Source organism: Streptomyces sp. NPDC053427, from assembly GCF_044544985.1.
Classification (GTDB): domain Bacteria; phylum Actinomycetota; class Actinomycetes; order Streptomycetales; family Streptomycetaceae; genus Streptomyces.
The window spans coordinates 222437-449709 of record NZ_JBITYA010000004.1 but is presented as its reverse complement, the minus strand read 5'-3'; the positions used below and the strand labels follow the sequence as shown (position 1 = coordinate 449709).

Genomic DNA, 227273 nt, shown 5'->3' with positions numbered 1-227273 from the left:
GGGCGCGGCGCCGTGCCATCGGGCTGGTGCTGCTGGCCGGTGCGCAGGTGCAGCAGCGCGAGATCGAGCAGGCCTGTCATACGGGCACCCAGGCCGTGGAGTTGCTCAGTGGGCTGCGCTCGGACCGGGGCACGGAGTATCTGGAGGATTTCCAGCTGCGCCTCGAGCCGTATCGGGACGAACCGGTCGTACGGGAATTCAGCGCGCGGATGGAGCTGCGGACCGCGGCGGCGTAACGGCGGCGCGGGCGGGCGGGCGGAGGGCCGCAAGGGAGGGACGGGAGGGAAAGGGAGGGGAGGCCGGAAATGTCGTTCGGCGTCGGGGCGGGGCGGTCGTCCCGGCCCGACGGGCGTGTTCAAGGGGCGTGCGGGGGTGGTGACCAGGGCTCGTGGTCGAACGCAGCTGCGACCCGGTAGCGTGAGCCGACGGTTTCGTAGGTTGCCCGATGGTAGGAGTCCCGGTGACGCAGAGCGGACAGGGGCACGACCCGCAGAATTCTGCGGCCGGCCCCGCGCGAGAGGGCATTGTGCTGCCCGCAAACGGTGAGCCGTGGGTGCCCGACCAGCAGGCCGCCCCGCCGGCCGGTCAGCCCTGGGGCCAGCCCTGGGGACCCGAGCAGCAGGCCGGCCAGCCGCCCGTCCAGCAGCAGGGATACGGCCAGCCGCCGATGCCGGGCCAGCACCAGGCCCCGGGGCAGGGCTACCCGCCGCAGGCCCCGGCCCAGCCCGCCGGGCTGCCGCCGATGCCGCAGCAGGCGCTCCCGCCGCAGGGCGAGGCCTTCCCGCCGCCCCAGGGGCAGCAGCCCGCGCCGCCCATGCAGCCGTCGATGCCGCAGCAGGCGCCCGCGCCGCAGCCGTACGGCCAGCAGGCCCCGGCGCCGCAGCCCGATCCCTATGGCCAGCAGCCGCCGGCCCCCCAGCCACCGGCCGCGCAGCCGCAGCCCGAGCCCCAGCCGTACCACCCGCAGCAGCAGGCGCCCCACCCCGAGCCGTACCGCCAGCAGCCCCCGCAGCCGCAGCCCGAGCGGACCGGCGAGCTGGTGCGCGCGACCCCCCAGACCGGCGCCCCGCTGCCGCCCACCACCGGTGACGCCGAGGCGACCGCGCTGATGTCCCCGATAGCCGGCGGGCCGGGCGCCCCCGGTGGCGCGCCGCTGCCGCCCCCGGCGGGCGGACAGCCCGAGTCGCCCGGCGAGTCCACCACCATGCTGCGGGTGATCAAGCCGGGGCAGGCCCCGGGCGGCCAGGCGCAGCCCATGCCGCAGCCGCAGTCCCAGCCGATGCCCGGAGCCACCCCCGCGGGCGACTCCGAGGCCACCCAGCTGATCTCCCCGGTCGGCGGCGGCGTGCCGACCCCGCCGCCCGGCGCGCCGTTCGGGATCCGTCCCGGTGCGCCCGGGGACCGTCCCACCCCCGCCGAGTTCGACGGGCTGTTCCGCGACGGTCCGGGCGCGCAGGCCGCGGCCGGGGTGCCGGACGCCACGGCGCAGCTGCCGCGCTTCGAGGACCCGGGCCCGTCGCCGTACGGCCAGCAGGGCCAGGGCGGCTACGGGCAGCAGGGCCAGGGCGGCTACGGGCAGCAGGGTTACGGCCAGCAGGGCTACCAGCAGCCCTACGACGACGAGCGGGAAGGGCGCCGCCGCGGGCTGCCCGCCGCCGCGATCATCGGCATCGTCGTGGTCGTCCTGGCGGGCGCCGGGCTCGGCGTCGGCTGGATGCTGAGCGGCGGCAGCGGCGACGACGACACGGGGAAGAAGAAGGACACCGGCAGCAACGCCGCCAGGACGGCGAAGGAGAAGGAGTCGCCCACGCCGTCCGCCGACCCGGCCGAGGCGCAGGCCAAGGGCCTGGACGCGCTGCTCGGCGACAGCGGCAACAGCCGCACCTCCGTGATCAACGCCGTCCAGAGCATCAAGTCCTGCGACAAGCTGGGCGCCGCGGCGAAGGCGCTGCACGACGCGGCCGGACAGCGCAACGACCTGGTGACGCGGCTGAAGCAGCTCCCGGTCGACAAGATCCCGAACAATGCGCAGCTGACCGCCGCGCTGACCAAGGCCTGGCAGTCCTCGGCCGCCGCGGACAACCACTTCGCGGCCTGGGCGGGCCAGGTCGGCGGGAAGAAGGGCTGCCACAAGGGCAAGGCCCGCAGCACCCGGCAGACCGCACAGGCCGGCACGGCCAGCAACGAAGCCACCAAGGACAAGCAGCGGGCGGCGCAGATCTGGAACCCGATCGCGAAGAAGTACGGCCTGACGGAGCGCCGCCCCGAGGCGCTGTGACGGCGCGCGGGACCGGCCGGCGCACGCCCCCGGTCCCGCCCCGTAGGGCCCGCGCTCAGCTGTCGTCGTTCGTGACCCGCCGCTCCAGCGTCCCGGCCACGTTCACGAACCCGTCCCGCGCCGCGACCAACTCCCCGTCCCGTACGACCTGGTAGGTCACCATCCCGTTCACGATGCGCGGGAAGTTCTGGACGGTGAGCAGATCGTCCTCGCGCCACCGCAGCTTCGGGGTCAGGCCGCCGGTGTCGATGGCGCGGTCGCCGTTGTCGAGCGTGGTCTGGAGGACGTGCGGCGTGATGTCCTCGACGCCCGCGTCGTCGAGCTGCTCGATCAGCGCGCGCAGCACCGTATAGGCGATCCAGGTCGTCTGGACGCCCTGGTCGGCCGGGTCGATGCGGTTGTCGCCGAAGGCGAAGTCATTGATGACCTTGCGCATCGGCTGCCAGCGGGGATCGCTGGCAACCGGGTACCAGCCGGTGATGTACGCCCCTTCCAGCGGCCCCGACGGGCCGCCCGTACGGTTCACCAGCGACTGGCCGACGCTGCCGAGGACGGAGGCGATGTGTACCCGGGGGTTTTCCTCCTGGATCCGCCGGAAGGAGTCGAAGAACGCGTCGGTGTGGTCGCCGAGCGAGGCGGTCACACAGGACCCTTCCGCCTTGCCGCCGTTCGCCGCCGTGCCGTAGCGCGCCGGGTCCGCGCCCACGCCCTCCAGGGCGCGGGTCACCTGCGGCGAGTAGTCGGTGCCGTCCTCGGGCGCCTTGATGTCCTCGGCGGACTTCCGGTGGCCCTGGTGCAGGCCGGAGTTGAGCAGCGACGGCATCTGGTCGCCCTGGATGGTGTCCGGCCGGACGAGGGCGACGCGCTCGCAGTTGCGCGCCAACTGCCGCCCGTTTCCGGCGAGAAGGGACGCCTGGCCGCCGTTGACGGGGTACGAGAGCGGGCTGGCGAATTCCTCGTCGGAGGCGCCGTAGCCGCCGATGTACGGAATGCCGTTGATCTCCAGCGGCGACATGAACGAACGGCCGAACTGGCTGTAGGACCCGATGACGGCGACCGCGCCGTTGTCCGCCGCGCGCTGCGCGCACTGCGCGGCGGCCACCGAGTCGTTGTGCTCGTTGCAGGTGAGGACCCTCAGGTGGTGGCCGCGGATGCCGCCCCGGGAGTTCACCCAGCGGGCGTACGCCTGCGCCATGGCCGGCATGCCCGGCATATTGGTCGCCTTGGTGTCCTCGGGGGCCCAGGTCATGACCGTGATCGGCGGCTTCTCCCCGGAGTCCCCCGAGGCCCCGGGGAGAGAGCCGCAGCCCGACAGCAGCGACGCGATGACCGCCGCACATGCCACCGCCGAGGCGATCGCGACCGCGGGAGCATGGGAGTAGGGGCGGGGGGAGGAGCGTCGCCGTCCGGTCATGGCGCACCACCCTTCCGTTTCGCCGTCAACGATTGAGTGACGCCACGGAAACGAACGGTGACATAGCGGTGAACTCCGGGGGGCTGCTGGAGATCATCCTTGAGGAACGTACGATCGAATACTGTGCAAGGTTCGGAGAAGTCTTCCCGTCGCGGCCGCCGCTCGACCACCATGGGCGGTATGCCACTCAACGACATGCCGTGGTGGCGCTGGCGCAGCAATGTGCGCTCCGCGCTGCACATGCTCTCCGACCCTGCCTTCCAGCAGGAGACCTGGCTCGCCGGCCGCCCCGGGTACGGAGACGTCACCGACGCCGTCTACCGCCTCGTCGAGGACACCTGGCTGGACAACTGGCCCGCCGAGAAGTACCTCGGCACGATCTTCCGCGACACCCAGGAAGCGCAGCTGGTCGACGCCGCGGTCCTGCGGGTGCTGCGGATCATGCACCAGGTCGGCGCGGACGCCCCGCCCGCCGCGTACATGCAGCACCAGGCCTGGCCGGACGCCGTACGGGCGGCCCGTGAGGCGCACGTCCGGCTGGCGACGGCGGACGGCGAGGATCCCGACGCGCCACCGCGCTCGCTGGAGGTTCTGGCGATCATGACAGGCGCGCCGTCCGCCTCGGCCTGAGCATCCCCGCAGGTGTGCGACCCTATGAGGTCATGAGCGAGTCCCAGCCCACCCAGCCCGGCCACCCCGACCGGACGGAGCAGTACGTCCTCACGCTGTCCTGCCCGGACAAGCAGGGGATCGTGCACGCCGTCTCCAGCTATCTCTTCATCACCGGCTGCAACATCGAGGACAGCCAGCAGTTCGGCGATCGCGACACCGGGCTGTTCTTCATGCGGGTCCACTTCGTTGCGGACGCCTCGGTGAGCCTGGAGAAGCTGCGGGCCGGCTTCTCGGCGGTGGGCGACTCCTTCCACATGGACTGGCAGATCCACCGGGCCGACGAGAAGATGCGCATCGTCCTGATGGTGTCGAAGTTCGGACACTGCCTCAACGACCTGCTCTTCCGCTCCCGGATCGGCGCGCTGCCGGTCGAGATCGCGGCCGTGGTCTCCAACCACACCGACTTCGCCGAGCTGGTCGGCTCGTACGACATCCCCTTCCACCACATCCCGGTCGGCCGCGACAACAAGGCCGAGGCCGAGGCGCAGCTGCTGGAGCTGGTGCGCGCGGAGCGGGTCGAGCTGGTCGTGCTGGCGCGCTATATGCAGGTCCTTTCCGACGACCTCTGCAAGGCGCTCTCCGGCCGGATCATCAACATCCACCACTCCTTCCTCCCGAGCTTCAAGGGCGCCAAGCCCTACCACCAGGCACATGCGCGCGGGGTGAAGCTGATCGGGGCCACCGCCCACTACGTCACCGCCGACCTCGACGAGGGGCCGATCATCGAGCAGGAGGTCGAGCGGGTCGGGCACGACGTCACGCCCGATCAGCTCGTGGCGCTCGGCCGGGACGTGGAGTGCCAGGCGCTGGCGCGGGCCGTGAAGTGGCACAGCGAGCACCGGGTGCTGCTCAACGGCAGCCGGACGGTCGTCTTCGCGTAGCCGACGCTCGACGGACCGCCCGGCGCCTCACAGTCGGGACAGCGACGCGGTCGCGAAGAGGACGTCGCGGATCGCGTCGCGCTCGCCGTCCTGGCCTGCGGCGGCCTCCTCCGGCGAGACGTGCCCCGCGGCCAGCTGGCAGAACTCGGCGCTGTCCAGCGCGATATGCGCGACCGTGTGCTCCTTCGCGCCGAGGGCCGCCGGGGAGTCCAGCGGTATGTACCAGTGCCCGCCGCCGCTGCCCTCGACCTCCAGGTGGAGGGTGCGGCCCGGGGCGCCCGCCTCGACCAGCTTCCGGGGCGGCGAGGCGAGCCCGGACCGGCGGCGCTCGGCCAGGGCGGTGGGCAGCAGCCGGGCGGCGAGGTCGACCAGCTGGTGGACATGCCCGGCGGCCGGGGGCTCGTACGGATAGTCCACCGCGTCCGCGATATCGCCGGCGTGCACCCAGCACCCGAAGGCGCGGTCCAGGAAGGAATCCGGCATCGGGAGACTCAACCTGCCGTACGGCACGGTGAGTTCACCGACGCCGCCGCCGGCGAACGAGACGGTCCTTATCAGCGCATAGCTCTGGTCGCGCCACGGCCCGTGCGTGGCGAGCCGGCCCGGCTCCTCGCCCGCCGCCTGCCAGTAGGCCTCCGTACGGGTCGTCGGGCCCGGGGTGCCCGGCGGGGAGTCCGGGCCGAGCGGGTCGGGCAGGCCGAGCGCCGTCGCCACCATGCCGTCGACCGTCATCAGATGGCCGATGACCCCGGCGACGGTGGTGTCGCGCTCGACCGCCCGCTCGTCCTCGAACCAGCGCAGCCGCACCGGAGCGCGCCACTCCGCCTCGCCCATGTCACGCAGCAGCGCGTCGAGCTTCGCCGTCTCCGCGTCGTACGGCGTCGCCCACTCCGGCACCGGGATACGGGCCGGGCGGCGGCCCAGGCAGCCCTCCAGGACGCGGGAGCGCAGCAGCGGATCGAGGTCGAGGCTGTCGGCGGGATGCAGCAGGCCGACGGCGTCGCGCAGCCGCAGCGCCTCGTCCGCGCAGGAGGCGCAGTCGGTGAGGTGCGTCTCCACTGCGGCGGTCTCCTCGGCACTGCAGGCGGCCAGCGCCCAGGCGCCGAGCAGCGACTTGAGGACGCGGTGCGGCGGTGCGGCCGGGAGCGGGGCAGGCTCGGGCGGGGGCCCGGGCGGAGAGTCCCCGGAGTCGGAACCCGGGCTTGCGTCGGATCCGGGGCCTGGCCCGGGGCCTGGGCCGGCGGCGTCGGTCATCGGGTCCGCTTCCGTTTTCGCTTCCGTTTCGGCTTCCGGCTCGGCTTCTGCCGCGGGCGTGGGGCGCACGTCCGGCAGCGGACCGCGGTCCTCGGCGGCGGTGCGCGGAGCCGGTATCCGCGGCCGTTCACCGGGCCCGCCGGTCCGGTCCGGCCCCTCCCACTCGTCCGGGCCGTTCACAGCGACCGTCCGTGGCCCGTGCCGGGCGGGGCGTTTCCCGGGCGGGTGTGCTGCGGCAGGTGCGGTGAACGCGGCCCGTGGGGCGAGTGGGACGTCGTACGGGGCGCGGACGCGGTGCGCGGCAGATGGGAGGAGCGGGGCGCCGACGGCGGCAGCGCGGGGTGGTTGTGGGCGGTGGACAGCAGCTGGAGCCCCAGGCGGAGCCGGCGCCGGGCCTCGTCCTCCGTGACGCCGAGGTCGGCGGCGGTCTGGCGGTAGTCCCGGCGCTGGAAGTACGCCAGCTCCAGGGCGTCCCGCAGCGGCGCGGGCATGGAGGTGACGATGTAATCGGCGCGGGCGGCCGTGGAGGCCTCGCGGATCTTCTGCTCCATCTCCGCCGGCGCGGGCGCATCCGGCCCGCAGTCCTGCGCCGAGGCGGACTCGGTCTGGCGCAGCCGCTGGACGGCCTGGTGGCGGGTGACCGCGGCGACCCATGAGCGCAGCGAGCCCTGCTTGGGGTCGTAGAGATGGGGGTTTTCCCAGAGGTAGCCGAAGACCTCGCGGGTGATGCGGTCGGCGGCGTCCTCGTCGTCCAGGACGCGGTGCGCGAGGCTGTGCACGAGAGAAGCGAAACGGTCGTAGAGCTCGCCGAGCGCGGCCGCCTCGCCGCGGGCCAGCCGCTGCTGCATCCGCCTGTCCCAGCGCGGGGGTGTGTCGTTTCCCATCGGACCCCAATCCCTGTCCGTCGTCGCCGTGCTCACACCTCTGTGGGTACCGCTCCCGCCGTACCGCTTCTGCCGTTCTCGCTTTCGTCGGTCCCGCCGTGGGCGCCGTGCTCGCGGTGCCCCCATCGAATGTAATGGGAGGCTCCGACAACGCAGGCTCCTTTACGGCAAACCACGTTCTTCGGGGGATGCGGATGGTAGGGGAGTTGTCACTATGGGGTGATATCCCCCGATCGAAGCGGATCAAAAGGGATCGTTGAACGGAATAATGCGCAGCGTTCATGCCTGTATCGGCCGATGTGTTATCCGTGTGTGACCGGATGCCGGGGAAAAGTGGGCCGTCGCTGGGCATAGCCTTGGGCAGGAACGGCCTGTTGCGCTAAGGATTCGGAAGAGTTTCAGGGGAGAGAGGCCGGGCAGTCGAGCCGGGGAAGGGTGAGTTCCGGATTGATCCGGAGCGCATCCGGTCCGAAAGCGAGCGAAAGGCTTCGAGCGCGTGTCGTTGAAGGTGGCAGAGGGCGAACAGGGCCGGTGGGCCGTGCTGCAGGTGTCCGGCGAAATGGACCTGGTCACGTCGCCCGCAGTGCGCCAACATGTGCACGACGCGGTGGCCGACGGCCGGCGGAGTCTGGTGCTCGATCTCTCCGAGGTCCGGTTCTGCGATTCCAGCGGTGTCGGCGTCCTGATCGCCGCACGCAGACTGATGCGCTCCTGTCAGGGGCGGCTGCGGCTGATCCTCCCCGCACAGGGTGCCGTCGACGGCTCCCATGTCAACCGCGTACTGGCCGCGCTGGGCGTCCGCCGGCTCTTCGAGGTCTACCCGGACCTGCACACGGCCGTGGACGAGGCGGCGGCGCCGCTGTCGGCCTGACCGCGCGGCCGCCGCCACGGCGCCCGCCGAACCGGCCGCCGCCCGCCGGTGCGGCGCCGCACCGCCCCGCCGCCCGTCACCCCGCCCCGTTGGGCGCCACCCCGTACGGGAACTCCGCCCGCACCACGAACCCGCCATCGGACGTGTGCCGCGCCTCCAGCGTCCCCCCGAGGCTCTGCGCCCGTTCGCGCAGCCCCACCAGGCCGTGCCCGCCACCCGGCAGCGCGGGCGCCGTGGCCGACTCGTCCGGCGGCCCGTTCCGTATCTCGACGCGAAGGCTCTCGCTCTCCCCGGAGCCGCCGGCCCCGACCCGGACCCGTACCCGCGCCCCCGGAGCATGCTTGCGGACATTGGTGAGCGCCTCCTGGACCGTACGGAAGGCCGCCCGCTCCACCGTCTTCGCGCCGCCCGCCCCGGCCACCACGCCGCCCTCGTACGTCACATCCAGCGCACTCATCTCGATCAGCCGCGGCAGCTCCTCCAGATCCGGCTGGGGCGCCAGACGGTGGGCCTCCGCCGCGTCCCCGCCGTCCGCCCGCAGCACCCCCACCATGTGCCGCAGCTCCTCCAGCGTCCGCACGGACAGCTCCCGGATCGTCCGCGCCCCCGCCCGCGCCGTCTCGTCGTCCGTGCTCACCTGCACGGCACCCGCCTGCAGGCTGATGAGGCTCACCTGGTGGGCCACGACATCGTGCATCTCCCGGGCGAGCCGGGCCCGTTCGGTGGTCTTCACCCGGTCCGCGAGCAGCCGGTCCTCGCGACGGAGACTGCGGGTCAGGTCCTCGACGCGGACGGCCAGCTCCCGTCGCGTACGGACCAGCAGCCCCATGGCGATCGGTGCGGCAGAGGTGACGCACGCATCGATCAGCACCAGGGTGTTCTCCCGGTAATGGGTCGGCTCGAAATCCGAGATCGGATACGGCAGGAAATGCGCGGCGATGAGCAGCACCGCACAGATGCCGAGCCGCGCCCGGCCGGGCCGGCGCGCGGCCAGCGTGTACAGCCCGATCATCGGCGCGAACCAGATGTAGCCGATGTAGAGACCTGGCAGGGTGAACAGGAACACCAGAAGGGGGAAGCGGCGCCGCAGCAGCAGGGCCGTCGCGGCGACCACCGAGACGCCCAGCTCCAGAGCGAGTTCGAAGCCGTTGACCAGCACCGCGTCCGCGATGCCCAGGAGGCCCGGCACAACCACCGGGACGATCCGCCGCACCCGTCCCGCCAACGCCCCGCGCGCGAGCGCCCGCACCCGCGCCCGGACGCGCCCCGGGCCCGCCGAGGCACTCACCACGCCCCCCGCGGATCGCCGGCCACCAGGCCCGCCCGATCGGCCACAATGGCCGCCTGTATGCGGTTGATGCCGCCCAATTTTCCGAGCAGTGCCCGCACATGGTCCTTGACCGTGCTGGGCGCCAGCCCCATCCGCTCCGCGATCTGGGCGTTGCCCAGCCCCTCCCCGAGCAGCGCCAGCACCTGCGACTCACGCGGAGTGAGCCCGTCGACCGCGCGCGCCGCCGCAGCCTGGTCCTCGGCCGTCAGATAGCCGCCGATCACCGCCCGCGTCACCCCCGGATCCAGCACGCTGCCGCCCGCCGCCAATGTCCGTACGGCCCGCACCAGCTGCTCCGGATCCGAATCCTTGAGCAGGAAACCCGCCGCCCCCTCGCGCAGCGCCGCCGTCAGATACTCCTGGGCGTCGAAGGTGGTCAGCATCGCCACGGCGGGCGGTTCGGGCGTGGCCCGCAGCCGGCGCAGCACGGTCAGCCCGTCCACCTCCGGCATCCGGATATCGAGCAGTACCACTTCCGCCCCGCTCCGCAGCACGGTGTCCACCGCCTCCGCGCCACCGCAGTCCGCGACCATTTCGATGTCCGGGGCCGTCCCCAGAATCATCCGCAGTCCGGACCTGACGAGCCGTTCGTCGTCCACCACAGCGACACGGATCACCGGCCGCCCCTTTCTCCTTCGCACCCATCCGAGCTCACGGAACCACCCGGCGCTGCGCGACTCCGTCCCCCTGCCACCCGGGTCCGCCCCAAGACGGTCCCGCACCCCCGCCGACCGGCGGGGGTGATCCCGCGACCTGCGAAGGATGCCGTGGAGTCGGCTCCACGGGCAGAGTTGTTCACATGCTGCACCACTGAAGAGGCCACAAGCCCAGGACGCGTTGCAGTTCACATCGGCGGCCGCCGCGACCCCCACACGCGGCGGCCGCCGCTGGCGTGCGGGGGCGGTTCGGAGGGGGATCTCCCCCGCACCGCCGATCGACGCCCGGAGGCCCGTCGGCCGACCGGCCGGAGCGAGCGCGGGGCGCCCCGCCCGCCCGCAGGCGCGGGCCGGGCTACTCGGAGGTGGGGACCCGTGAGCCGACCGGGTTCCGCAGCCCGCCGTACGTGCCGGACCCCCGCCCCGTGGCCAGCACCACCACCGACGTCATCGCCGCCAGCGCATAGGCCGTCGTCACTATCGACAGGGCCCCCTCCGGCGTCTGGAAGGACTGGGTGAAGAAGTCCGTCACGGCCAGCCACACCACCATCCGCACGGTGAGATACAGCTCCACGGCGGCGAAGAGGAGCAGCGCGCCCCGGATGTCCCGCCGCCCGCGCAGGGCCAGCACGCCCAGCACCAGGAGGGCGACGACCGAGCCGACCGTTGTGAACTCGACGGACGCCGACAGGTCCAGGCTGCCGAAGACCGAGCTGTCGACCACGCTGCGCAGGTAGCGGCCGAGGTCCATGTTGCTCGACGTCACCTCGCTCACCCACCAGCCGATGCGGAACACGGCCGTGATCAGGAACAGGACGCCGCAGATGCGGGAGAGGCGGCGCCAGCGGGCCACGGGGCCGTCGGAGGCGGGCGCGGCGCAGGAGCCGGCGGGCCGCTCCTTGGCCGGGAGCAGCACGGCCAGGACGACCAGCGCCGCCAGGAGGCCCAGGCCGCGGGTGGCGAGGGCCCAGCTGCCCAGGGGGTCGTTGCTGTACTGGTTGCGGTACGTGGCGTCGAACAGGCCGACGCCCTCGCGGAGGGAGACCGCCAGCAGGAACATGGCGGAGAGCAGCGCGGCGCTGCGGGCCACCCGGCGCTGCGCCAGGGACAGGCCCGCGACGGCCAGGAAGGCGACCGCGAAGGCCCATTCGTACGGGCCGAGCACCTGGGCGGCAGGGGAGGCGCCGGGGTTGAACAGGGCCTCGACGAAGTCCCAGACCGTGCCGTCGCCCTGGGCGAAGCCGTAGAGGATCCAGGCGAGCAGCGCGCCGCCGTAGAGGGCCAGGCACAGGCCGGTCGCCAGATAGGCGCCGCTGTGCTCCGGGGCGGCGCGGCCCGGGTCGGAGCCCGGACGGACGTCCACCGTTCCACCGTCCTGCATCACCATGGCCGACCCCCGCTCCGCCGTACCGCCGCCGTCCGCTCGCCGTTCCCGTACGGCGGTCTCACCGGCCTCACTGTGTCAAGGACGGTCAGACGGGCGGGGGAGGTTCCACCCCGTGTGTCGTGAGGATGCGCCGGGCGCTCGCCCCGGCGGTCAGCGCACGCGCGGCGCCGCGGCCGCGATGAAGTCGCGGATGCCCTGGCGCGTGGTGGCCCGTACGGCGGTCAGCGCGTCCCGGTCCTCGGCCCAGTGGAGCTCGGTGACATCCGCCAGCACCTGCTCGCTGCGGGCGAGGATCTCCGGGTCGTCGGTGACCATTTGCGCCCGGAACATGGCCTCTTGGGCCGTGTAGCGCGTCTTGTACATCTCCTCGCGCAGGGCGGGGGAGTCCTCGTCGCAGCGGTCCTCGTCGTTCAGCACGAACCAGCGGTGGACGAGGACCCGCCGGTAGTCCAGCAGCGCGCCCGCGTAGGCGCAGTATGCGTCGATCCGCTCCTGGCGGAGCCGCTCCGCGCGGGCGAAACGCTCGCTGCGGTCGGTCGCCCGGCGCTGGAAAGCGTGGGTGATGCCGGAACCCAGCAGGGTGCCTATGACGGCCACGATGCTTGCCACAACTGCTTCCATGACGGCAGTGCACCACAGCCCGCCCAGGTCAGTGGCGTGTCCCGGCGAAGTGCGGCCGGGGAAGGGGTGCCGCCCCTTCCGGGCCCGTCGCGGTGCGGCAAGATGGCCCTATGGGGATCTTCGGGGGCGAGGGCCAACTGGTGGGCGGCCGTTATCGCTTGGACATACGGCTGGGCCGCGGAGGAATGGGGACGGTCTGGCGGGCCACCGATGAACTGCTGGGCCGCCAGGTCGCGGTGAAGGAACTGCACCTGGACGAGGCCACCGCCGAACCCGAGGCGCGGGTGCAGCGGGAGCGGGCGATGCGCGAGGCGCGGACCGTCGCCCAGGTCAAGCATCCGAATGTGATCGTCGTCCATGACGTGGTGGAGCAGGACGGCCGGCCCTGGATCGTCATGGAGCTGGTGGACGGCCCGTCGCTGGCCGACCGGCTCTACAGCGGCGGGCCGCTCGCCCCGCGCGAGGCGGCCCGGATCGCGGTCGCGCTGCTCGGCGCGCTGCGGGCCGCGCACGCCCGCGGGGTGCTGCACCGCGACATCAAGCCCGCCAACGTACTGATCGAGTCGGCCACCAACCGCGTGGTGCTGACCGACTTCGGGATCGCTCAGGTCCCGGGGGTGACGACGCTGACGGAGGCGGGCGGATTCGTCGGCTCGCCCGAATACACCGCGCCGGAGCGGATGGCCGGGCGCGGCACGGGGCCCGAGGCGGACCTGTGGTCGCTCGGGGTGCTGATGTGCGCCGCGCTCAGCGGGGAGTCGCCGTTCCGCCGGGACTCGATCGGCGGCATCCTGCATGCCGTCGTGTACGACGAGATCGAGATCCCGGAGGCGGCCCGGCCGCTGCTCGCCGTCATCGACGGGCTCCTGGAGCGCGACCCGGAGCAGCGGCTGGCCGCCGAGGAGACGGAACGGCTGCTGCGGGGGTATCTGCGGACGGGGCGGGCACCGGAGCGCAGCGCGGACCGCGGACCGGGCGGGCCCGGGGGGCGAGGCCGGTCCCCGGGCCCGGGTGAGGCGGCCGCCGCGAGCGCCCCGGCCGACCCCCGGCGGCCCGGCCCCGATGCCCACGACCCGTTCTACGGCAACCCCAGCGGCGACCTCCCCAGCGAGCACCCGTCCAACGAGGACCTCCTGGACGACGACGGCCGGTCGTTCCCCGGCAGCACCCCCGTCGCCCCCACCGGCTACTCCGGCCCCCGTACGCCGCCCGGCCCCGGCCGCGCCCGCACCGGCGGCCGGACCCCCGGCGTTCCCATCCCCGACGCGCTCGACGACCGGGCGCTGGCCGCCGCCGCCCGCCCGCACACCGGCCGCACCCGCACCGCCCTGCTCGTCGCGCTGGCCGTGGCCGCGCTCGGCGGCGCGGGCGCGGGCATCGCGGCCCTGGCCGTGAACCAGAACGACGACGGCGGCAACCAGGGGAAGGGGGGCGCATCCCAGCAGGCCTCCCCGCACACCTCGCGGCCGGGGCAGACGGGGCAGGGCACCCCCGAGCCCTCCGGTCCGACCGGCACGGTCACCTCGCGGCCCACAGGGGGCAACGACCCCAGGATTCCCGCCGGTTACCGCTTCGTGCGCGACCCGGCCGGCTTTGCGCTCGCCGTTCCCGACGGCTTCACCCGCTCGTACAAGAAGGACCGGATCTACTACTCCTCCCAGGGCCGGCGGTTCCGGATCGGCGTCCAGTTGCAGAAGCCGGTGCCGCAGGGGCCGATCGGCGCGATGCGGACGGCCGACGCCGAGGGGCCCCGCAACTACCCCGGCTACAGCGAGGGCCAGGTCACCGAGACCACGCACAAGGGACTGCAGGCCGGGCTCTGGGAGTTCGCGTGGAACGGCAGCGCCGAGGACGGCGGGCCGCGATACACCTACGACCTGAGCTGGGAGGAGAGCGGGAAGATGATCGATGTCTGGATCTCGTCGCCGGTCGGCTCGAGCACCGAGGCCAAGCGGCACTTCGACACCGCGCTGGACGCCTTCCGGCTCACCGGCTGACCCGGTCCGGCCGATCCCCGTGGCCGAGGCCCGTCGTCGCTGACCAGAGCCTTTACGGCCAGTAATCGCTGGCGCGATTGTGGGTGCCGCGTGAAAACTCATTACTCCCGGGTACACAAAGCGCCCCAGGAGGAATACGCTCGCCCGCATGACGGACTCGCAGGACACCCAGGACGCCCCCCAGGACACCGCAGCGACGCCCGCCGGGAACCCCGTGGCGCCCTCCGCCGCCGGTACCCGCACCGCCGCCGATGTGGTCACCCCGGAGGTGGTCGCCCGCCTGACCCGCGGTGTGGTGGGCGACGGGAAGACCGCCAACCACACGCCGTTCACCGGCGAGAAGCTCGCGGACCTGCCCGAGTCCACCCCCGAGGACGTCGCCACCGCCTTCGAGCGCGCCCGCACCGCCCAGGCCGCCTGGGCGCGGACCCCCGTGAAGCAGCGCGCCGCCGTCCTGCTGCGCTTCCACGACCTCGTCCTGCGCCGCCAGGCCGAGGTCCTCGACCTCATCCAGCTGGAGACCGGCAAGGCCCGCCTCCACGCCCACGAAGAGGTCCAGGCGGTCGCCGTCGCCGCCCGCCACTACGGCCGCAAGGCACCCTCGTACCTGCGGCCCAAGGGCCACACCGGCGTCGTACCGACCCTCACCAAGGTCACCGAACTCCGCCAGCCCCGCGGCGTGGTGGGCCAGATCGCCCCCTGGAACTACCCCTTCGAGCTCTCCGTCGGCGACGCGCTGCCGGCCTTCGTCGCGGGCAACGCCGTCGTCATGAAGCCCGACACCGAGACCGCACTGACCGCCCTGTGGGCCCGCGAGCAGCTCATCGAGGCCGGGCTGCCGCCGGAGGTGTGGCAGGTCGTCATCGGTGACGGCCCGGTCGTCGGCCCCGAGATCGTCAAGCACGCCGACTACGTCTCCTTCACCGGCTCCACCCGTACCGGCCGCGAGGTCGCCCGGGGCGCCGCGGACCGCCTGGTCGGCTGCTCCCTCGAACTGGGCGGCAAGAACGCCATGCTGGTGCTGCACGACGCCGACGTGGAGAAGGCCGCCTCCGGCGCCGTCCGCGGCTGCTTCTCCTCCGCGGGCCAGCTGTGCATCTCCATCGAGCGGCTGTACGTCCACGAGTCCATCGCCGACGACTTCGTCCAGCGCTTCGCCGCCCGCACGAAGGCCATGCGCCTGGGCAACTCCCTCGCCTACGGCGCCGACATGGGCTCCCTGGTGGGCGAGCGGCAGCTGGAGACCGTCACCCGGCACGTCGAGGAGGCCGTCGCCAAGGGCGCCAGGCTCGTCGCCGGCGGCAGCCCCCGCCCCGACATCGGCCCCTTCTTCTACGAGCCCACCATCCTGGACGGCGTCCAGGCCCCGATGGCCGTCTGCGCCGAGGAGACCTTCGGCCCGGTCGTCTCCCTCTACCGCTTCAGCGACGAGGACGAGGCAATCGCGCGCGCCAACGCCACTCCGTACGGCCTCAATTCCAGCGTCTGGACCAAGGACGGGCGACGCGGCCGCGCGGTCGCCGCCCGGCTGCGCACCGGCACCGTCAACGTCAACGAGTCGTACGCCGCGGGCTACGGCAGCGCCCAGGCCCCGATGGGCGGCATGGGCGACTCCGGGCTCGGCCGCCGGCACGGCTCCGAGGGCATCCTCAAGTACACCGAGGCGCAGACCGTCGCCCACCAGCGGATCATGCCGCTCGCGCCGTCCTTCGGGATGACCGACGAGAAGTACGCGGCGTTCATGAGCACGAGCCTGCGCGTGATGAAGGCGCTGCGTCTCCGCTAGGTGGTGTCCGCAAAGTCCCGCCTGGCTCGCGGCGCCTGGCACGCACGCTCGCTGCGTTGTCGGGATCGTCCACGTAGCCTGCTACGAGGACGACCCTCCGCCTTGCGATCGCACGCACCAGACGCCGCGAGCCCCGCCCTCCGGGCGGACGACGGGACTTTGCGGACGCCACCTAGGGCCCGGGGCGCGCCCCGAAAGGGGCGCGGGGCGCTGACATCAAGCGGCTCCGCCGCGTGGGCGCGAGCAATCCAGAGACGGCCCGAAGTGCACACTCAACGAGGAGAGCACGTGTCCCAGGAGATCCCGGCTCAGCCGCCGGAAGGCAACTCGTACGACTACGACGTCCTCGTCGTCGGCTCCGGCTTCGGCGGATCCGTCTCCGCGCTCCGCCTGACCGAGAAGGGCTACCGCGTCGGCGTCCTCGAGGCGGGCCGGCGCTTCACCCGGGACACCCTCCCGAAGAACTCCTGGGACCTCAAGAACTACCTGTGGGCCCCGGCCCTCGGCCTCTACGGCATCCAGCGCATCCACCTCCTCGGCAATGTGATGGTCCTGGCGGGCGCCGGCGTCGGCGGCGGCTCGCTGAACTACGCCAACACCCTCTACGTACCGCCGAAGCCGTTCTTCGACGATCCCCAGTGGAAGGACATCACCGACTGGCAGGCGGAGCTCAAGCCGTACTACGACCAGGCACAGCGGATGCTGGGCGTGCGGCTCAACCCGACGATGACGCCGTCCGACGTCCACCTGAAGGCGGCCGCGCAGGCCATGGGCGTCGGCGACTCCTTCCACATGGCGCCGGTCGGGGTGTTCTTCGGGGACGGCGACGACTCCGACGGATCGGCCAGGACCTCACCGGGCGGCGAGGTCGGTGACCCGTACTTCGGCGGCGCGGGCCCCTCCCGCAAGGCCTGCACCGAATGCGGTGAGTGCATGACCGGCTGCCGCCACGGCGCCAAGAACACCCTCAACGAGAACTACCTCCATCTCGCGGAGAAGGCCGGCGCCGTCATCCACCCCATGACCTCCGTCGTCACCGTCACCGAGGACTCGCGCGGCGGCTTCGCCGTCGGCACGCTCCCGACCGACAACAAGAAGAAGGGCGCCGGCCGCACGCTCACGGCCCGCCGGGTGATCATCGCGGCCGGTACGTACGGCACGCAGACCCTGCTGCACCGCATGAAGGACAGCGGACTGCTCCCGTACCTCTCCGGCCGGCTCGGCTCGCTGACCCGCACCAACTCCGAAGCGCTGGTGGGCGCGCAGACCGACGACCGCCGCTACCGCAAGGCGCACGGCGCGGCGAAGGCCGACTTCACCAAGGGGGTGGCGATCACCTCGTCCATCCACCCCAACGAGAACACCCATATCGAGCCGGTCCGGTACGGCAAGGGCTCCAACTCGATGGGCGGCCTGACGATCCTCCAGGTGCCCTACCGTCCCGCCGGGCGCGTCGCGGGCTGGCTGGCCAATGTCGCCCGCCACCCCTGGCTCGCGCTGCGCTCGCTCTCCAACCGCCGCTGGTCCGAGCGCACCATCATCGGCCTGGTGATGCAGTCGCTGGACAACTCCCTGACGACGTACCGCAAACCGGCCGGCATCGGAAAGGGCCTGCTGACCGCCCGCCAGGGCCACGGCGCCCCGAACCCCAACCAGATCCCCGAGGCCACCGAGGCCGCCACGCTGCTCGCCCAGGAGATCAACGGCTTCGCGGGCAGCAATGTCGGCGAGCTGATGGGCACGCCGCTGACCGCGCACTTCCTGGGCGGCTGCCCCATCGGGCAGGACGCGGAGCACGGCGTCATCGACCCGTACCACCGGCTCTACGGCCACCCGGGCATCTCGGTGGTCGACGGCGCCGCGGTCTCCGCCAATCTCGGCGTCAATCCGTCCCTGACGATCACCGCGCAGGCCGAGCGCGCGATGTCGCTGTGGCCGAACAAGGGCGAGCCGGATCCGCGCCCCGCGCCCGGCCGGCCGTACGAGCGGCTGGCACCGGTCGCGCCGGTGCGGCCCGCGGTCCCGGAGAAGGCGTTCGGCGCGCTGAACCTGCCGTTCCTGGCCGTACCGACGGTGCCGCCGAAGAAGTAGGGCCGGTAGCGACGAAGGGCCGCTCCCTCGCGGGTGCGGCCCTTCACCATGGGCGACGGCCGTTACGCGGCCGCGGCTCCGCCCGTGCCGTCCGCCTTGCGGCGACGGACGACGAAGACCGCCCCCACGCCGACGGCCATGGCGATGCCGCCCACCAGGGCGATGGTCGGCAGCGCCGAGGAGGAACCGGTCTCGGCGAGCTTGCCGGTGACCGGGATCTGCTTCAGCTCGCCCTGCGGAGCGGGCTTGTTGCCCTTGGGCTTGCCCGGCTTGCTCTTGGCCGGCGGCACGGAGCCCGGCTTGCTGCCCGCGACCAGGATGTCGAAGTCGTACTCGGCGACATCCGAGAAGCCGCAGACGTCGTCCTGGTCGTGGTACGCGCCGATGGTGAACGCGAAGCCGTAGCTGCCGGGGGTCTTGGCGTCGACCTTCAGGCGCAGCTTGGCGTCGGCGTACTCGCCGGGCTTCAGACCGTCGACGGAGGCGAAGTAGCCGTCCTCGTCGGTGATGGACTCCCAGGAGTGGGAGTCCTCGTCGTACCACTGCACCGTCAGCAGCTTGGAGATGTCGTCGAAGTTGCCGGTGCTGATGCCGGCCAGCGCGACGTACGCGTCGACCGACTTCATCGCCTTGTCGGAGGTGTTGGTGGCGCGGAAGGTGAAGTTCTTCCAGCCGGATCCGGCCACGACCTTGCTGGGCAGGCCGCGCAGCTCGGTGCTGATCGCCGCCTCGTCGGACTGCTCGGCGCAGGTCGGCTCGTCGCCGGGCTCCTCGGTCGGCTTCACGGTGGGCGTGGCCGAGGTGGTGGGCTTGGGGGTGCCGCTGGGCTCGGTGTCGTCGCCCGGGGTGGCCGGGGAGGTGGGCTCGGCATCGTCACCGGTACCGGTCTCTTCACCGGGCTCGGTGCCGTCGGCGGGCTCGGTGTTGCCGTCCGCCGGGGTCTCGTCGCCGGCGGACGGGGTCTCGGCCGGCGTGGTGGCGTCGTCGCTCTGCTCCGGGCCGGGGGTGGCCGGCGCCGGGTCGGAGGAGCTCACGCTGGACTCGGTGTCGGTACCGGTCGCGAAGGCGGCGGGGGCCGCCAGAAGGGCAGCGGGGGCTATGACGGCCGTAGCGGCAGCGGCCGTCAGGGCACGGCGAAGCTTCATCGAGAAGACCTCTCGGGTCCAAAGTGCCGAAGGGCGGCACAAGTGGGTGCGGGCCGTCGCGGTGGGGCGCGGTATGGCCGTGCGATTGCAGGTACATGACCGGCAGTGGCTGAAAAAGGTTGTCCGTTGAACCAGGGAAGATGCAGTGATGCCCGTCACACGATTCACAGGAGCCACACAGGCAACGCACAGGCGCCGGGTATCGGGCGGACACCGGGAGGGCCCCCGACGGGCAGGAGGCGCCCGGCCGCCGCGCGGAGCGGGCACAGCGAAGGGCCCCGGGACGCCGTCCGCGAGGGGGGATGCGGACGGCCACGGGGCCCTTGGCTTTCGGTGCCGGCGTCAGGGCAGCGCCGGCACCGACGGGCGGCGCTGGGGGGGGGTAGCGCCGCTGGACTGTGGGTGGTGCGGGGTGGTGCGGGCCGCGCTGTGGTCGGACCATTGGCAACGCCGAGGGCCGTACCAGGCGCGGAAGTCGGTACGTCGAGCATCGTCCTGGATGCGCCTCACCCGGCGCAACCGTTTCGACCGGATGCGGTCGGTCCCGGGCGTCCCCAGGACCGACCACCCCATCGGATGTGACCGGGCTGCTGTCCCCTGCTGACCGGCCACGGCACCTGAGCGAGGTCCCACGACGCGGGCCGCGGCAAGCGGCCGGCGTCTCATCGCTCCGGCATTCCGCCCGTGGGGCGGCGTCTACGCGTAGTCCTGCAGGCCGCGCCTGGCTGGCGTGGCACCGGGAACAACGAAGCCTCTCGGCGGCCGGTCACGCGCCGTACGGGTGAGTCGGCAACCGAACTCAGATGCGGCCGCTGCGCCGGGCGCGCGCCCTGCTCCCACGCGCCCTCGCCGACCGATCAATTCCGGCCGCGCGCCTCAGCCCCACCCGCCGCGGTCCGCTGCCCGCCGCAGCGCTGCCCGTCCCGGACCTGCCCTCCTCAGACCTGACCCCGGGACAGCTCCAGCAAGGTCCTCGCCAGTGCGGTGCCCGGCTTGCCGAGCTGGTTGCGGTAGTGCGCCAGGATCTCCAGCTCGCGGGAGAGGTTCACCCGGCGCCCGCCGGAGGCGATGCGCTCGCGCTGGATGACGGCCGAGACGGCCATCCGTTCCTGCACGAGGCCGATGATCCGGCCGTCGAGATCGTCGATCCGGCTGCGCGCGTCCGTGATCAGCCCGGCCGCCTCGGGGGTGCGGGCGCCGGTGTCGGGGGCGGTGGGGGCGGCGGTCGCGGTGTCGGTGCTCATATCCGTATCTCCTGGGGGTGTGTGTCCCCGGAGCCGACATGATCCCGAACGCAGACGCCCCGGGCCTTGTCGGCCCGGGGCGCCTGGGAAGTCGCTTGTCAGTGGATCAAGCAGCACGACCATGGCAGCCGGACGGGCCGGTGCCATAGGTAAAGACGAAGGTCAGCTGCTTGGACATGGGGCCAAGTATGAGCCCGTTAGAATCGAAAGTCCAACCCCTTGTTCCACCGCCGGAAGGCCGCCGAAGTGTCATCAGGACCCCCTGCCGCCGCCCCGGACGTCGTCCTCGTAGTCGACTTCGGTGCGCAGTACGCCCAGCTCATCGCCCGCCGCGTCCGCGAGGCCAGGGTCTACAGCGAGATCGTGCCGTCCACCATGCCGGTGGCCGAGATGCTCGCCAAGAACCCGAAGGCGATCATCCTCTCCGGCGGTCCCTCGTCGGTCTACGCGGAAGGGGCCCCGAGCCTCGACCGCTCCCTGTTCGAAGCCGGCGTCCCGGTCTTCGGCATGTGCTACGGCTTCCAGCTGATGGCCACCACCCTCGGCGGCACCGTCGACGACAACGGTGCCCGCGAGTACGGCCGCACCCCGCTGACCGTCTCCAAGCCCGGCTCGACCCTCTTCGAGGGCACCCCGGCCGAGCAGTCCGTCTGGATGTCGCACGGCGACGCCTGCTCCGCCGCCCCCGAGGGCTTCACGGTCACCGCGTCCACGGACGTGGTGCCGGTCGCCGCCTTCGAGAACGACGCGAAGAAGCTCTACGGCGTCCAGTACCACCCCGAGGTGCTGCACTCCACGCACGGCCAGCAGGTGCTGGAGCACTTCCTCTACCGCGGCGCGGGCATCGAGCCGAACTGGACCACCACCAACGTGGTCGAGGAGCAGGTCGCCGCCATCCGCGAGCAGGTCGGCGGCAAGCGCGCGATCTGCGGCCTGTCCGGCGGCGTGGACTCCGCGGTCGCCGCCGCCCTCGTCCAGAAGGCCATCGGCGACCAGCTCACCTGCGTCTATGTCGACCACGGCCTGATGCGCAAGGGCGAGTCCGAGCAGGTCGAGAAGGACTTCGTGGCCGCCACGGGCGTCCAGCTGAAGGTCGTCGACGCCCAGGAGCGGTTCCTGAACGCGCTGGCCGGGGTCTCCGACCCCGAGACCAAGCGGAAGATCATCGGCCGCGAGTTCATCCGCGTCTTCGAGCAGGCCCAGGCCGAGATCGTCGCCGAGGCCCCGAACGACCACCCGGTGGCGTTCCTGGTCCAGGGCACGCTCTACCCGGACATCGTCGAGTCCGGCGGCGGCACGGGCACGGCCAACATCAAGTCGCACCACAACGTCGGCGGCCTGCCGGACGACATCGAGTTCGAGCTCGTCGAGCCGCTGCGCCAGCTGTTCAAGGACGAGGTCCGGATGGTCGGCTCCGAGCTGGGCCTGCCGGACGAGATCGTCCACCGCCAGCCGTTCCCCGGCCCCGGACTCGGCATCCGCATCGTCGGCGAGGTCACCAAGGAGCGCCTGGACCTGTTGCGCGAGGCCGACGCCATCGCCCGCGAGGAACTGACCGCGGCCGGCCTGGACCGCGAGATCTGGCAGTGCCCCGTGGTCCTGCTCGCCGACGTCCGCTCGGTCGGCGTCCAGGGTGACGGCCGCACCTACGGCCACCCGATCGTGCTCCGCCCGGTCTCCTCCGAGGACGCCATGACGGCGGACTGGACGCGGATGCCGTACGACGTCCTGGCGCGCATCTCGACCCGCATCACGAACGAGGTCGCCGATGTGAACCGGGTGGTGCTGGACGTCACCAGCAAGCCGCCGGGGACGATCGAGTGGGAGTGATCTCCCGCTCCGGAAACTGAGGTGAACGGACACGCCGTCGCTCATTCTTTGAGCGGCGGCGTTGTCGTACCCCGTCGGTACACCGGTTGACGGCATGCACCTCACGACGGAAGATGAATTCCGTATCACGGCATACTGAGTCCGCCATGTGGAAGAGAGTGAGGGGCGCGCAATGAGCACCATCGCCTTCATCGGCCTCGGCATCATGGGCAGTCCCATGGCCGTGAATCTCGCCAAGGCCGGACACGCCGTCGTCGGCTGGAACCGCAGCCCCGGCAAGGCGGACGCGCTGATCGCGGCCGGCGGCACGGAGGCGGCGTCCCTTGCCGAGGCGGTGCGCGACGCGGACGTCGTCATCACCATGGTTCCGGCGTCCCCGCAGGTCGAGGCCGTCGCGTACGGGCCCGACGGCATCCTGGAGAACGCCCGGCCGGGCACGCTGCTGATCGACAACTCCTCCATCACCCCGGCGACCTCCATCGATCTGGCCAAGGCCGCCGCCGACAAGGGCATCCGGGTACTGGACGCCCCCGTGTCGGGCGGCGAGGCGGGTGCCGTCGAGGGCGTGCTGTCGATCATGGTCGGCGGCGACCGGGCCGACTTCGATGCCGCGCGTCCGGTTCTCGAGGCCGTCGGCAGGACCGTGGTGCACTGCGGGCCCCACGGGGCCGGGCAGACCGTCAAGGCCGCCAACCAACTGATCGTCGCCGTCAATCTGCAGGCCGTCGCCGAGGCCGTCGTCTTCCTGGAGAAGTCCGGTGTCGACCTCGCCGCCGCGCTGGAGGTCCTGGGCGGCGGACTCGCCGGCTCCACCGTCCTGGCCCGCAAGAAGGGCAACCTCCTCGCCCGCGAGTACACCCCGGGCTTCAAGCTGGAGCTGCACCACAAGGACATGGGCATCGTCACCGACGCCGCCCGCGCCGTCGGCGCCGCGCTGCCGGTCGGGGCCGCCGCGGCCCAGCTCATCGCCTCCGCCGTGGCCCGCGGCGACGGCGGACTGGATCACTCGGCGCTGCTGCGCGGCGTGGAGCTGCTGAGCGGTTACGGGCGGGAATGAGCCGCTGGGTCCCCGCGATCGGGGGCCGCTTTCCGGGTCGGCGCCGTGGCGTTCGGTCGGTGGCGTTGGGCCGGTGCCGTTCGCCGATGCGGTTCGGCCGCACCGTTGGGAACCCCGCCGCGCGCCCGGTCACCCGAGGCGCGCGGCGGGGAATGAGCAGTCACACCACTTACTCGCCTACGAGTCCAAGATCTTTCAGTAGATCGGGCACGAAGCCCCTCGTGTCCCAGGCTTTGTCCTTGTCCGCTTCGGGCGCGCTCTTGCTGTGCGAGCGGTGGTCGTCCGCAGTGGCCATGCTCGCGCCACCCAGTACGGCAGTGGCGGTCAGTGTGGCTGCCGCGAGGATGGTTCGGATACGCATGCTGTGCTCCTGTCGTAGGGGATACCTGTAGTCCACGATCAGGCGAGGCATACACCGGGGCGCGGCGGGCTACTCCATCTCGGGCCGGGAGTGCACCCGATGGAGTGGGCGACCCGTCGGGCCGGCCGCGCGGCGCGTCACTGCCGGACGATCCGAGGGCCTGAGGGGCCCGAGGGATCAAGGACCTGAGGGACCTGAGGGAAACGTGCCTCAGCCCTCCACGGCGGCGGCAAGGCGGTCCAGCGTCCTGCCCATCGCGGGGCCCATCCGCCGGGGATAGCCGGGGAGTTCGACGATCAGGCGGGGGAGCCGGGCGCGGGACCAGTCGTAGGTGTGGGTGACGTGGGTGGTGGCGCCGGCGGCGGCCAGTTCGTAACGCCAGCGCTGCCCGCCGACGAGCCGTCGGCCACGGAACTCGCCCCATGTCTCCCAGGCGATGAGCCGGTCCGTCTCGTACTCCACGACCACATTCACCGACCGGTAGGCGATCCCCTTCTGCCGCATCCCCATGCCGAACCGGTCACCGGCGCCCAGTGTTGACGGGCCGTCGGGCCGGCCGCGCAGCATGCCGGAGCCGTCCAGCTCGGAGTGCCGGGCCGGGTCCCGGAGGACGGCGAAGAGTTGGTGCGGGGTGGCGGCGATGTCTCTGCTGATGGATATGGACCTCATGGTGTCCCCTCCGGTGGCGGATGTTTCCCTGGTGGGTGCTTCTCGATCGGGTCGGGCGTTCTTCGGGTCGGCCGGGCGTTCCGTCGGTGGTTCGGGTGTTCGATGGGCGGGTTCGGGTGTTTCTGGCGGGGCCGGGTGCATGTGTGGACGGGCCGGGTGGTCCCTGACGGGGCCGAGCGGTTTCCGGCGGACCCGGATGTCTGGTGCCGGACCCGGGTGTCTTGTGGCGGAGCCGGATGTTCCTCTTCGGCCGGTTCCGGGGTGTGCGGTCATCATGCACATCCGGTGCTGATGCCCGTTAGAGCCCTGGCCCTCTGTAGTACCGGAGGGTAGCTTCCGCCCTTGGGGGAGTGCTGTGAGCCATACGTGCCAGAGGAGAGCCGCGATGCCCGAACCGACGCCCATACCCACCGAACTGCTGCAGTTCGCGATGCCGCCGACGCACGAGACCGTCGACGACGAGCGGCGGTACCGCAAGGAGCGCCTGGTGGCGGCGCTGCGCCTGTTCGGCCGCTTCGGCTTCGAGGAGGGCGTGGCGGGCCATATCACCGCCCGCGACCCGGAGTTCACCGAGTGCTTCTGGGTCAATCCCTTCGGGATGTCCTTCAAACACATCACGGTCAGCGATCTGATTCTGGTGAACGCCGAGGGCAAGGTCGTCGAGGGCCGCTATCACGTCAACCAGGCGGCCTTCGCGATCCATTCCCAGGTCCACCAGGCCCGCCCGGACGTGGTCGCCGCGGCCCACAGCCACTCCACGTACGGGCGGGCGCTGTCCTCGCTGGGGGAGCTGCTGGAACCGATCACCCAGGACGTCTGCGCCTTCTACGAGGACCATGCGCTCTTCGACGACTACACGGGCGTCGTGGTGGACGAGGAAGAGGGCCGCCGGATCGCGTCGGCCCTCGGCCCGCACAAGGCCGTCATCCTGCGCAACCACGGGCTGCTGACGGTCGGCGACTCGGTGGACGCGGCGGCCTGGTGGTTCATCACCATGGAGCGGTCCTGCCAGGTCCAGCTGACCGCCAAGGCGGCCGGCAAGCCGGTGCCGATCGACCACCACAATGCCGTGCACACGCGTGAGCAGCTCGGCAACGACCTGGTGGCATGGATCAACTACCAGCCGCTGTACCAGCAGATCGCGCGGAGCGAGCCGGACCTCTTCAACTAGGCCCCGGTCCCGGCGATCACGCCGGGGGCCGGCCGCCTCGTGCGCCTCGTGCACCCGTGCGCAGGCGTGCGGCCCCGGCCGCCGCCCGTGGGTGCCCCGCGGGCCGGGGGAGCGGTCCGCAGGGCACCGGATCAGGGGGTGTAGGGGGTCCGGGGCGGCACCGGCTCGCAGTGCCGCCGGTTCATACGCGGGGGAACAGGTCGATGAAGGCCTGGGACCCGGCGGAGATGCCCCGGCTGAAGGGGGCGTCGAAGTCCCACACCAGGAAGAGCAGGAAGGCGATCAGTGCGCTGAACAGCCCGGCCATCAGCAGCTCACGCGCCGAACGCCGGATCTGCAGGGTGAAGATGAGGCCGATGGTGATGGCCGCGCCGGCGATCAGCCCGAACCACACCACGCCCGGCAGCGTCGAATCGGCGGCGTCCGCACGGCTGTTGCGGGCGTCGTCCGCCGCCCCGACCTGATCGACGAGCGGCTGGTAGGACTGCCCCTCGTAGTCGTTGCGGGGGTGGTAGTCGATGACATCGGCGCGGACCTTCGCCAGCAGATCCGTACCGCGTTGGGTGAGTTCCTGCTGCTCCGCCATGACCGGCCATTCCTTGTGGACGACATGGCTGACGTATGCGTCGATGTCCGAGCGGATGCGGTCCCGCACCGGCGCCGGATACGCCGACGCCCGCACGCTGACCTCGTGGAGGGCCTGCGCCTCGGTCCGCACGATGTCCTCGGCGGCACTGCGGGCCTCCCAGACACCGGCGATGGCCAGGCCCAGGACGATCGCATAGACCACCCCCACCATCATTGTCATGTACTCGATGACATCGGGCGTCTCGGACGGGTCGTCGTCCTCGCCGATCCGGCGCTGCCTGAGAACCGTGATGGCCAGGACGACGCTGCAGGCAGCGGCCATGGCGATGGTCAGCACCAGCCATTGCGACATGGAAACCTCCTACGAGGAACGGCGCCCGGCGGAACCGGACGAGGAGCTGGAACGGGGACGGAGCGCGGCGCCCGCCAGCACGGCCGGGGCGGTGACCAGCAGGGTTCTGGTCACCATGGAGCGCCCGGCGTGGGGTTTGTGCGTCACCGGGGGACGGCTGTGCGCGAGGGCGACCCGGGGCGGGGGAGGCGCCGGGGTTTGTCGGGGGGTCTCCTTCGGGGGCGGCGGCGGGGCGCTGTGCCGGGGCGGCGGGGGAGCAGGCGGAGACGGCGGTGGTGGTGATGGTGATGGCGGAGGTGGCGGAGGTGGCGGTTTCGGCTTCGGCTTCGGCGGTGTGATGCGTGGCCGGGGTGACGGCGCCGGGGGATGCGGCCGGGGCGTCGGGGTGGCCGACGTACAGGGAAAGTGCCAGCCGTGCGGCATCGGGAATCCGGTCGGAACGTCGACGGGCGGGCGGGTCCCGGCGTACGCGCAGTTGTCGCTCTCAACGTGGCCGGTGATGCGGCCGTGGTGAGTGAGGCGGTCATGGGCGAGTGCTGAGGGGGCCGGGAGCGCCAGTACGGCGATTCCGGCGGGCACGGTGAAGGCAGCAGCCACCAGGCACGCCGCAATCCGGTGTGATCTCTCTATTTCCCACACGTCGGAGAGCTTGCACAGGCGCGGCACAGGTCAGCCGTCATCTCGCGCCGATTCCCCCGAAGGTGGTAAGTGCCGCATTTGCGGGCGTACTTGGCGATCGGGTGTGCCCTCGGAGCGACGCGCGTCCGGCGTCAACCTCGTGGCGGGCCGCGCCACCCCGCGCCAACTGGCCGTTTGGCAGGTTCCCTCGGCATCTGAGGCACAATTCCCGTCCAGGAATGACAAGTTGACGATGGCCATGGCTTGCGAGGCGTGGCCGGGCCATAACGGTGACGAGGGTGCGGGGCGGTAGCGGACGTGTCTGTTGAGGCGGCGGACAGGGTGGCCGGAACGGGCGAGCCGGAGGGCGGCGGCGCCTGCCTGTGCGGACAGTGCCCGCACGGCGCCCGCGCGGGGCACCGGCAGGCGGTCGCCGCGTTCGCCGCGCTGCGCGAGGACTTCGCCGCCGGGCGGGGCGTACCGGCCGGGCTCGCCCACTCCGCCGGCGCCGCCCGGCAGTGGGTCTCCGATGAACTCACCCTCTCCGCCCGGTTGCTGGCCGAGCGCGCCACCGTCGAAGGCGTCGCCTGGCTGGCCGTCGTACGGCGGTGGACGCTGTTGGCGGTGTGGGCCGCGGTGGCGGCGCTGCTGCTCGGGCAGGCGCTGACCGCCATCGGGACGGGCTGGACCCTGGCCCGCACGGCGGCGCTGATCGCGGCGCTCGCGCTGGCGCTCGCCCTGACGGCGGCGGCCTGGCGGCACCGCGCCCACGGCGGCGCGCTGGCCCCGCTGATCGGCGAGGACCGGCGGCTGTCCACCTCGCGGGCGGTCGCGGCGGGGTGGGTGACCGTCGTCCTGTACGGGGTGCTGATGGCCGCCGTCCAGCTGGCGGCCGCGGGCCCCCGCGGGCGGCGACGCCTCCTGGACGGCTTGGCGCTCCCGGGCTCCGGCGCCCTGCTGACGACGCTGTTCCTCGGCTGCGCGGTGGCGGTGCTGGCGCACGCCCTGGTGGCCGTACGGATCCGGGCGGGGCAGCTGCAGAAGGTCCCCGCCGAACGGCCGCGGGCCGTCGATCTGCTGGCGGACGACGCGGGGCGCGGCAGCTTCCCCGATGCGCAGTATGCGGTGGTGAACGGGGTCGCGATCGGCTACGCGCTGGTGTGCCTGGCCCGGCGGCCCGGTCAACTGCCGGATCTGCCATGGGGCCTGGTGGTGCTGGTGCTGCTCTCCGGGGCCACGTATCTGGCCGGGAAGGCGGTGACGGGCGGCCGCCCGGTCATCCTGTCGGTCGTCCGGTCCCGGGAACTGGGCGATCTCGCTGCGCCGATCCGAACCGGCGATGACATCGAGATCCGCGGCATCGGCTTCGTCCCGCCGGGTGCCGGGACGCCGGACCGGCTGGCCCGCACCGTCGTGCGGATCGGCGCGGTGCATGTCCCGGTCCCCCTGGTGCCGGTGGCGGGCGGGTTCGCCAATCCGGCGGATGGCGTGCTGACCGTGCCGGTGCCGGTCGATGTGGAACCGGGGCGGGTGGACGTCCGGGTGGTCACGGCCGCGGGCGTCGAGACGGCCGGGTATGCGATCGACGTTCAGGAGTAGACGGACGGCGAGAGGTCGAGGGCCGGGGTCGGCGTCGGGGGCGGGGCCGGTGCCGGGGTCGGCGAGGCGTTCGCCGTTCTGCCCGGCCCTTTGGCGTGGGGTCGGTCGACCGGCTGATGGGCCGACCGACGGGTGTCTGCCGCTGGGCGTCGGACGTGGAGCGTCGGGCGGACGGTCGGAGGGCGGGCGCTGGACGTCGGGCATCGGGCGGGCGTCGATTTGTTGAACCCGATACGAGGGTGTGTACGTACCTCCCCATGAGCCGCGGGCGCGGGCACAATCGTCAGCGCTTGGTGGCAACGGAGAGGCGGACGTCATGGTGCACGCGAATCGTACGGTCGGTGCCGATTTGGGAGGGACGGGCGTCGGTGGTTCCGCCACCGGGGTGCGGGGGCAGCTCGCGAGCCACGCGCTGCTCCCGTTGCGGCTCTTCCTGGGCATCACCTTCGTCTATGCGGGGCTCGACAAGCTGCTGGACTCCGGGTTTCTGGCGGCCCGGGGGGCCGGCTCGCTCGGCGCACTACTGAGCCAGGTGCATGACACGGCGGCGCTGCCGGTGATGGTGGACCTGGCGCAGAAGAGCCCGGTCGGCTTCGGCTACGCCATCGCCGTCGGTGAGCTGGCGGTGGGGCTCGGCACGCTCTTCGGGCTGCTGGGGCGGCTGGCGGCGTTCGGCGGCGCGCTGATATCGCTGTCGCTGTGGCTCACGGTGAGCTGGGCGACCACGCCGTACTACTACGGCAACGACCTCGCCTACCTCGTGGCCTGGATCCCGCTGGTGATGGCGGGCGCGCCGAGGTTCTCCCTGGATGCGGCGCTCCGCAACCGGCGGCACCGGCACGGGGCCCAGCTGTTCGGGTGAGCCGGAACGGCGGTCGGCCGGGTGTCGTCGGCGGCCGCCGGGCGGTCGGCTCGGCGGCTGCCGGCACGTCAGGAGTCGTGCGCTATATGGCGGCGGGTGGTGGCCCAGACGGCGGCGGTGACACCGGAGAGGAACAGGCCGGTGGGGATGGCGAGGAAGAGCCAGGGGCCGGGGGCGTGCCAGACGCCGACGGCGTCGAGGCCGTAGCCGGCGCCCACGGCGATGGCGGTGATGCCCGAGACCAGACGAGCGGGTTCGAAGGGGTGGCGCTTCACGAGGCGGCTCCCTGGGGGGAGGTCGGGGGAGTGGCCTGGGGCGTGGCCGGGGCGGCGGTCGAGGCGGTGCGGATGTCGACCTGGCCGACGCCGACCCTGAGTTCCAGGTCCAGTTTGCCGTGCGGCTTCTCGCCCTTCTTCAGGCCCGTGGCGGGCAGGGTGACCGTCCGCACCCGACCGCCGGTGGAGAGGTCCACATCGTTGGGCGCGTCGCCGGGCAGCTGGAGATCGCCGAGGCCGAGCGAGACATGGACGGTGGTGGTGACGTCCGGCGGCAGCGTCACCTGGAGGCGGCCGGCGCCGACCTCCGCGCCGGTGCGGACCGTACGCCCGTCCTTGAGCGACAGTCCGCCGAGGTCCAGCTCGCCGTCGCCGGAGCCGATCGCGTAATGCCGCTGGACGGCGGCGACGCTGGTGGGGGACCAGGTGCGCCGCTGCCAGTCCGCGGTGATGTCGTCGGGCAGGACCGTGGTGCCCGCCAGCAGCAGCGCCGTCAGGACGACCATGAAGACCGTGCCGCCGCCCGTCCGGCCGAGCCAGGCGCTGGCCACCAGCCCCAGCCCGAAGACCACCAGCGCACAGGACAGGCCCGCTTGGAGGGCGGGCGCGAGGGCGTCGTGCCGGAAGACCGTGACGGTGGTACCCGCGCCGGCGAGCAGCGCCAGCAGGAACGTCCAGCCGCCTATCGAGCGTCCCGCACGCGCGCTGCGGCGCGGGGCGCGGGCGGGAGCGGGGGCGGGCATGGGGGGTCGGGGGCGGTCTCCGGCGGGCCGGTCGCCGCGGGTGCCGGATCCCCCGTACCGGCCGTGCTCGAACTCGTAGGTGATGTCCAGTGGTGTCTTGTCGGGGCCCCAGAGATAGCCCAGGCTCGCCGTCGCTTCCCTGGAGCGCGGATCCCGCCACCACGACGGGCTGTTCGGCGCGGGGGGCGCCTGGGTCTCGGGCGGGGCGTCGGCGACGGCCTGGGCGGTCGCGGCGTCGACCGACTCCAGGCCCTCGGCCTCCGCCCGGCGGCGCTGGCGCGACCAATAGGTCGAACCGGCCACGGCCAGCGTCAGCATGATGACGAACGACAGCACACTGCCTTTGCCGAGGGTCGTCATGAACAGCCCGCAGCCCACCAGCGCCAGCAGCAGGGCCGTCAGCGCGGAGCCCTCGACCCGCCCCGACAGCAGCCTGCGGCCTTCGTTCTCCTCCTCGCCGTCGAGCGGAATGATCAGCCAGGCGAAGCCGTAGACGATCAGGCCGACCCCGCCCGAGACGGTGAGAACGGCCAGCACGATGCGGAAGATCACCGGATCGAGATCCCACTGGCGACCCAGCCCGCCGCACACCCCGGCAACCACTTTGTGCCGCCGGCTGCGGCGCAGCGGCGGATCCGGCGGGGTGGGGCCGGCGGGCCCGGAGGGGGCCGACTCCTGGACGGGGGCTGCATCGTTCATGGACCCATGGTGACAAGGGCGACGGACCCGCGGCATCCGTGGGAACCCTGGCTGATCCCTGAGATCGGCCCTGAGAGAGGCCTGAGGGCCTGAGAAGTTGCCCCGAGACGTGCCCGAAGACCCGCGCGGAGCTCGCACGGAGCCGTTCGGCCCCGTAAGGATCCACACGTCCGGCTGTACTTCCGCAACGGCCCGCTGCACCGACCCCGCGGCCGGTTTCGCCCTTCCCTGCGGTCGGTATCGCCGTCCCCCCGGTCGGTTTCCGATCCTGATGGGCGTACGCAATATCCGTATTCGCCCCCCGAGACCGCCCGGTGACATGAAATTGAGGAGGCGACGGGCGGTGGGCGGGGGCCGATCCGCCGTTGCCGGAGACTATCGTTGCGCCCTGTATACGTACGGGCTTCCGAAGGGGCATGCGGTGGCGGAGGCGGCGTCAGTGGACGAGGGGCGACTGGTCGCCGGGCGGTATCGCCTGGTTGAACGGATAGGCCAAGGCGGTATGGGCACCGTCTGGCGCGCCCGGGACGAAGTCCTCGGGCGCCAGGTCGCGGTCAAGCGTCTGCATGTGTCGCCCCAATGGGATGCGGACGAACTCGCCACCCGCTACGAACGCACCACCCGGGAGGCGCAGGCCGCGGCCCGTATCAACCACCCCAATGTGGTGGGGGTGCACGACGTCGTGGACGACGCCGGGATGCCCTGCATCGTCATGGAATACGTCCCGTCCTCGACGCTCGGTGACGCCATCAAGGAGGCGGCGCGGTCCGGCCGTTCGCTCCCCCCGAGGGAGACGGCCCGCATCGGGCGCGGCATGATCGCGGCGCTGCGGGCCGCGCACTCGGCCGGGGTGCTGCACCGTGACGTCAAGCCGGGCAATGTGCTGCTCGGTGAGAGCGGCCGGGTCGTGCTCACCGACTTCGGCATCGCGGTCGCCTCCGGAACCTCCACGCTCACCAAGACCGGCGAGCTGGTGGGCTCCATCGACTACTTGGCGCCCGAGCGCGTCAAGGGCGGCAGACCGGGGCCCGCGGCGGATCTGTGGGCGCTGGGGGCGACGCTCTATCAGGCCGTCGAGGGGCGGCCCCCTTTCCGTAAGAACACCGCGGTGGAGACGGCGTATTCCATCGCCATGGATCCGCTGGAGCCACCGGCCAATGCCGGGTCGCTGACGGGGCTGATCGAGGCCCTGCTCGCCAAGGAGCCGGAGGACCGGCCGACGGCCGATGTCGTCGAGCAGGCCCTGCGCGCGGCGGAGGCGGAGGCGGACACGACGATGCTGGGCCGCGCCGCGCTGTACCCGACAGGCGGGGAACGCAGCGGGTCGGAGACGGCGGGTGACGGGGCGGCCGCAGCCACCCGGCAGGTGTCGTATGTGCCCGAGCCGGCCTCGGGACCGGCGACCGAGCCTGTACCGGACCCCCGTACCGGGTCCGATATCACCCCTCGCACGGGACGCAGCCGGGCCGTCGTATGGGGCGTCGTGAGTGCCCTCGCCGCCATGGCCGTGGCGGGCGGTGTTCTCTATACGACGGGTTATCTGGGCCCGTCGAGGAGCGACGCATCGGGAGAGATGCCGCAGACGTCCGGGCAGCACCACGCCACCGCAAAGCCGAAGCCCAGCGTGACTGCGACCAAGCTGCCGCCCACCCCGGACGGGTATCACCGCGTCGAGGAGAAGGCCTTGGGTGTCTCCTTTCCCGTCCCCGATGGGTGGACCCGCGAGTACAAGCCGCAACTCAACGAGGTGGACTACATCGATCCCTCGCGGCTGGTGAACCTGAAGATCAACGTGCTGAGCTTTGCCTCCCCGGACCAGGTGCGGCATTTCGAGCAGGTCGAGGAGGACGTGAAGGCACGGGAACCCAGCTACGACCGGATGCGGCTGCAGGAAACCACATACCGGGGCAGTCCGGCGGCCATCTGGGAGTACAGATGGCAGGGTAGGGCTCGCGAATTCCGCGTCATGGACCTCGGGTTCGGGCGCGAGGGCGAAAACGAGTACGCCATCTACCTCTCCGCCCCCTCTGCCGAGTGGCAGAAGTACCAGCCGGTATTCACTGCGGTACGCGACGGATTCCGCCACAAGTAACGCGGAAGGCGCCGGTATCCGGGCGGGAGAGGTCGGCCGCTGTCGCGGCTGCCCCGGGAAGTGACCTGACCGCCGGAAGGCACCCCGGGCGGCCCCGGCGGTCCGCCGCCCCTGACGACGAACTCCGGGTCCGCTCAGGGTCGACCCTGATGCCCCGGGCCCGCGCGGCGTGTGAACATCGGACACATGACCACCGCGCCACCCCGCGCCGAGACGCCCTACGCCCCGGCGCCGGACCCCGACGAACCGCCCGTGCGCAAGCTCTACCGCAGCGCCGACGGGCGGCTGCTCGGTGGTGTCGCGCGCGGGCTGGCGGGGCATCTGGGGCTGCCGGTCTCCTGGGTGCGGATCGTGTTCGTGGCCCTCTTCATGGCCGACGGCCTGGGCGCCCTGCTCTACGCCGCGTTCTGGTTCTTCGTGCCGCTGGGCGTCGGCGGCGTGGAGGCCCGGCGGCCCCCGGCCGGCGACGAGAAGCGGCGGCTGCTGGGCCGCCGGCCCGACAAGGGCCAGGTGTTCGCCCTGATCGCGCTGCTGGCCGGCGCGTCGATCGTCGCCTCCAGGTTCCAGCTGGGCCGGGCCAACGGCTACCTCTGGCCGGTGCTGCTGATCGGCGCCGGTGTCGCGTTGGTGTGGCGTCAGGCGGACAACTCCCGCCGCGCGCAATGGCTGGAGCTCGGCCGCCGCAAGGGCGTGCTGCCCGTGCTGCGCGGCGCGGCCGGTGTCGCGCTGGTCGGCGTCGGCGTGACCGGCATCGTCGTGCTCCAGGGCTCGGTGCGCCATCTGGGCTCCGTGCTGCAGGCCGCGCTCGCCGTCGTCGTCGGCATCGCCCTGCTGGCCGGCCCCTATCTCGTACGGATCATGCAGGACCTCTCCGAGGAGCGGCTGATGCGGATCCGTGCGCAGGAGCGCGCCGAGGTCGCCGCCCACGTCCATGACTCCGTCCTGCACACCCTCACCCTGATCCAGCGCAGCGCCGACGACCCCCGCGAAGTGGCCCGGCTGGCCCGCGCGCAGGAGCGCGAGCTGCGCGCCTGGCTCTACAAACCCGAGGGCCGCGGCAAGGAGGAGGACGAGGAACCGGCGACCGTGGCGGAGGCGGTGCGCAAGGCCGCCGCCGAGGTGGAGGACCACCACGGCGTCCCGATAGAGGTCGTGGTCGTCGGCGACTGCCCGCTGGACGAGGGGCTGGGCGCCCAGATGCAGGCCGCGCGCGAGGCGATGGTCAATGCCGCCAAGTACGGTGGCGAGGGCGGCGCGGTCCAGGTGTTCGCCGAGGTGGAGGGCCGAACGGTCTTTGTCTCGGTACGCGACCGCGGCCCCGGATTCGATCTGGACGCGGTCCCCGCCGACCGGATGGGCGTACGGGAATCCATCATCGGCCGGATGGAACGCAACGGCGGCACGGCCCGGCTGCGCTCCGCCCCCGAGGGCGGCACGGTCGTCGAGCTCGAGATGGAGCGCAGGGAATGAACGGGACGCCGGGCCGGCGTCGGGCGGCAGTGGGGCCCGTGGCGATACGGGCGGCCGGGGCGGGATCATGACGGGGCGGGGCATGGCGGATCATGACGAAGCAGGCATCGAGGGACGGACGGACGACATGAGCAGCGACGACGCCCGGCAGGGCCGGACACCGCAGGACGCAGCGGATCGGGGCGACGTGGAGCGGCAGGGCGGCGCGGAGCAGGGTGAGACCGCGGGCGGGGCGGCCCAGGAGCGGACCGTACGGGTCGTACTGGTCGACGACCACCGGATGTTCCGTACGGGCGTCCAGGCGGAGATCGGCGTGACGGAGCGCACCGGCGTCGAGGTGGTCGGCGAGGCCGCCGACGTCGACCAGGCGATCACGGTCATCACCGCCACCCGCCCCGAGGTCGTCCTGCTCGACGTCCACCTCCCCGGTGGCGGCGGCGTCGAGGTGCTGCGCCGCAGCGCCACGATGATGGCCGACGCCGAGCGCCCGGTCCGCTTCCTCGCGCTCTCCGTCTCCGACGCCGCCGAGGACGTCATCGGCGTCATCCGCGGTGGCGCCCGGGGCTATGTCACCAAGACCATCACCGGCACGGACCTGGTCAACGCCATCTTCCGGGTCGCCGACGGCGATGCGGTCTTCTCCCCGCGGCTGGCCGGCTTCGTCCTGGACGCCTTCGCCTCCACGGACGCCCCGCCGGTCGACGAGGACATGGACCGCCTCACCCAGCGCGAGCGCGAGGTACTGCGGCTGATCGCGCGCGGTTATGCGTACAAGGAGGTCGGCAAGCAGCTGTTCATCTCCGTGAAGACGGTGGAATCGCATGTCTCGGCGGTGCTGCGGAAGCTCCAGCTGTCCAACCGGCATGAGCTGACGCGCTGGGCGGCGGCCCGACGGCTGGTCTGAGCGGCCGGGCACGGGGGCATCGCGAAAAGCAGCGTGAGGCTCGGCGAGGTGTCGTAAAGAAGGGCCAAAGACGGGCAACCAGGACCGCGCGGATCGCCATCTAAGGGCGCGGAGAGGCTCACTGCCGAAGGCGGGGCCAGAACCACACCCCACGTCCTTCGCGTACATGTCCTGGAAGCGAGACCCCGATGAGCCTGACGGGCACGCCCTTCTTCCTCACCTCCCTCGCGCTTCTGACAGTCGCCGTCGTCCTGCCGCTCGCCCTGTGGGGACGGATAGCCGGGCCACCCCCGATACGTGTCCTCGCCCGGCTGCTGATGCTGCTGTTCGCCCAGGTCACCGCCATCACCGTGGTCTTCGTCCTGGTCAACAACGCCAACAACCTCTACGACACCTGGGGTGACCTGCTCGGCACCGACAGCCACATCCAGGCGGCGCAGGACCTCGGCCCGGACGGCATGGGCGGCCGGAAGATCAAGGACGAGCCCAAGCAGATCCAGCAGTTCCGCCCCGCGGACGACGCCAGGATGGGCTCCGGTGTCCAGATGACCGACCTCAAGGGCCGGATCTCGGGCGTCAGCGGCGAGGTCTATGTATGGCTGCCGCCGCAGTACAACGACCCCGCCTACCGGAACAAGAAGTTCCCCGTGGTCGAGCTGCTGCCCGGCTACCCCGGCTCGGCCAAGGCCTGGTACGGAGCGCTGCACGTCGGCGAGCAGCTCCGCCCGCTGATGCAGCGCGGCGAGATCAAGCCGTTCATCCTGGTGTCACCGCGGACGAACATCCTCACCGGCGCCGACACCGGATGCGTCAACATCCCCGGCAAGGTCAACGCCGACAGCTGGCTGACCGTCGACGTACGCCGGATGGTCATCGACAACTTCCGGGCCGGCGGCAAGCCGGACTCCTGGGCGCTGGCGGGCTATTCGGCGGGCGCGCACTGTGCCGCCAAGCTCGCGCTGTCCCACCCGGACCGCTACCGCGCCGCCGTCGCCATGTCCGGCTACAACGACCCGGCGCTGGAGCCCGACTCCCTCGCCGGCAAGGACCCCAAGCTGCGCGTCGAGTCCAACCCGCTGCACATCCTGAAGTCCGCCAACGCCGCCGGACGGCCGCCGCGTACGGCCCTGTTCGTCTCGGGCGCGGCGGGCGACGGCTACCAGGCGGGCATCGGCCTCCAGCAGCTCGCGAAGGCGCCGACGACGGTGACCGTGCAGCAGATCGCGGCCGACGCGGGCGGTCACACGACGGCGGTGTGGCGCACCCAGGTGCCGGAGATCTTCCGGTGGCTGGGCCAGAGGGTCAGGGCCTGAGGGCCGGCGCCCCGGAGGGCCGGCCCCGCACCCGGCAACGCGGGGACGAACACCGACGGCTCAGGCGGGCCGAGTCGCCGCCGCGAACGGCATCTCGTCGATGGGGGCGATACGGACCGGGGCGCCCGGATGCGGGGCGTGGATCATCTTGCCGTCGCCGATGTAGAGGCCCACATGGCTGATCCCGGAATAGAAGAACACCAGGTCTCCGGGGGCGAGCCGGGACCGGTCGATGCGCGGGCCGGAGCCGATCTGGGTGTAGGTCGTGCGGGGCAGCGAGACGCCGCCGGACCTCCAGGCGGCCTGGGTCAGGCCCGAGCAGTCGAATGCGGAGGGGCCGGTCGCGCCCCAGACGTAGGGCTTGCCGAGCGCGGCGTAGGCGAACGAAACGGCGCGTGCGGCACGGGAGTTGGGCGCCTGGGCCCCGTCCTTCGCCGGTGCGGCGGCCGGTGTCGGCTCGGGTGACATCCGCCGCCGCTGCTCGTCCGTCAGCCGGTCCAGCAGCGCCTCGGCGGAGTCCAGTTTCCGTACGATCGTCACGCGCTGCCGCCGCAGTGTGCCCTCGGTGCGCTCCAGCCGCTCCGCGGTGACCTCGGCGCGGTCGCGGACCTGGCGGACGCTGCCGAGCCGGCGCGCATATCCGGCCACCGCGTTCGCCTGGTGGCTGCCCGCGCGCTCCAGGATCGTGGCGCCGTCCAGATAGCGCTGCGGATCGGCGGACATCATCAGCCGTACGGTCGGGTCCACGCCGCCGGAGCGGTACTGGTTCCCGGCCATCGTGCCCAACTCGGCCTTGGCGGCGTTGAGTTTCTGGGTCCGGCGGGCGGCCTCGTCCTGGAGCCGGCTCAGCTCCGCGCGTGCGGTATCGGCCTGTTCCTTGGCGCCGTTGTAGTGCTGCGTCGCCACCTCTGCCTCCTGGTACAGCGCGTCGACCTGGCCCTTGACCTGGGCGGGGGTGGGACGGGGAGCGGCCTGGCCGGTGCCGTTGAAGGCGGTGGCGCCGACGGCGCCGACGAGGGCCAGGATGGTGGCGGCCCTACGGGCGGTGCGGCTGCCACCCAGCGGTGCCAACGTCGCCGGCGGGTGCTGCTCGGTCTTGCGGTGCGACGCCACGGTGGCCGTCACTTCCTTCCGTACGGGCCGCGCTTGCGTCGGCCGCCTGGAGTGAGGACGCTAAACCTGCACGTCACGGCGTTGCGCCCAGTTGGCCGGAATTGGCGGCTTTCGACCGCGAGTGAGGGGCGGGTGAGCGAGTCCCCGCCGCGTAAGGGGCCGGGAGCGGCCTGCCGTGATCGAAGCGGCGATTACGGGCGCCCTGCCTGAAGGCGCGTGCTATGCGACGGATACGATCCCGCACTATGGACGTAGTAACCAATATCTTCGTCGGCCTGCACATCATCGGTATCGCCTCCCTCCTGGGCGGCTTTCTGACCCAGATGAAGGCGATGAGCGCGGGGACCGCCCGCTTTGTGCCGGCCATGCTGCACGGCGCGCTGACGATGCTGGTCACCGGCATCGTGCTGGTCGGGCTGAACCAGGCCCAGGACCACACCGTCAACAACATCAAGATCGGCATCAAGATGGCCGTCCTGGTGGTGATCCTGGCGCTGGTCTACGTCAAGCGGGACGAGGAGAAGGTCGCCAAGCCGCTGTTCGGCGCCGTCGGCGGGCTCACGGTGGCCAACATCTTCATCGCGGTGCTCTGGACCTGAGGTCCGGCACCCGTACATACGGCTCACCGCGCGGTCGTCCCTCGAGAGGACGACCGCGCGGTGGCGTGTGGGGGGTGGTTCGGGGGGCAGCCGTTCCGGTAGGGGCCCGCGAGACCCTTGGTGGCGGCCCGTAAGGGAAGCGGTTCAGGCCCGTCGGTTCAGGCCGGCCGGACGCTCCCGTAGATGGGCATGTAATAGATCGACTCCACCCGGACGTTGGCGCCCGGGTGCGGCGCGTGGATCATCTTGCCGTCGCCTATGTACATGCCTACGTGACTTATGTCGTCGTAGAAGAACACCAGGTCACCGGGCTTGAGGTCGCCGGTCGCGATCCGCTGTCCGACCTTGACCTGGTCCCATGTCGTCCGCGGCAGATCGACCCCGGCCGCCTTCCACGCCGCCTGCGTCAGGCCCGAGCAGTCGTAGGAATTCGGGCCGGTCGCGCCCCAGACGTACGGCTTGCCCATCTGGGAGCGGGCAAAGGCGAGCGCCTTTTCGGCCTTGGTGGAGTACGAGCCGCCGTCGGTCGACCCGCCACCGGTGGAGCCGCCACCGGTCTGGCCGCCCGTCGAGCCGCCGTCGTTCTGGTGCTGTTGGCGCTCCTTCTCGGCCTGCTGCCGCGCCAGCTCCTCGGCCCGGCGCTTGGCGGCCGCCTCCTTCCTGCGCTCCAGCTCCGCCAGCCGCGCCTTCTCCTGGGCGGTCAGCCGGGACAGCAGCTGCCGGGCCTCGGCCAGCTTGTCCTGGACGGACCGCTTGGATTCCTTCAGCGAGGCCTGCGACGCCTGGAGCCGGTCCAGGCTCTCGGTCGCCTTGGCCCGCTGCCGGGCGGCGGCCGCCTGCTCCTCCTGGTAGTCGGTGACCGCCTGCTTCTGCCGGCCGGTCAGCCGCTCCATCAGGTGCGTACGGTCGAAGAAGTCCTGCGGGTCCTTGGCGAGCATCAGCTGCGTCGTGGGGTTCATCCCGCCGGTGCGGTACTGCGCGGAGGCGAAGGTGCCCAGCTCGCGCCGGGACTCGTTCATCTTTTCCGCGCGCTTGGCGGCGGCGTCGAGCAGATGATTGACCGTGGCGCGCTGCCGCTCGGCGCCCTCCTTGGCGGCGTTGTACTTCTGGGTGGCCACCTCGGCCTGGTGGTAGAGCCCGTCGACCTTCTGCTTGACCTCTTCGATGGTGGGCTTGGGTGCCCTGGGGGCGGCCTCGGCGGACTGCGAGAGCAGGGTGACCGAGGCGAGGGCGGCGGTGGTGAGCCCGGCCGCCGTGCGGCGGCTCCCGGGCGAGGTGAGAACGCGGGTGCGCGGCTTGCGATGCGACGCCAAGGCCGGCGACTCCTTCCGTGGACCGCCTACCGGGTTAGCTGTCGGGTTCGGGCGGTGTCGCTGACGGAAGGCTTGCCCTACGGTCGATACGTCCGCCGCTGGCGGCCGCACCGGCCGATTCACCCCGGTGGTGCTGGTGGGTCCCCGGCTCCGGGTGCCTGGGGGCAGGGCCGGACTCGGCGGAGGCGGCCCGTGCAGACACTGTCGTCCGCGGGGATGCGGGCAGCCCGAGCAGGCACGGTAGCCAACTGGTGTGGCTCCTGTGAAGGCTGATGTTCGATATGCCCGAAACCTTTTCGTGATCTGATTGCGATCCCATGGTTGCGAGCCCGCCGATGGGAGCCGCCGATGCGAGCTACCGATGCGATCCAGGGACGCGGCCCAGGGAAGCGATCCAGGGACGGGGTCCAGGGACGGGGTCAGAGAGGTGGCCCAAAGGTGCACCCCAAAGGCGCGCCCAAAGGACGCGGGCCGGCGTCCGTGGGCCGGATCTGTGGAGGCGGCGGCGGGCTGTCGGTGCGGCGGCCTAGACTCGGTGGGCGATGAGCAGCCTCTTTGACGACAGCTTCCTGGCGGACCTCGGCCCCAAGGGCGAGGACGAACACCCTCCGCCCCCCGAGGACGAGCACGGCCCGGCCCCGGAGGAGATCCCTGCCGACCTCTTCGGCGGCAGATTCGACGCGCCGGTGCACCAGGAGGCGTACTACCGCGACGGCGCCGCCCGCCCCGTGGTGGACGCGGCCGCGCTGCTCGAAGGCCTCAACGACGAGCAGAAGGCCGCCGTGGTCCACCACGGCAGCCCGCTGCTGATCGTCGCCGGCGCCGGTTCCGGCAAGACCCGGGTGCTCACCCACCGCATCGCGCATCTGCTCGCCGAGCGCCATGTCCACCCCGGCCAGATCCTCGCGATCACGTTCACGAACAAGGCCGCGGGCGAGATGAAGGAGCGCGTGGAGGACCTGGTCGGCCCGCGCGCCAACGCCATGTGGGTCTCCACCTTCCACAGCGCCTGCGTCCGCATCCTGCGCCGGGAGAGCAAGAAGCTCGGCTTCACCTCGTCCTTCTCGATCTACGACGCCGCCGACTCCAAGCGCCTGATGGCCCTGGTCTGCCGCGATCTGGATCTGGACCCCAAGCGCTTCCCGCCCAAGTCCTTCAGCGCCAAGATCTCCAACCTCAAGAACGAGCTCATCGACGAGGAGACCTTCGCCGGGACGGCCGCCGACGGGTTCGAGAAGACGCTGGCCGAGGCGTATGCGATGTACCAGTCGCGGCTGCGCGAGGCCAACGCCCTGGACTTCGACGACATCATCATGACGACGGTCAACCTGCTCCAGGCCTTCCCGGATGTCGCGGAGCACTACCGCCGCCGCTTCCGTCATGTCCTCGTCGACGAGTACCAGGACACCAACCACGCCCAGTACACCCTCGTCCGCGAGCTGGTCGGCCCCGGCACCGACGAGATGCCCGCCGCCGAGCTGTGCGTCGTCGGTGACGCCGACCAGTCGATCTACGCCTTCCGCGGCGCCACGATCCGCAACATCCTCCAGTTCGAGGAGGACTACCCGGACGCGACCACGATCCTGCTGGAGCAGAACTACCGCTCGTCGCAGACGATCCTGTCGGCCGCCAACGCCGTCATCGAGCGCAACGAGAACCGTCGCCCCAAGAACCTCTGGACGGACGCCGGCGCCGGCCCCAAGATCACCGGCTATGTCGCGGACACCGAGCACGACGAGGCGCAGTTCGTCGCCGACGAGATCGACCGGCTGACGGACGCGGGCGACGCCAAGGCCGGCGATGTCGCCGTCTTCTACCGCACCAACGCCCAGTCCCGTGTCTTCGAAGAGATCTTCATCCGGGTCGGGCTGCCCTACAAGGTCGTCGGCGGGGTGCGCTTCTACGAGCGCAAGGAGGTCCGCGACGTCCTCGCGTATCTGCGGGTGCTCGCCAACCCCGAGGACACCGTCCCGCTCCGCCGCATCCTGAACGTCCCCAAGCGCGGCATCGGCGAACGCGCCGAGGCCATGATCGACGCCCTGTCCTCCCGCGAGAAGATCACCTTCCCGCAGGCGCTGCGCCGCGTCGACGAGGCGTACGGCATGGCCGCCCGCTCCACCAACGCCGTCAAGCGCTTCAACGTCCTCATGGAGGAGCTGCGCACGATCGTGGAGTCCGGCGCCGGGCCCGCCACGGTCCTGGAGGCCGTCCTGGAGCGTACGGGCTATCTCGCCGAGCTCCAGTCCTCCACCGACCCCCAGGACGAGACCCGGATCGAGAACCTCCAGGAACTCGCCTCGGTGGCCCTGGAGTTCGAGCAGGAACGGGGTGAGGACAACCCCGGCACGCTCTCCGACTTCCTGGAGCAGGTCGCGCTGGTCGCCGACTCCGACCAGATCCCCGACGAGGACGAGGACGGCAGCGGCGTCATCACGCTCATGACCCTGCACACCGCCAAGGGCCTGGAATTCCCGACCGTCTTCCTCACCGGCCTGGAGGACGGCGTCTTCCCGCACATGCGCTCCCTGGGCCAGAGCAAGGAGCTGGAGGAGGAGCGCCGGCTCGCCTATGTGGGCATCACGCGCGCCCGCGAGCGGCTCTATGTCACCCGCTCGACGATGCGCAGCGCCTGGGGCCAGCCCTCGTACAACCCGCCCTCGCGGTTCCTGGAGGAGATCCCGGGCGACTACGTCGAGTGGCGGCGCACGGGTCCCGCCACGCCGTCCGCCTCGATGGGCGGGCTGTCGTCGCGCGGTGGCGGGGGAGGCCTCGGCGGGGGCATCGGGTCCTCGCTGTCGTCGTCGCGCGCCAAGGGGCCGAGCGGGTTCGCCACGCGCCGCGGCACGGAACGGCAGGTGGCCTCGCTGGCCGTCGGCGACCGCGTCACGCACGACAGCTTCGGCCTGGGCACGGTCGTCGGGGTCAAGGGCAGCGGCGACAACGCCGAGGCGACCATCGACTTCGGCGGCGAGAAGCCGAAGCGGCTGCTGCTGCGGTACGCGCCGGTCGAGAAGCTGTAGCGGCTCGGCGGCTCGGCGGCTCGGCGGCGCCGAGCCGCCGCCGACGGGGGGCGGGCGGCGGTCAGTCCGGGTCGAGGCCGTGGCTTTGCAGCCAGGGGAGCGGGTCTATCGCCGAGTCGCCACCGGGGCGTACCTCGAAGTGCAGATGCGGGCCGGTGGAGTTGCCGGAGTTGCCCGAATAGGCGATCTGGTCGCCCGCCTTGACCGACCCGGAACGGATCTTGGTGCTGCTCAGGTGGCAGTACCAGGTCTCCGTGCCGTCGGGCGCCGTCACGATCGCCATGTTGCCGTAGGCCGAGTTCCACTGGGTGCGGACGGTGCCGTCGGTGGCAGCCATGACGGGGGTGCCGTAGCTGACCGGGAAGTCGATCCCGGTGTGTACGGACATCCAGTTCACGCCGGCTTGGCCGAAGAGCGCGCTCAGCCCGTGCTGGGTGACCGGCAGCACGAACTTGGGCCGCAGGGCCTCCTTGCGGGCCGCCTCCTCCGCCGCCTTCTTCTTGGCGAGGGCCTGGCGCTCCTTGAGGTCGATCCGCTCCTGGGTGCGGTTGGCGCGGTCGCCGAAGTCCCGGGCGTCCGCGCTGAGTCCGGCGAGCTGGCTGTCGAGCTTCTTGTTGGCCGCGGAGGCCTTGACCGACCCGGGGTCCCCCATGGCCTGGGCGGGCTTGTCGTCCTTCTTGTCGTCCCCGACGAAGCCGGTGACGGAGGCGGCCGCGGCCGCGCACACCCCCATGGCGGCGACCGAGGGCACGGCGACGGTCAGCAGCGCCGAGCGCTTGGCGGTACGGCGGCGGCCCCGCCCGCGCACGGCCTTCCCCGCGGCCGGTCCGACCACCCGCCGCGCGGCGGGCGCCGCGGCGGTGACCGGCATGGCCTGGGTCATCGCCTCGGCCACGGAGGCGGCGTCGGGGGCATCGGGAACCGGCTGGTGGGCGTCGTCGGGCGCCTCTGCCGGAGCCGGGATCGCGGCCTCGAACGGCATCGTTTCGTACGCCGAGGGGCCGGGCTGCGCCGGGATGTCGGCGATCAGGTCCCGGTCGGCCGTGGGCCAGATCGCGGTGGCCTCGAAGCTTTCGGTGGCGTGATCATCGGTCTCATGGCCGGCGGTGTCATGGCCGACGGTGGCGTAACTGCCGGTGTCATAACCGGCGGTGTCGTAACCGCCCGAGTGGTACGTGCCGGTGCCGTAGGCGAGTTGCTCGTACTGCGGGTGCTGCCCGTACTGGTCGTATTCCGGGTACTGCTGCTCGTACTGCTGGTACGGCTCGTGCCCGGCGTTCTCGTATGCGGTGTGGGCGTACGGGTCGTAGCCGTCCTGGGCGCCGGTGTCGTAGCCGCCGCTGGCGTGGCCGTCCGCGGTGTAGGTGCCGGTCGTCGCGTAGCTGCCGGTGTCGTAGGCGACGGCGCCGTAGGTGCCCGTGTCGAAGCCGGTGGTGTCGTACTGGCCCGTCTCGTAGGCGCCGGTGTCGTAGGCGGTCGAGCTGTACGGGCCGCCGGTGTACGCGCCGGTGTCATAGGAGACGGTGCCGTACGCGCCGGTGTCGTAGGAGCCCGTCCCGTAGGCGCTGGTGTCGTATGTGGCCGTCGTGCCCGCGTCGTATGCGCCCGTGTCATGACCGCCGACGTCGTACCGGCCCGTTTCGTACGAGCCCGGGAGCGAGCCGAAGAGAGGGTCGCCGTCGCCGTACTCGCCGTAGCCGGACGCGGAGTGCTGCTGCCCGTAAGAGTCATAGGCCGGGTAGCCCGATGGGTGACGGTCGTTCACCAACTTCTCTTTCGCCTCGGCAGCAGGAGAATTAGCGGCGACTGTACCCGGCGGTACGTGACGGCGACAATCTTCTACAGGTTTCCGACTCGACGAGAACGGGCATTTGGCCGCCTTTCGGGAGCCCGTATGCGAGTTCTTGGCGCCTCGTTCGAGGCTTGTTCGAAGAAACGTCAAGATCCAGTCGCTGACACGGACGGTTGAGGCGATCCCGGCGATGCATTCAGGCCACCGAAATGGCGTTTTCTGTGCCCTCCGCGCCCGGCGTCGACGTCAACGCCTCGCGTATTCCGGCCGCTACGGTGCCGTTGACCGGTAGCGCGAGATGTCCGACACCGGAGACATGCACGTTGTGTGCGAGCAAATCAGGGTGATCGATTCGGGCCGTCCGGGCCGGCACCATCACCTGGTCCGCATCGCTCCAGAAAGCGATGAACCGCGTCCGGCAATTCGGTGCGGGAAGCGACAACTCCGCTATCACCTCCGAATTCGGCCGCATCTGGCGGACGATCGGGTGCGCCGACATCAGGGGCGCGACGCGGGTGCCGGAGTGCGGGGTGCCGAGGGTGATCACCGTGCGGACGCGGGCGTCGCCGCCGAGGCGCTGGACGTAATAACGGGCGATGAGCCCGCCGAGGCTGTGCCCCACGATGTCCACCCGGCGGTGGCCGGTCCGGGCGCACACCCCCTCCACATGGCGGCCGAGGAGCTCGGCGGCCTTGCGGATATCGCAGGTCAGCGGGGAGTAGTTGAGCGCGTCGAGATGGCGCCAGCCGTGCCGGCGCAGCGCGCGGCGCAGCAGGACGAACACCGAGCGGTTGTCGATGAAGCCGTGGAGGAGGAGGACCGGCGGGTGCGCGCGGCCCTCGGTCGGCAGCAGGGAGGGGGCTCCCCCGCCCTCGGCTCTTTCCCCCCTCTCGACTGCGCTCGAGCGGGGGGACCCCCACGCGCGGGAGGCGTCCCCGTCGTCGGACGTGGCGGAAGCGGGAGGCGCGATGTGCTGCTCCTGGGAGATGCCGGTGGGGTAGAGGAGCAGATGGCCGGCGAGGACCACCAGTTCCACGGCGGTGCTGCGGAGGAAGGGGGGAAAGGAGGAGAAACAGGAGAGGCAGGCGGGGAGCGGCGTGCGAAGAGGGGCCTGCATTGTCGACCTCCCGGAGGGCATGCGGGAGGCACGCTCAACGGCATGGTCGTGGCCCGGCTGCGGCTTCCCTTGCGCCCGCCCCCGTGTGCACTGCGCCGTCCCGTGGCTGTGCGACACACGGGACGCGGCGCGTGGCGAATGTGTCCCATGTGTGATTTCCCCCTCGCCGGATGTCACGAAACGGCTGGGTACGGGATGCTGGAGATAACGTTCGTTCACGCTCGTGGCCGCCGATCGTGGCCGCGCGATCGATTGTCGGCTCGGCGGCACCGCCCAACGCGTGCCGTACTTGGCTTGGAGGCAGTGATGAGTGTGGCTCGGCACGACGGAGCGCAAGCGCAGAGCCAGGGAGCGGCGGGCAGGCCGGGGCCGATCCGGGTCGTGGTGGCCAAGCCCGGACTGGACGGTCACGACCGGGGCGCCAAGGTGATCGCGCGGGCGCTGCGCGACGCCGGCATGGAGGTCATCTACACCGGGCTGCACCAGACCCCGGAGCAGATCGTCGACACCGCCATCCAGGAGGACGCCGACGCGATCGGGCTGTCGATCCTCTCCGGCGCGCACAACACGCTGTTCGCGAAGGTCATCGCCCTCTTGGAAGAGCGGGACGCCGCGGACATCAAGGTCTTCGGCGGCGGCATCATCCCGGAGGCGGACATCGCCCCGCTCAAGGCGCAGGGCGTCGCGGAGATCTTCACGCCGGGCGCCACGACCACCTCCATCGTGGAGTGGGTCAACGCGAACGTGCGGTCGTCGGCGCTCTGAGCCGACGCCCGGGCCGGTGGCGAGCGGTCGGCGTACGGGGCCCGCGCGATGACGTGGGCCCCGGGAGCGGCGGGCGGTCATGACGCGGCCGGGGCGGGCTCGCCGGACCCGACGGGCGGGGCGGCGGGGCCGGTGAGTTCGGCGTGCATGGTGGCGCGCAGGCGCAGCGTGCCGACCAGGCGTTGGAAGGCCTCGGACCAGTAGCCGCCGGAGCCCGGGGAGGCGCCTTCCGGCTCGTCCGTCACGGCGGTGAGCATGTCGAGACGGTCCGCGGCGGCCGGGTCCAGACAGCGTTCGGCCAGCCCCATCACCCCGCTGAAGCTCCAGGGATAGCTGCCCGCGTCCCGGGCGATGTCCAGCGCGTCCACGACCGACCGGCCCAGCGGCTCGGACCACGGAACCGCGCAGACGCCCAGCATCCGGAAGGCGTCCGAGAGGCCGTGCGCGGCGATGAACTCCGCCACCCACCCGGCGCGTTCGTCCTCGGGCAGCACGGTCAGCAGCTTGGCCAGGTCGCGCGACGAACCGGCCGGGGCCACGTCGGTGGTCCGGGCCGGGGCGGCGGGCGCGCCCAGCAGCGCCCGCGCCCAGTCGGCGTCCCGCTGCCGCACGGCGGCGCGGCACCAGGCGTCGTGCAGCTCCGTCCGCCAGTCGTCGGCCACCGGCAGCGCGACGATCTCCGCCGGGCCCCGGCCGTCGAACCGCTCGCGCCAGCTGTCCAGGGGGGCCGCCTCCAGCAACTGGCCCAGCCACCAGGCGCCCTGGCCCCGCCCGGAGGGCGGCTTGAGCGCCACGCCGTCCCGCTGCATCCCCGCATCGCACTCCTGGGGCGGCTCGACGGTGATCACCGGGCCGGACGCCGGGTCGGCCAGGCCGATATGGGCACGGGCGCGCTCCGCCATCCGGCCGGCCAGCGCGGAGCCGGGCAGCGCGGAGAGCAGCTCCGCGGCCGTGCCACGGACATTGCGGCTGCGGTCGGACAGCGCCTGTTCCAGGAACGGCTCATCGGTCGTGGACAGGCCCTCGCGCAGTACGTCGAGGAACATCAGGCGGTCCTCGGCGCGCTCGGTGGTCCAGGTGCCGCCGAGCAGTTCCAGACCGGCGGCCGGGTCGCGGCGGCGCAGCGCCGTCAGCAGCGTGACCCGCTCGGCGAACAGGCCCTCCTCCCACAGGCGCCGTACGCCGTCGGGGTCACCGGCGCCGGGCACGGCCGACGGGCCTCCGGTGCCGCGCAGCGCGAACTTCCAGTCGTCGTTCAGCCGGGCCAGCCACAGCGCGCGCGGGCCCGCCAGGGCGAGCGCCGCGGGCCGCAGGTCCGTACGGGCGCGAGCGGCGTCCAACAGCGCGGGCAGCAGCGCACCGGGGGCGCGATAGCCGTACTCCTGGGCGGCGGCGAGCCACTGGGGCAGCAGCTCGGTGAGGTCGGGGGCGATGCCGCGGCGACTGCCGCCGCCGGTGTCGCCGCGGTCGGCGAGCAGCAGGGACAGCCGGCGCCGCGCGGCGGGCGGCAGCGGGGGCCGCGGGTCGGCCGGGGCCGGGGCGGGCCGCTCACCGGCCAGGGCCGGGCGCAGCGCGGCGCGGCGGCGGACCGTGCTCACGGCGGCCGCGTCCAGCAGCGCCGCCGCCGCGCTCCGCCCGGCCCGCAGCGGCACCGGTGGCGTGCGCCGCTCCGTGCCGAGCAGGGCGGCGCTCACCAGGTCCTCCCAGGCCGCGGTGGTCGTGGTCTTCGGCGATGTGCTCGTCATGGGGTCCCTCCAGGTGTCGGGCGGCGGTGTACGGGGGCGTCGGCGGCTCTCTCGTTCTCGGTGGCTCGCCCGCTCTCGACCGCGTTCGAGCGGGGGGACCTCCCTGCGCGGGAGGTACGCCCACCCGCGGCCGGCCGGCGGGTCACAGGGACACCGGGGCGGGGTCCCAGGCGGTCAGCGGCAGGAATCCGCGGTGGCCGCATTCGCCGAAGACCGTGAGGGGCGCGCCGCCCGATATGGCGGCCAGCTGCCACAGGCCCGTACGGCCCAGACATCGCGGGTCGAGCGGGAGCGCCGACTCCCCGTCCGCGTCGGCCAGTTGCCAGCCCGCGCCGTCCCGGGCCGGGACCGGGGCGACATCGGCGAGCACCACCGGCCAGGAGTCCAGCCAGGGGTCGTCGCGCAGCGCATCGCCGTACGCGGCCAGGGCGGCGTCGATACCGCAGCCGGGCGGCACCGGGCCGGGGGACGCCGGGGCGTGCCGCTCGCCCAGGGCGGCGCGCAGCGGGCGGGCGCCCGGGTAGTAGGCCAGGTCCGCGTCGAGCACCAGGCCGGGCGGCAGGGCCAGGTCCAGGGGACGGCCCGAGCCGCCGAAGGACAGATGCAGCGCCATCCGGCCGGTCCGCTCGCCGCGGAGGAAGATCCTGCGGGTGGTCAACTTGCCGTCATCGCTGTCCTGTTGGGCCAGCACCAGCCAGCGGTCCCGGACCGTCGCCGCATCGGAGCCGGTCAGCAGATCACCGGCCTCCGTCGTCAGCCCGACCCGCGAGCGCACCGTCGCGGCGAGCGGGGCCGGCAGCCGCTCCTGACCCAGGAAGCCCTGGTCGAGGAGATGGAGCAGCGCACACTCCTCCAGCAGCCGGGCAGGCCAGTCCGTCCCGGAGGCCACGACCGACCCCAACTCCCGCACCCGCGCGGCAAGCCCGGGCGCCTGGGCGTCGACCATGCGCGCGGCCGTCTCGTCCCAGGAGCCTCCGCCGCCCGCGCCCTCGGCCGCGGCCAGGCCCGTGCGCAGCAGATCCTCCAGGCGCTGCTCCAGCTCCGTCGCGCCGGCGCCGATCCGCTGCAACCGGCGCTCCGCCCGCCGCTTGGCGGCCTCCGGGTCGGCGGGCGCCCGCGACGCGCCGCCGCCCGACGGCGCGCCCGCGGCTTGCTCCGCCTTCGCCCGGCGCCCGGCCAGCCACTCGCCCGCCCACTGCGGCGGCTCCCCGCCCGGAACGGCGGCCTGCTCGCCCGCCCAGAGCAGCAGCAGCCCCAGCGCGTGCTTGCACGGGAACTTACGGCTCGGGCAACTGCACTTGAAGGCGGGCCCTTCGATGTCGACGACGGCTTGGTACGGCTTCTTGCCGCTGCCCTTGCACAGCCCCCACACCGCGCCCCGGTCCGCGCCCGTCTCCGACCACGGGCCGGGCGAGGCGAGCTTGCCGCCCGCCTTGCGTGAGGCATCGTCAGGCGCCAGCGCGAGCACCTGATCCGTCGTCCAGCGTTCCCCCTGCGGATTCATGTCTCCGACGCTACGACCCGCCACTGACAACGGCCGGTGCGCGCGACGAAGTAGCAGGTCAGGGGCGGATTTCGGGCCGTTGTCAGTGGTGTGGTGCAGGCTTGATCCCAGCAAGCGGCCGGCGGATTTCGCGGCGCCGGCCGGGCACCTTGCGACGAGTCTTCTGCGACGAGGGGGAGCCATGTCGGCCACGTCAGCCAGGTCCGAGAACGACACCACGACAGCGAACGACGAAGCGCTGCGGCCGCACGCGGAGGACACCTTCGCGCACGAACTGAAGGCCCTCGCCGCGGCCGACGACCGGCCGCGGCCGGAGCGCTGGAAGCTCTCGCCGTGGGCGGTCGCCACCTACCTGCTCGGCGGCACGCTCACCGACGGCACGGTCATCACACCCAAATACGTCGGCCCGCGGCGGATCGTCGAGGTCGCCGTGACCACCCTCGCCACGGACCGCGCGCTGCTGCTGCTCGGCGTGCCCGGCACGGCCAAGACCTGGGTGTCCGAGCATCTGGCGGCCGCCGTCAGCGGCGATTCCACCCTGCTGGTGCAGGGCACGGCCGGGACCCCCGAAGAGGCCATCCGCTACGGCTGGAACTACGCCCAACTGCTCGCCAACGGCCCCAGCCGCGAGGCGCTGGTGCCCAGCCCGGTGATGCGGGCGATGGCGCAGGGCATGACCGCACGGGTCGAGGAGCTGACCCGCATCCCGGCCGACGTCCAGGACACCCTCATCACCGTCCTGTCGGAAAAGACCCTGCCCATCCCGGAGTTGGGGCAGGAGGTGCAGGCCGTCCGCGGCTTCAACCTGATCGCCACCGCCAACGACCGCGACCGCGGCGTCAACGACCTCTCCAGCGCGCTGCGCCGCCGCTTCAACACCGTGGTGCTGCCGCTGCCCGCGACACCGGACGAAGAGGTGGACATCGTCTCGCGGCGGGTCGAGCAGATAGGGCGTTCGCTGGATCTGCCGGCCGCGCCGGAAGGCACGGACGAGATCCGCCGCGTCGTCACGGTCTTCCGCGAACTGCGCAACGGCATCACCGCCGACGGCCGGACCAAGGTCAAGTCGCCCTCCGGCACGCTCTCCACGGCCGAGGCCATCTCGGTGGTGACCAACGGCCTGGCGCTGGCCGCGCACTTCGGGGACGGCGTGCTGCGCCCCGGGGACGTGGCCGCCGGCATCCTGGGCGCGGTCGTCCGCGATCCGGCCGCGGACCGCGTCGTATGGCAGGAGTATCTGGAGGCCGTGGTGCGCGAGCGCGACGGCTGGAAGGACTTCTACCGCGCCTGCCGCGAGGTGAGCGCATGACCACCCGGAGCGGGACCGGGCCGGTGCTGCTCGGGGTGCGGCACCACGGCCCCGGGTCGGCGCGGGCCGTGCGGGCCGCCTTGGAGCAGGCCGCGCCCGGCGCCGTGCTGATCGAGGGCCCGCCCGAGGCGGACGAGCTGGTGCAGCTGGCCCTGCACAAGGACATGCGCCCGCCGGTCGCGCTGCTCGCCCACGCACTGGACGACCCCGGCCGCGCGGCGTTCTGGCCGCTGGCGGAGTTCTCCCCGGAGTGGGTGGCGCTGCGCTGGGCACTGGAGCGCGATGTCCCGGTCCGGTTCATCGATCTGCCCGCGGCGCACTCCCTGGCCATGACGGCGGAGGCGGAGGCCAAGGACAGAGCCGAGGAGCGGGCCGAGGACAGAGCCGAGGAGCGGGCCGAGGCGGAGAAGGCCGCGACGGCGGGGGCGCCCGGCCGGGAACCGGCGGACGGCGCCGAGGGCAGCCCCGGCGAGGCCGGCGCCCCCGACGTCCGGATCGACCCCATCGGCGTCCTGGCCGAGACCGCCGGCTACGACGATGCCGAGCGCTGGTGGGAGGACGTGATCGAGCACCGCGGCGCGGCGCGCGGGCCGGGCACCGACGCGCTGGCGCCGTTCGCGGCGCTGGCCGAGGCGATGGGCGCGCTGCGCGAGACGTACGGGGACATCGGAGACGACCCGGTGCGCGAGGCCCATATGCGCCTCCGACTGCGCGAGGCGCGACGGGAGTTCGGTGACGACATCGCCGTGGTGTGCGGCGCCTGGCACGTCCCGGCGCTCGCCCGCCGCAGCACCGTGACCGCCGACCGCCAACTGCTCAAGGGCCTGCCCAAGGTGAAGGCCGCGGTGACCTGGGTGCCCTGGACCCACCGCCGCCTCTCCCGGCGCAGCGGCTACGGCGCCGGCATCGCCTCGCCCGGCTGGTACGGCCATCTCTTCGCCTCCCCCGACCGCCCCCTCGCACGCTGGATGACCAAGGTCGCCGGGGTGCTGCGGGATGAGGACTACGCCGTCTCGTCGGCGCACGTCATCGAGGCGGTGCGGCTCGCCGAGGGGCTGGCCACGGTGCGCGGCCGCCCGCTGGCCGGGCTCGCGGAGGCCGATGACGCGATCCGGGCCGTCATGGGCGACGGCTCCGACGCCCCCTCCTCGCTGATCCACGACCGGCTGGTGGTCGGGGACGTCCTGGGCGAGGTGCCCGAAGACGCCCCCGCGGTGCCGTTGCAGCGGGACCTCGCCCGCAACCAGCGGACGCTGCGGCTGAAGCCGGAGGCCCTGGAGCGGGAGCTGGAGCTGGACCTGCGCAAGGACACCGACGCCGGGCGGAGCAGGCTGCTGCACCGGCTGCGGCTGCTCGGCATCCCCTGGGGCGAGCCCACCCGCTCCCGCGGCAGCACCGGCACCTTCCGGGAGACCTGGCTGCTGCGCTGGGAGCCCGAGCTGTCCGTACGGGTCGCCGAGGCCGGAATCTGGGGCACCACCGTGGTGTCCGCCGCCACCGCCAAGGCCGCCTCGGAGGCGGTCGACGCGGCCTCGGTCGCCGAGGTGACGGCGCTCGCCGAGCGCTGTCTTCTCGCCGAACTCCCCGACGCCCTGCCCGTGGTGATGCGGGCGCTGTCGGACCGCGCGGCGCTGGACGCGGACGTGGGCCATCTCGCCCAGGCGCTGCCCGCCCTCGTACGGTCCGTGCGGTACGGCGATGTGCGCGGCACGGACGGCGCGGCGCTGCGCGAGGTGGCGCTGGGCCTGGCCGAGCGGGTCTTCGTCGGACTACCGCCGGCCTGCGCCGGCCTGGACGACGACGGCGCCGCGGAAATGCGCGGCCATCTCGACGCCACCCACCAGGCCGTCGGTCTCCTCGGCCAGCTCGAGGGCGACGCCCGGCCGGCGGGCGGGACGGCGGACCTGCGGGCGCGGTGGGCCGGGGTGCTGCGGGCGGTCAGCGGACGGGACGCCACGGCCGGGCTGATCAGGGGGCGCGCGACCCGGCTCCTCCTGGACGACGGTCAGTTGGGCGACGAGGGAGCGGAGCGGCTGATGGGCCTCGCCCTCTCGCCGGGCACCCCGCCCGCCGACGCCGCCGGATGGATCGAGGGGTTCGTCGGCGGCGGGGACGGCGGCATGCTGCTGGTCCACGACGAACGACTGCTGGCGCTGGTCGACGGCTGGCTGACGAGCGTCCCGGACGCCGCGTTCACGGACGTGCTGCCGCTGCTGCGCCGGACCTTCGCCGCATACGACTCCGGCGTGCGGCGCACCCTCGGCGAGCTGGTCCGGCGCGGGTCCGCGGCTTCTCTCCGCGACCCGGCCGCCGCCGGGGGAGCCCCGGCCACCGGCTTCGGCCCGGGCCTGGACCGCGACCGGGCCGCGGCCGTACTGCCCACCCTGCGCCTGCTGCTGGGGATCGACCAGGACGGCGACCGGCCCCGTCCCACCACCCGACGACCGGACATCGACCTCACGGGGGTACGGACATGACCGCCACGACGACCGACCCCGCGACAACCGATCCCATGGCGGCCGACCCCGCGGCGGCCGACCCCGCCGCGGCCGATGCCGAGCGGCTGCGCCGCTGGCGGCTGGTGCTCGGGGGCGACGGCGCGGACGGCACCGGATGCGAGCTACGGGGCCGGGACGCCGCGATGGACGGGGCGCTCGCCTCGCTCTACGGCCAGGGCAAGAGCGGCAAGGGTGCCGAGAGCGGGCGCCGTTCGGCCGGGCTCGGCGCCTCGGCGCCCTCCGTGGCGCGCTGGCTCGGCGACATCCGCACCTACTTCCCGTCCTCCGTGGTGCAGGTGATGCAGCGCGACGCCATCGACCGGCTGGGGCTGAACTCCCTGCTGCTGGAGCCGGAGATGCTGGAGGCCGTGGAGGCGGACGTGCATCTGGTGGGCACCCTGCTCTCGCTCAACAAGGTGATGCCGGAGACCACCAAGGAGACCGCCCGGACCGTCGTCCGCAAGGTCGTCGAGCAGCTGGAGAAGCGCCTGGCGACCCGCACCCGCGCCACCCTCACCGGTGCGCTGGACCGCTCCGCGCGCATCAACCGGCCCCGGCACCGCGACATCGACTGGGACCGCACGATCCGGGCGAACCTCAAGAACTACCTCCCCGAGTACCGCACGATCGTCCCCGAGCGGCTGATCGGCTACGGCCGGGCCGCCCAGTCGGTGAAGAAGGAAGTGGTGCTCTGCATCGACCAGTCCGGCTCGATGGCCGCCTCGGTCGTCTATGCCTCGGTGTTCGGCGCGGTGCTGGCCTCGATGCGGGCCATCGACACCCGGCTGGTGGTCTTCGACACCTCGGTCGTCGATCTGACGGACCAGATCGACGACCCGGTCGATGTCCTCTTCGGCACCCAGCTCGGCGGCGGCACGGACATCAACCGCGCCCTCGCCTACTGCCAGTCCCGCATCACCCGCCCCGCCGAGACCGTCGTCGTCCTGATCAGCGACCTCTACGAGGGCGGCATCCGCAACGAGATGCTCAAGCGGGTCGCCGCGATGAAGGCGGCCGGGGTGCAGTTCGTGACGCTGCTCGCCCTCTCCGACGAGGGCGCGCCCGCCTACGACCGTGAGCACGCCGCGGCGCTCGCGGCCCTGGGGGCCCCGGCGTTCGCCTGCACACCGGACCTCTTCCCGGACGTGATGGCGGCCGCCATCGAAAAACGGCCGCTGCCCATACCGGACATGGCGGAGCAACGGTGACAGGACCGCCGGCCGGACTTGCCAGAGGCCTGGCAGGTCGTGCAAGGATCAGGCCATCGCTCGATCGCCCGCGACGAGAGTGACACCAAAGCCGTGTGCCTGCGCACGCGGCCGGCTGTCCCCGTCCGTATGGGAAGGTCCCCTCCTTGTCCGCTGTGCTCACCCTGCCTGCCGCCGTGCGCCTGCCGCGCACGGTGGCCGCGCGGCGTGCGCTGGTGGCGGGGCTCTTCCTGGTGGCCTTCGTCGCCCTCGGCTTCGCCTTCGGTCCCGGCGCACACGCCGACGGCCGTACGGGCACCCAGGCCCTGACCGGGGCGTCGTCCCCGGCCACGGCCCCGGCCGAGGCGTCCACCGGGGACGGAGTGACGGACCGGGCCGCCCAGGCGGACCGGCTGTCCGGCTCGGGGGCCGCTTTCCATCGGCAGGGCAAGGCGGCCGGCGCGAAGCTGACCCAGGACACGGACACCGCTTCGGCGGCCGTCGTCCGGGCCGTACGGCCCGCCGCCGAGCGGACCGCCCGGGTCACGGACCCGATCACCCGGCAGGCGACCGATGCCGTACGGGAGATCGGTACGACCGTCGGCGCCACGCTGCCCGTACGGCTCCCCTCCGGTGAGCACGCGGGACGGCCCGGCGACGGCGCCGCTCCCGCGCACGGCGGGGCGTCGAACGGCGGGCAGCCGGCCGGTCCGGCCGTCGGTCCGGCCGATGCCGCCTCCGCCACGCTGCACCCGGCGCACTGCACCGACGGCCCGCGTACGGCCGTCCAGCACCCCCGGCCCGCCCTGCACCAGCAGCGGGACCAGGGACACCACGGCCTGCCGGGACAGTTCCCGCAGGGCCCGGTGGCGCCCGCCCCGCACTCCGCGGGTGACGGCCACGGTCCCCGTGGCGGGGACCTGCACGCCGCCGCCCCGGCGGATCCCACGCGCTTCCGGCTGCTGCCCGGTGGCGTCCGCACCGCCGACGGCGCTCCGACGCGTCGGCGTGCCGAAGACATCCTCGAATTCCCCGGCTAGGGCAGACCGCTCCGCGTCTGAACCACCGACCTGCCGCGCGGGGGCGGGACAGGTCTGCCCAACACCCCTGAATTCGAAGGACTTCACCACCATGCGCTCGAACATCCGCCGTTCCATCGTCGTCGCCGCTGCCGCCACCGGCCTGTGGGCCCTGGGCTCCGTCGCCGCCAACGCCGCGGAGCTGCCCGCCACCCCGGACCTGCCCGTCGCCGGCACGGTGACCGACGCCGCGAAGCAGCTGCCCACCGGCGACGTGACCGGCACCGCCACCAAGGCGGTCGACGGCGTCACCAAGACCGCCAAGAAGACGGTCGGCGACGTGACGGGCAAGGCGACCGGTGTGCTCGGCGGCGGTGTGTCCGCCAACGACCTGCCCACCGGCAAGCTGCCCCGGCTCGGCGAGGTGACCGGCGCCGCCGAGGCGAAGAAGGCCGCGAAGGCCGCGAAGACGGCCCAGAAGACCGCCCAGAAGACCGTCAAGAAGGCCGCCGGGCTCGGCCGGACCGCTCAGCTGCCCGGCCTCGCGCTGCCCGGCGTCCCGAACCTGCCCGCCACCCCGGGCGTCCCCGCGGCCGACCTCGGCGGCCTGACCAAGGACCTGCCCAAGACCCCCGCCCTGCCCAAGGCCCCCGCGCTGCCGAAGGCGCCCGGCTCGGCCACCAACCTGCTGGCCGCCCTCGCCGGTGCGGGTGTCCGCCCCGAGCAGCTGACGAGCCAGGCGCAGGGCGCCCTGGCCACCGCCCGTCCGGCCGTCGACAACGCCGCCGCCGATGTGCTGCCGCCCGTCGCCGGGCGCGTCGTCGTCAAGGTCGTCCCGGTCGTCCAGAAGACGGTTGGCGGCGCGGGCCGGCTCGCCGGTGACGCGGGTGCGCAGGCGACCCCGTTCGTGACCTCCGTCGGCGGCCGGGTGCAGGTGCTCGCGCAGGGTGTGGGCGCCCAGGCCACCCCGTTCGCGCAGGGTGTCGCGACCGACGCCACGCCGTTCGCGCGGGGTCTGGTCACCGTCGTCGTGACCGACGGCCAGGGCATCGCCACCAACGCCGCCGCCGGCGCGCAGGGCCTGACCCCGGTCAAGTCCCTCCCGGCCGTCCCGGCCGTCCCCGCCAACCTGGCCGACGTGACCACCGTCCCGGCCGTCCCCGCCGTCCCGGCCGTCCCGGCCGTCCCCGCCGTCCCGGCCAACCTCGGTGACCTGACCAACGCCGCCAACATCCCGGCCCTGCCGGCCCTGTCGGCCGTTCCGAACCTGCCCGTCCAGGGCATCTGAACCCCTCCGGCCGGTAACCCCGGCCGAAGGACAGCCCCGGTCCGTCCGTCACGGCGGTGACAGTCGGACCGGGTCACGTCACCGCACGCCGGTGACGCGGATCGCGCCGGATCACCTCCGGTGCCCCTGAACGGCCGGGCGGTTCTCTGTGGGGGAGAGCCGCCCGGCCTCGGCGTTTCCGGCCTCGGCGGATCCGGCCCCGAATGCCGTGCGACGACTACGAGTTGGGCACCCGCAGCCGCTCCCAGCTGACCTTCCCCGGCACCCCGTCCGCATCCTTGCCGGAGAAGCCCAGTTTGCGCTGCCAGGCCGCGTACGACTTGCGGTGCGCCTCGTTCCAGTCCGGACCGGGGCCGTGCTGCTTGTAATGGCCGCAGCCCTCGGCCACCAGGCGCTCGCCCATCGCCGCGATCACCGCGCTGCGCTCGCCCGAGCGGAAGAAGCCGCCGCCGGGAAACGGTTCGTACGGCGGATACTCCGGCTTCGGCGGCACCGGCCGCCCGCCGTCCCCGCCGCCCTGGTTGCCGCCGTCGCCCGGCGCCCCCGCCGGCGCCTTCGCCAGCCGCCGCTTGATCCGGTCGCGCATGCCGTCCATCGTGAAGCCGCGCGGATCGACCTTCCCCGGCTGCCATTCCTTGTGGCCGATCACCGACCGCTCGGTCCACTTGTGCGCCCGGCAGATCGCCGCCGAGACCTTCTCGATGGCCAGCTTCTGCTCCTCCGGCCACGGGTCCTTGCCGTCGCCGAGGTTGATGCACTCGAAGCCGTAGAAGTGGCGGTTGCCATCGGTGTCGGCGGCGTTGTCCGGCGGCAGTTCCCTCTCGTCGATCACCGCCTGCAGTACGTCGCGGTCGCCGAGTCCGGCGTGATTGGCGCGCCCGTTGCCCACGAGGTGCACCTCGCCCCGCTTGTCGATCACGCCATGGCACAGCGGCCCCGGCAGATCGGAATGACCGTCGTAACACAGATCCACGGAGCTCTCGGTGCCCTGGGTGACGGTGTGGTGGATCATCACGCCGTGCAGCGGCCCCCACCGGCCCTTGGAATTGCGGTTGTGCTGACGCCAGTTGCGCACCTCATGGACGACCAGACCCTCCTCGCGCAGCGCCTTGAGCAGCTGGGACGCGGTCAGCGCGGTGGCCATCAGCCCTCACCTCCCTCATCGACCGCCGCCTCGGCCGCGGCGGTGGTCTGCGACCTGCTCACCACCGGCGCGGACCCGTCACCCGCCGCCCCCGCGTCGTAGGTCTCCTCGTCCCGCGCCGCCTCCTCGGCCGTCAGCGCCGCGTCGTCGGCCGCCGGGATGTCCGCCGACAGCGACCGGAACGCCCGCCGCAGATCGAGCACGGCGCACTCGCCGTGCACCCACGCCAGCGGCGCGTAGTGCACCGCGATCCCGGCCGGGTGCTGGAGCAGCGGGCGGCGCGCCGCGTCCGTCGGCCACTCCACGCCCCCGGTGGCCGTACGGGCCGGAATCAGCCAGAAGTCGCCGGTGCGGTAGGTGCCGCCGGCCGCGAAGTACACCTCGACGCCGTCCTCCAGCGGCAGCCAGGCGCCCTCCTCGACCGGCAGCGCACCATGCCGCAGCCGCCCGCCCTTCCCGGCCCCCTTGGACTGCCGGGCGCCGCCCTCGCGGTGGTCCCAGCGGCGCAGATACGGATGCAGCTCGGGCCGCCGCCCGACACCCGCCGCCGGCTCGTCCGAGAGCCGCACCCGCCGCCCCGGCAGATCCAGCTCCTCGACCCGCAGCAGTGGCAGCGCCTCCCCCCGGCTCGTAGCGGCGGTGTCCACGAACTCGACCCGGTCGCCGACGTCCAGATCCAGCTTGTCGTCGGCGCCCAGCGTCGCCAAGGCGACCCAGGTGCCGTCCAGTTCATCGACCGGGAAGGTCACGGAGCCGTTCTCCCGCGACCACTTGAAGGTGGCCTGCCGGGCATCGCCCCCGTCGTGCACCTCGACCCGGTAGAGCTGGTTCTCCGGCCCCCGGTAGCGCGCGTCCGGCTTCACCAGGCACGGGTCGTCGTCCGCCTGGTCCGGGCGCTCGCTGCGCGCCGCGAGCCGGGAGCCGGGCGTGCGCTCCTTCCGCGCCCACTCGTCGAACGCCTTGCGGATGTCCTCGACCGGCGGGTTGTCGCCCTCCAGCCCCAGCGCGGCGGCGGGCAGCGGCAGCACCTGCCACACCACCTTGGCGCGGGCCGCGGTGTCCGGCAGCGCCGAGCCCAGCGCGACCTCGCGCAGCGCCGGGTCCTCGGCCGCGGTCACCAGGCGCTCCCACACCTTCAGACAGGCCACGTACGGGAACTGGCTGGGCAGCCGGTCCCCGGGCCGCTCCGGGTCGCGGAAGCCGTCGGGCTGGTCCCAGTACGACCAGGTGGCGGGCGCCGCGTCCGGCTCGGCCGCGGGGTCGCCGTCGTCCGGCCCGTCCTTGTCCTCGGTGCCCGCCGCGGGGACCGGTTCCCCCGGCTGCGGCCGGGTCGCCTCGACCAGGATGCCGTCGACGTAGTAGCGGCCGCCGCCGATGAGCAGGTTGTCCAGGTCGCGGCTGCCGCACTTCAGGTCGATCTTGAATCCGGTGGCGCCGCTCGGCCCGCCGTGCTGCCCGATCAGATCGGCGGCGAGCGTACGGGCCTGGAACAGCTGGATCGCGGTCTGCTCATTGGCGTCCGCGTCCAGCTGGACGCGGCCCTGCTGGGCGACCACCGCGGAGTAGTGGCGCTCCGGCCGGTAGGTGATGCGCGAGAGATCAGCGTGCATGGAAGGGGTCCCCCTCGTACGGGATGTCGCTGCGATCTGTGGTCATGGGTGGCTGGTTCACATCGGCACGGCGTCTCGTCACGTCACGAACACGATCCCCGCGTCGGTCCCCGCCGGGGTGTACTCCGCGAGCCGGGCCCGCAGGCTGTCCTCGCGCTGCGGCTGGTAGAGATCGTGGTACGCGCCCATCTCGGCACCGTCCTCCGCGCCCCGCCGGATCTCCTCGGCGCAGCCCGCCGCCAACTGCCCGTACCACGGCGTCCCGTAGCGCTCGCCGCGCAGCAGGGGCCGCACCCGGGCGGCGTCCTCGCGTCCGGCCAGATCCGGCTGGCAGCGATAGCGGCGCGGGGTGCGCGAGCCCGGCGGGACGTAACTGAAGCGCAGACAGCCGATGCCGCGCCGGGCGACATGCAGCCGCCCGGTGAAGATGCTGTTCTCGGCCAGCTCCACCGCATGCGTATGGACCTCGCCGATGACGGTGGTCCGGTGCGCGTACAGCACCGCATGCGCATGCCGGCAGTCGGGCGCGGAGAGCGCCTCGCGGTCGTGCCCCGTGGCGTCCAGGACGGAGTCGCGCAGATGGATCGGCAGCGGGTCGGTGCCCGCCTCGTCGCCGATCACCTCGATCGTGCCCAGGATCGTCCGGTCGATCTCCACACACGCGGTCGTCCGGTCCAGGACCAGGCTCGGCTCCTCCGGGGAGTGCGGAGCGCACTCCGGCTCCAGCGACCAGCCCGGCACCAGCGTGCAGTGCCGCAGGACGAGGGAGCCCATCGGCCCGGTGACGTTCAGCCCGCGGCCGGTCACCAGCAGCCCGTCCAGCACCATCCGCGGCCGCTCGCCCGGCCCGCACTCCGCCTCCCGGGCGCGGATGTTGAGCGCGTCCGGCCGGTTGCTGTACCAGTCCAGCAGCCGGATGACGGGCCGGGTGCCCTCCGCGGCGCGCAGCTCCAGCCGGTCGCCGGGGTCCAGGTCGAAGTCCAGCTGCTCCTGGTAGGAGCCGCTGTGGGTGATCTCGATGATGCCGTCGGGCCCGCACCGCCCCGCCCGCCGGTCGTGCTGCCACGCCCCGTACGCGTCCATGATCCGCTGGAAGGTCTGGCCGGGCCCGACCCGGTACACCGCGGCGTCCGGGGCGGTCACCCGCTCCCGCCCGTACTCGCCGCCGCCCAGCTCGTCCCCGAAGCCGTAGTGGTAGTCCACCCATACGCCCTGCCGGGGCGCCGAGCGCGAGCCGAACGCGATCCGGCCCAGCTCCGGGTCGACGGCGATCTGGCCGCGCCGGGGCCGGTAGCGCCAGTCGCTCAGATCGGCGACGACGATGTCGGACAGCGGGACGGGGGTGTCGTGGCCGTCCCGGCGGATGACGAAGCTCTTGCCCGGCCCGTAGTAGTCGGCGAGCCGGTCGTGCAGCTGCCGGCGCCGGATCGCGGCCGGGACGTTGTCGAGGGTCGCGATATGGGTGGTGGACGGCTCCGGCTCCGGGCGGGTCACCAGCGCGGTGTCGTTGCCCAGGAGGGAGAAGGTGTAGAGGCTGCGGGCCCGGTCGATGCAGTACGCGGGCGCCCCGGTCACCGAGTACGGCTTCAGCCGCCAGACGAACAGCCCCACCCCGGCCGGGGTGTAACCCCCTTGCGTCCGGGAGGAGTCGACCCGTCGCACCTCCACCGACCGCGCCACCGCCCCGAACGGCCCGCCCGCCAGATCCAGCGCCGCCCCGTCCCGGACGTCCACCAGCCGACCGCGCCCGCGCCGCCGCTCGTTCGCGGCCGCGGTACCCGACCCGTACAGCTTCACCGGCTGCTGGTGCGCGACCAGCCGGGACAGCTCCACCGCCCGCGCCGGCCAGTCCGCCACCGACTCCGACAGCTCCTCCAGCAACGCGAGGCTGCCCTTGCGCCGCCGGTTGCCGACGGTGGCCGCCACGTCCCGGCGCGGCGCCAGCGCCTCGGCCAGCCGCCGCCGCGAGGAGTCCGGCAGCCCGCCGTCCCGCAGCCCCGTCGCCAGCACCCGCTCATAGCCGGGCAGCGGGCGGTAGCCCACCAGATCGCCGATGTACGGCAGCACCCACGCGGCGGCGCTCTCCACGAACCAGTCGTCGTACTGCTGCGCGACCCCGTCGCGCACCAGGTCCACCTGCTCGGCGATCACGGCCAGCAGCGCCCGCAGCGGCTCACCGTCCGCGGGATCCTCGGAGTCCCGCAGCCTGAGCCACTGCGGAAGCAGCTCCGCGAGCCCGTCCGGCTCCCTCGTCGTGTTCATCGGGTCACCTCCGTGAGGATCAATGTGTCCGCCACCCGCGGCGAGAAGAGCGCGAGCTGGGCCGGCCGGATGCCGCGGAACACGCAGACCGCGCGGCCCTTGGCCAGCGGCCGGGTGTCGGTGATGTCGGGATTGAGGCGCAGCAGCTCGGCGAGCGCGATGCCGTAACGGGCGGCAACGGCGGTGAGGGTCTCCCCGCCGTCCGCCGTCACCTCGTGCACCCGCTCGTCGTACATGGCGAGCCGGGACGCCACCGAGGCGCCGGGCGCACCCGCGAACCGCTCGCCCCATTCGGCGAGTTGCTGCGGAGTCGCGGAGGCCGGCACGCCGGTGAATGCGTCCACGTCGACGTGGTCCACCCCCGGTACGGCCTGCGCCGCGGCCAGCACCTCCGACAGGTGCGCCGGCTGCCCCAGCTCCCGCCCGTCGTAGCCGAGCCGGGCCAGCAGCGCCCGCCGCACCCGCGGCTCCACCAGCGGCCATGCGTGATCCGGCGCCACCTTCACCTTCGCCGCGCACAGCAGCAGCACCGGCTCGCGCACGTCCACCCGGACCGGCAGCCGGGCATCGCCGTACTCCGCGAGCGAGGACCGCAGCGCCCGCAGCACCTCCGCGTCCGGCGCGATCGGGATGTCGTCCACCCCCGCGACCGTCAGATGCAGCACCGTGCGCCGCCCGTCGAACAGTTCGCGGGCCGAGGCCCGGCCGATCCCGGCCCGGGAGCGCGCGAAGTCCTCGTAGTCGGCGAGCGAGACCAGCCGGTCCAGCGCGGAGACCGCCAGCGGGACGGTGCGCCGGGTCAGCCCCGGGCCGTCGGCGTCCGCGCCGCCGCTCGCGGGCTGCGGATTGGTGACGCCCGTGACGCCGAGCGGCCGGGTGACCGCCTGGGTGATGCGGTTCGCCGCGACGTTCGCCGCCCGCCCGGTGCCGAAGCGGTAGCGGGCCCGTACGTTGTCGTGCCCGCTCGGCAGCCGGGCGCCGTGCACCCCGTCGCCGAACGTCACCGTCGTCCGCCCGCCGTCCCCGGTCGTCCCGGTCACATACACCCGCTCGCGCGGCCCGCGGCCGGCCAGGCTGTCCACCGCATGCCACAGCAGACCGTCGACCCGCACCTCCAGCTCCGGCGTGGCGCCCAGCGGGTTGTCCGCAGGCAGCCAGGTCAGCGGCGACTGCCACAGCGCGAACGTCTGATGGGCGCGCGCCGCGTCACCGCTGCCGATCGCCTCGTCCCGGCTCTCGCCGTGCGTGGCGGGCACGACATTGCCCTGGACGCGGACGGTGTCCCGGCGGTAGCGGTACGCGAGGTCCGCGGTCAGCGTGAGCACCGTGTGCACCTGATCGCCCGGCAGATCCGGGTCCAGCCGCTGGTCGACCGCGGCGATCACCGCCAGTTCGGTGGCGCGCAGCCCGGACGGGCCGGGAATGTCGGTGCGCTCACCGGAGACGATCAGACGCCGTCCGGGCTGCAACCCGTCGTAGAGACCGGCCAGTTCCAGCTCGTTGCCGTGGACGTCCTCGCCCAGCGGCTCGTCCGCCATCCGCAGCGGCTCACCGGCCGCATGCACGGTCGTCTCCCGGATCGCGGAGAGCACCACATCGTGCTCGTCCAGCCAGGGGTCGGCCAGGGTCAGTTCGGTGCCGCGCCCGGTGATGCCGAAGTTGGTGTACGCGGCCGTCCGGACCCCGGTCACCCGGGTCGTCACGAACGCCAGCTTCTTGTCGCCCGGGATGCCGTCGTCGCCGCCCGCGCCCTTGTGGGGCCGCTGGATCGCGACCCAGCTGCCGACCGTGATGCCGTCCTGCACCGAATCCAGCGGCAGCACAGAGCGGTTGGCGGGCTTCGGGATCGTCGCGATGCCGATCTCCACCGCCGGCGGTTCGCCGGCCGGCGTGCGGCGTACGGTCACCGCGTACTCGCCGTGCCTGATCTGGTCGTGGCCACCCGGCTCGAGGTGCCAGGTCCGGGTGTCGCCGTTGTGCACCGCGACCTCGATCCGGCCCGCCTCGTCCGGGCGGGCCACGAACAGGGTGCGCTCGGGCAGGCCCGACAGCAGCCGCGCGGTGATCCCGGACTCCTGCGAATCGGTCGGACGGCGCCCCAGCCAGCTCAGATCGTGGTCCTGGCCGGTGCGGGTGGACAGCTCGACGCGTCCGGGGCCGAGGGTGAACGGCTCGTCCGACGGCAGATTCACCGTGTGCTGCACGGTGGTGCCGGTCTCGATGTGCTCGAACTCCGCCTTCACCGGCACCTTCCCGGCCGTGTCGAAGACGATCCGCATACTGGTCAGCGCGGCACCGGTCAGCGGCCAGTCCGACTGCCGGATGACCCGGCCCTTCTCGTCCTGTACGGGCTTGAGCGGCGCGGTCGCCCCGAACGGCGCGGCGGTCACCCGCATCGCCAGCAGCGCGCGCAGCGCGGCGGGAGCCGACGGCGCGGCCCGCCGCCACGCCCCGTACATCCCGTCGGCGAGCCGCGGGTCCAGCGCGGACAGCAGCCGCGCGGTCAGATCCGTGCCGGGTGCGAAACCGCGGCCGGCGGCGCCCCGGGCGCCGGCCGGCGGGCGGACGACACGGGTGCGCAGGGCGGGCAGCACGGCGTCAAGGGCCCGCAGCGCGGCCGTCGCGCGACCGCCCGCCCCCGCCGTCGGCGCGGTGGGCGCCGTAGCCGCCGGCGCCAGCTCCCCGGCCCGCTCCCGCAGTTCGCCGACCACCGCCTCCAGCCGCTCGAACCACGCCGCGACCTCCTCGTACGGCGCGGCCAGCGCCTGCGCCTCGGCCAGCCGCTCATGCGGCCCGGCGAGCCGTTCGGCGAACGCCGCCGATGACGTGCCCGCCTCCCCGTCCAGGTCCTTGCGCAGCGGGGCGAGCACCTGGAGGTCGAAGGTCTCGATCAGCTTGCTGACGGGCCGCGGATCGGGGACCTGCGGAGTGGCAGGCCCCGGCTCGTCCGGGTCGTCCGGATCCCCGCCGTCCTCCGGCACGGTGATCCACTGCCGCAGCTCCTCCACCAGCTCCTTGAGGGTGGGCGGCGGGGACTGCGGCAGCCCGATCGCGGTGACGTCCTCGTCCCGGTCGAGACGCACCTTCGCGACCGGCAGGAGCAGCCGCTGGGTGCCCCCGAAGTCGAAGAGCAGCTGGTCGCCGGTCGCCAGCAAGGTGGACGTGCCGGAGACGAACAGCTCCGACCGCCGGGCCAGATCCTCCGGGGCGAGCAGCGCCGGGCGGCGCCTGCGCACCGCCAGCTCGTTCCAGGCCCAGCGCGCGGTGAGGTCCTCGTCCGTCTCGAAGGTCTGCGACTCCTCACCCGTGGCGGCGGGCACGCTGTGGCTGCGCGCACCGCGCGGCACGACCACCGGCAGGTCCTCGGCCCGCGGATCCTTGTCGAGGGTGTACGCGAGATGGGTGTCGGCCGCGACTCCCGGCCGCGGACGATGGCCCACCAGCCGCCCCAGCAGAGCCAGCGACCGGTGCTCGTTGGCGGTCCGCAGATACCCCTCGTCCGCGATCCGCTCACTGTGGAAGGTCAGGACGTCACCGAGCACCGCCCAGGCGTCCAGCAGCCCGACCGCCGGATCGTCCGGGGTCCTCACGGTCAGACCGCGCAGCGCCGGATAGGCGGGCGAGGCGAGCCGGTCCAGCATCGCGGCCAGGAAGCTGCCGTAGTCGCCGACGCGGTAGTCCAGGGCCGTGCGGCCCGGCGGGTTGTACAGGGCGTCGGGGGCGCGCCGCTCGTCGTGGCCGCCCCCCGTGCCCGCGCAGCCGCATCCGCACTCGCTCATCGCGCACCCCCGAGTGCTCCGATACCGATGACCAGCCGGCCGTTCTCGGGCCGCTCCGGGTCGTTGTCGCACACCGCGATCTCCAGCGGGCCGAGCCGCAGCACACCGTCCTCCAGCGCTCTGTTGTCCAGATGTTCCCGAGGGGAAAGCCGCTGCAGCCGGGTGACCCGTACGCTCTGCACGCCGGGGACGGCCGCGGCCACCGCGGTCAGCCGGCTCAGCCGCACCGGCTCGCCGAACGTCAGCGCGTCCGGGTGGAAGAAGCCGAGCCGGCCGCCCGGCAGCCGCCGGTTGCCCAGCACGCGGGTCAACTCGGCCACGATCTGCCCGTGTTGGTGTCCGGGCGCGGCGCAGATCTCGACGGCGAGATCCACCGGCACGGTCCGGGCCGGCGCCACGACCAGGTCGTGCCCGATGCGCCGGTAGCTCTCCAACGCGTGCGCCACCGCGTCCAGCAGCCGCGGCGTGGGCTCACCGGTCCCCGCCGCGTCGATGGCGACATGCGCCTCCTGGACGCTGCCGGTCCAGCGGATCTCGGCCGCCGCCCGCTGCACGCCCGGCAGCGCCGACGCCAGTTCCGCGTAATCCTCGGCGGTCACCGCCCGCAGCCGCGTCCGCCTCAGGTCCAGCGGCGCCAGCTGCCGCACCTGCTCGACGGGCTCCGGCTCGGTTCCGCCGGTCGCGGGAAGCGGATTGCGTACCCCGGCCACCGGCAGCGGGGCCGCCGCGTCCGACGCCTGCGGCGCCCGGCTGAGGACGAGATGGTTGATCGCCTCGGCCCCCACATTGCCCGCCGTGCCACCGCCCAGGCGGTAGTGCAGCGTCAGGCGGCTGCCGGGCGCGGGACGGGCGCCGTGGCGACCGTCCCCGAACCGCAGCGCGATCCGCATGTCGTCCTCCAGCTCACCGACGAAATGCCGGTCGCGGGGGCCGCTGCCGAGGAGGTCGCGGCGGGGCGTCCAGACGTCGCCCCCTTCTTCCTCGATGCGTACGGCGGGCAGCGCGGCGCGCGGATCGGGCAGCAGGCCGGCGGCCGGCCCGTGCAGCACCGGCTCGTCCGGATGCAGCCCCACCGCATACGCCGGGCCCCAGCTGTGCGCGATCTCCCAGGCGATCCGCCCGTCCAGCACCGTTCCCGCCCGGGCCCGCGCACCCAGTACCTCCAGGCGGCGCACCTTGGCGTCCAGCAACCGGTCGCCGCGGTGCAGCAGCTCACGCAGCGCACGCACCGGGTGGCGGCGCAGTTCCAGCCGTTCGAGGATCTTGAGCCCGAAGACGACGGCCAGTTCGGCGATCTCCACCTCCGACAGGCCGTCGTGGTCCCGGGCGCTGCGCCACAGCTCGACGAGCCGGTCCCGCACGCGCTCCCGTATCCCCGCCAGCCGGTCGGCCTGCCCCGCCGCCACCTGCGCGCTCTGCGGGAAGGGCACGGTCCGGGCGACGGGGGAGCGGTGCAGCACGGGCCGGAAGCGCGGCGCGATGCCCGGATAGACGGACTGCGCGAGCAGCGTCCGCAGCGCCGCGGCCTGGGCGTGCACGGTGCCGGGCACGACCTTTTCGCGCCGCCGCCCGGCCTGCTCCAGCCCGAGCCCGGCCCGTACGGTCGCCTCCCGGCCGACGACGGTGAACAGCTCACGGATGTCGTCGGGGGTGAGCGCCTGGTGGGAGCCGGTCCGCGCTATCAGGTGGTGGACGGTGCGCGCGGTGGCGTTGCCGCCGTCCTTCCGGTCGCCGCAGCCGAAGGCGGGCGGCTCGCAGGAACCGAGGACAGCCGGAACGGGCGGGACGGTGACGGTCTCGGGGACGCCGCCGTCGGAGTGCCCAAAGGTCGACGACCGCCCGTGATCGACCAGTACGACGTTCCCGCGCGCCACGCTCACGTCCTCGACGGGCACGCAATCCGGGCCGCCCCGGGTGGACACGACCAGCGGGAACGTCAGCGCGTCCGCCGGCGCCCAGGTCACCTCCAGCACCGGCTGGTTCTCGAGCCGATCGACGGCCGGAGTGACCGAGGTGAGCCGGACGGCCTGCCGGTGCGCCGGGTCCTGATCGCCCGGCGTTCCCGTCCGCGGCCCCTTGACCTCCTCGAAGAGGACGAGGTCACCGGGGCGGAGCCGGAGCGTGCGGGACGCGCACCGCTCGTCCGCCCACTCATCGCGCAGCGTCGCCGAGCTCGCGCCCCTGGGCAGCGCGGGGACCTCGTCGCCCCAGGTCCACAGGCGGATGGCGTTGTGCTGGGGCAACAGGCGCAGTGGCGCGTCCGGCACGACCGGCTCGAAGACCTCCACCGACCCGCGCTCGTCGAGCACGGCCAGATCCCGGTCGTCGATGACGGACCCGATCTCCGGCCGGTCGCGCGGCCCGTACGTACGGAAATCGACGGCCGCGAACCGGAACTCGCCGGGAAGCAGCGTGAGTTCCTCGGCGGTCTCCACCGACACGAAGGCCCGGGCGCTGCACCCGTCGTGCATCGGATAGTCGATGAGCCGGACGTGCCGCCGCACCGACACCCGCCGCCGCGCCGTATCGAGATACGCCTCCGTCGCCACCGCGTCCTGCTGATAACTGATCTGGTCCGCCGTGTACGCCAGCAGCTCGACCAGCGTCATCCCCAGATCCGCCGGATTGCGCTCGACCCAGTCGGGAGTGGTCAGCCGCAGCCGGTCCAGGACGAGCTGCCGCAGGGTCTCGTAGTCCCGCGCCGTGTAATCGATGACGGGTGCCGCCCTGAACGTGTCGGGGCAGTTGTCCGCCTCCTCGTCCACACAGTCGAAGGCGCTCGGGCAATCGGCCCGAAAGCCGAACTCCGCGCCGAAATAACGCTGGTCGAAGCCTTCGTACGGCTCGGTTCCGGGCCGCCCGTAGGGATCGGCCTCCACGAGCGACAGCCGGTAGCGGGACGTGTCACCGGTCCGGTCGAGAACCACATGCAGCCGGTCGTCGAGCTCGGGATCCTCCTCCCGCTCGACGGAGAGCTCCACGGCCTCCAGCCCCGTGATCCGCCGCCCACCATCGATACGGACATTCTCCGGACACAGCCCGTGCGGCGCCTTGCCGAGGAAGGTGACGGTCAGCGTGACGCCGTCGTCCGCGACCTCCACCGCATCGATACCGTTGAGCCGCGCCGCCCTGATCCGCCCGCGGCGTCCGTCCGTCCGGCATGTCAACTCGGCTGCCGCACCGTTCGGTTGGTTCACGCCTCGCCCCGCCCCTCGAACACTTCATCGCGCCGGCTCGCCGTCGCGCGCACGACATACCGCAGATACACCCGTACGACGTTGTCCTCGCTGACCACGTCCAGCGACTCGACCTCGATCAGATCCCCCAGCCAGCGCTGCAACGACGCCTGCACCGACAGCTCCACCGCGGAGGCCAGCTCCGGGCTGTTCGGCGTGAAGACGAGATCCAGCAGCCCGCACCCGAAGTCCGGCCGCATCACCCGCTCACCGGGACTCGTGAACAGCAACTGCTCGATCAGATCGCGCACATGGTCGTCATGACCGGCGTGCGCGGTCCGCCCCCGCCGGTCGATCCGGAACGGAAACGCGATCTCGGTACGTACCTGCCTCTTGGCCCTCATCGACTGGAAACCCCCTGCCGGCCCCGATGTCCCCGCTGGACGGACGCCACGACCGGCGGGCCCTGCGGCACCAGCCCGGCGCTGAAACACATCGCCGCCGTGGTGTCCAGCAGCACCGGCACCCCGTCGACACATACCGCGTCCTCGCCGGCCGGCGGCGACCACCGGACGCCGGTGCACGGCTGCGGCCTGCCCCCGACGGAATGCGGACACCCGCTGACCGCGAAGAGGTCCCCGACGGTGACCACGGCCGCGCCGTCTATCCGCACGCCGCCGCCCGCTCCGCCGCCCCCGGTGGATAACGCGCGCCCACCGTGCGGGCAGCTGATCACGACGCCACCGTGGACGAGATTTCCGCTCGACACGTAAGTCCTCCCCCGCTCGTGCTATCGCTTCTTGGGCACGGTCAACCGGCCCTCGTTGACATCCACTTGATCCCCGACCAGCGAAACCGAAGCGCCGTGCCCGTTGTTGATATGGACGCCCGTCGCATCGATCCGCACGTACGCCCCACCGGGCGCCTCCAGCAAAATCCCCGTGGTGGGCACATCCGACATGACGATCTTGTGCTTCCCGGGCGTCTGGATGACCACGGGGCGGGACTCCGGCGGCTGGATCCGCGCATCCTCCGGCAACTCCTCCCGGCTTCCGTACCAACACCCCACCCAAATGGGATAACTGGGCTCCCCCTGCTCGAACTCCACCCACACACCCGCCCCGACCGACGGCACGACCACCTGCCCCGCCTCCGGCCCGGTGAACGCAAAACACGGCAGCGCCCACGTGGACGGCTCATCCCCCAGCACATCCGGAACCTGGACGATCAGCCGTCCCCGCCCCATCGGGTCGTTGTTGTCCACCACCCGGCCGCGGAACTTGCCGAGAAAGCGGTTGTCAGGTGCGCCAGCCATTTCTCATGTCTCCTGGATCCGATACGGGCCGCGGCTCGAACGCTGCGCTATGGGACAGCTCTTAGGGACGTACGGTGTCGCTCCGGGCAATGAGCCCTTCCCGCGACAGCGTGAAGTTCTGCTGGTACGAGCCCGGCCGAAGATTCGTCGTCACACTCTTCACGTAGTAATCGCCGTCATACGTCACCCCGGCACCCCGCACCCCGACCAACTCCCTCGGCCGCAACACATATCCGTGCCGATTGACGTCCAGCGACCCCGACCCCGAAATGGCATCGGCGGACGTCGCCGCCCTTCCCAACGCCTCGGCCTTCGCAATCGCCTCGTCCCGCTTCGCGGTCCCGCTCAGCGTCCTCCGCTTCAGGGCCGGCGACCCGCGCAGCCCCAACGGCGGCCGCAACGGACTGATATCCGGCTGCGCCAGCAACGGCGCCCGCCGCGTCACGGGGTCCTGCACTCGCGCCTGCGGCTCTTCTCTGGCGGTGCCGTCATACGCAAACGTCAACTGATCCACCGTCGAGTTCACATCCATATTCACATTCAAGGCGTGCTGCCGCTGGCCCAGCCGCTGCTCCGGCCCCCAGAACGCCGTCGACTTCCCCGGCACGGGCCCAGGATCGAGATAGAACGTGTACCCGTTCGCCCTGGCCAGCTCATTCACATACTGAAGATCGGTCCCGACCTGGTAATCGACCCTCAACTGCTCCCTGGGCGGCTGCGGAATCTGCTCCCGGATGATCCGGGCATCGATCCCGTAATCCGCGTACTTCCCCAGAATCCGCTCGATCCGCTGCGAGGGCGCGAGATTCGGATACCGGTCCGCCCGCTCCTCCAGATCCATCAGCAGCGACAGATCCTCGCCGGTGAGGGTGAGGGTGGTCTGCCCCGGCTGATTACTGGCCCCCACCTCCTGCCGCACGATCAACCCGTCCAGCAGCACAAACGGCGTCCCTTTGATGGACACCGCCACAATCACCCGCGTCTTGGGATCGAAGAACCCCTCCGGCAGCAACCGATGAACAATCGCCCCCTTCTTCGTCAGATCGAACGCGATCTGAAACCCGGACCGCTCACCCGCCGTACTCGTGATCTGCGCCGACAACAGCGCCTCGGTCACTTCCTGCGGCACAGGCCGGACCGACTTCGGCCCCATGTACAACGACACATGAATCGGGCCCCGCCCGACCGGCTCATCAGCCATTCCGCACACCCGGCCCACCCGTCCCACCCGGGAACCCACCCGGCAGCGGCACGGCGATCTGCTCTCCGGGCTCGTCCGTCAACTCCCGCGGATCGAGCGTGGGATTGGCATCAGCGATCCGCCACCACTGCCCCGGATCCCCGAAATACCGCTGACCGAGCTGATCCGCCCGCTCACCGGCACTGACCGTGTGCGGCACCGTCTCCTCGGCGGCATCCTCCAACCTGGGCAGCAACCGCCGCTTCGCATACCGCACCTCGGTCCCGTCGGGCATGCGATGCACCCCGATCTCCGCATCGTGATACCGACTGCTCCGCGGATACGGATGCGCCCCCGGAACATCGTCCAACGCCCGCTCATACGGCTCGATCACGCCTCAGATCCCCCTCCCCAGACCCAACTGCGCCAGATTCCCGCCCCGAGCCCTCCGCGCCAACTGCTCCTTCTGCGCAAGGTGCGCGAGATAGAGCTCCGCCCCAGGGTGCCCCGCGGGCAGATCACTCACCGTCAGCACTTTCAACCCGATGCTGAGAGACGCCCGTATCGGATTGAGATTCACATCGAAAGCCGACTCATTGACGGACAACTCCGTCAGCCGTACGGGCATGACGCGCTTGCTGCCCCAGGTGAAGAGCGTCAGCGGCGTCTCAATAGGACTGATCTCGATGGTCCCCTTCTTGCTGAGATGCGAGGCCGCGCGCAACTGCGCCGTGGTCGGCTGCACGAGCATTTCCAGCACGGCGAGTTGGGGGTGGATGCCATCGGGCGCCGCCACATCCAACTGATCCGTGGCATCGATCTCCGCGGTGAATTTCCACGACTCCTGCGCCGGCCCCTTCAACCGCAGCGCCTCATTCCGGTCTCCTCCGCTCCCACCCCCTCCGCCGTCCCCTTCCCCGCCGGCGGCCTGGGGCGCGACCGAGCGTTCCAGCGTGTCCGGGTTGAACTGCAGCACGATGATGCGCTGGGGGATGCCGAGATCGGGGTCGACGATGACTATTCCGGAACGGATGGGCTTGGGGATGTCGGCGTAGCGGGTCATGGATTCTGAGTCCTTCTGAGGTCTTGGATGGCGGGATGAGTGGCGGGCTTTACCGTCTATCCCATCCGTTCCGCGAATCGCGCTCGGAGAGGCTCGTAATCGTGCTCGGGAAAGATTCGTGGGAGGGATTCGAGCATGTTCTTCAGTCGATCGACCGCGCTCTCAAATTCCTCGGTCTCAAGCGGTGCTCTGGTAAACAGGTACTGCCAGCCGAAGGCACCCTTGGTCAGCTTCAGTGATTGGAAATAGCCGAAATAGTCCAGGTCCATTTGCCAGATTCCTCGTTCACCGTCGGTGAACCAAATCTCGGGTTCCTCGACCCCGGGCTGAAGCCTGATGGCGGCAAAGGATCCCGTGCCGGTTACCGGAGATTCGTCAATGACGCGGAGTTCTGATACCAGCCGTCGTTCCTCGTCCGATGAATTTGACGACCCGAAGACAGGCGGATCCTCGTGTACGAGATGGGCAAGGGGGGTGAAGTTGAACTCCGCCGTGACGAACGCGTATGGTCCAACCGTTTTCCACTGACTGCTGATTTCCGAGTGCCGCAGATAGTTCTCTTGAAACACGGGAGGGAGGGTGATGTTCTCCCGGTCCTGCAGCTCATCAAACGATTCGAGTACGTCCTCGATCGTCAGATCGAGTGGTCCTTCCGTATCGCGCATGACATGGATACCCGGATGATTGCGCAATCCTTGGAGGATGTTGAGCCAGTCGTCTTCGAAGGATGTGTGATGTGTCATCTCTTCCGCTCTCATCGGAAAACCAGTCGCCCGCTCGCCTCGGCAATTTCCAGTAGGTTGATCACCTTCTCGCGTGCGGCTCGCAGTCGATCGGATTTGACCCCTCTCAGTAGAGCGTCCCTGAGTTCGTTCATTCCGCCGAATTTCTGGTCCGGCTCCTGATTCCTCTTGGCTATGATGGTCTTGGCAGGGCCGGGTTTGACTCGGGCGGCAGCCTCAATCTCCTTGAAGTTGTTTGTCGTGTTGATGTTGACGATCGCGTGCGGGGCTTCACTCGAGTCCCACGGGGGCTTGTCGAAATTCCCGTTGCTCCAGCTTCCGGACCGTTTCCCTCCTGCGCTCGTCCTCTGCCATTGCCCATTGGGGTGGTCGTATCCGCCCCAGGTCATCACGACCGAATTGGGGAATCCGGGATAGTCCTGCCTGTACGTGATGTCGACGTCGTACCAGATCATCTCGTTGGGCTCGCCCGTGCCACTCCATCCCCGCCCTCCCGGCCTTTTGTCAAGGGAGCGTGCTGCGGGGTGCTCTACCGTTTCCCTGGCGTCGATGTTGGTCGTACCGCGTGCAGGTACCAGGTTCGATGTGGAGGATTCTCCGCCCAGCACGCCTGTCAGCATGTGCATTCGCACCCACGCCGCGTGCTTGGCGAGGTTGCGGTGAACGATCTTGTCCCAGCCCAGTGGCCAGGCGTCCGGCCGATCTTCCGCTTCCGATCCCGCCGGTGTGGACTTTTTGATGTACGACGCCTTGAAGCTCCGCGCTATCGTGCCGTCGGAGAAGGGCGGCAGGATGGTCGGCGGCAGGGGTGGCTTATCTGCTTTCGAAAAACGTAGCGCGAGAAGTTCGGCGAGCCTCTCCATGTTTTGCTGCAGGTTCACCATTTGAGCGTTGAAGCCCGCATCCGTACTGCTTCCCGAGAAAATCGGCGAGCCGAGCGGTGTGCGGGTCCGTGGATTCGTTGTCTCCTTCTCTGGTAGGCGATCTTGAATACCGTTTGTGATGTCTCCCCTTTGCTTGGCTTCCTTCCGGAACTTCTCCTGCTCGGCGTACATGTCCGGGTTGCTGTCCTTGAGCTTTTCGTTGTTGTCGTCCTTCCATCCATTGAGGTACCTCTGAAGCGGATCAATCTGGCTGCGTACGGCCAGGTCTGCGCTCCTGCCTCGGCCGTTGAACAGTAGGGTGTGCATTTCGCCGGCCTTGGTGCGGAAATGCACCTTCGGCAAGTCGTAGTCCTTCTTGCCGTCAGGCTCGCGCCGCCGGTCGCGGTTTCTGTCGCGCCGCCGCTCGTGATTGCGCCGCAACCGATCCCGCTGCCGCCTCCACTGGTTCCTCAACCGGTGGGTGCGGTTGTTGAGTTTGTGGCCCAGCTTGCGGCCCTTGCCGAAGAGGCGGCGGGCGGCGCGGCGGGCGCGGTTGAGGGCGGACTTGAGGGTTTGGCGGGCGCGGCGGAGTGTGCGGCGGGTGCGGGACTCGGGTTTGCGGCGAGGGTGTTTCTTGGTGCTCACCTTCTTTTTGTCGTCATTGTTCTTTTGCAGGTCCGGCTTCTTCTTGCGGCCCTTGTCGTCCTGCTTCTTGCGGAGGGTGTCGCGGGCCGGGCCGCGGCGTTTGTGGAGGTGGGGCTTGTCGTCGTCGTGTTGCTTGCGCTGGGCGTCGCGGGCGCGGCGGCGGGCGGCGTTGACCTCGCGGCCGTCCTCGCGGCGTTCGTGTTCGTCGGGCTTCTTCTTGTGCTTGGGCTGGGGCTGGTGCTCCGGGCGGGGCTTCTTTTCGGGGGAGGGGCGTTTGGTCGGGCGGGGGCCGTCGTCCGGGCGGGAGGTCTTGTCCGGGGAGGGCTTGCGCGGGACCGGGGGTTGGTTGGGCTTGTCGGTGGGGCCGGGCTTGTCGGCCGTCGGGCCGGGCCGGTTGGTGTTGGCGGGCTGACCGTTCTGGCCCGGCCTGTCGTGGTGGTCGGGACTGCCGGGTGCGCCGGGCTCGTCCGGACCGCCGTGCCCGCCGGGCCGCCGCTTGCTGCGGATGTTCTTGAGCATCTCGCCGAGCTTGCTGGTGACCTTGCCCATGTACTTCTGGATGCCGTTGATCAGGGCCTGGTAGATCAGCTCCAGCAGGGCGACGACACCGGCCGCGACCGCCTTGGCGAAGGGCCGCGCCGCGTTTCCGCTCTTGACCGCCTTCAGGAAGTCCATGAAGAGGCCGAAGGCGGCCAGGATCTTGCTGAGCGCGCCCCAGGCGGTCTTGAGCGCGTCGATGACGGCCATGGCCCAGCCGGCCCCGGGGATCAGTTTCGCCACGACCTGTTTGATGACCAGTTCACCGATGATCACGGGGAGTTGGGGGAGGGCCGCATCCCAGGCCATCTTTCCCATCTCTTCGGCGGTGACGTCGCCTTCGATCAGTGCGTGGAAGTCTTCGGGTGACAGGCCGGTGATCTCCTGGATCTTTTCGTTGATCCAGTTCTTGACCGCCGACTTCGTCTCCTCGAAGAGGTACTCCCTCGCTCCCGTCCGTGCGGCGTCGCCGGCCTTGCTGATCCAGCCGCCGGGGTCGGAGACGATGTCATTGAAGATGGCGGCCCATTCGCCGAGTGCCTCGACGACCCCCTTCGCGAATTCCAACGCCCCGACCGTGGCGCTTTCCGCGATGTCGACGGCATTCATGAGCCCGTCTTCCAGCACGTTCAGCCCGGCGACAAGCGCGTCGGACAGCCCGTCGAGCAGGCCTCCGACGACCTTCTTGAGCGCGTCGGCGGCCTCGTTGACCTTCCGTACGGCGTAGTCGCGGGCGCCGTTGATGGTGTTGCGCCACTTGTCGCGCATCGCCGGGTAGTCGGCGAGGAGTTCGTCACCGAGGGCGATCAGGCCGTCGGCGAACTCATTGATCCGATCGACGACCCAGTTGCGGGCCTTGTCGATGAACGCGAAGACCTCGGTTTTGAACTTGTCGATCAGGCCGGTGACGGCCTTCCGTGCCTCCTCGAAGAACCCCTTGATCGCTTCCTTGATCTCTTTGAACCACGACTTGAGCTCGTTGATCGCCCCGTCGAGCCAGTTGTCGGCGTTGTCCTTGCTGTTTTTCTTCTTCTGCTCCGCCTTGTCCTTTGCGTCGGTCTGTTCCTTCTCGATCTGCTCGTTGTCTTTCTTGGTGCGATCCTTGACGTGGTCGTCGGTTTCCGTTTCCTTCGTCTTGATCTTGCCGCGGACCTCGGCGTACCGTTTGCCCTTCCTGCCGTCGATATCCGCGACCTTGTCGTCCTGTTCCTTCCGCCACTTGTCGCGGTGGCCGGAGATCTCGGACTGGCCCTTCTCACGTTCGTTGGCCTGCGTCTTGCTGCTGGAGTCGACTTCCCGCTTGAGGTCGCGGTCGTGCTTCAGCTTGTCGTCCTTGGCCTTTTGATCCTTGGCCTTGCGCTCGTCCGTCATCTTCTGCCGGCCGTGGGTGAAGCCCGCCTGGATCTGCGGACCGCGGTCGTGCTCGGCCACGGCGTCGGCGGACTCGACCGGTACGCCGCTACCGGGCGCCTTGCGCCCGCCCGCCTGCCCGGCCTTCTTGCGTGTGCCGCCGGGTACCTTGCCGGTCAGGGTCTCGCGGGGAACGTCGGGATAGATCTGGTCCTCGCCCATCGGGCGGGCGGCGTCCTCGCGGCCGGACTGATGCAGTTCGGTCTTTCGCTCGTCGAGCTTCTGCCCCTGCTCGTCCGTACGTTGGGGGTCGGAGTCGTCCTGGAGAGGCAGCCCGGGGGCGTCGCCCACCTTGGTGCCCTGCATCCCCGTGTCCGTGGTGGGAAGTTCGAGGATCGAGTCGATCAGGTCATCCAGCGGGAGGATCTCCTTGAGGAGCTTCCCCAGCAGCTTGGCGCCGATCGTCACACCGATGTCCCACCAGCTCGGCTCCGGCATGTCTGCGGTCGGCGGTTCGCCTTCCGGTCGCTGCTCGCCGTCGATTTCCGGGGTCTTGCCCTGGGCCGCGTCGGTACGGGAGACCTTGGCGTTCGTGTACGCCCCCGGGGCGGCGGGCTTCGGACCACCCGGCACGGTCTTCGGCGAACCGGACGGCCGCGCTGTCTTCGGCGGCGCCTTGCGCAGCGCCGTACGTTCCTTGCCGACCGAGTTGCCCACCGCCCCGTCGACGCCCTTGAGCGTCTCCAGCGCGATGTGCGGCGTGAGCTTGGACGCCGCGGCCAAGCCCGACTCGGGGGTGTCCTTCGAGACATCGGGCGCCGGGGCTTCTTTCTTGGGCTTCGTCGCGCCGGATGCGGCGCCCCGACCGCCGCCACCGCGTGCAGGTGCCGGAGCCGGAGCCGTACGGCCACCTCCGCCGCCGCCTCCGCCACGCCCGGCGGCAGCCTTCGCCGCCTGCCTGGCCGCCTGCCGCTTGGGCCCCGCGAGGTTCGGCCGCGCCGCGGGCTTCGCCGCCCCGGGCTTCGGACCCCCGTCCGCCTTGGGAGCTCCGCCCTTGGCCGACGTGGCGGCGGACATGAGCTCAGCGGGGCCGCTCCCGGCCGCGGGCTTCGGCGGGGACGAGGAGCCCGCCCGGGAGAGGCTGTCGGGTCCGGCTGGTGAACTCGGCGTGGACGCGGGCCCCTTCCCCTCGGTGACGTCCTTTGTCGCGAGGTCGTCCTTGGCCCGCTCGCCGCCGGTCGAGGTCGCGTCGCCGGAGGCGGAGTCCCCCGAGGGCGTGCTGCTGTGTGCCGTGCCCGTGCCCGTGGCCTTGCCGGTGGCCGCGCCGGTTTCCGTACCGGCTGGTGTGCCGGTCTCCGCACCGGACGTCTCACTCGTACTGCTGGCCGCCTGGACACCCACATCTCCGGTGCCCGCCGAGCCGCCACCCGCGCTCGTCCCGCCGACGGCACCCGCAGCCGAGGATGGCGAAGCCGTACCGCCTGCCTGGCGGCGCGCGTCCTCATCGGCCTTCGCCAGCTGCCCCGGCGCGGCCGTATCACCGCTGGAACCCGAACCCGCCCCGCCCGACCCGGCGGTGGCCGCACGGGCCGCATCGTCCCGCCGCTTCGCCTCCGCGTCCTCCTGGCGCTCCTTTGCCTGCTCCTTCTCCCGCTCGGCGTCGTCGGGGTCGGTCGGGTCCGTGCTGTCCTCGTCCGGCGCCTCGCCGGTCTTGTCGTCCGCCGACTCGTCCGGCTCGGGGCCGATCTCCTGCTCGATGGACTTGTCGGTCTGGAGGTCCTCGGAGAGCTGCTCGTCGGACTCGCTCTCCGACGAGGCGTCCCCCGCACCGGATCCGTCGGACTCGCTCTCCGCCTGTCGCAAGGGCGCCGCCGACTCACCCTCGGTGGCCGGGGACCCGATGACGCCGGGAACGCCCTCCCGCCCGCCGCCGGCCGAGTCCTTCGCGTTCGTCCCGTTCGCGGGGGCACGGGGGGAGCTGTCGAGGCCGTCTTCGGTCAGGGAGTCGTCGTCTCCCGCAGCGTCGTCGTTCGCCGCATCCAGGTCGGCGTCCTCGTCGCCCTCCTCAGTGTCGGAGTCCTCCTCGTCGAGGTCCTCCGACTCCTCTTCGAGTCCGAGCGGCTCGTCGTCGGCGTCCTCTTCGTTCTCGGGGTCGCCGGCGCGGCGGCCGCTGTCGATGCCGCGGTCGGTCCGGTCCTTCTCGCCGGGCTCCTCAGCGCTCTTGTCGAGGTCCTCGGGACCGGCGGCCTGCTCCTCGGCAGCCTGGTCCGCACGTTCGTCGCCCGAGCCCTGCGCCCCCTGCTCAGCGGCCTGTTCCGGCTGTCGGCCGGAGTCCTGACGGTCCTCCTCCTGGCCGCCGGCCGCACTCGCCGCGTCCTTCTGCGAGCGTTGCCGGGCAGCATCGGTGTCCTGCTCTTTCTCCGCTGCCCGCGACTCCTGTTGTGCCCCGGCCGTCTCCGGGGACGGGTCTGCCGACTGCCCGGACGCCGCCGACGCGGTCTCCGGCGAAGGGGCCTTCGCCGAGCCGCCGGCAGGGGACGGGGGCTGCCCGCCCGGCTCCACGGCATCCCCGTTGCCCGCGGGGTCGGAGTCCTTGCGCTGCCGCTCGCGCTTCCGCCGGCCGTCGCCTTCCTGCTCCGCCTGCTCACGCTCGGTACGCGCGGCGGCCGTCCGCTGCGCCCGCTCCTGCCGGATCGCCTCGGCCTCGTCGGGAACGGCTTCGGGGGCCGCGGCCGCATCCAACGGCGGCGTTCCCGCCTGCTCCACCTCCTCGACCAGCTCGTACAGCCGCTCCAGGTCGGGCGTCGACAGCCGTACCTCCAGCCGGTCCAGCACGCTGTCCTGCACCTCGGGCGCCAGCCGGGCCAGTTGCAGGCGCACGCGGCCCGAAAGGTCTTCGGGGTCGCCGCGGAGCGAGCGGAGGACACCATTGGCGAGGCGGTCCACCAACGTGGCCGGGTCCAGTTGCTCGAAACGCCGCCGGTCGGCGTCCACCGTCGCGTAACGCAGCCACCCGGGCGTCGCCTGCCCCGGCTCGATCTCCGCGGCCGGCTCCACGTCACGCACGGAACCGGCCAACGCGGCCCGCACCGATTCCTGCGCCGCTGACTCCGCCTCCCGCTCGATCGCTTCCTGGGGCAGGCTCACCGCGCCCAGGTCGCGCCCGGCCCGCAGCGCACCCAGCCCGTGCGGGTTCTGGACCGTGTGCAGCAGCTCGTGCGCCAGCAGCCGCTGCCCGTCCGCCGTCCCCGGCCGGTACGTACCCTCGCGGAAGAAAATGTCCTGGCCGACGGCGAAGGCATCCGCGCCCATCAGGTCCGCCAGTTGCCCGGAGTCCCGGTCGGTGTGCAGGCGGACCTGGCTGAAGTCGTGGCCGAGCTGTTCCTCCAGCTCGCGGCGGACGCTCAGGTCCAGGGGCTGGCCGGCGCCGCTGACGATGTCTTTCGGTTCCGGGGTGCGGGACTTGGCGGAGCGTTCCTTGCGCTTGCGGCGCTTGTCGTCGGTGGCCGACCGGGTGTCCTGCGTCGAGGACCGGGTCGTACTCATCGCGCTTCCCCCCGTCCTGCGAGTCCCGCGTGCACCGCGCGCGCCAGCGCCTCGCCGAGACGTACGGGATGGGCCGTGGCGGGCAGTGGAGGGAGACCGGCGAGGCCGTCCAGGGCCAGGCTCGAACCGTCCGCCGCCAGTGGCACGCCGCGCTCGTGTACGAGCCGGGTCAGCTCCTTTTGAAAGGCGGCCGACACCCGGCCCGGGTCGACGCCCGAGTCGAAGCCGTCCAGGACCAGCTCGCCGATGTCGATGCGGAAGGAGCGCGGCGGCTCGGGCGCATGCTCGTTCAGACCCATCCGTGGACCTCCGACGGTGTCAAGGAGCGTTCCAGCTTCAGGTACTCGGTACGGGCCGCCGCCAGCATGTGGCGCATCTGGAGGCGGTCGCCCTCCTCGGCGGCGAGGAAGGCCCCCGAGAGGGCGATATTGCGGATCGAGCCGCCGGCGACGGTGAGTTGGGCTAGGAGGGACGGCTCGATGCCCTTCGTGGGGGCCTGGGAGGGAAGGACCCGGCGCCAGATCTCCGCGCGCTCCTTCTCGCCCGGGAAGGGGAAGTCGACGACGAAGCGGATGCGGCGCATGAAGGCGGAGTCCAAGGCCTTCTTCATGTTGGTGGTCAGGACGGCCAGGCCGCGGTACGCCTCCATGCGCATCAGCAGGTAACTGACCTCCAGGTTGGCGTAGCGGTCATGGCTGTCCTTGACCTCGCTGCGCTTGCCGAAGAGCGCGTCCGCCTCGTCGAAGAGGAGCAGGGCGCCGCCGCGTTCGGCGGCGTCGAAGACGCGACTGAGGTTCTTCTCGGTCTCGCCGATGTATTTGCTGACCACTTGGGAGAGGTCGATGATGAAGAGATCCAGGCCCAACTCCTTGGCCATGACCTCGGCGGCCAGGGTCTTGCCGGTGCCGGAGCCGCCCGCGAAGAGCGCGGTGACGCCGAGGCCGCTGCGCAGCGCCTTGGCGAAGCCCCAGTCCTGGAGGACGGTGCTGCGCCGGCGTACGTGGGCGACGATCTCCTGGAGGATGCCCAGCTGGCGGTCGGCCAGGACCAGGTCGTCCCAGCCGGCCCGCGGCTCGATGCGGCGGCCCAGCTCGTCCAGGCCCATCCGGGCCTCGGTCAGGCCCGCCTGCCAGGCCAGTTCGGCGGCGTCCAGCACCGCCGAGCCGGGCAGGTCGCGGCGTACGGTCGCGGCGGCGGACCGTACGACGTGGGGTGGGAGCTGGAACTGGGCTACCAGGGACCGGATATGGCTGCCCGTCACCTCCGGAACGTCCGCGAAGGCGTCCGTCCACATGCCGAGCTGCTCCTCGTCGGAGAGCTTCGGGACGGTCACGCGTTCGCCGCGGGGCCGGCCGGTCCGGCGGGGCTCCGGACTCGACACCACCAGAGGGACCGCCGCCCCCGCGATGAACGCGTCCGCGGCGGCGTGCTGGTCGCGGTCCATCTCGCCGACCTCGACCAGGAGGGCGGCGGGGAGCAGGATCGACTCGCGCTGCCAGAGGCGGGCGAGGCGGTCGCGTTCGGCGGCGTCGGTGGGTATGTCGTCGGCGGCCATGGAGTACAGGCCGAGGCCCGAGCGGCGGGCGGCGGTCGCCGCGATGTCGGCGCGGCTGGGGAGGTCGGCGCCGACCAGTTCGACGCGGAGGGGGGCGTCCGGGCCGGCGCCCGCCCAGCCTGCGGCGATGCGGTTCGCGGCGGTGTCGTACGAGGGCGGGAGGCTGCCGGGGGCGGTGGTGCGGCGCAGCAGGCCGTGCAGCTTGGCGTCCAGGTACGGCGAGCCGACCAGGAAGTGCAGGATGCGTTCGTCCAGGCGGAGCCGGGTGGTGGTCAGACGGGTCTCGTCGTCCAGCTCGATCAGGCGCCAGCGGCGCAGCGGGGCGACGGGTGTGAGGGCGCTCCAGTGCGGCGCGTCGAGCGCGGCCAGGGCCAGAGCGAACGTCGGGTACGTATGGCCGGGGTCGGTGCTCGCGGCGGCGCAGCGGGCGCCGGCCGTCGGGTCCAGCTCTGCCGCGGCGGCGAGCAGGACGATCTCCCGCTCGAAGGAGCTGAGAGCGAAGCAGGCGGTGAGCGCGTCGAGGGTGGGGAGGGGCGGGAACGGGGAGGGGGCCACGGTGGTGGGGGAGTCGGTGGCCGGAGGGGGGCCCGCGGGGGCGTCTCCGGCGGGCGAGGCCTGCCCCGCCGGGCTCCCGGTCCTTGTTCCCCTGCCCGCCGGTTGCTCCGTGCGGGCGCGTGCGGCGTGTGCGTCCAGGCGCGTCAGTACGGACCGTACGGCAGCGGCCAGCGTGGCACCGTTGGTGTCACCGCCCGCATGTCCCGCGCCCTGGCCGCCGCGGCTCCCCATGTCCTCTGCTCCCCCCGCTCCGCGCACCCTTCCTCAGCCCTCTTTGCCGTCGTCCGTACGGTCCGCGCCGCCGCCCTTGCCGTCGGCGTCCGGTCCGGAACGGGAGCCGGACCGCCCGCCCTGCCGGGGCGCCGCACCGGTCGCCTTCCGCGTGCGGCCGGTACGCGAACGTGCCTGCGCCGCGCCCGACTTGGCGCCTCCGGCCGGCTTCTTCGCCGCGGCACGGGTCGTTGCGCCGGCGCCGCCGGCGGCCCGAGCCTCCGGGCCCTTCGCCTCCGCGGCCTCCGGCTCGCCGACCCCGGCCCCGGGCTCGGCCGCCGCCCCCGCCGTTCCCCCCGTCTCTGCCGTCCCCGCCGCACCCCCGACCGCCGGCCGCTCCGGCGCCCCCGGCACCCCGAACGGCAGCACCGTCACCTCCGGCCGTTCCACCGGCTTCGCCGGCTTCGGCTTCTCGTGGCCGTCGAGGAGGACGAGCGACGCCTGGTAGACGACCGACAGGGAGTACGGGGTGTTGTGGAGCATCCCCCAGAGCTTGGAGGTTTCGTCGACGTCCATCTGGTTCGGCGTGAAGCGGACCCGCTGGAGCGACTCGGCGAGATCGCTGCCCTCCAGGTACGGCCGCTGCGCCGCCTCCTCGATCAACTCCTTGGGCAGGACCGGGATTTCGTGCAGGGTGCGGACGACGCTCCCGATCAGCCGCTGCCCGACCAGCTCGGTCTCCTCGCCGTACGCGCTGATCACGTACTGCAGGTCGATCGCGGCCGCCGGCCGCTTCAGCAGCGTCCCGTCGGAGGCGCGGGTGACCAGGTCGTTGTTGCGCATCGACGGGTTGTGGGTGACCTGGTAGAGGAAGACCGTGATCGTCGGGTCGGTCGGCGGATCGGCCGGCGGCTTACGGGTCTCCACCGAGACGGCCATGTCGATCTCGGGGTGCAGATTGTGCTCGATCAGCAGCGCAAGGGCCTGGGTGACCGTCGCGACGGCGAGTGCGTTGCTCATGAAATCCGTCCCCCTGGAATCTGCGCCGGCCAAGTCGTTCCGTACGTCACCGTCAGCTCGTCCTCTCCCCGCGCGCCAGATAGTCCGCGAGGCTCAGCGACGGCTCCCGGCGGTCCGGACGCGCCGGCCGACCACCCGCCGCGGGTCGTTCCGCGCCGGCCGCGCTGACCTCGAGACGTCCGATCTGTACGTGCACCACCCGCTCGGTGCCGCGCTGCGCGCGCCGCCCGGCGGCCGCGGCCCGGGTGGCATGACGGGCCGCCGGCACCGCGTCGGTACGCGGCCGCAGCGCCGCGGCCGGCGAGGACGGAGCGGCGTTCGCGTCCGGCGCGGGCCGTGCGGCCGTCGCCCGGCGCGCGGATCCGTCCTCCCCGGACGCGCCCGCCGCCCGCCGCGTCCCTACGGCCTCGGGCGCGGCCGGACGCGGCCGGGGCTCCACCGCCGCCGCGGGCCGCAACAGCGGCGCCGCCGGCCGCGCCACCGGCTCCACGAGGTCCGAAGCGTCCGGCCGCGGGGCCTCGGACCGTACGACGGTCTGCCGCTGCGTGGTCCTGATCTCCCGCTCGTACCGGACCCGTTCGCCCTCGAAGGGCGAGGTCCGGGGAGCCTGCGGATACAGCGGAGCCGGCTCGTCCTCCTCCGCGGGCGCGCCGCGCAGCGCCTCGATGCGCTCGAACGGGCCGGGCAGCCGGGGCTGTACGAGCGCGCGGGCGGCGGGCGCGGACCCACGACCGGAGCCGGGGCCACGGCCGCTGCCGGACGCATCCGGAAAGGCGCCCCCGGACACCGGCGCATACCGCGCCAGCAGCCGGTCGAAGTAGTCAGGCATCTGCGCACAGCTCCAGGTAGTAACGGCGCCGCAGCGGACTCAGCGCCAGGATCTGGGGCTCGCTCCAGCCGTAGGCCGAGGCGAGCAGATGGACATCGAGGAGCACGTCCCGGGCCCAGGCGTCGAGCTCGGTCCACAGATAGGCCGCGATGTCCAGCTCGGCCGGGGTGGCCGCGCCGCACTCGGGGCAGGCGATGTTCAGGGTCAACTCCGCGCCGGAGTCGGCCCGTTCGGCCTCCTCGGCACACCTCTTCAGCACCGCTTCGGGCAGTGCCGCCAGGTCCTCGTCCGTGGCCGCCCGCCCGCCCCGCACCGCCGACAGCACGCACCGCACCCCCAGCATCCGCCGGGCGTCCGCCGCGTCCACGGCGGCGGAGACCGCGGCCAGATCGGCGGGAGAGGGCAGCCGGAACCGCACCGCCCACTCGCCCTCCTCGACCCGCAGCCCGCCCTCCGGCAGCCGCGGCCGGGCGGCGCCCAGCTCGCCCGCGTCGAGCGCGAACTCCATCGCCGCGCCGCAGTCCGGGTCCGCACAGTCGAGCGTGACCTGCATGCTCTCGCCGAACAGCGCCCGGCGCAGCGCGAACAGATCGGCCGCCCGCTCCCCGAGCGGCACCGACAGCAGTTCGTCGGTGCCGGCCCCGGGGCGGGCCGCGCGGTGCAGCAGCAGGGCCCGGCCGCCACCCTGCCGGGTCAGCCCGGCCTCCCAGGTGGCCAGCAGTTCAGCGGGCCCGGTGACCGTCATTCCTCACCTCGTCCGGTGCGCAAAGGATGCCGCTGGGTACGGATGCGGGGACCGGCTCACGCCGGGTTGGTGAACGACGGCTCCTCCGGCTCCGGCACCTCGTAGTCCCGCTCCCAGCCCTCGCACTCCAGCTTCAGGCTCTGGATGGCGACGGCATTGGCGTTGGCGTCCAGCTCGCCCAGGACCTGGTACTCGCTGGGCCAGGCCCGGTAGACCTTGTGCGAGACGGCGACCTGGCCGGCCTCGTTCAGGACCTGGATGACGAGGTCCTTGCGGAAGTCCGCCAGCGACACCTCGGAGCCGAGACCGGCGCCTACCTGCCAGACCTTGTTGGCCCAGCGGTCGAACTCCGGGTCGTGGGTGACCCCGCGCTCCAGGGTGATGCCCTCGAACTCCGAGCGCCCTGGCGACTTGCGCGGTGAGCTGGGGTCGCCGCCGTTGCGGTGCTTGACGACCTCGGTGGTGCGCTTCAGCGGGCTGATCTTGCTGACACCCGCGACCGTACGACCGTCCCACAGGACCAGGAACTTGAAGTTCTTGTACGGGTCGAAGCGATGGGCGTTGATCTGAAACTCAGCCATCGGATTCCTTCACGTCCTTTGCCTGCGCGTTTCTAGACGTCGAACTGGCCGGCCATCTGCTGGATCTTGACGATCACGAACTCCGCCGGTTTGACGGGCGCGATGCCGACCACGACATTCACGATCCCGTTCTCGATGTCCGCCGCGGTCGTGGTGTCCTTGTCGCACTTGACGAAGTACGCCTGGCGCGGGGTACCGCCCTTGAACGCACCCTTCTCGAAGAGCGAGTGGAGGTACGCCGAGGCATTGAGGCGGATCTGCTGCCAGAGCTGCTCGTTGTTGGGCTCGAACACCACCCACTGCAGCCCGCGCAGCAGGCTCTCCTCCACGTGCAGGGCCAGCCGTCGCACCGGCACGTACTTCCACTCGCTCTCCAGCGCGTCCGACCCCTCCAGCGTCCGGGCGCCCCACACCAGCGGGCCGACCATCGGGAAGGTGCGCAGGCAGTTGATGCCGAGCGGGTTGAGCAGCCCGTTCTCGCGGTCCGTCAGCGTGACGGTGAGCGAGTGGACGCCCGCCAGCCGCGCCTCCGTGCCCGCCGGTGCCTTCCACACTCCCCGCTCGCTGTCCGTACGGGCGATGACGCCCGCGAGGGCGCCCGACGGCGGGAAGGAGCGCAGCCGACCGGAGAGCGGGTCGGTCAGCTGCAGGTGCGGGAAGTAGAGGCCGGAGTGGTTGCCGCGGACCGGATCGAAGGCGGCGATGCCGGCCCGGGCGGCGTCCACGCTGCCCCAAGTGGCGGGCGCGTCGACGAGGAGGAAGATGCGGCGTTCCCGGCAGAGGCGCTCGGCCGCGGACAGGACCGTGATCGCGTCGTCGACGTTCTCGTACGAGGCCAGCTCGGGCAGCGCGAGGAGGTTGACGTCATGGACGTCGCGCAGGGACTGGAGTCCGCTCTTGCGCGCCTCGCTGCCGATGATGTCGCGCGGTCCGGGCGGATCGCCGTCCTCGCCGCCGCACAGCGGGAACACCGGCGGGTTGACGGAGGCCTCCAGACCCAGGTCATTGGCGCATTCGCCGAGGAAGCGGACCGTGTCGCCGGGGTCGAGGGAACCGGCGACGACCTGGATGCGGCGCCCGAAGGCGGTGACCTCGGCGCCCGCGAAGGCGTGCTTGCCCGGGGCGTCCGGCAGGGAGCGGAGCTTGTGCTCCAGGAGGAGGGCGAGTTCGGCGACGTTGCAGGGCGCTTCGCCGTCGCAGTCCGGGTCGTAGAGGGTGAACTCCCGCTCGACCTCGCCGATCTTGACCGTCAGGTCGACGGCCAGGTCCGGGAGGTCGTGATGGAAGGCCTTGGAGACGGTGCCGGACGGATCCGGACGCCCCTCGCCGACGACCTCGACGCGGATCAGCGCGGAACCGGCGTTGATCACCGTCTCGGCGTACTTGCCGTGGCCGGGATCCATCGACAGGCCGGAGTACGCCTCGCGGGCGCTGCCGTGCGCATCGAGGACCCGGAGGTTGAACGTCTCATCGGGGCAGGAAGTGTCGTGATCGACCGCCACCCGCAGGCCCGAGCCCCACACGCCGGGCTCCTTGGCGTGCACCTTCAGCACCGGGCACTGGCTGTGGCCCTCGGTGGACTCCAGGGTGACGTGGGCTTCCTTGCCGCTGCCCGCCTTGGCGACCCGGACGATCACCGCGACGGTGCCGCCGTTGCCGAAGAACTGATGGACGGCGTACGCGACCGGGCTCTGCGCCGTGAGCCCGCCGAAGCGGCGCTCGAAGTCGGCGAAGCTGGTGATCCGTACCGGTTGGTTGAGCGGGCCGCGCCGCGTGTGGCCGACGAACGCGGTCACGGATGTCGTAACGGTGGTGATGCTGCGGATGCTGCTGGGAAGCTCTTCGACATAGACGCCGGGATAGGTCGTATGTGTCGGCATTCCCCCTCCAATCCCTTCAGGCACCGAGTGTGAGGACACCAAGAAATCGAGAAAGAAGGGGGAGGAGAGGCGGGGAGCGGAAGAGCCCACGGCCGCGGGGCAGCACTCCGCCCCGGTCGGTCAGGCATTCCCCCCACTACCCATCAAGTTCCCCCGTCTGCACCCGGTGCGGAGCGATCTGCCGACCGACCTGCACGGGACCAAGCCCGACGCGCGCGACCGCCGTACGGCGGCGCATGACTCCGGCTTGTGACTCCTGATGCGTAAGTGCTCAACTGCTCAACGCATCCTCTGCTGTGGGCAGTTGGAGGGTCAAGGGGGCTTTCCGGACACCGTTTGAGGGAGTGTTGTGCGGAGGCGTCTCGGATTCTCCGCAAGCGGAATCCCGCGCCGCCGGAATCACCCGGGAAGGGGCGCACCGGGAGGTAGCGGGCGGATTCCCCGAACGGCGCCCGGGTGTCGCCGACCGTTCCCCCAAACGATCTGTGACGGTTATCTCTGTGACCGTAATCACCGCCGGAGTGTGATCCCTGATTTAGGAGGCCAGCGGCAGCGGCGATAACCTGCGAGACGGACATGCCGCGTATTCGGACACCGTGTACGCCTCCCCTGTGACAGCGCCGTCACGTTGCCCTTCGCGGCACGCCCATCGCAGACAACGAACCGCGATCACTACGGCGATTCTGAGAAGACAAGGGACGGACGCGCGTGGACCTGTTCGAGTACCAGGCGAGGGACCTCTTCGCCAAGCACGGTGTACCGGTGCTGGCCGGTGAAGTCATCGAGACGCCTGAGGCGGCGCGCGAGGCAACCCAGCGGCTGGGCGGCAAGTCGGTCGTCAAGGCGCAGGTGAAGGTCGGCGGCCGCGGCAAGGCCGGCGGCGTGAAGCTGGCCACCAGTGAGGACGACGCGGTCGAGAAGGCCGGTCAGATCCTGGGCATGGACATCAAGGGCCACACGGTCCACAAGGTGATGATCGCCGAGACCGCTCCGGAGATCCTCGAGGAGTACTACGTCTCGTACCTCCTCGACCGCACCAACCGCACCTTCCTCGCCATGGCGTCCGTCCAGGGCGGCGTGGAGATCGAGGTCGTCGCGGAGGAGAACCCCGACGCCCTCGCGAAGGTCCCGGTCGACGCCAACGAGGGCGTCTCCAAGGAGAAGGCCCAGGAGATCGTCGCCCAGGCGAAGTTCCCGGCCGAGGTCGCCGACCAGGTCGCCGACATCCTCGTCACGCTGTGGAAGACCTTCATCGAAGAGGACGCGCTCCTCGTCGAGGTCAACCCGCTCGCCAAGGTCGCCTCCGGCAAGGTCATCGCCCTCGACGGCAAGGTCTCGCTCGACGAGAACGCCGAGTTCCGCCAGGCGGACCACGCGGCCCTGGAGGACAAGGACGCAGCCAACCCGCTCGAGGCTGCCGCCAAGGCCAAGGGCCTGAACTACGTCAAGCTCGACGGCCAGGTCGGCATCATCGGCAACGGCGCGGGTCTCGTCATGAGCACCCTCGACGTCGTCGCCTACGCCGGTGAGAACCACGGCAACGTCAAGCCCGCCAACTTCCTCGACATCGGTGGCGGCGCCTCCGCCGAGGTCATGGCGAACGGCCTGGAGATCATCCTCGGCGACCCGGACGTCAAGTCCGTGTTCGTCAACGTCTTCGGCGGCATCACCGCCTGCGACGAGGTCGCCAAGGGCATCGTCCAGGCGCTGGAGCTGCTCAAGTCCAAGGGCGAGGACGTCAGCAAGCCGCTGGTCGTGCGCCTCGACGGCAACAACGCGGAGCTGGGTCGCAAGATCCTCTCGGACGCGAACCACCCGCTGGTCCAGCGCGTGGACACGATGGACGGTGCGGCCGACAAGGCCGCCGAGCTGGCCGCGGCCAAGTAAGGGACGAGGACTCCAACACCATGGCTATCTTCCTCACCAAGGACAGCAAGGTCATCGTCCAGGGGATGACCGGCGCCACCGGTATGAAGCACACCAAGCTCATGCTCGGTGACGGCACCAACATCGTCGGTGGCGTCAACCCCCGCAAGGCCGGCACCTCCGTCGACTTCGACGGCACCGAGGTCCCCGTCTTCGGCTCCGTCGCCGAGGCGATGGAGAAGACGGGCGCCAACGTCTCCGTCCTCTTCGTGCCGCCGGCCTTCGCCAAGGCCGCCGTCGTCGAGGCCATCGACGCCGAGATCCCGCTCGCCGTCGTCATCACCGAGGGCATCGCCGTCCACGACTCCGCCGCCTTCTGGGCCTACGCGAAGTCCAAGGGCAACAAGACCCGGATCATCGGCCCGAACTGCCCCGGCCTGATCACCCCCGGCCAGTCCAACGCCGGCATCATCCCGGGCGACATCACCAAGCCCGGCCGCATCGGTCTGGTGTCGAAGTCCGGCACGCTGACCTACCAGATGATGTACGAGCTCCGTGACATCGGCTTCTCCTCCGCCGTCGGCATCGGTGGCGACCCGGTCATCGGCACCACGCACATCGACGCCCTCGCGGCGTTCGAGGCCGACCCCGAGACCGACCTGATCGTGATGATCGGCGAGATCGGCGGCGACGCCGAGGAGCGTGCGGCCGACTTCATCAAGGCCAACGTCACCAAGCCGGTCGTCGGCTACGTCGCGGGCTTCACCGCGCCCGAGGGCAAGACCATGGGCCACGCCGGCGCCATCGTCTCCGGCTCCTCCGGCACCGCCCAGGCGAAGAAGGAGGCCCTCGAGGCCGCCGGCGTCAAGGTCGGCAAGACCCCGTCGGAGACCGCGCGCCTGGCCCGCGAGATCCTCGTCGGCTGATTGCGCCTCCTGGCACCGCCGGACCCGTCCTGCGGCGCAGTGCCTCACGGCAACGGACGCGGGCCCGTACCCCTGGTGGGTACGGGCCCGCGTCCGTTGTGGCGTTCTCGGCGTCCTCGGAGGCCTCGGCGCCGGCAGGCCGGACCGGCTACTTCGCGTCCCGCACCCGTGCCACGATCTTCTCGGTCAGGCCGAGGCCGGCGGCGCCCATGTCCCCGGATCGGACGCTGTAGAAGGTGGTGACGACGACCTTCCCGACCCGCGTCGCCACCAGCGTGGTGCCGCCCTCCCACTCGGGTGCGGAAAGGACGGCCTTGAGGGTCTGGTCGCCGACCTTCGGGACCTTCACGGTCTTGACCGTCACGGACGCGGTGGTGCCGTTGGACGTGTCCTTGAAGTGCGCGCAGTGCGTGAGCACCTTCTCCAGGCGCGTCATGACCGTTTGCGCGTCGCTGCCCCGGAAGCTGTCGACCTCCTCGTTGAACTCCTCCTGGGAGGCGTTCACGAAGTCGGCCTGGGCGAACGAGGCGCTGTGGACGCCGCTGGTCTCGATCCAGGCGCTGGCCTCCAGCTTCGCGCAGGCGCCCGCCAGGTCGACGGCCGCGCTCGGCGACGGGGCCTCGAAGGCCTTACCGGTGTCGCGGGTGGCCTGCGGGTCGGCGTGGTAGCCCTTGGGCAGGACGCCGACCGGAAGCAGCGTGGACTTCAGCCGGGTGCCGTTGAGCAGCCCGGCGTTCGGGTCGCCCGCGGCGGAACCGGCCGACGGTCCGGACGCGGCCGATTTGCCGCCGGTGTCACCGGTTCCACCGGAGGAGCACGCGCTGAGGGCGAACGGCAGCACGGCGGTCGCGGCGACCGTCACCAAGGCACGACGAAGCTTCATGAAGCCTTCTTCTGGGTCAAAGACGAAATCAGGAAAGAAAAAGCAAGAGGCCGTCGCGGTATGGGGGTGTGCGGTGCGGCAGGCGCTGATCGTAAGGCTGTGCAGCGGTGACGCCCACAGATCTCCCGCCGCCGGTCGCGCCCGATCGGGCAAGGGAACGGGGGAAGATTTCAGCGAAACAGGGCAGTTGCCCCCGGATTTCGAGAAATTCCTATGGCGAGTATCACGCCGTATCGCGCCGCATCCCGCCGGAAAGACGCAAAGGCGGTGGGGGCATTGCGTAGGAAAGAGCGAATGGCGTCCGGGGCGCGCTGAATATCGGGGGCGGGTGTTCAGGCCCGTGCTCAGGCCCGTGAGGGGCGGGGGCTGAGGCCGCCCGTACGGCAACGTGCTGGTGGGGAGCGCAGCCGGGCTAGCGCAGTCCGGGAGTCAGGCGGGCCTCGGCGGGGAGATAGCCGCGGCCGCCGGGGCCCTTGCGTACGGCCGGGGGCTTGCGCGCGCCCTCGCGCTTGGCCTGCGCGACGGGCGCAGAGGGCATGGGGGTGGGCTCGGCGGCGGGTTCGGCGGTCGGTCTCACCGCCGGCTTCGTGGCCGGCTTCGCCGTGGGCCGCTGCGGGGGCGGCGTGTATCGGGCCGGGGCGGTGAACACCGTCAGGACGGTCGCCGCCGCCACCATCCCGGTCAGCCCGAGCGCCGCGCCGGTCGTCCACCGGATGGTGCGCGCGCTCCCGCTCCGTACGGCCCGCGGGGCGGGCACCGTGACCTCCTGCGTGGCCGCGAGCTTCCCGAGCCGGACGCGCAGCATCTCGCCCTGCCGGACCGGCGACCGGCCGGCCAGCCCCAGCTCCGGCAGCCGCTCGGCCAACTGCTCCCGCGCATGCATCAGCCGCCCGGCCGCCGCTGCCGTGCTCGCCTCCACCTCGGCCGCCATCTCGTACAGGCCGAGCCCGACGCCGTCGTGCAGCAGCAGCGTCCGGCGGTACGAGGCGGGCAGCTCCAGGAACGCGCACAGCAGCGCACGGTCCTCGGGTGTCCCGGCCTTCAAGGTGACCCGGCGCCGGGGCCGCAGTCCGTGCCACGGCGACAGCGCGTACTCGTACGCCGCCGCCCGCACCCAACCCGCGGGGTCCGCGTCCACCGCCACCTCCGGCCACCTCTGCCACGCCTGCTGGAACGCCCGCTCGACGGCCCGCCGCGCGAGCCGGGGCCGCCCGGTGAGCAGATAGGCCTGGCGGATCAGGGTGTCGGCGTGCCGGGTGCAGAGCTCGTCGAAGGCGGCGGAGGGGGTGGGCTCGGACGCCGCCGGCTCGGGCTCGGGCCCGGACGCGACGGGCTCGGGCTCGGACGTGGGCCTGGGCTCGGACGCCACCGGCTCGGGGGTCGGCTTCCGCTTGCGCTTGCTCATGTCAGCAGTGTGGAGAAACGCGCATAAGCATACATAGTGCGACACGTCGGGCATTCCGTCACTACTCGGATGAAACGGGTGTTGTTGGCAGCATGACCCCGTGAGCCAGCAGACCGCGCAACGCTCCTCCGCCCCCCTCGATGCCCCGTTCGCCCCTCCCTTCGACGCGCCCCTCGATGCCACCCTCGGCACCCCTGCCCGCGCCGGATCCGGAGTCGCCCCCGGGGCCGCCCTCGGCGCCACTTCGGGCACCGCCTCCGGCGTCGCCTTCGTCGGTGGCGCGCTGGCCGCCGGCCTCGGGCTCGGGGCGCTCACGGTCGCCGTCCTGCTGCTCTGGGTCGCGTATCCGAACCCCGGCGGCGACCTGTCCGGCGCGCTGCATCTGTCCGCCGCTCTCTGGCTGCTCGCGCACGGCGGCGATCTCGTACGGGACACCGCACCGTCCGGCCCCCCGGCGCCGCTCGCCCTGACCCCGCTGCTGCTCGCCGCCCTCCCCGTCTGGCTGCTGCACCGGGCCGCCCGGCACACCCTGGCGACCGGGTCGGGGTCGGCGCGGCGCCTGCTCGGTGCGCTGCTGACCGGCTACCTGACCGTCGCGGCCGGAGCGGTGGGCTACGCCTCGGCCGGTCCGCTGCGCGCCGCCCCGCTCAGCGCCCTGCTGTGCGTACCGGTCGCCGCGGTCGCCGTCCTGGCCGTCACCGCCTGGCGCATCCTCGGCCGCGGCGCCGCGGACCTGCTGCCCGCCGCGGTCCGCCGGATGCCGGCCGGCCTGCCGGACCGCGTGCGCGAGGCCGTCGAAGGCCCCCGGTTCGCCGCCGCGTTCCGGGCCGCCACCGCCGCCCTCCTCGCCCTGCTCGCCGCCGGCGCCCTGCTCACCCTCGTCGGCCTCGCCCTGCACGCGGGCGCCGCCTCCCAGGACCTCTGCCGGCTCGCCCGGGACTGGGCGGGCCGCGGCACGGTGCTGCTGCTGTGCCTGATGCTGTTGCCGAACGCGGCCGTCTGGGGCGCGGCATATGTGCTGGGGCCGGGCTTCGCGGTCGGTGCGGGCGGCGCCGTCGGGCCGCTGGGCGGCTCCGGCAACGCGGCGCTGCCGCACCTCCCGCAGTTGCACTTCCCGCTGCTCAGCGGCCTGCCGGAGGCGGCCGCAGGCGGCCCGCCGACCTGGGCGGCGGCGCTGGTCCCGGTGGCCGCCGGGGTGCTGCTCGCCCGCTACGCCGCCCAACCCGCGACGGCCCCGGACGCACCCGGCGGCGGCCCCTGGACCTGGCGGTCGACCGCCTCCGTCGCCGCCCTGGGCTCCGGCCTCTGCGGCGGCGCGATGGCGGTGCTCGCGGGTGTGTCGGGGGGCGCGGTGGGCGGCGGCGTACTGGCCGAACTCGGGCCCAGCTGGTGGCTCACGGGGCTGGCGGCGACGGGCTGGACGCTGGTGATCGGGGTTCCGGGGGCGCTGGCGCTGCGGGCTGTGCGGCTGACGAGGCCGGGGGCGCGGGGCGGGGCCGAGGTACCGGCTCGGGAGCCGCTGGGTGGGGCGTCCGCGACGGAGGCTCGGCCTCGTGCCATTGCCTCGTAAGGGTGTCGGGTGGTGCGGCGGCGAGAGGCCCGGCCGCCGCGCCACCCTCCACTGCTACTCCATGCTCAGCAGCGGGCGGAGTTCCTTGGGCAGCTGGCGCTCGCAGGACTTGGCCGCCTGCTGGGTCAGGGCGTCGTCGACGCAGGTGAAGTAGTCGCGGTAGACGATCTGCACGGTGAAGGTGGCGGCCACCATCATCAGGGCCAGGGCGGCGGTGACGAGACCGGCGATGGCCGCGGTGGTCTGGGGCCGGGTCGAGGCCGGGCCGGGGGCGGGCGCGGGGGCCGCCGGGCGGCCTTCCATGGCCGCGGTGGTCGCCGCCGCGGCCTGCTTCGCGGCGCCCGGCTTGGCGCGCAGCGAGCTGATGCCCCAGTAGAGCGCCAGCGCACCCAGCAGGAGCGAGACCTCCGGCAGGCTGAAGAGCACGAAGAAGAAGGACCACATGCCGGAGAGCAGGGCGTAGCGGGCGCGGCGCTGGGCCGGGTCGGTGGGGTCCCAGCGCAGTCCGCCCGGTCCGCTGCCGGGGCCGCCCTGGCCGCCGCCTTGCTGGCCGCGGCCGTTCTGCCGGGAGCCGAAGCCGCCGCTCTGCCGCCCCGGCTGCCGGCTGCTCCACTGGCTGCCCCAGGTCGGCGTCGGCTTGTCCTGGGGTGCCCGCTCCTGGTCGCCGTCGCTCCCCTGGCCGTGCGGATGGCGCGGCCGCCATTCCTGGTCGGGGGCGTCGGCCGGCGGGGCGGCGAAGGGGTTGTCGTGGTCCGGGGTGTGCGCACGGCGGCGCTTGCTGCCGGAGCCCCCAGGGCCCTCGGAGCCGCCAGGGCCGTCGGAGTGGCCGGGACCGTCGGATCCGTCCGAGCCGTCGGCTCCGTCCGCGTCGCCGGGGGTGCCTGAGCCGCCGGGAACGTCAGGGGAGTCCGGGGAGTCCGTGGCATCCGGCGACTCAGGGGAACGGCTGCCCGTCGAGGACGACGACTTGCGCTCACGCAGCAGGATCGCCCCCGGAGTGGTGGCGGGCAGCGTGGGCAGGAGGGCCGCGCTGCGGCGTCGGTCCGTCATCTGGAGTGCGTCTTCCCCTTGTCTCGTCCGTACGCGGGCCAACCGGCCGCCAGCGCCCGGTACCACGAACTGCATCGCAGTCTTAGGCCTGACGCTACCTCCCGCGCCCGCCCCCGTCCCGTGGGGGCCGCGCGGTGTGCCGGTATCGTTGCTGACGGTCGGCGCCTTCGTAGGGTTCCCCGTATGTGCGGTACCCGCGGCTTTGTACGACCACACAAACCACGCGAAACGAGAAAGAGCCCCGCCGTGGCTTCCTCCCCAGCCCCCACTCCGTCCACTCCGCCCGACCTCCCCCAGACTCTCCGTGCCGGAGCGGGGGAGAACCCCGACGCCCGCCCGGCGCGCCTGGTCGTCCTCGTCTCCGGTTCGGGTACGAACCTGCAGGCGCTGCTGGACGCCGTCGCCGCGCAGGGCCCGGACGGCTATGGCGCCGAGATCGTGGCCGTCGGCGCCGACCGGGACGCGATCGCCGGGCTGGAGCGTGCCGAGCGGGCCGGCCTTCCGACATACGTGTGCCGGGTCAAGGACTTCGACAGCCGGGCCGACTGGGACGCGGCGCTCACCGAGGCGACCGCGGCCCATGAGCCCGATCTCATCGTCTCGGCCGGCTTCATGAAGATCCTCGGGAAGGAATTCCTCGCCCGCTTCGGAGGCCGGATCCTCAACACCCATCCGGCGCTGCTGCCGAGTTTTCCCGGTGCCCATGGCGTACGCGATGCGCTCGCGTACGGCGCGAAGGTCACCGGATGCACCGTCCACTTCGTCGACGACGGCGTCGACACCGGCCCGATCATCGCGCAGGGCGTGGTCGAGGTCCGGGACGAGGACGATGAATCCGCGCTGCATGAGCGCATCAAGGAAGTCGAGCGATCGCTGCTCGTCGAGGTCGTGGGGCTCCTCGCCCGGCACGGCTACCGTATTGAGGGACGAAAGGTACGTATCTCGTGACCGCCACCGAAGGCACGAAGCGGCCCATCCGCCGCGCGCTGGTCAGCGTCTATGACAAGTCCGGGCTGGAGGAGCTGGCGCAGGGGCTGCACGCGGCGGGCGTCCAGCTCGTCTCGACCGGCTCGACGGCCGGGAAGATCGCCGCTGCCGGGGTGCCGGTCACCAAGGTCGAGGAGCTCACCGGCTTTCCGGAGTGCCTCGACGGACGGGTCAAGACCCTGCACCCCAAGGTGCACGCCGGCATCCTCGCCGACCTGCGCCTGGAGGACCACCGGCGCCAGCTCGCCGACCTCGGTGTGGAGCCGTTCGACCTGGTGATCGTCAACCTCTACCCGTTCCGGGAGACCGTCGCCTCCGGTGCGACCCCCGACGAGTGCGTGGAGCAGATCGACATCGGCGGCCCCTCGATGGTCCGCGCCGCCGCCAAGAACCACCCGTCGGTGGCCGTCGTCGTCAACCCCGCCCGTTACGACGACGTCCTGCAGGCCGTCGCGGACGGCGGTTTCGACCTCGCCGCCCGCAAGCGGCTGGCCGCCGAGGCGTTCCAGCACACCGCCGCGTACGACGTGGCCGTCGCCTCCTGGTTCGCGGACGACTACGCCGCCGCCGACGACTCCGGCTTCCCCGAGTTCCTCGGTGCCACGTACGCGCGCAAGAACGTCCTGCGCTACGGCGAGAACCCGCACCAGGGCGCCGCGCTGTACGTGACCGGCACGGGCGGTCTCGCCGACGCCGAGCAGCTGCACGGCAAGGAGATGTCGTACAACAACTTCACGGACACCGAGGCCGCCCGCCGGGCCGCCTACGACCAGTCCGAACCGTGCGTGGCGATCATCAAGCACGCCAACCCCTGCGGTATCGCGGTCGGCGCGGAGGTCGCCGAGGCGCACCGCAAGGCCCATGAGTGCGACCCGTTGTCCGCCTTCGGCGGCGTGATCGCCGTCAACCGTCCGGTGTCGCTGGCGATGGCCGAGCAGGTCGCGGAGATCTTCACCGAGGTCATCGTGGCGCCGGGCTACGAGGACGGTGCGGTCGAGGCGCTGTCGCGCAAGAAGAACATCCGGGTGCTGCGCTGTCCTGACGCACCGTCGAACCCCGTCGAGGTCAAGCCCATCGACGGCGGCGCCCTCCTCCAGGTCACCGACCGCCTCCAGGCCGAGGGCGACGACCCGGCCAGTTGGACGCTGGCCGCGGGCGAGGCGCTGTCCGCCGAGGAGTTGGCCGAGCTGGCCTTCGCCTGGCGGGCGAGCCGCGCGGTGAAGTCCAACGCGATCCTGCTCGCCAAGGACGGCGCCACGGTCGGCGTCGGCATGGGCCAGGTCAACCGCGTGGACTCGGCGAAGCTGGCCGTGCAGCGCGCGGGCGAGGAACGGGCGCGGGGCGCGTACGCCGCCTCGGACGCCTTCTTCCCCTTCCCCGACGGCTTCGAGGTGCTGGCCGAGGCCGGCGTCAAGGCCGTGGCCCAGCCCGGCGGTTCGATCCGCGATGAGCTCGTCGTCGAGGCGGCCAAGAAGGCGGGCGTGACGATGTACTTCACCGGGACGCGGCACTTCTTCCACTGAGCCGCGGCAGCCGTACCGGCCGTACGGGCCGGGCAAGCCGGAAGGGCCGCACCCTCGTTCAGGGGGTGCGGCCCTTCCGGCTTTTCGGCGGCTTCAGTAACGAGGCCGGTTGAACCAGGCGCTGCCGTCGTCCTTCGAGACAAAGACGATGATCATGATCCCGAGGGCGGTGTGCACCAGCCCGAACGGGAAGACGGCGAAGCTGGCCATGGTGGTGAGGGCGCCGAAGATGATGCTGGTGACGCGGACGCCGTTGCCGCCCTTGCCGAACTGCGCGGCGCAGGTGATCGCCACCACCGTGAAGATCACGATCAGCACGATCAGGGCGATGAGCAGGCCCTTGCCGACGTTGAACGCGGCCAGATCGTCGTCGGTGGCGTACGTGGCCTGCTTCGACGCCTTGCTGACGGCGCCCAGGCCCCACACGGCGAAGATGAGGCCGATGAGGTTCAGACCGGCGAGCACGAACAGCATCACGCGGGCGGCCTTCACTCCGCCCGGCATGCCGTTTTGTATGGGCGCCCCCGGCATTCCGTTGGGCATGGGCGCACCCGGCATCCCGACACCCGGGTAGGGCCCGTACGGCGACGGCTGCGCCGGCTGCTGGGGGTAGCCGTAGCCGGGCTGCTGGCCCGGCGGCGGACCGTAGGGATTCTGGTTCGGGTAGCTCACGGGCAATGTCCTTCAGGCGTCTTGAGCGGATATCAGCTGGTGCCGGTATCGGCCTGAGCCGATATCAGCGCAGTATGAGGGCGGCGGGTCACCGGTGTCTCCGGTGATGTCGCGTACAGCGCCGCGAAGGCCCCGTTCGCGGCGATGCGAGGGGGCCTTCGGGGGGAGCGGGGACGTGCGGTCCGGCCGGCGGCGGGGCCGGCCGGGAGCGGGCTCACTGGGAGCGGACGACCACCGTGCTCATGACCTTGTCCGCGAACGTCTGCCGCTTCTCGTCCCATGCCGGCCACAGGAAGCCGAGGCCGCACGCCGCGCCGTCCAGCGCGTGGGCCATCCGGCGCACCAGGGCCATACCGAAGCCGATCGGCTGGCCGGTGTCCTCGCGGACGAGCCGGATCTTCATGGCCTTCTTGCCCGGCGTCTGGCCGGTGGAGCCTTCCTTGGCCAGCATCCACAGCCCGAGGCCGAAGCTGAGCAGGCCGACCAGGATGATGACGACGAGGAGCCCGCCGGCGATGCCGGTGGCGGACGACTGCGCCTTGTCGTAGGCGTCCTGGATGCACTGGTAGTCGCCCGTGGGGCAACTCGAGGTGTCCACGTCGATGTTCGACGCCGCGGCGGACGCCGAGAAGATGGCCACGAAGATCATGATGCTCGGGAGCAGGCCGACGATGAGGTAGTCGATGAAGAAGCCACCCACGCGCGCGCCCCAGCTCGCCAATGCGCCAGGCATACCAGGCATACCAGGCTGGCCCGGGTAGCCGTAGCCCGGCGCCGCCTGCTGCTGCGGGTAGCCGTACTGGGCGGGCTGCTGGGGCGCGCCGTAGGGCTGCTGCGGGGGCACCTGCTGCTGCGGGTAGCCGTACCCGGGCTGGCCCTGCGGGGGGACGCCCGGCTGCTGCGGAGCGCCGTAGGGAGCCTGCGGCGGCTGCTGGCCATAGGGGTTGTTCGGATCGCCGAAGCTCATCTGTTGTTTTCCTCCGTGTGGGTCAGTGGGGGACGACGCAGCGTGATTCGGAGGAAAAACAGGTTTCACTGGCCCGCCCCCGACGATGCCTGCGGCACTGAGCGACAATCCTTCTAGTTGCAGCTCGGCTCTGTCCAGTCAAGGCCTTGAGGCGTTGTCCAAGTGCAATGATCAATTCCGGCCATCGGCGTCACGCGTGCCCTGATTGGAATGCGGCCGCCCTCATCCGGGAGGATAGGGGCCATGACTGCCCAGATTCTCGATGGCAAGGCCACCGCCGCAGCGATCAAGTCCGAGCTCGTCGCCCGCGTGGAGGCGTTGAAGGAGCGGGGTGTCCAGCCAGGCCTGGGCACGCTCCTGGTCGGTGACGACCCCGGCAGCCGCTGGTACGTCAACGGCAAGCACCGCGACTGCGCCCAGGTCGGCATCGCCTCCATCCAGCGTGAGCTGCCGGAGACGGCCACCCAGGAAGAGATCGAGGCGGTCGTCCGGGAGCTCAACGAGGACCCGGCGTGCACCGGCTACATCGTCCAACTCCCGCTCCCCAAGGGCATCGACGCCAACCGCGTCCTGGAGCTGATGGACCCGGCCAAGGACGCCGACGGCCTGCACCCGGTGAGCCTGGGCAACCTCGTGCTCGGCATCCGGGGCCCGCTGCCCTGCACCCCGTACGGCATCGTCCAGCTGCTGCGCCGGCACGGCGTCGAGATCAACGGCGCGAACGTGGTCGTCGTCGGCCGTGGCATCACCATCGGCCGCCCGATGCCGCTGGTGCTCACCCGCAAGTCCGAGAACGCCACGGTCACCCAGTGCCACACCGGCACCAGGGATCTGTCCGCGCACCTCAAGCAGGCCGACATCATCGTCGCCGCGGCCGGTGTGCCGCACATCATCAAGCCGGAGGACGTCAAGCCGGGCGCGGCCGTCCTGGACGTCGGCGTCAGCCGCGACGAGGCGGGCAAGATCGTCGGGGATGTGCACCCGGGCGTCGCCGAGGTGGCCGGCTGGGTCGCCCCCAACCCGGGCGGCGTCGGTCCGATGACCCGCGCCCAGCTGCTGGTGAATGTCGTCGAGGCCGCCGAGCGCGCGGCCGGCTGACCCGTACCCGACCCGAAGGGACCGCCCGCATGGCCGCCGAAGCGCATTCGGAACAGGCGTCCGAGCCGCAGCGCTCCTCGCGCCGCTTCCCGCTGCTGACCCGGGACACCGCCCGGCCGGAGGGCGGCGGCCGGGCCGCCTCGGGCGGCCGTCCCGCGCCCGCCCGGCAGTGGCCGCTGCTGACCGTCATGGGCGGCGTCGCGGCCGGGCTGCTGCTGGTCGCGGTCGACGTGTTCCGCGTGGGAACGCTGGTGATCGGCCTGTCCCTGCTGGCGGGGGCGCTGTTGCGCTGGGCGCTCCCGTCGGTGGGGATGCTGGCCGTACGCTCCCGCTTCACCGACCTGCTGACGTACGGGGTGCTCGGCTTCGTGATCGTGATGCTGTCGTTGATGGTGCAGCCCAAGCCGTGGATCCATATCCCGTTCCTGGACGACATCGTCCACTTCACCGTGCGGTAGGCGGGTTCCGCGCTTCGGCGGCGGCGTCGAGTAACTTGATGACGCAATGTTGTGACCTCGTCACGGTCCGTCGATTCCGCCGAGCCGGCCGAAGTGCGAGAGGGACGTCCGCCCCATGGCCAAGATCCAGGTAGCCAACCCCGTCGTCGAGCTCGACGGCGACGAGATGACCCGCATCATCTGGTCCTCCATCAGGGACAAGCTGATCCTCCCGTACCTCGATATCGACCTGAAGTACTTCGACCTCGGCATCGAGCACCGCGACGCGACCCACGACCAGGTCACTCTCGATGCCGCCCACGCCATCCAGCGGTACGGCGTGGGCGTGAAGTGCGCCACCATCACGCCGGACGAGGCGCGGGTCGAGGAGTTCGACCTCAAGGCGATGTACGACTCGCCGAACGCCACGCTCCGCAACGTCCTGGGTGGGGTGATCTTCCGCGAGCCGATCATCATGGCCAATGTGCCGCGGCGGGTCGCGGGCTGGACCCGGCCGATCGTCGTCGGCCGCCACGCCTTCGGCGACCAGTACCGCGCCACCGAACTGAGGGTCCCCGGCCCCGGCACCCTCACCATGGCCTTCACTCCGGCGGACGGCTCCGAGCCGGTCGAGGTGGAGGTCCACGCCTTCCCCGGACCCGGCGTGGCGCTGGCGATGTACAACCACGACGATTCGATCCGGGACTTCGCCCGCGCCGTGTTCCGCTACGGCCTGACCCGCGGCTACCCCGTCTACCTGTCCACGAAGAACACCGTCCTGAAGAAGTACGACGGCCGCTTCAAGGAACTCTTCCAGGAGGTCTTCGACGCCGGGTTCGCCGAGGACTTCCGGGCCCAGGGGCTGACGTACGAGCACCGGCTGATCGACGACATGGCGGCCATGGCCCTGAAGTCGGCCGGCGGCTACGTGTGGGCCTGCAAGAACTACGACGGCGACGTCCAGTCCGACGCCGTCGCCCAGGGCTTCGGCTCGCTCGGCCTGATGACGTCCGTCCTGATGTCCCCGGACGGCCGCACCCTCCAGGCCGAGGCCGCCCACGGCACCGTCACCCGTCACTACCGCCGTCACCAGCAGGGCAAGGACACCTCGACCAACCCCATCGCCTCGATCTTCGCCTGGACCCGCGGCCTCGCCCACCGGGGCCGGCTGGACGGCACCCCGGAGGTCACGCGATTCGCCGAGACCTTGGAGCGGGTCTGCGTCGAGACGGTGGAGGGCGGCCGGATGACGGAGGATCTGGCCCTGCTGATCGGGCCGGACCGACCGTGGCTGACCACGGAGCACTTCCTGGACGCGCTGGACGACAACCTGCGGGCGAAGAGGGCGGTTTGAGGCCGTCCGGCGCGCGGGCCGGATGTCGTCCATGCCGCTCCCGGCGATGCTTTCGGACGACGCGTCGGCCGTCGCCGCCGAATGTCCCGCGGCCGGGGGATCTCCCGTAAGCGGCGGATGTCCGGCCATGGTGGGATTTCCCGGCGCAGCCACGCCGCCTCCTCGCGTCGGCGGAGCCTCCCGGTGAAGTGATTTCCGGACATGCGGAGCGCCCGGCCCCGTCCGCCCCCGGGACGGGACCGGCGCACGCAGGTTGTGCCGCGGGGCCCCCGTGCTCCTGTGCGCCGGACCGGTGGGGAACTGGCATCCTGCGGTACGGCAGTTGGGTACGCGGGGGGATAGGGGAACGGACATGCCTCGCTGGAGGGCGTTACCGGAGGAACTCGATCCGCAGGTAGGGGAGTTCACCGGTCGGCTGCGCAGACTCGTGGAGCGCAGCGGACTGAGCGTGGCCGCCGTCGCGGACCGTACGGGCTACAGCAGAACGTCGTGGGAGCGCTTCCTCAACGGCCGCCTGCTGCCCCCGCTGCGGGCCGTGGTCAAGCTCGCCGAGGTGACCGGCACGGACGCCGCGCATCTGACCACGCTGTGGGAGCTGGCCGAACGGGCCTGGAGCCGGTCGGAGATGCGGCACGACGTCACCATGGAGGCGATCCGGGTGGCGCAGGCGCGGGCCGCGCTCGAGGGGGCGGAGGGGGCGGCGTCCGGTGCGGGCCGTGGCGTACGGACGGCGGTGGCCGCTCCGGTCCCGCCCGGTGACGGGGGCGGGGCCCGACGACGCCGGGTGCCCATGATCCTCACCGGTGTGCTGGGGGCGCTGCTGGTGGCCGTCGCCGCCGTGTTGCTGGTGCATCCGGCCGGTGGCGAGCCCCGGAAGGCGGCGCCCAGGCCGCCGGCGACGCCGGTCCCGAAGCCCGTACTGCCCGAAGGAGTGAAGTGCAGCGGCGCCGGCTGCGCGGGGCGGGACCCGGAGGCGATGGGGTGCGGCGGGCAGCATGCGGTCAGCCCGTCCCGGGGGATGGCGGGCGGCGCCCTGATCGAGGTCCGCTACAGCAAGGTGTGCCGTGCCGCGTGGGCGCGGATCAGCGGCGCCGCGCAGGGGGACCGGGCCACCGTCAGCGCGGGCGACCGCAGCGCCACGGCCAGGGCCGAGCGGAACGGCGCCGGCTACACGGCGATGGTCGAAGTGACCGGGGACCCGGCCCGGGTGGCGGCCTGCGGGACGACGGCCGGGGGCGTGAAGGGCTGCGCGCGGGCGGCGGCCAACTAGGGGGCCGCCCGGGGGACGTGGGGGTCCGTCGGTGGTTCCGCCGCATGGATCCGCCGCATGGATCCGTGGCGTGGCCGGGATGTGCCCCTTCCTCCGGATGGCCGAAACGAGGGGGGAATGCCCCCGCGGATCCCGGGCAGGCGAACGAGTACCCCCCCACGGGTGCGGCACAACCTGGCGGTCGCCCGCTTCCCCCCTCCCTGAGCGGGCGACCGCCGCCCCTGTACCGGGTCCGCGACACCCGGTGAGGTGTCCCACACCGGCCCGTCGCTTGCGTCGGCCGGGGGTCCGATAGCCTGACGGCCGGGTCTCTCGATACCAAGAGACCTCGATGAGACCTCGATAACCGGGCAGGGACACCCACCGCCAACCATGGTGGTCCGGGGGCTTGCCCCCAGAAAACGTCGCGCAGGAGATCGCCATGACCCGCACTCCCGTCAATGTCACCGTGACCGGCGCCGCCGGCCAGATCGGTTACGCCCTCCTCTTCCGCATCGCTTCCGGTCACCTGCTCGGCGCGGACGTGCCGGTCAAGCTGCGCCTTCTGGAGATCCCGCAGGGCCTGAAGGCGGCCGAGGGCACCGCCATGGAGCTCGACGACTGTGCCTTCCCGCTGCTCCAGGGCATCGACATCTCCGACGACCCGAACGCGGCCTTCGCCGGCGCGAACGTCGCGCTGCTGGTCGGCGCCCGCCCCCGCACCAAGGGCATGGAGCGCGGCGACCTGCTGGAGGCCAACGGCGGCATCTTCAAGCCGCAGGGCAAGGCCATCAACGACCACGCCGCGGACGACATCAAGGTCCTGGTCGTCGGCAACCCCGCCAACACCAACGCCCTGATCGCCCAGGCCGCGGCGCCGGACGTACCGGCCGAGCGCTTCACCGCGATGACCCGCCTCGACCACAACCGTGCGCTGTCGCAGCTCTCGAAGAAGACCGGCACCCCGGTCTCCGAGATCCGCAAGCTGACGATCTGGGGCAACCACTCCGCGACCCAGTACCCGGACATCTTCCACGCCGAGGTCGCGGGCAAGAACGCCGCCGAGGTCGTCAACGACCAGGCGTGGCTGGCCGACACCTTCATCCCGACCGTCGCCAAGCGCGGCGCGGCGATCATCGAGGCGCGTGGCGCGTCCTCCGCCGCCTCCGCCGCCAACGCCGCGATCGACCACGTCCACACCTGGGTCAACGGCACCGCCGCCGGCGACTGGACCTCCATGGGTATTCCCTCGGACGGTTCCTACGGCGTCCCGGAGGGCCTGATCTCCTCCTTCCCCGTCACCACCAAGGACGGCAAGTACGAGATCGTCCAGGGCCTGGAGATCAACGACTTCTCGCGCGAGCGCATCGACGCCTCCGTCCAGGAGCTGGCGGAGGAGCGCGAGGCGGTCCGCGGCCTCGGCCTCATCTGAGCCGGCACCCACTGCCGATCTCGAGCCCGCACGGTCCCCGAACGGCCGTGCGGGCTCGGCCGTTTCTCCTCCCTGCCGCGCAGCCGCGCCGCGGCGCCGTCCAGCCGGTCCACTCCCAACCGGTCTCCTCCTGTGGCAGCGAGGACCCGGGGAGCGGATCGCGCCGGGAGCCTTCGCCCCACGGCCTGACGGCAGTCCCTAGCCGGGAAGCTCCGTGCGCTCCCACCACTCGTAGACCGGCAGCGTGCCCTCGGCCGTCTCCTTGGTCCGCGGCGTGGCCCGGAAGTGCTCGTACCCGGCCAGGAACGGGATCTTCAGCTCGGACGCCTCCGGGGGATCGATCGCCACGATGCGCCCCGGGAAGTCATCGGGGCCACCCTCCAACACCGCCTTGCTCGCCGTTCCGGTCGCGTCATCCGTGTCATGAGCCATGTCCGAATTGTCTTCCCGGCGGTGGTGGCGGAGGGTAGCGGCTCGCCGATGGAGGGTGACGAGGTCTCCCCGTCCGCCCTCGTGCCGCGCCTCCGCGGCCCCGTGTCACATCAGCCCGCGGCCGCTCGTCGTACGCAGTGAGGGCACGCCCCGTCCAGGGACGCCGCCCCACTCATCGGCCTCGACCCGACCTCGTACGAGGAGGCAACCTCATGGCACGGATCCCGCTCACCCCGCCCCGCACGCTCACCCTGCGGCTGGCCCAGTGGTACTCGCGGCGCGCATACGGCAAGGTCATGGAGCCCGCCCTGGTGCTCGGGCACCACCCCAGGATCCTTCGGGCCTACTTCGCCTTCGAGGCGAAGGTGGGGCGGTGGCGGGCGCTGGACCCCACGCTCAAGCACCTGGCGGAGATGGTCCCGGCGGTTCGGATCGGCTGCTCGTGGTGCGTCGACTTCGGCCACTGGCACGCCGACCGGCTCGGACTTCCGCTGGAGAAGATCAGCAAGGTGCCGGACTGGCGGGCCCACGAGGAGTCCTTCACCGAGGTGGAACGGCTGGTCATGGAGTACGCGGAGGCCATGACCGCCACCCCGCCGACGGCCACCGACGACCTGACCGAGCGGCTGCGCCGCCACCTGAGCGACGCGGCCCTCGTCGAGCTGACCGCGATGGTGGCGCTGGAGAACTTCCGCTCCCGCATGAACAGCGCCATGGGCCTGACCAGCCAGGGCTTCTCCGACTCCTGTGCCGTCCGGCCGGGCGCCGTCGGCCCCTGACTCCCCGCACGGGCCCTACGCGGCGCCGCCGCCGATCCGCCCGTGCAGCACGAGCGCCCAGGTCAGGCACCCCAGCGCCGCCGTACCGGAGACCGCGCGCAGCACGTTCCAGCGCACCCACCGCGCCTCGAAGCGCTCCCGTACGGCGGCCGGGCCGGTGTCCCCGTCCGTCTCCTCCGCCGCCTCCAGCTGCTCGTTCAGCGGCACATTGACCGCGAAGGTCGTCACGATCAGCACCAGATACAGCCCCAGTGCCGCCACCACCCACGGCAGTACGGCACGGCCGTCGGCCCGCAGATGCATTCCGGCGGCCACCGCGGTGAACACCAGCGCCCCGAAGAACCCCAGCCCGAACCATCCGTTGAGGATGGCGACATTGATCCGCCGCATCGCGGTCACGAACGTCCGGTCGTCCGACTGCCGCAGGCCGGGCATCACGGCGCAGGCGAAGGCGTAGAAGAGCCCGGCGCTGAGGCCCGTGGTGACGGTGGCGGCGATCAGGGCGGCGGTGCGGATGGCGTCGTACATGAGCGGTCCCCCTCGGCGTGGTGAGCCGCCAGTATCACGCCGACGGAGTCTCCAGCCGCCCCTCCAGCGCGGAAATGTCCACCGTCTTGCCGGGCGGCGGCGTCTTCGACGGGACCGGCTTGTCGTAGTCGCTCAGCAGCACCGTGCCGGTCTCGTGGTTGGCCTCGGCGGTGAGTTTGCGGGGGTAGTGCGTGCCGTCGATGGCTACGTAGAGGGTCTGGGTGACGCCGTCGGTCTTTTTGACGACGGGCAGGACGCGGGTGCCCTCCTCGACGGTCGGTTTGCCCTTGGTCAGGTGGGAGGTGGGGTGGCCGGAGGGGGGAGGGTTGGTGGGGTTGGCCGCGGCCTTCTGGAAGGTGGTCAGGTCGCAGGCGGTGGCGAGGCTCTGGAGGAAGGTGTCGTCGGTGGTGCCGTGCAGGTACCGGCCTTGGTATTTCCGGGCGGCGGCGGCGCCCTCCTTGCCGGGCAGCTGGGTCTTCCAGTAGGCGGCGTCCGGTTTCATCCACACCTGTTTGCCGCGTTTGACGAGGTCGACGCGGCCGTAGGAGCCCTTGCTGATGGTGCCGGCGCAGTTGCCGTCCCGGTCGAGGGCGAGGTCGAGCTTGCCCGGGTCGGTGGTGGACTGCGTCCGCAGGCGCAGGGATTTTGCGCCGAGGAGCTCGTGCAGGGAGGCGTCGGACACCTGCTGGGCGGTTTTGCCGGCGAGATCGCCCTCGCCGTCCGCCGGGCCGGCCGCGGCCGCGACGCCTGTCCAGGCGGGCCCGGCGATAAGGGCTGCGCCGCAGGTCAGAGCGGTGATCGCGGTTGTGGGGCGGCTTTTGCGGGCCATCGCGGCACCTCCGGTCCGAGGGACGTACGGCTGGGGCATACGGCTATTCAGGGTACGTTCCGGAATTTTCGGGCGCACATTGGGCGATCGGAAGCCGGTGCAGTGACTCGCCTCACTTTCTTTGCAGGTTTGGGCATAGGTGGGGGGCTTTCGGAAAGGGGTCCCCGTTGCTGAGTGCGCGAGTGGTTGCACCAGTGGGAACAAATTCGTAAGCGGAAGGCAGAACACACGTGTCGGCAAACGAGACCATTCACGTAGACGGGGTGTGGCTGCCCGCCGCGTCCGGCGCCACGCGGGAGGTCCTCGACCCCGCCGATGCGACCGTGCTCCAGGTGGTGTCCGAGGGCGGCGCCGCGGACGCGGACGCGGCCGTCGCGGCGGCCAAGCGCGCCTTCGACGGCGGCGCCGGCGCCTGGCCCCGTACGGCCGTGGCCGACCGGGCCGCGCTGCTGCGCCGGGTCGCCGACCTGCTCCAGCGCGACCGCGAGGAGATCGCGCTCGTCGAGAGCCGGGACACCGGCAAGACGCTGGAAGAGGGCCGGGTCGACGTCGATTGCGTGACCGACGCCTTCCGCTACTTCGCCGACCTGGTGATGAACGAGAGCGGCGGGCGGGTCGTCGACGCCGGGTCGCCCGACATCCACAGCGTCGTCGTGCACGAGCCGGTGGGCGTCTGCGCGATGATCACGCCCTGGAACTACCCGCTGCTGCAGGCGAGCTGGAAGATCGCGCCGGCGGTCGCGACCGGCAACACCTTCGTCATCAAGCCCAGCGAGGTCACCCCCCTCTCGACCGTCCTCCTGATCAAGCTGCTGGTCGAGGCCGGGCTGCCGGCCGGCGTCGCCAACATCGTCACCGGCGCGGGCCTGCCCGTCGGCCAGCGGCTGGCCGAGCACCCGGACGTGGACCTGTTCTCCTTCACCGGCGGCCTCGCCAGCGGCACGAAGGCGGGCGCGGCGGCGGTCTCCGGCGCCAAGAAGATCGCGCTGGAGCTGGGCGGCAAGAACCCGAACGTGGTCTTCGCCGACGCCTGCGCCACGGAGGAAGGCTTCGACACCGCCGTCGACCAGGCCCTCAACGCGGCATTCATTCACAGCGGGCAGGTCTGCTCCGCCGGCGCCCGCCTGATCATCGAGGAGTCGGTGCGCGACCGCTTCGTCGCCGAACTCGCCCGCCGCGCCGAGAGGATCAAGCTGGGACGCGGCACCGAGGACGGCGTGGAGTGCGGCCCGCTGGTCTCCCAGCAGCAGCTCGACAAGGTCGAGGCCTACGTCGCCTCCGCGCTCGCCGAGGGCGCCCAGCTGCGCTGCGGCGGCGCCCGCCCCAAGCCCTCCGACGTGCGGCCCGCCACCGGCTACTTCTACGCGCCGACCGTGCTCGACGGCTGCCACCGCGAGATGAAGGTCGTCCGGGAGGAGACCTTCGGGCCGATCCTGACCGTGGAGACCTTCACGACCGAGGACGAGGCCGTCGCGCTCGCCAACGACACCGAGTACGGCCTGGCCGGCGCCGTCTTCTCCGCGGACACCGCCCGCGCCCGCCGGGTCGCCGCCCGGCTGCGGCACGGCACCGTCTGGATCAACGACTTCCACCCCTACCTCCCCCAGGCGGAGTGGGGCGGCTTCGGCAAGTCCGGGATCGGCCGGGAACTGGGGCCCACGGGTCTGGACGAGTATCGCGAGAGCAAGCACGTCTACGAAAACCTCCGGCCCCAGCCGGTGCGGTGGTTCGCGGGCTGAGCCCGCACGGTCCGCAGAACCCCGTACGCACTTTGCAGTAAAGGAGCACCCCTCATGCCCGTGTACGACTATGTCGTTGTCGGCGGCGGCACCGCCGGTTCCGTCATCGCCTCCCGCCTCACCGAGGACCCCGGCGTCACCGTCGCCGTCATCGAGGGCGGCCCGTCCGACATCGACCGCGAGGACGTGCTGACGCTGCGCAAGTGGCTCGGCCTCCTCGGCGGTGAGCTGGACTACGAGTACACGACCACCGAGCAGCCGCGCGGCAACTCGCACATCCTGCACAGCCGCGCCAAGGTCCTCGGCGGGTGCTCCTCGCACAACACGTTGATCTCCTTCAAGCCGCTGCCGTCCGACTGGGACGAGTGGGAGGCGGCGGGCGCGGCCGGCTGGGGCGCCAAGGAGATGGACCCGTACTTCGGCAAGCTGCGCAACAACATCGTGCGGGTGGCGAAGAAGGACCGGAACCAGATCGCCACGGACTGGATCGAGGCCACCAAGAGCGCGCTGGGCGTCCCCGAGGTCGTCGGCTTCAACGACAAGCCGTTCGACGAGGGCGTCGGGTTCTTCGACCTCTCGTACCACCCGGAGAACAACAAGCGCTCCTCGGCGTCCGTCGCCTACCTCCACCCGCACATGGAGGCCGGCGACCGGCCGAACCTCACGCTGATGCTGGAGACCTGGGCGCACAAGCTGGAGCTGGACGGCACCCGGGCCAAGGGCGTCCACGTCCGTACGAAGGACGGCGAGGAGGTCTACGTCGAGGCGGCCCGCGAGGTGCTGGTGTGCGCCGGCGCCGTGGACACCCCCCGGCTGCTGATGCACTCCGGCATCGGGCCGCGCAAGGACCTCGAGGCGCTGGGCATGGAGTGCGTACTCGACCTGCCGGGCGTCGGCGAGAACCTGATCGACCACCCCGAGTCGGTCATCGTCTGGGAGACCGACGGGCCGATCCCGGACAACTCCGCGATGGACTCCGACGCGGGCCTGTTCGTCAAGCGGGACCCGGAGCACAAGGGCCCCGACCTGATGTTCCACTTCTACCAGATCCCCTTCACCGACAACCCCGAGCGGCTGGGCTACGAGCGCCCCGAGCACGGCGTGTCGATGACCCCCAACATCCCCAAGTCCCGCTCCCGCGGCCGCCTCTACCTCACCTCCGCGGACCCCGAGGCCAAGCCGGCCCTGGACTTCCGGTACTTCGAGGACGAGGACGACTACGACGGCCGGACCCTGGTCGACGGCATCAAGCTGGCCCGCAAGGTCGCGCAGGCCGAGCCGTTCGCCAAGTGGCTCAAGCGCGAGGTCTTCCCCGGTCCGGACGTCACGGACGACGCGGAGATCAGCGAACTCGTACGCAAGGCCGCGCACACCGTCTACCACCCCGCCGGCACCTGCAAGATGGGCGCCGCCGACGACCAACTGGCCGTCGTCGACCCGCAGTTGAAGATCCGCGGCCTGGACGGTGTCCGTATCGCCGACGCCTCGGTCTTCCCGACGATGCCGGCCGTCAACCCGATGCTGGGCGTGCTGATGGTGGGGGAGAAGTGCGCCGAACTGCTCAAGGAAGCACCTACCAAGGGAGGTGATGCGTGATGGCTACCACCTCCGCCGGCGCATCCGAGATACCCAACGCCCGTAAGTCCGAGAACGCCTCGACCACCGGCCGCGAGGTCGTCTTCTCCGTCCGCCACCTGTGGAAGGTCTTCGGGCCGAAGGCCGACCGGATCCCCGACGACACGGCCGTCGCCGGCCTCTCCGTGCAGGAACTGCGCGAGCGGACCGGCTGCACCGCCGCCGTCCGCGATGTCTCCTTCGACGTCCACAAGGGCGAGGTCTTCGTCGTCATGGGCCTGTCCGGCTCCGGCAAGTCCACCCTCGTACGGTGTCTGACCCGGCTGATCGAGCCGACCAGCGGCGGCCTGGAGATGGACGGCGAGGACGTCCGCGCCATGGACCGCACCGCACTGCGCGAACTGCGCCGCCGCCGCGCCTCGATGGTCTTCCAGCACTTCGGCCTGCTGCCGCACCGCACCGTCGTCGACAACGTCGCCTACGGCCTGGAGATCCAGGGCATGGGCAAGGCCGAGCGCCGCGAGCGGGCCAGCGCCATGGTCGAGAAGGTCGGCCTGGCCGGTCTGGAGAAGCGCCGCCCCGGCCAGCTCTCCGGCGGTCAGCAGCAGCGCGTCGGCCTGGCCCGCGCCCTCGCCGTGGACCCCGAGGTCCTCCTCTTCGACGAGCCGTTCAGCGCCCTGGACCCGCTCATCCGCCGCGACATGCAGGAAGAAGTCTGCCGCCTGCACCGCGAAGAGGGCCGCACCATGGTCTTCATCACCCACGACCTCTCCGAGGCGCTGCGGGTCGGCGACCGCATCGCCCTGATGCGCGACGGCGAGATCGTCCAGCTCGGCACCCCCGAGGAGATCGTCGGCTCCCCGGCCGACGACTACGTCCGCGACTTCGTCCGGGACGTCCCGCGCGAGCAGGTGCTGACCGTCCGCCGCGCGATGCGCCCGGTCGAGGACGGCGAGGCCGACCAGGGCCCCGCGCTCGCCCCCGACACCCTGATCTCCGACGCCATCGAGGCGGTCGCCCGCTCCGGCGGCGCCGCCCGTGTCGTCGACGACGGCCGCTGCCTGGGCATCGTCGACCACGCCTGCCTGCTCGATGTGGTCGCCGGCATCGACCACCGGCCCGACGAGGTGGCCGCATGATGTACGCCGCCACCTCCCACCGCACGGCGCCCCTGCGCGCCGTCAGCTCCCGCGCACCCGTGGCCACCCACCGCTCGCGGCTGCGGGCGACCCTGCTGCGCCGCTGGCGCGAGGCCCAGCGCGCCGCCGCGATGAATGTGTCCGTCGGCACCGTGAAGCGGGGCCGCGCATGACTCTCGCCACACCCCCCGCTCCGCAGCGCGGCCTCGGCGCCGACAGCCCCAAGTGGCGCCCGGCCGAGGCCCTGCTGAACCGCCGCGGCATGGTGAAGCTGCTGCTGCTCGCCGTCGCCGCGGCCGTCCTCGTCCCGCTGCTGGCAGCCAAGTACGGCGCCGCCTGGCCGTCCTCGCTGACCGTCGACGTCTCCGGCCCGCTCGGCCGGACCAGCGACTGGATCATCGACAACCGCGACAGCCACTGGCTGTTCGTCTACTTCCTCGGCCACCTCAGCAACGGCGTGGTGATGTCCGTACGCGGCATCTACCTGCTGCTGCTCGCCCTCGGCTGGACCGGCGTCACGGCCGGCATCACGCTGCTGGCCTGGCGCATCGCGGGCCTGCGCATCGCCGCCACCGCCCTGATCTCCTTCATCGCCAGCGGCCTGCTCGGCATGTGGATCCCCACCATGCAGACGCTGGCCCTGATGGTCGTGGCGGTCGTGTTCTCCGTGGTCGTCGGCGCCCTGCTGGGCCTGGCCGCCGGCCTCTCCGACCGCCTGTTCAAGATCCTGCGCCCGGTGCTGGACACCATGCAGGTCCTGCCGGCCTTCGCCTATCTGCTCCCCGTGGTGCTGGTCTTCGGCATCGGCGTCCCGGCCGCCCTCCTGGCCACCGTCATCTACGCGGCCCCGCCCATGGCCCGGCTGACCGCGCTCGGCCTGCGCGCCGCGGACCCGGGTGTCCTGGAGGCTTCCGCCTCGCTCGGCGCCACCGGCCGGCAGCGCCTGCTGACCGCCCGACTCCCGATGGCCCGCAAGGATCTCCTCCTCGGCGTCAACCAGGCGATCATGATGGCGCTGGGCATGGTCGTGATCGCCTCGATGATCGGCGCCGCCGGTCTCGGTGACCGCGTCTACCAGGCCCTCGCCTCGGTCGACGTCGGCGCCGCACTCGCCGCCGCGATCCCGATCGTCCTGCTGGCCATCGTCATGGACCGCACCACCGCGGCCGCCGGCGAACGCCTCGGCGCCCACCAGGACCCCACCGGCCCGAAGCTGCTGCGCGGCTGGCCGGCCTGGGCGGGCATCGGTGCGATCACCGTCGTCCTCGCCGTCATCGGCCGCCTGGCGGGCTCCCTGGTCTGGCCGACCAGCTGGGCCGTCGACATCGCCCGCCCGGTCAACGACTTCAAGGAGTGGATGGTCGACCACCTCTACTCCGGCGTCCCCGTCATCGGCGGCACCGCCGACTGGGCCGCGCACTTCACCGACTGGGTCCTCAACCCGCTGCGCGACGGCCTGACCGCGCTGCCCTGGTACGGCACGCTGCTCATCGTCGCCGCGCTGGCCTGGCTGATCGGCACCTGGCGCACCGCCCTGACCGCCGTCCTGGCGATGGCCGCGATCGGTGTGCTGGGCGTGTGGAAGCCGTCGATGAACACCCTGTCCCAGGTCCTCGCCGCCCTCGTGGTGACCCTGGTGCTGGGCTTCGGCATCGGCATCCTGGCGGCCGGCAGCAAGCGCTTCGAGGCGATCCTGCGGCCGGTCCTGGACGTCATGCAGACCATGCCGCAGTTCGTTTACCTGATCCCGGTCGTGGCCCTCTTCGCCGTCGGCCGCGCCCCGGCCGCCGCCGCTGCCGTGGTCTACGCCCTGCCCGCGGTCATCCGCATCACCACCCAGGGCCTGCGTCTGGTGGATTCCGCCGCCATGGAATCGGCCCGCTCCCTCGGCGCCACCCGCTGGCAGATCCTCCGCCAGGTCCAGCTCCCGCTCGCCCGGCCCGCGTTGCTTCTGGCCGTCAACCAGGGCGTGGTCCTCGTCCTCGCCGTCGTCATCATCGGCGGCCTGGTGGGCGGCGGTGCCCTCGGCTACGACGTCGTCACCGGCCTGGCCACCGGCGACCTGGCCCTCGGCCTGGTCGCGGGCGTCGCCATCGTCTGCCTGGGCCTGATGCTCGACCGGGTCACCCAGCCCACGGAACGCCGCACGACGGGGAAGGGAGCCTGACCATGTCCCGTAAGCGCACCACGCTCATCGGCACCACCGCGCTGGCCGGCACGGTTCTGCTGTCGCTCTCCCTCTCCGCCTGCGGCAAGGCCGACATGACCAAGCAGGCCTCGCCGTTCGCGGCGGCCAAGGGCTCCAAGTCCGTCACCCTGTCCGTACAGACCTGGGTCGGCGCCCAGTCCAATGTCGCGGTCGCCAAGTACCTCCTCGAACACGAGATGGGCTACCACGTCGACACCGTCCAGGTGGACGAGATTCCCGCCTGGGACGCCCTCAGCCAGGGCCGGGTCGACGCCATCCTGGAGGACTGGGGCCACCCCGACCAGGAACAGCGTTACGTCAAGGACAAGAAGACGATCACGGCGGGCGGCGGCAACGGCGTCACCGGCCACATCGGCTGGTTCGTCCCCAAGTACTGGGCCGACAAGCACCCCGAGGTCAAGAACTGGAAGAACCTCAACAAGTTCGCCAAGCAGCTGCGCACCTCGGAGAGCGGCAACAAGGGCCAGCTGATGGACGGTTCCCCGTCCTACGTCACCAACGACAAGGCGCTGGTGAAGAACCTCGGCCTCGACTACGAGGTCGTCTTCGCGGGCTCCGAGGCGGCGCAGATCACCCAGATCCAGCAGTTCGCCAAGCAGAAGAAGCCCTTCCTCACCTACTGGTACGAGCCGCAGTGGCTCTTCAACCAGGTGCCGATGGAAGAGGTCCAACTCCCCAAGTACACGGACGCCTGCGCGGCAAAGGGCGCAAAGGATCCCCAGTCCATCGACTGCGCGTACCCGACGACCCCCCTCCAGAAGTTCTTCAACACCGATTTCGCCAAGGGCGGCGGCAGCGCCGCGGCATTCCTGAAGAACTTCAAGTGGACCAAGGACGACCAGAACGAGGTCTCCGAATCGATCGCCTCGGGCGGTCTGTCCGCGGACGAGGCGGCCAAGCGGTGGGTGGTCAAGCACTCGGACGTCTGGAAGAAGTGGCTGCCCAAGGGGTAGCGGATCCGAGGTCCGATCTCCGGGAGCGGGCAGTCGTACGCGAAGGCGTGCGGCTGCCCGCTTCCGTTTTCCCGCCTCCGTTTTCCCGTCTCCGCTTGCCGTCTCCGGTTCCCGCCGTCGAGCGCGGCCAGCAGAGGGGCGGCGTGGGTGGTGACCTGCCGGGTGTCCGTCGTCACGCCAGGCGCGCCGGGTGTACGGCGGGCGCCCGGCGCCTGCCGATAATCGACGCCATGTCCCGCACCAAGGCCACCTCCTCCGAGGCGACCCCCTCCCCGACGCCTCCCACCGGGCCGACCGCCCCCGCACCGGCCGGCCGGGCCGGCGTCCGCCGGCTGGCCGTCGTCGCGGAGGCCTGCGGGGCGGTGCTCTACCTGGCGGGCGCCGCCTCCGGCTCCTTCGGGTTCTTCGACGCGCTGCCCTCGGCGGAGCAGGCGGCCGTCGGCTGCGCCGCCGTGGCCCTCCTCCTGCTGCGCCGCAAGGTGCCGATCATGGCGCTGCTCGGCCTCGCCGTCGTGGCCGGAATCCTGCCCACCGCCGGCCTGCTGACGGCCGTGGTCGCCTACACCGCGGCCCGCCGGGTCGACAACCCCCGCCACCGCGCCGGGGTCCTGCTGGCCGCCGCCGCCCTCCCCGTGGTCACCGGCGTGTTCGGCACCCTGGCCACCGACTACGGCAGCTGGCTGGCCGGCTTTGCGCTCGGTGCCCTGGTGGCCGGTGTCGGCGTACTGATCCCCGGCCTGGTCGGCAGCTCGAAGGGGCAGCAGGAACGTCTCGTCCTGGCGCTACGGGACCGCGCCGCGTCCGCCGAACAGGCCCGCCGGCTCGCCGACAGCGCCTCCCGGGCCGAGGAGCGCGCCCGGATCACCGCCGAGATGCACGACCTGGTCGGCCACCGGCTCAGCCTGATCTCCCTCCACTCCGGCGGCCTGGAAATGGCCCTCGCCGCCACGGCCCCCGAGCTGAAGGAGGAAGCCGCGCAGGTACGCCTCGCCACCCGGGACGCGATGCGGGAGCTGCGCGAAGTGCTGGGCGTACTGGGCCCGCTGGGCCGCGACACCGGCACCGACGCGCTGACCGACGCGACCGGCACCCGCTCCGACATCGCCGCCCTCGCCGAGGAATCGCGCGCCGCCGGCATCCCCGTCGCCTTCACCTGGGACGGCCCCGACCTGGACACCCTGGAGCCACGGCTGCGCCGCGCAGTGCATCGCGTCGTCCGCGAATCCCTCACCAACATCCACCGCTACGCCCCCTCCGCCACCACCGAACTGTCCGTGGCCCACACCACGGACCGCATCCGCCTGGTGATCCGCAACGGCGCGCCCCGCACCGCCCCCGAGGCCACCACCGGCCTCGGCACCGGCAGCGGCCTGACCGGGCTGCGCGAACGGCTGCGGCTGCTGGGCGGCGAGCTGCGCGCCGAACCCACCGCGGTCGGCGGCTTCCTGGTGGAGGCGTCGCTGCCGCTGCATCCGGCGGCCGCCGCCCCGGCCGCTCCGCCCGCCGAGACGCCCCCGCACCGCGACCCCGTCCACACCGACGCCCTGCCGGGTGTACTGCGCCATCTGCCGGGCGTGGCCGCCGGGGTGCTGGGGCTCGCCGGGGTGGGCGCGATGCTGCTGCTGGGGCTGTCGCTGGTGCAGAGCGCCCGGCCGGTCGTGGGGAGCGTGCCCGACCGTACGGTGCATCTGGGCATGACCAGGGAGGATGTCCGGGCCACGGTCGGGTTCGAGAGCGACCTGGCGGGCGCGGCCGCCGCGGGCCGCGAACCGCCCCGGCCCCCCGGCACCGCCTGCCTCTTCCCGTACGAGACGGACCGCGGGACGCACGGCCGCCTGGCCCTGACCCGCTACTGCTTCCGCAACGACGTCCTCGTCGACATCAAGAAATTCACCGTTCCGATCGCGCCGGAAGGCCCGACGGCCACGCCCGCGCCGACCTCGCCCACGTCCCCGCCGACCTCGCCCACAGCCCCAGGGAGCCCTCGATGACGCCCCGTCCCCACAGTCCCGGCACCACCCCCGAGAACACTCCGGACAACCCGGCGGGCCGCATCCGGGTCCTGCTCGCCGACGACGAAGAAATGATCCGCCACGGCGTCCGCCTGATCCTCCGCCACGCCCCGGACATCGACGTCGTCGCCGAGGCCGCCAACGGCGCCGAGGCCGTCGAACTGGCCGCCGCCCGGCCCGTCGACGTCGCCCTCGTCGACATCCGGATGCCGGTGCTCGACGGTCTGGCCGCCGTCGACCGGCTCGTACGGCTCGACCCCGCACCGCAGATCGTCATGCTCACCACCTTCGGCGACGAGGAGAACGTCACCCGCGCCCTGCACGCCGGTGCCACCGGCTTCCTCCTCAAGGACGAGGGCCCGCAGGAACTGATCACCGCCGTACGGGCCGCGGCCGCCGGCGACGCCGTCCTCTCGCCCGGCGTCACCGGCCATGTCATCAAGCGCATGCTCCAGGCCACCGGCCCCCGCCTCGGCTCCCCGGCCGTCACCGGCACCCCCGACCAGCGTCTGGCCGCCCTCACCGCCCGCGAACGCGAGGTCCTGGCGATGCTCGGCGCGGGCCTGGCCAACCAGGAGATCGGCCGCCGCCTCGACATCGGCCTGGGCACCGTCAAGACCCATGTCGGCCGCATCCTGGACAAGACCGGCACGGGCAGCCGGGTGCAGGCGGCGCTGCTGGCGCACCAGGCGGGCCTGGCGTCGTAGACGTGCCGAGGCGCCCTGGCGGCGGGGCGAACGGCGCACACCGCCGTCACCCGTCCGGATGGCGACCGGCGAACCGCAGCGTGGCGCGGCGGCCGGCGCAGCAGTCTGGGGCCGTTTGCCCCCGACGAAGGGCCGTACCGTCATGTTGCTGCCGCCGAAGTGCCCCACCCTGGACTGCGACGACTGGCTGTGGAAGGACACCACGACCACCGACAAGGACTGGGACAACTGGCGGTGGTGGTGCCATCGCTGCAACAAGAAGTGGTATCCGACGGCCAAGCAGCTCGGCGAGTTCCGCCCCGGCTCGTCGGCCGGTTCGTCGGCAGGGTCGCCGTACGGCGCATCGCGTGGCCCGTCGCGGGGGCCGGCACCCGTCAACCGGGATCCGAGGGTGCCCCAGCGCTGACCGACCGCTCCGGAAAGGCCGTTGCGGGGCCGTCGGGACAAGGGGAGAGACGGCGGCGGAGGGGCGGAGGTCCCCGTCCGGCCCCTGGTCGTGACCCCGGCGCGGCGTGACGGCATAGTAGGGCGGACCCCGACGCCGGGGGCATGACAATACGGGCGCCGCGACGGGCGGCGCGCCGGTTCGTATCAGGGGGACCTCGCACCATGCCATCCATCCGCCGTACGACCCTCGCGGCCGCGGCGCTGGCCTCGCTGCTCGCGCTCACCGCCACCGCCTGCGGCCCCAGCGACGACAAGGCTTCCGGGGCCGGAAGTTCGGCCGCCGCCGACCAGAAGGAAGCCGGTGGCTTCAAGCTTCCCAAGGGCGTGCCGACCAGCATCGACGACCTGAAGAAGTGGAAGGACGGAGGCTGGCAGAACTGGGACAAGTGGGCCCGCGAGGCGCAGGACTTCGCCAACCCGATCATCAAGGACCACTGGAAGACGGACCGTCTGGCGAAGGCGAAGGCCGCGCCCGATCTCAGCGTGAAGGCCACCGGCGCGGGCAGCGAGTTCGAGGCGACCGATCCCGAGCCGCGGCCGGTGACCGCCCAGCAGGTCGGGCGCCCGTACCACCGGAACATGGCGCCGGTCGGCAAGGTCTTCTTCGACAGCCCCGACGGTCCCAGGGTCTGCTCCGGCACGATCGTCGCGGACCCGGCGCACCCGGGGAAGTCCAACCTGGTGTGGACGGCGGGCCACTGCGTACATGCCGGCAAGAAGGGCGGCTGGATGCGCAACATCGCCTTCGTGCCGTCCTACAACGACAACGGCGTGCCGATGAGCCAGGTCGGCAATACGCCGGCGCAGCAGGTCACGCCGTACGGCCGCTTCTGGGCCGACTGGATCACCACCTCCGGTGAGTGGATCGACATGGGAAGCCAGGAGGTCGGCAACGGCGGTTCCGCCTACGACTTCGCCGTGCTGCATGTGAAGCCGGAGAACGGCGGCGGCAAGTCGCTGGAGGAGACCGTGGGGGCGTCCGTCCCGGTCTGGTTCAACGCGCCCTCCGCCGAGGGCATCGGCGCCATGAAGGCCGTCGGCTACCCGGCGGGGCCGCCGTACGACGGCGCACGGATGATGAGCTGCGAGGGCCGTCCCAACCGCCTCACCATGCAGCAGGGCACGCCCGTCATGGACCGCATCGGCTGCACGATGACCGGCGGTTCGTCGGGCGGCGGCTGGTTCGCCGGCCGCGATGGCAAGCTGGCGCTGGTGTCCAACACGTCCATCAGCTCCGGCGCCCACACCTGGCTGGCGGGCCCGCATCTGGGCCCCGAGGCGCAGCGTGTCTTCGACGGGATCAGCCGGAAGTTCGCGGGGCAGTAGCCCGTACGCACCGCCGCTCCCCGCCCCGGCGTCCTCCGGAGCGGGGGGGGGCGGCGGTGCGCGGTGGCCCGGGGAGAGGCCGAGTCCACTCCCGGTGTCTGCCCTGAATCAGTCGAGTGCGGCGGACCGCGGCTCCGTCGGCAGTGCCCGGCAGAGTGCCTCCAGGGCGGCCGGGAAGGCGTGGTCGGAGGGCGCGGCGTAGCCGACGACGAGGCCGTGGCGGGGCGGCTCGGTGGCGGCCGGGTGGCGGTATGCGGAGAGGCCGTCCAAGGCCAGGCCCTGCCACCGGGCGGCGCGGAGAGCGGTGCTCTCGTCGAAGTGCGTTGATCCGGTGGGGAGTTGAACGACGGCGTGCAGACCCGCCGCGATACCGGTGACGGTGAGATGCGGGGCGTGCGCGGCGACCGCCTCGATCAGCTGGTCGCGGCGCCGGCGGTAGCGCTGGCGCATCCGGCGGATGTGCCGGTCGTAGGAGCCGGAGGTGATGAATTCGGCGAGGGTCAGCTGATCGGTGACGCCGGCCCACGCCTCGCGCTCGCCCTTGGCCTCCAGTACGCGGTCCACCAGACGGTCCGGGAGGACCATCCAGCCGAGGCGGAGCGCCGGGGACAGGCTCTTGCTGACGGAGCCGAGGTGGATGACGTGTTCCGGGTCCAGCCCCTGGAGCGCACCCACCGGTTTGCGGTCGTAGCGGAACTCCCCGTCGTAATCGTCCTCGAGGAGGTAACTCCCGTTCGTCCGCGCCCAGTTGATGACGGTGGCCCGGCGGTCGGGGTGCAGGGGGACGCCGGTGGGGAATTGGTGGGCGGGGGTGAGGAGGGCGGCGTCGAGGCCTTCCAGGGCGGTCAGTTCCGCGGTGTCCGCGCCGTGCTGGTCGAGGGAGAGGGGGTGGGTGTGGATGCCGGCGGCGGCGAGGAGGCCGTGGTGGAAGGAGAGGCCGTACGCCTCCACGGCGAGCGGGCCGGGCAGTACGGCCGGGAAGAGGAGGCGCAGGGCGTGGGCGAAGCCGGAGCAGATGACGATGCGGTCGGGGTCGGTGCGGACGCCGCGGGTGCGCGCCAGGTAGTCGGTGAGGGCCCGGCGCAGTTCGGGGCGGCCGCGGGGGTCGCCGGGGCCGAAGGCGTCGTGGGGGGCGGCGGACACCGCCCGGCGGGCGGCGGCGAGCCAGGCGGAGCGGGGGAAGGACGTGGCGTCCGGCTGGCCCTGGAGCAGGGTGTGGGTGGGGCGGCCCGCCGGGGCGCGATGGGTGGCGGAGCGCACGGGCCGGAGCGGCGCGGCGCGGTGCGCGACCCGGGTGCCGGAGCCCTGCCGGGCGCTGAGCCAGCCCTCGGCGACCAGCTCGGCGTAGGCGTCGGCGACGGTGTTCCGGGCGATGCCGAGGTCGGCGGCGAGCGAGCGGTAGGGCGGCAGGCGGGTGCCGGGCGCGAGCCGGCCGGTCTGTACGGCGTCCCGTAGCGCGCGGATGAGGACGGCGCGGCGGCTGCCGGGGCCGGTGAGCTCCAGGTGGAGATCGGCGCCCAGGCTCTCGGGAATATTGACCCATGAATCCGGCATGGGAATGCACCCTACTGCCGGTCGCCCGGCCTCCTAGATTCGAGGCATGACGAACAACGCAGAGAACGACACCGCGGTCGTGGAGAACGGCACCAAGGCCGGGCGGCTCGACTTCGCCAAGGCCGCGCCCGGGGCCTTCAAGGCGCTCATCGGCTTCGACGCCGCCGCCCGCGAGGGCCTGGACCCCGCCCTGGTCGAACTGGTCCACATCCGCGCCTCGGGGATCAACAAGTGCGCGTACTGCCTCCACATGCACACCAGCGACGCCCGGAAGGCGGGCGAGAACGAGGCGCGGCTGCACATGGTCGCCGTATGGCAGGAGGCCGCGCACTTCTTCACCGAGAAGGAGCAGGCGGCGCTGGCGCTCACCGAGGCGGTGACGCGGGTGGCGGACGGCGGGGTGCCGGACGCGGTCTACGAGCGGGCCGCGCGGCACTTCGAGGAGGCGGAACTGGCGCAGCTGCTGGCCGTGATCTTCACGATCAACACCTGGAACCGGATCGCCCTCAGCACGGCGAAGGTGGCCGGCGGCGACGACCGGTGAGCCGGTGACGGACGGCGGGGCGGACGAGGCGGGGCTCCCGGCCACCCGCCAGGTCGCCCACGTCGCCCGCCCCGCACCCCGGCCGCCCCGCCCCGACGGGTCAGCTCGGCACCCGCAGCCCCTCCTGGAGCTGATCGGCGATCTCCGCCACGGCCGCCATCGCCCGGTGCTGGAGCCCGGGGCCGAAGGTGATGCGGGACGCGCCCAGGGCGCCCAGCTCGCGGGGTGCGGGGCCGCCCGGAGTGACCACGGCGTTGACCGGGAGGCCGATCCCGGCGGCGATCTCGGCCAGCAGCGACGGCGGGGCGAGGATCGGGTACACGCAGTCGGCGCCCGCCTCGGCGTACAGCCGGCCGCGCACGATCGCCTCCTCCGCGCCCTCGACGCCTTGCAGGAACGTATCGATCCGGGCGTTGATCACCAGCGCGTCGCCCGCCTCGGCCCGCACCCGGGCCAGCCAGTCCGCCTGCGCCTCGGGCTCCCGCAGGACACCGGACACCTGGTCGCTGTCCTCCAGGTTGCAGCCCACCGCCCCGGCGTCCGCCAGGCGGCCCACCAACTCCTTGGCGGACAGCCCGTATCCGGCCTCCACATCCGCCGATACGGGCACGTCCACGGCCCGTACGATTTGCGCGACGGCCGCGAACATCTCCTCGGCCGGGGTGCTTCCGTCCTCGTAGCCGAGGGAGGCCGCGATGCCCGCGCTGGGCGTGGCGAGCGCCGGGAACCCGGCGTCGGCGAACACCTTGGCGCTGCCCGCGTCCCAGGGTCCGGGCAGGACCAGGGGCAGGTCGGGGCCGTGGTGCAGGGCGCGGAGGGCGGCTGCGGTCATGTGGTGCCTCCAACTGGTGCGACGGGTGCGCGGCTAGGCGCCGACGGGCGTCCGGACCGCGACGTCGATGCGGTTCCAGAGGTTGATCACAACGATCGGGCAGATCGGGCGGGCGAGCCAGGCCACGTCGAAGCGAGCGGCGGCGCGGGCGCGGACGGCGGCGTCATCCCTGGCCCGGGGCCATACGGGTCGACACGCCGAAGCGGTTCCAGGCGTTGATGGTGGTGATCAGCGCGATCAGCTGGGCCAGCTCGGTCTCGTCGAAGAGGGCGGCGGCGCGGGCGTGGACCGCGTCGGGGGCGAACCCGTCCGTCAGGACGGTGATGGCCTCCGTCAGGGCGAGGGCGGCCTGCTCCTTGGGGGTGTAGAGGGAGGTGGCCTCCTCCCAGGCGTTGAGGAGGTAGATGCGCTCCTCGGTCTCGCCGGCCTTCCGGGCGTCCTTGGTGTGCATATCGATGCAGAAGGCGCAGTGGTTGATCTGCGAGGCACGGATCTTGACCAGCTCGACCAGGGTCGGGTCGAGCCCCTTCCTGGCCGCCGCGTCGAGCGCGACCATCGCCTTGAAGACCTCGGGGGCGAGCTTGGCCCAGTGGAGGCGGGGGCCGTGTGCGTGGCGGGTCTCGGGCGTCGTCTGAGGCGTCGTGTCTGTCGTCATGGCTACGACGCTACGGGCCGAATGGCACCCCTGTATGGTCCACTTCCATGGAGAATTCCTGGGCCACTTCCGGGGCCGCCTTCGGGCGCGATCTGCATCTGGACCTCACGGGCCCCGGCGGGGTGCGGGCCGCCCTGCTGCGGGCGCTGCGGGACGCCGTACGGTCCGGGCGGCTGGTCCCGGGCACCCGCCTGCCGTCCTCCCGGTCGCTCGCCGCCGACCTCGGCATCGCCCGGAACACCGTCGCCGACGCCTACGCCGAGCTGGTCGCCGAGGGCTGGCTCAGCGCCCGGCAGGGCTCCGGCACCCGGGTCGCCGAGCGGGTGCCGGCCCGCGACGCCCCCGGTCCGGCCCCGCGCACCACCGACCCGGCCCGCCCCGCCGGCCGGCCGCGCTTCGACCTCGGCCCCGGCCGGCCGGACGTCTCCTCCTTTCCCCGCGCAGCCTGGCTGGCCGCCGCCCGCCGCGCGCTGACCGCCGCCCCCAGCGAGGCCTTCGGATACGGCACCGCCGCGGGCCGCCCCGAACTGCGCACCGTCCTCGCCGACTACCTGGCGCGCGCCCGCGGGGTACGCGTCGACCCGGACCGGATCGTCGTCTGCGCCGGGTTCATGCAGGGGCTGGGGCTGCTCGTCCGGGCGCTGGAGGCGGGCCGCGGCGGCGCCGGGCGGGTGGCCGTCGAGTCGTACGGGCTCTCCCTCCACCGCGACGTCATCACCCGCGCGGGCCTGGGCACCGTCCCCCTGCTCGTCGACGAGCACGGCGCCCGTACGCAGGAGCTGCCCGCCCCCGACGACACGGGCGACCTCCGGGCGGCGCTGCTCACCCCCGCCCACCAGTTCCCCACCGGCGTCCCCCTCCACCCCGACCGCCGCGCCGCCGCGGTCAACTGGGCCCGTTCCACCGGGGGTTACATCCTGGAGGACGACTACGACGGCGAGTTCCGCTACGACCGGCAGCCGGTGGGCGCGCTCCAGGGCCTGGACCCCGACCACGTCGTCTACCTGGGCACGGCCAGCAAGAGCCTCGCCCCGGCGCTGCGGCTGGCCTGGATGGTGCTGCCGGACCGCCTCGTCGACCCGGTGCTGGCCCTGAAACGCACCGGCGAATGGCAGTCCGGCTCCCTGGAACAGCTCACCCTGGCCGAGTTCCTCGCCTCCGGCGCCTACGACCGCCATCTGCGCGGCATGCGGCTGCGCTACCGCCGCCGCCGCGACCAGCTGGTGGCGGCCCTGGCCGAGCGCGCACCCCACGTCCATGTCTCCGGCATCGCCGCCGGCCTGCACGCCGTACTCGAACTCCCCCCGGGCACCGAACAGTCGATCGTCCAAGCGGCCCGGTGGCAGGGGCTGGCCCTGGAGGGCCTGAGCTTCTTCCGCGACCCATCGGCCGCGGACGCGCCGCGCGACGGCCTGGTCGTCGCGTACGGGACACCGCCCGACCATGCCTTCACCGGTGCGCTGGAGGCGCTGGTGAGCGTGCTGCCCGAGCCCTGAGGGCCGCCGACGGCCTCATCGGACCGCCCGGCGATGAACGGGCCCGGCGCGCGCCTCATCCCTGACGCCCCGTCACCACTCCAGCGTCACAGATCCCGTACGAACGACACCCGATCCAGCCCCGGCCCGTCGTAATCGCGATGCACCGGCACGCCGTGGTCATCGACATGATCGCCCGGCTCCAGACGGAAGCCCATGCGGGTGTGGTACGCGATGGAGTTGTGGTTCGTAGGGCTGGTGATGCACCGCACCTGCGTACGGTCGAGCGCGCGGACCGTATCGAAGAAGCGGTGGTACAGGGCGCTGCCCACACCGCTCCGCTGACCCTCCGGGTGGACTCCTACGAAATGGATATAGGCGGCCTTCGGCTCCGTCTGCGAGAGAAAGCCGATAAGGAAGGCGTGCAGAGTGCCGTCCGCCCGCTCGACGAGGCAACTCGTCTCGGCGAAGTGCTGAAGAAACAACCGAGGCACCAGCAACTGCCGTTGGAGCGCCCCCGCCGCGCCGCCCTGACCGCCCCACCACTCGGCCAGCGCCACCTGCAGCCGCGGATGGTCCGACCCTGCCGGACGACGCAATGTCATTCCGGCCGGCAGGGCGTCCAACCCCGGAATGCTTTCACTGCCTGCGGTCATGGGCGAGCGCTCCTCCCAACGATATGACGTTTCCCGAATCCGTCACCCTAGAGGCGGCTCGCCGCGAGGCCAAGAGGATTCCATCCGGCCCCGCTTGGCCGGCAGTGCCTCGTGCGACGCGCCCTGATGCACGTTCTCCGGCTGCCTGATCGTGGCAGTGGATTCCCTTTCACCGGACCACTCAGGATTCCCGACCGAAGTCCCCTCGGGATTCTCGACCGGAGTCCCCTTGGGATTCCCTCGCCGCGCCGCCCCGCCGTCCCGCTGCCTCGTCCTCGCCCGTCGGATGTGGCCCACCGTCCTCGTCCACCGGTGCCTCCCCGAACCGGGCCAGTGCCAGGGCGCCCGCCACCGCCAGGGCGAAGCCGGTCACGGCCAGCGGGGCCAGGCCCTCGCGGGTGCGATCGCCGAGCCAGGCGACGCCGACCAGGGCGGGGCCGACCGTTTCGCCGATCACCATGCCTGCGGTGGCTGTGGTGACGGAGCCGCGCTGGAAGGCGGTGGTCAGCAGGAGGAAGGCCGCGCCGCCGCCGATGAGGAGGGCGTAGGTGGCGGGGTTGGTCAGGAGGGCGGTCGGGGCGAAGTCGTCGATGAGGCGGACCGCGACCTCCACCACGCCGAAGCCGAACCCCGAGCCCAGCCCGAGCACCGCCGCGCGGGCGCGGTCCGGGAGGCGGCCGGCCAGCGCGCCGGACGCGAGGACGGCGAGCGCGAAGACCAGCACCGCGATGCGGAGCTCGGGGCCGCCCCGCAGATGGCCTTCCTCGCCGGAGGAGAGCCCCAGCAGCGCGAGACCGCCGCAGACCACCCCCACCGCGCCCCACTCGGCGCGGCTCAGCCGGGTGCCCAGCACCGGCGCCGCGACCACCGCCGTCACCGCCAGCGTGGCCGCGAGCGCCGCCCCGACCGCGTAGATCGGCAGCGAGCGCAGCGCCACCAGCTCCAGTACGAAGCCGACGCCGTCCAGCGCGAGGCCGAGCAGATAGCGCCACTGCGTCAACACCCGCAGCAGCAGCCGCGGATCCACGCCGGAACCGGTGCCGGGCGCGGTGGTCCGGGCCGCCACGGCCTGGAGGACGGAGGCGGTACCGAAGCACACCGCCGAAGCGAGCGCGCAGAACATCCCGAGGATCACGAACCGACTTTAGGGGAGGAGTCGGAACCGGGGCAGGGTCCGTCCTGGTGAGGGGGCGACCGCCCCCTAGGCTGGCCCCGTTCAGAAGGCGGATACGGGGGACGACACGGCATGGCGGAAAAGGCACGTCGGCGACTGCGGTCGAGCACGGTGATCCTGGGCGGTATGGGCGCGCTGGCCGCCGCGCTCACCTCCTGCGGCTCGGAGCCGGACAAGCGGTGCGTGGACCGCAACAGCTACGACGCGATCCAGGGCTACCGCGTCGTCGACGCCAAGAACTGCTCGGGCGGCGGCTCCTCCAGCAGCGGGACCGGCAGCGGCTCGTACGGCAAGGGCGGCCGCGGCGGCGGGCTCGGACAGCAGAAGCAGCCTGTGAACGGGCAGTGGTACTACGGGGCCGAGCAGTCGGGCGGCCGGTTCGCCGACAGCGGGACCTTCAGCCGGGCCCAGGCCGTCGACCGGGGCGGTTTCGGCTGCTCGGGTTCGGGCCGCTCGCACGGCCACTACGGCGGCTGAGCGGACGCGGTCGCAGGCATGCAACGGCACACCATCGAGCCGCGCCCCGGCTGGCAGGAGACCGTCGAGGCGCAGGGCCTGATCTACCCGCTCACCCGCTATCCGGACGATTCGCTGCGCCCGTACTGGGACGAGAGCGCGTACTACTCCTTCTCGCTGCCCGAGGTCGAGGCGCTGGAGGAGACCGTCGAGGAGCTGCACGGGATGTGCCTGGCCGCGGCCGCGCACATCGTGGAGCGGGGCCGGTTCGGCGACCTCGGGATCGAGGACCCGCGGCTGGCCGCGCTCGTCGCCGAGTCGTGGCGGCGGCGCGAGGAACTCCCCTCGCTCTACGGGCGGTTCGATCTGCACTACGACGGCAGCGGCCCCGCCAAGATGCTGGAGTACAACGCCGATACGCCCACCTCGCTGGTCGAGGCGGCGAGCCCGCAGTGGTTCTGGATGATGGAGCGCTTCCCCGGCGCCGACCAGTGGAACTCGCTGCACGAGCGGCTGGTGGACGCCTGGAAGCGGCAGGCGGCCCTGCTGCCGCCCGGTGCGCCGCTGCACTTCGCGCACTCGGCGGACGATGAACTCGGCGAGGACCTGATGACCGTCGCCTATCTGGAGGAGACGGCGCAGCAGGCCGGCCTGGAGACCGTCGCGATCTCCATGGAGGACATCGGCTGGGACCGGCTCTCGGGCCGCTTCGTCGACCAGCGGCTGCGGTTCATCCGGTCCTGCTTCAAGCTCTATCCGTGGGAGTGGCTGGCCACCGACGCCTTCGGCCCGTACGTCCTGGACACCCTCGACAACGGCGGCGGCACCGGCACCACCCTCTGGATCGAGCCGGCCTGGAAGATGCTGCTGTCCAACAAGGCCCTGCTGGCGGTCCTCTGGGAGATGTTTCCCGGGCACCCGAATCTGCTGCCCGCCTATCTGGACGGGCCGCGCGAGCTGGCGGACACCAAGGGGTACGTGGCCAAGCCGCTGCTGGGGCGGGAGGGCGCCGGGGTCACGCTGCACGAGCCGGGCGGGGAAGCGGCCCTGCGCGGGCTCGAAGACCCCTGTTGCTACCAGGAGTTGGCGCCGCTGCCGGACTTCGACGGCAATCGGGTGGTGCTCGGCGCCTGGGTGGTCGAGGACGAGGCGGCGGGGCTGGGCATCCGGGAGTCGGCGGGGCCGGTCACGGACGAGTACGCGCGGTTCCTGCCCCATGTGATCCGGTAGGCCTCCTGCGATCCGGCAGGCGGGCCCCGCACCGGCGGGCCTCGCACCGGCGGGCCCCACACTGAGGGTCACACCCCCAGCACGTCCCGCAGCCGGTCGAGTCCCCAGTCCAGGTCCTCCTTGCTGATCGTCAGCGGCGGCGCTATCCGGATCGTGGCCCCATGGGTGTCCTTGACCAGCACCCCGCGCGCCATCAGCCGCTCCGCCACCTCCCGCCCGGTGCCGCGCGACGGGTTGATGTCCACGCCCGCCCACAGCCCGCGCCCGCGCACCGCGTCCACCGCTCCGCCGCCCGCCAGCGGCGCCAGCTCGCCGTGCAGATGCGCGCCCAACTCCGTTGCCCGCGCCTGGAGTTCACCGGTCCGCAGCATCGCGATGACCTCCAGCGCCACCGCGCACGCCAGCGGATTCCCGCCGAAGGTCGACCCGTGCTCGCCCGGCGCGAAGACGCCCAGCACCTCCTGCGAGGACACCACCGCCGACACCGGCACCACGCCGCCGCCCAGCGCCTTGCCCAGGACGTACGCGTCCGGGACCACGCCCTCGTGCTCGCAGGCGAAGGTCCGTCCCGTACGGCCCAGCCCCGACTGGATCTCGTCGGCGACGAACAGCACCTTCCGGTCCCGGGTCAGCTCCCGCACGCCCGCCAGATAGCCCGGCGGCGGAACCAGCACACCCGCCTCGCCCTGGATCGGCTCCAGCAGCACGGCGACCGTGTCGTCGTCGACGGCCGCCGCCAGCGCCGCGGGATCGCCGTACGGGACGATCGCGAAGCCGGGGGTGTACGGGCCGAAGCCGGCGCGGGCCTCCTCGTCCGTGGAGAAGGAGATGATCGTCGTCGTCCGGCCGTGGAAGTTGTTGTCCGCGACGATGATCTTCGCCCGGCCGTCCGGGACGCCCTTGACCTGGTAGCCCCACTTACGGACCGCCTTCACCGCCGTCTCGACCGCCTCGGCGCCGGTGTTCATCGGCAGCACCAGCTCCATCCCGCACAGCTCGGCCAGCTGCGTGCAGAAGGCGCCGAACCGGTCGTGGTGGAAGGCGCGGGAGGTGAGCGTGACCCGTTCCAGCTGGGCGGCGGCCGCATCGAGGAGCCGGCGGTTGCCGTGGCCGAAATTCAGCGCGGAGTATCCGGCCAGCAGGTCCAGATAGCGCCGGCCCTCCACATCCGTCATCCAGGCACCCTCGGCCGTGGCCACAACGACCGGCAGCGGGTGGTAGTTGTGCGCGCTGTGGGCATCGGCGGCGGCGATGGCGCGTTGCGTTTCCGAGGACGTCACCGGGGGCTCCGTTCGGTCGGGCGGGTGCCGGTGCGCGCGCTGCGCCGCACTCGGCGCCCCTTTCCAGTGTCGCTCTTGCGAGAACTGGCTAAGGGCTGTCCCGTAATGCCTGGCGGGCGCACGACGACAGCTACGGCACTCCCCCAGCTATCGCTGGGAGGTGCCCCCACGCCGCGTTGTCGGAACGTCCGGATACGCCCAGTATCCGGACGTCCCTCCGCCTTGCGATGCAGCTCGGCTTCCGGTGAATGAATGAAGAGCCGAGACGGAGCGAAGCGGAGTGCATCTGACGCCGTGCGCTGAATCCACCAGGCATTACGGGATAGCCCTTAGGCTGTGCGGTGCGCACCGCGACTGGCGTACGGGGAACCGACCCCGAGGGAGCGGTGGGCGGCCGCCTCGGCGGCCCCCTTACGAGGTGTCGCCCCGCCTGGGCACCCGGGACCACGACCGGAACACCGATCGCACGCCCCGGAGGACCGCCCTCATGACGCTCGCCCCTTCCCACCCGCACCTCGGCGCCGCCGACCCCGAACTGGCCGCGCTCGTCGATGCCGAGGAACGGCTCCAGGCCGACACGCTCCGCCTGATCCCCAGCGAGAACTACGTATCGGCCGCCGTCCTGGAGGCCACCGGCACCGTCCTGCAGAACAAGTACAGCGAGGGGTACGCGGGCCGCCGCTACTACGAGGGTCAGCAGAACATCGACCGGGTCGAGACCCTGGCCGTCGAGCGCGCCAAGGCCGTCTTCGGCGTCGAGCACGCCAACGTCCAGCCGTACTCCGGCTCGCCCGCCAACCTCGCCGCCTACCTCGCCTTCGCCCGGCCCGGCGACACCGTGCTCGGCATGGCGCTGCCGATGGGCGGCCACCTCACCCACGGCTGGGGCGTCTCGGCGACCGGGACGTGGTTCAACGGCGTGCAGTACGGCGTCCGCGCGGACAGCGGGCTGATCGACTTCGACGAGGTGCGCGACCTCGCCCGCAAGGAACGCCCGAAGATCATCTTCTGTGGCGGTACGGCCGTCCCGCGCACCATCGACTTCGCCGCCTTCGGCGAGATCGCCCGCGAGGTCGACGCCGTCCTCGTCGCCGATATCGCGCACATCGCCGGCCTGATCGCGGGCGGCGCGCACCCGTCCCCCGTGCCGCACGCCGACGTCATCTCCACCACGACGCACAAGACCCTGCGCGGCCCCCGCGGCGCCATGCTGATGTCCCGGGCGAGCCACGCCAAGGCCCTCGACAAGGCCGTCTTCCCCGGCCTGCAGGGCGGCCCGCACAACCACACCACCGCCGCCATCGCGGTCGCCCTGCGCGAGGCCGCGGCGCCCGCCTTCCGGGACTACGCGCACGCCGTCGTCGCCAACGCCAAGGCGCTCGCCGAGGCGCTGCTGGCGCGCGGCTTCGACCTGGTCTCCGGCGGCACGGACAACCACCTGGTGCTGATCGACCTGACGTCCAAGGACGTACCGGGCAAGGTCGCCGCCAAGGCCCTGGACCGCGCCGGGATCGTCGTCAACTACAACACCGTCCCCTTCGACCCCCGCAAGCCCTTCGACCCCTCGGGTATCCGTATCGGCACCCCGTCGCTCACCTCCCGGGGCCTGGGCACGGACCGGATGCCGCAGGTCGCGGAGTGGATCGAGCGCGGAGTGGCGGCCGCGGGGACCGGCGACGAGGCCGCCCTGGCCGCGATCCGGGGAGAGGTCGCGGAGCTGATGGCCGGGTATCCGGCTCCCGGCCTGCCGACGGCCGACTGACCGGCGCCGCACCCGCGCCCGACCGCTGACGGACAGTTCGCCGGGCCGCCGCCGAACGGACGGTGGCCGGTCCCCCGGAGGACCGGCCACCGCACGTCCGTCCACTCCCCGACCACACGCCGGGGCGCACCCGCCGACCTGAGACAATCGGTGCCATGGCTCTCGACCGTCCGCGTGTCCTCTCCGGAATCCAGCCCACCGCCGGCTCCTTCCACCTCGGCAACTACCTCGGCGCAGTCCGCCAGTGGGTGGCGCTGCAGGAGTCCCACGACGCCTTCTACATGGTCGTCGACCTGCATGCGATCACCGTCCCGCAGGACCCGGCCGAGCTGCGCGCCAACACCCGCCTGGCCGCCGCGCAGCTGCTGGCCGCCGGACTCGACCCGGAGCGCTGCACCCTCTTCGTCCAGAGCCATGTCCCCGAGCACGCCCAGCTGGCCTGGGTCATGAACTGCCTCACCGGCTTCGGCGAGGCCGGCCGGATGACGCAGTTCAAGGACAAGGCCGCCAAGCAGGGCGCCGACCGCGCGTCCGTCGGCCTGTTCACGTACCCGATCCTGCAGGTCGCGGACATCCTGCTGTACCAGGCCAACCAGGTCCCGGTCGGCGAGGACCAGCGTCAGCACATCGAGCTGACCCGCGACCTCGCCACGCGCTTCAACGGCCGTTTCGGCGACACCTTCACGCTCCCGGCGCCGTACATCCTCAAGGAGACGGCGAAGATCTACGACCTTCAGGACCCGTCGATCAAGATGAGCAAGTCGGCCTCGACGCCGAAGGGCCTCATCAACCTTCTCGACGAGCCGAAGACCACCGCCAAGAAGATCAAGAGCGCGGTGACGGACACCGACACGGTGATCCGCTACGACACCGAGAACAAGCCGGGCGTCTCCAACCTCCTCACCATCTACTCCACCCTCACCGGCACCTCCGTCCCGGATCTGGAGCGGCAGTACGAGGGCAAGATGTACGGCGCTCTCAAGACCGACCTCGCCGAGGTGATGGTCGACTTCGTCACACCGTTCCGGGACCGTACGCAGGAATATCTGGACGACGCCGAGACGCTCGACGCGGTCCTGGCGAAGGGCGCGGAGAAGGCCCGCTCGGTGGCGGCCGAGACCCTCGCCACCACGTATGACCGGCTCGGATTCCTGCCGGCCAAGCACTGAGCGGACCGCCCGCGAGGCCGGCCCCGGCCGGCCTCGCGGGCGGCCGAGGGCCCCCTTCCCCGACCCCGGGGACGAGGTGCCCGCCGGTAACAGGACCGGGCACGCTCCCCGCCACGGGCGCGCACCCGGCACACTGATAGCCGGTGCGTGAGAGCGTGCCGTCGGCCGGTGCGTGCGAGCGCGCCGGGCGGGGACGTCGGAGAGCTGTGGACTTCAGGAGGGAGAACGCCGTGGGGCCCGTAACGCTGGGCGTTTCGATCGCGGTCCCGGAGCCTTACGGAAGCTTCCTCCAAAGGAAGCGCGAGGGCTTCGGGGACCCCGCCGCACACGGCATCCCCACCCACATCACCCTCCTGCCCCCGACGGAGGTCGGCGCGGAGGCCCTGCCCGCCATCGACACCCACCTGGCCGAGGTCGCCGCCTCCTTCCGCCCCTTCCCGCTGCGCCTGGAGGGCACGGACACCTTCCGCCCGCTCTCCCCGGTCGTCTTCGTGAAGGTCGCCGAGGGCGAGGCGGGCTGCACCGCCCTCCAGGCCCGGGTCCGCGCCGCCTCCGGCCCGTGCGCCCGCGAGCTGGCCTTCCCGTACCACCCGCACGTCACGGTCGCCCACGGCATCGCCGAGGAGGCGATGGACCGCGCGCACGCCGACCTCAAGGACTTCTGCGCCACCTGGACGATCGGCGGGTTCGCGCTCTACCAGCAGGGCGCGGACGCGGTGTGGCGGCTGGAGCGCGAGTACCCGTTCGGCCCGCAGACCGCCGCGGTGCCGCGGCAGGCGGACCTCTCGCGGCCGCCGGCACCCGCCTCGTAGCGGGCCGGCCCTACCGGGGCAGCCGGCGGAACACCGCCCGCGGCAGATGGCGCAGCGCCGACATCACATAGCGGAGCGCGCCCGGCACCCAGACGATCTCGGCGCGCCGGCGCAGCCCGTCCTCGATCGCCGCGGCGACCGCCTCCGGCGTCGTGGCCAGGGGGGCGGCGTCCAGCCCGGCCGTCATCCTGGTGCGGACGAACCCCGGCCGGACGACCATCACATGCACACCGCTGCCGTGCAGGGAGTCGCCCAGGCCCTGGGCGAAGGCGTCCAGTCCCGCCTTGCTCGATCCGTAGAGGAAATTCGAGCGCCGGGCCCGCTCGGCGGCCACCGAGGACAGCACGACCAGCGATCCATGGCCCTGGCGGCGCAGCTCCCGGCCGCAGATCAGGGCGGCGGAGAGCGCGCCGGTGTAGTTGGTCCGGGCGATCCGGACGGCCGCCGCCGGGTCGTTCTCGTCGTGCGGCTGGTCGCCGAGCACGCCGAAGGCGAGCAGCACCATGTCGAGATCCCCTTCGGCGAAGACCTTGCCGAGGATCTCCTCGTGGCGCTCGGTCTCCAGCGCGTCGAAGGCGACCGTACGCACCTGGGCCCCGAGGGCGCGCAGCCGCCGCGCGGACTCCTCCAGGCGCGGCGAGGGCCGCCCGGCCAGCCAGACCGTACGGGTGCGCCGGCCGGCCAGCCGGGCGGCACCGGCGAGCGCGATCTCGGAGGTCCCACCGAGCACCAGCAGGGACTGGGGGGCACCGAAGGCGTCTTTCATGGCGGTCCTTGGGGGAGGCGTCACGTTTGCCCGGACACCGATGAGCACGCAGGGCAGCCAGTGTCACAGGTCGGCGCCGCATGAGGCACGAGCAACGCGCCTGCGCACCGGCACCTGCCTCGTCGTCGCCTCCCGCGAGCGGCGCCTCAACCGCGATCGTCTCCCGAACGGTCGTGTGCGGCCGCCCCGCTGGGCTCCGTGGCCGCGGTCCGGGGCCTCCCCAGTTCCGTCACCATGCGAGCCGTGAGCGGCGCATGGACGCCGTGCCGCTCGGCCGCGCGGAGCAAGGCTCGCCCGATGGCATCGAGTTCCAGCGGCCGGCCGGCCTCCGCGTCGCGCAGCATGGACGATTTGCTGTCCGGCGGGAAGGCGTCGTAGCGCGCCAGGACCTGGGCGGCGTCCGCCGTCCCACCGCAGGCGCGGCTGACGGCGGTGGCCTCCTCGACCAGGGTCTCCAGCTCGTCCCGCCGCCCGGACCGGATGCCGCCGATGGGCAGCCGGTAGTAGGTGGTGAGCAGGGCGAAGGGGGCCAGGAAGGCCAGCTTGGCCCACAGGACGGCGTCCTCGTCCGGCAGGACGCGGGTGTCCACCCCGGCGGCCGTGAGCAGGGCGGCGAGCGGGGCGAGACGCTCCTGCGGGCCGGCCAGGTCGATCTCGGTGAACGGGCTGCCGTGCTCGATCACGCCGGGAGCGGTGCGGGTGGACTCGACACGGATCACGGCCGGTACCACCTGCCGGACGCCGTGGCGTGCGCGCAGGACGGCCGGGTGTTCGACGCCGTTGAGCAGGGGCAGTACGAGTCCGTCGCCGAGATGGTGGGGCGGTACGCGCTCCAGCGCCGCGTCGAGCGCGGTGTGCTTCACCGTCACCAGGCACAGGTCGACGCGCTCCCGCAGCGCGGTGTCCGCCTCGACCTCGGCCGTGAAGGCGCCGTACTGACGGCTGCGCACCTGGACGCCGTCGTGGCGCAGCGCGTGTGCGGTCTCCTCGCCCGCGAGGCAGATGACGCGGTGTCCGGCGCGCGAGAGCAGCGCGGCGAGCAGTCCGCCGACCCCGCCGGGGCCGAGTACGGCCACGGTCCAGGAGGACGGGGGCGCGGTGGCGGAGTCGCCGGTGAGCGGTCCGGTGCGGTGCACGGGTGGGCTCCTCTCGGTTCGCGGGTCGGCACCCGTCCCGCCGCTCGGCCGTGTCCGGACCGGGCAGAGGGGCGGGACGGGTTGCCGCCCTGGGCCCGAAGCGATCATCGGCGAGCGGTGAGAGGCAAGTCAATCCTCGGGTTTTCTTCGCTACCCCCAAGAAATCCCTTGGGTACGAGGGGACTTACCTTGGCACTCGTGTCCATGACCTTCGATGACCTGCGAATCTTCGTGGCGGTGTGCCGGGCGGGAAGCCTGAGCGCCGTCGCCCGGGAGCTGTCCTGCACCCAGTCGGCGGTGAGCCAGCACGTGAAACGGCTGGAACGGCACACGGGGGTGCGGCTGTTGGAGCGCCGGCCGCGCGGTGTGGTGCCCACCCCGGAGGGGCGCGTGCTGCAGGCGGCGGCGACGGAGGGGATCGCCGGTCTGGATCTCGCGCTGCACCGGCTCGGCGAACTCGCCCGCGGCGAAGCAGGATCGGTGCGGGTGACGACGGGCGCGACGACGGTGCGGCACTTCATGGCCGACGCCATCGTCGCGTTCCGCAGGCATCACCCAGGGGTGAGTTTGGAGTTCCGGACGGAGACCACCAGCCGCAACTGCTTCGACGCGCTCACCGACGGTGCGGTCGATCTGGCCTGGGTCACCATCGGCGGCCCGGTGCCGGGCATCGAGCAGCGTCCCGTCGTGGAGCTGCCCTGGGTGCTGGCGGTCCGCGCCGACGATCCCCTCGCCCTCGGGCCAGGGATCACGGCCGCCGACCTCGTCGGCATCCGGCACATCCGGCTCCCGGAGAACTCCTCCTCACGAGCCCACCTGGACACGGCCTTTGCCCGCCTGGGCATCCACCTCACGTCGGACACCGGTGTCGCCGACTGGGACACCGCCATCCTGCTGGCGGAACTCGGCATCGGACACGCCATCGTCCCCGCGCTGCCCGGCCAGGACTCCGCCGGCACCTCGGGCGGCCCGCTGACGTTCCTGCCCCTCCCGGACCTCCCGCCGCTGCCGGTGGGCTGGGCGGTCCGTCGCTGGGGCGCCCTCACGCCCCTCGCCCGCGCCTTCGCCGACACGGTCGGTCGGCAATGCGCGCAGGGACCGGCCGCGCCGTGAATGACGGCCGTGGCGCCGAACTCATGGGACGGCACGCCTGGGCCCCGATGCACCGGACGGCTCTCAGAGGCCGAGCCGCCGCGCCAGGTCCGACATCAGCACCCCGCCGGGATCCAGCTCCGCCCGCAGCGCGCGGAAGTCCGGCAGCCGGGGGTACATCGCGGCCAGCAGTTCGGGCCGCAGCCGGGCGTCCTTGGCCAGGTACACCCGTCCGCCCGCCCCGGCGACCTCCTCGTCCAGCCCGTCCAGGAAGGCGGCGAGACCGGGCAGCCGGGCGGGGATGTCGAGGGCCAGCGTCCAGCCCTCGGTGGGGAAGGACAGCCAGCCGGGGCCGGCGGCGCCGAAGCGTTTGAGGACGGCGAGGAAGGACGGGCAGCGGCGGTCCGCGATGCGCCGCACGATGCGCCGCAGGGTCTCCTCCTGGCCGTGCCCGACCACGAACTGGTACTGCACGAAGCCGCCCCGGCCGTAGACCCGGTTCCAGTGCGGTACGCCGTCCAGGGGGTGGAAGAAGGCGGAGAGTCTCTGCAGTTCGCCGGTGCGGTGGCGGGGGGCTTTGCGGTACCAGAGGGCGTTGAAGGCGGCGGCGGCCGGGCGGCTGAGGATCCTCTGGGGCAGCGGGGGCGGGGCAGGCAGCCGTACGGGGCGGAAGGCGAGCGGGTCGCGGCGGGCGCGGGGCGGCAGCGCGTCGGGGGGTGCGTGGTCGCCGCGGGTGAGGACCGAGCGGCCCGTCGCGCGGCCGCGGGCCAGCAGGTCGATCCAGGCGACGGAGTAACGGTAGAGGTGGTCGGTGGCCGTCATGCGGGCCAGCACGTCGTCGAGGTCCCCGGTGCGTTCGGTGTCGACGGAGACCAACGACGTGCGTACGGGCAGGAGTTGGATCGTCGCGGCGAGGATGATGCCGGTCAGGCCCATGCCGCCGGCCGTGGCGTCGAAGAGGCCGGTTCCGGGCCGTACGGTGCGGACCTCGCCGTCCGCGGTCAGGAGGTCGAGGGACCGTACGTGGCGGGCGAAGGAGCCGGCGCGGTGGTGGTTCTTGCCGTGGATGTCCGCGCCGATCGCGCCGCCGACCGTCACATAGCGGGTGCCGGGGGTGACCGGTACGAACCAGCCCAGCGGCAGCAGCATCCGCATCAGCCGGTGCAGGCTCGTCCCCGCCTCGCACACCACGATTCCCGCCTCGGCGTCGACGGCGCGGATGCGGTCCAGTCGGGTGAGGTCCCAGACGGTGCCGCCGGCGTTCTGCGCGGCGTCGCCGTACGCCCGGCCGAGCCCGCGCGGGATGCCGCCGCGGGCACCGCTCTCGCGTACGGCGGCCAGCGCGGCGACCGCCTCGGACGGTGAGCCGGGGCGGACGAGGCGGGCGGCGGTGGGGGCGGTGCGGCCCCAGCCCGTCAGGGGCGTGACGGCGGCGTCGGACGGCATGTCAGCGACGGTAGTGCCGGATATCGGGCGAGCGGCCGCGGTCGGCCCCTCGTTCGCGCGCTCCTCGCCGAAAAGGGTGATTAATGGTGTGGATGGGCTAATTGTAGGGAAATTCGGCCACCGGGGAGTGAGAGTCGAGGGGACGACGTCCCCGCCGTCGCCGCTCGGATCGGATGGAGATGAGTCCACTGACCCCGCCAGAGATCGCCCCTCGTCCGCTCAGGGCGCCGCGCGACGGCGGCGCCGCCGCGCGAGTCGCCCCCACCGGCCCGCGCGGACGCGCCACCCGGCTGCGCGCCGCGGCCCTGATAGCCGGCGCGCACCCGGCGCGCCCGTGCCCCGGGCGGGCCGTACCGCGCCGCGGTATATCCGCCGGGTCCGTCCGGGGAGGTGCCCATGGCTGAGCGGACCGCACTCCTGGAGGAGCAGCCCCCGCGGCCCACGCCCCGGGTGGTCCCGGCCGCCATGGCGGTCCCTGGGCCGCGTCCGGCCGGCGTGGCGAGGGGGCTGCTGCGCACCGCGCGCCCGCGACAGTGGATCAAGAACGTACTGGTCCTGGCCGCCCCGGTCGCCGCGGGCGACCTCTTCCATCGCCGTACGCTCCTCCAACTGGCCCTGATATGCGTGCTGTTCACGGTCGCGGCGGCCGCGGTCTACCTCATCAACGACGCCCGGGACGCGACCGCCGACCGGGCCCATCCGGACAAGTGCCGCCGTCCGGTGGCCGCGGGCGAGGTCCCCGTGGCGCTCGCCTACGCGACCGGCGGGCTGCTGGCGGTGCTGGCTCCGCTGGCCACCGCGGCACTCTGCAACGCCGCTACCGCCGCGCTGATCGCCGCGTACATCCTGATGCAACTCGCCTACTGCATCAGCCTCAAGCACGTCCTGGTCGTCGATCTCGTCGTGGTGACCAGCGGATTCCTGATGCGGTCGATGGTCGGCGGACCGGCGCTCGGCATCCCGCTCTCCCGCTGGTTCCTGATCACCGCGGGCTTCGGCGCCCTGTTCATGGTCGCCGCCAAGCGGTACTCCGAGGCGCTCCAGATGGCCGCGAAGAGAGGCCGGACGCGGGCGCTGCTGCGCGAGTACACCGACGGCTATCTGCGCTTCGTCTGGCAGCTGGCGGCCGGCGGCGCGGTCCTCGCGTACTGCCTGTGGGCGCTGGAGGGCGGCGGCATGAGCGCGGGGGCGCTGCCCTGGCGCCAGCTGTCGATGGTGCCGTTCATACTCGCCGTACTGCGCTACGCCGTCTTCGCCGACCGCGGTACGGCCGGCGCGCCGGAGGACGTACTGCTGCGGGACCGGCCGTTGGCGGCGATCGGGCTGGTGTGGATCGCGCTGTACGCCATGGCGGTCGCGGGCGTGTGAGCCGCCGCGCGGGGCGGGGGCGCGGGCCGATGGGGACGCATGTGCCGCTCTCACTCCGGGGTAGGCGGAGGTTAATGTTCCGGATGGCTGTGGCAAGTGAGACGGCCATGGCGAGTGAGGGGGACCCATGGACCGGCTGACCAGGCTGCCGGTGATCGGCCCGGCGATCCGGCCCGGCGTGGCCTGGCTGATGGCCAGCCACCCGTGGCGCGCCTACGCGCGCATGCAGCGGGTGCACTGGACCCGGCTCGCCGCCGCGATCACCTTCACCAGCTTCATCGCGCTCTTCCCGCTGCTGACCGTCGGCGCCGCGATCGGCGCCGCCTTCCTCAGCGACAGCCAACTCCACCAGCTCCAGGCCAAGCTCGCCGAGCAGGTCCCCGGCATCTCCGCACAACTCGATCTGGTGGGCCTGGTCAACAACGCCACCACGGTCGGCCTGATCGCCGGTGCGCTGCTGCTGTTCACCGGCATCGGCTGGGTCGCGTCGCTGCGCGACTGCCTGCGCGCGGTGTGGGAGAGGGACAACGACGACACCAACTTCTTCGTCGGCAAGCTCCGCGACGGTGTGCTGCTGATCGGTCTCGGCGGCGTGGCGCTGCTCTCCGTCGCCTGCTCGACCTTCGCGACCGCCGCGGTGGGCAAGGTCGCCGAGGCCATCGGCCTGGCGGAGGGCGGCATCGGCTCCGTGCTGCTCTCCGCCGCCGGCTTCTGCATCGCCGTCCTCGCGGCCTTCCTGCTGCTGGTCTTCGTCCTGACGAAACTGCCCGGCGCCCACCCGCCCCGCCGCGCCGTCGTGGTCGCCGCCCTCATCGGCGCGATCGGCTTCGAACTGCTGAAGCTGCTGCTCAGCGGCTATCTGCGAGGCGTCGCCGCACGGAGCATGTACGGGGCCTTCGGCACGCCGATCGCGCTGCTGCTGTGGATCAACTTCACGGCGAAGCTGCTGGTGTTCTGCGCGGCGTGGACGGCCACGTCGGAGGCGGAGCCCGCGGACCAGGAGCCGGAAGGGGCGGAGCCGGACCCTGCCGCGCCCCGCCCCCGTACCTGACCCGGTATCGGATCTCGTACCGGTCCGCCCCTACGTCACGAGACGGCCCGCCCTACGTCATGACCCGGCCCGCCGCCGGCGCATCAGCACCAGCGCGGCCAGCCCCAGCACCGCCAGCGCGCCCCCGGCGATCCCCACCGTCGTCCAGGTACCGCCCGAGCCGTCGGCGGTCTTCGGGCCCTGGGGGTCTCCGTACCCGTTCTCGGCGTCGCCGTGCGCCTTGGCGCGGGCCGCCCGGTCCTCGTCGCTCTTGGACCCGACCAGCCGCCCGACCGGCTCCACCTTGTCGGCCGCCGCGAAACCCCAGTCCAGCAGCCGCGCGGCCTCCCGGTACGCCTCGTTGTGCTCCTTCTTCTGCGGATTCATCACCGTCACCAGAAGCGTGCGGCCACCGCGCTCGGCGACCCCGGTGAACGTCGACCCGGCGTTCGTGGTGGAGCCGTTCTTCACCCCGGCGATGCCCGGGTACGGCTTGATGTCGTAGTCGCCGCTCAGCAGTCGGTTGGTGTTCTGGATCCCGAACGTCTTCCGCTTGCCGTGCTTCGCCTCCTCGCCCGGGAACTGCGCACTCGCCGTCGAGCAGTACTCGCGGAAGTCGGCGTTCTGCAGCCCCGCGCGGGCGAACAGGCTCAGGTCGTACGCGCTGGAGACCTGCCCCGGCGCGTCATAGCCGTCCGGCGTGACGACATGCGTGTCGGTGGCGTTCAGCTCCTTCGCGCGCTTCTGCATCTCGGCGACGGTGGCCTCCGTGCCGCCGTTCATCGCCGACAGCGCGTGCACCGCGTCGTTGCCGGACCGCAGGAACACCCCGAGCCACAGGTCGTGCACCGAGTAGGACAGGTTCTCCTTTATCCCCACCAGGCTGCTGCCCGCGCCCATCCCCTCCAGGTCGGCGGGCTTGACCGTGCGCTTCTCGTCCTTGGGGAACTTGGGCAGCACGGTGTCGGCGAACAGCATCTTCAGCGTGCTGGCCGGCGCGAGCCGCCAGTGCGGATTCTTGGCGGCCAGCACCTTGCCGGACTTGGCGTCCGAGATGATCCACGAACGGGCGGTGAGCGCGTCCGGCCCCGGCAGCTTCGGTGCCCCGGCCGCCGGCTGCCCCACCTGGACGCCGGGCTGGCCCAGTCGGCCCCCGCCGACCGCCGACATCTTGGCGGGCGGCGCCGGGGCCTTCGGCGGCTTGCCGTCGGCGGGGGCGGCGGACGCGGTACCGGCCAGCAGCGGGGACGCCAGCAGCGCGGCGGCGGCCAGCCCGGCCACGGGGCGCACGGGGCGGCGCGGGGGCGCGGCGCTGCCGGGGGCGCCGGGCGCGGTCGAAGGGGTGAGGGCCGTGGCATCAGAGAAGGTCGTCGGCACGTCGCAGAACGTACCCGGCCGGTCGCCCGCCCCAGACATCACCCCACGGAAGAGTGCCCCACCCGACCGCCGGATGGAGCCCCTGCCCCTACCGGAACCCCTTGAGCTCACACGCCCCGTGCCCTGGTTGGTGGGGAGCTGGTTCATCTGGATCACCTTTCACACATCACTGACCATCACCGCGGGGACTGGAGGAAGGAGCGGGTCGGAGCGCATGACACGGTGCGTGTCGTTGCCCGGTGGCGGGGCAGGGAAACGGCGCGCGTCGCCGTGTACGCCCCGCAGTCCACAGCACGCCCCGACGCCTCCCAAGCGCCGCCCGAAGCGCGGGTTGCCGTCGGCGAGGCGCTGGCAGTCGGGGTTGGCAGGTAGTCCACAGGTTCCAAGACGTCGGCCGGCCCGGTTGGGATCCCAAAGTGGCCCGTCAGGGATGTGAATCACTTGTGGACGCCCTGCGCGACGGACACGCGCGTCTCGGGGGAGGCCGGAGGGGCATCAACGACCGGAAGGCCGACGTGTGACGGTGGCTCGGATTCCGTACGCCCGTACCCGAGCCCGTTCAAGGGAGTTGGCCGTGTCCGGGCCTTTCCGCCGCAGCCATGATGGCGCCACGGCACTGTGCGACGGTGCCAGGATCGAGTTCTGCGAGGACGCCGGCAGGAGGCGGCCGACCTGCCGGCCACCGCGATTCCGGGCGCCGAGATCCACTGCTACGAAGAGGACGAGGAACGCGAGCGGCAGCTCGGGGCGACGGCGGCGTCCCCCCTCTGGGAGTACGAGGTCACCTGGGTCCCGTGCGAGAGGTGTCCGTAGAGGTGACCCCGGTCAGTCGCCCGTCGTCGTCGACGGCGACGCGGCCCCCGCGGCCTCCCGCCGCAACGCGCGCAGGCCGCGGAACCCGATGAATCCGATCGCCGTCCCCAGGACGAAGGACACCACCGCAAGCAGCAGGTGCACCCAGAAGTAAGCGGTCGGGTCGCCCGCGTCGTTGAAGGCCAGGCCGCTGGCGTCCTTGCAGAGGTTCTTGACGAAGGTCACCCACACCACCCAAGACCAGGCGCCGAAGACGAGGAGGAACCAGGAGACCGGGCGGCTGAGCTTCATGGGGGTGTCCTCTGCTGCGGGGGAGCCTTGCCCTGCCAGTATCCGGCCGGCAGCTCCGTGATCTCTTCCGGGGTGCGTGTGGATCTTTTCCGTCGAGAATCTCCGGCGGCCCACGGCGGACCCGCCTTCGGTGCGGCAGACGACCCGACCGCCAGGACGCCGTTGGGCGCTATAGCGTGCTGTGCCGGCAGGCATTCACCCATCGGGGGAGTCGGCGTGATCTTCGCCTTGATCGTGATGGCGGTCCTCGGGCTGTTCTTCGGCGCGCATCGCTATCTGTGGTGCCGGCTGATCCGCGACACCACCGCACCCGGCAGCCGGGCCCGCCGCACGGGCACCGTCGGGGCCCTCGTCCTCCCGCTGCTCGCCCTCGCCGCGCTGCTCGCCGGGCGGCTCGGCGCGCCGTTCGGGCTTCAGCAGGTGCTGGCCTGGCCCGGTTACCTGTGGCTGGCGTTGGTGCTCTATCTGGTGCCGGCGCTGTTGCTGGGGGAGGTGGTACGGGGGGTATGGCTGCGGGCGGTCCCGGAGCGGCGGGCGGCCCCGGCCGCCGCTTCCCGCCCGGCCCCCGCGCCGGGCACGGCCGGTACCGGCCCCTCCCCGGCCTCCGCCCTTCTCCCTCCCCACACGCCCGTCCCGCCGCCGCTGACCGCCCCGCCCCGTCGGCTCTTCGTCGCGCGGGCGGTTGCGGCCGGTGCGTCCCTCGCCGCCGTCGGATACGGCACCGCGACGACCCTGCGCGGCCCCCGCGTGAAGCGCGTCACCGTGCCACTGGCCAAGCTGCCGCGCGCCGCGCACGGCTTCCGGATCGCCGTCGTCAGCGACATCCACCTGGGTCCGGTCCTCGGCCGCGCCCACACCCGGCGCATCGTCGACACGATCAACCGGACCGACCCGGACCTGGTGGCGATCGTCGGCGACCTGGTGGACGGCAGCGTCCCCGACCTGGGTCCGGCCGCCGAGCCGCTGCGCGAGCTGGCATCCCGGTACGGGTCGTACTTCGTCACGGGAAATCACGAGTATTACTCGGGGGCGGCCCAATGGGTCGATTACGTACGGGAATTGGGTGTCCATCCGCTGGAGAACGCGCGCACCGAACTTCCCGGATTCGATCTCGCCGGGATCAATGACCTGGCGGGGGAGAGCGAGCACGCGGGACCGGACTACGGACGGGCGCTCGGCGGACGGGACACGAGCCGGGCCGTCGTCCTGCTGGCGCATCAGCCCGTCACCATCCATGAAACCGTCCGGCACGGCGTGGATCTGCAGCTCTCCGGCCACACCCACGGCGGTCAGATGTGGCCCGTCACCTACCTCGCCGCGGCCACCAATCCCACCGTCGCGGGCCTGGCGCGGTACGGCGACACCCGGCTGTACGTCACGCGCGGCGCGGGCGCCTGGGGGCCGCCGGTGCGGGTGGGGGCGCCGCCGGACGTCACGGTCGTGCAACTGGCCTCGATGCGGGCCTGATAGCGGCCCGGAACAAGGCTTCCGGCGCGCTCCACGAGGGGTTAATGGCCTCCCGGGCGGGTACTTGATAACAGCCTGTCGACAAACTGGGTCGCAATGTGCCCTGAATCGGACAGATCACGACTTCCGATCTTGCTATCGCGACCGTCAACTCCGTAGTCTTTATTGTCTTTACGCTGTCCGCTGCCCGGTCGTGGCGGCGCCAGGCCGGAGTGGTGCGGCGGGGGCGAGCGGGGTGCGCGTGTCACGGGGAGAGCGTCATGGCGAAGCATTTCAAGGTCGATCTCGACGAGCTGGACGGCGTAGTGCGTCAGCTCAGGCGCCTTCAGGGCGATATGGATGAAACCGGCCAGAAGGTGGAGTACGGGACGAACATCCCGAAGTCCGCCTTCGGGGTCAATTTCGGCGAAGCGGAGGAACTCTCCCACGCCCACGACCAGATGCAGACGTACCTGAAGGACGTCGTCAAGGCGCTCCAGGGCCTCACCCTCAAGTTCGGCGAGAAGACGGACGCGAGCCGCGGAGCCTACGAGGACCAGGACCACGCGACCAAGGTCTCGATGAGCGGCTGACATTCCATGGCGACGCAGGGATGAGGCGACGACGATGAAGGGGGGCCTGCGTGGTTAGCGCCATGGAGGAGCACGAGAGCGCCAAGGCGATGGAGAAGCAGCAGGACGACGAGGACCGGGTCAACAGGCTGAAGTCCTTCAAGGGCGCGCGCCTGACCCCGCACTCCCCGTCCGACTTCCACCACCACGGCATCAACGATCTCCGGAAGATGATCGAGAACGCCAAGCCCGAGACGATGGAGACCGCCGGGGACCACTGGCGCAAGTCCGCCGATCTCCTGGGCGGGCAGGACGGGCACGGCGGCGTCCGCAAGAAGTTCATGGATGCCGTCGATCATGCGACGGCGCACTGGGAAGGCGCGGCCGCCGAGGCGTTCCGCAAGGAAGCCCTCAAGGTGCTCGGCAAGATCGACAGGACGTACCGGCACGCCCGGAAGACCGAGACGTCGTTGATCGGTACGCGGGAAACGGGCCCGGAAATCGGCCTCGCCCACAACCTTCGCCAGGCCATGGAGGCCATGTCGAAGATCCACGACCCGGGGAAATGGGACCGCTTCAAGGATGAGAGCGGCGACGACGCCCAGTTCCGCCGGGACATGGCGAACCCGAAGATGGACGCCCGTCAGGCGCTGGAGCTCAACCGGGACAAGCTGTCCCTGACCAAGGAGCGCCAGGTCGAGGCGGTCATCGTGATGGATGAGCTGGCGGCCCACTACTCGGCACACCGCGACGGGTTCGAAAGCGTCCCCGAGAACGGCCTGCACGGCGACTGGCCGAAGGAGCCCGCCAACACCCCGCACCCGCACCCGGTGCGCATGCCCGATACGAACGACAGGTTCCACCCGGACCCGTCCGCGGCCACACCGCAGGCGTCGCACCACGCGGGCGGCGGAGCGGTCCCGCCCGGGTTCGACGGTCCCAAGATCAGCCGGCCGGACCTGCCGGTGAACACCGGACTCGACAGCGTGCAGGGCGGCACCATGACCCCGCCCTCGGTCTCCGGCGGATACCACGGCGGCCCGTCCGGTGGCGGACATGGCGGCGGTCCGGGCGGCGTCCCGGGCGGCGCGATGCCGCCGGGGCTCTTCGGTGTGCCGGGTGGCGCCGTGCCCGCCGGCGGTGGGCGTGGTGCGCCCGGTGCCGGCGGGATGCGCGGTGGCATGCCGGGCGCGGGCGGCGCCAAGGGCGGCAAGGCGGGCGCGGCCGGAAGCGGCGGTGCGCAGGCGCGTACCCGCGGCGGCATGGCAGGCAAGCCCGGTGGCCCCGCGGGCGGCGCCAAGCAGGGCGGCTCGGGGCTGCACCGCAGCCGCGGCGGAAAGCAGACGGGCATGGGTGCCCACGGAGCCAAGGGCAAGGACAACCGGGAGAAGGAGCGCACCACCAAGGAGCGCCCCGACTACCTGGTCGAGGACGAAGAGACGTGGACTTCGCAGCGGAATGTGGTGCCACGCGTCATCGAATAGGGGATGGCATCGTCGTACGGCGGCTGTAAGGACCGGCCCCGCACCCGAGGGTGCGGGGCCGGTCCGCGAATGGAACACTGCCGCCCGGACAGCACAGCGAGAAGGAGCCAGGCATGAGGGTCACCCGAACACTGCGCGCGACGGCGGGTGCTGCGCTGACCGGAGCGCTGCTGCTCGCGGCGAGCGGTACCGCCTCCGCAGATCACACGCGTAAGGATCTGTGGCCGCTGAAGGCGTTCGGGGCCGAGCAGCTGTGGAAGGAGGCCACCGGGAAGGGTGTGACGGTGGCCGTGATCGACAGTGGCTTTCGGGAGACCCACCAGGACCTGAAGGGGCAGTTCCTGCCGGGACCGGATTTCGGCAAGGAAGCCGAGGCCGCGGGCGCCAAGCATCTCGAAGAGGGCGAAAAGGATATTCGCGACCATGGCACCTCCATGGCCTCGCTCATCGCGGGCCGCGGGCACGGTCCGGGCGGCTCCGAAGGCATCAAGGGACTGGCGCCCGGAGCCAAGCTCCTCCCCGTACCGTCGTTCGGCAGGAGCGCCCAGGCCACTCGCTGGGCCGTGGACCACGGCGCCGACGTGCTGAACATGTCCTACGGCGGGGCGGAGGGCGGCGACATGTGCGACTCCATCAGCTACGCCCTCTCCAAGGGGGTAGTGGTCGTGGCCTCGGTGGGCAACGAGGCCATGACCCGGAAGAGCTATCCGGTGGGCTGCCCGGGCGTGATCGGCGTCGGTGCGGTCGACGAGTACGGCGAGGCGGCCGACTTCAACAATTACAACGCCGACACCGACCTGCTCGCGCCCGGCGTGAAGATCCCGGCCGCAGGCGGCACGGGCGACTCGAGCTACCGGACGTCGCAAGGCAGCTCCCAAGCCGCCGCCTACGTCTCCGCCGCCGTCGCCCTTCTCAAGGAGAAGTTCCCCGACCTCACCCCCGGTCAGATCGCCAACCGCCTGGTGAAGACCGCCGGCCTGGCTCCGGACGAGAAGGACAAGCACCTCAAGCTCCCGGACCCCCACTACGGTTACGGGTTCCTCCAGCCCGGCGCGGCGCTGCGGAAGAACATCCCGGCAGGCGCGAAGGAGGGGCCGCTGCCGATGCCGAAGGGCAAGCCGGCACAGGCCGGGGCGGCCTCGGACGCGGACAAGGGCGGTGACTCCGGCGGGTCGGCGAGCGGTACGAACAATGCTCTGCTCTACGGCGGCATCGGCCTCGGCGCGCTGGTCGTCGTCGGAGGCATCGTCGCCGCCGTCGTCTCGGCCCGTCGCCGTAAGAACACCGGCGGGCAGACCTGGGGCTGAGCCCCTGCACCCTCCCTCCGGCCGGTCGCAGCCGATTCAGGCGATCCGGCCGATCCAGGCGATGCGGCGGGACGCACAAGGACCTCAGGGGCGCCCCTCGCGTACGAGAGGGGCGCCCTCCGTTCAGGCGCGGCGCCGGGCCGGGCTCAGGGAGCGTTGAAGATGACCTCGGGGTTGGCCGCCGACGGCCCGTCCAGCAGCGGCTGAGGGATCCCCCGCAGCTGCTGGTCGAAGAAGGCGCCCACGTAATCCCGGGTTATCTCGCCGGACCGCTTGCCGGACAGCGGGGCCTCGGGGTCGCTCACCCCGACCTGGGCACCCAGGACCGGCAGGTCGTTGAAGGTGAAGTGGCCGGCGTCGGCGACGGTGAGCCAGCGCTTCCAGCCGTCCAGAGAGTGCCAGAACGCCGGCCAGCTGGTGTCCTGGGAATCGGGCGAATGGCCGGCCTCGGTGCCGAGCATCAGGAACGGCCGTCCGCCCAGGGCGGAAGCGGAGGTGCCGGTGAAGAAGGTGCCGTCCAGATTCGCTCCGGCACGGATCCGCTGGTCGCCCGCCATGGCGGTGGCCGCGCTGTTGCCGCCGATGGAGTGCCCCGCCGCCCCGATCCGCCGGGCATCGATGAGGCGGGAGTACTTCCGGGCGGGCGAGGCGGCCTGGGCGCCGTGGCGGCCCGTCAGCTGGTCGATGACGAAGGAGATGTCGGCCGCGCGGCCCTCGGCGACCTTGCCCATCAGCTTCTTCCTGGCCTCCGGCGTCGGGGCCTGCTGCACCGTGTCGCAGGCGACGCAGGTGAGGGTGCGACCGCCGGGGAAGGCCGTGCCGAAGGATTCGTAGGCGTGGTCCATGAGGGCGACGACATAGCCGCGGGAGGACAGATCCTCCGCGAGGAGGGTGAGGGTGGCGCGGTTGAGGGTGAAGCCCGGCGAGAGGAGCACCAGCGGGTGCTTGCCGCCCATGGGGCGGGCGGCGGTGCGGGCGTTGCCGCGGGTGCCGGAAAGAAGCTCCGGCGGGAAGGCCTTGCCCAGCTTCTGCTTCTCGAGCAGGAGCCGGGCCTCTTCGACGGTCATATAGGGCGCGGTGGCGCCGCCGCTGCCGCCGCGGGCCGGGTAGTACATCGACACCATCAGCTCACGCGCGCCCGCGGAGGGCACCCAGGGGTCCCGGCGCGAGGCGTCCGTCAGGTGCAGGGTGTCGCGCCCGATGGCGTACGGCCCGCTGGGGCGGGGCAGTTCGAGCTGGACGGCGGACGGGGCGGGGGCCGAAGCGGCCACGGCGGACGGCGGCGCCGCGAAGGCCGTACCCGCTGCGGCGATCGGCAGCGGCAGCGCGAGAGCAAGAGCGGCCAAAACGGCTGCACTACGGTGAATTCGCTTCATGATCCGATCGTAGGAGCCGACGATTGCGGCCGGTACTGACGAAAGTCATGAGTTGCCGGTGACATTCTCAGGGTCGGCCGGCGAGGGGCGGACCGGCGCGCTGCGGCTCCCGGCCGGCAGCAGGAACTCGCTCAAGACGTCGGTCACTTCCCGCACCAGGGGGCGCAGTACGCGAAAGCGCGAGGCGGCGATGGCGCGCGCGACCAGGGGAGAGGTGCGTTCCACCAGGGCGCGGCTGCGCGCGCAGTTCTCCGAGCGGTCGTGGACCCAGTAGAGGACCAGGCCCATCTGCTGCAGCCACAGCAACCGGGGAAGCTGCTCGGCGAGTTCGGGGTCCGCCTTGATGTCGGCGCCGGCCAGCAGGCGGCGGTGCAGGTCGATGACGGCCTCGCGCGGGCCCTCGGACTCGTCGGAGAACGGGCTGAGCGGGCTGGCCGGGTCCGCGGCGTTCTTGAAGAACTGGGCGGCGAACTCGTGATACGGCTCGGCGACGTCCAGCCAGGCCAGCAGCACCCCGCGCAGCCGCCGCGCCAGCCCGGTCTCCCGTGCGAGAACGTCCTGGACGGCGGCCGCGTGCTCCGCGGCCATCTGGTCGTAGAAGCCCTGGACCAGATGTTCCTTGGAAGCGAAGTAGTAGTACGCGTTGCCGACGGAGACCCCGGCCTCCTGGGCGATGGCCCGCATGGTGGTCTTGTCGTAGCCGCGCTCGCGGAACAGGCGCAGCGCGGTCCGAAGGATCAGCCGCCGGGTCTGTTCGCTCTTGGTGCCGGGGCCGCCCCCGGGCCTCGGCGCCGGTCCACCACTCGTCGTCGCGTCGTCCACGCCGACGACCCTAATCGGCGGCCGCCCCGGGCGTCACAGGCGGTGCCGGACGAGGAACCCTTCGATCAGCTCCTGCCACTTCTGCGGGTGCTCGACCATCGGCAGATGCCCGGTGGCGATCTCGGCGTACTCGGCGCCGGGAATGCGGTCGGCCAGGTGGCGGGAGTGCGACGGGGGGACCAGCGGGTCGCGCGTGGTGGCGATGACCAGGGTGGGGACGCGGATACCGGGGAGGTCGGCGGTGGCGTCCATAGCCCTGACGAGCGCGGCCTGTTCGGCGCAGCCGCGGGGCGGCAGGGACGGATCCGGGTCCAGTACGGTGCTCAGCGCCTGAGGGGACAGGCCGTTGAGGTACTCCCGGGAGAACCCGCTGACGGCCCGCGCCTGTGCGAAGCCCGCGTAGTCGCCGCGCTCCAGGAGGCGCAGCCAGAGGTCCATCCAGAGGGTCACATGGGCGTCGGCACGGGCGAGTCCGGCGGTCAGGACGAGGCCGCGGACCCGCTCGGGGTGGCGTGCCGCGGCCCGTACGGAGACGGCCGACCCCATGGAGAAGCCGACCAGCGTGAAGGTCGCCAGCCCGGCGGCGGTGGCCTCGGCCACCAGGGCGTCGGCGAGGGCGTCCAGCGTCAGGGGCGCGGTGGCGCGCGGGGTGTCGCCCGATCCCGGGTAGTCCGGAGCCACCACGCGGTGGCCGGAGGCCGCCAGTGCGGGGATGAGCTGCCCGTAGTTGCTCCGGACGCTGCCGGTCGCGCCGTGCGCCAGGAGAACGCCGGAACCGCCGGGCGCCCCGGCGACGGCGGTGGACAGCGGCGGGAGGGTGGCGGGGGCCCCGGCGGAAATCCGGGAAGCGACAGGGGCCGTGGTGGGAATCCTCGTGTCTGCGGAGGTGTTCGTCATGGCGAGGAGACTGCCGCTTGACGCCGGTGTGAAGGTCAAGCGGGCCGGAGGAGACCACGTCACAGGAGGGCGGGGACGGCCATGAGGGAGTGCGACCGGATGCCCAGCGGCGAACGGGACCGGATGCGGATCGGGGAGCTGGCGCGGCGCGCCGGAGTCAGCACCCGCTCGCTGCGCTACTACGAGCAGCGGGGGCTGCTGTGCGCCGACCGGGACGCCAACGGCTACCGGCGCTACGACGCCGGCTCGGTCGACACCGTCGCCCGGATACGTGAACTCCTCGCCATCGGCCTCGCCACGGACGACATCCGCGAGGTGCTGCCCTGCGCCCAGGGCGGTCCGGGCCTGATCCCCTGCGCGCTGTCCTGGGGCACGCTCGAACGGCAGATGGCTCAACTGGACGCGGAAATAGCGGAGTTGCAGCGCCGCCGGGCGGCGGTCGGGGCGTATGCGCAGGTCATGCGGGAGCGGCGGAGCCAGGACGAGGCGCTGGCCGCGAGGGCGCTGCGCTCGGCCTGAGCGGTCGGCGGCGGCGCGCCCCGCAAGCGGGCCGCATTCCGCTCCCACCCCGCCCGCGCCGCCCGCGTGTCCCGCTTGCGACGGACGCCCCGCCGACGGATCCTCGTGTGCACGCCGCCCGGGGAGTGCGGCGTCCCTGGCCGTCAACGGCGACTGCCAGGGGGCATCGACACCGGGGGATGACGTGCTCCGAGTGCACTTCACCGCGCAGGATCTGGCCCGTACGAGAGTGGCGGAGGGCGCCGATCCGCTGTGGGAGACCATGCTGAGCCTGCACGCCCTGCGCGCCGGCCGGCCCGACCCCGCGCTGGCCGCCTGGCGCCGGCACGCGGTGCGGCACGGCCCGGGACCGCTGCGCACCCTGTTCCCGCTGGTCCCGCAGCACGGCTACTTCCCGGACTTCCTCACCCCGCCCGCCGCCTCGGCCGGCGTCGAGCCGGGCCTGGAGGCCGTGATGAGCACGTCACGGACGCGGCTGCGCGCCGAACTGGCCGTACTGGCCGGACAGCGGCCGCTGCCGGCCTGGACCCGGGACATCGCGGCGGGCGAACCGGCCGCGCTGCGCCATCTGGCCCGCAGCCTGCGTACGTACCACCATCGCGCCATCGCCCCGGGCTGGCCGGTGATCGCCGAACGGGTCGGCATGGACCGGGCGTTGCGGCAGCATGCGAGGGGCGAGGCGGGCGCGGAGGCGATGCTGCGGACGTTCGGGCCGGCGATGCGATGGCGGCCACCGGTGCTGGAGGTCGACTACCCGGTGGAGCGGGAGCTGCGCCTGGAGGGGCGGGGGCTGGTCCTCGTCCCGTCGTACTTCTGCCGGGACACCCCGGTCGCGCTGGCGGACGACGCGCTGGAGCCGGTGCTGGTCTATCCGGTGGCGGGGGCCGCAACGGCACCCGGGAACGCCGAAGGGCCCCGCCTCCGTTTATGGAAGCGAGGCCCCTGCCCGCTCGTACCGCAACCCTCGATCGAGGAACCGGTACGGCGGGCAACCACGTCCGCGAGTGGGAGCACCACCCCCCAGCGTTAGCCGGGGGACGGCGTCGGTCCAGGCGTACTAGAAGCGACGCGTGATCAGCGCCCGCTTGACTTCCTGGATGGCCTTGGTGACCTCGATACCGCGCGGGCAGGCGTCCGTGCAGTTGAAGGTCGTGCGGCAGCGCCAGACGCCGTCCTTGTCGTTGAGGATCTCGAGACGCTGCTCGCCACCCTCGTCACGGCTGTCGAAGATGAAGCGGTGCGCGTTGACGATCGCCGCCGGGCCGAAGTACTGGCCGTCGTTCCAGAACACCGGGCACGAGGACGTGCACGCGGCGCACAGGATGCACTTGGTGGTGTCGTCGAAGCGCTCGCGGTCCTCGGCGGACTGCCGGCGCTCACGGGTCGGCTCGTTGCCGGTCGTGATCAGGAACGGCATCACGTCCCGGTACGCCTGGAAGAAGGGCTCCATGTCGACGACAAGGTCCTTCAGCACCGTCAGGCCCTTGATGGCCTCGACGGTGATCGGCTTCTCGGGGTTGATGTCCTTGATCAGCGTCTTGCAGGCCAGGCGGTTGCGGCCGTTGATGCGCATCGCATCCGAGCCGCAGATGCCGTGGGCGCAGGAACGCCGGAAGGTCAGCGTGCCGTCCTGGTCCCACTTGATCTTGTGGAGGGCGTCCAGGACGCGCTCCTTGGGGTCGATCTCCAGCTGGAAGTCCTGCCAGCTCGCGTCCTCCGAGATCTCCGGGTTGAACCGGCGGATCCGGAAGGTGACCGTGATCAGGTGGGACTCGCCGTCCTCGGCCGCGTCCAGCGCCGCGGAGTGCTTGTCGAGAGTCGGGGTGCTCATCAGTACTTACGCTCCATCGGCTGGTAGCGGGTCTGCACGACCGGCTTGTAGTCGAGGCGGATCGACTCCGAGCCGTCTGCGCCCACCTCGCGGTACGCCATGGTGTGCCGCATGAAGTTGACGTCGTCGCGGTTGGGGTAGTCCTCGCGGTAGTGACCGCCGCGGGACTCCTTGCGGGCCAGCGCGGACACCGCCATGACCTCGGCCAGGTCGAGCAGGTTGCCCAGCTCGACGGCCTCCAGCAGGTCGGTGTTGAACCGCTTGCCCTTGTCCTGGATGGACACGTTCAGGTAGCGCTCGCGCAGCTCGGCGATCTTCTCGACGGCCGTCTTGATCGTCTGCTCGGTGCGGAACACCATCACATTGGCGTCCATGCACTCCTGGAGCTCCTTGCGCAGCTCCGCCACCCGCTCGTTGCCGGTGGAGGTGCGCAGCCGCTCCACCTGGTCGACGACGAGCTTCGCCGGGTCCTCGGGCAGCTCGACGAAGTCGGCGTCCGCGGAGTACTCGGCGGCGGCGATGCCCGCCCGGCGCCCGAAGACATTGATGTCCAGGAGCGAGTTGGTGCCCAGACGGTTGGCGCCGTGCACGGAGACACAGGCGACCTCGCCGGCGGCGTACAGGCCCGGCACGACGGTGGTGTTGTCGGCCAGCACCTCGCCCTCGACGTTGGTCGGGATGCCGCCCATGGCGTAGTGCGCGGTCGGCTGGATCGGGATCGGGTCCGTGTAGGGCTCGATACCGAGGTAGGTCCGCGCGAACTCGGTGATGTCGGGCAGCTTGGCGTCCAGCTGCTCCGGCGGCAGGTGGGTCAGGTCCAGGTAGACGTGGTCGCCCTCGGGACCGCAGCCGCGGCCCTCGCGGATCTCCGTGTAGATGGAGCGGGAGACGACGTCACGCGAGGCGAGGTCCTTCATGACCGGCGCGTACTTCTCCATGAAGCGCTCGCCGTCCTTGTTGCGGAGGATGCCGCCCTCACCACGGGCGCCCTCCGTCAGCAGGATGCCCATCCGCCAGATGCCCGTCGGGTGGAACTGGAAGAACTCCATGTCCTCCAGCGGCAGCCCGCGGCGGTAGGCCGCGGCCTGGCCGTCACCGGTCAGGGTGTGCGCGTTGGAGGTCACCTTGAAGAACTTGCCGGTGCCGCCGGACGCGAAGATGATCGCCTTCGCCTGGAAGACGTGGATCTCGCCGGTGGCCAGCTCGTAGGCGACGACGCCCGCGGACTTCTTGACCCCGTCGACGTCCTGGAGCAGCAGGTCCAGCACGTAGAACTCGTTGAAGAACTCCACGCCCTCCTTGACGCAGTTCTGGTACAGCGTCTGGAGGATCATGTGGCCGGTGCGGTCCGAGGCATAGCAGGACCGGCGGACCGGGGCCTCACCGTGGTTACGGGAGTGACCGCCGAAGCGGCGCTGGTCGATCTTGCCCTCGGGCGTGCGGTTGAACGGCAGGCCCATCTTCTCGAGGTCGAGGACCGAGTCGATGGCCTCCTTCGCGAGGATCTCGGCGGCGTCCTGGTCGACCAGGTAGTCGCCGCCCTTGATCGTGTCGAAGGTGTGCCACTCCCAGTTGTCCTCCTCGACGTTCGCGAGGGCGGCGGCCATACCGCCCTGGGCGGCGCCGGTGTGGGAGCGGGTCGGGTAGAGCTTCGTCAGGACCGCGGTGCGGCTGCGCTTGGTCGACTCGATGGCCGCGCGCATGCCCGCGCCGCCGGCGCCGACGATGACGGTGTCGTACTTGTGGATCTGCATTTGGTCGTTACCTCAGCCCCGGGGCCTAGCGGATGTTCGGGTCGAAGGTGAAGATCACCAGCGTGCCCAGAAGGACGGTGAACACCGTGGCGGTGTACAGCAGCATCTTCAGCCAGAAGCGGGTGTTGTCCCGCTGCGCGTAGTCGTTGATGACGGTGCGCAGGCCGTTGGCGCCGTGCAGCATGGCCAGCCACAGCATGCACAGGTCCCAGCCCTGCCAGAACGGCGAGGCCCAGCGGCCGGCCACGAACGCGAAGCCGATCTTGGAGACACCGCCGTCCAGCACGAGCTGGATCAGCAGGTGGCCCAGGACCAGGACGACCAGGACGATGCCGGACAGCCGCATGAACAGCCAGCCGTACAGCTCGAAGTTGGTGCGGGTCGACTTCGGGGTCTTGCCGGTGCGCTTGCGCGGCGGCTCGATCACCGGGGCCGGGTGGTCCACGTCGTACAGGGACACCGCGTCGTTCGCGGGAGTCGTCTCAGCAGACATCTCGCCTCATCAGCTCCCGAACAGCGTGCGCAGGGTGTGCTGCAGCACGGGGTAGAAGGCACCGGCCATCAGTACGACCCAGACGCCCATGACGGTCCACAGCAGCTGCTTCTGGTACTTCGGGCCCTTGGCCCAGAAGTCGACCGCGATGACCCGCAGGCCATTGAGCGCGTGGAAGAGGATGGCGGCCACCAGGCCGTACTCCATCACGTTGACGATGGGCGTCTTGTAGGTCGCGACGACGTCGTCATAGGCCTCGGGAGAGACTCGGACGAGAGCGGTGTCGAGCACGTGTACGAACAGGAAGAAGAAGATGAGGACGCCAGTGACTCGATGAGCCACCCAGGACCACATGCCTTCCCGGCCGCGGTACAGCGTTCCAGCCGGCACGGAAAAACCCTCCGGGAGCGGGGATTGGGGCCGCGCCGGCTTCTCTGTCGGTCGGGCCCGGCCGGGTACGGTCCACCGGCCTTCGTCATCGTAGCGACGCACTGTCGGTTCCTTGCGCCCGGGTCCTTAGGTGTGATCAAACAGCCACCAACGGGCTATCACACAAGTGCCAACCGGGACATTACGGGCCGGAAGTCGCGATTCACTGATGCGGAACCGCGAGTCGCGCCAGCCTGCCGCGCGTGAGCCGGCGCAGCTCGTCGGCGGTGACGACCCGCTCCTCGTCCACTTCGTTGCCCAGCCGGGTGCGGATGCCGCTCAGCACCTGGTCCAGCTGCTCGTCCTCGCGGAAGCCGTCCAGGCAGATGACGAAGACGTGGCGGAAGCGCCGCTCGTACTCGGCGTGCGCGGCCCGCAGGGCGGTGTGGGCGGCGAGCGTGCCGGGGCCGCGGGCGCCGGCGAGCGGATGCGGGGACAGCGATTCCCGGGCGAGCGCCTCGTCCAGCTCGGCCGGGGTGAGGTCGTAGCAGGCCTCGTCGGAGGCGGCCAGCAGCGACTCCAGATCCGGGTACGGGCGGTGCGCGGCGATCCGCTGGGCCCAGCGGCCGCAGCCGCAGCAGGTCAGCAGCGCGGCCTCGGCGTCGTCGCGCGGCACGGTGTTGAAACGGGCGAGCCCGACGCCGGCCACCCGGCCCTGCGGCCGCGCGGTCCGGCCGTGCGGAGGTATGCCGCACGGGGCGGTGAACGGGGGCAGCGTCGTCGGCCGGGCGGCCGATGTGTCACCGGACAGCGTGGGCTCCTCGGACGGATGGCGGGCGGTCGGCGGTGGACGGGGGCTGGACTGCGGGCGGCTGGGACGGCCCGACGGTCCGGAGAATCTTTCGAGGGGTGCGAACGGATCTTTCGACGGGTGCGGGACGGACGGCTGACGGAAGCTGGAGAGGAATCCGCCGGACGCCGGACGCGTACGGCGGAAGCGAGGTGGGTGTGGTGGCGGTGCTGCGTGCGACACGACACCCCGCACAAGCCCCCGGTCCGGGACCCCTGGGACGGGGGTGACGGATGGACACGCCACGCTAACGATGGTTGTCGACCGCTGTCCGATGGATGCGCGAATTTCACCCGGATGAGAGAGCTTTCGCGCACTTAGTGGACCGCGATCCCGCACACCTGGCAATGCCTTCGCACCGAAAAGTGAGGTTTGCACGATGTCGAACCCGACCCACCCGAGGTCACGCAAGGCCCCGGTGGCCTGGTCGGCCGGGCTGCTGGCCCCGGCGCTCGTCTCGGCGCTGGCGCTCACCGGCTGCTCCGGCGCCGCGGACTCCCAGCCGCCGGGCAGCACGGGCACCCAGGCGGCCCCCGCGCCCACGCCCACCTGGGCCGTGGTCACCGGCAAGCCGCGCGTCATCCCGTCCGTCCGCGACTTCTCGCCGGCCGACGGGCGCGGCTGGCGCCCGTCCAAGGGGGCCCGGATCGTGGTGACGTCCGGCCGGCAAAGCACCATCGCCGACGAGGCGCAACTCATGGCCCAAGATTTGGGCGGGCTGCCGGTGGTGTGGGGTGACCAGACCGTACGGCCAGGTGATATCGAGGTGAAGCTGACGGGCGGGAAGCAGACGGGCCGGCCGAACAACGCGGCCGCCCGCAGCACCGCCGACGAGGCCTACACCCTCACCGCCCGCGGCACCCGGCTCACTCTGACGGCCCCGACGGACGCCGGAATCTTCTACGGCACCCGCACCGTCAAGCAGGCCGTACGCGCCGCCGGGGGCCTGCCCGAGGGCACCATCAAGGACCGCCCGGACCGCCCGCAGCGCGGCCTGTCGCTGGACAACGCCCGCAAACCCTTCACCGCGGACTGGATCGAGGCCCGCATCAAGGAGATCGGCGACCTCAAGCTGAACCAGTTCCAGCTGCACTTCTCCGACGACCAGGGATTCCGTATCCAAAGCGATACCCACCCCGAGATCGTCTCCCCGGACCACCTGACCAAGGATCAGGTGCGGCACCTGATCAAGGTCGCGCAGAGCCGCCACATCTCCGTCGTCCCGGAGATCGACTCGCCGGGCCACCTCGGCGCCGTCCTCGACCACTATCCCGACCTCGTGCTGCGCAATGCCCAGGGCCGTGCGGTCAAGGGCGCGATCGACATCTCCAACCCCAAGTCCGCCCGGCTCGTCGATTCGCTGCTGCGCGAGTACGCGGCGCTGTTCACCAATCCCAAGGGCGCCGACGCGTACTGGCACCTGGGCGGCGACGAGTACCAGGCGCTGATGTCCCGCGACCCGGAGGCCTCCTACCCGCAGCTGGCGCAGGCGGCGCGGGAGAAGTACGGCTCCGGCGGCACGATCGAGGACCTGGCGACCGGCTGGCTCAACGACCGGGAGAAGACCGTGAAGGCCGCGGGCAAGAACCGCATCGAGGCCTGGAACGACGGGTTCTTCTCCGACGGGAAGGTCACCGCCGACAAGGACCGCACGGTCGACTACTGGACGGGCAAGGAGATCGGCAAGCGCGACCCCGCGGCGTTCCTGCGCGAGGGCCGCACCGTCATGAACTTCAACGACGAGTACCTCTACTACGTGCTCGGCGAGCCGAACGAATTCACGTACCCGACCGGCGAGCGCATCTACCGCAGCTGGACCCCGCGGGTGCTCCGCGGCACCACCTCCGTGGGGGTGCCCGGCGCTCAGACGGGTCCCGACCGGATTCCCGGCGCCCGCTTCGCGATCTGGAGCGATCTCTCCCATGCCCAGACGCAGGAGCAGGTCGCGGCCGGTATCCGGCTGCCGCTGGCGGCGCTGGCGCAGAAGACCTGGAACCCGGGGACGCCGACGATGTCCTGGCAGAGCTTCAAGGCGCTCGCCGACAAGGTGTGAGGCGCACGGGTATGAACCGGGTGTGATTCCGGTGTGAATCGAGGGACGGCCGGGGCCGCCACCCCCCACAGGAGAGGCCCCGGCCGTCGTTCTCGGGAGGCCCGTAACGGGCCTCTAATCGGTACAGCGCCAGGCGGCGCGAAAGCGTCACACAGGCGTCACGCGCGGTGTGGGGAAGGGCGCCGCCAGTGGTCTGGACGCGGGCCGGGGCAGGCCCGTAGCCTGCGGGTTCGCGCCGGAAGGCGCGCTGGCCGGGCCCGCCTGGCGTGGCCAGGAACCAGCCGTGCTTCCGGGAGCTCCAGATGGATCGGTGCGCGTCTCACGCGGCGGCCGCTGCGGCGGACGCCGGTCACCGCGGCCGTGCCGGTGCCCGTCCGGTCACCTCCGCTTTCGTCGCTCCGTGCGGTGGCCCGGGTTCGGAGCGTGTGAACTCACGCGTTACGGTCTCCAGGAACAGCCGGGTTACCCGGGGTCAGCGAAGCAGCTGAACGAACCGAAAGATCAGCAAGGACCGGGCGGCGGACATTCCGCGTGCGACAGGATGGACCCGTGCGAGGGGACGACATTCAGCCGGACGACAGTCGGCTGACGGTTGCCGTGCAGGCGGCACAGGACGGCGACGAAGCTGCGTTCCGTACCGTCTACCGCGCCGTACATCCCCGACTTCTCGGATATGTACGGACCTTGGTGGGCGAACCGGACGCCGAGGACGTCGCCTCCGAGGCCTGGCTCCAGATCACCCGCGACCTCGCCCGCTTCCAGGGCGACGCGGACCGCTTCCGCGGCTGGGCCGCCCGGATCGCCCGTAACCGCGCCCTGGACCACATCCGCATGCGCGGCCGCCGGCCGGTCATCGCCGGCGACGAGAGCGAACTGGCCGACACCCCCGCCCTGTCCGACACCGCGGGCGAGGCGCTGGAGGCCCTGGGCACCGGCCGCACCCTGGAGCTGATAGCCCGGCTGCCGCAGGACCAGGCCGAGGCCGTGGTGCTGCGGGCGGTCGTCGGACTCGACGCCAAGAGCGCCGCCCAGGTGCTCGGCAAGCGGCCCGGAGCGGTGCGCACCGCCGCCCACCGGGGACTGCGCAAGCTCGCCGAGCTGCTCGGCGACGAACCCGGCGACGACCTCGGCGACGGCGGCGAGGGCGCGGACCAGGGCGCCGGCACGGTGGACGGGGTGCCCGCCCAGGGCCGAAGACGCCGCGACGACGCGGCGGAATCGTCCATACCAGGTGTGACGGAAACGGCCGCACGAACGCAGAAGGACATGTGATGGCCGACGACCGGTACGAGTGGCTCGACAAGGATGCCGCGGAGCGATTGCTGCGTGGCGACCCGGTCAGTGCCCCGGACGGCGACGGCGCACGCGAACTCCAGCAGCTCCTCGACGCCGCCGCGGCGGTCGCCGCGGGCCCGGCCCAGCACGCCGAGCTCCCCGGCGAGGCGGCCGCGGTGGCGGCGTTCCGCCGGGCCCAGCACGGCTCCGGAGCCCGGCCGCGCCGCCGCGTCACGGCCGGCCAGACCCCCGGCGTCCACACCACCCGCCCCGGCGGCGTCGCCGAACGCACCCGCCTCGCGCGCCCCTTGCGACGCGGCTTCGCCGTGGCCCTCGCGGTCTGCGCGATCGGCGGGGTCGCGGTCGCCGCCGGTACGGGCGTCCTGCCGACCCCTTTCCAGGGCGGCGGCCCCGAGCCCGCCGCCACCGTCTCCGCCGCCGAGACCCCGGGCACCCTGGAGTCCCCGGCCCCCGGCACGGAGACCGGCGGCCCGGCCACCTCGTCGCCCAGCGGCACTCCCGGCTCCGCGACGAGCCGCCCCGACCGGAGCCCGGCCCCCGGCGGCCCGCACGGCACCAAGCCCCCGGCCACCGCCGGCCCCGGCAAGGGCAAGCCGAAAGGCGACGGTAAGGGGAACGGCGAGACCCGGCCGGACGAGGACCGCCGCAGGCAGTTCGTCCTGACGCTGTGCCGTAAGTACGAAGCCGGCAAGGACGGGATGGACCCACGCACCCGGCGCCGCCTGGAGCGTGCGGCCGGCGGCGCGGAAAAGGTGCATGCCTTCTGCCGTCGGTATCTGACGGGCAAGGTCGACGGCGGCCTCGTCGGCGGCGCGGCGACGGGCGGTCAGACGGGCGGCGAGACCGGCGGCGGCCAGGGCGGCGGCGACGAGGACGACGACGAGCACCCAGCCGCCACCCCGAGCCCCACCCCGTCCACCCCCGCACCCACCTCCTCTTCTCCCGCCCCCTCGACCACACCCGGCCCCACCGCCGCCACCCCGAGTACGGCGAACACCGGCCAGGTGTGACGTTTTTTGAGCCAGTGACGCAGTAGTGAGTGAAGCCGACTGGTCATCGGCTGCGCGCGAGCCGGGGTTCCCCCCGTACCTACGGCTCCGCGCCCTGGCGCGGGCGGGGCACGTTCCCCCGGCCCTGCCCGCGCCCTACATCCCACGAACGAGCGCGGCTAGCGATGGACAACGACCCGCGTGCCGTTCCTCACCTGGCCGAAAAGGGCGGCGATCCGCCCCCGGTCGCGCACATTGACGCAGCCGTGCGAGGCACCCCGGTACCCCCGCGCCGCGAAGTCCGCCGAATAGTGCACCGCCTGGCCCCCGCTGAAGAACATCGCATACGGCATCGCCGTGTGGTAGATCGTCGAGACGTGCCGGCGGTTCTTGAACGTGAGGCGGAAGGTGCCTTCCCGCGTCGGGGTGAACTGCGACCCGAAGCGGACGTCCATCGCCGAGACCACCTTGCCGTCGACCATCCACGCCAGGGTGCGGCTCTTCTTGCTGATGCAGATCACCCGCCCCGTCAGACAGCGCCGGTCGGGCATGCCGATCGGCCTGCTGGTCGGCGGGCGGAGCTCGTCGCGCGACGGCACATGGGTACGGACGCGGAGCGTGCGCCAGGTCGCGGGCTGCACCGTCCCCGTACGGGGCAGCCGCTGCCGCTTCTGGAAGGCGCGGACCGCGGCGGTGGTGACCGCGCCGTAGTAGCCCGTCAAGGACCGCTTGAAGTGCCCCAGCTGGGTCAGCCGCGCCTGGAGTTCACGGACCCGGCCGCCGTACGAGCCGGGAGCCATCACCGCCCGGTGGGTGCGGCCGTGGTGCGCGGGGGAGGGCGCCTTGGGATCGCTCCGGGACGGGGCGGCCGGTGTCGTGGGCAGCCGCTGCCCGCTGCCGGCCGAAACGCCCGTTCCCGCGCCGGTGACCGTCACCGGCCGGCACCCCGTCCCGGCCGCGACCACCAGAACCACCAGCAGCGCCGCACCCGCCACCGGTCTCCCGTTTCTTCTCTTCCGTCGCATGCCCACTCCCGGATGCCACCGCCGCACCGACCACGGTTCATGTTGCCCATGCTGCAACGCGGCGAACCTGGGGCATGCTGTGCACAAGGCGTAAAACGGATGCCGATCACCCAGTGGGAGGCGTACAGCCATGGCGCGCGATGCGGGCAGTGTCCGGTACAACGAGAGCGGCCTGCCCATCGAGCCCGTCTACGGGCCGCAGGCGCTCGCCGACTGGGATCCGGAACGGCAGCTGGGCGCGCCCGGCGAGTATCCGTACACCCGCGGCGTCTACCCGTCGATGTACACCGGCCGCCCCTGGACGATGCGTCAGTACGCCGGCTTCGGCACCGCCCGCGAGTCCAACGCCCGCTACCGGCAGCTGATCGCCCACGGCACGACCGGCCTGTCGGTCGCCTTCGACCTGCCCACCCAGATGGGCCACGACTCCGATACGCCGATCGCCTCCGGCGAGGTCGGCAAGGTCGGGGTGGCCATCGACTCCGTCGACGACATGCGGGTGCTGTTCGGCGGCATCCCGCTGGACAAGGTCTCGACGTCGATGACCATCAACGCCCCGGCCGCGCTGCTGCTGCTCCTCTACCAACTGGTCGGCGAGGAGGAAGGGGTGAATCCCCGGCACCTCACCGGCACCATCCAGAACGACATCCTCAAGGAATACATCGCCCGGGGAACGTACATCTTCCCGCCGAAGCCCTCCCTCCGCCTGGTGGCGGACATTTTCCAGTACTGCCGGGCCGAGATCCCCAGGTGGAACACCATCTCCATCTCCGGGTACCACATGGCCGAGGCCGGTGCCTCGCCCGCGCAGGAGATCGCCTTCACCCTCGCCAACGGCATCGCCTATGTCCGTACCGCCCTCGCCGCCGGCATGGACATCGACGACTTCGCCCCGCGCCTGTCCTTCTTCTTCGTCTCCCGTACGACGCTCCTGGAGGAGGTCGCCAAGTTCCGGGCCGCGCGCCGGATCTGGGCCCGCACCATGCGCGAGGAATTCGGCGCGCGGAGCCCCAAGTCCCTCATGCTGCGCTTCCACACCCAGACCGCCGGGGTGCAGCTCACCGCCCAGCAGCCGGAGGTGAATCTCGCCCGGGTCACCCTCCAGGGCCTGGCCGCGGTGCTCGGCGGCACCCAGTCCCTGCACACCAACTCCTTCGACGAGGCCATCGCCCTGCCCACCGACAAGGCGGCCCGGCTCGCCCTCCGTACGCAGCAGGTCCTGGCGTACGAGACCGATGTGACCGCCACCGTCGATCCGTTCGCCGGGTCCTACGCCATCGAGGCGATGACCGACGAGGTGGAGGCCGCGACGGTCGAACTGATGCGGCGGGTCGAGGACCTGGGCGGCGCGGTGGCCGCGATCGAGCAGGGCTTCCAGAAGGGCGAGATCGAGCGGAACGCGTACCGCATCACCCAGGAGACCGAGGCGGGCGACCGGGTCGTGGTCGGCGTCAACCGCTTCCAGCTGGACGAGGAGGAGCCGTACGAGCCACTGCGCCTCGACCCGGCGATCGAGACGCAGCAGGCGGAACGGCTCGCGGTGCTGCGGGACCGCCGTAACGCCCGCGCCGTGTCGACGGCCCTCGACGACCTGCGGAAGGCGGCGGAGGGCAGCGGCAATGTCCTCTATCCGATGCGGGAGGCGTTGCGGGCCAAGGCCACGGTGGGGGAGGTGTGTGACGCGCTGCGGGGGGTGTGGGGCACGTATGTCCCCACCGACGCGTTCTGAGGGGGCGGGGGCGTCCGGAGGAGGAGATCCGCGGGCTGCTGGACCGCGGGTTCGCGCGGATCGGCGCCCCGGAGCGGGCTTTGGGGGACTGGTCGGCGGACATCGTCCGGCTGGTGGCGGCGGCGGAACGGGCGGCGGGGGACGGCGATCCGGCGGCGCGGGCGCTGGGCGCGCGGCTGCGGGAGCTGGTGCGGACCGAACTTGCCGAGGGCGGCACCGCGTGCTGAGCGCCGTGCCGCACGGGTCGGCGGCGGGTGCCGACGGGGGTCCGTCACACTGGTGTCATGTCGTCACCCCGCCGCGCGTGCCCCGTGTGCACCCGAGAGATCGCCGTTGTCGGCGGCCGCTACGCCCGTCATGACCCGCCGGGGCGTCGTACGGGCATCGAGCTGATCTCGTGTCCGGGATCGCGGCGGACGGCACCGATGATGGCGCCGGCGGAGAAGCTGTTCGATCCCGAGGAGCCGCCGATTCCGGGGCAGCAGCCCTTGTTCTGAACGCCCGGGCGGAATTCCGGGGGGAATTACGGGGCCAGGACGTCCAGTTCGGCCATCGCGCCGGCCGTGATCTCCCGCGTCAGCGACTCGGCCCGCGCCGCGTCGCCGGTGCGCACCGCCTCCGCCACCTGGACGTGCAGGGTCACGGCCGCCGGGTCGGGGTCGGTGAACATGATGTGGTGCTGGGTGCGGCCGGTCAGGACCGCGGCGACGACATCGGCGAGCCGGGCGAACATCTCGTTGCCCGAGGCGGTCAGGATCACCCGGTGAAAGGCCATGTCGTGGACGAGGTAGGCGTCGAGCTGCTGGCCGCGTGAGGTGGCGACCATGCCCATCGCGTGTTCGGTGAGCTCGGCGCACTGTGCGGGCGTGGCGTGGGCGGCGGCCAGGCCCGCGGCGACCGGTTCGACGGCGGAGCGCAGTACGGTCAGCGAGCGCAGCTGCCGGGCGCGGTCGCGGCCGGCCAGCCGCCAGCCGATGACCCGGGGGTCGTAGACGTTCCATTCCTCGGTGGGCCGGACGGTCACCCCCACCCGGCGCCGGGAGGCGACCAGCTGCATGGACTCCAGAACCCGGATCGCCTCGCGGATGACCGTGCGCGAGACGTCGAAGCGCTGCTCCAGCTCGTCCGTGCGCAGGACCGTGCCCGGAGGGTAGTCGCCTGCGGTGATCGCGGGCCCAAGGGACTCCAGTACGCGGGCGTGCAGCCCTTTCCCCTGCCCCTCGTTTTCCATGGGCCAAGCCTACGTTCCCGCACCTCGGCCAATTAAGTATGACGTTTACATCACAGGCTCTTGAATACGTCGTACCTAATGGGTTTCAGTGAAGGAGCGCGCGCTACGGCGCACGCGGTCAATGAGGACAGCGCGGACAGCGAGGTAAGCGGCATGAGCACCCCCCACGTGATCGTCGTGATGGGCGTGGCCGGCACCGGCAAGACGACGATCGGCCCGCTGGTGGCCGCCGCACTGGGCGTCCCGTATGCCGAGGGCGACGACTTCCACCCGCCGGCCAACATCGCCAAGATGTCGGCCGGGATCCCGCTGGACGACGACGACCGTTGGCCGTGGCTGGATGCCATCGGCGCCTGGGCCCACGGCCGGGCCGGGCACGGCGGCGTCGTCAGCAGCTCCGCCCTCAAGCGCGCCTACCGCGACCGGCTGCGCGCCGCCGCCCCCGGGGTCGTCTTCCTGCACCTCACCGGGGACCGGGCGCTGATCGAGGAGCGGATGGCCGAGCGCCGGGGCCACTTCATGCCGACCGCGCTGCTGGACTCCCAGTTCGCCACGCTCGAACCGCTGGGCGCGGACGAGGCGGGTGTCGCGGTCGATGTCTCCGGTACGCCGCAGGAGATCGCCGACCGCGCCGTGGCCGCACTGCACCACCTCGAACCGGCCGCCTGACCCCGCGGCCGTCATCCGCCACCCCACCAAGGCAAGCGCCCCCGACCCAAGGAAATCGCCGTGACACATCTCAGCGTCGAGATGCTCGCAGCGGACGCGACCGAGCCCATCACCTCGGCCGGTCACGCACAGCTGGGCATCGCCGTCCTGGCCGGCATAGCCGTCATCGTCCTGCTCATCACCAAGTTCAAGCTGCATGCCTTTCTGTCGCTGATCATCGGCTCGCTGGTGCTCGGCGCGGTGGCCGGGGCGCCGCTCGACAAGGCCATCGCCAGCTTCTCGACGGGCCTGGGCACGACGGTCGCGGGCACCGGTGTCCTGATCGCGCTCGGCGCCGTCCTCGGGAGGCTGCTCGCCGACTCCGGGGGCGCGGACCAGATCGTCGACACGATCCTGGCGAGGTCGAGCCGGCGGGCGATGCCCTGGGCGATGGTGCTGATCGCCGGGATCGTCGGGCTGCCGATCTTCTTCGAGGTCGGCATCGTGCTGCTGATCCCGGTGGTGCTGCTGGTCGCCAAGCGCGGCAACTTCTCGCTGATGCGGATCGGCATCCCGGCGCTGGCCGGACTCTCCGTCATGCACGGGCTGATCCCGCCGCACCCCGGGCCGCTGGCCGCGATCGACGCGGTCCACGCGAACCTCGGCATCACCCTGGCGCTCGGCGTGGTCGTCGCCATCCCGACCGCGATCATCGCCGGTCCGCTCTTCTCCCGTTACGCGGCCCGGTGGGTCGACATCCGCCCGCCCGAGAAGATGGTGCCGGAGCGGACCTCCGACGACCTGGCCAAGCGCCCCGGCTTCGGGATCACGGTGGCCACCGTCCTGCTCCCCGTCGTGATGATGCTGGCCAAGGCCCTGGTGGACATCGTCGTCGACGATCCCGAGGACACCGTCCAGAGGGTCTTCGACGTGATCGGCTCCCCGCTGATCGCGCTGCTGACCGCCGTGATCGTGGCGATGTTCACGCTGGGCCGGGCGGCCGGATTCAGCAAGGGCCGGATCGCCACGACCGTCGAGAAGTCGCTCGCCCCGATCGCCGGGGTGGTGCTGATCGTCGGTGCGGGCGGCGGCTTCAAGCAGACGCTGGTGGACGCGGGCGTCGGCCAGATGATCCTGGACGTCTCCAAGGGCTGGCACATCTCGGCGCTGCTGCTGGCCTGGCTGATCGCCGTCACCATCCGCCTCGCCACCGGCTCCGCCACGGTGGCCACCATCTCCGCCGCCGGCCTGGTCGCCCCGCTGGCCGCCGACATGAGCACCGCGCACGGCGCCCTGCTGGTCCTGGCCATCGGCTGCGGCTCGCTGTTCTTCAGCCATGTCAACGACGCCGGGTTCTGGATGGTCAAGGAGTACTTCGGGATGAGCGTCGGCCAGACGCTCAAGACCTGGTCGGTGATGGAGACGCTGATCTCGGTCGTCGGGATCGGGTGCGTGCTGCTGCTGTCGCTGGTGGTGTAGCGCCCACGGCGCCCCGCCCGGCACGGGGCCGGACCCGCTCGCCGCGGTGCACGAGGAGCACCGCGGCGAGCCCCATGACCAGGCCCAGTGCGGTCCCCGGGCCGAAGGGCTCGCCGAACATCATGGCGCCCCATACCGCCGTCACCGGCGCCATCAGGAACATCAGGGTGTTGACCCGGGTGACGCCGGAGCGCCGCAGGATCAGCCAGTAGAGGCCGTATCCGCCGAGGGTCGACAGCACCACCAGCCAGCCGACCGCGGCCCAGAACGACGGTGCGGCGGGCGGCGTCGCGGCACCGGCCGCCAGGGCCAGCCCGGTGAAGAGCACCGCGCTGGTGGCGCAGTGGACCGTCATCGACACCGCCGGCGGTACCGCCCGGCGGCTGCGGCCCTCCAGGAACGTGGCCGCCACCAGCGAAAGCATGCCGAGGAACGGTACGGCGTACGCCCACCAGGGCGGCCCCGCACCGGCCGTGGCGTCCGCCGCGGTGACGACCGCGACGCCGCTCACGCCCAGGGCGAGCCCGTACCACTGGCCGCGCGCGACGTACTGCCCCAGCAGCGGCCCGGCCAGCGCGCCCGCCACCAGCGGCTGGGTGCCGTCGATCAGCGCCGTCGTCCCGCTGGAGACCCCGAGCTGGATCGCCCAGTAGACGGTGAACAGGTAGCCGCTCTGGGAGAGCGCGCCGATGACGGCCTGCCGGGCCACGTCCCGGGGCGTCAGGCCCCGCCAGGACGCGCGGGCGGCGGTGGCCGCGAGGACGACCAGGACGGCGGCCAGCGGCAGGAATCGCCACATCAGCAGGGTGACCGCACCGGCGCTCTCCGCGCCGAGCCGGGCGCCGATGAATCCGGAACTCCAGCAGAGCACGAAGCCGGCGCAGAGAAGGACGTTCATGGCCCGTGGCCCCCTTCGGGCAGCACTCGGTAAACAGATCGGTTTACTTGCCTTCGTTGGCCACTATACAGATCTGTATACTTCGCGTCATGGGGAATCCTGATGCCATGGGTACGTCCGAGAAGTGCGAGGGGCCGGTCCGGCCGCACCGGATCGCCATGACACCGGGCGCGCGCCGGGTGCTGGAGGCCGCCGGGCGGCTGTTCTACGAGCGCGGCATCCATGCCGTCGGGGTGGACCTGATCGCCGCCGAGGCCGGGGTGACGAAGAAGACCCTCTACGACCGCTTCGGATCCAAGGACCAGGTCGTCGTGGAATACCTCGCCGACCGCGACGAGCGCTGGCGGGCCTTTCTCGCCGCCCGCCTCCAGGAGGCGGCGCCGGAGCCGGAGGCGTCCGTCCCGGCGGTCTTCGAAGCCTCGCGGGCCTGGGCGGCCAAGCGCAGCGGCAAGGGCTGCAGCATGGTCAAGGCGCATGCGGAGATCAGCGATCCGGCCCACCCCGCCTACGCGATCATCACCGGCCAGAAGGCGTGGATGCTGGGCCTGTTCGCGGACCTGGTCAAGGGCCACGCCCCGGATGCGGAGGCGGATGCCCGGCTGGCCCGCTCGCTGATGCTGCTGCACGAAGGGGCGCTGGTCGCCCACGGGCTGGGGCTCTTCCCGGACCCGATCGGGCAGGCCCGGGAAGAGGCCCGGCGGCTGCTCGCCGCCGCGGGTTAGCCGCGGGTCAGCGCACCGCGCCCGCCAGGCCGGCGGCCCGGTAGGGCTCCAGGGCGGCGGCGAGGTGGCCGGCGGCACCCTCGGCCGGTGCCGCCACGGCGACATAGCCGTCGGGGCGGACGAGGAAGACGCCGGGGCCGGAGCCGTACGCGTCACCGATGTGGCCGTCCGGGTCGAGCAGGTCCGGAGTCCGGCCGCCGATGCGGTAGGTGCGGACCAACTCGTCGTCCAGGGGCGGGACTTCGGCGTCGCCCAGGACGAGGAGGGTGAAGTGCGGCCCGCGCAGGGCGTCGAAGAGGCGGAACGGCGCGCCGTCGGCGGTGCGGCAGGGAGCGTCCGGGGCGCGGTAGCCGGCGCGCAGGGCGCCCTCGGGGACGTCCGGGCGCAGCTCCTGCGTCAGGGGGCTGTCCGGGTAGCCGATGTCGAGCTGGTGCAGGTCGCGGCCGCGGCGCATGGTGCGGGAGCGGTGCAGACGGGTGCTGGTGTCCAGGATGCGGACGGCGATCGGGCGGCGTTCGGTTTCGTAGGTGTCGAGGAGGGCGTCGGGGGCGCCGTGGCGCAGCACCTGGCCGAGCTTCCAGCCGAGGTTGTAGCCGTCCTGGACGCTGGTGTTCAGGCCCTGGCCGCCGGCCGGGGAGTGGATATGGGCCGCGTCGCCGGCCAGGAAGATCCGGCCGATGCGGAAGCGGTCGGCCAAACCGGCCCGCGGGCGGAAGAGGGAGGACCAGTGCACCTCGGTGACCTGCTCGGGGGCGAGGTGGGTGCGGGCGGCCAGCAGTGCGCGGACGGCGTCGGGTGAGGTGTCCGGCGCCTCCGTGCTCACCCCGATGAAGGTCTGGAACAGGTCGGTGTGGGCCAGCGGGAGCATCATCGCGAACCCGCCGTCGGGGTGTGCCCAGCGGTGCCAGTGGTCGCGGTCGAGGCCCGTCACCCGGAGGTCGGCGAGGACCGCGGAGCCCTCCTCCAGCTCCGGGCCGCTCATGCCGACGCCGAGCCCCTTGCGTACGGTGCTGCGTCCGCCGTCCGCGGCGACCAGATAGCGGGCGGTAACGGTCCGGCGGCCGCCGTCGGGGAGGGCGAGCTCGGCCCGTACGGTGTCCGCGTCCTGGTCGAAGGCGGTCAGTTCGGTGCCGAGGAGGACGCTGCCGCCCAGCTCCTGCAGGCGCTCGTGGAGCAGTTCCACGTTGCGCCACTGAGGGATCATCAGGCCGTTGGAGTACGGCGTGGACGGCGTCGGGTCGACATGCTCGATCATCTGGTGGCGGGAGACGATCCGGCCGTTCTCCCATATCGCCGTTTCCGGGAACATCCCGCCGGCCGCCTGGACGGCCTCCAGTACGCCGAGGTCGTCGTAGACCTCCTGGGTGCGCGGCTGCAGGCCGGTGCCGCGGGCGCCGGGGGAGAGGCGGTCCTGGCGCTCGACGATCAGGGCGCGGACGCCGCGCCGGGCGAGGTCGATGCCGAGGGCGAGGCCGGTCGGGCCCGCCCCGGCGATAAGAACGTCAACATGCTGAACGGCTTCCTTAACGTCGTTAAGTCCCATGCTTCCGAGCATGCGCTTAACGGTGTTAAGTTGTCAACATGGTTTCGCGTATCGACCGGAAACAGGTGGTGGAGACGGCTCTCCGCGTGCTGAACGAGGTGGGGCTCGAGGGACTCACCCTGCGCCGCATCGCGAAGGACCTGAACGTCCAGGCGCCCGCCCTGTACTGGCACTTCAAGAACAAGCAGGAGCTGCTGGACGAGATGGCCACCGAGATCTTCCGGCGGATGGTCACGCCGATACTGGCGGGCATCGGTCCGGGGGAGGACGGCCTCGGCCGCACCTGGCAGGACGCCATGTTCGCCTCCGCCCGCGTGCTCCGCCGCGAGCTGCTCTGCTATCGCGACGGCGGCAAGGTCTTCAGCGGGACGCGGATGACGGACGAGAGCTACGCCAGGCCGATGGAGGCCTTCCTGGGCCAGCTCGTCGCGGCGGGCTTCACTCCGGGCGGGGCGGTGCGGGCCTGGTGGACCATGTACAACTTCACCATCGGCCTGGTCATCGAGGAGCAGTCCATCCACCCGGACCCGGACAACCCGCAAGACCGGGACCCGGCCTACGACCTCACCGAACGCAAGCGCCGCGTCGGCGAAAGGTACCCGCTCGCGGCCGCCGCGGGGCTGGAGATGTTCGCCGATGTGGAGGCGTCGTTCGAGACCGGGCTGCGGATCATCGTTGCCGGGGTCGAGGCGACGGTGGGCCCGGATGCTCCCGGGCCGGGCGCCGGGAGCTGACCGCCCACGGCCCCCGGCTCACCACGGCTCCCGGCTCACCGCGGCTCCCGGCTCACCACGGCTCCCGGCTCACCGCGGCTCCCGGCTCACCGCGGCTCCCGGCTCACCGCGGCTCCCGGCTCACCGCCGTGGGGCGATCCACTGTTTCAGACGCGGCGTCAGCGGCCGCTCCACGCACCGGTGCAGCACCCAGGACAGCGCCAGCATCAGCACCACGGTCAGCGCCAGCGTCGCGTACGACGGCAGGCCGGCGTCGCGGTGCAGCACGCGGACGACGACCCAGCCCAGGTGCTCGTGCACCAGATAGAACGGGTAGGTCAGCGCGCCCGCCACGGTCAGCCAGCGCCAGTTCGCCCAGCGCAGCCTGCCCAGCGCAACGGCCGCGACCAGCGCGAAGCCGAGCGTGACGACGGCGATGATGACGGCCGTGGAGCGGTAGGAGAACGCATGGGCGGAGGGCGCGTGCCAGAGGCCGGCGACCGCGTAATGCTGCCCGATCAGCCAGCTGACCAGCACTATCGCCCAGCCTATGGGGTCGCGGGCGCCGTAGCGGTGCAGGAGGAAGAGGCCCACGCCGCCGATGAAGAACGGCGCGTACTCGGGCATCAGCACGACATTCAGGAACGGCTGGTGGGCGGCCTGGGCGAGCGCCGCCGCCAGCGTCCAGCCCGCGCAGAAGAGGACGACCCGCTTGCGGGTGGCGCCCGGCAGGACGACGCAGAGCGCGAACAGCGCGTAGAAGCGCATCTCGGCCCACAGGGTCCAGCAGACGCCGAGCACCCGCTTCACCCCGAGGGGCTGCTGAAGCATCGTCAGATTGGTGAGCACCTCGCTGGGCGAGAGCGCCTTGAAGGCGACCCAGGGGAGCGCGAAGACGGCGGTGACGAGCAGGATCGCGGCCCAGTACGCGGGAAAGAGCCGGGAGATGCGGCCGGCGATGAAGGCCCGCAGCGTCCGCCCCCAGCCGCTGAGGCAGATGACGAAGCCGCTGATCACGAAGAAGATCTGGACGCCGAGGCAGCCATAGGCGAAGTAGGGCGCCAGGGTGGGGAATTGGTGGGCGGGGGAGCCGCCCCAGGACCCGGATATCTCGCCGCCGCGCCCCCCGTAGTGGTACGCGGCGACCATCAGCGCGGCCAGCAGCCGCAGCCCGTCCAGTGCGCGCAGCCGGGACGGTCCCGCCTCCCGGCTGCGCCCCCGTATGGAGGGGATGATGCGGGCCGGCGCAACGGCTCCGGCGTCCGGCGTCAGTTGCGGGGTCGTGGTCATCCGAACGCGGCCCGCTTCTTCAGCCGCCGCTGAACGGCCCGCGCCCGGCGCGCGACCTTGCGTACGGTGGCGTTGCGCGGGATGAACGCCAGCTGGGACGGGATCGCCCCGGGCAGCGCCAGCGCGGTGAGCCGGCGGCGCTTGAAGTAGCGCCAGCTGTACGCGTCGAGATGGTGGGCCAGATAGCGCTCGGCGGCCGGGCGCAGCGTCGGGTAGATCTGGTGCTGCATGGCATAGCCGACGGCGGCGACCAGGTCGCCGATGGCACCCACGCCGGCGGACGGCCGCTCGCCGTCCCCGAGGTCGTCGACCAGCGCGTCCACGATCGTGACCGGGACGCGGTTGCTGTTCTGGTACGGGGTGAGCCGCTCCAGCAGCAGGCCGGTGCCGGTGCGTGCGGTCGGCAGGTCGTAGAAGGTCGATGCGGTCAGCAGCGCGGTGGAGAAGCAGCCCACGACCAGGGCGGGCCGCATCCGCTGGTAGAGGACCTCGGCCAGTACGGGGCTGTCCAGCACCGTCAGCGCGATGTCCAGCTTCTCGGCCTCCCGCTCCAGCAGCCGCGACCAGCGGGCCGGCGCGGACGGATGCGGTTTGAAGACGATCTCCCGGTGGCCCCGCTCGACGGCGCCGCGCACCATCCGCAGATGCAGCTCCTCCTCCTCTTCCGGAGTGAGGATGCCGAGCGCGGAGAGGTACTGGCCCAGCAGCAGGGCCGCCCCCTGCGGAACCGCCAACTCCTCGGCGTGGTCGGCGAGTTCGGACAGCACCTTCAAGAAGGCGTCGGTCGGCACGGTCTCCGCCGGGACGTCGAACTCGGTGAGCAGCAGCGGCGTCAGGCCCGGCACCAGGTCCAGGTGGAGCAGCCGGCCGATGCGGGTGCCGATCAGCGGATCGAGCTTGTTGCGGGTGGGGCCGTAGCTCATCAGGCCGTCGGCGTAGACGTCGAGGGGCGCGCCCGGGAACACCTGGGCCAGCGCCATCGCCGGGTTGACCTGGATGGACTCGACGACCAGCTCGACGTCCGAGTCGCCCAGGCCCCACAGCAGCCGCAGATACCGCTCCCACAGCGGGGCGTCGTCCGCGCGCGGGGACCAGCCGCCGGGGTGGAAGGGGCTGATCGTCTCGTTCCAGGACAGTACGCGGTCGAAGCGGCCGCGCAGCCGGTCGAAGCCGGGCATGGTGTCCAGGGACGCGGTGGTCTCCGGGGTCGTGGCGTTGTTGCTGAGCAGCAGCAGACGGCGGTCGGCCGGCTCGAAGCGGTCGGCGTCCAGGGCGGCGGCGAGGGTCGCCGCGCCGTAGAGCGTGGACGCCATGAAGATCTGGGTGCGGGGCCGGTTGGGCATCAGGCGGCGACCTCCGCCGTCACGGGGCGGCGACGCAGCCGCCGCAGCCGGGACGCACGCTGCACATCCATCGAATCCAGGGCTTCCTTCAGTACGTCCTGCGGCATGCGTTTCATGGCCGCGGCACTCATCGAACGCAATTTACGGGCGACCTGCGGTTCGAATCGTTCGATCGAGCCGAGGTGGTGAGAAATGATCGCGCAATAGGTGCGCACCGCCTTCGGAAGCAGAAGATCCGCATCGCGGTCCTGTGCGGTCTCTTCGATCACCTGGTCGAAGGCGCGGATGAAATCCAATTGCCGTACGTCGCCGATCTGCGTCAGCGAGGACGCCACCCCGCGCCGGTAGAAGACGCCGAGCAGCCCGACCACGGCCATCGACCGGGCCTCGCGGTGCAGCCGCCAGATCCACGGGCGGTCCTCCGCGGTGCGCAGCCCGTGCTTGAAATGCAGCACCCCGTCGTCCAGCAGCCTGCGGTGATAGATGCCGGCCCAGGCGTAGGCGTAGTCGACGGACGTGGAGCGGTCGGCGGGCAGGATCAGCTCGCGCGGGTCCACGACCACACCGCGCCGGCCGTGCGGGACGCGATGGACGGTGCGGGCGCGGGCGGTGCACTGGACGTGGTCGGTGCGGACGAAATCGCACCCCAACTCCTCTATCGCACCGAGGAGTTCGGAGAAGTAGCCGGGCGCGAGCCAGTCGTCGCCGTCCAGGAAGGTGACGTACTCGCCGCGGGCCTCGTCCAGGCCGGTGTTACGGGCGGTGGCCAGGCCGCCGTTCTGTTCGTGCCGCAGCAGTCTGGCGCCCGGGAGCTCGCGCTCGGCGCGCGCAAGGATCTCCGGGGTCTCGTCGCGTGAACAGTCGTCGACGAGCAGGAATTCAAAGTCCTCGCGGGCATTGGCCGCCAGGCTTTTCAGGGTGTCGGGCGCGTATGTCTGCACGTTGTAGAACGGCACGATGACGGAGAGCTTAACCACCCGGGTGACGTTAGGTGCGGAGCCGGCATTCGTCTTTACGCGTTCCGGACGTCAGGGTGAACGAAGAATGTCGGGATGGTTAACCAGGCCGATAAGTGACCCGGTTCGCCATTCGTCGACCCGCTGTTAACCCTTTGTTGCGGCCCAGTTGGCCCGCCAAACGGAATGCCTTCCTAGCGTCTGGGACGTGCCATCACGTACCACTTCTACGCCGCGCGTCGCCGTACTCGCCGACTCGGACACCCGGTGGAAATGGGGCGCTTTGACAGCGTACCGAATCCAACCGGACATCCGGCTCGACGGATACCTGCTCCGCGGCCGCGCCACTCCCACGGTCCGCCAGCTCGATGAGGTCGGCGCCCGTGCGGACTCCCTGCGCGAAATCAGGGCGGTCGATTTCGTGCGCAAGATCGACCGCGGTCTCGACGGTAGTGGATACGACGTCGTGGTGCTGGCCTGCGTGGGCGGCGCGGTGCAAGCCGTGCTGCACGGCCTCGCCGGCGCCTGGCGGACCGCCGGACGGCGCCCCGTCGTCGTCACCGGCTATGTCGGCGTGGTCTACGAGAAGCTCGCCGACGGGCTGCTGCTGCGGCACGGCGCGGACGTCGTCCTCGCCAACTCCCGGCACGACGCGGACCGCTTCCGCGAGGTCTACCGGGGCGTCGGCGCCGCCGACGACAGCGTCGTCGAATGCGCCCTGCCCTTCCTCGGCGGCGCCCCCTATACCGGCGCACACGACCCCTACACCGTGGTGTTCGCGGCACAGCCCTCCGTACCGGAGAGCCGGACCGACCGGACCTACCTCCTGCGCCGGGCGGTCGAGCACGCCCGCAAGCACCCCGACCGCGAGGTGCTGATCAAGCTGCGCAGCAAGCCGGGCGAGCACACCACGCACATCGAGGAACTCCCCTACCAAAAGCTCGCCACCAAGGTGCCCGGCGGCCTGCCCGCCAACTGCCGCCTGGTGTACGGGAACATGGGCGAGGTCCTGGACCGCACCGACCTGATGGTCACCGTCAGCTCGACCGCCGCCCTGGAGTCGCTGCACCGCGGCATCCCCACCGCCGTCCTCACCGACCTCGGCATCCGCGAGGCGCTCGGCAACCACTCCTTCCTCGGCTCCGGCTGCCTGGCCTCCTGGGACGAACTGGACGCCGGCCACCGCCCGGAGCCCGACGCGGACTGGCTGGCGCGGCAGGGCGTGGCCGCCGACGGTCCGTACGAGAAGGCCTTCGACGCCGCCCGCGCCCGGGTCACCGCGCTGCGCGAGGCCGACCACCTGCCGCCCCTCACCCCCTACTACACGCCCCGCACCGCCCCCGGCTACCTCCCCGGCATCCTCGCCCGGCACGGCCTGGACCCGCAGGGCGAGCCGATCGCCGGCTACGCGGACGCCCCCGAGGAGACCGGCGGACTGCGCCGGGTCGCCCGCGAAACCGTCCGCGAGGCCGCCCGCGGCGCCTACCGCCACGGCGTGCAGCGCGTCGCCCCCGCCATCCGCCGCTGGGGACAGCTGTGACGCCCGCCCGTCGCCCACCACCCCGCACGAGCCGCTTCGCGCCGCACCTCTCTCGCACCCGCCTGACCAAGGAGAACGCAATGCCACCCACCGTTGTGGCCGTCATCCCTGCCCGCGGCGGATCCAAGGGCGTACCCGCCAAGAACCTCGCCGCCGTCGGGGGCGTGCCCCTGGTGGCCCGCGCCGTCCGCGAATGCCTGGCCGCCCGGCTGGTCACCGATGTCGTCGTCTCCACCGATGACGCCGGGATCGCGGCCGCCGCACGCGGCGCCGGAGCGGTCGTCGTACGGCGCCCCGGCGACATCGCGGGCGACACCGCCACCAGCGAGGCCGCGGTGCTGCACGCCATGGACGCCTACGAGGCGGAGCGGGGCACCGAGGTCGACGCCGTGCTCCTGGTCCAGTGCACCAGCCCCTTCCTCGTCCGCGAGGACATCGACGGGGTGGCCGCGGCCGTCGTCGAGGACGGCGCGGACAGCGCGCTGACCGTGGCGCCCTTCCACGGCTTCGTATGGCGGGACGCGGCCGACGACGCGGGGGTGAGCGGCGCGCTGCCCGTCCAGTCCGCCGCCGGCTCCCCGTCGGGCACCGCCGCCCCGGCCACCGTCACCGCCGTCGGCGGCTACGGCGTCAACCACGACAAGACCTTCCGGCCGCGCCGCCAGGACCGTCCCCAGGACCTGCTGGAGACCGGCGCCGCCTACGCCATGGACGCGGCCGGCTTCCGCACCGCCGGCCACCGCTTCTTCGGCCGCACGGAACTCGTCCGCACCGACCCCGCCCGGGTGCTGGAGGTCGACGATCCGCACGACCTCGCCCGCGCCCGCGCGCTCGCGCCGCTGCTCGACGCCCCGCGTCCCGGCGCGCTTCCCACCAGCGACGACATCGACGCGGTCGTCCTCGACTTCGACGGCACCCAGACCGACGACCGGGTGCTGATCGACGCCGACGGCCGGGAGATCGTCGCCGTACACCGCGGCGACGGCCTCGGCATCGCCGCGCTGCGCAGGGCCGAGCTGAAGCTGCTGATCCTGTCCAGCGAACAGAACCCGGTCGTCGCCGCACGGGCCCGCAAGCTCCAGGTGCCCGTCCTGCACGGCATCGACCGCAAGGACCTCGCCCTCAAGCAGTGGTGCGAGGAGACGGGCACCGATCCCCAGCGGGTGCTCTACGTCGGCAACGACGTCAACGACCTGCCGTGCTTCGACCTCGTCGGCTGGCCCGTGGCGGTCGCCGGGGCGCACGACGTGGTGCGCGGCGCGGCCCGCGCGGTCACCGCGACCCCCGGAGGCAGCGGCGCGATCCGAGAGATCGCCGGCTGGCTCCTGGGCCCCTCCCTGTAACCCACACCGACCGACCCCTTCACACCCCCTTATCAACACGAAGGAATCCTCCCCATGAGCAGCAACTCCCGCCTCCGCACCCTCGGCGACCGCGAGGCCGGCCCCGGCCGCCCCGTCTACGTCACCGGCGAGATCGGCATCAACCACAACGGCGACCTGGAGAACGCGTTCGCGCTGATCGACGCCGCCGCCGACGCCGGCTGCGACGCCGTCAAGTTCCAGAAGCGGACCCCGGAGATCTGCACCCCGCGCGACCAGTGGGAGATCGAGCGCGACACCCCCTGGGGCCGGATGACCTACATCGACTACCGCCACCGCGTGGAGTTCGACGAGGACGGCTACCGCGCCATCGACGAGTACTGCAAGAAGCGCGGCATCGCCTGGTTCGCCTCCCCCTGGGACGTCGAGTCCGTCGCCTTCCTGGAGAAGTTCGACGTGCCCTGCTACAAGGTCGCCTCCGCCTCGCTCACCGACGACGAGCTGCTGCGCGCCCTGCGCGCCACCGGCCGTACGGTGATCCTCTCCACCGGCATGTCGACCCCCAAGCAGATCCGCCACGCGGTCGAGGTCCTGGGCAGCGACAACATCCTGCTCTGCCACGCCACCAGCACCTACCCGGCCAAGGCCGAGGAGCTCAACCTGCGCATGATCAACACCCTGCAGGAGGAGTACCCCAACGTGCCGATCGGCTACAGCGGCCACGAGACCGGTCTGCAGACCACCCTCGCCGCGGTTGCCCTCGGCGCCACCTTCGTCGAGCGCCACATCACCCTCGACCGCGCCATGTGGGGCTCCGACCAGGCCGCCTCCGTCGAGCCGCAGGGCCTGACCCGTCTGGTCCGCGACATCCGCACCATCGAGGAGTCCCTCGGTGACGGCGTCAAGAAGGTCTACGAGTCCGAGCTCGGCCCGATGAAGAAGCTGCGCCGCGTCGCCGGTGTGGTCGCCGAGGCCGAGGCCGAGGACGGCGCCGACCGCGAGCCGGCCGCCGTCTGACCGCCTGCAGACAGGAGTTCCGATCGTGAACTCACCGGAAGGGACCCGCGCCGCGCCCGCCACGCCCGGCGCCGGGGTCCCGCCCCAGGAGACGACGGGCACTCCCGCCCGTCGTCTCCTCGGGGTGCCCCGGCAGTGCAACCGGACCGCACCCTGTAGGGACGAGGAAAGCGGGACACCCGTGGACACCGGCACCCTGGCCTTCGTCGAGAGCCCGGTACAGCTGCTGAACGTGCTGGAATGGGCGCACACCGCCGAGGCCACCGCCCTCACCGTCGTCGTGCTCTCCCCGCACGACCCGATGACCCGCGGCCAGCTGCGCCGGATGGCCGAACTCGCCCGCGACGACGGCCACACCGTCCGCTGGGAAGAGGCCCGCGGCGGCCCCACCGCCCCGATGCGCACCATCGGCGGCCTCACCCCGCTCCTGCGCCGCGCCCGCCGCGTCGTCCTGGGCGACCCGTTCTCCCGGTACGTGCAACTCCTCCTCACGCTCACCAAGGCGCGCGACCTCGTCGTGGTCGACGACGGCACCGCCACCATGGAGTTCATCGGCCAACTGGCCCGCGGCGAACGGCTGGTGCGCTGGCACCGCCACGGCACCGGACGCGGCGCCCGCGACCTGATCTTCGCGCCCTTCTCGGCCACCGCGCGCCGCCGCCTCACCCCGGCACCCGAGGGCGGCCGACGCCGCCGCACCATCGGCCTCTTCAGCTCCATGCCCGTGGAGGTGCCGCCCGGCGTCCACGTCACCGCCAACGACTTCGCCTGGACCCGCGCCCGCTTCGGCCCGCCCCGCCTCACCCGCGGCACCGACCTCGTCGGCACCTCGCTGGTCGAGACCGGCGTGGTCGACGCCGACCGCTATCTGGAGGCCGTAGGGGTACTCACCCGGACCCACGGCGCCACCCGCTACTTCGCGCACCGCCGCGAGAGCACCGACAAGCTCCGCCGCCTCGCCACCGAGACCGGCCTGGAGGTCGTACGCCCCGACCTCCCGCTCGAACTGATCGCCCGCCGCGGCCCCATCGGCCGCCTCATCCTCAGCTTCCCCTCGACCGTCGTCCACACCCTGCCGCTCGCCCTCCAGGGCACCGAGGTCAAGGTCGCGGTCTGTGACATCGACCCCGCCTGGCTCACGGCCGGAGCCTCGCCCCGCGCCCAGGGATTCCTGGACGGCGTGACCGGTACCGCCCGCGACGTCCAGCGGCTCCAGTTCACCCGCACCCTGGCAACCGGATGAAAGCCCGCCGGAGGAAACCCACGTTCATACCCCTCCCGTCGACCGTCCATGCACCAACCGGGCTGATTTTCGTCCCCTGACGGGCTGAACTTTTGTTGATCCAGGGACAGTTGCCCCACCCGCCCCCGTAACCTTCAACGGGTGAACCAACTGATGTCCCCCGATGCCGCCGCCCTCACCCTGCTCCCCGGTACGCTCCCCGAGGCCCTGTTCGCCGAACTCGTCGCCTTCCGCCGCGATCTGCACCGCCACCCCGAGCTCGGCAACCAGGAGCTCCGCACCACCGCGGTGATCAAGGAACGCCTCGAACGGGCCGGGCTGCAGCCCCGCGTCCTGACCACCGGCACGGGCCTGATCTGCGACATCGGTACGGAACCGGCCGCGGAAGAGGGGGACCTGCTCGCCCTCCGCGCCGACATCGACGCCCTCCCCATCCCGGACACCAAGACCGTCGGCCACGCCTCCACGGTCCCCGGCCGCGCCCACGCCTGCGGCCACGACGTGCACACCACCGTCGTCCTCGGTGCCGGTCTCGTCCTGGCGGAGCTCGCCCGCAAGCAACGGCTGCCCCGCCCCGTACGCCTGCTCTTCCAGCCCGCGGAAGAGGTCCTGCCGGGCGGCGCCACCGACGCCATCGAGTCGGGCGTCCTGGACGGCGTCGGCCGCATCCTCGCCGTCCACTGCGACCCGCGCGTCGACGCCGGCCGGATCGGCATCCGTACGGGAGCGATCACCTCGGCCTGCGACCGCCTGGAGGTCGAACTCGACGGGCCCGGCGGCCACACCGCCCGCCCCCACCTGACCACCGACATGGTCACCGCCGCCGCCCGGGTCGCCCTCGACGTACCGGCCCTGATCTCCCGCCGCGTGGACGCCCGCGCCGGCCTCGCCGTCACCTGGGGCCGCCTCGAATCCGGCCACGCCTGCAACGTCATCCCCCAGCACGCCGAGCTCTCCGGCACCGTCCGCTGCCTCGACCTCGACGCCTGGCACCAGGCCCCCGACCTGGTCCACGCCGCCATCGACGAGACCGCGACCCTGCACGGCGCCAAGTCCCAGATCCACTACGTCCGCGGCGTCCCGCCCGTGGTGAACGAGGCGGCCAGCACCCAGCTCCTCCAGGACGCCATGGCCGCCCGCCGAGGCCTGCACAGCATCGAGGACACCGAGCAGTCCCTCGGCGGCGAGGACTTCTCCTGGTACCTCGAGCACGTCCCCGGCGCGATGGCCCGCCTCGGCGTCCACCCGCCCGCCGACCCGATCCGCCGCGATCTGCACCGCGGAGACTTCGACGTGGACGAGCAGGCGATCAAGGTCGGCGTGGAGCTCTTCACCGCCGCGGCGCTACTGGACGGTGGCCGCTCGTAACCTGAGGTAGTTCCGGCCGTCGGCTCCCGTTCGCGACGATCCGATAACGGCTTCGGACCTCCCCTTTATCCGGCATCTACGCGCGTTACGATGCCGCGGAATCAGCGCCGACGGAGGCGCTAAGAGTCGAAGGGGCCCCACGTGCGCCGGGTATCCAAGATCGTTGCCGCGGGCATCGCCACCGCGGCCCTCACCGTCTCGCTGAGCGCGTGCGGTGAATCGTCCACCGAGTCCGGGGGCAAGAACAAGGGCGTCGGACTCGCCTTCGATGTCGGCGGCCGGGACGACCACTCGTTCAACGAGGCGGCGGCCCGAGGTGTGGACAAGGCCGAGAAGGACCTCGGCGTGAAGGCCAAGATGATGACCGCCAAGAATGGCGAGACCGAGGCGGACCGCGAGCAGCGGCTGTCCTCGCTGGCCGAGGCCGGCTACAACCCCGTCATCGGCGTCGGCTTCAACTACGGCAAGTCCGTCAACAAGGTCGCCAAGGACTACCCGGACACCACGTTCGGCGTCGTCGACTCCGCCTCCGAGGCCAAGAACGTCTACGGCATGGTCTTCGCCGAGAACGAGGCCTCCTACCTCGCCGGTGTCGCCGCCGCGCTGAAGAGCAAGACCCACAAGGTCGGCTTCATCGGTGGCGTGAACAACGCGCTGATCCAGAAGTTCCAGGCCGGCTTCGAGCAGGGCGTCCGGGACACCGACTCCAAGGCGAAGATCACCTCCGAGTACCTCTACGCCAACGACGACAAGGGCTTCAACGACCCGGCCGCCGCCAAGGGCAAGGCCAAGGGCATGCTCGACGCCGGCATCGACGTCATCTACACCGCGGCCGGCCAGTCCGGCAACGGCTCGATCGAGACCGTCGCCGGCAAGAAGGGCACCTGGGCGATCGGCGTCGACTCCGACCAGTACCTGCAGCCGGGTCTGGCCCAGTACAAGAAGTCGATCCTCACCTCGGTGATGAAGAACGTCGACGTGGCGGTCTTCGACCTGGTCAAGAGCGTCAAGGACAAGAAGCCGCTGACCGGCAACAAGAGCTACACGCTCAAGGACAACGGCGTGCGGCTGTCCACCTCGGGCGGCTTCATCGACGACATCCAGGCCAAGCTCGACGCGGCGAAGAAGAAGATCGCCTCGGGTCAGGTGAAGGTCAGCGACACCCCCGCCAAGCAGTAGGGCTCGTAAGGGCCCGGCCCGGCGGCCATCGAGCCGCCGCGCCGGGCCCGTACGCCGGATCAACAGCAACCCGGCGGCCCGGCCGGCTTTTTTTGGCGCCGACACTACGCGCGTAGCGCGGGAGTTGGCGCGATATCGTCACCTCCCCGCTCCTCCTTACCACTCCCTGTCCCCCGAGGAGAGTGCGCCATCAAAGCGTCCAGCAGCTCCCAGGCAGACAGCGCCCCCGCCGCAGCACCCGCGGTGGAACTCCGCGGGATCACCAAGCGGTTCCCGGGCGTTGTCGCCAACCACGACATCGACATCACCATCCGCCGCGGCACCGTGCACGCGCTCGTCGGCGAGAACGGCGCGGGCAAGTCCACGCTGATGAAGATCCTCTACGGCATGCAGAAGCCGGACGAGGGCACCATCGGCATCGACGGCGAACAGGTCAGCTTCCACAGCCCGGCCGACGCCATCGCCCGCGGCATCGGCATGGTGCACCAGCACTTCATGCTCGCCGACAACCTCACCGTCCTGGAGAACGTCGTTCTCGGCGGCGAGAAACTGCACGGCATCAGCGGCAAGGCCCGCGCCGAGATCCTCAAGATCTCCGACCGCTACGGCCTCGGCGTCCGCCCCGACGTTCTCGTCGAGGACCTCGGCGTCGCCGACCGCCAGCGCGTGGAGATCCTCAAGGTCCTCTACCGCGGCGCCCGCACCCTCATCCTCGACGAGCCGACGGCGGTCCTGGTCCCACAGGAGGTCGACGCGCTCTTCGACAATCTGCGGGAGCTCAAGGCCGAGGGCCTGACCGTCATCTTCATCTCCCACAAGCTGGGCGAGGTCCTCTCGGTCGCCGACGACATCACCGTCATCCGGCGCGGCACCACCGTCGCCTCCGTCGTCCCCAGCGAGACCACGCCCAAGCAGCTCGCCGAGCTGATGGTCGGCAGCGAGCTGCCGTCGCCGCAGACCCGCGAGTCCACCGTCACCGACGTGGAGATGCTGAAGGTTCACGGGCTGGCGCTGGTCGCCACCGACGCGGAGGGAGTGGCGCGCACCGTCCTGGACGAGGTGTCGCTGACCATCCGCAAGGGCGAAGTCCTGGGCATCGCAGGCGTGGAGGGCAACGGCCAGGCCGAACTGGTCGAGGCCATCATGGGCATGCGCGACCCCGACGGCGGCGCCGTCGTGCTGGACGGCATCGACATCAGCCATGCGCCCACCCGCACCCGGCGCGAGGACGGCATCGGCTACATCCCCGAGGACCGCCACCGCCACGCCCTGCTGCTCGAGGCCCCCCTGTGGGAGAACCGCATCCTGGGGCATGTCACCGAAAAGCCCAACGCCAAGGGCCGGTTGCTGGATCTGAAGGCCGCGCGCGCCGACACCGAGCGGATCGTGCGCGAATACGACGTGCGTACCCCCGGCATCGAGGTCACCGCGGCCTCGCTCTCCGGCGGCAATCAGCAGAAGCTGATCGTCGGCCGCGAGATGAGCCACCACCCCAAGCTGCTGATCGCCGCGCACCCCACCCGGGGCGTGGACGTCGGCGCCCAGGCGCAGATCTGGGACCAGATCCGCGAGGCGCGCCGCGAAGGACTGGCCGTGCTGCTGATCTCGGCCGACCTGGACGAGCTGATCGGCCTGTCCGACACCCTGCGGGTCATGTACCGCGGCCGTCTGGTCGCGGACGCGGACCCCGCCACCATCACCCCGGAGGAGTTGGGCTCGGCCATGACCGGCGCCGCTACCGGCCACCTGTCCGCGTCGGAGGACGGCTCCGCCGAGGGCCGTACGCAGGAGGGTGAGTCCGAGTGAAGAAGAAGTTTGCCGGATTCGACAAGAACAAGGTGATCCTCGGGATCGCCGCACCCCTCCTCGCCATCGTGGCGGCCCTCGTCATCACCTCGGTGATCATCCTGGCCACCGGCAAGGACCCGATCCACGCCTACCTCGTGATGGCCGACTTCGGCTCCAAGAGCGACAGCCAGGTCTGGATCATCAACAAGGCGGTTCCGTACTACCTGTCCGCGCTGGCCGTCGCCATCGGCTTCCGGATGAACCTCTTCAACATCGGCGTCGACGGCCAGTACCGCATCGCGGCGTTCTTCGCCGCGGTGGTCGGCGGCGCGCTGACGCTCCCCGGCTATCTGCAGATCCCGCTGATCATCATCGTCGCGATGCTGGTCGGCTCGGTCTGGGCGGGAATCGCGGGTCTGCTGAAGACCACCCGCGGCGTCAGCGAAGTGATCACCACGATCATGCTGAACGCCATCGCGGCCGCGGTCATCGGCTACTTCCTCCAGGAAGGCCGCCTCGCGCAGAAGGACGGCAACCTCTTCCACACGCCCAACCTGCCGGCCTCCAGCCACTTCTTCACCATCCCCACCCAGCCCAAGCCTCTCGACGGCTTCCTCGTCATCGCCGTCGTCGTCGGCTTCGTGTACTGGTTCCTCCTCAACCGCACCCGCTTCGGCTTCGACCTGCGGACGGTCGGCCAGTCCGAGCCGGCGGCCGAGGCCAGCGGCGTCCACGTCAAGCGCATGATCGTCACCTCCATGCTGCTGTCCGGCGCCGCGGCCGGCCTGATCGGCATGCCGACGCTGCTCGGCGTCTCGTACAACTACGGCACCGACTTCCCCATCGGCATCGGCTTCACCGGCATCGCCATCGCGCTGCTCGGCCGTAACCACCCGCTCGGCATGGCGGCCGGCGCGCTGCTGTGGGGCTTCCTCGAACGCACCGGCACCCAGCTCGAATTCGAGGACTACGAGCAGGAGATCGTCGGCGTGATGCAGGGCGTCATCGTGCTCTGCGTCGTCATCGCCTACGAACTCGTGCGCCGCTACGGCCTCAGACTCCAGCAGCGGAAGGTCGGCGAGGAGCTCGCCGCCCAGGCCCGCAAGACCGACAAGGCGGAGGTGTCCTCGTGAGCACGAACCTCACGGCCCCGGTCGCGGAGAGCACCGGCGGCAAGCACAAGCCCAAGCCCCCCAGGATCAAGCTCACCTACCCCAAGATCCTGCTGCTCATCGCGGGCAGCCTGATCCTGCTGTCCCTGCTGCGGATCATCACCGGCGCCAACAACCTGACCGAATCCGGCCAGTACACCGCGGCGCTCAACGCCGCCGTGCCGATCGGCCTGGCCGGTCTCGGCGGCCTGTGGGCCGAGCGCTCCGGCGTCATCAACATCGGCCTCGAAGGCATGATGATGCTCGGCGCCTTCTCCGCCGGCGCGGTCGGCTGGCAGCACGGTCCCTGGGCCGCGGCCCTGGCCGGCGTCCTCGGCGGCGCGCTCGGCGGACTGCTGCACGCCCTCGCCACCGTCACCTTCGGCGTCGACCACATCGTCTCCGGCGTCGCCATCAACATCATGGCGCTCGGCCTGACCCAGTTCCTCGCCAAGCTGTGGTTCGGCGCGGACGGCAGCGCGGCCGCGGCCGCCGGCGGCAACGACAAGCAGTCGCCACCGATGTCCGACATGCCGACGTTCACCGTTCCCGGCCTGTCCGACTGGCTCTACTCCATCGAGCAGCACCACTGGTTCCTGATCTCCGACGCGGCCGGTATCTGCGGCTCCCTGGTCACCAACGTCTCCTGGCTGACCCTGCTGACCGTCGGCATCTTCGTGCTGACCTTCTTCGTCCTGTGGCGCACCTCCTTCGGGCTGCGGCTGCGCTCCTGCGGCGAGGGCCCGATCGCGGCCGAATCGCTCGGCGTCAACGTCTACCGCTACAAGTACGCGGCGGTGGTCGCCTCCGGTGCGCTGGCCGGGCTCGGCGGCGCGTTCCTCGCGATCTACGTGCACATCTACCAGGACGGCCAGACCGGCGGGCGCGGCTACATCGGCCTCGCCACCATGATCTTCGGCAACTGGCGGCCGGGCGGCGTCGCCATGGGCGCCGGCCTGTTCGGCTTCATGGACGCGCTCCAGCTGCGCGGTGGCGGCCCCACCGTCCATGCGCTGCTGCTCCTGCTCGCCGTACTGCTGGTGGGCCTCGCGGTGTGGAAGCTGCGCACCGGATACCGCACCCAGGCCGTGATCAGCCTGGTCTGCGCCGCGCTGCTCGCCCTCTGGTACACCACCACCGACACGGTCGCGCTGGAGATCGTCAGCGTCGCGCCGTACCTCACCACGCTGCTGGTGCTCGCGCTGGCCGCCCAGCGGCTGCGGCCCCCGAAGGCCATCGGCAAGATCTACCGAAGGGGCCAGGGCAAGTGAGCGAAGCTCCCGACTGGGAGTCGCTGCGGCGGCAGGCCCGGGACGCGATGTCCCGGGCCTACGCCCCGTACTCCGGCTACCCCGTCGGTGCCGCCGCCCTCGTGGACGACGGCCGCACCATCACCGGCTGCAACGTCGAGAACGCCTCGTACGGCCTGGCGCTGTGCGCCGAATGCGGCCTGGTCTCCGCCCTGTTCGCGGGCGGCGGCGGGAGGCTGACCGCCTTCACCTGCGTCGACGGCGACGGCGCGCTGCTCGTCCCGTGCGGGCGCTGCCGCCAGCTCCTGTACGAACACGGCGGCCCCGAGCTGCTGGTCGACACCGCGGCCGGCATCCGCCCGCTGTCCGACCTTCTGCCCGACGCCTTCGGGCCCGGCCACCTGGCCCCCTGACGCACGGGGGTGGCCGGACCCCGTCCGGTCTGGCCACCCCCGTGTCTATGCGTGTAGAACGGGGGCTACCCGTTCGAAAGGAACCGTCCATGGACGTCATCTCCGTCATCCGCACCAAGCGCGACCGCGGCGAGCTGACCCCCGATCAGATCGACTGGGTCATCGACGCCTACACCCGCGGCGAGGTCGCCCACGAACAGATGTCGTCCCTGGCCATGGCCATCTTCCTCAACGGCATGAACCGCACGGAGATCGCCCGCTGGACCGCCGCCATGATCGCCTCCGGCGAGCGCATGGACTTCTCCTCCCTCTCCCGCCCCACCGCCGACAAGCACTCCACCGGTGGCGTCGGCGACAAGATCACCCTCCCCCTCGCCCCCCTCGTCGCCGCCTGCGGCGCGGCCGTCCCCCAGCTCTCCGGCCGCGGCCTCGGCCACACGGGAGGGACGCTGGACAAGCTGGAGTCGATCCCCGGCTGGCGCGCATCGCTGAGCAACGCCGAGATGCTGGACGTCCTGCACTCCGTCGGCTCCGTCATCTGCGCGGCCGGCGACGGCCTCGCCCCCGCCGACAAGAAGCTCTATGCGCTCCGCGACGTCACCGGCACCGTCGAGTCCATCCCGCTCATCGCCTCCTCCATCATGTCCAAGAAGATCGCCGAAGGGACCGGCTCCCTCGTCCTGGACGTCAAGGTCGGCTCCGGCGCCTTCATGAAGCACCTCGACGACGCCCGCGAACTGGCCGCCACCATGGTCGAGTTGGGCACCGACCACGGCGTACGGACCACGGCCCTGCTCACCGACATGGCCACCCCCCTCGGCCGCACGGCCGGCAACGCCCTCGAAGTCCGCGAATCCGTCGAGGTCCTGGCCGGCGGCGGCCCCGCCGATGTGGTGGAACTGACCCTCGCCCTGGCCCGCGAAATGCTCGACGCGGCGGGCCTGCCGGACGCCGACCCCGCCAAGGCCCTGGCCGACGGCTCCGCCATGGACCACTGGCGCCGCATGATCACCGCCCAGGGCGGCGACCCCGACGCCCCCCTCCCCGTCGCCCGCGAACAGCACACCGTCACGGCCTCCGCCACGGGCACCCTCACCACCCTCGACGCCTACGCCGTCGGCCTCGCCGCCTGGCGCCTGGGCGCCGGCCGCGCCCGCAAGGAGGACCCGGTCCAGGCCGGTGGGGGCGTGGAACTGCACGCCAAGCCGGGCGATGCGGTGACGGCGGGCCAGCCGCTGTTCACCCTCCACACGGACACGCCGGAAAAGCTCCCGTACGCGCTGGAGGCACTGGACGGCGGGGTACTCGTCGGACCGCCGGACGCGGACTTCCTCGCCTCGCCGGTCGTGCTGGAACGCATCGGCTGAGGCCAACGGTGGCGCCCGGGTCTCATGGGGCAGGGCGCCACCCACCCCCGCCCCCAAGGGAGCGGGCCGGGCGAGGCGACGGCCCGGGCGGAATCACCTCCTCGTCGCTGTCGGCATAGGCGTCGTCGTGGGTGTCGAGCAGCAGACCGCGGCCCTGGGCATGGGCCGAACGGGTGCATCCTGAGCCGGTCTGCGGGGGTGGGCCGCCAGGATCGCGATCTTGCCTCGTCCGCGGGTTATGGTCCCGCGTGGAAACGCTCCCCTGGGGCAGTTCCTGCTGCTCCCGCTGGTGTTCTTGGAGGCTCGCGGGTATGCCCCATGCGTATGGCGGGCCAGCGGACGGCCGACGTGGCTTCCTGGCCGGGCTCCGGTCGGGAGCGGGTGTCCTGCTCGCAGCGGCCGCCGCGGTGCTGAGCACGCTGATCATCGCCACGCCCGCCGCTGCGGCCGTGCCCAGTTGCAGCGTCGGGGCTTACGTCACCGACCTCTACGCGGTGGATCCGGTCAGGCGCACCGTGAACGCGGACCTGTGGCTGTGGAGCGTATGCCCACGCAAGGATCTCGCCGCTGTCCAGCGTCTCGAGTTCACCAACGCGACGAGGACGGCGCTGACCGAGCCTTCCAGCGAGAAGGTGGACAACGCGTACTGGACGCAGGTCAAAGTGTCCGGGACCTTCCGGCAGACCTTGGACCTGACGGACTTTCCGTTCGACAAACAGGTCATCCGGATCCAGGTTGAGGAAAACGAGCTGGACGAGTCGCGGTTCGTCTACCGGGCGGATGTGAAGAACTCCACGTACAACCCCAGGATCCATCCCGACGACTTCAAGATCACGCAATTCCGGATCGGTGTCGTGGACGCGCCCTACAAGACGAACTTCGGCGATCCCCGGCTCAAGCAAGGAGGCAGCAGTCGCTACTCCCAGCTGGTGATCGAGTTCCAGCTCACCCGAGAGGACATCACGAATTTCGGCAAGCAGATCCTGCCGGTATATGTGGCTTTCCTGGTCGCCCTGATCTCGTTTCTGATCTGGTCGAAGGACAACGAGGTCGCCATGGTGGCACGGCTCGGGATTCTCGGTGCCGCGCTCTTCACGATCATGCTCAACTTGCGGGCGGTCGACGAGGCGATGGGCACCTTCCTGAACGTGACGCTGGTCGAAGAGATCCACTTCATGAGCCTGCTCTACGTACTGATCGGTGTCGCCAACACCACCTACATCATGAAGCTGTTGACCGATCCCATGGCCCGAACGGCGGCGCGGCGCTTCAACAACCGCATTTTCGCCCTCGCGACGGGCTTGTACCTCGTCGTCAACATCGTCGCCATCTCCCTCACCGTGTCGTTCTGAGTCCGGGTACGTGGGGGACCGCGACCGCACGGACGGCGACCTCGCCGCGGCCACCGACACCGCATCCGTCGGGCCGGACCGACCCGACGGCCGCAGGTGCGTACGACGAAGGGGCCGCCCCGCCAGGACAGGTGGCGAGGCGGCCCCTCCGGCTTGCGGGTGCGGCTATGCCGCCTTGGCCAGTCGGAGGTGTCGGCGCTCGACGACCGCCTTGCGCGTCGCGTACAGCGTGATCGACGCCGCGCCGACCATCGCCACCAGGCCGAGGGCGACGGTGCCCTCCCAGCCCGCCGCGTGGAAGGCCGCGGCGCCCAGTGCGCCGCCCAGGCTGCTGCCGACGTAGTAGGAGCACTGGTAGAGGGCCGAGGCCTGGGCGCGAGCCGTCTTGGCGGTGCGGCTGACCGCCGAGGAGGCGACCGCGTGGCCCGCGAAGAAGCCCGCGGTGATCAGGATCAGGCCCGCCAGGACCGCGGCGACCGAGTCGGCCAGGGAGAGGAGCAGGCCGATGGAGGTCGCGCCGACGGCCAGGTAGAGGGCGCCGCGGCGGCCCATCCGGGCGACCAGCGTGCCCGCCGCGGCCGAGGAGACCGTACCGACCAGGTAGACGATGAAGATCGAGCCGACGATGCCCTGCGGGAGGTTGAACGGCTCGGAGGTGAGGCGGTAGCCGACGACGGTGTACACCGCGCCGAAGACCGTCATGAAGAGGGCGCCGATGCCGTACAGGCGCCGCAGCAGCGGGTTGGCCAGGTGGCCGCCGAGGGTACGGGCCAGCGCCCGCGGGCCGACCGAACGGGACACGAAGTGCCGGGCCTTGGGCACCAGCAGCCGGAACGCCACCGCGCACACCACGGCCATCAGACCGACCGCGCCGAGCGCGGCCCGCCAGCCCCAGGCCTGAGCGACCCAGCCGGTCACGATCCGGCCGGACATCCCGCCGATGCTGTTGCCCGCCACAAACAGTCCGATGGCCGCCACCAGCGCCTTGGCCCGTACCTCCTCGGCCAGGAAGGCCATCGCCGAGGCCGGCAGACCGGCCAGCGCGACACCCTGCACGCCGCGCAGCGCGATCAGCACGCCGAGGGAGGGGGCGAAGGGGATCAGCATCGCGATCAGCGCCGCGATGGAGAGGGAGGCCGTCATCAGGGCGCGGCGGCCGAAGCGTTCGGAGACGGCGCTGAGCGGGATCACGCCGAGCGCCAGGCCGAACGTGGCCGCCGAGACGGTCCAACTCGCCTGGTCCGGCGAGACGTTGAGGTCGCTGGAGATCGCCGGCAGCAGCGCCTGCGTGGAGTACAGGAGCGCGAAGGTGGCGACTCCGGCGGCGAAGAGGGCGAAGCTCATCCGGCGGTAGCCGGGGCCGCCCGGACGCAGCTTGCCGGACTCGGGGTCGACGGCGGCGGCTGCGGGGGAAGAAGTGTCGGTGGACGACTGGGGAGAGGCGGCCGTACGGGTGGTGACGGACGCCCCGGTATCAGCGGGAGGCATGCTTCGAAGGTAGGACGCCGCGTTTCATGCGTCCAATGCATGGAAACGGCATAATCAATGCTGTGACGCATGATCCCAGTTCACGACCCGCTCTGTCGCAACCTCGCAACAGAAAAGACATCCCGGAAGTGGCGGAGGCCACTGATCTTGGTGCGGATTCCTGGGCGTACGCGCTCGCGCCGCGCCTCGCCCAGTTCACCGCGGTGGCCCGGCACGAGCACGTCACCCGCGCCGCGCAGGAGCTGGGCATGCCCCAGCCGACCCTCAGCCGCGCCCTCGTCCGGCTGGAGGAGGACCTCGGCGTCGCACTCTTCGCCCGGCACGGCCGCACCCTCTCGCTCACCCCGGCCGGGCGGGCCTTTCTCGCCTCCACCGAGCGGGCGTTGACGGAGCTGGAGCGCGCCACCGACTCCGTACGCGCCGACGCCGACCCCACCGCCGGCAAGATCGCCTTCGGCTTTCTGCACACCCTCGGCCCCGAGACGGTCCCCGGCCTCATCCGCACCTTCCGCGCCGACCATCCGCGGGTCCGTTTCCAGCTCGTCCAGAACTACGGCGAGGCGATGATCGAGCGGCTGCGGGCCGGCGATCTCGACCTCTGCCTGACCTCGCCGGTGCCGGACTACCCGGACCTGGTCGCCCGCCGCCTCGACGAGCAGAAGCTCCGCCTCGTCGTCCCGGACGACCATCCGCTCGCCGGTCGTAAGCGGATCCGGCTGGCGGAGGCGGCGGGCGAGCTGTTCGTGACCCTGGAGCCGGGGTACGGGCTGCGCCGGATCACCGATGCGTTGTGTGCCGAGGCGGGGTTCACGCCGCGGGTCGCGTTCGAGGGGGAGGAGGCGGAGACGCTGCGCGGCCTGGTGGCGGCCGGGCTGGGCGTGGCGCTGCTGCCGCCGCCCGCGGTGCCGCGGCCCGGTGTCGCCGAACTGACGGTGACGGCGCCGCGCGCGGTGCGCGAGATCGGCGTGGCCTGGCTGGACGGCCACCCGGACACGCCGCCGGTGGCCGCGTTCAAGAAGTTCCTGCTGAGCCGGCGGGGCGTGCTGCTGCCGCGGTGAGCGGGCGCGGGTGTCGCTGCCGCCGTGAGCGGGCGCCGGGGCTGCCGACGCGGCGCACGGTGCGCCCTACCGTCGCCCCGGCCGAGGATTCCGGCGCAGGGATCCCGGCCCGCCACGCCTCGACCGTCGCTCTCGGCGCCGTCCCGTCGTCCCTTGCGGCTTCAGTGCCGCAGCGATGCCCCGAACCCCGCCGCCAGCGGCATCCGCAGGCCCAGCGGCGGGGGCGCGGCCAGGGCGTCCGTCACTGGGCGGGCGTACTCGCGGGTGAAGAGGGAGCCGAGCAGGAAGTCGGTGGCGAGGGCGAGGACTTCGGCGCGGTGCTGGTGGAGGAAGTGGCCGTCGGAATGGACCTCGAAGCGGCAGGTGTCGCGGTTGACCTTCTTGGCCCGTTCGGCGTAGCGGTAGGAGAGGTCGGGGTCGGTGCGTTCGTCGTTGGTGCCGTGGACGAGCAGGACCTGGCGGCCGATGAGCTGTTTCACCGGATCGGGGGCGGTGGTCTGGGCGGCGGGGTCGGGAAACCAGGGGGCGATGGCCAGCACGGAGTGGACGGCCGGGTGGCCCGCGGCGTGCAGGGCGGCCCGGGCGCCCATGCCCGTACCGACCAGGCAGACCGGGACATCGCCGTAGCGGCGGACGATCTCCTCCAGGGCCCAGGTGGCGTCCCGTGCGGGGTGGGCGGACGCGCCGTTCCAGCCCCGGCAGCGATAGCGCAGGACGTGGGTGGCCAGGCCTTCGGGGCGGCCCGCCTTCGCCAGCCGGACCGCGAGCGGGCGGACCGCCAGCGCCGAGATCGGCGAGGGGCGCCGCACCCCGGTCGGCCCCCCTTCGGGCAGTAAGAGGGCGACGCCGTTGACGGTCCGGTCCGCCCCGGCCGTTCCGCGCGGTTTTCCCAGCCGGGCCTCGCGCACCGGCAGCGCTTGCTGAGCCATGACCAGAACGATGGCAGAAGGTGGGGTGTCGGCCACCCCGTGTACGGGTCACTGTTACGTATCGTTCGGTGAGATCTACGCGCGTAGGGGCTAGAGTGCGAAAATGACGAGCGAGACCACCAACCTCCCGACCAGTGAACAGATCGGCCGCGCACCCAAGGTGCTGCTCCACGATCACCTCGACGGCGGGCTGCGTCCCGGCACCATCGTCGACCTCGCCCGCGAGACCGGCTATGACGGCCTCCCCGAAGCCGATCCCGAGAAGCTGGGGATCTGGTTCCGCGAGGCGGCCGACTCCGGCTCGCTGGAGCGCTATCTGGAGACCTTCGCGCACACCTGCGCCGTCATGCAGACCCGCGACGCACTGACCCGGGTGGCCGCCGAGTGCGCCGAGGACCTGGCCGCGGACGGCGTGGTCTACGCCGAGGTCCGGTACGCGCCCGAGCAGCACCTGGAGAAGGGGCTGAGCCTCGAAGAGGTCGTCGAGGCCGTCAACGAGGGCTTCCGGGAAGGCGAGCGGCGGGCCCGGGAGAACGGCCACCGCATCCGTGTCGGCGCCCTGCTGACCGCCATGCGGCATGCCGCCCGCGCCCTGGAGATCGCCGAACTCGCCAACCGCTACCGCGACTTCGGCGTCGTCGGCTTCGACATCGCGGGCGCCGAGGCGGGCTTCCCGCCCACCCGCCACCTCGACGCCTTCGAGTACCTCAAGCGGGAGAACAACCACTTCACCATCCACGCCGGCGAGGCCTTCGGCCTGCCCTCCATCTGGCAGGCGCTCCAGTGGTGCGGCGCCGACCGCCTCGGCCACGGCGTCCGCATCATCGACGACATCGAGGTCGACGACGACGGCTCGGTCAAGCTGGGCCGGCTCGCCTCGTACGTACGCGACAAGCGCATCCCGCTGGAGATGTGCCCCACCTCCAACCTCCAGACCGGCGCCGCCCCCTCCTACGCCGAGCACCCCATCGGCCTGCTGCGCCGCCTGCAGTTCCGGCTCACCGTCAACACCGACAACCGGCTGATGAGCGGGACGTCCATGACCCGCGAATTCGAGCACCTGGTCAAGACATTCCGATACACGCTCGATGACATGCAGTGGTTTACAGTCAATGCGATGAAATCAGCATTCATTCCTTTCGATGAACGTCTGGCCATGATCAACGACGTCATCAAGCCCGGATACGCGGCGCTGCGGGCCGAATGGCTGTTTCGTCAGGCGGACACAACTACCGGCGCGAGCAGGGGTTCTCACGCTGAGTAAGACGAATCGGGCGCCATGGCGCGCGATATAGCGGAACGGCCGGTGGATGTCCACCGGCCGTTTTTCTTCGGCGGCTGGTGTTTGCGGCGGCGGTAATCACGTCACTAGGTTGATTTGCCGGTCAAGCCCCCATCACAAACCCCCATCACGAGGACGTAATTCGATGAAGCAGGGAACCATCAAGACTCTCGGTGCCGCCGCGCTCGGTGCCGCCTTCGCCGTCGCCGCCGCGGGCACCGCCTCCGCGGCTCCGTCGGTGAACGCAGCCGACGCCGCCGGTCTGCTGAACAAGCTGCCGGTCAAGCAGGCCACCGAGACCGTGTCGGGGGCCACGCACGCCGTCAAGCCGGCCGACGGCGACATCAAGAACCCCATCAAGACGAGCGGCAACATGGTGGGCGGTCTGCCGCTCAGCACCGTCACCGGTGTCGCCGGCAAGCTCCCGGCCAAGCTCCCGCTGACCAAGAGCGTCCGCTGAGCACCAACGGCTGAGTGGTCATCGGCCCCGGGCGGTGCCCCGGCGCGTACGCACTGCGTAGGCGCCGGGGCACCGCCTCGTGCACGACCCTTGTCCGTCGCCCGGCCGTGGCGGGCGCCCGGTTACCAGGCGGCGGCGTCGGTGGCCCTGTCCTCCGCGGGGAGGAATATCCACAGCGCCAGGTAGACGAGGAACTGCGGGCCGGGCAGCAGGCACGACAGCAGGAAGATCACGCGCATCGTCGTCGGGGTGGTACCGAAGCGACGGGCCAGCCCCGCGCACACTCCGGCGATCATTCGGTTGTTGCGGGGGCGGACCAATGCGGCGGCCATGACGGCGGCTCCTTTACGACTCGGTGGGGCGTTTGCCCCGATGTCTCAAAGGTAGGTCCGGCTGCCGAAGAGAACGTCAGCCTGCGGGGCTACTCCGACCCTGGAGATCTTCGGGGTCGCATCCCTGAGACGCTCCTCCCGGCGGCGGAGCCGGTACCGGGCCCCAGGTACGACCACCAGGTGGGCCAGCGCCACCCCCAGCGTGTTCAGCAGCACCGAGTCGACGTCCGCGACCTGCCCCGGCACCCCGGCCTGCAACAGCTCGATGGCCAGCGCGATCATCGCGCCGGCGAAGACGGTACGCGCCAGGGACACCAGCGGCGACACATGGAGCCGCCCGGCCGCCATCGGGAGCAGCACCCCCAGCGGCGCCAGCAGCAGCACCTGGCCGCCCAGGCTCTGCACCGCGTGCCAGGGGCCGTGGGCCAGCTCGGCGCTGATCGACGCCAGCGGCTCGACATTGGGCGCGGGCACCCATGGCACCGTACGTGGCCGCAGCGTCAGCCAGCCGACAACCAGCAGATGCGCCACCAGGAGCAGAAGTCCGGTGGCGCGCATACGGAGGGCGGCGGTGTCGCCGCAACCATGACGCTGCACACAGGCCAGGACGCCGGTAGCGGGAGCCGCGGTTCCGCCCTGTTGCGCCCGTCTTGGCCGGATGACCGCCCCCGGGGGCCCGGTGTCGGACTTGGCCGCCACCGCCACCGTCACCGCCAGCGCGGCCCGGGCCCCCGGCCCCCGTACCCGGCCGGGACCCCGTAACTCAGTCGTCCTCGGACAGCGGGTCGCCCCAGCCCGCGTTCTGTGCGGTGTCCGGGTTGGCGAGCACATCGGCGGAGCAGTCGTAGCGGTGCGGTGTGTCCTTGCCGGGTCCGCCGAGCACCGCCGCATGCGCCCGGCCCAGGGCCGGGGCCGCTCCGTAGGAGCACACCAGCTGTGCCAGCGCGAAGGACGGCAGATCGTCCGGCGGGATGCTCAGCCGCAGCGCATCCGCGGGATCGCCCGCGCGCGGGCCGGTCACCCTCAGGTCCTCGGGCACCGCGCTGCTGAACCCGGCCTCGTCCTCCGCCGGCGAGGGCCGGTGGCGCAGCTCGTCCAGCAGCGCCCGCGCCGCGGCCAGCCGCGTGGCGGCCGCCGTCGCGCCCTTGGGCGGCGGCACGGACCGCTCCACCTGGGCCAGCGTCGAACTGCACACCAGATAGACGGCGACCTGAAGACGACCGGGAGCGGCCGACTCCGTGTCCCGGGCGGGGGCCTTGCAGCTCACCCGCGACGGCGCGCCCCCGGCGTCCACCGGAACCGACGTACCGCGGATGCCGCAGCCCGCGGCGGCCAGTGCCACCACCGCCACCGTGGCGGTGCGCCCGGCACGCGAGAGCCACCTGAGCCGCCTCATCGATTCCCCTCCGCGCTGCCGCCGGCCGTTCCGCCGTCCTTGCGGCCCTCGCCCGGCCCGCCGTCCGTCAGCCGGGACGCGTCCATCGGCAGCCGCAGCGTGAAGACCGCGCCGCCCTCCGGCCGATTGGCGGCCGTGATCTCCCCGCCGTGGATATGTGCGTTCTCCATCGCGATGGACAGGCCCAGACCGCTGCCCTCCGACCGCGGCCGGGACGCGCTCGCCTTGTAGAAGCGGTCGAAGACGTGCGGCAGCACCTCCTCGGGGATGCCGGGACCGTGATCCCGTACCCGGATCACCAGCTCCCCGCCCCCGGTTCCCGCTTCCCCCGTCGCCTCGATGTCCTCGATGCTCTCGATATCCGCGATATCCGCGATGTCCCCGGTGAGTTCGGGGTGTTCGGCGTGCTCGGGGTGTTCGGTGTGCACCGACACCCGCACCGGCGACCCGCCGTGCTTGAGGGCATTGCCGATCAGATTCGCCAGGATCACATCGAGGCGCCGCGGGTCCAGCCGGGCCACGATGCCGCGGTCCGCATCCAGATCGACCGCGTCCAGCCAGGCCCGCGCGTCGATGCACGCCGTCACCTGGTCCGCGACATCGACATCGTCCAGCACCAGCCGGGCCGTGCCCGCGTCGAAGCGGGTGACCTCCATCAGGTTCTCCACCAGGTCGTTCAGCCGCCGGGTCTCGCTGACCACCAGCTGCACCGCGGGCGCGATCATCGGATCGAGGGAGTCGGCCTCCTCCTCCAGCACCTCCGAGACCGCGGTGATCGCCGTCAGGGGCGTACGGAGCTCGTGCGACATGTCGGCGACGAACCGCCGCGAGGACGCCTCCCGCGCGCTCAGCTCCTCGACCCGCTGCTCCAGTCGCTCCGCCGTACGGTTGAACGTCCGGGAGAGATCGGCGAGTTCGTCCGTACCGGTCACCCGCAGCCGGGTGTCCAGCCGCCCCTCGCCCAGCTGGCGCGCCGCGTACCCCAGCCGCTGTACGGGCCGCAGCACCGTCGTCGCGGCGGCCTGCGCCAGCAGCGCCGAACCCACCAGCGCCAGCGCGGTGGCGATCCCCAGCGACCAGGCCAGCGAGTTGAGGTCCTGCCGCTCGGCGGCCAGCGACTTCATCATGTAGCCGGTCGGGCCGCCGCCGATCACCTTCGCCCCGGCGACCAGATAGGGAACGTCCCCGATCTCCTGGCGCTGCCAGTACAGGTGGTGCGCATAGCGATTGGACTCATCGACCGGACGCACCTCGTTGACCGCCGTACGCAGCGCCTTCGGCACGCTCTTGAGCGTCAGCAGATCCTTGTCCGTGGTGGCCGCGCAGGCCTTGCCCTCCCGGTCCGTGCCGATCAGCAGCACGGTGTAGTTCTGCGGCCCGCCGGCTATCTGCCGCGCCGCGTCCTGGAGTTCGGAGCACCGTGGCCGCGGCGGCAGCGACCGCGTGCTGTCCTCCAGCGACTTGCGGAAATCCTTCAGCACGGCGTTCTGCGTACGGTCCAGCACCGTGTTGCGGTTGAGCCAGTAGGCGATGCCGGACGCGGAGACCGCGGCGGTCAGCGCCACCAGCGCGAAGACGACGACCAGCCGCAGCCGCAGGCTCGTCCAGCGCAGCAGCCCGGAGGCGCGCCGCAGCAGCCGCGCGGGCCGGCCGCCGGGCCCGGCCGCCGGGGTGTCCCCGGTCGTGTCGTCGGTGCCGCTCTCCGTGGGGCGTTCCGTCACTGCGGGGAGTCCAGCCGGTACCCGACTCCGCGGACCGTACGGATCAGGGTCGGCGAGGACGGCACGTCCTCCACCTTCGCGCGCAGCCGCTGGACACAGGCGTCCACCAGCCGCGAATCGCCCAGGTAGTCGTGCTCCCACACCAGCCGCAGCAACTGCTGCCGCGACAGCGCCTGTCCGGGCCGGCGGCTCAGCTCCAGCAGCAACCGCAGCTCGGTCGGCGTCAGTTGCAGATCCTCGCCGTTCTTGGTGACCGTCATCGCCGAGCGGTCGATCACCAGCGAGCCGAAGGTCGCCGAATCGCTGGACTCCCGCTCCCCGCGGCGCAGTACGGCACGGATGCGGGCGTCCAGCACCCGCCCCTGCACCGGCTTGACGACATAGTCGTCCGCGCCGGACTCCAGCCCCACCACGACGTCGATGTCGTCGTTGCGCGCGGTGAGCAGGATGATGGGCAGCTGGTCCGTACGCCTGATCCGCCGGCACACCTCGAAACCGTCGATGCCCGGCAGCATCACATCCAGCACGATCAGGTCCGGGCGCTGCTCGCGCAGCAGTTTCAGGCCGTCCTCGCCCGACGCCGCGGTCACCACACGGTGACCTTGGCGCGACAGCGAGAGTTCGAGGGCCGTGCGGATGGCGTCGTCGTCCTCGATCAGCAACAGGAAAGGCACCCGGTCATTCTGGCCCATGGAACGCCGGGAGATCGACCGGTGGCCCCCTCTCATATGCGCCCCCGGCGCGTGGTGGCCCCGCGCCGTGCCCCACCGGCGCCTGTGACAGGGCTGTGACAGTCGGCGGACACCGCGATGAAACTGCGTTGGCAGTCTTTTGGGCACCGGGAGAGATCAACACCCGGGACACACCGAACGAGCTGGCTCAACGACGGGGGGCGCGAGATGAACACACTGCACGGCACCACTTCCAGCGCAGTTATCACGCGGCTCCACGACGTCGTACGGGCCGGGGAGAAGTCCGGTGCCGTGAGCGGGCGGGGGTGCGCTCGCGGCACCGGGCGTCAGCGGCCGCCTTACATGGTGGCCATCGACGCGACATCGGTGGAGATCCCCAGGCCCAACGGGGGAAACACGGGCCACGGGGAGACCGACGGGGGACCGCACGGGGGAACGGAGTACAGGGAGGGGACGGGGGAACGGCGCTCCGCGTCGGAGGCGGCCGAGGCCGAAGCGGCCTTCACCGCCTACGTCCAGGAGCGCCGCGCCTCCCTGTACGCCACCGCCTACCACCTGACCGGCGACCGCTACGAGGCCGAGGACCTGCTGCAGAGCGCACTGTTCTCCACCTACCGGGCGTGGGACCGGATCAGCGACAAGGCGGCGCTCGGCGGCTATCTGCGGCGCACCATGACCAACCTGCACATCAGCGCCTGGCGCCGCCGCAAGCTCAACGAATACCCGACCGAGGAACTGCCCGAGACGGCCGGCGACGTGGACGCCATGCGCGGCACGGAGCTGCGCGCCGTCCTGTGGCAGGCACTGGTCCGGCTGCCCGAGGCGCAGCGCACCATGCTGGTGCTGCGCTACTACGAGGGCCGTACGGACCCCGAGATCGCGGACATTCTCAACATCAGTGTCGGCACGGTGAAGTCGAGCATCTGGCGCTCCCTGCGCCGGCTGCGCGAGGACGAGGTCCTCAGCTTCGGCCGTGACGAGGAGGAGTCCTTCGGCGAGCTGGTGGCCTGAGGGCGGGGGGAAACCGGGGGAAAACGGGGGACGTGCCCGAGGGGAACGGGGTACGGGGGATACGGGGGAAACCGGCCGAGGCGGAGCATTCCGCCGAGGCCGGGCGTATCGGGGGATACGGGGGAAACAGGGGGATACGGGGAAAGGAAGCGGGTTCGGGCGGCCGGGGGGTCTGCCCGAGCCCGCTTCCGCCGTTCCGCCACCCGCCCCGCGCGCCGGGATCAGGAGCGGACGGCCTCGCCGATCGCGTCCTCGCCCAGGCTCTCGTCACAGGGGGGCGCTTCCGCGCGCGCCGCCGAAATGCGGGCCAGCGCCTCCGGCTTGGCGCACGGGTGGGCGCCCAGGGCGCAGTGCCGCGCGACGACCGAGCGTTCGTTGCGCAACAGCCGCAGGCCGCGACGCACCAGATACAGCGCCGACTTACGGCCCTCGCGCAGGTCCCGGGCCAGCCGCCGGCGGAAGGTCGTGGTGGGCCGGCCGCGCAGGCACAGCGCGTCGGCGAGCAGCCCCGCCTCGCGGCAGCCCGCTATGACATCGGCCGCGAAGATGCCCTCCGCGATGAACAACGGGGCGCCGTCGAGAGCGAGCCGGGACTCCCCGACCCGGGCGCTGGCGGCGATGTCGTACACGGGGACGGGCGTTCGCCCCGTACGGCACAGCGCGTCGATCGCATCGATCGCGGCCTCGGCGTCCCAGGACAGCGGCGAGTCCCAGTCGGCGCCGCCGCCGTGGGGCAGCTGCGGCAGCGTCGGGTCCGTGGCCTCCTTGTAGAAGTCGTCGAGGTTGAGGACGGGCAGGCCGGTCAGGGCGGCCAAGGACGTCTTGCCGGACCCCGAGGGGCCGGTCAGCAGGACGACGCGGACGGGTGGCCGGGCGGGCGACTGAGAGCTCACGGGTACCCATTGTCGGGCATTGGGCCGTTGGAAGTACCCCGCCGTACGAGACGGACCGTGAGGTGGATCCAACGGCACACCGTCAATTACTTTATGCAGTCGATCGATTACGCTTCGCAAGCGCGGATTCCGCAGTCAGGTGGCACACCAGATGGCCTCGCACGCACGTCCCCAGTCCAGCCGCATCCCCCGCACCCTGCTGCGCGCCGCCCTGACGGTCTCCGCGGCCGGCGCCGCGCTCGCGGCGGGCAGTTCGGCCGCGGCCGGCGCGGAGCCCGCGACCGCGCCCGTCGCCAAGCCCGACCACGGCGCCGACGCCGCCGTCGCGCACCGGCCGGCCTCCCCCCTGTGGAGGAACGTCGCCGGCGCCACCGGCGCGATCAAGAGACTTCAGATCAACCCGCTGGCCAACACCCCCGTCGACCCGCTGGCCAACGCCGTCGGCACCCAGGTCGCCGACTTCAAGCCGGTCAGCACGACCATGGTCACCGGCACCCTGTCGCGCGGCGGCGCGCTGAAGGACCTGCCGCTGGTGGGCACCGCGACGCGGGTGCTGCCCGGCTGAGCCGCGCCCGGCGGTCAGCGGCCTTCGCAGGCGTCCACGAAGAGCTCCATGTGCCGGCGCAGCGCGCTGCCCAGGGCGATCCAGGACCCGTCGGTGAAGACGAGGTCGAAACGCCCTCGGGCGGCGACGGCTCCCGGGCGGGGCCGGAACCGGGCGATGTTCCGGCGGGGCACGTCCACCGCGACGACCCACTGCGGCGCGCGCCGGTCCTCGTTGCGGTCGAGCGCCACGATGTACCGCTGGTCGGTGATCGCCTGAAGGCCCACCGGGTCGCCGGCGTGCGCGAGGTGTACGCGGAACCGCCCGGCCATGCTCTGCCAGCCGCCCTCGAAGACCTGGCCCCACAGGGCGCGTTCGACGGCGGAGTCCGCGGCGTCCTCGGCCGTGTCCCGCGCCTCCTCCACGGCGTCGGCGGCACGGCCCACGGCGCGGGTGAGGCGGTTGTCGACCCACCGGCTGCGCGAGAACGCGTCGAGCGGCCGGGCGAGGGCACCGGTGACGGCGCCGAGGACGTCGCGGGCCCGCTCCTCCAGCCGGCCGGGCCGGGTGGGCGGGGCGGGCATCCGCAGTTCGGCCGGGACGGCGGGCAGCGCCGGGTTGGGGTAGAAGTCGCAGGCCCTGACCAGCGTTTCATCGGGCCGCAGCAGGCCGCGGAAGCCGTCCCGGTAGTCCTGCTTCATCCTTTGCCGCTCCCCGGCGATCGCCAACCGATTGTCGTGCCCCTGTCGATTTCATGATCGTATCGCCCGCGTCCGGCGGCGTCCGGCGGTGGCGTGGTACGGCGACGGGGTCCCTTCCGTGCGGGGAAGGGACCCCGTGTCCAGGGCGCGGCGGACGCCCGGTCTCAGACCCCCATCGGGTGCCACACCGTCTTCGTCTCCAGGAAGGAGAGCAGACGCGCGGTGCCCGGGTCGGCGGCCCAGTCGGTGACCGCCGGGCGCAGCACCCGCTTGAGGTTGTCGGCCGCGGCCGTCTCCAGCTCCTTGGCCAGCGAGCCCTCGTCCGACAGGCCGGCCGCGCCCGCGAGATCGAGGGCGTTGACGTCCTGGTGGGCGGCGAGCGGGGCCGCGATCTCCGCCGTACGGCCGGAGAGGATGTTGACGACGCCGCCGGGCAGGTCGGAGGTGGCGAGCACCTCGGCCAGGGACAGCGCGGGCAGCGGGGAATCCTGGGAGGCCGCCACGACCACGGTGTTGCCGGTGACGATCGCCGGGGCGATGACCGACACCAGGCCGAGGAAGGACGACTCCTGCGGCGCCAGGACGGCGACCACACCGGTCGGCTCGGGGGAGGAGAGGTTGAAGTACGGGCCCGCCACCGGGTTGGCGCCGCCCGCGATCTGGGCGACCTTGTCGGACCAGCCCGCGTACCAGACCCAGCGGTCGATCGCCGCGTCCACCTGGGCGGTGGCCTTGGCCTTCGACAGCCCCTCCGAGTCCGCGACCTCCGCGACGAACTGCTCGCGGCGCCCCTCCAGCATCTCGGCGATGCGGTAGAGGATCTGGCCCCGGTTGTAGGCCGTCGCGCCGGACCAGCCGCCGAACGCCTTGCGCGCGGCGACCACCGCGTCCCGCGCGTCCTTGCGCGAGGCCAGCGGGGCGTTGGCCAGCCATGTGCCCTTTGCGTCGGTCACCTCGTACACCCGCCCGCTCTCGGACCGGGGGAACTTCCCCCCGACGTACAGCTTGTAGGTCTTGAAGACGGAGAGCCGATCAGACATTGAGGTACGCCTCCAGGCCGTGGCGGCCGCCCTCGCGGCCGTAGCCCGACTCCTTGTAGCCGCCGAACGGCGAGGTGGGGTCGAACTTGTTGAACGTGTTGGACCAGATCACGCCCGCACGGAGCTTGCTCGCCATCCACAGGATGCGCGAACCCTTCTCCGTCCAGATCCCCGCCGAGAGGCCGTACGGGGTGTTGTTGGCCTTCGCCACGGCCTCCTCCGGCGTACGGAAGGTGAGGACCGACAGCACCGGGCCGAAGATCTCCTCGCGGGCGATGCGGTGCGCCTGGGTGACGCCCGTGAAGAGGGTCGGCGCGAACCAGTAGCCGGAGGCGGGCAGTTCGCAGGAGGGCGCCCAGCGCTCGGCGCCCTCGGCCTCGCCCGCGTCGGCCAGCGCGGTGATCCGGGCCAGCTGCTCGGCGGAGTTGATGGCGCCGATGTCGGTGTTCTTGTCCAGCGGGTCGCCGACCCGCAGGGTGGCCATGCGGCGCTTGAGGGCGTCCAGCAGCTCGTCCTGGACGGACTCCTGGACGAGGAGGCGGGAGCCCGCGCAGCAGACGTGGCCCTGGTTGAAGAAGATGCCGTTGACGATGCCCTCGACGGCCTGGTCGATGGGGGCGTCGTCGAAGACGATGTTCGCCGCCTTGCCGCCCAGCTCCAGGGTCACCTTCTTGTCGGTGCCGGCGACCGTACGGGCGATGGCCTTGCCGACGTCGGTGGAGCCGGTGAAGGCCACCTTGTTGACGTCGGGGTGGGCGACCAGCGCGGCGCCCGTGGAGCCGTCGCCCGTGACGATGTTGACGACGCCCTTGGGCAGGCCAGCCTGGCGGCAGACGTCCGCGAAGAACAGCGCGGAGAGCGGGGTCGTCTCGGCGGGCTTGAGGACGACGGTGTTGCCCGTCGCCAGCGCCGGGGCGATCTTCCACGCCAGCATCAGCAGCGGGAAGTTCCAGGGGATGACCTGGCCCGCCACGCCCAGCGGGCGCGGGTCCGGCCCGTATCCGGCGTGACCGAGCTTGTCGGCCCAGCCCGCGTAGTAGAAGAAGTGCGCGGCGACCAGCGGCAGATCGGCGTCGCGGGACTCGCGGATCGGCTTGCCGTTGTCGAGCGACTCCAGGACGGCCAGCTCGCGCGAGCGCTCCTGGATGATCCGGGCGATCCGGAAGAGGTACTTGGCGCGCTCGGCACCGGGCAGCGCGGACCACTTCTCGAAGGCCTTGCGGGCCGCCTTGACGGCACGGTCGACGTCGTCCGTGCTCGCCTGGGCGACCTCGGAGAGGACCTCCTCGGACGACGGGGAGACGGTCTTGAAGACCTTGCCGTCCGAGGCCGGGGCGAACTCGCCGTCGATGAACAGCCCGTAGGACGGCGCGATGTCGACGACGGCGCGGGACTCGGGTGCGGGTGCGTAATCGAAGGTCATGAGTGCCTCAGTCCACCGTGACGTAGTCGGGGCCGGAGTAGCGGCCGGTGCTGAGCTTCTGGCGCTGCATCAGCAGGTCGTTCAGGAGGCTCGACGCGCCGAAGCGGAACCAGTCGGGGCTCAGCCAGGGGTCGCCCAGCGTCTCGTTGACCATCACCAGGTACTTGATCGCGTCCTTGGTCGTCCGGATGCCGCCGGCGGGCTTCACGCCCACCTGGACGCCGGTCGCCGCGTGGAAGTCGCGGACGGCCTCCAGCATCAGCAGCGTGACGGGCGGGGTGGCGTTGACGGCCACCTTGCCGGTCGAGGTCTTGATGAAGTCGGCGCCCGCGAGCATCGCCAGCCAGGAGACCCGGCGGACGTTGTCGTACGTCTGGAGCTCACCGGTCTCGAAGATGACCTTCAGGTGCGCGGCGCTGCCGTCGGGCCGTACGCAGGCCTCCTTGACCTGCTTGATCTCCTCGTAGACCGCCAGGTAGCGGCCGGCGAGGAAGGCGCCCCGGTCGATCACCATGTCGATCTCGTCGGCGCCGGCCGCGACCGCGTCACGGGTGTCGGCCAGCTTGACCGGCAGCGCGGCGCGGCCCGCGGGGAAGGCGGTGGCGACGGACGCGACGTGGATGCCGGAGTCGCCGAGCGCCTCCTTGGCCGTGGCGACCATGTCGGGGTAGACGCAGATCGCCGCGACCTTGGGGGCGGTGCGGTCGGTGGGGTCGGGGCCGACGCCCTTGGCGCACAGCGCCCGGACCTTGCCCGGGGTGTCCGCGCCTTCGAGGGTCGTCAGGTCGATCATCGAGATGGCGAGGTCGATGGCGTACGCCTTCGCCGTGGTCTTGATCGAGCGGGTGCCGAGGGTGGCGGCGCGGGCCTGCAGGCCGACCGCGTCGACCCCCGGGAGGCCGTGGAGGAAGCGGCGCAGCGCACCGTCGTCGGCGGTGACATCCGCCATTGACGCCAGACGCCCCGCGGCTTCCTTGCCGTATGCGGGAACAGTGATGGGCATGGTCACGAGGGGAGCATATCTACGCGCGTAGCAACATGTCATCCCCCTGAGACGGCCGGTACGGAGCGGACGCGCGAATGATGCCGTAACGCAATGTCCGGCATCCGGACGGTCGGGCAGAATCGGCGGCATGACAAGCCCGCGCCCGGAACAGTCCACCCCGCCCCAGCAGCAGTACGCGGACCGCAGCTTCCGCTCGCCCGCGGCCATGGCGGGCGGCGGGCTGCTCCTCCTCCTCGCACTCTGGCTCGGCGGCGACGCGCTGCTGCGGGGCACCGCGCACACCCGGCTCACGGCGCTGTTCGCGCTGCTGCTCGGCGTGCCACTGGTGTTCGCCTTCACCCTGCGGCCGGCGGTGCGGGCGGGCGCGGACCTCCTGACGGTACGCAACCCGTTCCGCACCATCACGCTGCCCTGGGGCGCCGTGGAGGATCTGCGGGCCGCGTTCTCCTCCGAGGTCTTCACCAGCGACGGCAAGTACCAGATGTGGGCGATTCCGGTCTCCCTGCGGCAGCGCAAGAAGGCCACCCGGCAGGCGACCCGCGGCGCCGCCAAGGCCCGCTTCGGCGGCGGCGCCGACGCCCCCGCACCGCGCGCCACGGCCGACCAGGCCCTCGACGAACTGCGCGAGATCAAGGAACGCGCCAAGGACCGCGAGAGCGCCAAGGGCGAGCCGAGGGTCCGCTGGGCCTACCCGGTCATCGCGCCGAGCGTGGTGGGAGTCATCGGGCTGGCCGTGATGCTGGCGCTCTAGGGGCGCCGGCCGTCAGTTGGCGGCCGGTCGGTGGCGCGAGGTGCACACCAGCGTGAGCCGGCCCAGCCACTCGAAGTCGTCCGGGTACTCCCACTCCTCGGGTGCCGCAAGTACGGCGGGGAGGTCTCGACGGGAAATCGGAGGTCCGGGCTGATACCCGGCCGTGCCGTCCGGAGCCGTCCAGGGAAGGTAGCGGCAGACCTCGACCACGCCCCGGTCGACGAGCGTGAGCAGGATCGGCACCAGGTCCGAGGCCGGACCGGAAGCGAGGGGCTCCGCCAGGTCTCCCCGCACCCCGGGCAGGATGTCCAACTCGCTCGCATTGAGCACGAAGGCGTACTCGATGTCGGACCAGGGGGTGGGGTCGGCGGCGTGCATCGGGGAATTCTTGCAGGCCCCGGCTCGCATTCCGGCCCACCCCGTCCGCATCGATGCCTGCACCGCTCGCTCGCCCGCGCCGCTCCTCCGACTCCGCGCTCACCGATGGCGGCGCGGGCGTCGAGCGGGTCCTCACGGCGCCCCCGGGTACACCAGCGTCATGTACGCCCCCAGATAGGCGGACGCCAGCGCCGCGCCGCCCAGCGCGAGGACGACGGTACGGCGACGGGTCCGAGCGAGGGCGAGCGCCAGGGGGAGCAGCAGCGGGAAACCGGGCAGCAGGAACCGGGCGCGCGGGAAGTAGACGCCGCCGCTGCCCAGCACGATCGCCAGCAGCCCGCCGCTGAAAAGCAGCAGCGGCAGCGGCTGCCGCCCGGCCAGGCACAGCAGGAACAGCACCACGGACCCGATCAGCACCAGCGAGACGACCACGAGGAAGAGCTGCGGCCGGGCCTGGTAGCCCAGCACCGAGCGCAGCGAGCGGAGCGTCCCGCCGCCGCCGTCCCATACGTTGCGCCACATCCGCTGGACCGCGAAATAGCCGTCGGGGCGGTGCAGCCGGAGGCCCACCCAGCCGACGTAACCGAGCCAGCCCACGGGGGCCAGCAGGGCGGCGGCCACCAGGCGAGCGGCGGCCGGGGTGGGCGGGCCCCCGTCCGGTGCGCGTCCGCGCCGCGCGAGGGCGAGCAGCGCGCAGAGCGAGACGGCCGCGGCGAGCGCCAGGCCCGTGGGGCGGGTGAGGCCGGCGAGCAGACACAGGGTCCCGGCCCGGAGCCAGCGGCCGGCCAGTACGGCATACAGCGACCAGGCGGCCAGCGCCGTGAACAGGGACTCCGTGTACCCCATCCACTGCACCAGGGCGACCGGCGTGGCGCCCCACAGGACGGCCAGCACGGTGCCCACCCGGCGGCCGTACAGCCGGTCGCCCACCGCGAAGATCCCCCAGGCCGCGATCAGCGAGCACATCACGGCGACGACCAGCCCGACGCCGGCGCGGGAGCCGGGCGTGACCGCCGCCACGACCTTGACGATCACCGGATAGAGCGGGAAGAAGGCCAGGTTGTTCACGTCGAAGACGTCCGGGCGCAGCACGCGGTCGTAGCCGTGGTCGGCAATGCCCAGATACCAGCGGGAGTCCCACCGGGCGGCGAGCAGCGGCCACAGTCCGTGGTGCTGGAGGTGCGCCCACTTCATCAGGACCAGCGCGCCCAGCAGGCGGACGGCGGCGTACCCCAGCAGCGCGGGCGCGGCCCGGCGCAGCGCCGCGGACGCCCGGCCGACGCGATCCCGCCGGCCGGCCGGTGACGGTGTCGCCGGCGCCGGGACGCCGGCGGGCGGCGGGGGCGCGGTCATGGGCACTGCGCAGCTCCTGGAGGACGGGCGGTGCGACGTGGTCGGCGTCCGGTTCCAGGGTTCCGCGCGCGGGGCGCGGGTGCCGGGACGGCTTGCGGCAGGTGCAGTAGGCGGTCACCCGTAGGGGCCCATGGCCGCGCCCCCTACGGGTGACCCCGTCCGCTCAGATCCCCAGCGCCCGCGCCAGGTCGCCCTTCACCGCGGCCAGCACCGTCGCGGCCGTCTCCCGGGCCGCCGGCAGCGCCTGCGCCGACGCCACCGGAACCACGACCTCCAGGTAGCACTTCAGCTTCGGCTCGGTGCCGCTCGGACGGACCACCACGCGGGCCGCCTCCACGCCCGAGCCGTCCGCGCCGGACAGGTAGTAGCGCAGCCCGTCGGTCGGCGGCAGCGACGCGGTGCCCTTGTTCAGGTCGTCGGCGGCGGTCACCGTCAGGCCCGCGAGGGACGCGGGCGGCGTCTCGCGCAGCCGGCCCATGGCGTCGGCGATCAGGGTGAGGTCCTCGACCCGGACCGAGAGCTGGTCGGTGGCGTGCAGCCCGAAGTCCAGCGCGAGGTCGTCCAGCAGATCGGTCAGGGTGCGCCCGGACTGCTTCAGCTCCGCGGCCAGTTCGGTGATCAGCAGGGCGGCGGTGATGCCGTCCTTGTCGCGTACGCCCTCCGGGTCGACGCAGTAGCCCAGCGCCTCCTCGAAGGCGTAACGCAGCCCGTCCACCCGCGCCAGCCACTTGAAGCCGGTCAGCGTCTCCTCGTAGGGGAGGGACGCGGCGGCGGCTATCCGCGACATGAGCGACGAGGAGACGATCGTGGTCGCGAAGGTGCCGGACGCCTGCTTGCCGACCAGGTGGGCGGCGAGCAGCGCGCCCACCTCGTCGCCGCGCAGCATCCGCCAGCCGTCCTGTGTGCCGGGGGCCGGGACGGCGACGGCGCAGCGGTCCGCGTCCGGGTCGTTGGCGATGACGATGTCGACGCCGTCCGGACCCACGGAGCGGGCGGTGGCGAAGGCGAGGTCCATCGCGCCGGGCTCTTCCGGGTTGGGGAAGGCGACGGTGGGGAAGTCCGGGTCCGGCTCGGCCTGTTCGGCGACGACGGTCGGGGCGGGGAACCCGGCCCGCGCGAACGCGGCGACGAGGGTGTCCCGGCCGACGCCGTGCATCGGCGTGTAGACGACGCGGGTGTCGCGGGGGGAGCCCGGGGTCAGCACGGCGTCCGTACGCGCCAGATACGCCCGCAGCACCTCGTCGTCGAGGATGTCCCAGCCCGCCTCGGGCCGCGGTACGTCCGCCAGCGCCCGGATCGCGGCGATCTCGGCGGCGATCTCGCCGTCCGCGGGCGGCACGATCTGCGAGCCGTCGCCCAGGTAGACCTTGTAGCCGTTGTCGCGCGGCGGATTGTGGCTGGCGGTGACCTCGACGCCGGCGACCGCGCCCAGGTGCCGTATCGCGAAGGCCAGTACGGGCGTCGGCAGCGGGCGCGGCAGCACGACGGCCCGCAGGCCCGCGCCGACCATCACGGCCGCCGTGTCGCGGGCGAAGTCGGCGCTCTTGTGGCGCGCGTCGTAGCCGACGACGACCAGCCCCGAGCCGTCGCCCTTCGCCTTGAGGTACGCGGCGAGGCCGGCCGCGGCGCGGATGACCACCGAGCGGTTCATCCGCATCGGGCCCGCGCCCAGCTCGCCGCGCAGCCCGGCGGTGCCGAACTGCAGGGTGCCGGCGAACCGGGCGGCCAGCTCGTCGGTGTCCCCGGCCGCGAGGAGCGCCGCCAGTTCCTGGCGGGTCTCGGGGTCGGGGTCCTCGGCCAGCCATGCCTCGGCCCGGGTGATCAGCTCCGTGCGATCGGTAGCCACGTGATGCTCCTGACGGTCAGGTCGATGGGGAGGGGCGGTACGGACGGCGGCGCGGAGGGGGAGCGTTCGGCTCGTCACGCCTACCCACTGCGCGTGTGCTTCGAGCCGCAGTACCGGCCAATGGTGCTGCGGGGGCGGCGGGGGACCGCCGTGGGGCGGGCGGCCCGGCGGGTGCCGTACGCGTCATACGCGCCTGCGCGAGGTATGCGCCGTACACCCGCCGGAAAGGCACCGGCCGGCTCAGAGCTTGCCGAGCACCTGGGCGAGCAGGCTGCCCATCGCGGTCGCGGAGTCGCGGCCGGCCTGGAGCACCTCTTCGTGGTTGAGCGGCTCGCCCGTCATGCCCGCGGCGAGGTTCGTCACCAGCGACAGGCCGAGCACCTCGGCGCCCGCCTCACGGGCGGCGATGGCCTCCAGGACCGTGGACATGCCGACCAGGTCGGCGCCCAGGCCGCGGATCATCTTGATCTCGGCCGGGGTCTCGTAGTGCGGGCCGGGGAACTGGGCGTAGACGCCCTCCTCCAGGCTCGGGTCGACCTCCTTGCACAGCGCGCGCAGCCGCGGCGAGTACAGGTCCGTCAGGTCGACGAAGTTCGCGCCGACGATCGGGGAGGTGGCGGTGAGGTTGAGGTGGTCGCTGATCAGGACCGGCTGGCCGGGGCGCATGCCCTCGCGCAGACCGCCGCACCCGTTGGTGAGCACGATGGTCTTGCAGCCGGCCGCGGCGGCGGTACGGACGCCGTGCGCGACCGCGGCGACCCCGCGGCCCTCGTAGTAGTGCGTACGGCCCAGGAAGACCAGCGCGCGCTTCTCGCCGACGCGGTACGAGCGGACCTTGCCGCCGTGACCGGCCACGGCGGGCGCCGGGAAGCCGGGCAGCTCGGTGACCGGGAATTCGTGCTCGGGCGCGCCCAGGGCCTCGGCGGCGGGGGCCCAGCCGGAGCCCATGACGAGGGCGACGTCGTGGGTCTCGGCGCCGGTGAGCTCGCGCAGTCGGGCGGCGGCGGAATCGGCGGCGGCCCGAGGGTCGCGGGCGATGTCGGGAGTAACAGATGCGTTCACGCGGACGAGGGTAGCCGCTCTTCCCCTACGCGCGTAGATGTCGCTGCCCACACCGCTCGGACCTTGCGCTTGTGTCTTCCTCTGAACGTGCACCCCGGGCGCGTCGCGTCACCGGAACCCTCACACCCGTACAGCGCACGGATCCCGGCCGTCCCTTCCGGGTATCCATAGGCCCGGGGCCTTCACGCCCCTCAGGGGTCGCCCCCTAAGGCCCACGCGCCCCGACCCCGCGCCGCTCAGCAGGGCCGCTTCCGCAGCTCCATCACATAGTCGTGCGGCGCGCCCGCCGACTCCGCCGCGTCCGCGATCTCGCCCAGATAGCGGGCCGACGGCAGGCCGCCCTCATAGCCGTTGAGGACGTAGATCCAGGCCGGCTCGTCGCCGTCCAGGGTGTGCACCCGCACCCGCATCCGGCGGTAGATGTCCAGGCCCACGCCCTCCCAGCGGTCCATGGACTCCTCGTCCATCGGCGCGATGTCGTACAGCGCGACGAAGACCTGCGAGCGGGGGGCCTCGACGATCGTCGCCAGCGCGCCCTCCCACCCCATCTGCTCGCCGCCGAAGGTGAGCCGCCAGCCGTTCAGCCAGCCCGTGCCGCGCAGCGGCGAGTGCGGTGCGCGGCGGGACATCAGCCGCGCGTCGAGGTTGCCGGCGTACGCGGCGTAGAGCGACATGGTTCCGAGGGTACGGGAGGTTCCCGGGTGGGCTCTTGATACCGGATTGCTACCGGAGATTCGTACAAAGCGGCAGCAGGGGAATGCACTCCACCGGCCGTAATGCGCGTACACCGGCCCCCGGGGAGAACGCCGCGGGTGCGTGCGGGACAATGGAGTACGTGACTCGGATCGTGATCATCGGTGGCGGACCCGGCGGATACGAGGCGGCCCTGGTGGGCGCCTCCCTCGGCGCGGAGGTGACCGTCGTCGACTGCGACGGTCTGGGCGGGGCATCGGTACTGACCGACTGCGTGCCGTCGAAGACTCTGATCGCGACGGCCGAGGTGATGACCACCTTCGACTCCTCGTACGAGGAGCTGGGCATCATCGTCGAGGACGACACGCCGCACATCGACCGCCCCGCGCGCGTCGTCGGCGTCGACCTCGGCAAGGTCAACCGGCGCGTCAAGCGCCTCGCGCTCGCCCAGTCGCATGACATCACCGCCTCCGTGACCCGCGCCGGCGGCCGGGTCATGCGCGGCCGCGGCCGCCTGGAGCCGGGCCAGTCGCCGGAAGGCTCGCGCCGGGTGACGGTGACCGCCGCCGACGGCTCGTCGGAGACCCTGGTCGCCGACGCCGTACTCATCGCCACCGGCGCCCACCCCCGCGAGATCCCCGACGCCCTGCCGGACGGCGAACGCATCCTCAACTGGACCCAGGTCTACGACCTGACCGAACTCCCCGAGGAACTCATCGTCGTCGGCTCCGGTGTCACCGGCGCCGAGTTCGCCGGCGCCTACCAGGCGCTCGGCTCCCGCGTCACCCTCGTCTCCTCCCGCGACCGCGTGCTCCCGGGCGAGGACCCCGACGCCGCCGCGGTCCTGGAGGACGTCTTCCGCCGCCGCGGCATGAACGTCATGGCCCGCTCGCGCGCCCAGTCCGCCAAACGGGTCGGCGACCGCGTCGAGGTCACCCTCGCCGACGGCCGCACGATCTCCGGTACGCACTGCCTGATGGCCGTCGGCTCCATCCCCAACAGCGCCGGCATCGGCCTGGAGGAGGCCGGGGTCAAGCTCAAGGACTCCGGCCACATCTGGACCGACAAGGTCTCCCGCACCACCGCGCCCGGCGTCTACGCGGCCGGCGACTGCACCGGCGTCTTCGCCCTCGCCTCCGTCGCCGCCATGCAGGGCCGCATCGCGATGTACCACTTCCTCGGCGACGCGGTCACACCGCTCAACCTCAAGACCGTCTCCGCCAACGTCTTCACCGACCCGGAGATCGCCACCGTCGGCTACTCCCAGGCCGACGTCGACAGCGGCAAGATCGACGCCCGCGTCGTGAAGCTGCCGCTGCTGCGCAACCCGCGCGCCAAGATGCAGGGCATCCGCGACGGCTTCGTCAAGCTCTTCTGCCGCCCCGGCACGGGCATCGTCGTCGGCGGCGTGGTCGTCTCCCCGCGCGCCAGCGAGCTGATCCACCCGATCTCCCTCGCGGTCGACAACAACCTGACCGTCGAGCAGATCGCCAGCGCGTTCACGGTCTACCCGTCGCTCTCCGGCTCCCTCGCCGAGGTCGCGCGCCAGCTGCACACACGCAAGACGGGCAACGAGTAACCGGCGCCCGGCCCCCGGCGCTCGGCACGCCTCGAGCGTCGGGACGGATTTCCGCCGCGCCGAACGCATTACCCGACCAGCGGTCAAACGGCACTGGGCGCCCATGAGTTCGCAAGGCCCGCGCCCTATATCACGGCACCCCCCACGCCATGCGCAACTTCCGGTATTTGGTGCAACCTGCTGAAAACAGACGGTCGTTGGCGTTACTGTCAGTTTCGTGTTCGCTGCAGAACGTCGCCAACTGATCCTTGAAATGGTGCGCGCAAACGGAGCGGTGTCGCTCCGGGAGCTCGCCCGTGTCGTCCAGACCTCCGAAGTGACCGTACGGCGGGACGTGCGGGCGCTGGAGGCGGAAGGGCTGCTCGACCGCCGTCACGGCGGGGCCGTCCTGCCGGGAGGCTTTACCCGGGAGTCCGGCTTCCCGCAGAAATCCCATCTAGCGACCGCCGAGAAGACGGCCATCGCCGATCTCGCCGCGGGCTTCGTCGAAGAGGGCGAGGCCATCGTCGTCGGCGCCGGGACCACCACCCAGGAGCTGGCTCGCCGGCTCGCCCGGGTGCCCGGTCTGACCGTGGTCACCAACTCCCTGCTGGTCGCCCAGGCGTTGGCCCATGCCAACCGCGTCGAGGTCGTGATGACCGGAGGCACCCTGCGCGGGTCCAACTACGCGCTGGTCGGCAGCGGTGCCGAGCAGTCCCTCCAGGGGCTGCGGGTCTCCCGCGCCTTCCTGTCGGGCAGCGGTCTGACCGCCGAGCGGGGCCTGTCCACCTCCAACATGCTCTCCGCGAGTGTCGACCGGGCGCTGGTGCAGGCGGCGGGGGAGGTGGTGGTGCTCGCCGACCACACCAAGCTCGGTTCCGACACGATGTTCCAGACCGTGCCCACGGATGTCATCACCCGCCTGGTCACGGACGAGCCGCCCGCTCACGACGACCGCGCCGCCACCGAACTGCAGGCGCTGGCCGATCAGGGCGTGCAGATCGCGGTCGCGAGCGGACCGGGGGCCGGGCAGGGACCCGGCCAGCCGGGTGCGGAGGGCTCGGTCGGGGAACGCAGGACTTCCCGGCGGGACGTGCCGCTGCCCGGCCAGCGCCGTAACCTGCCGCCGGGCAGCGGGAGTTCGCCGCTGCGCTCGGCCGCGTCACTGGCGGAGGGGCGGGTTGCGGATCTGGCCCCGAGACGCCGCTAGCGCCCCGCGGCGGGGTGGGCCGGGGCCGGGGCCGTTGTGGGTTGCTCTGGGGGTGGGTGGTGGCATCGGACGCCGCTGGCGCCCCGTGGCGGGGTGGGCCGGGGCCGGGGCCGTTGTGGGTTGCCCTTGAGGGGGCCCCTCGTCGGGGTGGGCCGCTAGTGGTCTGCTCGGAGGCCGGTGAGGGTGAGGGTCAGCAGGCGGTCGGCCAGCTTCGGGTCGTCGGGGGATTCCTCGACGGCGAGGGCGATGCCGTTGGTCAGCTGGAGCAGATCGCTGATGTTCACGTCGGGGCGCACGGCGCCGGCCTGCTGGGCGCGGTTCAGCAGCGCCGCGCCGGCCTCGCGCATCGGTACGCTGCACCGCGCCATCCCCGAGCTGTCGTCCGCCGACGCCGCCATCAGGGCGCGGGACAGACCGCGGTAGGTGCTGGCGTGGGTGATGATCGCGCGCAGCCAGTCGACCAGCGCATGGCACGGCTGCGGCGCGTCGGCCAGTTCCCTGGCGTACGTCAGCAGTGCCTCCACCTCGCCCTGGAAGACGGCGCCCATCAGGGCCGTGCGGTTGGGGAAGTGGCGGTAGAGGGTGCCGATGCCGACGCCGGCGCGGCGCGCGATGTCCTCGAGTGAGGTGTCCGTGCCGTGCTCGATGAACGCCGTACGGGCCTCGGTCAGCAGCCGTTCGTAATTGCGGCGCGCGTCCGCCCGCATCGGCCGTGCCGCCTGCGCCGTCGAACCCTTCGTCGCGGGCCGCGTACCCGCCGTGTCGGTCCCCATCGCCGTCCTCCCTCGCCCCGGCCGGTCCCGGCCCGGTGGGTCCAGGATGCCATTGCGGACGAGGGGAGGGCGGACGGCTCCGATCGGGGGACGGCGGCGGCTCCCGGGCGGGGCGGTGAGGGCTTTGCGGACCGTCCGGCAACCGGCCCGCCCGATGGCCGTTCGGCAGAGGGAGCGTGAACTTCCGGCATCCGCCCGCCGTCGCGTACCCGAACACCTCGCCCGGTCGGCAACTCCACCGCCCCAACGACCATCAAACCTGGCGCAATGAGGTCTTCCGGGAGCATCCGGGGGGCGCGGGACGACGTCGTGAATGTCCGGCGTGGGCACATGTACCACGCACCGGGGACACGGCAGGCGGAATCTGGGGAAGTACGTCATGGGGCTGACCAGCCGATCGCTGTTGTACGCCATGGCCGTGGCCGCCGTGGGCTGTGTGGGGCTCACTCTCTGGCTGTGGCCGCGGTTCGCCGGGCGGGGGCCGCGGGCGGTGCTGGGGCGGCTCGGGGCCATCGCGGCCACGCAGCTGACCGTCGTGGCCACGCTCGGTCTCGCGGTGAACGCCAACTTCGAGTTCTACGCCTCCTGGCACGAGCTGCTCGGCCTGTACGACGACGCCCCCGCCGCCATCGGCAAGTGGGGCGACGGCGGGTCCGCCGGGCCCGTGGGGGACCCGTCCAAGGGGCTCGTACAGGCTTCGGGGCCGGACGGGCTGGACAAGGTGCACGGGCTGCCGAAGGGGCGCCCGGACCTGGTCGGCAGGGTCGAGTCGGTACGGATCGTGGGGAAGCGGACCCGGGTCGTGGACGGGGCGTATGTGTATCTGCCGCCGCAGTACTTCCAGCCGCAGTACGCGCGCCAGCGGTTCCCCGTCGTCGTCGCGCTGAGCGGTTACCCGGGCGGGACGTTCCTGCTGGGCCAGCATCTGCGGCTGCCGCAGACGGCCGGGCAGCTGATCCGTACGGGCAGGATGCAGCCGACCGTCATCGTGATGCTGCGGCCCACCATCGCACCGCCGCGCGACACCCAGTGCGTGGACGTGCCCGGCGGCCCGCAGGCCGAGACGTTCTTCGCGCGGGACGTGCCGGACGCGGTGAAGTCGCGCTACCGCGTCGGGCACGACCCGGGCGGCTGGGGCGTCCTCGGCTACTCCTCCGGCGGCAGCTGCGCCCTGCAGCTGACCATGCGGCACGACCGGACGTACACCGCCGCGGCGGCCCTCTCGCCCGATTACAAGGTCAGCAACGACCCGACCACCGGCAATCTCTTCGGGGACGGCAGGGACCGGATACGGCGTCGCCAGGAGCACGATCTGATGTGGCGGCTGGCGCATCTGCCGGCGCCGCGGGTGAACGTCCTGGTGGGCACGAGCCGTACGGGGGAGAAGAACTATCCGGCGGCCAGGGCGTTCCTGGACGCGGTCCGGGGACCGATGACGGCCGACTCCCTCGTGCTCGACCACGGGAGCCACAACTTCGCCACCTGGCGGCGCGAACTCCCGGCCGCGCTCCAGTGGATGAGCAGGTCGCTGACGTTCCCGGAGGACGTCGTGGGCAACTCCTGACGGCCGCCGGCTCTCATGGGGTGCGGTCGGCCGGTGGCGGGGCGGCGTCGGGCGGGGCGGCGCGGAAGGCGTCGAGGACGGCCGCCCGCTCGTGGTACGGGCGGCGGTGCAGGTTCGACAGCAGCCGCCACATCCGCCGCTCGTCCGCCAGCCGGTGCGGCAGTACGACGCCCAGCGCCTCGGCCAGCGGCTTGCGGCCGGTATTGACCAGCGCCCGCACGGCGGCGGCCCACTCGTCGGTGGCGTTCACCGCGCACCGGTACCACAGCGGCAGCAGCACCACGAGCGCGGCCGCGGTGCCGAGCAGCAGGGCGGGCGACGGGTCGGGGGAGGCGAGGGCGGCCAGGGCGAGGACGGCCAGCGCGGCGTGTCCGTAGAGCAGGGCGACGAAGAAGTCCGCGTTGGTACGGGAGAGTTCGGCCTGGCGGCGGATCTGTTCGGGAGCGGTGCCGGTCAGCTCGTTCCACAGCACCTGGGTGTCGAGCCGGAAGCGGTCGTGGCCGTACTCCTCCAGCCGGCGGATGGCGTTGCCGAGGCGGGTCGGGGCGATCTGGTCGTCGTCGACCGGGTAGCGGCTCAGCCGCTCGCCGAGCAGGGCGCGCTGGGCGGCGGTGCGGCGTCGGTCCCGGCCGGCGGTGCGGGCCAGGCGCGGGTCGGCCCGGAGGCGGGCCAGGCTCTCGGCGTCGGCGGCGGGCAGGGGCGCCGCCGTTCGGGCGCGCCGTTCGAGGCGCAGCAGATCGATGCGGTCGGCGAGCCGCTGCTTGGTGGCGCGCTGCCGTACGCAGCCGCGCTCGTACGCCCTGGAGGGCCACAGGCTGTAGCCCTCCAGGATCCGGTAGAGGGGCGTCTGGAGGGCGCTGAGGACCAGCCCGAGGAGCAGGGCGGCACAGAGCAGCAGCAGGGTCGTGCCGGCACCGGTGCGCGGCCACAGGCGGGCCACGGGGGCGGTGTGGCGCAGGCTGGGCGCGATGGTGAGGAAGAAGACGGCGAGGTTCAGGGCGGTGGGCAGGATCCAGCCGACGATCAGCGTCCAGGCACCGCCGAGGACGCTCTTGGCGATGTCACCCACGAGGCCGGTGCGTCCTTCGCCGCGCCCCGGGCGTCGCGCGCCTCACCATTCGTCCTCTTCGTCGCCGCCGAAGGGCGGGCCGGGCGGGGTGTTGCCCGCTGCGGGGTGGATGACCTGGTCACGCCCCGCCTGGTAGATGCGGTCGTATTGAGTACCCCCGAATTGGCCGAAGACGACGCCGCCCGAGGGGCCGCCGTACGGTCGCAGGCCGTCCAGCAGCGCCCGTACCCTCTCGGCCATATCGGGGGATTCGGACAGCAGCCGGTGGATGCGCCGCCGCCATTCGTGGGTGACGGCCGCGACCACCTCGTCGGCATCGCCGTCCTCCGTGGCCGCGAGGAGTTCCGCCCGCGCCTCGTCGAGCTCGGCGGTCAGCGCTTCTCGGTCGGTGGACCCGGGAGCGCCCGACAGCAGCAGATCGGCGAATTCATTCCGCGCCCCGTGCCACCGGTCCGTGGGGGCCGCTGCCGCCAACTCGGCCGCCGCCGCCGTGACCAGTGCTAACAGTTCCGCTTCCATACGGCCCCCGCCCCCGCTGTCCGTCGTCTGTCGCCGCGCGTCATCCCGATGCGTTGCGGGCCCATTGTGCCGCGCGGTGCGCATGACGCGAGGGGCTTCCGGCACCGATGTGCCAAAAGCCCCTCGCGTTCGTGCGGTGGTGCCGCGTCAGTCCTCGATCAGTCCTTGATCTCGCAGATCACGGCGCCGGACGTCAGGGCCGCGCCGACCTCGGCGGTCAGGCCCTTGATGGTGCCGGAGCGGTGGGCGTTCAGCGGCTGCTCCATCTTCATCGCCTCCAGGACGACGACGAGTTCGCCCTCGACGACCTGCTGGCCCTCCTCGACGGCCACCTTGACGATGGTGCCCTGCATGGGGGAGGCGAGGGCGTCACCGGAGGCGGCGCTGGAGGACTTCTTGGCGGCCTTGCGCTTGGGCTTGGCGCCACCGGCGACCGCGGCGCGGGCCAGCGGCATGCCCAGCGAGGACGGCAGCGAGACCTCCAGGCGCTTGCCGCCGACCTCGACGACGACCGTCTCGCGGCTGTCCGCCTCGGCCTCGTCGGCGCCGGGCGCGGCGAACGGCGCGATCTCGTTGACGAACTCGGTCTCGATCCAGCGGGTGTGGACCGTGAACGGGTCGGCGGAGCCGGTGAGTTCGGGGGCGAACGCCGGGTCCTTGACGACGACCCGGTGGAAGGTGAGGGCGGTGGCCATGCCCTCGACGGTGAACTCGTCCAGGGCGCGGGCCGCGCGCTGCAGGGCCTGCTCACGGGTGGCGCCGGTGATGACCAGCTTGGCCAGGAGGGAGTCCCAGGCCGGGCCGATGACGGAGCCGGACTCGACACCCGCGTCCAGGCGGACACCGGGGCCGGACGGCCCGTCGAACTTGGTGACCGTGCCGGGCGCCGGGAGGAAGTTGCGGCCCGGGTCCTCGCCGTTGATGCGGAACTCGAAGGAGTGGCCGCGGACGGCGGGGTCGTCGTAGCCCAGCTCCTCGCCGTCGGCGATCCGGAACATCTCGCGGACCAGGTCGAGGCCGGTGACCTCTTCGGTGACCGGGTGCTCCACCTGGAGGCGGGTGTTGACCTCGAGGAAGGAGATGGTGCCGTCCTGGCCGACGAGGAACTCGCAGGTGCCGGCGCCCTCGTAGCCCGCCTCCTTGAGGATGGCCTTGGAGGCGCGGTAGAGCTCGGCGTTCTGCTCGTCCGACAGGAACGGCGCGGGGGCCTCCTCGACGAGCTTCTGGTGGCGGCGCTGGAGGGAGCAGTCGCGGGTGGAGACGACCACGACGTTGCCGTGCTTGTCGGCGAGGCACTGGGTCTCGACGTGCCGGGGGCGGTCGAGGTAGCGCTCGACGAAGCACTCGCCGCGGCCGAAGGCGGCGACGGCCTCACGGACGGCCGAGTCGTAGAGCTCGGGGATCTCTTCGAGGGTGCGGGCGACCTTCAGGCCGCGGCCGCCGCCACCGAAGGCCGCCTTGATGGCGATCGGCAGGCCGTGCTCCTTGGCGAAGGCGACGACCTCGTCGGAGCCGGAGACCGGGTCGGGGGTGCCGGCGACCAGCGGCGCACCGGCGCGCTGCGCGATGTGCCGGGCGGCGACCTTGTCGCCGAGGTCGCGAATGGCGTGCGGGGGCGGGCCGATCCAGGTCAGGCCCGCGTCGAGAACGGCCTGCGCGAACTCGGCGTTCTCGGACAGGAAGCCGTATCCGGGATGGATGGCGTCCGCGCCGGAATCGGCGGCGGCGGCGAGAACCTTGGCGATGTCCAGGTAGCTGGTGGCAGGTGTGTCACCGCCCAGGGCGTATGCCTCGTCTGCCGCACGGACATGCAGGGCGTCCCGGTCGGGGTCGGCGTAGACGGCTACGCTCCCGATTCCGGCGTCCCGGCAGGCACGGGCAACCCGAACGGCGATCTCGCCACGGTTCGCGATGAGCACCTTGCGCACGATGGGTCCTTCCTTGGCGCGTCGCCGCAACAAATCAACGTCGCGAGTTTAGTGACTGGCGACACCGCGTGCCGAGTCGTTCCCTGTGGTGACCTTGCCCACACGGAGCGTGCCGGAGGCGCCAGCGAGGGAGTGAACTCCCCTGACAGCCCAGGGTAGGCCCGAAATCAGGGGCTCGGCACCAGACCCCGATGTGGCCTAGGTCTCTGGCCACGGTCGTTCGGCGGGTCGTCAATTCTTTGTGGAGTCCCTACGAATGGGCGAAGGAAACTTTGCGCTCGCCTCCCGCGGCCGACGCGCCGAGTGCCGTCCACCCGCACGCCACCCGTGCAGACCTCTTGCCCCGGCTATTACCGATTAGTAGCGTGCGCGCTGTCTTCGGTACTCGCGGTAACGGGGGTACCGGCCAGGAGCGGTGACGGCGGAAGTGGGTGGGCGCGGTGGTGGTGGCGCGGAGACCGGTGGCTCTGATAGCGGCGGTGATGCTGGTCCTGGAGGCGCTCGGGATCGTCCTGCTGAACTGGATCCTGAGCATCGTCGTGGACCGGCAGCAGATGTCCCTCGCGGGCCTGGAACCCGGCGCGATGTCCACCGGCGCCTGGGTCGCGGGCGCTCTTTTCGGCCTGTATCTCCTCTTCTGTGCCGCGGTCCTGGTCCGCATGGCGGTGCGCGACCGGGCGCCCGGCGGCTTCACCCGCATCGTCCTGATCACCTGCGCGGTGGTGCACGGTCTGCTGGGAGCGATCGCCGTCGGGCCGGCGGGCTGGGTGGCGTTCGTGGCGATGATGGTCGTCCTCGCGCTGGTCGTGCTGCCGCTGGTGGCGTACGGGGAGCCGCGGATGCCGGAGGCGGGTGCAGAGGGCGACGGGGGCGTCGGCGGCGAGGGGATCGGTACGGCGGCCGGCTCGGCCTGAGCTCCGAAACCTGAGGCCCGAGCCCTGAAACCTGAGGCTCGAGCCCTGAAGCCCGAGGCCCGGAGGCCGACCGCCGCAGGCCGGTGGCGGACGGCAGCCGGGCCTTCGTCATGAACGGCGCCTCGCGCTGCACCCTGCCGGTGTTCCGCGGCCGCTCAGGAGGCGCCCCCAACCGGCGCCTCCTCCCGCAGCACATGCAGGAACGCCCGCATCCACTTCGGCTGGTCGGGCCAGGCGCGCGCCGAGACGACCTTGCCGTCCACGACCGCCGCGCCGTCGACGAAGATCCCGCCGCCCAGCTCCACCTCCGGTGCACAGGCGGGGTAGGCGGAGGTCCGGCGGCCCTTGAGGACGCCGAGCGGGGCGAGCGCGATGGCCGCGTGGCACAGGTGGGCGACGGGCTTGTCGGCATCGAAGAAATGCGTCACCACGCGCCGGAAGTCGGGGTCGTTGCGCAGATACTCCGGCGCCCGGCCGCCCGGCAGCACCAGCGCCGCGTAGGCGGCCGGTTCGACGTCGGCCAGCGCCAGGTCGGAGGGCCAGGAGTGGCCCGCCTTCTCGACGTAGGTGTCGTACCCCTCGACGAAGTCGTGCACGACGAAATTCAGCTTCTTCCGGGACGGCGCCGCGACATGGGTCTCGTAACCCTCCTCCAGCAGCCGCTGGTAGGGGTAGAAGAACTCCAGGTCCTCGGTGGCGTCGCCGGCGATGATCAGAACCTTGGGCATGGCGGGCGCTCCTCAGGGTGCGGGTCGGGTGATCCGGTTCCGCCACGATGCGGCCCGAGCCCCGCCGACGGGAGTACCCGGGGCCGCATTCCGGCCATTGCGAAAAATCCACCCGGACGGCCGCGGGACGGCCGCCGGCTTCACGCCCGCCGCCGACGTCACGCCTGACGCGTCGGCAGCACGATCGCCTGGCGCAGGTTCACATGGCGGGCGCGGCTCGTCGTGTACGCGATCAGGTCCGCGATGTCGTCCGCCGACAGGCCGATCAGGGCGTCGAACATCCCGTCCAGCTGGCCGGACAGCTCCGCGTTGTCGACGTGGTCGCTCAGCTCGGTGTCCGTCAGGCCCGGCTCGATGTTGGTGACGCGGACGTCGCGCGGGCCCAGCTCCGTGCGCAGCGACTGCGAGAGGTACGTCAGCGCGGCCTTCGTCGCCCCGTACACCGCGTAGTGCGGAAACGCGATGTGCGCGCCGATCGACGAGATGTTCACCAGGTCCGCCGTCCGGCCGGCCTCCGCCGCCGCGATCAGGTCCGGCGTGAAGGCGCGGAGGACGCGCAGCGCGCCGGCCACGTTCGTGTCGAGCATGCGCTGCCACTCGTCGATGCGGCCGTCGGTGACCGGGTTCGGCAGCATCACGCCCGCCGCGTTGACCACCAGGTCGACCTGGCCGTACGCGGCGTGCACCCGCTCCGTCGCGGCGTCCACCGAAGCCTGGTCGGTGACGTCGGCGGCGACCGCGAGGGCCTGCCCGCCCGCCGCCTCGATCGCGGCCGCCAGCTCCGTCAGCCGTTCGGCCCGGCGGGCGAGCAGCGCTACCCGGACACCGTGCGAGGCGAGCAGCCGCGCGGTGGCCTCACCCATCCCGCTGGCGGCTCCGGTGATGACGGCGGTACGGCCGGCGAGGGATGCGTACGACATGGGGGCTCCTGCTGCGTCGAGGTTCTGCGGTCGTCGCCGCCGGGCGTTCCCCGGCGACGACCACCACTCTGCGCCCCGCCACGGCCCGTACCCAGGGCTGCCGTTTTCCTGGGTCCCGCAGTACCAGGATCGCCACCGCCACCGGCACCGGAACTTTCCCGGCGCCCTACGATCGGTGGCATGGACATATCCATGGACGGGGAGATCGGCGACTTCCTGCGCTCCCGGCGCGCCCGTATCCAGCCCGAGGACGTCGGCCTGCCCGGGCACGGCCGGCGGCGCGTCCCCGGCCTGCGCCGCGAGGAGGTCGCCCAGCTCGCGGGCGTCAGCGTCGACTACTACATCCGCCTCGAACAGGGCCGCGGCCCCTCCGTCTCGGACGCCGTACTCGACGCCATCGGACGCGTCCTGTGCCTCGACGACACCGAACAGGCGTATCTGCGCACGGTGGCCCGGCCCGCCCCCCGCCGCCGGTCCGCCCCCGGGCCCGCGCCCCAGAGCGTCCGCCCCGGCCTGCGCCTCCTCCTGGACCTCATGGACCGGGCCCCCGCGTTCGTCCTCGGCCGCCGCATGGACGTCCTCGCCTGGAACGCCCTGGGCGACGCCGTCGTCGGCTTCTCGCAGATGCCGCCCGAGGAACGCAACATGCCGCGCCAGGTCTTCCTCGACCCGCAGGCGCGCGAGCTGTACCCGGACTGGCCCGCGGTGGCCGCCGAGACGGTCGCCCACCTGCGCCTGGACGCGGGCAGCCATCCGCACGACCGGCAGCTCACCACGCTGGTGGGCGAACTGTCGCAGGGCAGCGCGGACTTCCGCCGGCTGTGGGCGGACCACCAGGTCAAGGAGAAGACGTACGGGGCGAAGCGCATCGCGCACCCCGTGGCGGGCGAACTCGTCCTCCCGTACGAGACGTTGAACGTGCCCGGGGAGGCGGACCAGATGCTGGTCGTCTACACGCCGGAACCGGGTTCACCGACCGAGGCGCGCCTGAGCCTCCTGGCGGGCCGGCCCGTTCAGGGCGCGGCGTCCTCCAGCACCGCGAACGCGTCCCCCACGGCCAACTTCCCCGTCCGCAGCACGGAGTACAGCGACCCGAACGCCAGGCCCCCCGCCGGCACCCGCCGGTAGGTGGCCAGCATCCGCAGCGGCTCGGGGCCGGCCTTGGCGCCGGTGTCCTGGTCGACCAGGGTGACGGCGCAGCGGATGGCCAGCTTGGCGAACCCCAGCTCGGCGTCGCCGACCGCGACCCGCCGCGCGAGGTCCTCCCGATGCGGCTCGTCCCATCCGTCGACCACGATGTTCGGCCGGAACCGGCTCATCGCGAGCGTGGGTTTGCCCGCCGCCGTGTAGCGGGCGTTGAGGTCGTCGAAGGTGGCGCGGGAGAGGATGTGCAGGGCGCAGCTGTCGGCGTACCCGGAGGTGCTGGGGTGGAGCCCGTCCTCCCGGCGGTCGTGCTCCGGCGGTACGCGCACGAGCCGGCTGGGCGCGCCCAGCACCTCGGACAGCCACCGGGCGGCCTCCTCGCCCTGATCGATGCCCAGGTACGGCACCCCGAACAGATCGACCGGGGTCCGTGCCGACGTCAGGTCCACCGGGATCCGGGCCGGCTCGACTCCCGCCGTCCGTAAGGTCAGTTCGCTTCCCCCGGCACCGACCTCGGGCCGTATCAGCGCCAGCTTGGGGTCCCTGCGCTGGCTGCGGTACACGCCGCCCTCCCCGACCACCATGAAACTCCGGTCGTACGGCAGGCCGGCGGGCGTGAGCTCGGCCTCGGTCAGCGGGACCGGGGCGCACCCCTTGACGGGATAGGTGAGGAGTTCTCCGACTGTCGTATGCGTCGCCATGCGGTCAGCTTGCTACAGGCGGCAGTGCGGCGCCGGAGAAGGCCCAAGGTGTGTGGTCGTTCACGTCCACAGGTCGGTGATGGCCACGTCCAGGTCGGCGAGCAGGCGGCGCAGCAGCGGCAGGGAGAGGCCGATGACGTTGCCGGGGTCGCCGTCGATGCCGTCGATGAAGGGGGCCGAGCGGCCGTCGAGGGTGAAGGCGCCGGCGACGAAGAGGGGCTCGCCGCTGGCGACGTAGGCGGCGATCTCGGTGTCGGTGGGCTCGCCGAAGCGGACGGTGGTGCCCGCGGTGGCCGAGACCCGGCGGCCGGTCGCCGTGTCGATGATGCAGTGGCCGGTCTGCAGGATGCCGGAGCGGCCGCGCATGGACTTCCAGCGGGCGGTGGCGTCCTCCGCGTCGGCGGGCTTGCCCAGGGCCCGGCCGTCCAGTTCCAGGACCGAGTCGCAGCCGATGACCAGCGCGCCCGCCGCCTCGGGCCGGGCGGCGACCGCGGCCGCCTTGGCCTCGGCCAGGACGCGGGCCAGCTCGCCCGGCGTCGGGGCGGTCAGCGCGTCCTCGTCCACGCCGCTGACGATGACCTCGGGCGCCAGCCCCGCCTGCTGGAGCAGCCCCAGCCGGGCGGGCGACTGCGAGGCGAGCACGAGCCGGCGGGCGCGGGGGTCGGGCTCGGGGTGGTGGTGGGGATGCGGCACAGACGTCATGCCCGCCATCGTACGGAGGCCGCGGCGGGCGCCGCGCGGCCCGGCCGTCCGGGGCCTACTTCTTCAGGACCGCTTCCATGACCGCCTTGGCGATCGGCCCGCCCAGCTTGCCGCCGGCGATCTCCGAGCGCGGGATGTCCATGTCCTTGGGGTCGACGAAGACGGCGACCGCGATGGGGGAGGTGCCGTCGCTCTGCTTGGCGTAGGAGACGAACCAGGCGTAGGGGCGCTCGTCGTTGACGTTCGCGCCGTGCTGGGCGGTGCCGGTCTTGCCGCCGACCGTGACGCCGTCGATGGCCGCCTTGTCCGCGGTGCCCTCCGCGACGGTGTACTCCATCATCTCCTGCACCTTCTTGGCGGTGTCCTCGGAGACGGCCTGCCCGTCGCCGGAGTTCAGCGGCGTCGGCTCGGACTTCTCGATGGTGGACATGCCGGGGCCCTGCACCTCGTCGACCAGGTACGGCTTCATCACCTTGCCGTTGTTGGCGATCCCGGCGACGACCATGGCCATCTGGAGCGGGGTGCTGGTCAGGCTGCCCTGGCCCATGCCGGTCAGCGCCGTCTGCGGCTGGTCGAGCTTGGCGGGGTAGCCGCTGACGGCCGAGCGGATCGGGACGAACTGCTCCTTGTTGAAGCCGAACTTCTCGGCGGTCTCGCGCATCTTGTCCGTCCCCAGCTTGTGGGCCGCGTCCAGGAAGACGTTGTTGCACGACCACTGCATGCCGGTCTTCATCGAGGCCTTGTCGCAGGGCGCGCCGGCCACGTCGTTGCCGACCTGGGTGTGGGTCTGGGGGAGGGTGTACGGGGCGGGGGCGCCGGAGGAGGCGTTGATGTCGCTGACCGTGCCGTGCTCCAGGGCCGCGGCCGCCGTGAGGATCTTGAAGGTCGAGCCGGGCGGGTAGATCTCGCGCAGCGCCCGGTTGTTCATCGGCTTGCTCTTGTCGGCGTCCAGCGCCAGGTACTTCTTGCTCTCCGCGATCGTCAGGCCGGCGAAGGAGGACGGGTCGTAGGACGGGGTGCTGGCCAGCGCAAGGATCTTGCCGCTGCGCGGGTCGAGGGCGACCACCGCGCCGCGGGCGTGCAGATCGGTCAGCCCCTTGTAGGCGGCCTTCTGCGCCTTCTCGTCGATGGTGGTGATGACATCGCCGCCGCGCGGCTTCTCGCCGGTCAGGACGGCCTTGGCGCGGTTGAAGAAGAGCCGGTCGTCCTTGCCGCTGAGGATCTTCTTGTAGACGCCCTCGAGCATGCTCTCGCCCTGTGCCTGCGAGGCGTATCCGGTGATCGGCGCGTACATCGGACCGTCCTGGTAGGTCCGCTTGTACTTGAAGTCGCCGTCGGTCGCGACGGAGCCGGTGACGGGTTTGCCGCCGACGATGATGTTGCCGCGCGGGTAGGAGAACGCCTCGATCTTGACCCGGCGGTTGTTCGGGTCGTTCGCGAGCTCGTCGGCCTGGACGAACTGGATCCAGGTCACCCGGCCCAGCAGGGCGAGGATCAGCACCCCGCAGAAGACGGCTATGTGCCGCAACGGTCTGTTCATCGCTTCCCCACTCCCAGGGGCGCCGGGGCATCTATCAGCCGCACGCCCGAATTGCGCTCTTCGGGAGGTAAAGATGCGAGGGGAGTGGCAAAGGTTGCGTCACCTCCCGGCGAGGAGAAGCATCAGCAGCACCGCGGCAATGGCGAGCACCACGCCCATCCGCCGAAGTTTGGCCTGCGCCTCGCGCAGCTCCTCGGGCGGTTCGTCGGGCGGGTCTGACCACAGCATGCGACCGATCCTGCGCCCGTCGTGGCGGCGGGGGGGGGGGGGGGGGGGGCGCGCCGCGCGGGGGGCGCGGGGGGGGGGGGGGGCCGCCCGGGGAAGTACCCCCGGGGGC

194 protein-coding genes, 1 pseudogene and 1 riboswitch (1 of these 196 cut by a window edge) are annotated in these 227273 nt (G+C 72.0%); of the genes and pseudogenes, 95 read left to right on the top strand and 100 right to left on the bottom strand.

The window, feature by feature from the left end:
* Both ACIGWZ_RS13685 and ACIGWZ_RS13680 read left to right on the top strand, forming a co-directional pair.
* A protein-coding gene (locus ACIGWZ_RS13685) for a transcriptional regulator (RefSeq protein WP_400063989.1) crosses the window boundary here: on the top strand, positions 1-236 show its end. The gene continues 1159 nt to the left of window position 1, outside the view; 236 of the gene's 1395 nt are visible here — the last part of the coding sequence; its start codon lies off the left edge, out of view; its stop codon occupies positions 234-236.
* 224 nt (positions 237-460) lie between these two features.
* On the top strand, positions 461-2278 hold the full coding sequence (locus ACIGWZ_RS13680) for a hypothetical protein (RefSeq protein ID WP_400063987.1): 1818 nt from the start codon (positions 461-463) through the stop codon (positions 2276-2278).
* Positions 2279-2333: 55 nt separating this feature from the next.
* Here the strand turns inward: ACIGWZ_RS13680 and ACIGWZ_RS13675 are convergent, their stop codons facing one another.
* Complete coding sequence (locus tag ACIGWZ_RS13675) at positions 2334-3692, bottom strand: ABC transporter substrate-binding protein (RefSeq protein ID WP_400063985.1); 1359 nt, start codon at positions 3690-3692, stop codon at positions 2334-2336.
* A gap of 171 nt (positions 3693-3863) precedes the next feature.
* Between ACIGWZ_RS13675 and ACIGWZ_RS13670 the strand changes: the two genes are divergently transcribed.
* Together ACIGWZ_RS13670 and purU are read left to right on the top strand one after the other, a co-directional pair.
* Positions 3864-4322 carry a hypothetical protein gene (locus tag ACIGWZ_RS13670; protein ID WP_400063984.1) on the top strand — a complete coding sequence of 153 codons (459 nt, stop codon included), beginning with the start codon at positions 3864-3866 and terminating at the stop codon, positions 4320-4322.
* Positions 4323-4354: 32 nt separating this feature from the next.
* The gene (purU, locus tag ACIGWZ_RS13665) at positions 4355-5245 is read left to right on the top strand and encodes a formyltetrahydrofolate deformylase (RefSeq protein WP_400063982.1); all 891 of its coding nucleotides are present in this window, start codon (positions 4355-4357) and stop codon (positions 5243-5245) included.
* Between the two features lie 27 nt (positions 5246-5272).
* Here the strand turns inward: purU and ACIGWZ_RS13660 are convergent, their stop codons facing one another.
* Together ACIGWZ_RS13660 and ACIGWZ_RS13655 are read right to left on the bottom strand one after the other, a co-directional pair.
* On the bottom strand, positions 5273-6679 hold the full coding sequence (locus ACIGWZ_RS13660; RefSeq protein ID WP_400063979.1) for a zf-HC2 domain-containing protein: 1407 nt from the start codon (positions 6677-6679) through the stop codon (positions 5273-5275).
* Positions 6680-6816: 137 nt separating this feature from the next.
* A pseudogene (locus ACIGWZ_RS13655) lies at positions 6817-7383 on the bottom strand (sigma-70 family RNA polymerase sigma factor); the annotation flags it as partial.
* A 496-nt stretch (positions 7384-7879) separates the two neighbouring features.
* On the opposite strand from ACIGWZ_RS13655, the gene ACIGWZ_RS13650 reads away from it, so the two are divergent.
* A complete protein-coding gene (locus ACIGWZ_RS13650) occupies positions 7880-8254 on the top strand; it encodes an STAS domain-containing protein (protein WP_030067429.1) in 375 nt (124 codons plus the stop codon).
* A 76-nt stretch (positions 8255-8330) separates the two neighbouring features.
* Here ACIGWZ_RS13650 and ACIGWZ_RS13645 read toward each other — a convergent pair whose 3' ends face one another.
* From ACIGWZ_RS13645 to ACIGWZ_RS13630, 4 genes are all read right to left on the bottom strand, one after another.
* Complete coding sequence (locus ACIGWZ_RS13645; protein ID WP_400063977.1) at positions 8331-9542, bottom strand: sensor histidine kinase; 1212 nt, start codon at positions 9540-9542, stop codon at positions 8331-8333.
* Positions 9539-10201: a response regulator gene (locus tag ACIGWZ_RS13640; protein WP_400063975.1), complete on the bottom strand. Its 663-nt coding sequence runs from the start codon at positions 10199-10201 to the stop codon at positions 9539-9541. Before ACIGWZ_RS13640 ends, ACIGWZ_RS13645 begins: the two co-directional genes overlap by 4 nt.
* A 394-nt stretch (positions 10202-10595) precedes the next feature.
* Entirely contained in the window at positions 10596-11627 is a 1032-nt protein-coding gene (locus ACIGWZ_RS13635; protein ID WP_400063973.1) for a hypothetical protein, read from the bottom strand.
* 150 nt (positions 11628-11777) lie between these two features.
* Positions 11778-12248 (bottom strand): hypothetical protein, encoded by a 471-nt coding sequence (locus ACIGWZ_RS13630; RefSeq protein WP_400063971.1) that lies wholly within the window; start codon positions 12246-12248, stop codon positions 11778-11780.
* A gap of 110 nt (positions 12249-12358) precedes the next feature.
* Here ACIGWZ_RS13630 and ACIGWZ_RS13625 point away from each other — a divergent pair, with 110 nt between their 5' ends.
* From ACIGWZ_RS13625 to ACIGWZ_RS13615, 3 genes are all read left to right on the top strand, one after another.
* A complete protein-coding gene (locus tag ACIGWZ_RS13625) occupies positions 12359-14245 on the top strand; it encodes a serine/threonine-protein kinase (protein WP_400063969.1) in 1887 nt (628 codons plus the stop codon).
* A 148-nt stretch (positions 14246-14393) separates the two neighbouring features.
* Positions 14394-16031, top strand: a complete 1638-nt coding sequence (locus ACIGWZ_RS13620) for a succinic semialdehyde dehydrogenase (protein WP_400063967.1) — start codon at positions 14394-14396, stop codon at positions 16029-16031.
* 288 nt (positions 16032-16319) lie between these two features.
* The gene (locus ACIGWZ_RS13615; RefSeq protein ID WP_400063965.1) at positions 16320-18122 is read left to right on the top strand and encodes a GMC family oxidoreductase N-terminal domain-containing protein; all 1803 of its coding nucleotides are present in this window, start codon (positions 16320-16322) and stop codon (positions 18120-18122) included.
* Positions 18123-18184: 62 nt separating this feature from the next.
* On the opposite strand, the gene ACIGWZ_RS13610 is transcribed toward ACIGWZ_RS13615, so the two are convergent.
* Together ACIGWZ_RS13610 and ACIGWZ_RS13605 are read right to left on the bottom strand one after the other, a co-directional pair.
* Entirely contained in the window at positions 18185-19267 is a 1083-nt protein-coding gene (locus ACIGWZ_RS13610) for an LAETG motif-containing sortase-dependent surface protein (RefSeq protein ID WP_400063963.1), read from the bottom strand.
* 938 nt (positions 19268-20205) lie between these two features.
* Positions 20206-20511 carry a chorismate mutase gene (locus tag ACIGWZ_RS13605; protein WP_400063961.1) on the bottom strand — a complete coding sequence of 102 codons (306 nt, stop codon included), beginning with the start codon at positions 20509-20511 and terminating at the stop codon, positions 20206-20208.
* A 246-nt stretch (positions 20512-20757) separates the two neighbouring features.
* On the opposite strand from ACIGWZ_RS13605, the gene guaA reads away from it, so the two are divergent.
* Together guaA and ACIGWZ_RS13595 are read left to right on the top strand one after the other, a co-directional pair.
* The gene (gene guaA / locus ACIGWZ_RS13600; protein WP_400063959.1) at positions 20758-22341 is read left to right on the top strand and encodes a glutamine-hydrolyzing GMP synthase; all 1584 of its coding nucleotides are present in this window, start codon (positions 20758-20760) and stop codon (positions 22339-22341) included.
* 172 nt (positions 22342-22513) lie between these two features.
* Entirely contained in the window at positions 22514-23398 is an 885-nt protein-coding gene (locus ACIGWZ_RS13595; RefSeq protein ID WP_400063957.1) for a 2-hydroxy-3-oxopropionate reductase, read from the top strand.
* A gap of 169 nt (positions 23399-23567) precedes the next feature.
* Here the strand turns inward: ACIGWZ_RS13595 and ACIGWZ_RS13590 are convergent, their stop codons facing one another.
* The gene (locus ACIGWZ_RS13590; protein WP_400063955.1) at positions 23568-23759 is read right to left on the bottom strand and encodes a hypothetical protein; all 192 of its coding nucleotides are present in this window, start codon (positions 23757-23759) and stop codon (positions 23568-23570) included.
* A 210-nt stretch (positions 23760-23969) separates the two neighbouring features.
* Positions 23970-24428, bottom strand: coding sequence for an SRPBCC family protein (locus ACIGWZ_RS13585; protein WP_400063953.1), 459 nt, complete (start codon positions 24426-24428; stop codon positions 23970-23972).
* Between the two features lie 385 nt (positions 24429-24813).
* On the opposite strand from ACIGWZ_RS13585, the gene ACIGWZ_RS13580 reads away from it, so the two are divergent.
* The gene (locus ACIGWZ_RS13580) at positions 24814-25599 is read left to right on the top strand and encodes a class II aldolase/adducin family protein (protein ID WP_400063952.1); all 786 of its coding nucleotides are present in this window, start codon (positions 24814-24816) and stop codon (positions 25597-25599) included.
* Positions 25600-25780: 181 nt separating this feature from the next.
* Here ACIGWZ_RS13580 and ACIGWZ_RS13575 read toward each other — a convergent pair whose 3' ends face one another.
* A complete protein-coding gene (locus tag ACIGWZ_RS13575; RefSeq protein ID WP_400063950.1) occupies positions 25781-26539 on the bottom strand; it encodes a hypothetical protein in 759 nt (252 codons plus the stop codon).
* Positions 26540-27475: 936 nt separating this feature from the next.
* On the opposite strand from ACIGWZ_RS13575, the gene ACIGWZ_RS13570 reads away from it, so the two are divergent.
* A complete protein-coding gene (locus ACIGWZ_RS13570) occupies positions 27476-28756 on the top strand; it encodes a hypothetical protein (RefSeq protein WP_400063948.1) in 1281 nt (426 codons plus the stop codon).
* A 316-nt stretch (positions 28757-29072) separates the two neighbouring features.
* Positions 29073-29618 (top strand): TQO small subunit DoxD, encoded by a 546-nt coding sequence (locus ACIGWZ_RS13565; RefSeq protein ID WP_400063946.1) that lies wholly within the window; start codon positions 29073-29075, stop codon positions 29616-29618.
* Positions 29619-29686: 68 nt separating this feature from the next.
* Here the strand turns inward: ACIGWZ_RS13565 and ACIGWZ_RS13560 are convergent, their stop codons facing one another.
* Together ACIGWZ_RS13560 and ACIGWZ_RS13555 are read right to left on the bottom strand one after the other, a co-directional pair.
* Positions 29687-29893 carry a hypothetical protein gene (locus ACIGWZ_RS13560; protein WP_400063945.1) on the bottom strand — a complete coding sequence of 69 codons (207 nt, stop codon included), beginning with the start codon at positions 29891-29893 and terminating at the stop codon, positions 29687-29689.
* Positions 29890-31335: a PspC domain-containing protein gene (locus ACIGWZ_RS13555; protein ID WP_400063943.1), complete on the bottom strand. Its 1446-nt coding sequence runs from the start codon at positions 31333-31335 to the stop codon at positions 29890-29892. Before ACIGWZ_RS13555 ends, ACIGWZ_RS13560 begins: the two co-directional genes overlap by 4 nt.
* A 502-nt stretch (positions 31336-31837) precedes the next feature.
* On the opposite strand from ACIGWZ_RS13555, the gene ACIGWZ_RS13550 reads away from it, so the two are divergent.
* The 4 genes from ACIGWZ_RS13550 to ACIGWZ_RS13535 all read left to right on the top strand — a co-directional run bounded on the left by ACIGWZ_RS13550 (position 31838) and on the right by ACIGWZ_RS13535 (position 37114).
* Positions 31838-33427 carry a serine/threonine-protein kinase gene (locus tag ACIGWZ_RS13550; RefSeq protein WP_400063941.1) on the top strand — a complete coding sequence of 530 codons (1590 nt, stop codon included), beginning with the start codon at positions 31838-31840 and terminating at the stop codon, positions 33425-33427.
* 186 nt (positions 33428-33613) lie between these two features.
* Complete coding sequence (locus ACIGWZ_RS13545; RefSeq protein ID WP_400063939.1) at positions 33614-34897, top strand: PspC domain-containing protein; 1284 nt, start codon at positions 33614-33616, stop codon at positions 34895-34897.
* Between the two features lie 82 nt (positions 34898-34979).
* The gene (locus tag ACIGWZ_RS13540; RefSeq protein WP_400063937.1) at positions 34980-35801 is read left to right on the top strand and encodes a LuxR C-terminal-related transcriptional regulator; all 822 of its coding nucleotides are present in this window, start codon (positions 34980-34982) and stop codon (positions 35799-35801) included.
* A 188-nt stretch (positions 35802-35989) separates the two neighbouring features.
* On the top strand, positions 35990-37114 hold the full coding sequence (locus tag ACIGWZ_RS13535; RefSeq protein ID WP_400063935.1) for an alpha/beta hydrolase: 1125 nt from the start codon (positions 35990-35992) through the stop codon (positions 37112-37114).
* A gap of 60 nt (positions 37115-37174) precedes the next feature.
* Here the strand turns inward: ACIGWZ_RS13535 and ACIGWZ_RS13530 are convergent, their stop codons facing one another.
* Entirely contained in the window at positions 37175-38239 is a 1065-nt protein-coding gene (locus tag ACIGWZ_RS13530) for an NlpC/P60 family protein (protein ID WP_400063933.1), read from the bottom strand.
* A gap of 233 nt (positions 38240-38472) precedes the next feature.
* On the opposite strand from ACIGWZ_RS13530, the gene ACIGWZ_RS13525 reads away from it, so the two are divergent.
* On the top strand, positions 38473-38826 hold the full coding sequence (locus tag ACIGWZ_RS13525; RefSeq protein ID WP_400063932.1) for a hypothetical protein: 354 nt from the start codon (positions 38473-38475) through the stop codon (positions 38824-38826).
* 158 nt (positions 38827-38984) lie between these two features.
* Here the strand turns inward: ACIGWZ_RS13525 and ACIGWZ_RS13520 are convergent, their stop codons facing one another.
* Positions 38985-40139, bottom strand: a complete 1155-nt coding sequence (locus ACIGWZ_RS13520) for an NlpC/P60 family protein (protein WP_400063930.1) — start codon at positions 40137-40139, stop codon at positions 38985-38987.
* 7 nt (positions 40140-40146) lie between these two features.
* A riboswitch (cyclic di-AMP (ydaO/yuaA leader) is annotated at positions 40147-40331 on the bottom strand.
* Between the two features lie 350 nt (positions 40332-40681).
* Here ACIGWZ_RS13520 and pcrA point away from each other — a divergent pair.
* Positions 40682-43159 carry a DNA helicase PcrA gene (gene pcrA, locus ACIGWZ_RS13515; protein WP_400063928.1) on the top strand — a complete coding sequence of 826 codons (2478 nt, stop codon included), beginning with the start codon at positions 40682-40684 and terminating at the stop codon, positions 43157-43159.
* Between the two features lie 61 nt (positions 43160-43220).
* Here pcrA and ACIGWZ_RS13510 read toward each other — a convergent pair whose 3' ends face one another.
* Positions 43221-44924, bottom strand: coding sequence for a peptidoglycan DD-metalloendopeptidase family protein (locus ACIGWZ_RS13510; protein WP_400063927.1), 1704 nt, complete (start codon positions 44922-44924; stop codon positions 43221-43223).
* 223 nt (positions 44925-45147) lie between these two features.
* Entirely contained in the window at positions 45148-46068 is a 921-nt protein-coding gene (locus ACIGWZ_RS13505; protein ID WP_400063925.1) for an esterase/lipase family protein, read from the bottom strand.
* A gap of 306 nt (positions 46069-46374) precedes the next feature.
* Between ACIGWZ_RS13505 and ACIGWZ_RS13500 the strand changes: the two genes are divergently transcribed.
* Entirely contained in the window at positions 46375-46833 is a 459-nt protein-coding gene (locus tag ACIGWZ_RS13500; RefSeq protein ID WP_400063923.1) for a cobalamin B12-binding domain-containing protein, read from the top strand.
* Between the two features lie 77 nt (positions 46834-46910).
* On the opposite strand, the gene ACIGWZ_RS13495 is transcribed toward ACIGWZ_RS13500, so the two are convergent.
* Both ACIGWZ_RS13495 and ACIGWZ_RS13490 read right to left on the bottom strand, forming a co-directional pair.
* Positions 46911-48578 carry a DUF5691 domain-containing protein gene (locus tag ACIGWZ_RS13495; protein WP_400063921.1) on the bottom strand — a complete coding sequence of 556 codons (1668 nt, stop codon included), beginning with the start codon at positions 48576-48578 and terminating at the stop codon, positions 46911-46913.
* A 142-nt stretch (positions 48579-48720) separates the two neighbouring features.
* Positions 48721-50082, bottom strand: a complete 1362-nt coding sequence (locus ACIGWZ_RS13490) for an SWIM zinc finger family protein (RefSeq protein ID WP_400063919.1) — start codon at positions 50080-50082, stop codon at positions 48721-48723.
* A 181-nt stretch (positions 50083-50263) separates the two neighbouring features.
* On the opposite strand from ACIGWZ_RS13490, the gene ACIGWZ_RS13485 reads away from it, so the two are divergent.
* The 5 genes from ACIGWZ_RS13485 (at position 50264) to ACIGWZ_RS13465 (ending at position 57383) form a co-directional block, all read left to right on the top strand.
* Positions 50264-51391 carry an AAA family ATPase gene (locus tag ACIGWZ_RS13485; RefSeq protein ID WP_400063917.1) on the top strand — a complete coding sequence of 376 codons (1128 nt, stop codon included), beginning with the start codon at positions 50264-50266 and terminating at the stop codon, positions 51389-51391.
* Positions 51388-53868 (top strand): DUF5682 family protein, encoded by a 2481-nt coding sequence (locus ACIGWZ_RS13480; protein WP_400063916.1) that lies wholly within the window; start codon positions 51388-51390, stop codon positions 53866-53868. The genes ACIGWZ_RS13485 and ACIGWZ_RS13480 overlap by 4 nt, the downstream gene beginning before the upstream one ends.
* 35 nt (positions 53869-53903) lie before the next feature.
* The gene (locus tag ACIGWZ_RS13475; RefSeq protein WP_400064438.1) at positions 53904-55097 is read left to right on the top strand and encodes a VWA domain-containing protein; all 1194 of its coding nucleotides are present in this window, start codon (positions 53904-53906) and stop codon (positions 55095-55097) included.
* Between the two features lie 146 nt (positions 55098-55243).
* Positions 55244-56116 (top strand): hypothetical protein, encoded by an 873-nt coding sequence (locus ACIGWZ_RS13470; RefSeq protein WP_400063914.1) that lies wholly within the window; start codon positions 55244-55246, stop codon positions 56114-56116.
* Between the two features lie 91 nt (positions 56117-56207).
* On the top strand, positions 56208-57383 hold the full coding sequence (locus ACIGWZ_RS13465) for a hypothetical protein (RefSeq protein ID WP_400063912.1): 1176 nt from the start codon (positions 56208-56210) through the stop codon (positions 57381-57383).
* Between the two features lie 217 nt (positions 57384-57600).
* Here the strand turns inward: ACIGWZ_RS13465 and ACIGWZ_RS13460 are convergent, their stop codons facing one another.
* The 19 genes from ACIGWZ_RS13460 to ACIGWZ_RS13370 all read right to left on the bottom strand — a co-directional run bounded on the left by ACIGWZ_RS13460 (position 57601) and on the right by ACIGWZ_RS13370 (position 87971).
* Positions 57601-58527, bottom strand: coding sequence for a peptidoglycan-binding protein (locus ACIGWZ_RS13460; protein ID WP_400063910.1), 927 nt, complete (start codon positions 58525-58527; stop codon positions 57601-57603).
* Complete coding sequence (locus tag ACIGWZ_RS13455; protein ID WP_400063909.1) at positions 58527-60137, bottom strand: DUF6519 domain-containing protein; 1611 nt, start codon at positions 60135-60137, stop codon at positions 58527-58529. The genes ACIGWZ_RS13460 and ACIGWZ_RS13455 overlap by 1 nt, the downstream gene beginning before the upstream one ends.
* A 78-nt stretch (positions 60138-60215) precedes the next feature.
* Positions 60216-62399: a hypothetical protein gene (locus tag ACIGWZ_RS13450; protein WP_400063907.1), complete on the bottom strand. Its 2184-nt coding sequence runs from the start codon at positions 62397-62399 to the stop codon at positions 60216-60218.
* Entirely contained in the window at positions 62396-66178 is a 3783-nt protein-coding gene (locus ACIGWZ_RS13445; RefSeq protein WP_400063905.1) for a putative baseplate assembly protein, read from the bottom strand. The genes ACIGWZ_RS13450 and ACIGWZ_RS13445 overlap by 4 nt, the downstream gene beginning before the upstream one ends.
* Complete coding sequence (locus ACIGWZ_RS13440; protein ID WP_400063903.1) at positions 66175-69375, bottom strand: putative baseplate assembly protein; 3201 nt, start codon at positions 69373-69375, stop codon at positions 66175-66177. Before ACIGWZ_RS13440 ends, ACIGWZ_RS13445 begins: the two co-directional genes overlap by 4 nt.
* Entirely contained in the window at positions 69372-69758 is a 387-nt protein-coding gene (locus ACIGWZ_RS13435) for a GPW/gp25 family protein (protein WP_400063902.1), read from the bottom strand. The genes ACIGWZ_RS13440 and ACIGWZ_RS13435 overlap by 4 nt, the downstream gene beginning before the upstream one ends.
* A gap of 386 nt (positions 69759-70144) precedes the next feature.
* Positions 70145-70669, bottom strand: a complete 525-nt coding sequence (locus ACIGWZ_RS13430; RefSeq protein ID WP_400063900.1) for a phage baseplate assembly protein V — start codon at positions 70667-70669, stop codon at positions 70145-70147.
* A gap of 61 nt (positions 70670-70730) precedes the next feature.
* Positions 70731-71870 (bottom strand): hypothetical protein, encoded by a 1140-nt coding sequence (locus ACIGWZ_RS13425; RefSeq protein ID WP_400063898.1) that lies wholly within the window; start codon positions 71868-71870, stop codon positions 70731-70733.
* Positions 71863-72243 (bottom strand): hypothetical protein, encoded by a 381-nt coding sequence (locus ACIGWZ_RS13420; protein WP_400063896.1) that lies wholly within the window; start codon positions 72241-72243, stop codon positions 71863-71865. Before ACIGWZ_RS13420 ends, ACIGWZ_RS13425 begins: the two co-directional genes overlap by 8 nt.
* A gap of 3 nt (positions 72244-72246) precedes the next feature.
* Complete coding sequence (locus ACIGWZ_RS13415; protein ID WP_400063894.1) at positions 72247-72912, bottom strand: hypothetical protein; 666 nt, start codon at positions 72910-72912, stop codon at positions 72247-72249.
* A gap of 56 nt (positions 72913-72968) precedes the next feature.
* The gene (locus ACIGWZ_RS13410; protein ID WP_400063893.1) at positions 72969-73655 is read right to left on the bottom strand and encodes a hypothetical protein; all 687 of its coding nucleotides are present in this window, start codon (positions 73653-73655) and stop codon (positions 72969-72971) included.
* A gap of 11 nt (positions 73656-73666) precedes the next feature.
* The gene (locus ACIGWZ_RS13405; protein ID WP_400063891.1) at positions 73667-80596 is read right to left on the bottom strand and encodes a DUF4157 domain-containing protein; all 6930 of its coding nucleotides are present in this window, start codon (positions 80594-80596) and stop codon (positions 73667-73669) included.
* A complete protein-coding gene (locus ACIGWZ_RS13400) occupies positions 80593-80895 on the bottom strand; it encodes a hypothetical protein (protein WP_400063890.1) in 303 nt (100 codons plus the stop codon). The genes ACIGWZ_RS13405 and ACIGWZ_RS13400 overlap by 4 nt, the downstream gene beginning before the upstream one ends.
* Positions 80886-82937, bottom strand: a complete 2052-nt coding sequence (locus tag ACIGWZ_RS13395) for an AAA family ATPase (RefSeq protein ID WP_400063888.1) — start codon at positions 82935-82937, stop codon at positions 80886-80888. The genes ACIGWZ_RS13400 and ACIGWZ_RS13395 overlap by 10 nt, the downstream gene beginning before the upstream one ends.
* 33 nt (positions 82938-82970) lie before the next feature.
* Complete coding sequence (locus ACIGWZ_RS13390; RefSeq protein WP_400063886.1) at positions 82971-83936, bottom strand: DUF4255 domain-containing protein; 966 nt, start codon at positions 83934-83936, stop codon at positions 82971-82973.
* Between the two features lie 52 nt (positions 83937-83988).
* Positions 83989-84765: a hypothetical protein gene (locus ACIGWZ_RS13385; RefSeq protein WP_400063885.1), complete on the bottom strand. Its 777-nt coding sequence runs from the start codon at positions 84763-84765 to the stop codon at positions 83989-83991.
* Positions 84758-85510, bottom strand: coding sequence for a hypothetical protein (locus ACIGWZ_RS13380; RefSeq protein WP_400063883.1), 753 nt, complete (start codon positions 85508-85510; stop codon positions 84758-84760). The genes ACIGWZ_RS13385 and ACIGWZ_RS13380 overlap by 8 nt, the downstream gene beginning before the upstream one ends.
* A gap of 56 nt (positions 85511-85566) precedes the next feature.
* Positions 85567-86091 carry a phage tail protein gene (locus tag ACIGWZ_RS13375; RefSeq protein ID WP_400063881.1) on the bottom strand — a complete coding sequence of 175 codons (525 nt, stop codon included), beginning with the start codon at positions 86089-86091 and terminating at the stop codon, positions 85567-85569.
* A gap of 32 nt (positions 86092-86123) precedes the next feature.
* Complete coding sequence (locus tag ACIGWZ_RS13370; protein WP_400063879.1) at positions 86124-87971, bottom strand: phage tail sheath family protein; 1848 nt, start codon at positions 87969-87971, stop codon at positions 86124-86126.
* Between the two features lie 708 nt (positions 87972-88679).
* On the opposite strand from ACIGWZ_RS13370, the gene sucC reads away from it, so the two are divergent.
* Positions 88680-89858: an ADP-forming succinate--CoA ligase subunit beta gene (gene sucC, locus ACIGWZ_RS13365; RefSeq protein ID WP_400063877.1), complete on the top strand. Its 1179-nt coding sequence runs from the start codon at positions 88680-88682 to the stop codon at positions 89856-89858.
* A 20-nt stretch (positions 89859-89878) separates the two neighbouring features.
* Positions 89879-90763 carry a succinate--CoA ligase subunit alpha gene (gene sucD, locus ACIGWZ_RS13360; protein WP_400063875.1) on the top strand — a complete coding sequence of 295 codons (885 nt, stop codon included), beginning with the start codon at positions 89879-89881 and terminating at the stop codon, positions 90761-90763.
* A gap of 148 nt (positions 90764-90911) precedes the next feature.
* On the opposite strand, the gene ACIGWZ_RS13355 is transcribed toward sucD, so the two are convergent.
* Positions 90912-91646 carry a hypothetical protein gene (locus ACIGWZ_RS13355; protein ID WP_400063873.1) on the bottom strand — a complete coding sequence of 245 codons (735 nt, stop codon included), beginning with the start codon at positions 91644-91646 and terminating at the stop codon, positions 90912-90914.
* Positions 91647-92058: 412 nt separating this feature from the next.
* Positions 92059-93051, bottom strand: a complete 993-nt coding sequence (locus ACIGWZ_RS13350; RefSeq protein ID WP_400063871.1) for a hypothetical protein — start codon at positions 93049-93051, stop codon at positions 92059-92061.
* Positions 93052-93151: 100 nt separating this feature from the next.
* Between ACIGWZ_RS13350 and ACIGWZ_RS13345 the strand changes: the two genes are divergently transcribed.
* Positions 93152-94621 (top strand): DUF6350 family protein, encoded by a 1470-nt coding sequence (locus tag ACIGWZ_RS13345; protein WP_400063869.1) that lies wholly within the window; start codon positions 93152-93154, stop codon positions 94619-94621.
* Positions 94622-94675: 54 nt separating this feature from the next.
* Here ACIGWZ_RS13345 and ACIGWZ_RS13340 read toward each other — a convergent pair whose 3' ends face one another.
* Positions 94676-95671 carry a hypothetical protein gene (locus ACIGWZ_RS13340; protein ID WP_400063868.1) on the bottom strand — a complete coding sequence of 332 codons (996 nt, stop codon included), beginning with the start codon at positions 95669-95671 and terminating at the stop codon, positions 94676-94678.
* A gap of 246 nt (positions 95672-95917) precedes the next feature.
* On the opposite strand from ACIGWZ_RS13340, the gene purN reads away from it, so the two are divergent.
* Complete coding sequence (gene purN / locus ACIGWZ_RS13335) at positions 95918-96619, top strand: phosphoribosylglycinamide formyltransferase (protein WP_400063866.1); 702 nt, start codon at positions 95918-95920, stop codon at positions 96617-96619.
* Entirely contained in the window at positions 96616-98181 is a 1566-nt protein-coding gene (purH, locus tag ACIGWZ_RS13330; protein WP_400063864.1) for a bifunctional phosphoribosylaminoimidazolecarboxamide formyltransferase/IMP cyclohydrolase, read from the top strand. Before purN ends, purH begins: the two co-directional genes overlap by 4 nt.
* A 93-nt stretch (positions 98182-98274) precedes the next feature.
* Here purH and ACIGWZ_RS13325 read toward each other — a convergent pair whose 3' ends face one another.
* Complete coding sequence (locus ACIGWZ_RS13325; protein ID WP_400063862.1) at positions 98275-98853, bottom strand: hypothetical protein; 579 nt, start codon at positions 98851-98853, stop codon at positions 98275-98277.
* Between the two features lie 214 nt (positions 98854-99067).
* On the bottom strand, positions 99068-99820 hold the full coding sequence (locus ACIGWZ_RS13320) for an RDD family protein (protein ID WP_400063860.1): 753 nt from the start codon (positions 99818-99820) through the stop codon (positions 99068-99070).
* 243 nt (positions 99821-100063) lie between these two features.
* Here ACIGWZ_RS13320 and ACIGWZ_RS13315 point away from each other — a divergent pair, with 243 nt between their 5' ends.
* The 5 genes from ACIGWZ_RS13315 (at position 100064) to ACIGWZ_RS13295 (ending at position 105390) form a co-directional block, all read left to right on the top strand.
* Positions 100064-100918, top strand: coding sequence for a bifunctional methylenetetrahydrofolate dehydrogenase/methenyltetrahydrofolate cyclohydrolase (locus ACIGWZ_RS13315; RefSeq protein ID WP_400063859.1), 855 nt, complete (start codon positions 100064-100066; stop codon positions 100916-100918).
* Between the two features lie 29 nt (positions 100919-100947).
* Entirely contained in the window at positions 100948-101376 is a 429-nt protein-coding gene (locus ACIGWZ_RS13310; RefSeq protein ID WP_400063857.1) for a DUF3017 domain-containing protein, read from the top strand.
* A gap of 115 nt (positions 101377-101491) precedes the next feature.
* A complete protein-coding gene (locus ACIGWZ_RS13305; protein WP_400063855.1) occupies positions 101492-102709 on the top strand; it encodes an NADP-dependent isocitrate dehydrogenase in 1218 nt (405 codons plus the stop codon).
* A gap of 352 nt (positions 102710-103061) precedes the next feature.
* Complete coding sequence (locus tag ACIGWZ_RS13300) at positions 103062-103979, top strand: helix-turn-helix domain-containing protein (RefSeq protein ID WP_400063853.1); 918 nt, start codon at positions 103062-103064, stop codon at positions 103977-103979.
* Positions 103980-104400: 421 nt separating this feature from the next.
* Complete coding sequence (locus ACIGWZ_RS13295) at positions 104401-105390, top strand: malate dehydrogenase (RefSeq protein ID WP_400063852.1); 990 nt, start codon at positions 104401-104403, stop codon at positions 105388-105390.
* A 198-nt stretch (positions 105391-105588) separates the two neighbouring features.
* Here the strand turns inward: ACIGWZ_RS13295 and ACIGWZ_RS13290 are convergent, their stop codons facing one another.
* Positions 105589-105822 carry a DUF5988 family protein gene (locus ACIGWZ_RS13290; RefSeq protein ID WP_400063850.1) on the bottom strand — a complete coding sequence of 78 codons (234 nt, stop codon included), beginning with the start codon at positions 105820-105822 and terminating at the stop codon, positions 105589-105591.
* A 212-nt stretch (positions 105823-106034) separates the two neighbouring features.
* Between ACIGWZ_RS13290 and ACIGWZ_RS13285 the strand changes: the two genes are divergently transcribed.
* Positions 106035-106601, top strand: coding sequence for a carboxymuconolactone decarboxylase family protein (locus ACIGWZ_RS13285; protein ID WP_400063848.1), 567 nt, complete (start codon positions 106035-106037; stop codon positions 106599-106601).
* A gap of 15 nt (positions 106602-106616) precedes the next feature.
* Here the strand turns inward: ACIGWZ_RS13285 and ACIGWZ_RS13280 are convergent, their stop codons facing one another.
* Positions 106617-107129 carry a DUF1772 domain-containing protein gene (locus ACIGWZ_RS13280; protein ID WP_400063847.1) on the bottom strand — a complete coding sequence of 171 codons (513 nt, stop codon included), beginning with the start codon at positions 107127-107129 and terminating at the stop codon, positions 106617-106619.
* A gap of 34 nt (positions 107130-107163) precedes the next feature.
* Positions 107164-107958, bottom strand: coding sequence for a hypothetical protein (locus tag ACIGWZ_RS13275; protein WP_400063845.1), 795 nt, complete (start codon positions 107956-107958; stop codon positions 107164-107166).
* 230 nt (positions 107959-108188) lie between these two features.
* Here ACIGWZ_RS13275 and ACIGWZ_RS13270 point away from each other — a divergent pair, with 230 nt between their 5' ends.
* The 10 genes from ACIGWZ_RS13270 (at position 108189) to ACIGWZ_RS13225 (ending at position 120065) form a co-directional block, all read left to right on the top strand.
* On the top strand, positions 108189-109697 hold the full coding sequence (locus ACIGWZ_RS13270) for an aldehyde dehydrogenase family protein (protein ID WP_400063844.1): 1509 nt from the start codon (positions 108189-108191) through the stop codon (positions 109695-109697).
* 54 nt (positions 109698-109751) lie between these two features.
* Complete coding sequence (locus ACIGWZ_RS13265) at positions 109752-111293, top strand: GMC family oxidoreductase (protein WP_400063842.1); 1542 nt, start codon at positions 109752-109754, stop codon at positions 111291-111293.
* Complete coding sequence (locus tag ACIGWZ_RS13260; RefSeq protein WP_400063840.1) at positions 111293-112411, top strand: glycine betaine/L-proline ABC transporter ATP-binding protein; 1119 nt, start codon at positions 111293-111295, stop codon at positions 112409-112411. Before ACIGWZ_RS13265 ends, ACIGWZ_RS13260 begins: the two co-directional genes overlap by 1 nt.
* Positions 112408-112584, top strand: coding sequence for a hypothetical protein (locus tag ACIGWZ_RS13255; protein WP_400063839.1), 177 nt, complete (start codon positions 112408-112410; stop codon positions 112582-112584). Before ACIGWZ_RS13260 ends, ACIGWZ_RS13255 begins: the two co-directional genes overlap by 4 nt.
* Entirely contained in the window at positions 112581-114578 is a 1998-nt protein-coding gene (locus tag ACIGWZ_RS13250) for an ABC transporter permease (protein WP_400063837.1), read from the top strand. The genes ACIGWZ_RS13255 and ACIGWZ_RS13250 overlap by 4 nt, the downstream gene beginning before the upstream one ends.
* Positions 114579-114580: 2 nt before the next feature.
* On the top strand, positions 114581-115573 hold the full coding sequence (locus ACIGWZ_RS13245) for an ABC transporter substrate-binding protein (RefSeq protein ID WP_400063835.1): 993 nt from the start codon (positions 114581-114583) through the stop codon (positions 115571-115573).
* A 230-nt stretch (positions 115574-115803) separates the two neighbouring features.
* Positions 115804-117564: a sensor histidine kinase gene (locus ACIGWZ_RS13240; RefSeq protein WP_400063833.1), complete on the top strand. Its 1761-nt coding sequence runs from the start codon at positions 115804-115806 to the stop codon at positions 117562-117564.
* The gene (locus tag ACIGWZ_RS13235; RefSeq protein ID WP_400063831.1) at positions 117561-118292 is read left to right on the top strand and encodes a response regulator; all 732 of its coding nucleotides are present in this window, start codon (positions 117561-117563) and stop codon (positions 118290-118292) included. Before ACIGWZ_RS13240 ends, ACIGWZ_RS13235 begins: the two co-directional genes overlap by 4 nt.
* 142 nt (positions 118293-118434) lie before the next feature.
* Positions 118435-118698, top strand: a complete 264-nt coding sequence (locus ACIGWZ_RS13230) for a hypothetical protein (protein ID WP_400063829.1) — start codon at positions 118435-118437, stop codon at positions 118696-118698.
* A gap of 203 nt (positions 118699-118901) precedes the next feature.
* Positions 118902-120065, top strand: coding sequence for a trypsin-like serine peptidase (locus ACIGWZ_RS13225; RefSeq protein WP_400063827.1), 1164 nt, complete (start codon positions 118902-118904; stop codon positions 120063-120065).
* 108 nt (positions 120066-120173) lie between these two features.
* Here the strand turns inward: ACIGWZ_RS13225 and ACIGWZ_RS13220 are convergent, their stop codons facing one another.
* Positions 120174-121619 carry a PLP-dependent aminotransferase family protein gene (locus ACIGWZ_RS13220; protein WP_400063825.1) on the bottom strand — a complete coding sequence of 482 codons (1446 nt, stop codon included), beginning with the start codon at positions 121617-121619 and terminating at the stop codon, positions 120174-120176.
* A gap of 46 nt (positions 121620-121665) precedes the next feature.
* Between ACIGWZ_RS13220 and ACIGWZ_RS13215 the strand changes: the two genes are divergently transcribed.
* A complete protein-coding gene (locus ACIGWZ_RS13215; protein ID WP_400063823.1) occupies positions 121666-122163 on the top strand; it encodes a carboxymuconolactone decarboxylase family protein in 498 nt (165 codons plus the stop codon).
* A gap of 100 nt (positions 122164-122263) precedes the next feature.
* Here the strand turns inward: ACIGWZ_RS13215 and ACIGWZ_RS13210 are convergent, their stop codons facing one another.
* Entirely contained in the window at positions 122264-122995 is a 732-nt protein-coding gene (locus tag ACIGWZ_RS13210) for an isocitrate lyase/phosphoenolpyruvate mutase family protein (RefSeq protein WP_400063821.1), read from the bottom strand.
* 163 nt (positions 122996-123158) lie between these two features.
* Positions 123159-123650 (bottom strand): carboxymuconolactone decarboxylase family protein, encoded by a 492-nt coding sequence (locus ACIGWZ_RS13205; RefSeq protein ID WP_400063820.1) that lies wholly within the window; start codon positions 123648-123650, stop codon positions 123159-123161.
* Between the two features lie 47 nt (positions 123651-123697).
* Between ACIGWZ_RS13205 and ACIGWZ_RS13200 the strand changes: the two genes are divergently transcribed.
* Complete coding sequence (locus tag ACIGWZ_RS13200; protein ID WP_400063818.1) at positions 123698-125146, top strand: PLP-dependent aminotransferase family protein; 1449 nt, start codon at positions 123698-123700, stop codon at positions 125144-125146.
* Between the two features lie 86 nt (positions 125147-125232).
* Here the strand turns inward: ACIGWZ_RS13200 and ACIGWZ_RS13195 are convergent, their stop codons facing one another.
* Both ACIGWZ_RS13195 and ACIGWZ_RS13190 read right to left on the bottom strand, forming a co-directional pair.
* Positions 125233-125781: a GNAT family N-acetyltransferase gene (locus ACIGWZ_RS13195; RefSeq protein ID WP_400063816.1), complete on the bottom strand. Its 549-nt coding sequence runs from the start codon at positions 125779-125781 to the stop codon at positions 125233-125235.
* Between the two features lie 181 nt (positions 125782-125962).
* Positions 125963-126904 carry a hypothetical protein gene (locus tag ACIGWZ_RS13190; RefSeq protein ID WP_400064436.1) on the bottom strand — a complete coding sequence of 314 codons (942 nt, stop codon included), beginning with the start codon at positions 126902-126904 and terminating at the stop codon, positions 125963-125965.
* A 123-nt stretch (positions 126905-127027) separates the two neighbouring features.
* On the opposite strand from ACIGWZ_RS13190, the gene ACIGWZ_RS13185 reads away from it, so the two are divergent.
* Both ACIGWZ_RS13185 and ACIGWZ_RS13180 read left to right on the top strand, forming a co-directional pair.
* The gene (locus tag ACIGWZ_RS13185; RefSeq protein ID WP_400063814.1) at positions 127028-127432 is read left to right on the top strand and encodes a hypothetical protein; all 405 of its coding nucleotides are present in this window, start codon (positions 127028-127030) and stop codon (positions 127430-127432) included.
* An 18-nt stretch (positions 127433-127450) separates the two neighbouring features.
* Positions 127451-128641 (top strand): glutathionylspermidine synthase family protein, encoded by a 1191-nt coding sequence (locus ACIGWZ_RS13180; RefSeq protein ID WP_400063812.1) that lies wholly within the window; start codon positions 127451-127453, stop codon positions 128639-128641.
* Positions 128642-128709: 68 nt separating this feature from the next.
* Here ACIGWZ_RS13180 and rocD read toward each other — a convergent pair whose 3' ends face one another.
* Positions 128710-129921, bottom strand: a complete 1212-nt coding sequence (gene rocD / locus ACIGWZ_RS13175; protein ID WP_400063810.1) for an ornithine--oxo-acid transaminase — start codon at positions 129919-129921, stop codon at positions 128710-128712.
* 487 nt (positions 129922-130408) lie between these two features.
* Between rocD and glyA the strand changes: the two genes are divergently transcribed.
* From glyA to ACIGWZ_RS13160, 3 genes are all read left to right on the top strand, one after another.
* Positions 130409-131683: a serine hydroxymethyltransferase gene (gene glyA / locus ACIGWZ_RS13170; RefSeq protein ID WP_400063808.1), complete on the top strand. Its 1275-nt coding sequence runs from the start codon at positions 130409-130411 to the stop codon at positions 131681-131683.
* Positions 131684-131838: 155 nt separating this feature from the next.
* Positions 131839-132852: a tryptophan--tRNA ligase gene (gene trpS / locus ACIGWZ_RS13165; protein ID WP_400063806.1), complete on the top strand. Its 1014-nt coding sequence runs from the start codon at positions 131839-131841 to the stop codon at positions 132850-132852.
* A 230-nt stretch (positions 132853-133082) separates the two neighbouring features.
* Positions 133083-133664, top strand: a complete 582-nt coding sequence (locus tag ACIGWZ_RS13160; protein WP_400063804.1) for a 2'-5' RNA ligase family protein — start codon at positions 133083-133085, stop codon at positions 133662-133664.
* Between the two features lie 10 nt (positions 133665-133674).
* Here ACIGWZ_RS13160 and ACIGWZ_RS13155 read toward each other — a convergent pair whose 3' ends face one another.
* A complete protein-coding gene (locus ACIGWZ_RS13155) occupies positions 133675-134430 on the bottom strand; it encodes a decaprenylphospho-beta-D-erythro-pentofuranosid-2-ulose 2-reductase (RefSeq protein ID WP_400063802.1) in 756 nt (251 codons plus the stop codon).
* A 146-nt stretch (positions 134431-134576) separates the two neighbouring features.
* A complete protein-coding gene (locus tag ACIGWZ_RS13150; RefSeq protein WP_400063800.1) occupies positions 134577-135566 on the bottom strand; it encodes a ketopantoate reductase family protein in 990 nt (329 codons plus the stop codon).
* Positions 135567-135770: 204 nt separating this feature from the next.
* Here ACIGWZ_RS13150 and ACIGWZ_RS13145 point away from each other — a divergent pair, with 204 nt between their 5' ends.
* The gene (locus ACIGWZ_RS13145; protein ID WP_400063798.1) at positions 135771-136679 is read left to right on the top strand and encodes a LysR family transcriptional regulator; all 909 of its coding nucleotides are present in this window, start codon (positions 135771-135773) and stop codon (positions 136677-136679) included.
* A 63-nt stretch (positions 136680-136742) separates the two neighbouring features.
* Here ACIGWZ_RS13145 and ACIGWZ_RS13140 read toward each other — a convergent pair whose 3' ends face one another.
* Positions 136743-138104 (bottom strand): FAD-binding protein, encoded by a 1362-nt coding sequence (locus ACIGWZ_RS13140; protein WP_400063797.1) that lies wholly within the window; start codon positions 138102-138104, stop codon positions 136743-136745.
* 396 nt (positions 138105-138500) lie between these two features.
* Here ACIGWZ_RS13140 and ACIGWZ_RS13135 point away from each other — a divergent pair, with 396 nt between their 5' ends.
* Entirely contained in the window at positions 138501-139472 is a 972-nt protein-coding gene (locus ACIGWZ_RS13135) for a decaprenyl-phosphate phosphoribosyltransferase (RefSeq protein ID WP_400063795.1), read from the top strand.
* 127 nt (positions 139473-139599) lie between these two features.
* Positions 139600-140523, top strand: coding sequence for a YihY/virulence factor BrkB family protein (locus ACIGWZ_RS13130; RefSeq protein ID WP_400063793.1), 924 nt, complete (start codon positions 139600-139602; stop codon positions 140521-140523).
* 57 nt (positions 140524-140580) lie between these two features.
* Here ACIGWZ_RS13130 and ACIGWZ_RS13125 read toward each other — a convergent pair whose 3' ends face one another.
* Together ACIGWZ_RS13125 and ACIGWZ_RS13120 are read right to left on the bottom strand one after the other, a co-directional pair.
* Entirely contained in the window at positions 140581-141879 is a 1299-nt protein-coding gene (locus ACIGWZ_RS13125; RefSeq protein ID WP_400063791.1) for a D-alanyl-D-alanine carboxypeptidase family protein, read from the bottom strand.
* Between the two features lie 825 nt (positions 141880-142704).
* Positions 142705-142983: an SCO4848 family membrane protein gene (locus ACIGWZ_RS13120; RefSeq protein ID WP_400063789.1), complete on the bottom strand. Its 279-nt coding sequence runs from the start codon at positions 142981-142983 to the stop codon at positions 142705-142707.
* Positions 142984-143199: 216 nt separating this feature from the next.
* Between ACIGWZ_RS13120 and ACIGWZ_RS13115 the strand changes: the two genes are divergently transcribed.
* The 4 genes from ACIGWZ_RS13115 (at position 143200) to ACIGWZ_RS13100 (ending at position 147792) form a co-directional block, all read left to right on the top strand.
* Positions 143200-144450, top strand: a complete 1251-nt coding sequence (locus tag ACIGWZ_RS13115) for a metallophosphoesterase (RefSeq protein ID WP_400063788.1) — start codon at positions 143200-143202, stop codon at positions 144448-144450.
* 260 nt (positions 144451-144710) lie between these two features.
* Positions 144711-145022 carry a hypothetical protein gene (locus ACIGWZ_RS13110; protein WP_400063786.1) on the top strand — a complete coding sequence of 104 codons (312 nt, stop codon included), beginning with the start codon at positions 144711-144713 and terminating at the stop codon, positions 145020-145022.
* A gap of 50 nt (positions 145023-145072) precedes the next feature.
* A complete protein-coding gene (locus ACIGWZ_RS13105; RefSeq protein ID WP_400063785.1) occupies positions 145073-146485 on the top strand; it encodes a hypothetical protein in 1413 nt (470 codons plus the stop codon).
* Between the two features lie 113 nt (positions 146486-146598).
* The gene (locus ACIGWZ_RS13100) at positions 146599-147792 is read left to right on the top strand and encodes a S8 family peptidase (protein ID WP_400063783.1); all 1194 of its coding nucleotides are present in this window, start codon (positions 146599-146601) and stop codon (positions 147790-147792) included.
* A 146-nt stretch (positions 147793-147938) separates the two neighbouring features.
* Here the strand turns inward: ACIGWZ_RS13100 and ACIGWZ_RS13095 are convergent, their stop codons facing one another.
* The 3 genes from ACIGWZ_RS13095 to ACIGWZ_RS13085 are packed head-to-tail and all read right to left on the bottom strand — an operon-like array spanning position 147939 to position 150887.
* Positions 147939-149168, bottom strand: coding sequence for an alpha/beta hydrolase family protein (locus tag ACIGWZ_RS13095; RefSeq protein ID WP_400063781.1), 1230 nt, complete (start codon positions 149166-149168; stop codon positions 147939-147941).
* A 45-nt stretch (positions 149169-149213) separates the two neighbouring features.
* Positions 149214-149990: a TetR family transcriptional regulator gene (locus ACIGWZ_RS13090; RefSeq protein ID WP_400063779.1), complete on the bottom strand. Its 777-nt coding sequence runs from the start codon at positions 149988-149990 to the stop codon at positions 149214-149216.
* A gap of 33 nt (positions 149991-150023) precedes the next feature.
* Positions 150024-150887 carry an alpha/beta fold hydrolase gene (locus ACIGWZ_RS13085; RefSeq protein ID WP_400063778.1) on the bottom strand — a complete coding sequence of 288 codons (864 nt, stop codon included), beginning with the start codon at positions 150885-150887 and terminating at the stop codon, positions 150024-150026.
* Positions 150888-150968: 81 nt separating this feature from the next.
* Between ACIGWZ_RS13085 and ACIGWZ_RS13080 the strand changes: the two genes are divergently transcribed.
* Complete coding sequence (locus tag ACIGWZ_RS13080; RefSeq protein WP_400063776.1) at positions 150969-151406, top strand: MerR family transcriptional regulator; 438 nt, start codon at positions 150969-150971, stop codon at positions 151404-151406.
* Between the two features lie 184 nt (positions 151407-151590).
* Complete coding sequence (locus ACIGWZ_RS13075; RefSeq protein ID WP_400063774.1) at positions 151591-152436, top strand: hypothetical protein; 846 nt, start codon at positions 151591-151593, stop codon at positions 152434-152436.
* Positions 152437-152463: 27 nt separating this feature from the next.
* On the opposite strand, the gene ACIGWZ_RS13070 is transcribed toward ACIGWZ_RS13075, so the two are convergent.
* The 5 genes from ACIGWZ_RS13070 to ACIGWZ_RS13050 form a co-directional block, all read right to left on the bottom strand.
* Entirely contained in the window at positions 152464-153237 is a 774-nt protein-coding gene (locus ACIGWZ_RS13070) for a succinate dehydrogenase iron-sulfur subunit (protein WP_400063772.1), read from the bottom strand.
* On the bottom strand, positions 153237-154991 hold the full coding sequence (sdhA, locus tag ACIGWZ_RS13065) for a succinate dehydrogenase flavoprotein subunit (protein WP_400063771.1): 1755 nt from the start codon (positions 154989-154991) through the stop codon (positions 153237-153239). Before sdhA ends, ACIGWZ_RS13070 begins: the two co-directional genes overlap by 1 nt.
* A gap of 25 nt (positions 154992-155016) precedes the next feature.
* Entirely contained in the window at positions 155017-155484 is a 468-nt protein-coding gene (locus tag ACIGWZ_RS13060) for a succinate dehydrogenase hydrophobic membrane anchor subunit (protein ID WP_400063769.1), read from the bottom strand.
* A 9-nt stretch (positions 155485-155493) separates the two neighbouring features.
* Positions 155494-155874, bottom strand: a complete 381-nt coding sequence (sdhC, locus tag ACIGWZ_RS13055) for a succinate dehydrogenase, cytochrome b556 subunit (RefSeq protein ID WP_400063767.1) — start codon at positions 155872-155874, stop codon at positions 155494-155496.
* 202 nt (positions 155875-156076) lie between these two features.
* A complete protein-coding gene (locus tag ACIGWZ_RS13050) occupies positions 156077-156562 on the bottom strand; it encodes a 2-oxo-4-hydroxy-4-carboxy-5-ureidoimidazoline decarboxylase (RefSeq protein WP_400063766.1) in 486 nt (161 codons plus the stop codon).
* Between the two features lie 520 nt (positions 156563-157082).
* On the opposite strand from ACIGWZ_RS13050, the gene ACIGWZ_RS13045 reads away from it, so the two are divergent.
* The 3 genes from ACIGWZ_RS13045 (at position 157083) to ACIGWZ_RS13035 (ending at position 161062) form a co-directional block, all read left to right on the top strand.
* Positions 157083-158756: a glycoside hydrolase family 20 protein gene (locus tag ACIGWZ_RS13045; RefSeq protein ID WP_400063764.1), complete on the top strand. Its 1674-nt coding sequence runs from the start codon at positions 157083-157085 to the stop codon at positions 158754-158756.
* A gap of 564 nt (positions 158757-159320) precedes the next feature.
* Complete coding sequence (locus ACIGWZ_RS13040) at positions 159321-160028, top strand: RNA polymerase sigma factor (RefSeq protein ID WP_400064434.1); 708 nt, start codon at positions 159321-159323, stop codon at positions 160026-160028.
* The gene (locus tag ACIGWZ_RS13035) at positions 160028-161062 is read left to right on the top strand and encodes a hypothetical protein (protein WP_400063762.1); all 1035 of its coding nucleotides are present in this window, start codon (positions 160028-160030) and stop codon (positions 161060-161062) included. Before ACIGWZ_RS13040 ends, ACIGWZ_RS13035 begins: the two co-directional genes overlap by 1 nt.
* A gap of 158 nt (positions 161063-161220) precedes the next feature.
* On the opposite strand, the gene ACIGWZ_RS13030 is transcribed toward ACIGWZ_RS13035, so the two are convergent.
* The gene (locus ACIGWZ_RS13030; RefSeq protein ID WP_400063760.1) at positions 161221-162066 is read right to left on the bottom strand and encodes a L,D-transpeptidase family protein; all 846 of its coding nucleotides are present in this window, start codon (positions 162064-162066) and stop codon (positions 161221-161223) included.
* 130 nt (positions 162067-162196) lie between these two features.
* Between ACIGWZ_RS13030 and ACIGWZ_RS13025 the strand changes: the two genes are divergently transcribed.
* The 3 genes from ACIGWZ_RS13025 (at position 162197) to ACIGWZ_RS13015 (ending at position 164292) form a co-directional block, all read left to right on the top strand.
* A complete protein-coding gene (locus tag ACIGWZ_RS13025) occupies positions 162197-163795 on the top strand; it encodes a methylmalonyl-CoA mutase (protein ID WP_400063758.1) in 1599 nt (532 codons plus the stop codon).
* A gap of 80 nt (positions 163796-163875) precedes the next feature.
* A complete protein-coding gene (locus ACIGWZ_RS13020) occupies positions 163876-164022 on the top strand; it encodes a hypothetical protein (protein WP_400063756.1) in 147 nt (48 codons plus the stop codon).
* A gap of 57 nt (positions 164023-164079) precedes the next feature.
* Positions 164080-164292 carry a hypothetical protein gene (locus tag ACIGWZ_RS13015; protein WP_400063754.1) on the top strand — a complete coding sequence of 71 codons (213 nt, stop codon included), beginning with the start codon at positions 164080-164082 and terminating at the stop codon, positions 164290-164292.
* Between the two features lie 26 nt (positions 164293-164318).
* Here the strand turns inward: ACIGWZ_RS13015 and ACIGWZ_RS13010 are convergent, their stop codons facing one another.
* Positions 164319-165026, bottom strand: coding sequence for a FadR/GntR family transcriptional regulator (locus ACIGWZ_RS13010; RefSeq protein ID WP_400063752.1), 708 nt, complete (start codon positions 165024-165026; stop codon positions 164319-164321).
* Between the two features lie 153 nt (positions 165027-165179).
* Between ACIGWZ_RS13010 and ACIGWZ_RS13005 the strand changes: the two genes are divergently transcribed.
* Together ACIGWZ_RS13005 and ACIGWZ_RS13000 are read left to right on the top strand one after the other, a co-directional pair.
* Positions 165180-165695 carry a gluconokinase gene (locus tag ACIGWZ_RS13005; RefSeq protein WP_400063750.1) on the top strand — a complete coding sequence of 172 codons (516 nt, stop codon included), beginning with the start codon at positions 165180-165182 and terminating at the stop codon, positions 165693-165695.
* A 60-nt stretch (positions 165696-165755) separates the two neighbouring features.
* The gene (locus tag ACIGWZ_RS13000) at positions 165756-167153 is read left to right on the top strand and encodes a gluconate:H+ symporter (RefSeq protein ID WP_400063749.1); all 1398 of its coding nucleotides are present in this window, start codon (positions 165756-165758) and stop codon (positions 167151-167153) included.
* Here ACIGWZ_RS13000 and ACIGWZ_RS12995 read toward each other — a convergent pair.
* Complete coding sequence (locus ACIGWZ_RS12995) at positions 167074-168051, bottom strand: DMT family transporter (RefSeq protein ID WP_400063747.1); 978 nt, start codon at positions 168049-168051, stop codon at positions 167074-167076. The genes ACIGWZ_RS13000 and ACIGWZ_RS12995 overlap by 80 nt on opposite strands.
* Positions 168052-168209: 158 nt before the next feature.
* Here ACIGWZ_RS12995 and ACIGWZ_RS12990 point away from each other — a divergent pair, with 158 nt between their 5' ends.
* Complete coding sequence (locus ACIGWZ_RS12990; protein ID WP_400064432.1) at positions 168210-168773, top strand: TetR/AcrR family transcriptional regulator; 564 nt, start codon at positions 168210-168212, stop codon at positions 168771-168773.
* Positions 168774-168780: 7 nt separating this feature from the next.
* Here ACIGWZ_RS12990 and ACIGWZ_RS12985 read toward each other — a convergent pair whose 3' ends face one another.
* On the bottom strand, positions 168781-170316 hold the full coding sequence (locus tag ACIGWZ_RS12985) for an FAD-dependent monooxygenase (RefSeq protein ID WP_400063745.1): 1536 nt from the start codon (positions 170314-170316) through the stop codon (positions 168781-168783).
* 38 nt (positions 170317-170354) lie between these two features.
* Between ACIGWZ_RS12985 and ACIGWZ_RS12980 the strand changes: the two genes are divergently transcribed.
* Positions 170355-171050 carry a TetR/AcrR family transcriptional regulator C-terminal domain-containing protein gene (locus ACIGWZ_RS12980; RefSeq protein WP_400063743.1) on the top strand — a complete coding sequence of 232 codons (696 nt, stop codon included), beginning with the start codon at positions 170355-170357 and terminating at the stop codon, positions 171048-171050.
* 120 nt (positions 171051-171170) lie between these two features.
* On the opposite strand, the gene ACIGWZ_RS12975 is transcribed toward ACIGWZ_RS12980, so the two are convergent.
* Genes ACIGWZ_RS12975 through ACIGWZ_RS12965 form a run of 3 tightly spaced genes read right to left on the bottom strand, consistent with a single transcriptional unit; the run spans position 171171 to position 174639 of the window.
* Positions 171171-172319 carry an acyltransferase family protein gene (locus tag ACIGWZ_RS12975; RefSeq protein ID WP_400063741.1) on the bottom strand — a complete coding sequence of 383 codons (1149 nt, stop codon included), beginning with the start codon at positions 172317-172319 and terminating at the stop codon, positions 171171-171173.
* A complete protein-coding gene (locus tag ACIGWZ_RS12970) occupies positions 172316-173662 on the bottom strand; it encodes an alpha-2,8-polysialyltransferase family protein (RefSeq protein ID WP_400063739.1) in 1347 nt (448 codons plus the stop codon). Before ACIGWZ_RS12970 ends, ACIGWZ_RS12975 begins: the two co-directional genes overlap by 4 nt.
* Positions 173662-174639: a glycosyltransferase family 2 protein gene (locus ACIGWZ_RS12965; protein ID WP_400063737.1), complete on the bottom strand. Its 978-nt coding sequence runs from the start codon at positions 174637-174639 to the stop codon at positions 173662-173664. The genes ACIGWZ_RS12970 and ACIGWZ_RS12965 overlap by 1 nt, the downstream gene beginning before the upstream one ends.
* 187 nt (positions 174640-174826) lie before the next feature.
* Here ACIGWZ_RS12965 and ACIGWZ_RS12960 point away from each other — a divergent pair, with 187 nt between their 5' ends.
* The 12 genes from ACIGWZ_RS12960 (at position 174827) to ACIGWZ_RS12905 (ending at position 189608) form a co-directional block, all read left to right on the top strand.
* Positions 174827-176158 carry a DUF6716 putative glycosyltransferase gene (locus tag ACIGWZ_RS12960; protein ID WP_400063735.1) on the top strand — a complete coding sequence of 444 codons (1332 nt, stop codon included), beginning with the start codon at positions 174827-174829 and terminating at the stop codon, positions 176156-176158.
* An 80-nt stretch (positions 176159-176238) separates the two neighbouring features.
* Positions 176239-177501, top strand: a complete 1263-nt coding sequence (locus ACIGWZ_RS12955) for a cytidylyltransferase domain-containing protein (RefSeq protein ID WP_400063734.1) — start codon at positions 176239-176241, stop codon at positions 177499-177501.
* 54 nt (positions 177502-177555) lie between these two features.
* Complete coding sequence (locus ACIGWZ_RS12950; RefSeq protein ID WP_400063732.1) at positions 177556-178497, top strand: N-acetylneuraminate synthase family protein; 942 nt, start codon at positions 177556-177558, stop codon at positions 178495-178497.
* Positions 178498-178522: 25 nt separating this feature from the next.
* Positions 178523-179740, top strand: a complete 1218-nt coding sequence (locus ACIGWZ_RS12945; protein WP_400063730.1) for a hypothetical protein — start codon at positions 178523-178525, stop codon at positions 179738-179740.
* A gap of 153 nt (positions 179741-179893) precedes the next feature.
* Entirely contained in the window at positions 179894-181108 is a 1215-nt protein-coding gene (locus ACIGWZ_RS12940) for an amidohydrolase (protein WP_400064430.1), read from the top strand.
* Positions 181109-181249: 141 nt separating this feature from the next.
* Positions 181250-182287, top strand: coding sequence for a BMP family protein (locus ACIGWZ_RS12935; protein ID WP_400063728.1), 1038 nt, complete (start codon positions 181250-181252; stop codon positions 182285-182287).
* 189 nt (positions 182288-182476) lie between these two features.
* On the top strand, positions 182477-184093 hold the full coding sequence (locus tag ACIGWZ_RS12930; protein WP_400064428.1) for an ABC transporter ATP-binding protein: 1617 nt from the start codon (positions 182477-182479) through the stop codon (positions 184091-184093).
* On the top strand, positions 184090-185208 hold the full coding sequence (locus ACIGWZ_RS12925) for an ABC transporter permease (protein ID WP_400063726.1): 1119 nt from the start codon (positions 184090-184092) through the stop codon (positions 185206-185208). Before ACIGWZ_RS12930 ends, ACIGWZ_RS12925 begins: the two co-directional genes overlap by 4 nt.
* The gene (locus ACIGWZ_RS12920; protein WP_400063724.1) at positions 185205-186497 is read left to right on the top strand and encodes an ABC transporter permease; all 1293 of its coding nucleotides are present in this window, start codon (positions 185205-185207) and stop codon (positions 186495-186497) included. The genes ACIGWZ_RS12925 and ACIGWZ_RS12920 overlap by 4 nt, the downstream gene beginning before the upstream one ends.
* Positions 186494-186889, top strand: a complete 396-nt coding sequence (locus ACIGWZ_RS12915) for a cytidine deaminase (RefSeq protein WP_400063722.1) — start codon at positions 186494-186496, stop codon at positions 186887-186889. The genes ACIGWZ_RS12920 and ACIGWZ_RS12915 overlap by 4 nt, the downstream gene beginning before the upstream one ends.
* Before the next feature lie 89 nt (positions 186890-186978).
* A complete protein-coding gene (locus ACIGWZ_RS12910; RefSeq protein WP_400063720.1) occupies positions 186979-188256 on the top strand; it encodes a thymidine phosphorylase in 1278 nt (425 codons plus the stop codon).
* Positions 188257-188567: 311 nt separating this feature from the next.
* Positions 188568-189608: a hypothetical protein gene (locus tag ACIGWZ_RS12905; protein WP_400063718.1), complete on the top strand. Its 1041-nt coding sequence runs from the start codon at positions 188568-188570 to the stop codon at positions 189606-189608.
* A gap of 165 nt (positions 189609-189773) precedes the next feature.
* Here ACIGWZ_RS12905 and ACIGWZ_RS12900 read toward each other — a convergent pair whose 3' ends face one another.
* Positions 189774-191096: an MFS transporter gene (locus ACIGWZ_RS12900; RefSeq protein WP_400063716.1), complete on the bottom strand. Its 1323-nt coding sequence runs from the start codon at positions 191094-191096 to the stop codon at positions 189774-189776.
* 62 nt (positions 191097-191158) lie between these two features.
* Between ACIGWZ_RS12900 and ACIGWZ_RS12895 the strand changes: the two genes are divergently transcribed.
* Positions 191159-192154 carry a LysR family transcriptional regulator gene (locus ACIGWZ_RS12895; protein ID WP_400063714.1) on the top strand — a complete coding sequence of 332 codons (996 nt, stop codon included), beginning with the start codon at positions 191159-191161 and terminating at the stop codon, positions 192152-192154.
* A 161-nt stretch (positions 192155-192315) separates the two neighbouring features.
* Here ACIGWZ_RS12895 and ACIGWZ_RS12890 read toward each other — a convergent pair whose 3' ends face one another.
* Positions 192316-193083, bottom strand: a complete 768-nt coding sequence (locus ACIGWZ_RS12890; protein ID WP_400063713.1) for an alpha/beta hydrolase — start codon at positions 193081-193083, stop codon at positions 192316-192318.
* A 103-nt stretch (positions 193084-193186) separates the two neighbouring features.
* Here ACIGWZ_RS12890 and ACIGWZ_RS12885 point away from each other — a divergent pair, with 103 nt between their 5' ends.
* Positions 193187-194347 (top strand): adenosine deaminase, encoded by a 1161-nt coding sequence (locus tag ACIGWZ_RS12885; protein WP_400063711.1) that lies wholly within the window; start codon positions 193187-193189, stop codon positions 194345-194347.
* A 163-nt stretch (positions 194348-194510) separates the two neighbouring features.
* Positions 194511-194825 (top strand): hypothetical protein, encoded by a 315-nt coding sequence (locus ACIGWZ_RS12880; RefSeq protein ID WP_400063709.1) that lies wholly within the window; start codon positions 194511-194513, stop codon positions 194823-194825.
* 122 nt (positions 194826-194947) lie between these two features.
* Here the strand turns inward: ACIGWZ_RS12880 and ACIGWZ_RS12875 are convergent, their stop codons facing one another.
* The 5 genes from ACIGWZ_RS12875 to afsQ1 all read right to left on the bottom strand — a co-directional run bounded on the left by ACIGWZ_RS12875 (position 194948) and on the right by afsQ1 (position 198948).
* Positions 194948-195157 carry a PspC domain-containing protein gene (locus ACIGWZ_RS12875; RefSeq protein ID WP_400063707.1) on the bottom strand — a complete coding sequence of 70 codons (210 nt, stop codon included), beginning with the start codon at positions 195155-195157 and terminating at the stop codon, positions 194948-194950.
* 45 nt (positions 195158-195202) lie between these two features.
* Positions 195203-195715: a VanZ family protein gene (locus tag ACIGWZ_RS12870; RefSeq protein ID WP_400064426.1), complete on the bottom strand. Its 513-nt coding sequence runs from the start codon at positions 195713-195715 to the stop codon at positions 195203-195205.
* A 205-nt stretch (positions 195716-195920) separates the two neighbouring features.
* Positions 195921-196553 (bottom strand): hypothetical protein, encoded by a 633-nt coding sequence (locus tag ACIGWZ_RS12865; protein WP_400063706.1) that lies wholly within the window; start codon positions 196551-196553, stop codon positions 195921-195923.
* A complete protein-coding gene (locus tag ACIGWZ_RS12860; RefSeq protein ID WP_400063704.1) occupies positions 196550-198274 on the bottom strand; it encodes an ATP-binding protein in 1725 nt (574 codons plus the stop codon). The genes ACIGWZ_RS12865 and ACIGWZ_RS12860 overlap by 4 nt, the downstream gene beginning before the upstream one ends.
* Positions 198271-198948, bottom strand: a complete 678-nt coding sequence (gene afsQ1, locus ACIGWZ_RS12855) for a two-component system response regulator AfsQ1 (RefSeq protein ID WP_030066851.1) — start codon at positions 198946-198948, stop codon at positions 198271-198273. Before afsQ1 ends, ACIGWZ_RS12860 begins: the two co-directional genes overlap by 4 nt.
* Positions 198949-199173: 225 nt before the next feature.
* Between afsQ1 and ACIGWZ_RS12850 the strand changes: the two genes are divergently transcribed.
* Positions 199174-199977: a SigE family RNA polymerase sigma factor gene (locus ACIGWZ_RS12850; protein WP_400063702.1), complete on the top strand. Its 804-nt coding sequence runs from the start codon at positions 199174-199176 to the stop codon at positions 199975-199977.
* A 221-nt stretch (positions 199978-200198) separates the two neighbouring features.
* Here the strand turns inward: ACIGWZ_RS12850 and ACIGWZ_RS12845 are convergent, their stop codons facing one another.
* Positions 200199-200870, bottom strand: a complete 672-nt coding sequence (locus ACIGWZ_RS12845; protein ID WP_400063700.1) for a uridine kinase — start codon at positions 200868-200870, stop codon at positions 200199-200201.
* 151 nt (positions 200871-201021) lie between these two features.
* On the opposite strand from ACIGWZ_RS12845, the gene ACIGWZ_RS12840 reads away from it, so the two are divergent.
* Complete coding sequence (locus tag ACIGWZ_RS12840; protein WP_400063698.1) at positions 201022-201435, top strand: hypothetical protein; 414 nt, start codon at positions 201022-201024, stop codon at positions 201433-201435.
* Positions 201436-201449: 14 nt separating this feature from the next.
* Here ACIGWZ_RS12840 and ACIGWZ_RS12835 read toward each other — a convergent pair whose 3' ends face one another.
* The 4 genes from ACIGWZ_RS12835 to deoC all read right to left on the bottom strand — a co-directional run bounded on the left by ACIGWZ_RS12835 (position 201450) and on the right by deoC (position 205581).
* A complete protein-coding gene (locus tag ACIGWZ_RS12835) occupies positions 201450-202115 on the bottom strand; it encodes a hypothetical protein (protein ID WP_400063696.1) in 666 nt (221 codons plus the stop codon).
* A gap of 164 nt (positions 202116-202279) precedes the next feature.
* A complete protein-coding gene (locus ACIGWZ_RS12830) occupies positions 202280-203155 on the bottom strand; it encodes an aldehyde dehydrogenase family protein (protein ID WP_400063694.1) in 876 nt (291 codons plus the stop codon).
* Entirely contained in the window at positions 203148-204578 is a 1431-nt protein-coding gene (locus ACIGWZ_RS12825; RefSeq protein WP_400063692.1) for an aldehyde dehydrogenase family protein, read from the bottom strand. The genes ACIGWZ_RS12830 and ACIGWZ_RS12825 overlap by 8 nt, the downstream gene beginning before the upstream one ends.
* 7 nt (positions 204579-204585) lie before the next feature.
* Positions 204586-205581 (bottom strand): deoxyribose-phosphate aldolase, encoded by a 996-nt coding sequence (gene deoC / locus ACIGWZ_RS12820; RefSeq protein WP_400064425.1) that lies wholly within the window; start codon positions 205579-205581, stop codon positions 204586-204588.
* Positions 205582-205711: 130 nt separating this feature from the next.
* Between deoC and ACIGWZ_RS12815 the strand changes: the two genes are divergently transcribed.
* A complete protein-coding gene (locus tag ACIGWZ_RS12815) occupies positions 205712-206335 on the top strand; it encodes a PH domain-containing protein (RefSeq protein ID WP_400063691.1) in 624 nt (207 codons plus the stop codon).
* A gap of 12 nt (positions 206336-206347) precedes the next feature.
* Here ACIGWZ_RS12815 and ACIGWZ_RS12810 read toward each other — a convergent pair whose 3' ends face one another.
* The 5 genes from ACIGWZ_RS12810 to ACIGWZ_RS12790 all read right to left on the bottom strand — a co-directional run bounded on the left by ACIGWZ_RS12810 (position 206348) and on the right by ACIGWZ_RS12790 (position 211648).
* Positions 206348-206713 (bottom strand): hypothetical protein, encoded by a 366-nt coding sequence (locus ACIGWZ_RS12810; protein WP_400063689.1) that lies wholly within the window; start codon positions 206711-206713, stop codon positions 206348-206350.
* A 132-nt stretch (positions 206714-206845) separates the two neighbouring features.
* On the bottom strand, positions 206846-208066 hold the full coding sequence (locus tag ACIGWZ_RS12805) for a hypothetical protein (protein ID WP_400063687.1): 1221 nt from the start codon (positions 208064-208066) through the stop codon (positions 206846-206848).
* Between the two features lie 163 nt (positions 208067-208229).
* A complete protein-coding gene (locus ACIGWZ_RS12800) occupies positions 208230-209912 on the bottom strand; it encodes a phospho-sugar mutase (protein ID WP_400063685.1) in 1683 nt (560 codons plus the stop codon).
* Between the two features lie 240 nt (positions 209913-210152).
* Positions 210153-210974: a purine-nucleoside phosphorylase gene (locus ACIGWZ_RS12795; RefSeq protein WP_400063683.1), complete on the bottom strand. Its 822-nt coding sequence runs from the start codon at positions 210972-210974 to the stop codon at positions 210153-210155.
* A 236-nt stretch (positions 210975-211210) separates the two neighbouring features.
* Positions 211211-211648: a gamma-glutamylcyclotransferase gene (locus tag ACIGWZ_RS12790; protein WP_400063681.1), complete on the bottom strand. Its 438-nt coding sequence runs from the start codon at positions 211646-211648 to the stop codon at positions 211211-211213.
* A 152-nt stretch (positions 211649-211800) separates the two neighbouring features.
* On the opposite strand from ACIGWZ_RS12790, the gene ACIGWZ_RS12785 reads away from it, so the two are divergent.
* Both ACIGWZ_RS12785 and ACIGWZ_RS12780 read left to right on the top strand, forming a co-directional pair.
* A complete protein-coding gene (locus tag ACIGWZ_RS12785; RefSeq protein WP_400063679.1) occupies positions 211801-213246 on the top strand; it encodes an NAD(P)H-quinone dehydrogenase in 1446 nt (481 codons plus the stop codon).
* Positions 213247-213499: 253 nt separating this feature from the next.
* Positions 213500-214435: a DeoR/GlpR family DNA-binding transcription regulator gene (locus ACIGWZ_RS12780; RefSeq protein WP_400064423.1), complete on the top strand. Its 936-nt coding sequence runs from the start codon at positions 213500-213502 to the stop codon at positions 214433-214435.
* A gap of 155 nt (positions 214436-214590) precedes the next feature.
* Here ACIGWZ_RS12780 and ACIGWZ_RS12775 read toward each other — a convergent pair whose 3' ends face one another.
* A complete protein-coding gene (locus ACIGWZ_RS12775; RefSeq protein ID WP_400063677.1) occupies positions 214591-215208 on the bottom strand; it encodes a TetR/AcrR family transcriptional regulator in 618 nt (205 codons plus the stop codon).
* Between the two features lie 379 nt (positions 215209-215587).
* On the opposite strand from ACIGWZ_RS12775, the gene ACIGWZ_RS12770 reads away from it, so the two are divergent.
* Complete coding sequence (locus ACIGWZ_RS12770) at positions 215588-216772, top strand: alpha/beta hydrolase (RefSeq protein WP_400063675.1); 1185 nt, start codon at positions 215588-215590, stop codon at positions 216770-216772.
* Positions 216773-216785: 13 nt separating this feature from the next.
* On the opposite strand, the gene ACIGWZ_RS12765 is transcribed toward ACIGWZ_RS12770, so the two are convergent.
* The 3 genes from ACIGWZ_RS12765 to ACIGWZ_RS12755 form a co-directional block, all read right to left on the bottom strand.
* A complete protein-coding gene (locus ACIGWZ_RS12765) occupies positions 216786-217841 on the bottom strand; it encodes a hypothetical protein (RefSeq protein WP_400063673.1) in 1056 nt (351 codons plus the stop codon).
* Between the two features lie 42 nt (positions 217842-217883).
* Positions 217884-218360, bottom strand: a complete 477-nt coding sequence (locus tag ACIGWZ_RS12760; protein ID WP_400063671.1) for a hypothetical protein — start codon at positions 218358-218360, stop codon at positions 217884-217886.
* A 158-nt stretch (positions 218361-218518) separates the two neighbouring features.
* A complete protein-coding gene (locus tag ACIGWZ_RS12755) occupies positions 218519-220288 on the bottom strand; it encodes an acetyl/propionyl/methylcrotonyl-CoA carboxylase subunit alpha (RefSeq protein WP_400063669.1) in 1770 nt (589 codons plus the stop codon).
* Between the two features lie 461 nt (positions 220289-220749).
* On the opposite strand from ACIGWZ_RS12755, the gene ACIGWZ_RS12750 reads away from it, so the two are divergent.
* Complete coding sequence (locus ACIGWZ_RS12750) at positions 220750-221202, top strand: hypothetical protein (protein ID WP_400063667.1); 453 nt, start codon at positions 220750-220752, stop codon at positions 221200-221202.
* A 155-nt stretch (positions 221203-221357) separates the two neighbouring features.
* Here the strand turns inward: ACIGWZ_RS12750 and ACIGWZ_RS12745 are convergent, their stop codons facing one another.
* Positions 221358-221930, bottom strand: a complete 573-nt coding sequence (locus ACIGWZ_RS12745; protein WP_400063665.1) for a DJ-1/PfpI family protein — start codon at positions 221928-221930, stop codon at positions 221358-221360.
* A 158-nt stretch (positions 221931-222088) separates the two neighbouring features.
* Positions 222089-222850 (bottom strand): SDR family oxidoreductase, encoded by a 762-nt coding sequence (locus ACIGWZ_RS12740; protein ID WP_400063663.1) that lies wholly within the window; start codon positions 222848-222850, stop codon positions 222089-222091.
* A gap of 192 nt (positions 222851-223042) precedes the next feature.
* On the opposite strand from ACIGWZ_RS12740, the gene ACIGWZ_RS12735 reads away from it, so the two are divergent.
* Positions 223043-223978, top strand: coding sequence for a helix-turn-helix transcriptional regulator (locus ACIGWZ_RS12735; RefSeq protein WP_400064421.1), 936 nt, complete (start codon positions 223043-223045; stop codon positions 223976-223978).
* Here the strand turns inward: ACIGWZ_RS12735 and ACIGWZ_RS12730 are convergent.
* From ACIGWZ_RS12730 to mmpB, 4 genes are all read right to left on the bottom strand, one after another.
* Positions 223864-224694: an MOSC domain-containing protein gene (locus ACIGWZ_RS12730; protein ID WP_400063661.1), complete on the bottom strand. Its 831-nt coding sequence runs from the start codon at positions 224692-224694 to the stop codon at positions 223864-223866. The genes ACIGWZ_RS12735 and ACIGWZ_RS12730 overlap by 115 nt on opposite strands.
* Positions 224695-224754: 60 nt before the next feature.
* Positions 224755-225396 (bottom strand): nucleoside triphosphate pyrophosphatase, encoded by a 642-nt coding sequence (locus ACIGWZ_RS12725; protein ID WP_400063659.1) that lies wholly within the window; start codon positions 225394-225396, stop codon positions 224755-224757.
* A gap of 55 nt (positions 225397-225451) precedes the next feature.
* The gene (locus tag ACIGWZ_RS12720; protein WP_400063655.1) at positions 225452-226936 is read right to left on the bottom strand and encodes a peptidoglycan D,D-transpeptidase FtsI family protein; all 1485 of its coding nucleotides are present in this window, start codon (positions 226934-226936) and stop codon (positions 225452-225454) included.
* Between the two features lie 99 nt (positions 226937-227035).
* Complete coding sequence (mmpB, locus tag ACIGWZ_RS12715; RefSeq protein ID WP_400063653.1) at positions 227036-227164, bottom strand: morphogenic membrane protein MmpB; 129 nt, start codon at positions 227162-227164, stop codon at positions 227036-227038.
* Between the last annotated feature and the right edge of the window lie 109 nt (positions 227165-227273).

Excerpts from the sequence above, each read along its gene's own strand:
- ACIGWZ_RS13675 (WP_400063985.1), bottom strand. The coding sequence starts at position 3,692 with ATGACCGGACGGCGACGCTCCTCCCCCCGCCCCTACTCCCATGCTCCC.
- ACIGWZ_RS13670 (WP_400063984.1), top strand. The coding sequence starts at position 3,864 with ATGGGCGGTATGCCACTCAACGACATGCCGTGGTGGCGCTGGCGCAGC.
- purU (WP_400063982.1), top strand. The coding sequence starts at position 4,355 with ATGAGCGAGTCCCAGCCCACCCAGCCCGGCCACCCCGACCGGACGGAG.
- ACIGWZ_RS13635 (WP_400063973.1), bottom strand. The coding sequence starts at position 11,627 with ATGGTGATGCAGGACGGTGGAACGGTGGACGTCCGTCCGGGCTCCGAC.
- ACIGWZ_RS13630 (WP_400063971.1), bottom strand. The coding sequence starts at position 12,248 with ATGGAAGCAGTTGTGGCAAGCATCGTGGCCGTCATAGGCACCCTGCTG.
- ACIGWZ_RS13625 (WP_400063969.1), top strand. The coding sequence starts at position 12,359 with ATGGGGATCTTCGGGGGCGAGGGCCAACTGGTGGGCGGCCGTTATCGC.
- ACIGWZ_RS13620 (WP_400063967.1), top strand. The coding sequence starts at position 14,394 with ATGACGGACTCGCAGGACACCCAGGACGCCCCCCAGGACACCGCAGCG.
- ACIGWZ_RS13610 (WP_400063963.1), bottom strand. The coding sequence starts at position 19,267 with ATGAAGCTTCGCCGTGCCCTGACGGCCGCTGCCGCTACGGCCGTCATA.
- ACIGWZ_RS13605 (WP_400063961.1), bottom strand. The coding sequence starts at position 20,511 with ATGAGCACCGACACCGCGACCGCCGCCCCCACCGCCCCCGACACCGGC.
- ACIGWZ_RS13595 (WP_400063957.1), top strand. The coding sequence starts at position 22,514 with ATGAGCACCATCGCCTTCATCGGCCTCGGCATCATGGGCAGTCCCATG.
- ACIGWZ_RS13590 (WP_400063955.1), bottom strand. The coding sequence starts at position 23,759 with ATGCGTATCCGAACCATCCTCGCGGCAGCCACACTGACCGCCACTGCC.
- ACIGWZ_RS13585 (WP_400063953.1), bottom strand. The coding sequence starts at position 24,428 with ATGAGGTCCATATCCATCAGCAGAGACATCGCCGCCACCCCGCACCAA.
- ACIGWZ_RS13580 (WP_400063952.1), top strand. The coding sequence starts at position 24,814 with ATGCCCGAACCGACGCCCATACCCACCGAACTGCTGCAGTTCGCGATG.
- ACIGWZ_RS13575 (WP_400063950.1), bottom strand. The coding sequence starts at position 26,539 with ATGTCGCAATGGCTGGTGCTGACCATCGCCATGGCCGCTGCCTGCAGC.
- ACIGWZ_RS13565 (WP_400063946.1), top strand. The coding sequence starts at position 29,073 with ATGGTGCACGCGAATCGTACGGTCGGTGCCGATTTGGGAGGGACGGGC.
- ACIGWZ_RS13555 (WP_400063943.1), bottom strand. The coding sequence starts at position 31,335 with ATGAACGATGCAGCCCCCGTCCAGGAGTCGGCCCCCTCCGGGCCCGCC.
- ACIGWZ_RS13550 (WP_400063941.1), top strand. The coding sequence starts at position 31,838 with ATGGGCACCGTCTGGCGCGCCCGGGACGAAGTCCTCGGGCGCCAGGTC.
- ACIGWZ_RS13545 (WP_400063939.1), top strand. The coding sequence starts at position 33,614 with ATGACCACCGCGCCACCCCGCGCCGAGACGCCCTACGCCCCGGCGCCG.
- ACIGWZ_RS13540 (WP_400063937.1), top strand. The coding sequence starts at position 34,980 with ATGGCGGATCATGACGAAGCAGGCATCGAGGGACGGACGGACGACATG.
- ACIGWZ_RS13535 (WP_400063935.1), top strand. The coding sequence starts at position 35,990 with ATGAGCCTGACGGGCACGCCCTTCTTCCTCACCTCCCTCGCGCTTCTG.
- ACIGWZ_RS13525 (WP_400063932.1), top strand. The coding sequence starts at position 38,473 with ATGGACGTAGTAACCAATATCTTCGTCGGCCTGCACATCATCGGTATC.
- pcrA (WP_400063928.1), top strand. The coding sequence starts at position 40,682 with ATGAGCAGCCTCTTTGACGACAGCTTCCTGGCGGACCTCGGCCCCAAG.
- ACIGWZ_RS13505 (WP_400063925.1), bottom strand. The coding sequence starts at position 46,068 with ATGCAGGCCCCTCTTCGCACGCCGCTCCCCGCCTGCCTCTCCTGTTTC.
- ACIGWZ_RS13500 (WP_400063923.1), top strand. The coding sequence starts at position 46,375 with ATGAGTGTGGCTCGGCACGACGGAGCGCAAGCGCAGAGCCAGGGAGCG.
- ACIGWZ_RS13495 (WP_400063921.1), bottom strand. The coding sequence starts at position 48,578 with ATGACGAGCACATCGCCGAAGACCACGACCACCGCGGCCTGGGAGGAC.
- ACIGWZ_RS13490 (WP_400063919.1), bottom strand. The coding sequence starts at position 50,082 with ATGAATCCGCAGGGGGAACGCTGGACGACGGATCAGGTGCTCGCGCTG.
- ACIGWZ_RS13485 (WP_400063917.1), top strand. The coding sequence starts at position 50,264 with ATGTCGGCCACGTCAGCCAGGTCCGAGAACGACACCACGACAGCGAAC.
- ACIGWZ_RS13480 (WP_400063916.1), top strand. The coding sequence starts at position 51,388 with ATGACCACCCGGAGCGGGACCGGGCCGGTGCTGCTCGGGGTGCGGCAC.
- ACIGWZ_RS13475 (WP_400064438.1), top strand. The coding sequence starts at position 53,904 with ATGGCGGCCGACCCCGCGGCGGCCGACCCCGCCGCGGCCGATGCCGAG.
- ACIGWZ_RS13465 (WP_400063912.1), top strand. The coding sequence starts at position 56,208 with ATGCGCTCGAACATCCGCCGTTCCATCGTCGTCGCCGCTGCCGCCACC.
- ACIGWZ_RS13460 (WP_400063910.1), bottom strand. The coding sequence starts at position 58,527 with ATGGCCACCGCGCTGACCGCGTCCCAGCTGCTCAAGGCGCTGCGCGAG.
- ACIGWZ_RS13455 (WP_400063909.1), bottom strand. The coding sequence starts at position 60,137 with ATGCACGCTGATCTCTCGCGCATCACCTACCGGCCGGAGCGCCACTAC.
- ACIGWZ_RS13450 (WP_400063907.1), bottom strand. The coding sequence starts at position 62,399 with ATGAACACGACGAGGGAGCCGGACGGGCTCGCGGAGCTGCTTCCGCAG.
- ACIGWZ_RS13445 (WP_400063905.1), bottom strand. The coding sequence starts at position 66,178 with ATGAGCGAGTGCGGATGCGGCTGCGCGGGCACGGGGGGCGGCCACGAC.
- ACIGWZ_RS13435 (WP_400063902.1), bottom strand. The coding sequence starts at position 69,758 with ATGAGGGCCAAGAGGCAGGTACGTACCGAGATCGCGTTTCCGTTCCGG.
- ACIGWZ_RS13430 (WP_400063900.1), bottom strand. The coding sequence starts at position 70,669 with ATGGCTGGCGCACCTGACAACCGCTTTCTCGGCAAGTTCCGCGGCCGG.
- ACIGWZ_RS13425 (WP_400063898.1), bottom strand. The coding sequence starts at position 71,870 with ATGGCTGATGAGCCGGTCGGGCGGGGCCCGATTCATGTGTCGTTGTAC.
- ACIGWZ_RS13415 (WP_400063894.1), bottom strand. The coding sequence starts at position 72,912 with ATGACCCGCTACGCCGACATCCCCAAGCCCATCCGTTCCGGAATAGTC.
- ACIGWZ_RS13410 (WP_400063893.1), bottom strand. The coding sequence starts at position 73,655 with ATGACACATCACACATCCTTCGAAGACGACTGGCTCAACATCCTCCAA.
- ACIGWZ_RS13405 (WP_400063891.1), bottom strand. The coding sequence starts at position 80,596 with ATGAGTACGACCCGGTCCTCGACGCAGGACACCCGGTCGGCCACCGAC.
- ACIGWZ_RS13400 (WP_400063890.1), bottom strand. The coding sequence starts at position 80,895 with ATGGGTCTGAACGAGCATGCGCCCGAGCCGCCGCGCTCCTTCCGCATC.
- ACIGWZ_RS13395 (WP_400063888.1), bottom strand. The coding sequence starts at position 82,937 with ATGGGGAGCCGCGGCGGCCAGGGCGCGGGACATGCGGGCGGTGACACC.
- ACIGWZ_RS13390 (WP_400063886.1), bottom strand. The coding sequence starts at position 83,936 with ATGAGCAACGCACTCGCCGTCGCGACGGTCACCCAGGCCCTTGCGCTG.
- ACIGWZ_RS13385 (WP_400063885.1), bottom strand. The coding sequence starts at position 84,765 with ATGCCTGACTACTTCGACCGGCTGCTGGCGCGGTATGCGCCGGTGTCC.
- ACIGWZ_RS13380 (WP_400063883.1), bottom strand. The coding sequence starts at position 85,510 with ATGACGGTCACCGGGCCCGCTGAACTGCTGGCCACCTGGGAGGCCGGG.
- ACIGWZ_RS13375 (WP_400063881.1), bottom strand. The coding sequence starts at position 86,091 with ATGGCTGAGTTTCAGATCAACGCCCATCGCTTCGACCCGTACAAGAAC.
- ACIGWZ_RS13370 (WP_400063879.1), bottom strand. The coding sequence starts at position 87,971 with ATGCCGACACATACGACCTATCCCGGCGTCTATGTCGAAGAGCTTCCC.
- sucD (WP_400063875.1), top strand. The coding sequence starts at position 89,879 with ATGGCTATCTTCCTCACCAAGGACAGCAAGGTCATCGTCCAGGGGATG.
- ACIGWZ_RS13355 (WP_400063873.1), bottom strand. The coding sequence starts at position 91,646 with ATGAAGCTTCGTCGTGCCTTGGTGACGGTCGCCGCGACCGCCGTGCTG.
- ACIGWZ_RS13350 (WP_400063871.1), bottom strand. The coding sequence starts at position 93,051 with ATGAGCAAGCGCAAGCGGAAGCCGACCCCCGAGCCGGTGGCGTCCGAG.
- ACIGWZ_RS13340 (WP_400063868.1), bottom strand. The coding sequence starts at position 95,671 with ATGACGGACCGACGCCGCAGCGCGGCCCTCCTGCCCACGCTGCCCGCC.
- ACIGWZ_RS13320 (WP_400063860.1), bottom strand. The coding sequence starts at position 99,820 with ATGAGCTTCGGCGATCCGAACAACCCCTATGGCCAGCAGCCGCCGCAG.
- ACIGWZ_RS13315 (WP_400063859.1), top strand. The coding sequence starts at position 100,064 with ATGACTGCCCAGATTCTCGATGGCAAGGCCACCGCCGCAGCGATCAAG.
- ACIGWZ_RS13310 (WP_400063857.1), top strand. The coding sequence starts at position 100,948 with ATGGCCGCCGAAGCGCATTCGGAACAGGCGTCCGAGCCGCAGCGCTCC.
- ACIGWZ_RS13305 (WP_400063855.1), top strand. The coding sequence starts at position 101,492 with ATGGCCAAGATCCAGGTAGCCAACCCCGTCGTCGAGCTCGACGGCGAC.
- ACIGWZ_RS13300 (WP_400063853.1), top strand. The coding sequence starts at position 103,062 with ATGCCTCGCTGGAGGGCGTTACCGGAGGAACTCGATCCGCAGGTAGGG.
- ACIGWZ_RS13295 (WP_400063852.1), top strand. The coding sequence starts at position 104,401 with ATGACCCGCACTCCCGTCAATGTCACCGTGACCGGCGCCGCCGGCCAG.
- ACIGWZ_RS13290 (WP_400063850.1), bottom strand. The coding sequence starts at position 105,822 with ATGGCTCATGACACGGATGACGCGACCGGAACGGCGAGCAAGGCGGTG.
- ACIGWZ_RS13285 (WP_400063848.1), top strand. The coding sequence starts at position 106,035 with ATGGCACGGATCCCGCTCACCCCGCCCCGCACGCTCACCCTGCGGCTG.
- ACIGWZ_RS13280 (WP_400063847.1), bottom strand. The coding sequence starts at position 107,129 with ATGTACGACGCCATCCGCACCGCCGCCCTGATCGCCGCCACCGTCACC.
- ACIGWZ_RS13275 (WP_400063845.1), bottom strand. The coding sequence starts at position 107,958 with ATGGCCCGCAAAAGCCGCCCCACAACCGCGATCACCGCTCTGACCTGC.
- ACIGWZ_RS13265 (WP_400063842.1), top strand. The coding sequence starts at position 109,752 with ATGCCCGTGTACGACTATGTCGTTGTCGGCGGCGGCACCGCCGGTTCC.
- ACIGWZ_RS13260 (WP_400063840.1), top strand. The coding sequence starts at position 111,293 with ATGGCTACCACCTCCGCCGGCGCATCCGAGATACCCAACGCCCGTAAG.
- ACIGWZ_RS13255 (WP_400063839.1), top strand. The coding sequence starts at position 112,408 with ATGATGTACGCCGCCACCTCCCACCGCACGGCGCCCCTGCGCGCCGTC.
- ACIGWZ_RS13250 (WP_400063837.1), top strand. The coding sequence starts at position 112,581 with ATGACTCTCGCCACACCCCCCGCTCCGCAGCGCGGCCTCGGCGCCGAC.
- ACIGWZ_RS13245 (WP_400063835.1), top strand. The coding sequence starts at position 114,581 with ATGTCCCGTAAGCGCACCACGCTCATCGGCACCACCGCGCTGGCCGGC.
- ACIGWZ_RS13240 (WP_400063833.1), top strand. The coding sequence starts at position 115,804 with ATGTCCCGCACCAAGGCCACCTCCTCCGAGGCGACCCCCTCCCCGACG.
- ACIGWZ_RS13235 (WP_400063831.1), top strand. The coding sequence starts at position 117,561 with ATGACGCCCCGTCCCCACAGTCCCGGCACCACCCCCGAGAACACTCCG.
- ACIGWZ_RS13230 (WP_400063829.1), top strand. The coding sequence starts at position 118,435 with ATGTTGCTGCCGCCGAAGTGCCCCACCCTGGACTGCGACGACTGGCTG.
- ACIGWZ_RS13225 (WP_400063827.1), top strand. The coding sequence starts at position 118,902 with ATGCCATCCATCCGCCGTACGACCCTCGCGGCCGCGGCGCTGGCCTCG.
- ACIGWZ_RS13220 (WP_400063825.1), bottom strand. The coding sequence starts at position 121,619 with ATGCCGGATTCATGGGTCAATATTCCCGAGAGCCTGGGCGCCGATCTC.
- ACIGWZ_RS13215 (WP_400063823.1), top strand. The coding sequence starts at position 121,666 with ATGACGAACAACGCAGAGAACGACACCGCGGTCGTGGAGAACGGCACC.
- ACIGWZ_RS13210 (WP_400063821.1), bottom strand. The coding sequence starts at position 122,995 with ATGACCGCAGCCGCCCTCCGCGCCCTGCACCACGGCCCCGACCTGCCC.
- ACIGWZ_RS13205 (WP_400063820.1), bottom strand. The coding sequence starts at position 123,650 with ATGACGACAGACACGACGCCTCAGACGACGCCCGAGACCCGCCACGCA.
- ACIGWZ_RS13200 (WP_400063818.1), top strand. The coding sequence starts at position 123,698 with ATGGAGAATTCCTGGGCCACTTCCGGGGCCGCCTTCGGGCGCGATCTG.
- ACIGWZ_RS13195 (WP_400063816.1), bottom strand. The coding sequence starts at position 125,781 with ATGACCGCAGGCAGTGAAAGCATTCCGGGGTTGGACGCCCTGCCGGCC.
- ACIGWZ_RS13190 (WP_400064436.1), bottom strand. The coding sequence starts at position 126,904 with ATGTTCTGCGCGCTCGCTTCGGCGGTGTGCTTCGGTACCGCCTCCGTC.
- ACIGWZ_RS13185 (WP_400063814.1), top strand. The coding sequence starts at position 127,028 with ATGGCGGAAAAGGCACGTCGGCGACTGCGGTCGAGCACGGTGATCCTG.
- ACIGWZ_RS13180 (WP_400063812.1), top strand. The coding sequence starts at position 127,451 with ATGCAACGGCACACCATCGAGCCGCGCCCCGGCTGGCAGGAGACCGTC.
- glyA (WP_400063808.1), top strand. The coding sequence starts at position 130,409 with ATGACGCTCGCCCCTTCCCACCCGCACCTCGGCGCCGCCGACCCCGAA.
- trpS (WP_400063806.1), top strand. The coding sequence starts at position 131,839 with ATGGCTCTCGACCGTCCGCGTGTCCTCTCCGGAATCCAGCCCACCGCC.
- ACIGWZ_RS13155 (WP_400063802.1), bottom strand. The coding sequence starts at position 134,430 with ATGAAAGACGCCTTCGGTGCCCCCCAGTCCCTGCTGGTGCTCGGTGGG.
- ACIGWZ_RS13145 (WP_400063798.1), top strand. The coding sequence starts at position 135,771 with ATGACCTTCGATGACCTGCGAATCTTCGTGGCGGTGTGCCGGGCGGGA.
- ACIGWZ_RS13140 (WP_400063797.1), bottom strand. The coding sequence starts at position 138,104 with ATGCCGTCCGACGCCGCCGTCACGCCCCTGACGGGCTGGGGCCGCACC.
- ACIGWZ_RS13135 (WP_400063795.1), top strand. The coding sequence starts at position 138,501 with ATGGCTGAGCGGACCGCACTCCTGGAGGAGCAGCCCCCGCGGCCCACG.
- ACIGWZ_RS13130 (WP_400063793.1), top strand. The coding sequence starts at position 139,600 with ATGGACCGGCTGACCAGGCTGCCGGTGATCGGCCCGGCGATCCGGCCC.
- ACIGWZ_RS13120 (WP_400063789.1), bottom strand. The coding sequence starts at position 142,983 with ATGAAGCTCAGCCGCCCGGTCTCCTGGTTCCTCCTCGTCTTCGGCGCC.
- ACIGWZ_RS13110 (WP_400063786.1), top strand. The coding sequence starts at position 144,711 with ATGGCGAAGCATTTCAAGGTCGATCTCGACGAGCTGGACGGCGTAGTG.
- ACIGWZ_RS13100 (WP_400063783.1), top strand. The coding sequence starts at position 146,599 with ATGAGGGTCACCCGAACACTGCGCGCGACGGCGGGTGCTGCGCTGACC.
- ACIGWZ_RS13095 (WP_400063781.1), bottom strand. The coding sequence starts at position 149,168 with ATGAAGCGAATTCACCGTAGTGCAGCCGTTTTGGCCGCTCTTGCTCTC.
- ACIGWZ_RS13085 (WP_400063778.1), bottom strand. The coding sequence starts at position 150,887 with ATGACGAACACCTCCGCAGACACGAGGATTCCCACCACGGCCCCTGTC.
- ACIGWZ_RS13080 (WP_400063776.1), top strand. The coding sequence starts at position 150,969 with ATGAGGGAGTGCGACCGGATGCCCAGCGGCGAACGGGACCGGATGCGG.
- ACIGWZ_RS13070 (WP_400063772.1), bottom strand. The coding sequence starts at position 153,237 with ATGAGCACCCCGACTCTCGACAAGCACTCCGCGGCGCTGGACGCGGCC.
- sdhA (WP_400063771.1), bottom strand. The coding sequence starts at position 154,991 with ATGCAGATCCACAAGTACGACACCGTCATCGTCGGCGCCGGCGGCGCG.
- ACIGWZ_RS13060 (WP_400063769.1), bottom strand. The coding sequence starts at position 155,484 with ATGTCTGCTGAGACGACTCCCGCGAACGACGCGGTGTCCCTGTACGAC.
- ACIGWZ_RS13045 (WP_400063764.1), top strand. The coding sequence starts at position 157,083 with ATGTCGAACCCGACCCACCCGAGGTCACGCAAGGCCCCGGTGGCCTGG.
- ACIGWZ_RS13035 (WP_400063762.1), top strand. The coding sequence starts at position 160,028 with ATGGCCGACGACCGGTACGAGTGGCTCGACAAGGATGCCGCGGAGCGA.
- ACIGWZ_RS13030 (WP_400063760.1), bottom strand. The coding sequence starts at position 162,066 with ATGCGACGGAAGAGAAGAAACGGGAGACCGGTGGCGGGTGCGGCGCTG.
- ACIGWZ_RS13025 (WP_400063758.1), top strand. The coding sequence starts at position 162,197 with ATGGCGCGCGATGCGGGCAGTGTCCGGTACAACGAGAGCGGCCTGCCC.
- ACIGWZ_RS13015 (WP_400063754.1), top strand. The coding sequence starts at position 164,080 with ATGTCGTCACCCCGCCGCGCGTGCCCCGTGTGCACCCGAGAGATCGCC.
- ACIGWZ_RS13010 (WP_400063752.1), bottom strand. The coding sequence starts at position 165,026 with ATGGAAAACGAGGGGCAGGGGAAAGGGCTGCACGCCCGCGTACTGGAG.
- ACIGWZ_RS13005 (WP_400063750.1), top strand. The coding sequence starts at position 165,180 with ATGAGCACCCCCCACGTGATCGTCGTGATGGGCGTGGCCGGCACCGGC.
- ACIGWZ_RS12995 (WP_400063747.1), bottom strand. The coding sequence starts at position 168,051 with ATGAACGTCCTTCTCTGCGCCGGCTTCGTGCTCTGCTGGAGTTCCGGA.
- ACIGWZ_RS12990 (WP_400064432.1), top strand. The coding sequence starts at position 168,210 with ATGACACCGGGCGCGCGCCGGGTGCTGGAGGCCGCCGGGCGGCTGTTC.
- ACIGWZ_RS12985 (WP_400063745.1), bottom strand. The coding sequence starts at position 170,316 with ATGGGACTTAACGACGTTAAGGAAGCCGTTCAGCATGTTGACGTTCTT.
- ACIGWZ_RS12980 (WP_400063743.1), top strand. The coding sequence starts at position 170,355 with ATGGTTTCGCGTATCGACCGGAAACAGGTGGTGGAGACGGCTCTCCGC.
- ACIGWZ_RS12975 (WP_400063741.1), bottom strand. The coding sequence starts at position 172,319 with ATGACCACGACCCCGCAACTGACGCCGGACGCCGGAGCCGTTGCGCCG.
- ACIGWZ_RS12970 (WP_400063739.1), bottom strand. The coding sequence starts at position 173,662 with ATGCCCAACCGGCCCCGCACCCAGATCTTCATGGCGTCCACGCTCTAC.
- ACIGWZ_RS12955 (WP_400063734.1), top strand. The coding sequence starts at position 176,239 with ATGCCACCCACCGTTGTGGCCGTCATCCCTGCCCGCGGCGGATCCAAG.
- ACIGWZ_RS12950 (WP_400063732.1), top strand. The coding sequence starts at position 177,556 with ATGAGCAGCAACTCCCGCCTCCGCACCCTCGGCGACCGCGAGGCCGGC.
- ACIGWZ_RS12940 (WP_400064430.1), top strand. The coding sequence starts at position 179,894 with ATGTCCCCCGATGCCGCCGCCCTCACCCTGCTCCCCGGTACGCTCCCC.
- ACIGWZ_RS12910 (WP_400063720.1), top strand. The coding sequence starts at position 186,979 with ATGGACGTCATCTCCGTCATCCGCACCAAGCGCGACCGCGGCGAGCTG.
- ACIGWZ_RS12905 (WP_400063718.1), top strand. The coding sequence starts at position 188,568 with ATGCCCCATGCGTATGGCGGGCCAGCGGACGGCCGACGTGGCTTCCTG.
- ACIGWZ_RS12900 (WP_400063716.1), bottom strand. The coding sequence starts at position 191,096 with ATGCCTCCCGCTGATACCGGGGCGTCCGTCACCACCCGTACGGCCGCC.
- ACIGWZ_RS12890 (WP_400063713.1), bottom strand. The coding sequence starts at position 193,083 with ATGGCTCAGCAAGCGCTGCCGGTGCGCGAGGCCCGGCTGGGAAAACCG.
- ACIGWZ_RS12885 (WP_400063711.1), top strand. The coding sequence starts at position 193,187 with ATGACGAGCGAGACCACCAACCTCCCGACCAGTGAACAGATCGGCCGC.
- ACIGWZ_RS12880 (WP_400063709.1), top strand. The coding sequence starts at position 194,511 with ATGAAGCAGGGAACCATCAAGACTCTCGGTGCCGCCGCGCTCGGTGCC.
- ACIGWZ_RS12875 (WP_400063707.1), bottom strand. The coding sequence starts at position 195,157 with ATGGCCGCCGCATTGGTCCGCCCCCGCAACAACCGAATGATCGCCGGA.
- ACIGWZ_RS12870 (WP_400064426.1), bottom strand. The coding sequence starts at position 195,715 with ATGCGCGCCACCGGACTTCTGCTCCTGGTGGCGCATCTGCTGGTTGTC.
- ACIGWZ_RS12865 (WP_400063706.1), bottom strand. The coding sequence starts at position 196,553 with ATGAGGCGGCTCAGGTGGCTCTCGCGTGCCGGGCGCACCGCCACGGTG.
- ACIGWZ_RS12850 (WP_400063702.1), top strand. The coding sequence starts at position 199,174 with ATGAACACACTGCACGGCACCACTTCCAGCGCAGTTATCACGCGGCTC.
- ACIGWZ_RS12840 (WP_400063698.1), top strand. The coding sequence starts at position 201,022 with ATGGCCTCGCACGCACGTCCCCAGTCCAGCCGCATCCCCCGCACCCTG.
- ACIGWZ_RS12835 (WP_400063696.1), bottom strand. The coding sequence starts at position 202,115 with ATGAAGCAGGACTACCGGGACGGCTTCCGCGGCCTGCTGCGGCCCGAT.
- ACIGWZ_RS12830 (WP_400063694.1), bottom strand. The coding sequence starts at position 203,155 with ATGTCTGATCGGCTCTCCGTCTTCAAGACCTACAAGCTGTACGTCGGG.
- ACIGWZ_RS12825 (WP_400063692.1), bottom strand. The coding sequence starts at position 204,578 with ATGACCTTCGATTACGCACCCGCACCCGAGTCCCGCGCCGTCGTCGAC.
- deoC (WP_400064425.1), bottom strand. The coding sequence starts at position 205,581 with ATGCCCATCACTGTTCCCGCATACGGCAAGGAAGCCGCGGGGCGTCTG.
- ACIGWZ_RS12815 (WP_400063691.1), top strand. The coding sequence starts at position 205,712 with ATGACAAGCCCGCGCCCGGAACAGTCCACCCCGCCCCAGCAGCAGTAC.
- ACIGWZ_RS12810 (WP_400063689.1), bottom strand. The coding sequence starts at position 206,713 with ATGCACGCCGCCGACCCCACCCCCTGGTCCGACATCGAGTACGCCTTC.
- ACIGWZ_RS12805 (WP_400063687.1), bottom strand. The coding sequence starts at position 208,066 with ATGACCGCGCCCCCGCCGCCCGCCGGCGTCCCGGCGCCGGCGACACCG.
- ACIGWZ_RS12790 (WP_400063681.1), bottom strand. The coding sequence starts at position 211,648 with ATGTCGCTCTACGCCGCGTACGCCGGCAACCTCGACGCGCGGCTGATG.
- ACIGWZ_RS12785 (WP_400063679.1), top strand. The coding sequence starts at position 211,801 with ATGGAGTACGTGACTCGGATCGTGATCATCGGTGGCGGACCCGGCGGA.
- ACIGWZ_RS12780 (WP_400064423.1), top strand. The coding sequence starts at position 213,500 with ATGGTGCGCGCAAACGGAGCGGTGTCGCTCCGGGAGCTCGCCCGTGTC.
- ACIGWZ_RS12775 (WP_400063677.1), bottom strand. The coding sequence starts at position 215,208 with ATGGGGACCGACACGGCGGGTACGCGGCCCGCGACGAAGGGTTCGACG.
- ACIGWZ_RS12770 (WP_400063675.1), top strand. The coding sequence starts at position 215,588 with ATGGGGCTGACCAGCCGATCGCTGTTGTACGCCATGGCCGTGGCCGCC.
- ACIGWZ_RS12760 (WP_400063671.1), bottom strand. The coding sequence starts at position 218,360 with ATGGAAGCGGAACTGTTAGCACTGGTCACGGCGGCGGCGGCCGAGTTG.
- ACIGWZ_RS12745 (WP_400063665.1), bottom strand. The coding sequence starts at position 221,930 with ATGCCCAAGGTTCTGATCATCGCCGGCGACGCCACCGAGGACCTGGAG.
- ACIGWZ_RS12740 (WP_400063663.1), bottom strand. The coding sequence starts at position 222,850 with ATGTCGTACGCATCCCTCGCCGGCCGTACCGCCGTCATCACCGGAGCC.
- ACIGWZ_RS12735 (WP_400064421.1), top strand. The coding sequence starts at position 223,043 with ATGGACGGGGAGATCGGCGACTTCCTGCGCTCCCGGCGCGCCCGTATC.
- ACIGWZ_RS12730 (WP_400063661.1), bottom strand. The coding sequence starts at position 224,694 with ATGGCGACGCATACGACAGTCGGAGAACTCCTCACCTATCCCGTCAAG.
- ACIGWZ_RS12725 (WP_400063659.1), bottom strand. The coding sequence starts at position 225,396 with ATGACGTCTGTGCCGCATCCCCACCACCACCCCGAGCCCGACCCCCGC.
- ACIGWZ_RS12720 (WP_400063655.1), bottom strand. The coding sequence starts at position 226,936 with ATGAACAGACCGTTGCGGCACATAGCCGTCTTCTGCGGGGTGCTGATC.
- mmpB (WP_400063653.1), bottom strand. The coding sequence starts at position 227,164 with ATGCTGTGGTCAGACCCGCCCGACGAACCGCCCGAGGAGCTGCGCGAG.